The organism is Hymenobacter jejuensis (assembly GCF_006337165.1).
In the GTDB taxonomy this organism is placed as follows: domain Bacteria; phylum Bacteroidota; class Bacteroidia; order Cytophagales; family Hymenobacteraceae; genus Hymenobacter; species Hymenobacter jejuensis.
Genome location: NZ_CP040896.1, coordinates 4,781,291 through 5,011,976 on the forward strand (window position 1 = coordinate 4,781,291; position 230,686 = coordinate 5,011,976).

Annotated in this window: 186 protein-coding genes and 3 tRNA genes (2 of these 189 cut by a window edge); 100 read left to right on the top strand and 89 right to left on the bottom strand. The window is 55.8% G+C overall.

Features of this window, described 5'->3' with window-relative positions; translation table 11 throughout:
- On the top strand, positions 1-500 hold the final stretch of the coding sequence (gene fahA, locus FHG12_RS19700) for a fumarylacetoacetase (RefSeq protein WP_139517417.1). It extends 781 nt beyond the left edge of the window; the window shows 500 of its 1,281 coding nt (coding positions 782-1,281); its start codon lies beyond the left edge, outside the window; the stop codon is at positions 498-500.
- Positions 501-600: 100 nt separating this feature from the next.
- On the opposite strand, the gene acs is transcribed toward fahA, so the two are convergent.
- The 8 genes from acs to FHG12_RS19740 form a co-directional block, all read right to left on the bottom strand.
- Entirely contained in the window at positions 601-2,511 is a 1,911-nt protein-coding gene (gene acs, locus FHG12_RS19705; RefSeq protein ID WP_139517418.1) for an acetate--CoA ligase, read from the bottom strand.
- A gap of 129 nt (positions 2,512-2,640) precedes the next feature.
- Positions 2,641-4,575, bottom strand: a complete 1,935-nt coding sequence (locus FHG12_RS19710) for a propionyl-CoA synthetase (protein WP_139517419.1) — start codon at positions 4,573-4,575, stop codon at positions 2,641-2,643.
- 31 nt (positions 4,576-4,606) lie between these two features.
- Positions 4,607-4,990 carry a response regulator transcription factor gene (locus FHG12_RS19715; protein ID WP_139517420.1) on the bottom strand — a complete coding sequence of 128 codons (384 nt, stop codon included), beginning with the start codon at positions 4,988-4,990 and terminating at the stop codon, positions 4,607-4,609.
- A gap of 29 nt (positions 4,991-5,019) precedes the next feature.
- Positions 5,020-7,779 carry a sensor histidine kinase gene (locus tag FHG12_RS19720; RefSeq protein ID WP_139517421.1) on the bottom strand — a complete coding sequence of 920 codons (2,760 nt, stop codon included), beginning with the start codon at positions 7,777-7,779 and terminating at the stop codon, positions 5,020-5,022.
- A 70-nt stretch (positions 7,780-7,849) separates the two neighbouring features.
- Complete coding sequence (locus FHG12_RS19725) at positions 7,850-8,077, bottom strand: hypothetical protein (RefSeq protein ID WP_230471209.1); 228 nt, start codon at positions 8,075-8,077, stop codon at positions 7,850-7,852.
- A gap of 136 nt (positions 8,078-8,213) precedes the next feature.
- On the bottom strand, positions 8,214-9,692 hold the full coding sequence (locus tag FHG12_RS19730) for an MFS transporter (RefSeq protein WP_139517422.1): 1,479 nt from the start codon (positions 9,690-9,692) through the stop codon (positions 8,214-8,216).
- 66 nt (positions 9,693-9,758) lie between these two features.
- Positions 9,759-11,255: a hypothetical protein gene (locus FHG12_RS19735; protein WP_230471210.1), complete on the bottom strand. Its 1,497-nt coding sequence runs from the start codon at positions 11,253-11,255 to the stop codon at positions 9,759-9,761.
- 139 nt (positions 11,256-11,394) lie between these two features.
- Positions 11,395-11,817: an IS1/IS1595 family N-terminal zinc-binding domain-containing protein gene (locus FHG12_RS19740; protein ID WP_139517423.1), complete on the bottom strand. Its 423-nt coding sequence runs from the start codon at positions 11,815-11,817 to the stop codon at positions 11,395-11,397.
- 231 nt (positions 11,818-12,048) lie between these two features.
- On the opposite strand from FHG12_RS19740, the gene FHG12_RS19745 reads away from it, so the two are divergent.
- Positions 12,049-12,975, top strand: a complete 927-nt coding sequence (locus FHG12_RS19745) for a flavin reductase family protein (RefSeq protein WP_139517424.1) — start codon at positions 12,049-12,051, stop codon at positions 12,973-12,975.
- Here FHG12_RS19745 and FHG12_RS19750 read toward each other — a convergent pair.
- From FHG12_RS19750 to tsaE, 3 genes are all read right to left on the bottom strand, one after another.
- The gene (locus tag FHG12_RS19750) at positions 12,972-13,853 is read right to left on the bottom strand and encodes a GNAT family N-acetyltransferase (RefSeq protein WP_139517425.1); all 882 of its coding nucleotides are present in this window, start codon (positions 13,851-13,853) and stop codon (positions 12,972-12,974) included. The two genes, FHG12_RS19745 and FHG12_RS19750, sit on opposite strands and share 4 nt — an antisense overlap.
- Before the next feature lie 98 nt (positions 13,854-13,951).
- Positions 13,952-15,178 carry an alanine dehydrogenase gene (locus FHG12_RS19755; RefSeq protein WP_139517426.1) on the bottom strand — a complete coding sequence of 409 codons (1,227 nt, stop codon included), beginning with the start codon at positions 15,176-15,178 and terminating at the stop codon, positions 13,952-13,954.
- A 105-nt stretch (positions 15,179-15,283) separates the two neighbouring features.
- Positions 15,284-15,715, bottom strand: a complete 432-nt coding sequence (gene tsaE, locus FHG12_RS19760) for a tRNA (adenosine(37)-N6)-threonylcarbamoyltransferase complex ATPase subunit type 1 TsaE (RefSeq protein ID WP_139517427.1) — start codon at positions 15,713-15,715, stop codon at positions 15,284-15,286.
- A gap of 111 nt (positions 15,716-15,826) precedes the next feature.
- On the opposite strand from tsaE, the gene FHG12_RS19765 reads away from it, so the two are divergent.
- Entirely contained in the window at positions 15,827-17,002 is a 1,176-nt protein-coding gene (locus FHG12_RS19765; RefSeq protein ID WP_139517428.1) for a serine hydrolase domain-containing protein, read from the top strand.
- Between the two features lie 125 nt (positions 17,003-17,127).
- On the opposite strand, the gene FHG12_RS19770 is transcribed toward FHG12_RS19765, so the two are convergent.
- Entirely contained in the window at positions 17,128-18,051 is a 924-nt protein-coding gene (locus tag FHG12_RS19770) for an alpha/beta fold hydrolase (RefSeq protein ID WP_139517429.1), read from the bottom strand.
- Between the two features lie 308 nt (positions 18,052-18,359).
- On the opposite strand from FHG12_RS19770, the gene FHG12_RS19775 reads away from it, so the two are divergent.
- Together FHG12_RS19775 and FHG12_RS19780 are read left to right on the top strand one after the other, a co-directional pair.
- Positions 18,360-18,827, top strand: coding sequence for a MarR family winged helix-turn-helix transcriptional regulator (locus tag FHG12_RS19775; protein ID WP_139517430.1), 468 nt, complete (start codon positions 18,360-18,362; stop codon positions 18,825-18,827).
- A 270-nt stretch (positions 18,828-19,097) separates the two neighbouring features.
- Positions 19,098-21,572: an outer membrane beta-barrel protein gene (locus tag FHG12_RS19780; RefSeq protein ID WP_139517431.1), complete on the top strand. Its 2,475-nt coding sequence runs from the start codon at positions 19,098-19,100 to the stop codon at positions 21,570-21,572.
- A gap of 146 nt (positions 21,573-21,718) precedes the next feature.
- On the opposite strand, the gene FHG12_RS19785 is transcribed toward FHG12_RS19780, so the two are convergent.
- Positions 21,719-23,395: a glycosyltransferase family 39 protein gene (locus FHG12_RS19785; protein ID WP_139517432.1), complete on the bottom strand. Its 1,677-nt coding sequence runs from the start codon at positions 23,393-23,395 to the stop codon at positions 21,719-21,721.
- A gap of 366 nt (positions 23,396-23,761) precedes the next feature.
- Here FHG12_RS19785 and FHG12_RS19790 point away from each other — a divergent pair, with 366 nt between their 5' ends.
- From FHG12_RS19790 to FHG12_RS19800, 3 genes are all read left to right on the top strand, one after another.
- A complete protein-coding gene (locus tag FHG12_RS19790) occupies positions 23,762-24,493 on the top strand; it encodes an HAD family hydrolase (RefSeq protein ID WP_139517433.1) in 732 nt (243 codons plus the stop codon).
- Entirely contained in the window at positions 24,468-25,493 is a 1,026-nt protein-coding gene (locus FHG12_RS19795; RefSeq protein WP_230471211.1) for a UbiA family prenyltransferase, read from the top strand. The genes FHG12_RS19790 and FHG12_RS19795 overlap by 26 nt, the downstream gene beginning before the upstream one ends.
- Before the next feature lie 63 nt (positions 25,494-25,556).
- Positions 25,557-27,227 (top strand): ArnT family glycosyltransferase, encoded by a 1,671-nt coding sequence (locus tag FHG12_RS19800; RefSeq protein WP_139517434.1) that lies wholly within the window; start codon positions 25,557-25,559, stop codon positions 27,225-27,227.
- 159 nt (positions 27,228-27,386) lie between these two features.
- On the opposite strand, the gene FHG12_RS19805 is transcribed toward FHG12_RS19800, so the two are convergent.
- The gene (locus FHG12_RS19805) at positions 27,387-27,887 is read right to left on the bottom strand and encodes a hypothetical protein (protein WP_139517435.1); all 501 of its coding nucleotides are present in this window, start codon (positions 27,885-27,887) and stop codon (positions 27,387-27,389) included.
- An 89-nt stretch (positions 27,888-27,976) separates the two neighbouring features.
- Positions 27,977-29,545, bottom strand: a complete 1,569-nt coding sequence (gene porX / locus FHG12_RS19810; RefSeq protein ID WP_139517436.1) for a T9SS response regulator signal transducer PorX — start codon at positions 29,543-29,545, stop codon at positions 27,977-27,979.
- Positions 29,546-29,856: 311 nt separating this feature from the next.
- Between porX and FHG12_RS19815 the strand changes: the two genes are divergently transcribed.
- The 6 genes from FHG12_RS19815 (at position 29,857) to FHG12_RS19840 (ending at position 36,052) form a co-directional block, all read left to right on the top strand.
- A complete protein-coding gene (locus tag FHG12_RS19815) occupies positions 29,857-31,089 on the top strand; it encodes an HD domain-containing protein (RefSeq protein ID WP_139517437.1) in 1,233 nt (410 codons plus the stop codon).
- 204 nt (positions 31,090-31,293) lie between these two features.
- Positions 31,294-32,334: a UDP-3-O-(3-hydroxymyristoyl)glucosamine N-acyltransferase gene (gene lpxD / locus FHG12_RS19820; RefSeq protein ID WP_139517438.1), complete on the top strand. Its 1,041-nt coding sequence runs from the start codon at positions 31,294-31,296 to the stop codon at positions 32,332-32,334.
- Between the two features lie 112 nt (positions 32,335-32,446).
- Positions 32,447-33,841, top strand: a complete 1,395-nt coding sequence (locus FHG12_RS19825; RefSeq protein WP_139517439.1) for a bifunctional UDP-3-O-[3-hydroxymyristoyl] N-acetylglucosamine deacetylase/3-hydroxyacyl-ACP dehydratase — start codon at positions 32,447-32,449, stop codon at positions 33,839-33,841.
- Between the two features lie 118 nt (positions 33,842-33,959).
- The gene (gene lpxA / locus FHG12_RS19830; protein WP_139517440.1) at positions 33,960-34,757 is read left to right on the top strand and encodes an acyl-ACP--UDP-N-acetylglucosamine O-acyltransferase; all 798 of its coding nucleotides are present in this window, start codon (positions 33,960-33,962) and stop codon (positions 34,755-34,757) included.
- The gene (locus FHG12_RS19835; protein ID WP_139517441.1) at positions 34,747-35,379 is read left to right on the top strand and encodes an ABC transporter ATP-binding protein; all 633 of its coding nucleotides are present in this window, start codon (positions 34,747-34,749) and stop codon (positions 35,377-35,379) included. Before lpxA ends, FHG12_RS19835 begins: the two co-directional genes overlap by 11 nt.
- 310 nt (positions 35,380-35,689) lie before the next feature.
- Positions 35,690-36,052, top strand: a complete 363-nt coding sequence (locus FHG12_RS19840) for a hypothetical protein (RefSeq protein WP_139517442.1) — start codon at positions 35,690-35,692, stop codon at positions 36,050-36,052.
- Between the two features lie 72 nt (positions 36,053-36,124).
- On the opposite strand, the gene FHG12_RS19845 is transcribed toward FHG12_RS19840, so the two are convergent.
- Positions 36,125-36,877 carry a DUF4197 domain-containing protein gene (locus FHG12_RS19845; protein ID WP_139517443.1) on the bottom strand — a complete coding sequence of 251 codons (753 nt, stop codon included), beginning with the start codon at positions 36,875-36,877 and terminating at the stop codon, positions 36,125-36,127.
- Positions 36,878-36,978: 101 nt separating this feature from the next.
- Between FHG12_RS19845 and FHG12_RS19850 the strand changes: the two genes are divergently transcribed.
- The 3 genes from FHG12_RS19850 to FHG12_RS19860 all read left to right on the top strand — a co-directional run bounded on the left by FHG12_RS19850 (position 36,979) and on the right by FHG12_RS19860 (position 40,107).
- On the top strand, positions 36,979-38,235 hold the full coding sequence (locus FHG12_RS19850) for a competence/damage-inducible protein A (RefSeq protein WP_139517444.1): 1,257 nt from the start codon (positions 36,979-36,981) through the stop codon (positions 38,233-38,235).
- A 177-nt stretch (positions 38,236-38,412) separates the two neighbouring features.
- Positions 38,413-39,825, top strand: coding sequence for a dihydrolipoamide acetyltransferase family protein (locus tag FHG12_RS19855; protein WP_139517445.1), 1,413 nt, complete (start codon positions 38,413-38,415; stop codon positions 39,823-39,825).
- Positions 39,826-39,903: 78 nt separating this feature from the next.
- Positions 39,904-40,107, top strand: coding sequence for a hypothetical protein (locus tag FHG12_RS19860; protein ID WP_139517446.1), 204 nt, complete (start codon positions 39,904-39,906; stop codon positions 40,105-40,107).
- Between the two features lie 77 nt (positions 40,108-40,184).
- On the opposite strand, the gene FHG12_RS19865 is transcribed toward FHG12_RS19860, so the two are convergent.
- A complete protein-coding gene (locus FHG12_RS19865; protein ID WP_139517934.1) occupies positions 40,185-42,815 on the bottom strand; it encodes a valine--tRNA ligase in 2,631 nt (876 codons plus the stop codon).
- A 155-nt stretch (positions 42,816-42,970) separates the two neighbouring features.
- Entirely contained in the window at positions 42,971-43,324 is a 354-nt protein-coding gene (locus tag FHG12_RS19870; RefSeq protein WP_139517447.1) for a 4Fe-4S dicluster domain-containing protein, read from the bottom strand.
- A gap of 144 nt (positions 43,325-43,468) precedes the next feature.
- Here FHG12_RS19870 and FHG12_RS19875 point away from each other — a divergent pair, with 144 nt between their 5' ends.
- Positions 43,469-44,482: an acyl-CoA reductase gene (locus tag FHG12_RS19875; protein ID WP_139517448.1), complete on the top strand. Its 1,014-nt coding sequence runs from the start codon at positions 43,469-43,471 to the stop codon at positions 44,480-44,482.
- A 100-nt stretch (positions 44,483-44,582) separates the two neighbouring features.
- Positions 44,583-44,882: a hypothetical protein gene (locus FHG12_RS19880; protein WP_230471212.1), complete on the top strand. Its 300-nt coding sequence runs from the start codon at positions 44,583-44,585 to the stop codon at positions 44,880-44,882.
- Between the two features lie 96 nt (positions 44,883-44,978).
- On the opposite strand, the gene FHG12_RS19885 is transcribed toward FHG12_RS19880, so the two are convergent.
- The 9 genes from FHG12_RS19885 to xerD form a co-directional block, all read right to left on the bottom strand.
- A complete protein-coding gene (locus FHG12_RS19885; RefSeq protein WP_139517449.1) occupies positions 44,979-45,854 on the bottom strand; it encodes a nucleoside phosphorylase in 876 nt (291 codons plus the stop codon).
- 160 nt (positions 45,855-46,014) lie between these two features.
- Entirely contained in the window at positions 46,015-46,971 is a 957-nt protein-coding gene (gene trhO / locus FHG12_RS19890; protein ID WP_139517450.1) for an oxygen-dependent tRNA uridine(34) hydroxylase TrhO, read from the bottom strand.
- Between the two features lie 110 nt (positions 46,972-47,081).
- The gene (locus FHG12_RS19895; protein ID WP_139517451.1) at positions 47,082-47,714 is read right to left on the bottom strand and encodes a NeuD/PglB/VioB family sugar acetyltransferase; all 633 of its coding nucleotides are present in this window, start codon (positions 47,712-47,714) and stop codon (positions 47,082-47,084) included.
- Positions 47,715-47,765: 51 nt separating this feature from the next.
- Positions 47,766-49,088: a hypothetical protein gene (locus tag FHG12_RS19900; protein ID WP_139517452.1), complete on the bottom strand. Its 1,323-nt coding sequence runs from the start codon at positions 49,086-49,088 to the stop codon at positions 47,766-47,768.
- The gene (locus FHG12_RS19905) at positions 49,085-50,380 is read right to left on the bottom strand and encodes a DUF2851 family protein (RefSeq protein WP_139517453.1); all 1,296 of its coding nucleotides are present in this window, start codon (positions 50,378-50,380) and stop codon (positions 49,085-49,087) included. The genes FHG12_RS19900 and FHG12_RS19905 overlap by 4 nt, the downstream gene beginning before the upstream one ends.
- Positions 50,381-50,564: 184 nt before the next feature.
- Positions 50,565-51,209, bottom strand: coding sequence for a LolA family protein (locus tag FHG12_RS19910; RefSeq protein WP_139517454.1), 645 nt, complete (start codon positions 51,207-51,209; stop codon positions 50,565-50,567).
- A 119-nt stretch (positions 51,210-51,328) separates the two neighbouring features.
- Positions 51,329-54,250, bottom strand: a complete 2,922-nt coding sequence (locus FHG12_RS19915; RefSeq protein WP_139517455.1) for an FtsK/SpoIIIE family DNA translocase — start codon at positions 54,248-54,250, stop codon at positions 51,329-51,331.
- Positions 54,243-56,036: a DUF6044 family protein gene (locus tag FHG12_RS19920; protein WP_139517456.1), complete on the bottom strand. Its 1,794-nt coding sequence runs from the start codon at positions 56,034-56,036 to the stop codon at positions 54,243-54,245. The genes FHG12_RS19915 and FHG12_RS19920 overlap by 8 nt, the downstream gene beginning before the upstream one ends.
- A gap of 110 nt (positions 56,037-56,146) precedes the next feature.
- Positions 56,147-57,046, bottom strand: a complete 900-nt coding sequence (gene xerD, locus FHG12_RS19925; protein ID WP_139517457.1) for a site-specific tyrosine recombinase XerD — start codon at positions 57,044-57,046, stop codon at positions 56,147-56,149.
- A 145-nt stretch (positions 57,047-57,191) separates the two neighbouring features.
- Between xerD and aroQ the strand changes: the two genes are divergently transcribed.
- The 6 genes from aroQ to FHG12_RS19955 all read left to right on the top strand — a co-directional run bounded on the left by aroQ (position 57,192) and on the right by FHG12_RS19955 (position 61,615).
- Positions 57,192-57,638, top strand: a complete 447-nt coding sequence (aroQ, locus tag FHG12_RS19930) for a type II 3-dehydroquinate dehydratase (RefSeq protein ID WP_139517458.1) — start codon at positions 57,192-57,194, stop codon at positions 57,636-57,638.
- Positions 57,639-57,886: 248 nt separating this feature from the next.
- Positions 57,887-58,951, top strand: a complete 1,065-nt coding sequence (locus FHG12_RS19935) for an aminotransferase class V-fold PLP-dependent enzyme (protein WP_139517459.1) — start codon at positions 57,887-57,889, stop codon at positions 58,949-58,951.
- 79 nt (positions 58,952-59,030) lie between these two features.
- On the top strand, positions 59,031-59,600 hold the full coding sequence (locus FHG12_RS19940; RefSeq protein ID WP_139517460.1) for a MarC family protein: 570 nt from the start codon (positions 59,031-59,033) through the stop codon (positions 59,598-59,600).
- A 100-nt stretch (positions 59,601-59,700) separates the two neighbouring features.
- Positions 59,701-60,165: a ribonuclease HI gene (gene rnhA, locus FHG12_RS19945; RefSeq protein WP_139517461.1), complete on the top strand. Its 465-nt coding sequence runs from the start codon at positions 59,701-59,703 to the stop codon at positions 60,163-60,165.
- 3 nt (positions 60,166-60,168) lie between these two features.
- On the top strand, positions 60,169-60,885 hold the full coding sequence (locus FHG12_RS19950) for a hypothetical protein (RefSeq protein ID WP_139517462.1): 717 nt from the start codon (positions 60,169-60,171) through the stop codon (positions 60,883-60,885).
- A 7-nt stretch (positions 60,886-60,892) separates the two neighbouring features.
- Positions 60,893-61,615, top strand: a complete 723-nt coding sequence (locus FHG12_RS19955; protein WP_230471213.1) for a tRNA1(Val) (adenine(37)-N6)-methyltransferase — start codon at positions 60,893-60,895, stop codon at positions 61,613-61,615.
- A 53-nt stretch (positions 61,616-61,668) separates the two neighbouring features.
- Here the strand turns inward: FHG12_RS19955 and FHG12_RS19960 are convergent, their stop codons facing one another.
- Positions 61,669-63,018: a saccharopine dehydrogenase C-terminal domain-containing protein gene (locus tag FHG12_RS19960; protein WP_139517463.1), complete on the bottom strand. Its 1,350-nt coding sequence runs from the start codon at positions 63,016-63,018 to the stop codon at positions 61,669-61,671.
- 231 nt (positions 63,019-63,249) lie between these two features.
- Between FHG12_RS19960 and cdd the strand changes: the two genes are divergently transcribed.
- Both cdd and FHG12_RS19970 read left to right on the top strand, forming a co-directional pair.
- Positions 63,250-63,744, top strand: a complete 495-nt coding sequence (gene cdd, locus FHG12_RS19965; protein ID WP_139517464.1) for a cytidine deaminase — start codon at positions 63,250-63,252, stop codon at positions 63,742-63,744.
- A 101-nt stretch (positions 63,745-63,845) separates the two neighbouring features.
- Complete coding sequence (locus FHG12_RS19970; protein ID WP_139517465.1) at positions 63,846-64,517, top strand: alpha/beta hydrolase; 672 nt, start codon at positions 63,846-63,848, stop codon at positions 64,515-64,517.
- A 99-nt stretch (positions 64,518-64,616) separates the two neighbouring features.
- Here the strand turns inward: FHG12_RS19970 and FHG12_RS19975 are convergent, their stop codons facing one another.
- The 4 genes from FHG12_RS19975 to FHG12_RS19990 form a co-directional block, all read right to left on the bottom strand.
- On the bottom strand, positions 64,617-65,369 hold the full coding sequence (locus FHG12_RS19975; protein WP_139517466.1) for an SDR family NAD(P)-dependent oxidoreductase: 753 nt from the start codon (positions 65,367-65,369) through the stop codon (positions 64,617-64,619).
- Between the two features lie 85 nt (positions 65,370-65,454).
- The gene (gene porT / locus FHG12_RS19980) at positions 65,455-66,255 is read right to left on the bottom strand and encodes a type IX secretion/gliding motility protein PorT/SprT (RefSeq protein WP_139517467.1); all 801 of its coding nucleotides are present in this window, start codon (positions 66,253-66,255) and stop codon (positions 65,455-65,457) included.
- Positions 66,204-66,932: a bifunctional demethylmenaquinone methyltransferase/2-methoxy-6-polyprenyl-1,4-benzoquinol methylase UbiE gene (ubiE, locus tag FHG12_RS19985; protein ID WP_139517468.1), complete on the bottom strand. Its 729-nt coding sequence runs from the start codon at positions 66,930-66,932 to the stop codon at positions 66,204-66,206. Before ubiE ends, porT begins: the two co-directional genes overlap by 52 nt.
- Positions 66,933-67,057: 125 nt before the next feature.
- Entirely contained in the window at positions 67,058-69,325 is a 2,268-nt protein-coding gene (locus FHG12_RS19990; RefSeq protein WP_165699470.1) for an OmpA family protein, read from the bottom strand.
- A gap of 433 nt (positions 69,326-69,758) precedes the next feature.
- On the opposite strand from FHG12_RS19990, the gene yihA reads away from it, so the two are divergent.
- The 3 genes from yihA to FHG12_RS20005 all read left to right on the top strand — a co-directional run bounded on the left by yihA (position 69,759) and on the right by FHG12_RS20005 (position 71,539).
- Positions 69,759-70,376, top strand: coding sequence for a ribosome biogenesis GTP-binding protein YihA/YsxC (gene yihA, locus FHG12_RS19995; protein WP_139517469.1), 618 nt, complete (start codon positions 69,759-69,761; stop codon positions 70,374-70,376).
- 72 nt (positions 70,377-70,448) lie between these two features.
- On the top strand, positions 70,449-70,892 hold the full coding sequence (locus FHG12_RS20000) for an energy transducer TonB (RefSeq protein WP_139517470.1): 444 nt from the start codon (positions 70,449-70,451) through the stop codon (positions 70,890-70,892).
- 59 nt (positions 70,893-70,951) lie between these two features.
- Positions 70,952-71,539, top strand: a complete 588-nt coding sequence (locus tag FHG12_RS20005; protein ID WP_139517471.1) for a DUF5606 family protein — start codon at positions 70,952-70,954, stop codon at positions 71,537-71,539.
- A gap of 76 nt (positions 71,540-71,615) precedes the next feature.
- On the opposite strand, the gene fbp is transcribed toward FHG12_RS20005, so the two are convergent.
- Positions 71,616-72,641: a class 1 fructose-bisphosphatase gene (fbp, locus tag FHG12_RS20010; RefSeq protein ID WP_139517472.1), complete on the bottom strand. Its 1,026-nt coding sequence runs from the start codon at positions 72,639-72,641 to the stop codon at positions 71,616-71,618.
- Positions 72,642-72,862: 221 nt separating this feature from the next.
- Here fbp and FHG12_RS20015 point away from each other — a divergent pair, with 221 nt between their 5' ends.
- The 7 genes from FHG12_RS20015 (at position 72,863) to FHG12_RS20045 (ending at position 79,727) form a co-directional block, all read left to right on the top strand.
- Positions 72,863-74,149, top strand: a complete 1,287-nt coding sequence (locus FHG12_RS20015; RefSeq protein ID WP_139517473.1) for an aspartate kinase — start codon at positions 72,863-72,865, stop codon at positions 74,147-74,149.
- Positions 74,150-74,228: 79 nt separating this feature from the next.
- Positions 74,229-75,002, top strand: coding sequence for an enoyl-CoA hydratase-related protein (locus FHG12_RS20020; protein WP_139517474.1), 774 nt, complete (start codon positions 74,229-74,231; stop codon positions 75,000-75,002).
- 106 nt (positions 75,003-75,108) lie between these two features.
- On the top strand, positions 75,109-75,585 hold the full coding sequence (locus FHG12_RS20025) for a Fur family transcriptional regulator (RefSeq protein ID WP_139517475.1): 477 nt from the start codon (positions 75,109-75,111) through the stop codon (positions 75,583-75,585).
- A gap of 56 nt (positions 75,586-75,641) precedes the next feature.
- Positions 75,642-76,280 carry a peroxiredoxin gene (locus FHG12_RS20030; RefSeq protein WP_139517476.1) on the top strand — a complete coding sequence of 213 codons (639 nt, stop codon included), beginning with the start codon at positions 75,642-75,644 and terminating at the stop codon, positions 76,278-76,280.
- Positions 76,281-76,508: 228 nt separating this feature from the next.
- On the top strand, positions 76,509-77,735 hold the full coding sequence (locus tag FHG12_RS20035; protein ID WP_317129684.1) for a 3-deoxy-D-manno-octulosonic acid transferase: 1,227 nt from the start codon (positions 76,509-76,511) through the stop codon (positions 77,733-77,735).
- Positions 77,732-78,658, top strand: a complete 927-nt coding sequence (gene rsgA, locus FHG12_RS20040) for a ribosome small subunit-dependent GTPase A (RefSeq protein ID WP_139517478.1) — start codon at positions 77,732-77,734, stop codon at positions 78,656-78,658. Before FHG12_RS20035 ends, rsgA begins: the two co-directional genes overlap by 4 nt.
- 175 nt (positions 78,659-78,833) lie before the next feature.
- Positions 78,834-79,727: an NAD(P)-dependent oxidoreductase gene (locus FHG12_RS20045; RefSeq protein WP_139517479.1), complete on the top strand. Its 894-nt coding sequence runs from the start codon at positions 78,834-78,836 to the stop codon at positions 79,725-79,727.
- 85 nt (positions 79,728-79,812) lie between these two features.
- Here the strand turns inward: FHG12_RS20045 and FHG12_RS20050 are convergent, their stop codons facing one another.
- Positions 79,813-80,466 carry a fasciclin domain-containing protein gene (locus tag FHG12_RS20050; RefSeq protein ID WP_139517480.1) on the bottom strand — a complete coding sequence of 218 codons (654 nt, stop codon included), beginning with the start codon at positions 80,464-80,466 and terminating at the stop codon, positions 79,813-79,815.
- Positions 80,467-80,667: 201 nt separating this feature from the next.
- Here FHG12_RS20050 and FHG12_RS20055 point away from each other — a divergent pair, with 201 nt between their 5' ends.
- Both FHG12_RS20055 and FHG12_RS21045 read left to right on the top strand, forming a co-directional pair.
- Positions 80,668-81,126, top strand: coding sequence for a peptidylprolyl isomerase (locus tag FHG12_RS20055; RefSeq protein WP_139517481.1), 459 nt, complete (start codon positions 80,668-80,670; stop codon positions 81,124-81,126).
- A 198-nt stretch (positions 81,127-81,324) separates the two neighbouring features.
- The gene (locus FHG12_RS21045; RefSeq protein ID WP_165699471.1) at positions 81,325-82,005 is read left to right on the top strand and encodes a tetratricopeptide repeat protein; all 681 of its coding nucleotides are present in this window, start codon (positions 81,325-81,327) and stop codon (positions 82,003-82,005) included.
- A 137-nt stretch (positions 82,006-82,142) separates the two neighbouring features.
- Here FHG12_RS21045 and FHG12_RS20065 read toward each other — a convergent pair whose 3' ends face one another.
- Positions 82,143-83,663 carry a sigma 54-interacting transcriptional regulator gene (locus FHG12_RS20065; protein ID WP_139517482.1) on the bottom strand — a complete coding sequence of 507 codons (1,521 nt, stop codon included), beginning with the start codon at positions 83,661-83,663 and terminating at the stop codon, positions 82,143-82,145.
- Between the two features lie 207 nt (positions 83,664-83,870).
- Here FHG12_RS20065 and FHG12_RS20070 point away from each other — a divergent pair, with 207 nt between their 5' ends.
- Positions 83,871-84,839: a c-type cytochrome gene (locus tag FHG12_RS20070; RefSeq protein ID WP_139517483.1), complete on the top strand. Its 969-nt coding sequence runs from the start codon at positions 83,871-83,873 to the stop codon at positions 84,837-84,839.
- A gap of 76 nt (positions 84,840-84,915) precedes the next feature.
- Here FHG12_RS20070 and FHG12_RS20075 read toward each other — a convergent pair whose 3' ends face one another.
- Positions 84,916-86,019 (bottom strand): vWA domain-containing protein, encoded by a 1,104-nt coding sequence (locus tag FHG12_RS20075; RefSeq protein ID WP_139517484.1) that lies wholly within the window; start codon positions 86,017-86,019, stop codon positions 84,916-84,918.
- A gap of 146 nt (positions 86,020-86,165) precedes the next feature.
- Between FHG12_RS20075 and FHG12_RS20080 the strand changes: the two genes are divergently transcribed.
- A complete protein-coding gene (locus tag FHG12_RS20080; RefSeq protein WP_139517485.1) occupies positions 86,166-86,447 on the top strand; it encodes a DUF427 domain-containing protein in 282 nt (93 codons plus the stop codon).
- Positions 86,448-86,568: 121 nt separating this feature from the next.
- Here FHG12_RS20080 and FHG12_RS20085 read toward each other — a convergent pair whose 3' ends face one another.
- Entirely contained in the window at positions 86,569-87,720 is a 1,152-nt protein-coding gene (locus FHG12_RS20085; RefSeq protein WP_139517486.1) for a ScyD/ScyE family protein, read from the bottom strand.
- 581 nt (positions 87,721-88,301) lie between these two features.
- On the opposite strand from FHG12_RS20085, the gene FHG12_RS20090 reads away from it, so the two are divergent.
- Positions 88,302-89,150: a bifunctional transcriptional activator/DNA repair enzyme AdaA gene (locus FHG12_RS20090; RefSeq protein WP_139517487.1), complete on the top strand. Its 849-nt coding sequence runs from the start codon at positions 88,302-88,304 to the stop codon at positions 89,148-89,150.
- 87 nt (positions 89,151-89,237) lie between these two features.
- Here the strand turns inward: FHG12_RS20090 and FHG12_RS20095 are convergent, their stop codons facing one another.
- Complete coding sequence (locus FHG12_RS20095) at positions 89,238-90,215, bottom strand: acyl-ACP desaturase (protein WP_139517488.1); 978 nt, start codon at positions 90,213-90,215, stop codon at positions 89,238-89,240.
- A 113-nt stretch (positions 90,216-90,328) separates the two neighbouring features.
- Entirely contained in the window at positions 90,329-91,990 is a 1,662-nt protein-coding gene (locus FHG12_RS20100; RefSeq protein WP_139517489.1) for a hypothetical protein, read from the bottom strand.
- A 263-nt stretch (positions 91,991-92,253) separates the two neighbouring features.
- Between FHG12_RS20100 and FHG12_RS20105 the strand changes: the two genes are divergently transcribed.
- Positions 92,254-93,906 carry an ArnT family glycosyltransferase gene (locus tag FHG12_RS20105; protein ID WP_165699472.1) on the top strand — a complete coding sequence of 551 codons (1,653 nt, stop codon included), beginning with the start codon at positions 92,254-92,256 and terminating at the stop codon, positions 93,904-93,906.
- A gap of 15 nt (positions 93,907-93,921) precedes the next feature.
- On the opposite strand, the gene FHG12_RS20110 is transcribed toward FHG12_RS20105, so the two are convergent.
- The 3 genes from FHG12_RS20110 to FHG12_RS20120 form a co-directional block, all read right to left on the bottom strand.
- Positions 93,922-94,821 (bottom strand): glycosyltransferase, encoded by a 900-nt coding sequence (locus FHG12_RS20110; RefSeq protein WP_230471214.1) that lies wholly within the window; start codon positions 94,819-94,821, stop codon positions 93,922-93,924.
- 79 nt (positions 94,822-94,900) lie between these two features.
- Complete coding sequence (locus FHG12_RS20115; protein WP_139517492.1) at positions 94,901-96,181, bottom strand: MATE family efflux transporter; 1,281 nt, start codon at positions 96,179-96,181, stop codon at positions 94,901-94,903.
- A 74-nt stretch (positions 96,182-96,255) separates the two neighbouring features.
- A complete protein-coding gene (locus FHG12_RS20120) occupies positions 96,256-97,257 on the bottom strand; it encodes a hypothetical protein (protein WP_139517493.1) in 1,002 nt (333 codons plus the stop codon).
- 277 nt (positions 97,258-97,534) lie between these two features.
- Between FHG12_RS20120 and corA the strand changes: the two genes are divergently transcribed.
- Complete coding sequence (gene corA, locus FHG12_RS20125; RefSeq protein WP_139517494.1) at positions 97,535-98,740, top strand: magnesium/cobalt transporter CorA; 1,206 nt, start codon at positions 97,535-97,537, stop codon at positions 98,738-98,740.
- A gap of 88 nt (positions 98,741-98,828) precedes the next feature.
- Here corA and FHG12_RS20130 read toward each other — a convergent pair whose 3' ends face one another.
- On the bottom strand, positions 98,829-101,573 hold the full coding sequence (locus FHG12_RS20130; RefSeq protein ID WP_139517495.1) for a hypothetical protein: 2,745 nt from the start codon (positions 101,571-101,573) through the stop codon (positions 98,829-98,831).
- Between the two features lie 134 nt (positions 101,574-101,707).
- On the opposite strand from FHG12_RS20130, the gene FHG12_RS20135 reads away from it, so the two are divergent.
- Positions 101,708-103,165: an APC family permease gene (locus FHG12_RS20135; protein ID WP_139517496.1), complete on the top strand. Its 1,458-nt coding sequence runs from the start codon at positions 101,708-101,710 to the stop codon at positions 103,163-103,165.
- A gap of 91 nt (positions 103,166-103,256) precedes the next feature.
- Here the strand turns inward: FHG12_RS20135 and FHG12_RS20140 are convergent, their stop codons facing one another.
- Positions 103,257-103,991, bottom strand: coding sequence for a carboxypeptidase-like regulatory domain-containing protein (locus FHG12_RS20140; protein WP_139517497.1), 735 nt, complete (start codon positions 103,989-103,991; stop codon positions 103,257-103,259).
- Between the two features lie 285 nt (positions 103,992-104,276).
- Complete coding sequence (locus FHG12_RS20145) at positions 104,277-104,696, bottom strand: hypothetical protein (RefSeq protein ID WP_139517498.1); 420 nt, start codon at positions 104,694-104,696, stop codon at positions 104,277-104,279.
- Positions 104,697-104,897: 201 nt separating this feature from the next.
- Between FHG12_RS20145 and FHG12_RS20150 the strand changes: the two genes are divergently transcribed.
- The 11 genes from FHG12_RS20150 (at position 104,898) to FHG12_RS20200 (ending at position 118,731) form a co-directional block, all read left to right on the top strand.
- Entirely contained in the window at positions 104,898-106,235 is a 1,338-nt protein-coding gene (locus tag FHG12_RS20150; RefSeq protein ID WP_139517499.1) for an NAD(P)/FAD-dependent oxidoreductase, read from the top strand.
- 95 nt (positions 106,236-106,330) lie between these two features.
- Positions 106,331-106,558 (top strand): hypothetical protein, encoded by a 228-nt coding sequence (locus FHG12_RS20155; protein ID WP_139517500.1) that lies wholly within the window; start codon positions 106,331-106,333, stop codon positions 106,556-106,558.
- Positions 106,559-106,669: 111 nt separating this feature from the next.
- On the top strand, positions 106,670-108,028 hold the full coding sequence (locus FHG12_RS20160) for a 4Fe-4S binding protein (RefSeq protein ID WP_139517501.1): 1,359 nt from the start codon (positions 106,670-106,672) through the stop codon (positions 108,026-108,028).
- Between the two features lie 132 nt (positions 108,029-108,160).
- The gene (locus FHG12_RS20165; RefSeq protein ID WP_139517502.1) at positions 108,161-109,522 is read left to right on the top strand and encodes a sigma-54-dependent transcriptional regulator; all 1,362 of its coding nucleotides are present in this window, start codon (positions 108,161-108,163) and stop codon (positions 109,520-109,522) included.
- Between the two features lie 387 nt (positions 109,523-109,909).
- Positions 109,910-109,987 (top strand): K(+)-transporting ATPase subunit F, encoded by a 78-nt coding sequence (gene kdpF / locus FHG12_RS21430; protein WP_139517938.1) that lies wholly within the window; start codon positions 109,910-109,912, stop codon positions 109,985-109,987.
- A 14-nt stretch (positions 109,988-110,001) separates the two neighbouring features.
- Positions 110,002-111,702, top strand: a complete 1,701-nt coding sequence (gene kdpA, locus FHG12_RS20175; RefSeq protein ID WP_139517503.1) for a potassium-transporting ATPase subunit KdpA — start codon at positions 110,002-110,004, stop codon at positions 111,700-111,702.
- Between the two features lie 68 nt (positions 111,703-111,770).
- Positions 111,771-113,819, top strand: a complete 2,049-nt coding sequence (kdpB, locus tag FHG12_RS20180; RefSeq protein WP_139517504.1) for a potassium-transporting ATPase subunit KdpB — start codon at positions 111,771-111,773, stop codon at positions 113,817-113,819.
- A 78-nt stretch (positions 113,820-113,897) separates the two neighbouring features.
- On the top strand, positions 113,898-114,470 hold the full coding sequence (gene kdpC / locus FHG12_RS20185) for a potassium-transporting ATPase subunit KdpC (protein WP_139517505.1): 573 nt from the start codon (positions 113,898-113,900) through the stop codon (positions 114,468-114,470).
- 114 nt (positions 114,471-114,584) lie between these two features.
- Positions 114,585-115,715 carry a porin gene (locus FHG12_RS20190; protein ID WP_165699473.1) on the top strand — a complete coding sequence of 377 codons (1,131 nt, stop codon included), beginning with the start codon at positions 114,585-114,587 and terminating at the stop codon, positions 115,713-115,715.
- A 9-nt stretch (positions 115,716-115,724) separates the two neighbouring features.
- The gene (locus FHG12_RS20195; RefSeq protein WP_317129685.1) at positions 115,725-116,897 is read left to right on the top strand and encodes a sensor protein KdpD; all 1,173 of its coding nucleotides are present in this window, start codon (positions 115,725-115,727) and stop codon (positions 116,895-116,897) included.
- Between the two features lie 106 nt (positions 116,898-117,003).
- On the top strand, positions 117,004-118,731 hold the full coding sequence (locus tag FHG12_RS20200) for a HAMP domain-containing sensor histidine kinase (RefSeq protein WP_139517507.1): 1,728 nt from the start codon (positions 117,004-117,006) through the stop codon (positions 118,729-118,731).
- Between the two features lie 91 nt (positions 118,732-118,822).
- Here the strand turns inward: FHG12_RS20200 and FHG12_RS20205 are convergent, their stop codons facing one another.
- The 4 genes from FHG12_RS20205 to FHG12_RS20220 all read right to left on the bottom strand — a co-directional run bounded on the left by FHG12_RS20205 (position 118,823) and on the right by FHG12_RS20220 (position 121,435).
- Positions 118,823-119,158, bottom strand: a complete 336-nt coding sequence (locus tag FHG12_RS20205) for a hypothetical protein (protein WP_139517508.1) — start codon at positions 119,156-119,158, stop codon at positions 118,823-118,825.
- Between the two features lie 83 nt (positions 119,159-119,241).
- The gene (locus FHG12_RS20210; protein ID WP_139517509.1) at positions 119,242-120,243 is read right to left on the bottom strand and encodes an alpha/beta fold hydrolase; all 1,002 of its coding nucleotides are present in this window, start codon (positions 120,241-120,243) and stop codon (positions 119,242-119,244) included.
- A gap of 105 nt (positions 120,244-120,348) precedes the next feature.
- Positions 120,349-120,906 (bottom strand): hypothetical protein, encoded by a 558-nt coding sequence (locus FHG12_RS20215; protein WP_139517510.1) that lies wholly within the window; start codon positions 120,904-120,906, stop codon positions 120,349-120,351.
- 58 nt (positions 120,907-120,964) lie between these two features.
- Positions 120,965-121,435: a peroxiredoxin gene (locus FHG12_RS20220; protein WP_139517511.1), complete on the bottom strand. Its 471-nt coding sequence runs from the start codon at positions 121,433-121,435 to the stop codon at positions 120,965-120,967.
- A gap of 201 nt (positions 121,436-121,636) precedes the next feature.
- Between FHG12_RS20220 and FHG12_RS20225 the strand changes: the two genes are divergently transcribed.
- From FHG12_RS20225 to FHG12_RS20235, 3 genes are all read left to right on the top strand, one after another.
- The gene (locus FHG12_RS20225) at positions 121,637-122,347 is read left to right on the top strand and encodes a glycosyltransferase family 2 protein (protein ID WP_139517512.1); all 711 of its coding nucleotides are present in this window, start codon (positions 121,637-121,639) and stop codon (positions 122,345-122,347) included.
- 64 nt (positions 122,348-122,411) lie between these two features.
- Positions 122,412-123,884, top strand: coding sequence for a cellulose synthase family protein (locus FHG12_RS20230; protein ID WP_139517513.1), 1,473 nt, complete (start codon positions 122,412-122,414; stop codon positions 123,882-123,884).
- The gene (locus FHG12_RS20235) at positions 123,881-125,212 is read left to right on the top strand and encodes a glycosyltransferase 87 family protein (RefSeq protein WP_139517514.1); all 1,332 of its coding nucleotides are present in this window, start codon (positions 123,881-123,883) and stop codon (positions 125,210-125,212) included. Before FHG12_RS20230 ends, FHG12_RS20235 begins: the two co-directional genes overlap by 4 nt.
- Here FHG12_RS20235 and FHG12_RS20240 read toward each other — a convergent pair.
- The 8 genes from FHG12_RS20240 to FHG12_RS20275 all read right to left on the bottom strand — a co-directional run bounded on the left by FHG12_RS20240 (position 125,209) and on the right by FHG12_RS20275 (position 131,038).
- A complete protein-coding gene (locus FHG12_RS20240; RefSeq protein ID WP_139517515.1) occupies positions 125,209-126,114 on the bottom strand; it encodes a hypothetical protein in 906 nt (301 codons plus the stop codon). The genes FHG12_RS20235 and FHG12_RS20240 overlap by 4 nt on opposite strands.
- A gap of 60 nt (positions 126,115-126,174) precedes the next feature.
- On the bottom strand, positions 126,175-126,804 hold the full coding sequence (locus FHG12_RS20245) for a TIGR04282 family arsenosugar biosynthesis glycosyltransferase (RefSeq protein WP_139517516.1): 630 nt from the start codon (positions 126,802-126,804) through the stop codon (positions 126,175-126,177).
- Positions 126,797-127,345 carry a rhodanese-like domain-containing protein gene (locus FHG12_RS20250; protein WP_139517517.1) on the bottom strand — a complete coding sequence of 183 codons (549 nt, stop codon included), beginning with the start codon at positions 127,343-127,345 and terminating at the stop codon, positions 126,797-126,799. The genes FHG12_RS20245 and FHG12_RS20250 overlap by 8 nt, the downstream gene beginning before the upstream one ends.
- 21 nt (positions 127,346-127,366) lie before the next feature.
- Complete coding sequence (arsS, locus tag FHG12_RS20255) at positions 127,367-128,416, bottom strand: arsenosugar biosynthesis radical SAM (seleno)protein ArsS (RefSeq protein ID WP_139517518.1); 1,050 nt, start codon at positions 128,414-128,416, stop codon at positions 127,367-127,369.
- A 90-nt stretch (positions 128,417-128,506) separates the two neighbouring features.
- The gene (locus tag FHG12_RS20260) at positions 128,507-128,845 is read right to left on the bottom strand and encodes an arsenosugar biosynthesis-associated peroxidase-like protein (RefSeq protein ID WP_139517519.1); all 339 of its coding nucleotides are present in this window, start codon (positions 128,843-128,845) and stop codon (positions 128,507-128,509) included.
- 83 nt (positions 128,846-128,928) lie between these two features.
- A complete protein-coding gene (locus FHG12_RS20265) occupies positions 128,929-129,468 on the bottom strand; it encodes a heme NO-binding domain-containing protein (RefSeq protein ID WP_165699474.1) in 540 nt (179 codons plus the stop codon).
- Between the two features lie 125 nt (positions 129,469-129,593).
- Positions 129,594-130,478: an anti-sigma factor gene (locus tag FHG12_RS20270; RefSeq protein ID WP_139517521.1), complete on the bottom strand. Its 885-nt coding sequence runs from the start codon at positions 130,476-130,478 to the stop codon at positions 129,594-129,596.
- Between the two features lie 2 nt (positions 130,479-130,480).
- On the bottom strand, positions 130,481-131,038 hold the full coding sequence (locus tag FHG12_RS20275; RefSeq protein WP_317129686.1) for an RNA polymerase sigma factor: 558 nt from the start codon (positions 131,036-131,038) through the stop codon (positions 130,481-130,483).
- A 260-nt stretch (positions 131,039-131,298) separates the two neighbouring features.
- Between FHG12_RS20275 and FHG12_RS20280 the strand changes: the two genes are divergently transcribed.
- Complete coding sequence (locus tag FHG12_RS20280) at positions 131,299-132,705, top strand: NAD-dependent succinate-semialdehyde dehydrogenase (protein WP_139517522.1); 1,407 nt, start codon at positions 131,299-131,301, stop codon at positions 132,703-132,705.
- A 295-nt stretch (positions 132,706-133,000) separates the two neighbouring features.
- Positions 133,001-135,106 (top strand): beta-galactosidase, encoded by a 2,106-nt coding sequence (locus tag FHG12_RS20285; RefSeq protein WP_139517523.1) that lies wholly within the window; start codon positions 133,001-133,003, stop codon positions 135,104-135,106.
- Positions 135,107-135,146: 40 nt separating this feature from the next.
- Here FHG12_RS20285 and FHG12_RS20290 read toward each other — a convergent pair whose 3' ends face one another.
- The 4 genes from FHG12_RS20290 to FHG12_RS20305 all read right to left on the bottom strand — a co-directional run bounded on the left by FHG12_RS20290 (position 135,147) and on the right by FHG12_RS20305 (position 139,214).
- A complete protein-coding gene (locus FHG12_RS20290; RefSeq protein WP_139517524.1) occupies positions 135,147-135,911 on the bottom strand; it encodes a YdcF family protein in 765 nt (254 codons plus the stop codon).
- Positions 135,912-136,032: 121 nt separating this feature from the next.
- Complete coding sequence (locus tag FHG12_RS20295; protein ID WP_139517525.1) at positions 136,033-137,808, bottom strand: DUF885 domain-containing protein; 1,776 nt, start codon at positions 137,806-137,808, stop codon at positions 136,033-136,035.
- Positions 137,809-138,011: 203 nt separating this feature from the next.
- Complete coding sequence (locus tag FHG12_RS20300; RefSeq protein WP_139517526.1) at positions 138,012-138,335, bottom strand: hypothetical protein; 324 nt, start codon at positions 138,333-138,335, stop codon at positions 138,012-138,014.
- 30 nt (positions 138,336-138,365) lie between these two features.
- Complete coding sequence (locus tag FHG12_RS20305; RefSeq protein ID WP_139517527.1) at positions 138,366-139,214, bottom strand: hypothetical protein; 849 nt, start codon at positions 139,212-139,214, stop codon at positions 138,366-138,368.
- 209 nt (positions 139,215-139,423) lie between these two features.
- Here FHG12_RS20305 and FHG12_RS20310 point away from each other — a divergent pair, with 209 nt between their 5' ends.
- Positions 139,424-140,848, top strand: coding sequence for a DNA/RNA non-specific endonuclease (locus FHG12_RS20310; RefSeq protein WP_139517528.1), 1,425 nt, complete (start codon positions 139,424-139,426; stop codon positions 140,846-140,848).
- A 284-nt stretch (positions 140,849-141,132) separates the two neighbouring features.
- Complete coding sequence (locus FHG12_RS20315) at positions 141,133-142,287, top strand: MFS transporter (protein ID WP_139517529.1); 1,155 nt, start codon at positions 141,133-141,135, stop codon at positions 142,285-142,287.
- A 96-nt stretch (positions 142,288-142,383) separates the two neighbouring features.
- Here FHG12_RS20315 and FHG12_RS20320 read toward each other — a convergent pair whose 3' ends face one another.
- The 6 genes from FHG12_RS20320 to rsmA form a co-directional block, all read right to left on the bottom strand.
- Positions 142,384-144,030 (bottom strand): M28 family peptidase, encoded by a 1,647-nt coding sequence (locus tag FHG12_RS20320; RefSeq protein WP_139517530.1) that lies wholly within the window; start codon positions 144,028-144,030, stop codon positions 142,384-142,386.
- A gap of 63 nt (positions 144,031-144,093) precedes the next feature.
- Positions 144,094-144,978 carry an FkbM family methyltransferase gene (locus FHG12_RS20325; protein WP_139517531.1) on the bottom strand — a complete coding sequence of 295 codons (885 nt, stop codon included), beginning with the start codon at positions 144,976-144,978 and terminating at the stop codon, positions 144,094-144,096.
- An 11-nt stretch (positions 144,979-144,989) separates the two neighbouring features.
- On the bottom strand, positions 144,990-145,847 hold the full coding sequence (locus tag FHG12_RS21370; protein WP_139517532.1) for a nuclease A inhibitor family protein: 858 nt from the start codon (positions 145,845-145,847) through the stop codon (positions 144,990-144,992).
- 144 nt (positions 145,848-145,991) lie between these two features.
- On the bottom strand, positions 145,992-146,465 hold the full coding sequence (gene greA, locus FHG12_RS20335; protein ID WP_139517533.1) for a transcription elongation factor GreA: 474 nt from the start codon (positions 146,463-146,465) through the stop codon (positions 145,992-145,994).
- 100 nt (positions 146,466-146,565) lie between these two features.
- Positions 146,566-147,591, bottom strand: a complete 1,026-nt coding sequence (locus FHG12_RS20340; RefSeq protein WP_139517534.1) for an NAD(P)-dependent oxidoreductase — start codon at positions 147,589-147,591, stop codon at positions 146,566-146,568.
- A gap of 7 nt (positions 147,592-147,598) precedes the next feature.
- On the bottom strand, positions 147,599-148,432 hold the full coding sequence (gene rsmA / locus FHG12_RS20345) for a 16S rRNA (adenine(1518)-N(6)/adenine(1519)-N(6))-dimethyltransferase RsmA (RefSeq protein ID WP_139517535.1): 834 nt from the start codon (positions 148,430-148,432) through the stop codon (positions 147,599-147,601).
- A 216-nt stretch (positions 148,433-148,648) separates the two neighbouring features.
- Here rsmA and FHG12_RS20350 point away from each other — a divergent pair, with 216 nt between their 5' ends.
- The 10 genes from FHG12_RS20350 (at position 148,649) to accC (ending at position 157,482) form a co-directional block, all read left to right on the top strand.
- Complete coding sequence (locus tag FHG12_RS20350) at positions 148,649-150,100, top strand: leucyl aminopeptidase family protein (RefSeq protein WP_139517536.1); 1,452 nt, start codon at positions 148,649-148,651, stop codon at positions 150,098-150,100.
- Positions 150,101-150,219: 119 nt separating this feature from the next.
- Positions 150,220-151,251 (top strand): 4-hydroxythreonine-4-phosphate dehydrogenase PdxA, encoded by a 1,032-nt coding sequence (gene pdxA / locus FHG12_RS20355; protein ID WP_139517537.1) that lies wholly within the window; start codon positions 150,220-150,222, stop codon positions 151,249-151,251.
- A gap of 158 nt (positions 151,252-151,409) precedes the next feature.
- Positions 151,410-151,784 (top strand): helix-turn-helix domain-containing protein, encoded by a 375-nt coding sequence (locus FHG12_RS20360; RefSeq protein ID WP_139517538.1) that lies wholly within the window; start codon positions 151,410-151,412, stop codon positions 151,782-151,784.
- A gap of 77 nt (positions 151,785-151,861) precedes the next feature.
- A complete protein-coding gene (locus FHG12_RS20365; protein ID WP_139517539.1) occupies positions 151,862-152,392 on the top strand; it encodes a YceD family protein in 531 nt (176 codons plus the stop codon).
- Positions 152,393-152,439: 47 nt separating this feature from the next.
- The gene (rpmF, locus tag FHG12_RS20370; protein ID WP_139517540.1) at positions 152,440-152,661 is read left to right on the top strand and encodes a 50S ribosomal protein L32; all 222 of its coding nucleotides are present in this window, start codon (positions 152,440-152,442) and stop codon (positions 152,659-152,661) included.
- 73 nt (positions 152,662-152,734) lie between these two features.
- Positions 152,735-153,676 carry a phosphate acyltransferase PlsX gene (plsX, locus tag FHG12_RS20375; RefSeq protein ID WP_139517541.1) on the top strand — a complete coding sequence of 314 codons (942 nt, stop codon included), beginning with the start codon at positions 152,735-152,737 and terminating at the stop codon, positions 153,674-153,676.
- 55 nt (positions 153,677-153,731) lie between these two features.
- Entirely contained in the window at positions 153,732-154,745 is a 1,014-nt protein-coding gene (locus FHG12_RS20380; protein WP_139517542.1) for a beta-ketoacyl-ACP synthase III, read from the top strand.
- 171 nt (positions 154,746-154,916) lie between these two features.
- Positions 154,917-155,480: an elongation factor P gene (gene efp / locus FHG12_RS20385; protein WP_139517543.1), complete on the top strand. Its 564-nt coding sequence runs from the start codon at positions 154,917-154,919 to the stop codon at positions 155,478-155,480.
- Between the two features lie 31 nt (positions 155,481-155,511).
- Positions 155,512-156,003, top strand: coding sequence for an acetyl-CoA carboxylase biotin carboxyl carrier protein (accB, locus tag FHG12_RS20390; protein WP_139517544.1), 492 nt, complete (start codon positions 155,512-155,514; stop codon positions 156,001-156,003).
- 135 nt (positions 156,004-156,138) lie between these two features.
- On the top strand, positions 156,139-157,482 hold the full coding sequence (gene accC / locus FHG12_RS20395; protein WP_139517545.1) for an acetyl-CoA carboxylase biotin carboxylase subunit: 1,344 nt from the start codon (positions 156,139-156,141) through the stop codon (positions 157,480-157,482).
- Between the two features lie 56 nt (positions 157,483-157,538).
- Here the strand turns inward: accC and FHG12_RS20400 are convergent, their stop codons facing one another.
- The gene (locus tag FHG12_RS20400; RefSeq protein ID WP_139517546.1) at positions 157,539-158,117 is read right to left on the bottom strand and encodes a DUF3109 family protein; all 579 of its coding nucleotides are present in this window, start codon (positions 158,115-158,117) and stop codon (positions 157,539-157,541) included.
- Between the two features lie 74 nt (positions 158,118-158,191).
- On the bottom strand, positions 158,192-159,262 hold the full coding sequence (locus FHG12_RS20405) for a glycosyltransferase family 4 protein (RefSeq protein WP_165699475.1): 1,071 nt from the start codon (positions 159,260-159,262) through the stop codon (positions 158,192-158,194).
- A gap of 274 nt (positions 159,263-159,536) precedes the next feature.
- Between FHG12_RS20405 and FHG12_RS20410 the strand changes: the two genes are divergently transcribed.
- From FHG12_RS20410 to murA, 3 genes are all read left to right on the top strand, one after another.
- Positions 159,537-161,780 carry an ATP-dependent helicase gene (locus FHG12_RS20410; protein WP_139517941.1) on the top strand — a complete coding sequence of 748 codons (2,244 nt, stop codon included), beginning with the start codon at positions 159,537-159,539 and terminating at the stop codon, positions 161,778-161,780.
- A 159-nt stretch (positions 161,781-161,939) separates the two neighbouring features.
- On the top strand, positions 161,940-162,638 hold the full coding sequence (locus FHG12_RS20415; RefSeq protein ID WP_139517548.1) for a DUF4290 domain-containing protein: 699 nt from the start codon (positions 161,940-161,942) through the stop codon (positions 162,636-162,638).
- Positions 162,639-162,644: 6 nt separating this feature from the next.
- Positions 162,645-163,949 (top strand): UDP-N-acetylglucosamine 1-carboxyvinyltransferase, encoded by a 1,305-nt coding sequence (murA, locus tag FHG12_RS20420; protein ID WP_139517549.1) that lies wholly within the window; start codon positions 162,645-162,647, stop codon positions 163,947-163,949.
- Positions 163,950-164,030: 81 nt separating this feature from the next.
- Here the strand turns inward: murA and FHG12_RS20425 are convergent, their stop codons facing one another.
- The 8 genes from FHG12_RS20425 to FHG12_RS20460 all read right to left on the bottom strand — a co-directional run bounded on the left by FHG12_RS20425 (position 164,031) and on the right by FHG12_RS20460 (position 174,653).
- Positions 164,031-164,366, bottom strand: coding sequence for a phage holin family protein (locus FHG12_RS20425; protein ID WP_139517550.1), 336 nt, complete (start codon positions 164,364-164,366; stop codon positions 164,031-164,033).
- 93 nt (positions 164,367-164,459) lie between these two features.
- Positions 164,460-165,569, bottom strand: a complete 1,110-nt coding sequence (locus FHG12_RS20430; protein WP_139517551.1) for an agmatinase family protein — start codon at positions 165,567-165,569, stop codon at positions 164,460-164,462.
- Between the two features lie 135 nt (positions 165,570-165,704).
- Positions 165,705-166,340: a chemotaxis protein CheC gene (locus FHG12_RS20435; RefSeq protein ID WP_230471215.1), complete on the bottom strand. Its 636-nt coding sequence runs from the start codon at positions 166,338-166,340 to the stop codon at positions 165,705-165,707.
- Positions 166,341-166,405: 65 nt separating this feature from the next.
- Positions 166,406-168,001, bottom strand: a complete 1,596-nt coding sequence (locus FHG12_RS20440) for a chemotaxis protein CheA (RefSeq protein WP_230471216.1) — start codon at positions 167,999-168,001, stop codon at positions 166,406-166,408.
- A gap of 35 nt (positions 168,002-168,036) precedes the next feature.
- Positions 168,037-169,116 (bottom strand): chemotaxis protein CheB, encoded by a 1,080-nt coding sequence (locus FHG12_RS20445; RefSeq protein ID WP_139517553.1) that lies wholly within the window; start codon positions 169,114-169,116, stop codon positions 168,037-168,039.
- 68 nt (positions 169,117-169,184) lie between these two features.
- Complete coding sequence (locus FHG12_RS20450; protein WP_139517554.1) at positions 169,185-169,568, bottom strand: response regulator; 384 nt, start codon at positions 169,566-169,568, stop codon at positions 169,185-169,187.
- 60 nt (positions 169,569-169,628) lie between these two features.
- Positions 169,629-170,207 carry a chemotaxis protein CheW gene (locus FHG12_RS20455; RefSeq protein WP_165699476.1) on the bottom strand — a complete coding sequence of 193 codons (579 nt, stop codon included), beginning with the start codon at positions 170,205-170,207 and terminating at the stop codon, positions 169,629-169,631.
- Between the two features lie 42 nt (positions 170,208-170,249).
- The gene (locus tag FHG12_RS20460) at positions 170,250-174,653 is read right to left on the bottom strand and encodes a methyl-accepting chemotaxis protein (RefSeq protein ID WP_230471217.1); all 4,404 of its coding nucleotides are present in this window, start codon (positions 174,651-174,653) and stop codon (positions 170,250-170,252) included.
- A 340-nt stretch (positions 174,654-174,993) separates the two neighbouring features.
- Here FHG12_RS20460 and topA point away from each other — a divergent pair, with 340 nt between their 5' ends.
- From topA to FHG12_RS20480, 4 genes are all read left to right on the top strand, one after another.
- Positions 174,994-177,456, top strand: coding sequence for a type I DNA topoisomerase (topA, locus tag FHG12_RS20465; protein WP_139517555.1), 2,463 nt, complete (start codon positions 174,994-174,996; stop codon positions 177,454-177,456).
- A 173-nt stretch (positions 177,457-177,629) separates the two neighbouring features.
- A complete protein-coding gene (locus tag FHG12_RS20470; RefSeq protein WP_139517556.1) occupies positions 177,630-178,337 on the top strand; it encodes an SIR2 family NAD-dependent protein deacylase in 708 nt (235 codons plus the stop codon).
- Between the two features lie 220 nt (positions 178,338-178,557).
- On the top strand, positions 178,558-182,304 hold the full coding sequence (locus FHG12_RS20475; protein ID WP_139517557.1) for a hypothetical protein: 3,747 nt from the start codon (positions 178,558-178,560) through the stop codon (positions 182,302-182,304).
- Between the two features lie 173 nt (positions 182,305-182,477).
- Positions 182,478-183,461: a Ppx/GppA phosphatase family protein gene (locus FHG12_RS20480; RefSeq protein ID WP_174805805.1), complete on the top strand. Its 984-nt coding sequence runs from the start codon at positions 182,478-182,480 to the stop codon at positions 183,459-183,461.
- Between the two features lie 16 nt (positions 183,462-183,477).
- Here the strand turns inward: FHG12_RS20480 and ppk1 are convergent, their stop codons facing one another.
- The 6 genes from ppk1 to FHG12_RS20510 form a co-directional block, all read right to left on the bottom strand.
- Positions 183,478-185,802, bottom strand: coding sequence for a polyphosphate kinase 1 (ppk1, locus tag FHG12_RS20485; RefSeq protein ID WP_139517558.1), 2,325 nt, complete (start codon positions 185,800-185,802; stop codon positions 183,478-183,480).
- Between the two features lie 56 nt (positions 185,803-185,858).
- A complete protein-coding gene (locus FHG12_RS20490) occupies positions 185,859-186,239 on the bottom strand; it encodes a RidA family protein (protein WP_139517559.1) in 381 nt (126 codons plus the stop codon).
- A gap of 87 nt (positions 186,240-186,326) precedes the next feature.
- The gene (gyrB, locus tag FHG12_RS20495) at positions 186,327-188,303 is read right to left on the bottom strand and encodes a DNA topoisomerase (ATP-hydrolyzing) subunit B (RefSeq protein WP_139517560.1); all 1,977 of its coding nucleotides are present in this window, start codon (positions 188,301-188,303) and stop codon (positions 186,327-186,329) included.
- Positions 188,304-188,665: 362 nt separating this feature from the next.
- A tRNA-Arg gene (locus tag FHG12_RS20500) sits at positions 188,666-188,742 on the bottom strand.
- Positions 188,743-188,849: 107 nt separating this feature from the next.
- Positions 188,850-188,923 (bottom strand) — tRNA-Pro (locus tag FHG12_RS20505).
- Between the two features lie 810 nt (positions 188,924-189,733).
- Positions 189,734-189,821, bottom strand: a tRNA-Ser gene (locus FHG12_RS20510).
- A 229-nt stretch (positions 189,822-190,050) separates the two neighbouring features.
- Between FHG12_RS20510 and FHG12_RS20515 the strand changes: the two genes are divergently transcribed.
- The 9 genes from FHG12_RS20515 to FHG12_RS20555 all read left to right on the top strand — a co-directional run bounded on the left by FHG12_RS20515 (position 190,051) and on the right by FHG12_RS20555 (position 206,934).
- Positions 190,051-190,992, top strand: coding sequence for a vWA domain-containing protein (locus tag FHG12_RS20515; protein ID WP_230471218.1), 942 nt, complete (start codon positions 190,051-190,053; stop codon positions 190,990-190,992).
- Between the two features lie 11 nt (positions 190,993-191,003).
- Positions 191,004-191,984 carry a tetratricopeptide repeat protein gene (locus FHG12_RS20520; RefSeq protein WP_165699477.1) on the top strand — a complete coding sequence of 327 codons (981 nt, stop codon included), beginning with the start codon at positions 191,004-191,006 and terminating at the stop codon, positions 191,982-191,984.
- Positions 191,985-192,244: 260 nt separating this feature from the next.
- Positions 192,245-193,429: an acetyl-CoA C-acyltransferase gene (locus FHG12_RS20525; RefSeq protein ID WP_317129687.1), complete on the top strand. Its 1,185-nt coding sequence runs from the start codon at positions 192,245-192,247 to the stop codon at positions 193,427-193,429.
- Positions 193,430-193,716: 287 nt separating this feature from the next.
- Positions 193,717-198,243: a glutamate synthase large subunit gene (gene gltB, locus FHG12_RS20530; RefSeq protein ID WP_139517563.1), complete on the top strand. Its 4,527-nt coding sequence runs from the start codon at positions 193,717-193,719 to the stop codon at positions 198,241-198,243.
- A 3-nt stretch (positions 198,244-198,246) separates the two neighbouring features.
- Entirely contained in the window at positions 198,247-199,719 is a 1,473-nt protein-coding gene (locus tag FHG12_RS20535) for a glutamate synthase subunit beta (protein ID WP_139517564.1), read from the top strand.
- Between the two features lie 279 nt (positions 199,720-199,998).
- Positions 199,999-201,402, top strand: a complete 1,404-nt coding sequence (locus tag FHG12_RS20540) for a toxin-antitoxin system YwqK family antitoxin (protein WP_139517565.1) — start codon at positions 199,999-200,001, stop codon at positions 201,400-201,402.
- Positions 201,403-202,034: 632 nt separating this feature from the next.
- A complete protein-coding gene (locus FHG12_RS20545) occupies positions 202,035-204,500 on the top strand; it encodes a TonB-dependent receptor domain-containing protein (RefSeq protein WP_139517566.1) in 2,466 nt (821 codons plus the stop codon).
- A gap of 1,059 nt (positions 204,501-205,559) precedes the next feature.
- Positions 205,560-206,027, top strand: a complete 468-nt coding sequence (locus FHG12_RS20550) for a carboxypeptidase regulatory-like domain-containing protein (protein ID WP_139517567.1) — start codon at positions 205,560-205,562, stop codon at positions 206,025-206,027.
- 244 nt (positions 206,028-206,271) lie between these two features.
- The gene (locus FHG12_RS20555; RefSeq protein WP_165699478.1) at positions 206,272-206,934 is read left to right on the top strand and encodes a TIGR02117 family protein; all 663 of its coding nucleotides are present in this window, start codon (positions 206,272-206,274) and stop codon (positions 206,932-206,934) included.
- A 74-nt stretch (positions 206,935-207,008) separates the two neighbouring features.
- Here FHG12_RS20555 and FHG12_RS20560 read toward each other — a convergent pair whose 3' ends face one another.
- On the bottom strand, positions 207,009-207,818 hold the full coding sequence (locus FHG12_RS20560) for an alpha/beta hydrolase (RefSeq protein ID WP_139517569.1): 810 nt from the start codon (positions 207,816-207,818) through the stop codon (positions 207,009-207,011).
- Positions 207,819-207,975: 157 nt separating this feature from the next.
- Here FHG12_RS20560 and hisS point away from each other — a divergent pair, with 157 nt between their 5' ends.
- The 10 genes from hisS (at position 207,976) to arsB (ending at position 219,192) form a co-directional block, all read left to right on the top strand.
- Positions 207,976-209,376 (top strand): histidine--tRNA ligase, encoded by a 1,401-nt coding sequence (gene hisS, locus FHG12_RS20565; protein WP_139517570.1) that lies wholly within the window; start codon positions 207,976-207,978, stop codon positions 209,374-209,376.
- A 69-nt stretch (positions 209,377-209,445) separates the two neighbouring features.
- A complete protein-coding gene (hutH, locus tag FHG12_RS20570; protein WP_139517571.1) occupies positions 209,446-210,942 on the top strand; it encodes a histidine ammonia-lyase in 1,497 nt (498 codons plus the stop codon).
- Positions 210,943-211,017: 75 nt separating this feature from the next.
- A complete protein-coding gene (locus FHG12_RS20575) occupies positions 211,018-212,943 on the top strand; it encodes a T9SS type B sorting domain-containing protein (RefSeq protein WP_139517572.1) in 1,926 nt (641 codons plus the stop codon).
- A 134-nt stretch (positions 212,944-213,077) separates the two neighbouring features.
- On the top strand, positions 213,078-214,271 hold the full coding sequence (locus FHG12_RS20580) for a M50 family metallopeptidase (protein WP_139517573.1): 1,194 nt from the start codon (positions 213,078-213,080) through the stop codon (positions 214,269-214,271).
- 118 nt (positions 214,272-214,389) lie between these two features.
- Positions 214,390-215,559: a hypothetical protein gene (locus tag FHG12_RS20585; RefSeq protein WP_230471219.1), complete on the top strand. Its 1,170-nt coding sequence runs from the start codon at positions 214,390-214,392 to the stop codon at positions 215,557-215,559.
- A gap of 207 nt (positions 215,560-215,766) precedes the next feature.
- Positions 215,767-216,117: an ArsR/SmtB family transcription factor gene (locus FHG12_RS20590; protein ID WP_139517574.1), complete on the top strand. Its 351-nt coding sequence runs from the start codon at positions 215,767-215,769 to the stop codon at positions 216,115-216,117.
- Positions 216,118-216,148: 31 nt separating this feature from the next.
- The gene (locus tag FHG12_RS20595; protein ID WP_139517575.1) at positions 216,149-216,709 is read left to right on the top strand and encodes an ArsI/CadI family heavy metal resistance metalloenzyme; all 561 of its coding nucleotides are present in this window, start codon (positions 216,149-216,151) and stop codon (positions 216,707-216,709) included.
- 63 nt (positions 216,710-216,772) lie between these two features.
- Positions 216,773-217,546, top strand: coding sequence for a metallophosphoesterase family protein (locus tag FHG12_RS20600; RefSeq protein ID WP_139517576.1), 774 nt, complete (start codon positions 216,773-216,775; stop codon positions 217,544-217,546).
- A gap of 21 nt (positions 217,547-217,567) precedes the next feature.
- Positions 217,568-218,062 (top strand): GNAT family N-acetyltransferase, encoded by a 495-nt coding sequence (locus FHG12_RS20605; protein WP_139517577.1) that lies wholly within the window; start codon positions 217,568-217,570, stop codon positions 218,060-218,062.
- A gap of 17 nt (positions 218,063-218,079) precedes the next feature.
- Positions 218,080-219,192 carry an ACR3 family arsenite efflux transporter gene (arsB, locus tag FHG12_RS20610; protein WP_139517578.1) on the top strand — a complete coding sequence of 371 codons (1,113 nt, stop codon included), beginning with the start codon at positions 218,080-218,082 and terminating at the stop codon, positions 219,190-219,192.
- Positions 219,193-219,269: 77 nt separating this feature from the next.
- Here the strand turns inward: arsB and FHG12_RS20615 are convergent, their stop codons facing one another.
- On the bottom strand, positions 219,270-222,065 hold the full coding sequence (locus FHG12_RS20615) for an alpha-L-rhamnosidase-related protein (protein ID WP_230471220.1): 2,796 nt from the start codon (positions 222,063-222,065) through the stop codon (positions 219,270-219,272).
- A gap of 482 nt (positions 222,066-222,547) precedes the next feature.
- Between FHG12_RS20615 and FHG12_RS20620 the strand changes: the two genes are divergently transcribed.
- On the top strand, positions 222,548-223,030 hold the full coding sequence (locus FHG12_RS20620) for a cupin domain-containing protein (RefSeq protein WP_230471221.1): 483 nt from the start codon (positions 222,548-222,550) through the stop codon (positions 223,028-223,030).
- 88 nt (positions 223,031-223,118) lie between these two features.
- On the opposite strand, the gene FHG12_RS20625 is transcribed toward FHG12_RS20620, so the two are convergent.
- The 4 genes from FHG12_RS20625 to FHG12_RS20640 all read right to left on the bottom strand — a co-directional run.
- Positions 223,119-225,281: an alpha-galactosidase gene (locus FHG12_RS20625; protein ID WP_139517580.1), complete on the bottom strand. Its 2,163-nt coding sequence runs from the start codon at positions 225,279-225,281 to the stop codon at positions 223,119-223,121.
- Between the two features lie 302 nt (positions 225,282-225,583).
- Positions 225,584-226,075: a hypothetical protein gene (locus tag FHG12_RS20630; protein WP_139517581.1), complete on the bottom strand. Its 492-nt coding sequence runs from the start codon at positions 226,073-226,075 to the stop codon at positions 225,584-225,586.
- 367 nt (positions 226,076-226,442) lie between these two features.
- Positions 226,443-229,919, bottom strand: coding sequence for a PAS domain-containing protein (locus FHG12_RS20635; protein WP_139517582.1), 3,477 nt, complete (start codon positions 229,917-229,919; stop codon positions 226,443-226,445).
- A 354-nt stretch (positions 229,920-230,273) separates the two neighbouring features.
- On the bottom strand, positions 230,274-230,686 hold the 3' portion of the coding sequence (locus tag FHG12_RS20640) for a tachylectin-related carbohydrate-binding protein (RefSeq protein ID WP_139517583.1). The gene runs 2,047 nt beyond the window's last position; 413 of the gene's 2,460 nt are visible here — the last part of the coding sequence; its start codon lies off the right edge, out of view; it ends in the stop codon at positions 230,274-230,276.

Below are 230,686 nucleotides of genomic sequence, written 5' to 3' on the forward strand. Positions count from 1 at the left end.
TGGGCAAAAGCTTCGGCAGCAGCGTGTCGCCTTGGATCGTGACGCTGGATGCGCTGGAGCCATTCCGCGTGCCGGGGCCCGAGCAAGAGCCCGAACCGCTGCTGTATTTGCGGCAAACGGGCGCTGCCAACTTCGACATCAACCTAGAAGTAGCCATTGAGCCTGCTGGCGGCTCTGAGACCGTAATTTCTCGCTCCAATTTCAAGTACATGTATTGGAGCATGGCCCAACAGTTAGCGCACCAAACCAGCAACGGCTGTAACCTGCAAGTCGGCGACCTCTACGCCAGCGGCACCATCAGCGGCTCCACGCCCGATTCGCTGGGCTCGATGCTGGAGCTAACGTGGCGCGGCACTCGCCCCCTGCCCCTCGCTGATGGCTCGGAGCGCAAATTCCTCCTCGACGGCGATACCGTCACGATGCGCGGTTTTGCCGAAAAAGATGGCATCCGAATTGGTTTTGGAGAAGTAAGCGGGACTATTTTACCAGCAAATCAATAAGTTGATCGCCTAGGGTAAAGCCCGAAAGCTTGATTGCAAGGTGAATACAAAGGCCCTGGTTATAAGCCAGGGCCTTTGTATTCACCTTGCAATCAATTACTTACTTCTTCCCCTCGATAATCTCATCCACCACATTCGGGTCAAGGAGCGTGGTGGTGTCGCCGAGGTTGCTGGTGTCGCCTTCGGCTACTTTGCGCAGGATGCGGCGCATGATTTTGCCGGAACGCGTTTTGGGCAGCCCCGTGACCAGCTGAATCTTATCGGGACGGGCGATTTTGCCGATTTCGGCCACTACCGTTTCGATGATGCTGGCTTCCACGTAGATGGCTTCTTCCTTGGAAATTTTCTCCCGACAAATCACGTAAGCGTAGATGCCCTGCCCTTTTACGTCGTGCGGATAGCCCACTACGGCGCTTTCTACCACGTGCGAGTTCTGGTTGATGGCATTCTCGATTTCGGCCGTGCCGAAGCGGTGCCCCGATACGTTGATCACGTCGTCGACGCGACCAATGATGCGGTAAAGACCTTCTTCGTCGCGGCGGGCGCCGTCGCCGGTGAAGTAGTACCCCGGATACGGCGCAAAATAGGTTTGGCGGCACCGCTCGTGGTCGCCGTAGGTGGTGCGAATGATGCCCGGCCACGGATACTTGATGGCCAAGTAGCCTTCCTCATCGTTGCCCTCAATTTCCTTGCCTTCCTGCGAAAGCAGCACCGGCTGCACGCCCGGTAGCGGTAGTCCCGCGCGTGCCGGTTTGCTGGGCGTAATGCCCGCCAAAGCCGAAATCATGATGCCGCCGGTTTCGGTTTGCCACCACGTATCCACCACGGGGCAGCGCTCTTTGCCTACGTGCGTGTAGTACCAATGCCAGGCTTCTTCGTTGATGGGCTCCCCCACCGATCCCAGAACCCGCAGTGAATCAAGCGAATAGCTTAACACGTTATCCAGCGGCGTAGCCATCAGCGACCGGATAGCCGTGGGCGCCGTGTAAAACACCGAAACGCTGTGTTTATCAATGACTTCCCAGAAGCGCCCGGCGCTCGGATACGTCGGGATGCCCTCAAACATGAGCGTGGTGGCGCCGCTCAGCAACGGGCCGTACAACAAGTACGTGTGGCCCGTAACCCAGCCGATGTCGGCGGTGCACCAGTATACATCGTTCTCGTTGACCTGAAACACGTTGCGGAAGGTATAATCGGCCCATACCATGTAGCCGGCCTGCGTGTGCACCACGCCCTTGGGCTTGCCCGTCGAGCCGCTCGTGTAGAGGATAAAGAGCAGGTCTTCGGCGTCCATCTCCTCGGCCGGCGAGGTTTTCTCCACTTCTTCCAGCTCCTCGTGCAGCCACACGTCGCGGCCTTCCACCATGTTGACGGGCCAGCCCAAGTGCTCGGTTACGATGACGCGGCGCACGCTGGGGCAATGATGCAGGGCATCGTCGACGACGCGTTTTACAGGAATCTGCTTGTCGCCGCGGTTTAGGCCGTCGGAAGTCAGCACCACACTGGCTTGGGCGTCGTTCACCCGATCCGAGATGGCATTGGCCGAGAAACCCGCGAAAATTACCGAATGCACTGCGCCCACGCGGGCGCACGCCAGCACCGCAATCGCCAACTGCGGAATCATGGGCATGTAGATGCACACGCGGTCGCCCTTCTCTACTCCGTTGTTTTGCAGCACGTTAGCAAACTTGCATACCTCTTGGTGCAGCTCGCGGTAAGTGTAGCGAATCTGGCGGGTTTTGGGATCGTTAGGCTCCCAGATAAGCGCCAGTTTGTTGCCGCGCGTGGCCAAATGGCGATCGAGGCAATTTTCGGTGATGTTGAGTTTTGCCCCCTTAAACCACTTGTTGTGGCCTTCCACCATATCCGACTCCAAGATTGTATCCCACTTGCGGCGCCAGGAAAAAGGCTCAGCAATGTCGGCCCAAAACTGTTCGGGGTTTTCGGTGCTGCGGCGGTAGGCCTCTTCGTATTCTTCAATTGACTGAATGCGAGCGTGTTGTGCGGGCATAACGGTAGGAATTTTAGTAAGGAGGAAGTTCAAGAAGTGTCTTTACGGTCAGAATTTCAATAGTCGGGCTAAAACTCTCTGCTTTTTAAAGACCTAAAGGCAGGTTTTAGCCCTCGTGAGGAGGCCAAATCAAGTACTGTCTTTTTCAAAAGCCAGTCCAACCTGGCGCCGCACCAGTACTGCGCGTATTTCATCCAGAATTGCGGGGTCATCGATAGTGGACGGCATAGTAAATGCTTCTCCATCAGCAAGTTGGCGCATACTTTTGCGTAAAATCTTGCCGGAGCGTGTTTTGGGTAACCTCTTGACTACTAAGGCATTGCGAAAGCTTGCTAATGCCCCGATTTGGTCGCGAATCAACTGCACCAATTCCTGCTCCAACTGCTCCTCGCCAATTGTATATCCATCTTTCAGTACCACCAGCCCGACAGGCCGTTGGCCTCGTAACGGGCAAGCGATGCCCAAAACGGCACATTCGGCAACGGCCGGGTGTGCGGCCAGCAACTCCTCCATCTCGCCCGTACTCAGACGGTGGCCCGCAACGTTGATGACATCATCGACGCGGCCCATGATGAAAAAATAGCCCTCCGCGTCGCGGAAACCGCCATCTCCGCTGAGGTAGTAGCCCGGAAAAGTCGTCAGGTAGCTTTGGCGGAAGCGTTCGTCGTCGTGCCACAAGGTGGGCAGGCAGCCCGGCGGCAACGGCAGACGCACCGCCACCAGGCCCGTGTGCGTCGGGGGCAGCGGCTCCCCGGCTTCGTCGAGAATCTGCACGTCGTAGCCGGGTACCGGATGGCCTGCCGAGCCGGCACGAGGCGGCGGCATCTCGCTCAGGCCCACCATGGTAGCCAGCATCGGCCAGCCCGATTCGGTTTGCCACCAATGATCGATTACCGGCACGCTCAACGTGCGAGCGGCCCACTCGTAGGTAGCCGGATCGCAGCGCTCGCCGGCCAGAAACAGGTAGCGCAAGCTTGTAAGGTCGTAGTGCTGGGCAAGCTGTCCTTCGGCGTCTTCCTTTTTAATGGCTCGAATGGCGGTTGGAGCCGTGAACAACACCTGCACTCTGTGCTCGGCCACCACCCGCCAGAACGTGCCCGCATCCGGCGTGCGAACCGGCTTCCCTTCAAACAGCACCGAGGTACACCCCTGAAACAGAGGGCCATATACGATGTAGCTGTGCCCTACTGCCCACCCAATATCGGAGGCGGCCCAAAACACCTCGCCTGGCTGCATGCCATAAATCGCGGACATGCTGTATTTAAGTGCCACGGCGTGCCCGCCGTTGTCGCGCACCACGCCCTTGGGCTTGCCCGTGGTGCCGCTCGTGTAAAGGATATACAGCGGGTCGGTGGCTTCGACGGAAACGCAGCCCACCTGCGGAGCTTGCATCACTTTCTGGTAGTCCACGTCGCGGCCGCTTTGCATATCTGCCTGAGCAAAAGGGCGTTGCAAAATGACAGTATGCGCAGGCTTGAAGCTGGCTTTCTCAATGGCGGCATCCAGCAGCGGCTTGTAAGGTATCACTTTGTCGAACTCCATGCCGCCCGATGCCGACACAATCACCCGCGGCTGGGCATCGTCGATGCGGACTGCCAGCTCGTGGGGCGCAAAGCCGCCAAACACCACCGAATGCACCGCCCCGAGGCGCGCGCAAGCCAACATGGCCACCACCGCTTCGGGCACGTTGGGCATGTAAATAATTACCCGGTCTCCTTTTTCCACGCCCAACTGGCGCAAGCCACCTGCGAAGTGTGCTGTGCGGTCGAGTAGCTCGCGGTAGGTAATGCGGCTGACGGTATTGGTAACGGGCGAATCATAAATCAGGGCTACTTGCTCGCCGCGGCCGAAGTGCACGTGGTGATCGAGGGCCAAATAGCTGGTATTGAGCCGGCTACCTGGGAACCAGCGGTACAAGCCCTGCGCATCGGTAGTCAGCATCTCGGTGGGCGGCTCAAACCACTGAATCTGTTGGGCTTGCTCCTCCCAGAAAGCGGCCGGATCGGCCAGACTAGCGGCATAAGCCTCTGCGTAGGGTAATGCGGGTGGGGAAACGGGTTTCATGGCCTCTGAAAATAAAAAGGCATCTATCTGATTACGAAGCAGTTGGCGCAGCGACTAGCTCCCTGACTTTTTCCATGAGCTGACGCGTACTGAAGGGTTTCGGAATGTAGAGATCGGCGCCGACGTCGTAGCCCTTCTGAATGTCGGCTTCTTTGCTCTTGGCACTCAAGAAGATAACCTTCGTGGTTTGCCGTTCGGGGCGGGTTTTGACGTGGCGACACACTTGGTACCCGTCGACGTCGGGCATCATCACATCCAGCAGAATCACGTCGAAAGCGGTCTGCTCAACGGCTTCCAGCGCCTCCGTGCCGTTGCGGGCAATGCTAACCTGATAGCCGTTTTTGCGCATCAAAAATTCGAGCGACATCACAATGTTGGGCTCGTCATCGACGATTAAAACCCGGGTTGTATTCATAGCCATGGTAAAGGGTGCGGTCGGCGTGATTACTTGCTAAGTTCCTCAGCAGGAAGCTCAAAGGAGAAGCAGGCGCCTTGCTCGGGTTCGCTCTCAACCCAGATGCGGCCGGCGTGCAGCTCCACAATTTTTTTGGTGATGGCCAGCCCCAGCCCCGAGCCTTCGGGCTTGCGCGTGGTTTGGTTCTGGGCCTGAAAAAACTTATCGAAAATGAGGGTGTGAAACGCCGGATCGATGCCCTTGCCGTTGTCGGTGACGCTGATGCGCACGGCGGTGCCGGCGGCTTCGGCGCTTACCCCAATGCGGCCTTCGCCATCGGGCCGGCACGATTTCACTGCGTTAGAAAGCAGATTGACAAGCACTTGCATCAGGCGATCGCGGTCGCCGGTAAGGTTGGGTAAGCCGGGCGGCACCGCTACGTCGAGGCGGATTTGCTTGTCGCGCAGGAGCTGCCCCACCGAGTCGATGGCGTCGTTGACCACTTCGGCCACATCCAGCAGCGCCCGCTCCAGGGTGGCCTTTCCCGACTCAAATTTCTCCAGATCCAGCACCAGCGTAATGAGGCGGCTTAGGCGTTCGGCTTCTTTAGTGATGGTGTGCTGAAACCGCAGGCGCTCTTCTTCCTCCAGATCGGGGTTGTCGGACAGGATTTCGGACAGCGCCCGAATGCTGGTCAGGGGCGTGCGTAGCTCGTGCGTGACGGTGTACAAAAACTCGTCTTTGCGCATGTCGAGCTCCTGCAATTGCGTGTAGGCGTCGCGCAAATCGGCCGTGAGGTTCTGAAGCTGACGCGACTGCTTTTGCAGCTGCCGGTTGGCTTCCAAGAGTTGCTGCGACTCGCGCAGGATGCCTACTACGTTGTCGAAACTAATCTCTTCCGCCCCTACCGACGACGAGAGCAACAGCCGCGCCGACGCTGGCCCGATGCTGCCAGCCAACAGTTTTTCGGCGTAGGCCAAGAGACGCGGATCGGCAGTGGTGGCCGAAGTGTCGGCGGGATGCGCATCGGGAAAACGCTCGGCAAAAGCCCGTAACGCCTGGGTTGTGCGCTTTTTACCCAGAAACCCGTTGAGCAAAGCCCGTACGTCGGGCAGCGGTGCCGCGCCTTGCCACAACGAGGGGCCTTCGAACACGTTGCGGTAGCGAAATACATCGACAAATACGTCGGCTTGCCGCTGCTCCAGCGCCGAGGGCCGGCCGGCCAGCGACACGCCCACGTACAGACCCACGTTGAAAAACCAGCTCCAGAATAAGCCGTGCGACAAATAATCGAGCCCGGTTAGTCCAAACAACGCAAACGGCCGCAGCCCGGCCAAGCCGAATACGCCCTGTTCGAGCCAAGCCGTCGGGAGCAGGTGCGGGCCGATCATGGTGGGCAGCACCAACGTGAAAAACCACAGCACGAACCCGCCCACAATGCCCGCCATCGCGCCTTGTTTTGTGCCGCCTTTCCAGTACAAACCGCCTAATACCACCGGCACAAATTGCGCTACCGCCGCAAACGACACCAGCCCAATGTTGACGAGCGGCAGCAAATGCCCCACCACCGTGTAATAGCCGTAAGCCAGCATTAACACGAACACCACGGCCAGCCGACGGCTTTGCAGCGCGGTTTGGCTGAGGTAGGCAAACCAGCGCGTCTGGGTCTGGGGCTGCACTACCGGAATGCGCACCAGCAACGGCATGAGCAGGTTGTTGCTCATCATTACGCTCAGTGCAATGGTTTCGACGATGATCATGCTGCTGGCCGCCGACAGCCCGCCGAGATAAGTAAACAAAGCCAGCCACTGCTGCTCCGCCCCGAGCGGCAACGCCAGCACAAAGGTATCGGCATCGAGGCCAGCGTGGCCGTAGAGCAGCTGTCCGCCAAAGGCAATGGGCAGCACAAAGAGGTTGATGACAATGAGATACAGCGGAAACAGCCACATGGCTTTCCGCAGGTGCACCTCGTTTACATTTTCTACCACCGACACCTGAAACTGCCGCGGCAGCATCAGAATAGCGGCCATGCTCAGCAGCAGGAGCGTAAACCACTGCGCGCCGCTCACGCCGGCACCGTGCAACGTAAACAGCCGACTCAGGGCAGGCACGGCCGCGGCTTTCTCAAACACGTCGCCGAAGCCGTTGAACAGGCCAAACGTGACGAACACGCCCACCGCCAGAAACGCCACCAGCTTTACCAACGACTCCAGGGCTACGGCCAGCACCATGCCTTCGTGCCGCTCGGTGGCTTCCACGGAACGCACGCCGAAGATGATGGTGAAAAACGCCAGCGCCACGGTGGTAAACAGAGCCGAGCTTACGGCGGCCACGCCGCCGTTGGCGCCGGCTGTCATCGCTTCCGGCCCGCGCGTGATAATATCGAACGACCCGGCTATCGCTTTGATTTGCAGAGCGATATACGGGATAATTCCCAGCACGCACACGACCGTCACGACGGCACCCAAGGAAGCGCTTTTGCCATAGCGCGCCGAGATAAAATCGGCAATGGAGGTCAGGCGCTGCAACCGACAGATGCGGATGATTTTGCGCAGCACCAGCCACCAGGCCGGCGCCAACAACGTGGGACCCAGGAAAATACCCACAAACTCCAGCCCGTAATACGCTGCCCGCCCTACGCTGCCGTAGTACGTCCAGGCGGTGCAATACACAGCCATCGAGAGGGCATACACATAGGGGTTGCTTACGAGGCTTCGCCGCGTGGCCGAGCGGCGCTCAGCTGCGTAGGCGACCCCGAACAGCAACGCCAGGTAGCCGAATGAAAACCCTATGACAAGCAGCTTGGGCATCGGAGAAGTGGATAATCAGGCAAAAGGGTTATTTCACAAACACTTGTCACACAATTACTTATGTATTGTATTATTCCTCATGTTTCATGCGGGTAACCAGCCAGCCCGTGAGCACCACCACGGCAATCCAGGCGAGCAATACGTAGAGATACAGCACCGGCACCCCGCCAACTTTGCCGTCGTGGTCGAATACGGCTAGGAGCGGGAAATTGAGCAGAATGCCAAACAACAGAGTTATGAAAAGCAGCTGCTGGCCCCGGCGTTGCTCGGTTTGCTCCTGCGGCGACATCGAAGACATGAGGCGATAAGTATCTGATGAACAAAAGGATATAAACCCAGCAGCAGTGAGGTATAAAAGGTGGCCCCGACAGTAGAAAGTCCGTCGAACCAATGGTCCGACGGACTTTTCACCAAAACAGGCTGGGAAAAATCAATCAGTCCATGATTTTAACGTTCCGCACATCTTTCATGTACGTAGAGCCCACAATCAAGCAAATCAGGGCCACAACTACTGGGTACACGAGGCCGAAATAAATACTGTGCTCTTGTAAAAAGCCGCTGGGTTGAGTGGCTGCCCACGCTACCATAGCCGTGGCGATCAGCGGTACCAAGCCGCCGAAGATGCCATTGCCAATGTGGTAGGGCACCGACAGCGACGTGTAGCGCACTTTTGTAGGGAACAACTCCACGAGATACGCCGCGATAGGGCCGTACACCATTGTTACGAAAAGCACCAGACAGAACACTAACACTGTGAGGGCCAATACGTTGGGAGTAGCAGCCTGCATAACGGCGGGCACTGCCACGCCGGCGGCATCCACGGTAGCGGCGGTTTTTTCTGTTAGAGGGCCGGCGAATGCCTTCAGGCCGTAGAAAATCGGGATGGTGAAGAGTACCCCGCAGGCCAAACCCGTCATGATGATGCGTTTGCGGCCAATACGGTCGGAAAGGCCGCCGAAATACACAAAGAACGGCGTGGCAAATAGCAGCGCCAGGCACAGGATGGTACTGGCCGTCACGAGGTCAATTTTGAGAACGGTTTGGAGGAAAAAGTAGGCGTAAAACTGTCCCGTGTACCATACTACGCCTTGGCCCATGGTAGCCCCAAACAGGGCCAGCAACACCAAACGACGGTTGACGGGTTCTACAAACGAATCGCGCAGCGGCGACTTGCTGGTGGTGCCTTCGGCTTTGGCCTTAGCAAACAGCGGCGACTCGTGCAGCTTGCGGCGGATGTAGTAGGAAGCAACAACCAAGATCAGGGAAATGAGGAACGGAATGCGCCAGCCCCACTCTTTAAATGCATCTTCGCCCACCGATAGGCGCGTGCCGACGATCACGGCAATGCTTACAAACAAGCCCAGCGTGGCGGTAGTCTGGATAAAGCTAGTGTAGTAGCCCCGGCGATTGTCGGGGGCGTGCTCGGCCACGTAGGTAGCTGCCCCGCCATACTCACCGCCCAGCGCCAAGCCCTGAATGGTGCGTAGCAGCACCAAGATCACGGGCGCCATCACCCCAATTCGCTCGTACGTCGGAATCAGGCCGATGCAGAATGTGGAACCGCCCATCAGCAGCAGCGTCAGCAGGAAGGTGTATTTGCGACCAACCAAATCGCCGATGCGCCCGAAAAACACGGCGCCAAATGGCCGTACAACAAAGCCCACAGCAAAGGCTGCCAGTGTGCCCAGCATGGCTGCTACGGGGTCGGTTTTGGGGAAAAACAGCGTGGAGATAATCGGGGCGAGCGAGCCGAAAATGTAGAAGTCGTACCACTCGATGACGGTACCCACCGACGAGGCCGTGATGACCTGCCAGATCTTGCTGACCGACACGTTGTTGTTATCGTGTGCCGCGGCGGCGTCCACCGCCTGGTCCGCCCCGGCAAAGGGACGGCGAGGAATGCTTTGTTCCATAACTGAATACGGGTTGGAATGAAGGGAATTTAGGAAGGGAGATTCAAAGACAAGCAAGGCTGTCACTTACAGGAAGACCTGCGTTTGCAGCGAGATTTCGGGCCGGTAATTCACGCTGTTCACGTTGGTAAAGTCGGGCCGGGCGCGGTAGTTGAGGGTAACTTTGGCGTTGTGCCCGTCGAGCAGCAAATTGACGCCGGCATCGTAGATATTCACGCCTTTCCGCTCGCCACTGGCATCGCGCAGGCCTTCGTAGCTGCTGTGCAAATACGCCACATAAGGCTGCAAACGCGCTTTCGGGCCAAACGTCTGCTTCGGTAGCAGGAAGCCCAGCTGCAAGTACTCCGAGCTGCCCGTACCCGACTGCGGCACGGCATTGCCACGGGTCGCGACGGTACCAAACCCGGGATTTTCGGCCCCTACGAACCGCACGTAGTTTGGGCCCATGCTGTAGTTGTAATACACGCCATACACCGTCAGGGCCGTGCGCGAGGCCGTGTCAATCGGCGCGTCATAGAACACATCCACGCCGTACATCTTCATATCGTGCTTGCGCGTCGGGACGGCAGCAAACAGGTCGGTAGCAGCCGGGAAAGTGCTAGGCACTACGCTCGTCGTGGACCGCGAATACATCGCGTCTTTGTTGTACAGGAAGCCCGCCCCAATGCTCAGTACGCGCTTGGTACCCAGGTACGTACCTTGGAAGTACGGCAGCACGCTGGCTTCGGGCTCCAGGAAATTGTAGTTGAAGTACCCCTGATATACATGCTTGGTATTCTGAGGGTTATACTGGGCAATGTTGGTTCCCGTGTTCACGCCTGCCGCGGTCGTGCCCAGGTTCAGCGGGGTGCTGGCCTGGTTGGTCAGAAACGGGTCGTCGATGGCCATGCGGTAATCAAACTTGCCGATGCGTCCCTTGGCATAAATGCCAAACCAGCGCGCAAACTGATCTGTCTGGTCGATGGTCGGGAAGTTGGTCAGCGGCAAATCCATGGTCAGGATGCTGGTCGTGCTGGCGCTGGTCAGCCGCGAAATGCCGTTGTAGTAGTGCAGGCCGGCACCCAGGTTGAGGTATTTGTTGACTTTGTATTCGGTAACCGCCTCATGGATAAAGAATTGCGGTTTTTTGCCGGGGCCGGTTGTTTCGCCCGGTGCGCCGCCACTCACGGCGTTTTGGTTGTTGATCCCGAAGTGAGTATAAATCAAGAACCGCGGGTTGAGTTGGGCCAGAATCACGAGGCGCGAGCGCCGCAGACCGAAATCGATCTGGCTGTGTTGGGGCTTGTTAGGTGCCCGTAACGTGTTGGTATTGTTCTCATTATACCGCACGTATACTTGGTGCCAAGTCATGAAGCGCAGGTACTTCGAGCCATCGGGTGATAGATTCACCTTCATCCCAGCCCCGTAGGGCACTGGCGCGGCCGGTTTGGGAGCCGGTGGCGGAGGCGCCTGCTCGGCGGGCGGCGGATTCTGACCGGCGGGTGGCGGGGGCACCACTTGCGCCGACGCAGTGGCAGCGGCGAGCACTGCACTGAGCGTCAATGCATAACGGGGGGTTAGCATACAGGTAGGTCGGTTGGGTGAGGAGATGGAGGAGAACAGTCCCGAGGCCATAGCAGCAGCTGTGGCTCGGCCCAACCAAGTAGAGAAATCCTGAAGGCGAAATCACGCCCTTGCTATAGTTACGCTAAACGCTATAGTTTCAGCTACCCTTGAAGCGCTCCCACCGGATCATCATGTACTTGTCGCCCAGCTCTGTTACGATCAGCCCGGCGCCTTTTAAATTCTGGGGTTGCTGAAAAAAATCGGCTAACTCCTTCTGGTTTACTATCTTATAGGTAGGATGATATTCGGTTTGGCGCGGGGCGTGCATACCGTATTTTTTCACCCAGTTCATCACGCTCACATGGCTCACACCTAGCAGCCGCTCTATTTCGCGGTAGCTGACGCCTTCCACGTAGAGTTGCAGGGCTTTGATCACGTAATAGGAGTTGATCTCTTTCCCGACCTTCGCCACCGAGAAATGATAGCCGCAGTTTTTGCACTTATACCGCTGCCTACCGCCCACCACGCCGCTTTTGGTGGCTTCCGTCGAATCGCACTTGGGGCAGGCAGGCTTAGACATTTCGAATCAATTGGAGAGTAATCGCTAAGCTATACGTATTTAGTAAAGATATAGCTATTTAGCTAAGATCAACCTTTTCAACTTCTGTACTCTGCTTTGCTATTAATCTGAAGATCAGCAGTAAGGAAGTACAGAAGGAATGACAATTGTATAGTGATCGGACATGGCAGCAAACCATATTGAGCATAATATCAGAACTTCGCCGTCACTAATTCACGTCCAAACTTCCTTATGCCCCACCCTGCTTTCCGCACCATTACGCCCGGTACGCTCAAAGGCGCCGAGTGGCACCAACTGCTGCTGGGTGCCGTTGCGCCGCGGCCCATCGCGTTTGTCAGCACCATTTCGGCCGAGGGCGAAGTGAACCTGAGTCCGTTTAGCTTTTTTAACGTGTTCAGCTCCAACCCGCCCACCCTCATTTTCTCGCCCGCCAACCGCGTGCGCGACAACACCCAAAAGCACACGCTCTACAACGTGCGCGAGGTGGCCGAATGCGTCATCAACATCTGTGATTACGCTTTGGTGGAGCAGATGTCGCTGGCCTCAACGGAGTATGAGCGCGGCGTAAATGAATTTGGAAAAGCGGGCCTCACGGAATTAGCGTCCGAACTGATCCGGCCGCCGCGCGTAGCCGAGTGCCCGGTGTCGTTTGAGTGCGTGGTGGAGCAGATCATCGCCATTGGCGACAGCAACGGCGGCGGCAACCTTGTGATCTGCCGCGTGGTACAGGCCCATTACCGCGAAGATATCCTCGCCCCCGACGGCCTGAGCGTCGATCCGCACAAGCTGGATGCCGTAGCGCGCCTCGCCGGCGACTGGTATTCGCGGGTGACACCCGAAAGCCTGTTCATCGTGCCCAAGCCCAACCGCAACAAAGGGATCGGTATCGATCAGCTGCCCGAATTCATCCGCCATAGCAACCTATTGACTGGCAACAACTTAGGACGGCTAGGCAACATTGAGCAGCAAGCCATTCCCTCAGCGGAAGCGGTAGAAGCGTTCCGGCAGGAACCACTGGTGGCATACACCTTAAATAAGTACCGGGACGATGCCGCGGAGCAACAAAAACAGCTGGTGCTGCTTGCCAAGCAGATTCTGGAAGAAGGGCGACTGGAAGACGCCTGGAAAACGCTGCTGCTGGCGGCGCCCACAGCCTAGCCCAGAGCTACTTGATAGGGCAGCAGGCGATCCATTTCGAAAAGCTGTAAGGAAGTAGCTTCCCAACCGCAGCCCTGGAGAAATGCCTGCCCAGTGCCCGGCGGTAACAACGGCGGCACTACCAGGGGCTGCTCGTCGTAGTGAATTTCCAAGGCCCGGAGTAAGCGCGTAGCCCAGCCTTGCCGGCGTACCGCTTTAGGTACCACTAGGCTCAGCAACAGCACGCGTGATGCTTCGGGCCGCACCAGGGCGTAGGCATTTTGCGCCAAGTGCCAAGCCGCAACCGGAGCCGTGGCAGCGGCCAGGGTTTCGCCGGTTATCATCCAGGGCAGGTCGGAGTCGCCCTCCTGCGTGACGAGGCGTGCCACAACGAGCGGGTCAATTTCGGTGAGCTGATCAACTGAATCAGCCGATGCTAGGGTCGTTTGTTTTCTTTGAAAACCGGTAAGGGTGCGCTGTTTTTGAAAGCCCAAGCGTTCGTAAAGTCGGATGGCGGGCTCGTTTACCGTGAATACTTCTAGCATCAGGCTGCGGTCGCTGCGCACAATGGCTTCATCTATAGCCGTTTGCAACATCACTTTGCCTAACCCCAAGCCGCGGGCTTCCAGGACCAAGCCCATTGCCGCTACCCGGCTCGTCCAGCCCCGCCGCGCGATATAAACCACCCCGACCAACGCCTCGCCGCAAAACCACAACCGGCTGGCGCTTGCGTCGAGGTTTTCGCCCCGAAACCGCCGCTCGAACGAAGCCGCATCGAAGTGCAGCGGCACAAAATAATTCTCAAACGAACGGTTCATGGCCTCGCTCAGCTCGGCCGATGTGCATTCCAGCACCGTTTTGGAAGTAAGCTGAGCAGCACTGAAAATGGGGTCGGACATAAACGAAATGGCTTAACCGGGTTTGGCGCTAAGAAAAACGTCTGTCATGCTAAGCATGACAGACGTAAAATATTAAACGTTAACTACTTAACAATCAATCAGTTGCGTACAGCGATCATCAGGCCCAGCTCCTTATAGCGCATGTTGAACTTCTTGGCTATCACAGAGTTGGTGAGCGAGCCTTTGTACACGTACACGCCCGAACGGAAATGCTCGTTGGTAAACAGCACCTCGTTGATGCCGCCGTGCTGGCTGATTTCCTGCAGAATGGGCGTAAAAATGTTGCTCAGCGCATTGGTCGCGGTGCGGGGCACGCGCGAGGCGATGTTGGGCACGCAATAATGAATCACGTCGTACTTGCGGTAGACGGGCTTGCTGTGGCTGGTCATTTCACTGGTTTCGAAGCAGCCACCCTGGTCGATGCTCACGTCGATAATGACCGAACCGGGCGTCATCTGCGCCACTACATTTTCGGGCACCATAAACGGGATGCGGCCTTCTTCGGCATTGAGCGCCCCAATGACCACGTCGGCCCGCCGAATCTGCTGGTTGAGGGCATAAGTATCCAGCGTACTCGTATACAATTGAGTACCAAGGTTTTGCTTCAGACGACGCAGCTTGTACAAGTGGTTGTCAAAGACCTTCACTTCGGCCCCGAGGCCCGTAGCGGCGCGTGCGGCATACTCAGCCACTGTGCCCGCCCCCAAGATGACCACCTGCGACGGCGGCACGCCCGTAATTCCGCCCAAAATGACGCCTTTGCCTTCATTAGAACGCGCCAGGTATTCAGCCGCGATCAGCATCACCGTCGAGCCCGCGATTTCGCTCATGGCCCGCACTACCGGCCGCGCCCCGGATGGGTCTTTGATCAGCTCAAATGAGATGGCATTGACCTTTTTGCGCAAAATGGCCGTGATGTAGTCCGACGTGAGCGAGCCGAATTGCAGGGCCGAAATCAGGGTTTGGCCGGCACGCAGGTGCTCAATTTCGTCGTGCGTGGGCGGGGCTACTTTCAGGATGAGATCGGCCTCGTATACCTCCTTTTGCGAGTAGGCGATGTTGGCGCCGGCCTCGGAGTAGTCGTGGTCGGAATATTTGCTGGGCTCGCCGGCACCGCTTTCCATCACCACTTCGTGGCCTTCTTCCACGAGGTGCTTCACGGCTTCGGGGGTCAGGCACAGGCGGTTTTCCTGAAGCGAGGTCTCGCGCGGCAGCCCGATAAACAGCTTTCGCCGTCGCGTTTCCACGGCCAACATAGACTCTTGCGTGTAAAACGCGCGGCTCGTGGCCAGCGACTCAAATCCTGGGGGTACTGCTTCAGGCATTTCGGCGAGTAGAAATTATGAACTAAAACCTATGAACAAGCTATGCACCAACTGTTTGACTACCAATCTCTTACAAGAAGGCATTTCAAAGCTGATTTCGCGCTTTCAATCCATAACTTTTAATTGAAGTATCCGCGACTCTGGTCCAGTAACGGTCAGCGTGACAAGCAGTCGGGAAGGTGGCAAGAGTGCCTCAACCCGACTAGGCCATTCTATTAGGCAAAGATAGCCAGAATCGAAGTACTCTTGTGCGCCTATTCCTACGGCTTCTTCGACACGGTCGATGCGGTAGAAATCGAAGTGGTAAACGGGATGATCGCGGGCATCGCGGTATTCGTTGACGAGCGAAAAAGTGGGGCTGCTCACGTCGTCCTTCACACCCAAACTGTGGCACAACGCCTTGATGAAGGTGGTTTTGCCGGCCCCCATTTCGCCTTCAAACAGCACCACGGTGTGGCCGGCTAAAGCCGTTTTGAGTTGATCGGCTGCCGCGGGCACGTCGGCAAGCGCGGGAATCTTAATTTCGGTAACTGGCATTTGAATGTCGTTTCTCCGATGCAAGTTTACTATTCTGCGCCGCAAGCCGCGCCATTTTCGGTGGTGGGTGGTTTTGTCGCCGCATCTCGTTTTCCCTCATAGCCTCGCCCCATGACCCCAAAGCACCTCTGCTTTCTGCTGCTTTTTCCTTTTCTGGCGTGCTCCAAACTACCTTCGGCCAGCCGCGAGGCCAGCACGAAAGCGGCCGCCTCCGTCTATTACCCGCCGAAGGGCGACGCCTGGCAACACAAAAAGCCCGAGCAAGCAGGCCTCGACCCCGCCGTGCTGCAACAAGCCGTGGAGTGGGCTAAAACGCAGGAAACCAGCCAAATGACTCCGAATTTCTCGACCCAGGAAGAGATCTTCGGCACGCTGCTTGGGCCCATGCCCGCCAGCCACGCCCCGACCAACGGCTTGGTGCTGCGCCACGGCTACATCGTGGCCGAATGGGGCGATACGAAAGCCGTCGACCCCACGTATAGCGTGGCCAAAAGCGTGCTTTCAACGATTTTGGGGATCACCATTGAGCGCGGCACAATCAAAGACATTCACGATCCCGTGGCCCAGTACATCCACGACGGCGGCTACGATTCGGAGCGCAACCGCAAGGTGACGTGGGAATACCACGCCCGCCAAACCAGCGAGTGGGAAGGCGAAATGTGGGGCAAAAAGTCTGATTTTATCGGGCACGAAGCTTTTGGCAAGGGCGAACGCAAGCCCCGCGAGCTTCAGGAGCCCGGCACGTATTTCGAGTACAACGACGTGCGTATCAACCGCTTATCGCTTTCACTCCTGGAGCTTTGGAAAAAGCCGCTGCCGCAGGTATTCAAGCAGGAGATCATGGACCCCATTGGCGCTTCCGACACGTGGCAGTACCTGCCCTACCGCAACTCTACCGTTATGATCGACGGCAAGCCCATGCCTTCGGTGAGCGGCGGCACGCGCTGGGGCGGCGGCCTCTGGATCAGCGCCCAGGACGAGGCCCGCTTTGGCTACCTGTTTCTGCGCCAGGGCCAGTGGAAAGGCAAACAAATCGTTTCTGCCAATTGGGTAAAGCAAGCCACCACGCCCGGCCCGGTCGGCCCGGACTATGGCTATCTGTGGTGGCTCAATACCACCCAAAAAGCTTGGCCCGACGCTCCGGCCACCAGTTTTGCCGCGTTAGGCGCTGGTTCCAACACCATCTGGGTCGACCCCGATCACGACATCGTCATTGTGTGGCGCTGGCACAACGGCAGCCCCAACGAGCTAATTAAGCGCGTGTTAGCAGCCGTAAAACCGGAATAACGTACTGCCTTATAACACTCTCTCTACCTGATAGTTACACAACAACAAATGCAGCGATCACGCACTGCGGTCGTGGCAAGTGAAGGCAAGACTGCGACCCAGCTAACCTCTTAGCACTGAATCACTTATCTTTTTCGAGATGCCAGCAGCCAGCTACCGCCTATTAGCAAAGCCAGAGCCGCACCGATTACCGCTGCTTTGGGGAAAGCCGCTGTATCGGTACTTGCTGCTTTCTGGGCAATGGATGCGTCGCTAAATTCTTGCTTTCCGGTGACGGCCAGAATCAGGCGGGCGGCTTCCGCGGGCTGATCCCATTGTGGGAAATGGCCGCAGTTATCGAACCAATAGAGGCGCGCATCGGGAAATTTCGCCAGCGCTAACTCCGCTTGACGGGGCAGGCACACCCGATCCTGACGGCCCCAACCGATCACCAACGGCTCGGAAATACTGCCTTTGGGAGCCGGCTTTTGCACTTCGCCGTGCGCCAGCTGATCGAGTAGTTCGTCGAAAACAGGTGTATGAGCGAAGGTATGCATCTCGTCGATGGCCTGCTTCGAATCAACAGCCCAGGGCTTCGCCGAAAATTGCGGCAATAATATCGTCCGCCCCATTGCCGAGCCTGCCAACGCGGGCATAACGGGTTGTAAGGTCCGCACCAACTTCACCGAAACCGCTACCGAGTGGTAGAAGAACGGGACTTCCCAACCCTGCCAAAATCCCCCCGGGTCCAGCGACACGACGGCGCCCAGCACGCCGCCCCGGCGGGCCAGTTCCAGCACCAGCCGCGCGCCCATCGAGCTGCCCACGGCATCAATTCCCAGCAGATTGTGCTGACCGAGAAAGCTTGTGAGGGCATCGGCGAAGGTGCCAATGGAGTTTTCACCTACTAGTTTGGGAGTCTTCCCATGACCTGGCAAATCGACAACAACGACCTCGCGCTCAGCTGCTAAGGCATCGATAAGAGTGTTCCAAGAACGCCAGCTGCCCCCAATGCCGTGTACCAACAACAGGGGTTTGCCGGTGCCGCGCCGGATGAAATGCATGTCCATAGAGGGAGGAAGTTGTGGGCTCAGCCGAGCCCGGGTTAGTCCTGTAGCCATACGCACCCGGCACCATTCAGATTACGTTCGGCCCACATATACTCACAGATCGTGTATGAGCTCATCAGCTGCTCACCTTTTCAAAGGGCATCGAGTAGCACGCTCCATCGTAAGGGCGGAATAAAAACTAGAATTAACTCGTTCGGCAACTTACTATTAATCAGCATATTATAAAATTACTGAATCATTTTCTCTGCTATTAGGCAACTTACATGATATATCATGCATCTATTGGATAGTTCGTTTTTTTACCTGCTATGCTTAACAACGTCCTTTTCTATTCGCTCGACAAAGCCATCCGGCGCTACCGCAAGTTTGCGCAGGCCAACATCGACCGGGCTGGCCTCAACATCACCATTGATCAATGGCTGGTGCTGCGGGTGTTGCTGGAGGACGATACCCTGACCCAGACGGAAATCGCCGACCGCGTTTTCAAAGATCAGGCGTCGGTGGCCCGCATTATTGCGCTGCTCATCAAGCGCGGTTTGCTGGTCACGGAAGCCCTGCCCCACGACGGCCGTCGGACCCAGCTGCGGGTGACCCTTGCGGGCCAGCAAATGCTCGACGCAGTGCAGCCCATCGTATTGAACAACCGCCAAACGGCTCTTCAGGGCATTTCTGAAGATGAATTGACGCTGCTTCGCCAAGTGCTCGAACGCATTGCCGCCAACTGCTCCCCTGCTCGCCAGCCCCCGAAGTCAGAAATTTTGTCGAAAACTATCTAGCTTTTCTTGTATATACGAAATCTTTCGTATTTTTGTCTACGAATATATTCGTAGATAATTAGTGTAGCTGCCCGCTCCTGCTTCCGGGCCCGAAGCCGGAACGAGCCGCTACCCCGAAGGCCTGCGTCGTCTTAGCCCCGCAGGTCCTCAAAACCAAGTTATTTCTACTCGATCCGCCCCTTGCTTTTGGGCCGGGCTGGCACCGCTTTGCCCTTTCCCCCCTTCTGACTTCCTGACTCTTTCCGAAACCCGCACCCCTCCTCAACGGCTATGAAATCTGCTACTTACGTATACTTGTTCCGGCTTCCTCAACTCTCCTTGTTGCTTCTGCTGAGTGCAGCAGGCTTGGGCGCGGCCCAAGCGCAAGCCCCAACTAGCGTGACGGGCGCCGTCCGGACGGCGGCGGGCGCGCCCATTGAATATGCCACCGTCACTTTGCACCGGGCCGCCGACTCGACGGTGGTAAAAACCGAGTTTAGCGACGATAAAGGCGCTTTTCGGCTGGACCAGCCTGCGGGTGGGCGCTACTTAATCTCGGCTTCGCAAGTAGGCTTTGTGCGCCGTTGGAGCGCGCCATTTGAGTTGGCCCCCGGCGGCATCACGCTGGAAGCCCTCACGCTGACCGCCAGCGGGGCCACGCAGTTGAAGGAAGTGACGGTGGTGGGCCAAAAGCCGCTGTTCGAGCACCAGGCCGACCGCACCGTCGTCAACGTGGCCGGCTCGCCGCTGGCCGCCGGCAACACCACGCTCGACGTGCTGGCCCGGGCCCCGGGCGTGACCGTGGACGGCAACGACAACCTGGCCCTGCGCGGCAAACAAGGCCTGTTGGTGCTCATCGACGGCAAGCGCCAACCCATGAGCGGCAGCGAGCTGGCCGAGTACCTGCGGGCCCTGCCGGCCGAGCAGCTGCAGAGCATCGAGCTGATCACCAACCCGCCGGCCAAGTACGACGCGCAGGGCGGGGCCGGCATCATCGCCATCAACCTGAAGAAAGACCAGCGCCAAGGCACCAACGGCAGCGCCAACGCCGCCTACGGCCGCGGCCAGTACGGCAAGTTCACCGGCGGCCTTTCCCTCAACCACCGCCACCAAAAACTCAACCTCTTCGCGTCTTATAACTACACCAATCGCAATGGATACGGCAAGCTGAACATTCACCGCGATTTCTACGAAAACACGGATAGCCGGCGCACTTTGGTTGGCAGCAGCGACCAAGCCAACAAGATGCTCAGCGGCAACCGATCGCACAGCTGGAAAGTTGGGGCAGACTATTCGCTCTCCAAAAACACCGATTTGGGCGTGGTAGTCAACGGGCTCGAAAACCGCGGGCCCCGCATGCCTACGACCAATGCCACGAGTCTTTTTGACCAAAACGGCCAACTAATCGATACATATGTGGCGCTGGGCAACCGTAGCTTTCACGCCCCCAGCCTGGCCGGCAACGTCAACTTCAAGCACACCTTCCCGGCCGATTCGAGCGGAGCCCGTGAGCTGACCGCCGATGCCGACTACGCCCACTACAACACCGACCGCCTTCAGGACCTGACGACCAGCTTTGGCTTGTCGGGCCGATCGCAGGTCCGCAACGACGGCGATCAGTCGGGCCAGCTGACCATTCAATCGGCCAAGGCAGACTACGTGCATCCCCTCAGCAAAGACGCCCGCTTCGAGGCCGGCCTGAAAGCCAGCCGCGTCCACTCCGACAACGACGTGCTGTTTGAAATAACGGAGAACGGCGTGCGTAGCGTGGATGCCAACCGAACCAACCGCTTCAAATACAACGAGGACATTCGGGCGGCTTACGTCAACTTCAACCAGACCATTTCCAAACTGAACGTGCAGCTTGGTCTGCGGGGCGAACAAACCAAAGCCACCGGCCAGCAAGTAGTTGGCAACCAAAGCTTTAATCGTAACTATTTTCAGCTTTTCCCGAGTGCCGCCCTCAAGCAAACCCTTAGCGATAAGCACGAAGTATCGCTATCCTTGAGCCGGCGCATCGACCGGCCTTCTTATGGGCAGCTCAACCCCTTCCGCATCATCATCGACCCGACTACCTCCGGCGCCGGCAACCCGTACTTACGCCCGCAGACGAGCTATAACTTCGAGCTGACGCACACTTACAAGCAAAAATTCAGCACCGGCCTGAGCTACAGCATCACCAGCAACCCCATTATTCAGGTAGTTCAACCCGAATCGGGGCGTAACGTGGTGTCTACCAGCGTTAACCTGGGCAAGCAGTATTATTATGCCCTGACGCTGACGGCGCCCGTCGAGCTTGCCAAGTGGTGGAGCGTTTACAACAACGGCGTGTTCTACTACAGCCGCTTCGTGGGCCACCTGGCCGGCACGGCCCTGGACAAAGGCCGCCCGGCCTTCAACCTGAGCAGCACCAGCACCTTGACCTTCGGCCAGGGCTGGTCGGCCGAGCTCAACGGCCGCTACCAGTCGCGCGAGCAGTACGGCTTCCTCGATGTGCGGCCCAACGGGCAGGTAGGCCTTGGGTTGCAGAAATCGGTGTTGGAACGCAAAGGCACGCTCAAGCTCAACGCCACCGATATTTTCTTCACTGGCAAAGTCCGCGCTACCTCGGCCTACGACAACTACGTGGAGCACTTCTACCAGCGCGGCGATTTCCGGGTGGTCACGCTTTCGTTCAGCTACCGCTTCGGCAACGACAAAGTAGCCCCGACCCGCAAGCGCACTGGCGGCGCCGAAGATGAGAAGCGTCGCGCCAGTGGTTCATAACCACTTCTTAATCAAGTATTTATAAAACATAAAAAAGGCGCGCCACTTAGAAATGGCGCGCCTTTTTGATACGGATTCAGGAGGTGACTAATATTTAAATAAGATACATAAAATATTGACAATTAATTATTTATATCATAAAAATTTCATTTCGTGGAATTGTCCGCGTTTTCCCGCAAGTCAAAGAGGCGGGCTGCGACTCCCACCCGCACGAATTCATCCTTTTGAGGAGTAGTGAGCGCGAGTTTATCCCGGATTTTATCTCCGACACGGACGTGCCCTTCATAGAACCAGGCCGGATCGCCTTCGATATCGCCCTGCCCGCCTACCATGTCGTTGTACAGAAGCCACACCCGGTGCTTGCCTGCTACGGCCTTCACCTCGTCGGTCGTTTTGCCGACATACTCCTCCATATTCTTCGACTGTGGGCGCAAGTCATGGCCCACGATGGCGTGATAGCGCAGCGAATTCAGCGGGTAAGCCTCCTTGTAGTATCGGTAGGGCGCATCGTGGTTCCAGTACAAATACACAACATCGCCAGGCTGAAAATGCTGCTCCACGTACTGAAACGCCTCCCGGAAATAAGTTTTTCGAAGCCCGATAAACTGCGTTGTATCAGCGACTTGGCTAACTGACGTAACCAGGGGCGGCGCCAGCAGCAAAGCAGGCAGCACAACGCGGGGCAGCGTCGTAAAATAGTAGGCGGCTTCTTCGGCTCCCCGCGCCACCAGCAGCAGCACGAAAGGCGCCAGAAAGACCAGCAGCCGCTCGTGAAAGGGGTAGCGCTCGAGGCCGGAAGCTGCCAGCGCCAGCAAGAACGGAAACACCAGTACCAGCAAAAACTTCTTGTCTTTGCGGTAAAACGAGACCAGCCCCAGCAGGGCCGCTCCTATGGGTACGACGCGCAGCAACAGGCGAGGCAAGTTGCTCCCCAGCACACTGTGCGTTACTAGCAGGCCCAAGGGATAGTCGAGCAGCAGATAAAGCTGGATCAAAATCCACTTGAAATCGGCCAGCGAGGTGGGCGGCAGCGGCATGAAGGCATCGCGGTAGCGGTACCAGATGATTAGCCACCCCGACTCGGTTCGTTTGCCTGTAAACAGGAGGTAGCTCAGGCCAAAGCTCACCAGCCACATTCCGAACGGAATCAGTGACCGCCAGAAGCGCGTTCCTTGCTTGATCAGGAGGTAATACAGGGAAACCCCGGCGGCCATTCCTGCCACAATAAAAACGGCGGGAAAAGAAAACCACACCAGCACTGCCCCCCACAACCCCCATTGAATCAATGACTTATTATCGTTTTTGTCATGATAGCGGGTGTAGAGGAACAGGTAAATAATGGTTACGAGCAGATCCAGGCCATACGGCTTTGCTTCCACGCCATGATAGATCAGGTACGGTGCCAAGGCCAGCATTCCGAGGGCAACGGCTGCGCCAACGGGCCGCAAAAAATGCCGCGCCACGGGCACAAACAGCAGCAGCGAGGCGATGCCGGCCAGCAGCGGAAAAAACCGCAGCGCCATCTCGCCCTTCCCAAAGACCAGTACCGCCAACCGGAGCAGCCACAAAAACCCCAGCGGTGCTTTCTGATCAAATTCGAGGGGCTGGGTTGCGAGTGCCCCAAACCCCATGCGAATCAGGCTGTTGGCCTGGTAAGCCTCATCCATAAACAACGATCGGTTGTCGAAGTAATGAAAGAGCCGAACGGCCACACCCAGCGCGACAAACGCCCAGGTAAGGTAGGTCCAGCTAACTCGCACTTTGTGCGCACGCGCGGGAGCAGAGGCCTGATCCGGCTCTGCAAATACTGCTTCAATCGACATGCGTTCTATCTGTTAAAATAACGAAAACACGGGGGCTGTTGAGTGACTCACCCCCGACCGTCCTCAGGGTAGACAAGCCACACAAAAGGGCTTTTGTGCTGCTGCCGATTACCGAACTTATACTACCAATCGAATGCGATGCTGTGACGGGACAGTATCTGATAATTTAGCTCACAGCGCTGCCTTCCTCTGGAGTTTGCGTCCTAATCACAACGAACCAACTTAGCTTAGTTGAAGCAAGGTGTAAAACAATGCGGAATTTAAAAAGTATTAATGCACAACAAATAGTTGGAATAATGTAATTCGTGAGTACATTTGAAAAACTTGCCTTGACTTTAAATTATATTTTTTAGTAATATAACAAGGATGAGCTACAGCGGGAAGATAGTGTGGAACAAGGTGAAGATGGTCGTTTTTGATGTTGACGGTACCCTATACGAGCAGTCGAAGCTGCGCAAAAAAATGCTCTTTGCGCTGCTGGGCTACTACGCGCTACGGCCGTGGCGGCTCGGTGAAATGCGGCTGTTGCAACGCTTCCGAAGGGAGCGGGAAAAGCACCCTGCCTACGCAGGCCCTGATGTAGAAAATGCCCAATACGCCTGGTGCGCCGAGGGCACTAGCTACCCGGTTGCCAAAATTAAGCGGGTCGTTCAGCAGTGGATTTTCGATTACCCAAATCAATATCTGTCGGACTGCACCTACCCCGGCGTCAAAGAGTTCTTTAACGCCCTCAGAGTCAACCACATCAAAATCGGGGTCTATTCCGATTACAAAGCCCACGACAAGCTGCGGGCCATGGGCCTGCAAGCCGATGCGGTAGTGGCCTCGACCGACCCGGAAATAGATCGCCTTAAGCCCGACCCGAAAGGGCTGCTGTATCTGGCTGACCTGATGCGGGTTGCGCCGGAAGAATGCCTGTTTATCGGCGACCGGCCCGAGCTTGACGGCGCATGCGCCGAGCGCGCCAACATGCCCTACCTAATTGTCGAGAAACAGCCCTTCAATTCCTTCAACTTTTACGATAACCTGACGAAGCTACTTACCACCGATCTTAAACCAACTACAACTACCTATGAATCAGACATCTATGCTTCCTAATGCAGAAACTAACGAGCAGGAGGTTGCCTTGATTCCGGCGGGACTGAAAGACTATATCGCCATCGCCCGCCCCGACAACTGGGCCAAAAACGTATTTATGGTGCCGGGCATGCTGTTTGCCCTGATCGTGTACCGCACTTCCTTCGACGCCGCGCTGCTGTCGAAGATGATCATGGGTGTAGTGAGCACCTGCCTGGTAGCCTCGGCCAACTACGTAATCAACGAATACCTCGACGCCGAGTTCGACAAGTTTCATCCGCTCAAGAAGAAGCGCACGTCGGTGGTGCGGGTGGTCAATCCGGTGCTGGTGTACACGGAGTGGTTTCTGCTGGCCGCCGTGGGGTTTTTGCTGGCCTATCAGATCAGCATTCAGTTTCTGCTCGTGTCGGCTTTTCTGCTGTTCATGGGCGTGATGTACAACGTGCGCCCGTTCCGGACCAAGGAGCGCGTGTACATTGACGTGCTTTCGGAGTCGGTGAATAACCCCATCCGGTTCGCGCTGGGCTGGTTTACGGTCGCGCCGGCCCTGTCGGTGGCCAATCTCGACGGCATCGGCCTCTTCAACAGCCTGCCGCCCACCAGCATCATTGTGGCCTATTGGATGGGCGGTGCCTACCTGATGGCCACCAAGCGCTTCGCCGAATACCGTCTCATCGACAACCCCGAGCTAGCTGGGCTGTACCGTCGCTCGTTTAAGTACTACACCGAGCATAGCCTCCTGATTTCCATGTTTTTCTATGCGCTCACGTCGGCGTTTTTCCTGGGTATTTTCCTGGTCAAAAACCGCATTGAGTTGCTGATCAGCTTTCCCTTCTTCGCGTTGCTGTTCTCGTGGTACCTGCGGATCGGGTTGCTCAAAAATTCGCCTGTGCAGGGCTCCGAAAAACTCTACACGCGCAAGTGGTTTATGCTCTACGTCGTGTTGTTCTGCCTGCTGCTCGTCACCCTGATGTTCGTGGATATACCGGGTTTGCACTGGCTATTAAGGCATTCTTACTGAGCAACTTACAAATTATAGTTGGGTAGCACAGCGGCCGTGGCTTCGGCATGAAGGACAATACCTATGCCCCTAAATTTCAAATCCATTAACCTGCCAGCGCCACCCAGGCGGACACGTACCGCTACGGGCGGCGGGCTTGTGGAAGCTGATTATCAGAACATTACGCTTTATATTCTGATCCTCATCGGTATTGGACTGCGGCTGTTTCAGTTTATCTACAATCGCTCCTTCTTTATCGACGAGCTTTTCCTGAACGTCAACATCGTCAAGCTGGATTTCTGGGGCTTGGCCACCCGCACGTTCGAATACCAGCAAAAAGCCCCGTTGGGCTACCTGTGGGCGGTAAAGCTGCTGACTACAGTGCTGGGCAATTCGGAACAGGTGCTGCGGCTGTTTTCGCTGCTCTGCGGCATCAGTTCCCTGTTTCTCTTTGTGCCCGTAGCGCGGCATTTTCTCCGGTCCTGGGGCGTGGTTATTGCGGTCGGCGTGCTCTCGATTTCCTACACGTTCATCTACCACTCGGTGGAGGCCAAGCAATACTGCACCGAGCTGACGGCCGCCATCCTTGCGCTGTTTCTCTACACGAAATACCACGACCGTACCGACCTAAAATCGCTGTTGATCTGGGGCGTTGCCGGGGCAATTTTGCTGTGGTTTTCCTTCTCGCTGATATTCATTGCGGCGGGCATTGCCGGGGCCGTTTGCCTCGACGCGTTACTGCGGAAAGAGTGGCGCAGGTTCTTTATGTTGCTGATTCCGTTCACGTTGTGGCTGGTGAGCTTTGGCGTGTTGTATTTTTTGTTCGTCCGGAAATTCCACGAATCGGCTTGGCTGATTGACTTTTTCAAGCGAGTAGACGATGCCTTCATGCCCTTGCCGCCGGCTTCGGTTTCCGACCTTACCTGGCTTGTCCGCAAGCCCTACTCCCTCCTCGACCGCCCCCTGGGGCTGATGCTCTATTTTGAGCCCAACGCCGACCATTCCTTTTTGTACTACTTCCTGCGGATGGGCTGGTTGTATGCGCCCACCATCGTGCTCGGCGCGGTACTGATGTTGCGGAAGAACCGGCTGAATTTCAGCGTTTTAGTACTTCCCGTGCTACTCACGATGGCGGCGTCCGGCCTGAAGGTTTACCCGTTCCATCAGCGCTTTCTGCTATTTCTGGGGCCGGTTTTCCTGCTGATGCTGGCGTATGGCTTTGAGCGCTTCTGCGCGCTGTTTCCGCGGCGCTACTCCCTTGTGGCGCTGGGGCTGTTGTTGGTATTGACCCCTGCACTCGTAAACTCAGCCGAGCAAGTCAATGATCCTCACCAGGTTATCAAGGACTACAACCGGGAAGTAGTGCTGTTTGTCAACCAGAACTACAAGCCCGGCGACGCGGTGTATGTTTACTGGAACATGCGCCAGGCGTACGAGTTTTACAAAGCGGCTAACTATTTGAAATTCAATGCTATAGAGGCCAGCTACGTAAAAAACAAGTCCCGCAATCCGGCCGATTACATCAACCACTTAAAACCCGACTTCAAAGGCTTTAAAGGCAAAAAGCGGCTCTGGTTTATTTACGACACCAACAACCGCGATCCCATCGGCGACTTCATCGATCAGCCCGCATGGTACCACGATCAGAAGTTTGTACCGGGCAAATCACTTGAACAGGAATTCTCCAAGATGGGCAAGCAAAAAGCTCATTACCAACTAAATACCTTCAACGCTACCTTGTTTGAACTGAAGTAGGAGCTTAGCTGAGTCGCCATGCAACGGGTCGGACACCTTATCCTCATAAGGTATCCGGCCCGTTGCATGGCGACCCTGTTCCAAAAAAGTCAACGTTTAGCTTATCACAAAATGATAATCAAGTACATACTTGCTGTATCATTTGGCAACAGTATCAAGTCATGCTACACCATTTGCATCCATGCTATACCAACTCCTTTTGGTCAGGTTAAGCTTCACATTAAAGTAACAATTGCCACCATCCGTTACTTCAACTATCCTTTCTTTCCAGTAAGGCTTATCGTCACAAAAGCAATTAACCCAAACATGCTTTTCCCCCCTTTCATTTGTCCAAATCACTAGTTGCTTTTTGTAAGTTGAAAGGTCAATAACGTAGTTTTCTTTACGAACAGGAATAGCAGGATAAGCTTTGGCCATCTTTTCCATTTCTTCTTCCTGCAGATGATTAAATTCTATAATGCACGCCTTAAGCAGCGAGTCTACTTCATCTAACTCTTTAATAGAAAGGCTCTTATAGCCCCCTGACGGAATAATAACAAAAGATGTCAGTTTCGTTTTGGACTCTACGTACGCTTTTTCAATTGGCAGTTTATTGGCTTTCTCATCATGAGCCTGGCAACTCGCAAAAAAGAGAAAGCATAAAGCAAGGTACTTTGCCATCACCCAAGGTGTAAGATTGGTTTTAGCGCAATAGTGGCGAGAATCCTAAGAAACTCGCCACTATCTCAGCGTTCAAATATTAGGTTACCTTACCCCTTCGGGGTGAGCGTGATGTAGGGAATGATAACTTCCTCCAGCGAAATGCCGCCGTGCTGGAACGTGTCCTTGTAGTAGTTCACGTAGTAGTTGTAGTTGTTTGGGTAGGCGAAGAAGTAGTCACCGAGCGTAAACACGTACGCGGTCGATACATTTTCGCGGGGCAGGAAAATGCGCTCTGGCTTGCGCACCACGTACACATCGCGCGAGTCGTCGAAGCCGAGGTTTTTGCCGTGCTTATAGCGCAGGTTGGTGTTGGTGTTCCGGTCGCCGACGATTTTGTACGGGCGCTTTACGCGAATCGTGCCGTGGTCGGTGGTGATGATGAGCTTGCCTTTTTTCTCGGCAATCTGCTGGAGCATTTCATACAGCGGCGAGTGCAGAAACCACGAGCGCGTTAGCGAGCGGTACGCCGACTCGTCGCCGGCCAGCTCCCGAATCATGGCCATGTCGGTGCGGGCGTGCGAGAGCATATCCACGAAGTTGTAGACGATGACGTTGCACTTGTAGTTGTTGTGCAGGTTCGACATCTTACCCAGTAAGTCTTTGCCAGCCTGGAGGTTAGTTACCTTGTTGTAGCTGTATTTGGCTTTCTGGCTGGCCTTCTGGAACATGATTTCCATGAATTCCTGCTCGTGCAGGTTCTTGCCTTCGTCGTCGTCGTCGTTGACCCACAGGTTGGGGTACTTCTTCTGGATTTCGCCGGGCATCATGCCCGAGAAGATCGCGTTGCGGGCATAAGCAGTAGTAGTCGGCAGGATGCTGTAATACATTTCCTCCGAATCCACGGTGAACAGCTCGGCAATGATGGGCTCCAGAATCTTCCACTGGTCGTAGCGCAGGTTGTCGATCAGCACAAAGTAAACGGGCGTGTCGCCGGTGTCTTTCAGCAGCGGAAACACGCGCTCCTTGAACAACTGATGCGACATGAGCGGGGCGTCTTTGTCGTCGCCGTTTACCCAGTCTTCGTAATTGTCGGTGATGAAGCGACCGAAGTAGGTGTTAGCCTCGTCCTTCTGCATGTTGAAGACGTCGGCCATGCTTTTGCCTTCCGTCTCGTCAATCTCTAACTCCCAGTATACCAACTTCTTATACACATCCGCCCACTCCGAGGGCGAAAGGCGATCGCCGAGCTGCATGCCCAGCTGACGGAAGTCGCGCTGGTAGCTGCTGTTGGTCTTTTCGGAAATCAGGCGCTTGTTGTCGAGCACCCGTTTCACCGACAGCAATATCTGATTCGGGTTGACGGGCTTGATGAGGTAATCGGCTATTTTAGAGCCAATTGCGTCTTCCATGATGTGTTCTTCCTCGCTCTTGGTGATCATGATCACCGGTACTGTAGGGCGAGAAGCTTTAATTTCGGTCAGGGTTTCGAGGCCGGTAAGGCCGGGCATGTTTTCGTCCAGAAATACGATGTCGTAGTTCTGCTCCTGTACCTGCTCGATGGCATCGGCACCCGAATTTACGCCGGTTACGTCGTAGCCTTTTTCTTTTAGGAAGAGAATATGGGGCTTCAGCAGATCGATTTCGTCGTCGGCCCAGAGGATGTTGTAGCGTTGCATGTATGGATAGGGTTGGAATTACAAGGATAAAGCCCGGCCAGAGCCAAGCAGGTGAGGCCCTGCGTCGGCGCATCAGCTTACTCAATAGACTCCAAAGAGCCGGGTGGGTTTAGCACCGTTGCAAATGAAGTTTCGTAAGTAGCTTTACCCCCAATCCCTGAATTTAAGTTTTACAATTTTTGGCCGTCGAGCTGTATTCGGCATAAGACGCGTACGCTTTCGCTTCCGCACTTGTTCGATCTGCGTATAGACCACCTATTGATTGCCTAACGGCGGCCCCGGCACCAAACTACCAAAGCGTACGCTCTATTTTGAATAAGAAGAAAATCTTTAACGACCCGGTGTACGGCTTTGTCACCGTGCCCACCGAACTTCTTTTCGACCTGATTGAACACCCGTATTTCCAGCGGCTGCGGCGCATTCAGCAGCTTGGGCTTACGGGGTTTGTGTACCCCGGCGCGCTGCACACGCGCTTTCATCATGCCTTGGGAGCCATGCACCTGATGAGCATGGCCTTGCGCACGCTGAAAGACAAACATATCAAAATTTCGGCCGCCGAGGGCGAAGCGGCCCTGGCGGCCATTCTGCTGCACGACATTGGTCACGGCCCGCTCTCGCACGCGCTCGAGACGTCCATCTTTCACAAAGTGCCCCACGAGCAACTCTCGTTGTATTTAATGCAACGGCTCAACAATGAGTTCAACGGCGCACTTACGCTGGCCATCGAAATCTTTCAGGGGAGCTACCACCGGCCGTTTTTTCACCAACTGGTGAGCAGTCAGCTCGACATGGACCGGCTTGATTATCTCAACCGCGATTCCTTTTATACCGGCGTGCAGGAAGGCCGGCCCGGCGCCGACCGCCTCATCAAAATGCTCACGGTAGCCGACGAGAAGCTGGTGTTGGAAGAAAAAGCCATTTACAGCATCGAAAACTTTTTGGTGAGCCGCCGTCTCATGTACTGGCAAGTGTATTTGCACAAGACGGTTACGAGCGCCGAGCAGATGATCATTCGCATCATGCAGCGCGCCCGCGACCTGGCGCGCACGGGGCACGCGCTGCCAGCCTCGCCCGACTTGCAGTACTTTTTGGCCAAGCCCGTCAGCCTGCTGGACTTTGAGCAAGATGACACCATTCTGCAACGCTTTGTGCAACTGGACGATACGGATGTGTGGAGCGCCGTAAAAATGTGGGCCAACCACCCCGATAAAGTACTGAGCTATATGTCGCGCAGCATGCTGGATCGTCATTTGTTTAAGATCGTCTTGCAGAGCGAGCCCTTCGACGAGGAGTTTCAACTAGGCGTGGTAGAACTGATCGCAGACCATTTCCAATTGCCGCCTGACGAAGCCAAGCTCCTCATGCTCACGGGCCGCATCAGCAACAATGCCTACGATGCCGATGGCAAAGACACCATCGACGTGCTCACCAAGCGCGGCCGGGTGGTCAACGTGGCTGAGGCATCCGATTTGCCCAACATCCGCGCGTTAAGCCAGCGCGTAGAGAAACACTACATCTGCTACCCAAAGGAAATTGCGCAGTAAATAGTGGCGTATTCTTCTGAGAAAGCCGCGAGTCACGACAATTCATAATTATCTGACAATCATATTATTACAAAAATGCTCTTTCCCTCAACTTATCTCTCCTACTTGCTGCGTTTTCGTGTTGCTTCTCGCCTTGGCCGAGCAGTTGGCAACTCGCATCGGGCAATCGGCAACTGATAAGCCTCAACTCATTACTTTTGCGCGATGGAATTTACCGTAGGCCAGATAGCAGAAGTGCTGCGCGGCGCCGTAGAAGGCGATGCGACGCAGCGCATTGACCGGCTGGCAAAAATCGAAGAAGCCCAGGCCGGCGCCCTCTCCTTTTTGGCCAACTCCAAATACGAACACTACCTCTATACCACGGGCGCGTCGGCCGTGATTGTGGCGCACTCGCTGGTGTTGCGCCAGCCTGTCGCGGCGGCCCTGATCCGAGTAGACGACCCGTATTCCAGCTTCACTACGCTGCTTGAGTTTTACCAGCAGGCCAGCCGCACCGGCCGGCGCGGCGTGGAAGAGCCTTCTTTTGTAGGGGCCAACAGCGAGATCGGCGAAAACCACTACCGCGGCGCCTTTTCGTACATCGGCGAAGGGTGCCGGATTGGCCGCGACGTACTGATTTTTCCGCAGGCTTACATTGGCGATCGCTGCCAAATCGGTGATGGCACTATTATTTATGCCGGCGCCAAAATTTACGCCGATACCGTGATTGGGGCGCGCTGCACTATTCATGCGGGCGCCGTGCTGGGCTCCGACGGCTTTGGCTTTGCGCCGCAAGCCGACGGCTCGTACCGCACCATCCCACAAATTGGCAACGTGGTACTGGAAGACAACGTGAGCGTCGGAGCCAATACCACCATCGACTGTGCCACTATGGGTTCGACCGTCATCCGGGAAGGCTCCAAAATTGACAACTTAGTACAACTGGCTCATAATGTGGAGATTGGCCGCCACACAGTCGTTGCCGCCCAGACCGGTGTTTCGGGCTCAACCAAAATCGGTGACTTCTGCGTGCTGGCCGGGCAGGCTGGCATTGCCGGGCACCTGACGCTGGCCAACCGCACCACCGTCACGGCCCAATCGGGCGTGGGCAAATCCATCAAAACGGAAGGCGTCTTTCTGCAAGGCTCGCCGGCATTCAGCCTGCGCGACAGCCTACGGGCGAACGCCATTTTCCGCCATTTGCCCGATTTGGAACGCCGCCTTGATGCTTTGGAACATCAAAATACCCAACCGGAAAACTCCTAGCTTTGCACTTCCCTTTAGAGATGCGAACTAAGGCGTGAGCAGTAAGACGATTTCTGCCTTTTGAAATTGTTCTTTTCTCTCTTCCTAGTTCTCGTTTCGCGCTTCCCTACTGATGAACGACAAGCAACATACGATTAAGGCGCCGGTGACCGTGAGCGGCATTGGCCTGCACACGGGCGTTGAGGCCACCATGACCTTCTGCCCCGCGCCCATCAACCACGGATACAAATTCCAGCGCATCGACCTGCCCGGCAAGCCCATCGTGGATGCCGACGTTGACAACGTAGTGGATCTGTCGCGCGGTACGACCATCGAGCAAAACGGCGCCCGCGTCAATACGGTGGAGCACACCTTGGCGGCGCTGGTAGGCTTGCAAATCGACAACGTCCTGATTCAACTCGATGGGCCTGAGCCGCCCATCATGGATGGTTCGTCGTATGAGTTCATCCGGCCCCTGCAAGAAGTGGGTTTGGAAGAGCAGAATGCGCTGCGCAACTACTTCGAAATTCCCGACGAAATCCGCTTTGTGGATAATGGCCGGGCGGTGGAAATTGCGGCCCTCCCGCTCAACGATTACCGCGTAACGGTAATGGTCGATTATAATTCGCCGGTGCTGGGCTCGCAGCATGCCTCGCTCAACGACATCACGCATTTTGCCACGGAAATAGCTTCGTCACGCACGTTCTGTTTTCTGCATGAGCTAGAGGCGCTTTACAAGCAAAACCTCATCAAGGGCGGCGATTTGAGCAATGCCATCGTGGTCGTGGATCGCGTGGTGAGCGAAGAAGAACTGAGCGACTTGGCCACCATGCTGGGCAAGCCCAAAGTAGCGGTCAAGAAAGAAGGCATCCTGAACAACGTCGATCTGCGGCACAAAAACGAGCCCGCCCGCCACAAACTGCTCGATTTGGTAGGCGACTTGGCGTTGGTAGGCCGTCCGCTGAAAGGCCAGATTCTGGCGGCTCGGCCGGGTCACGCCGCTAACGTAGCGTTTGCCAAGCGGATCAAGAAGAAGATGATGGAGGCTGATACCAGTCCCGTTCCGACTTACGATCCGTCGCGGACGCCGGTTATGGACATCAACCAGATTTCTGCCACGCTACCGCACCGCTACCCGTTCCTGCTGATCGACAAGATCATTCATCTGGATACCGTGACGGTTACCAGCGTCAAGAACGTGACCATGAACGAGCAGTTCTTCCAGGGTCACTTTCCTGGCAACCCCGTTATGCCCGGCGTGATTCAGATTGAAGCAATGGCCCAAACCGGCGGCATCCTGGTGCTGAATACTGTGCCGGATCCGGAAAACTACTGGACCTATTTCTTAGGCATCGAAAACTGCCGTTTCCGCAAGAAGGTGATCCCCGGCGACACCATCATTTTCCGCTGCTCGCTGCTGGCTCCCGTCAAGCGCGGCATCGCCAAAATGAAGGGCCAAGCCTTCGTGAACGGCAAAGTGGTGATGGAAGCCGAAATGAGCGCCGCCATTGTCCGCAAAGACGCCTAAGCTTCTCACTTAACAAGTAATGAGCGGTACCTGAACAATGGACAGCCTTTTCAAGCGTTGATACCCGGCCGTCAGATGCTCTTGTTACTCGTTGACTGATAATTGATAATTGAACAAAATGAACCAGCCGCTCGCCTATATACACCCCGAGGCTAAGATCGCGCAAAACGTTGTGGTAGAGCCCTTTACCACTATCGATAAAGACGTCGAGATCGGGGAAGGCACCTGGATTGGCCCCAACGTGACGATCATGTCGGGGGCGCGTATTGGCAAAAATTGCAAGATATTTCCTGGGGCCGTCATCGCAGCCGTACCGCAGGATTTGAAATTCGCCGGCGAAAAAACGACCGCCCACATCGGTGACAACACCGTGATTCGGGAGTGCGTGACGGTAAATCGCGGCACCATCGATAAGCTCCGGACTGTAGTAGGTGCTAACTGCCTGCTGATGGCTTACGTGCACGTGGCCCACGACTGCCTCATTGGCGATTACTGCGTGTTGGCCAACTGCGTGCAGCTAGCTGGCCACGTGGAGATTGGCGATTATGCCATTATCGGCGGGACTTCGGCCATTCACCAATTCGTGCGGGTTGGCCAGCACGCCATGATTTCGGGCGGCTCGCTGGTGCGCAAGGATGTACCTCCTTTCGTAAAAGCCGGCCGTGAACCGCTGACTTACAGCGGTATCAATTCCATTGGGCTGCGCCGCCGGGGCTTCTCTGATCAGAAGATCAGCGAGATTCAGCAACTGTATCGCCTGCTGTTTTTGAGCGGGCTAAACAACAACGACGCCCTCGACAAAATTGAACTGGAGTTATTGCCCAGCCCCGAACGCGACGAAGTAGTAAACTTTGTGCGCAACTCGGGTCGCGGCGTGATCAAAGGCTATTCGCGCAACGGAAACGGTGCAGATTGAGGCCGTTGGGTTGGGCAAACGTTTCCACCGCGAGTGGATCTTCCGGGGCCTGACGCACATTTTCCGGCCGGGCTCGGCAACTGCAATTCTTGGCCCCAACGGTTCGGGCAAGAGCACGTTGCTCAACACACTTTCAGGCCAATTACTTAGCACGGAGGGCTCGCTTTCGTACGCTTACCAAGGCAGAGCTATAGCCGTAGAAGAAATACCGCAATTGCTGGCGTATTGCGCACCGTATTTGGAAGTCATTGAGGAACTGACACTTACAGAACTTCTGCATTTTCATACCCGCTTTAAGCCGCTTCGAACAGGATTCACAGCTAAGCGTCTGATCGAGTTGATGTACCTGGAAAAGTCGCGCCATAAGCTGATCCGCGATTTCTCTTCGGGTATGAAGCAGCGCCTCAAGCTGGCCCTGGCCCTGTACAGCGACGCCCCGCTCCTGCTGCTGGATGAACCCACGACCAACCTCGACCGCACCGGCGTAGACTGGTACCACGAACACGTGCAGGCCACCACAGCGGACCGTCTGGTGCTGGTAAGCTCGAACGTTCCGGAGGAATACGATTTCTGCAGCGAGCGACTCGACGTGACAGATTTCGGCGCAAAAATGGCCCGGTAAACCAGGGCAGGTGTATTTCTTTTGCGCGTTAGTTCTTATTTTTGGTAACGTCTCGCTCCTTCACCATCTCAAACAGCTTCTTTCGAGGTTGAACTAACCGAATTGTGGTTGTTTCGCCTGCACGAATTATTACCTCTGTCCGATCATCGGCAGCCGTAATTTTAGTCCTTCCCCAAACTGAACTGCAACCTGCCAGCCGCTTTGAAACGTACACTGCGGCCAAGGCAGATACTAACCGAGCCGTATCTTCGCGACGGTACCCTTCTACGACATTCTTCAACCATTCACTTTTATCTGCCCTCACCCGGCCATGAAACAATACGACGACCTCGACGACGATTTCCTCGACGATGAAGACGAGCTGGATACCTTCGCTCAGAAAGGAGGCCGCAAAAGCAGCGGTAGCCCCGAAGAACGCCTCAGTGCCAAGTACGCCGACTACCTGATGTGGCGCGACACGGGTTCTTCGCACGACGAAGCGCTTGACCTTGCCAGCATGACGGAGGAAGAATACACCACGGCCGAAGCCGCCGAAGATCCGGATGGCAGCAGCGGCTTCTCCAGCTTCGGCGACGATGATCTGGATGACCTCGCTGACGACGATGACGACGATGCCTACAGCAGCCGCTCACGCGGCCGGAGCCGTGGCCGTGACGATGACGATGACTACTAACCGGCGTTAGCGCCCAACAAAAAACCCCGGCTACATGTAGCCGGGGTTTTTTGTTGGGTATGGCTCTTTGTGTTAGCTCTTGGAGCCACCAAATACGCGGCGAAGCAACTCCGTGGTACGGGCGACGGGGTTCTCCCGGATATTCGCTTCTTCTTGGGCCACCAAGGTAAATAACCCATCGATGGCTTTGCCGGTGGCATAGCTATTCAGGTCGGTGTTGACGGGCTTGACCAACGGAATCTGGTTGTAGCGCATGGTCAGGTCGGTGTAGTAGCGCGTGGCGTTTACTTTGTCGAGTGATTGCTGAATGATGGGCTTGAAAGCCGTGGTAAGCTGCTGGCTGGTGGTCCGTTTGAGGTAATTCGTGGCCGCGTCTTTCTCACCCGTCAGAATTCCCCATACATCCTTGAAAGTCAAGGCTTTGATGGCCGAGATAAAAATAGGCTTTGCGCTCTTGGCAGCATCCTCGGCGCCGCGGTTCAGCGATAACTCAAACCGGTCGACCTGCGAGCCTAACCCTATGGTCCGCAAGGTGTTAGCTACGCGCTGAGCATCAGGCGGAAACGGAATGCGGATGAGCTTGTTCAGGTAAAAGCCATCCTGCTGCGATGCCTGATCGGTGCCTTTGCTGATGCCTTGAGTAAGGGCTTCTTTCAGGCCGCGAGCGGCTTCGTCTTGGCTAACCGAACTGCCGGGAGTGGTAGTTGTGCTGGGAATTGGGAGCTTGATGTTCCCGATTTTGGGCAGCTTGAAAACCTGAGCCGATGCAGAAAGCTGAAGGCCCAAGACCAGGGCGAAAGGCAAGAAATAGTGAATCTTTTTCATAACTCGGGGCGGCAAATACGTAACGGCCATGCGGGCCGATGCCGCTACTTAGGCATAAACCGGACCAAAACAAACACGTTTTAGTTTCTATTCCACCCAACATGCAGCAGGTACCTAACGCAGAAATAATTACCATCGGCGACGAATTGCTTTACGGACAGGTCGTGGATACCAACTCCGCTTTTATGGGCCAGGAGCTTGGCAAGATCGGTCTGCGCGTGCGCCAAATAACGAGCGTATCGGATCGGGCTGCTGAAATCGTGCTGGCCCTCGACGCAGCCCGCGAACGCGCTGACGTGGTACTGATTACGGGTGGCCTCGGCCCTACCAAAGACGACCTTACCAAGAATATTCTGACGGAGTACTTTCGGACTGAACTGGTGCTCAATGAACCATCTTTGCGCGATGTGGAGGCTATTTTTGCCCGCTTCAACCGGCCAATGCTGGAAGTAAACCGCCAGCAAGCCTATTTGCCGGCCAGCTGCACGCCCATCCGCAATGCCATGGGTACGGCGCCGGGCATGTGGTTTGAAGACCGAGGTACGGTGTTTGTGTCGATGCCCGGCGTGCCGTTTGAGATGAAGCGCATGATGACCGACATCGTGCTGCCCAAGCTGAAGGAGCATTTCCAAACGCCCGCCATCGAACACCTTGTTATCCAGACGGCCGGCTTAGGAGAATCGTTTTTGGCCGAGCAGATTGCCGACTGGGAAGATGCACTCCCACCCAATATGAAGCTGGCCTACCTGCCTTCGCTAGGCAACGTGCGCCTGCGCCTCACCGGCACCGATGACGGCCAGCCCAACCTCCGCGCTCGCATGGAAGCCCTGCTGCCTGCGTTGCGCGAGCGCATCGGAGCGTACATTTTTGCTGAGGAAGACATCCCGCTGGAAGAAGCCATTGGCCGCTTGCTAACCGAGCGCGGCCTCACCATCGGGACGGCCGAAAGCTGCACGGGCGGTTTTGTAGCACATAAGCTGACGAGTGTAGCAGGTAGCTCACGCTATTTTCTGGGCAGTGTTATCGCTTATGATAACCAAATCAAAATCAAACAATTATCGGTAAGCACCGAAACTCTTGCTTTACATGGCGCGGTGAGCGAAGAGACTGTTCGGGAAATGGCAGAAGGTGCCCGCAAGAACTTGGGCGTCGACGTAGCCATTGCTACCAGTGGTATTGCCGGGCCCGACGGCGGCACCCCAGACAAGCCGGTTGGCACTATCTGCATTGCTTATGCCGACGCACACCAAACCGTAAGCCGGCGGTTCTCTTTCAACCGCGGCCGCCAGATCAATATCGAGTATACCACAACGGCCGTGCTTAACCTGCTGCGCTTGAGCCTGCCCCCGGTTCAGTAACCAAACTCCAGTTTGGGAAGTCCTGATTCCTGTGGTGAGCGTGAGCGAAACCTTACGCTACACGGGCAAAAGCGCTACCTTTGATTCGGTTTTGGACAACCCCACCCCTTGTTATGAGTTGTCCAGAGCTAGCTGTCTGACCTTCAACACCCAACAAATCAACCCCCGAAAATCTGCATGGCACGAGTGGAAATGGTGATGCCCAAAATGGGCGAAAGCATTATGGAAGGCACCGTCCTGAAATGGCTCAAACAAGTAGGCGACCCCATTGAGCAGGACGAGTCCGTACTGGAAGTGGCTACCGATAAAGTAGATACCGAAGTACCCGCCTTGCACGCCGGCGTCTTGCAGGAAATTCTGGTACAGGAAGGCCAAGTAGTCGCCGTAGGGGCTCCTATAGCCGTCATCGAAACCGATGCTGCTGCGGCCGCTTCAACGGCACCTGCTGCCACGCCCGCTACGCCACAGGCAACTCCCGCCCCCGCCCTCAACGGAGCGGAAGTACCCTACCTGCCCGAGCCCCACGACCCACAGAGCAATGTGCGGCTTGGCGTGGCTCAGCCGGGCCGCTTCTATTCGCCCCTGGTGCTGAGCATCGCTCGGGAAGAAGGCATTTCAATGGCGGACCTCGAACGCTTGCCCGGCACCGGCAAAGAAGGCCGCGTCACGAAGAAAGATATCCTCGATTTTGTGGCGGGCGGCAAGCAGAGTGAAGCAACGCCCCAGACTAATTCACAAACATCTGATAATCAATTCATTACAGAAAAAACCCCATCCGCACCTGCTCAGCCTTCTCAGGTGCCGCAAGTACAAGTTGCTTCAGTGGCAGCGCCGGCCCAGGCAGTAGCGGCGGCTTCCAAACCGGCGCCGTCGGTAAGCGGCAATGACGAGCTGATCGAAATGGACCGCATGCGCAAAATGATCGCGCAGCGCATGGTCGACAGCAAGCGCATTTCGCCGCACGTGACCTCGTTTGTAGAAGCCGACGTGACCGAAATCGTGAACTGGCGCAACAAACACAAGGACGCCTACAAAAAGCGCGAGGGCGAGAACCTGACCTTTACGCCCATTCTGATTCAGGCAATTGCGCGGGCCATTCAGGATTTCCCCAACATCAACGTGTCGGTCGAAGGCGATTACATCATCAAGAAGCGCGACATCAACATTGGTTTGGCCGTGGCGCTGCCTTCCGGCAACCTGATTGTGCCCGTCATTCACAAAGCCGACCAGCTTAACCTCAACGGGCTGAGCAAGAAGGTAAATGACCTCGCCAACCGCGCTCGTATCAACAAACTCACTCCCGGCGATCTGGAAGGCGGCACATACACCGTGTCGAACGTGGGCTCGTTTGGCAACGTGATGGGCACTCCTATCATCATGCAGCCACAGGTAGCCATCATGGCCCTCGGCGCGATCAAGAAGAAGCCCGCTGTGATCGAAACTCCACAAGGCGATCTGATCGGGATTCGACACTTCATGTTCCTGTCGCACTCCTACGATCACCGCGTAGTAGACGGCTCGTTGGGCGGAATGTTCGTACGCCGGGTAGCCGATTACCTAGAGCAGTTTGACCCAAATACGGTCATTTAATCTTCTATTTTCAGCAAGCATTTTATATAAATAAGCCCGTCAATCAGATGGGCTTATTTATTTCATAATCAAGTCGTTATGAAGAACATCATTTCATTAATCGCGCTGGTCATTTCCTTGGGCCTGATCCTATATCTCTACCAGCGACTGTCGGCTACCGAAGAGGCGTTGAAGCTGGCCGAGAAGCGATTCGCCGATTGTGAGCAAGTGAGCTTTCAGTTGCAAAACCAGCTTACCGGCCGCACCCGCGGCGTCACTCCCGATAGCCTGCGCGACGAGTAAAGCGGGGCTTTTCTCAGCTACGCAAAAAGCCCGGCGCCTTTCGGCACCGGGCTTTTTGATGACCTTCTCGGCTGTTTTTACAACGCCGCTAAGCTTTGCTCTAACGCAGCAATTTTAGCTTCGGCGTCGGCTTGCTTTTGGCGCTCGCGCTCGATAACGTCGGGCTTGGCGTTTTGCACAAACTTCTCATTGCTGAGCTTTTTCAGCACCGAATCGCGGAATCCTTGCGCATACTCGATTTCCTTTTGCAGGCGTGCCCGTTCGGCATCGAGGTCAATGTGGCCTTCCAGTGGGATGAAGAACTCACTGCCCCCTTGCACAAAGCTCACCGCGGCCGCTGGGCCAGCTTCCACAAAGCTTAGCTCGCTCACGTTCGCCAGCTTACGAATCACAGACTCGTAGGCAGTCAATAATTCGGGCTCATCGGTTTTGGCAGCTAACGTCAGGGCTTTGCTGGGGCCGATGTTCTTCTGGTTGCGCACGTTGCGCACGCCGGCCACAATGTCCAGCACTTTTCCCATGCGGTCCAGAATGTCGGTGGCACCGGCTACCGGCTGCGCTTTTGGCCACGGCGCTACGCACACGTAGTCTTTGGGGCCACGCTCCGCCAATTCATGCCAGATCTCTTCGGTGATGAAAGGCATGAAGGGATGCAGCAGCTTCAACAGCGTTTCGAGGTAACCTGTAGTATACTTAAGCGTCTCGGCATCAATGGGTTGCTGATAAGCCGGTTTTACCATTTCCAGGTATACCGAGCAAAAGTCGTCCCACACCAGCTTGTACACCGTCATGAGCGCATCCGACATGCGGAACTTCGCGAAGTGTTCGTCGAGCTCCGTGAGTGTCGTTTGCAGCTTCGCACCAAACCATTCCACGGCCTTTTCACTCGCAAATGGCAGTTCTGAGTTCACTTCCCAGCCTTGCGTGAGGCGGAAGGCGTTCCAGAGCTTGTTGCTGAAGTTGCGGCCCTGCTCCACGAGTTTGATATCGAACAGCAAGTCGTTGCCGGCCGGTGAGGAGAACAGCATGCCCGTGCGTACGCCGTCGGCGCCGTACTCGGCAATGAGGTCGAGCGGGTCGGGAGAGTTGCCGAGCTGTTTGCTCATTTTTCGCCCTTGCGTATCGCGCACAATACCAGTCAGATACACATTACGAAACGGCACCTCACGCCGGTATTCCAAGCCGGCCATGATCATGCGAGCCACCCAGAAAAACAAGATTTCGGGGGCTGTTACGAGGTCATCGGTCGGGTAGAAATAATTGATATCGGGGTTGTCGGGGTCTTTAAAGCCGTCGAACACCGAAATCGGCCACAGCCACGACGAAAACCACGTATCCAGCACGTCCTCGTCCTGGCGCAGATCGGCGCGGGTAAGCTGCTCGTTACCAGCCTTTTCCTTGGCTAGCTTAAGCGCTTCGCCTTCATTTAGCGCCACCACAAACGAGCCGTCGGGCAGGTACCACGCCGGAATGCGCTGGCCCCACCACAGCTGCCGCGAAATGCACCAGTCACGGATGTTTTCCATCCACACCCGGTACATGTTCTTGAACTTAGGCGGGTGCAGCTTAATTTCATCTGTTTCAACGACTTCCAGCGCCTTCTTGGCCATCTCGTCCATCTTGCAGAACCACTGCAACGACAGGCGGGGCTCAATCACGGCGCCGGTGCGCTCGGAGGTTTGCAGCACGCTGGCGTAGTCCTCAATCTTGTCGAGCAAGCCCGCTTGCTGCAAGTCCTTCGCAATCTGTTTGCGCGCGGCAAAGCGATCCTGCCCGACGTAGAGTACAGCCTTTTCGCTCAGCGTACCGTCGTCGTTCAGAATGTCGATTACAGGCAGATTGTGCTTCACGCCCAGCTCGTAGTCGTTCAGGTCGTGCGCAGGTGTTACCTTCAGGCCGCCCGTACCAAAGTCCATGGCCACGTACTCGTCGGTGATCACGGGGATCTCACGACCGAGCAGCGGGATGCGCACTTTTTGGCCGTGCAAGTGCTTGTAGCGCTCGTCGTTGGGGTTTACGGCTACGGCCACGTCGGCCATAATCGTTTCCGGGCGCGAAGTAGCTACCGTAATAAACTGCCCGTCCTGCCCCACTACTTCGTAGCGCAGGTAATACATCTTGGCCGTGGTTTCCTTGGCGACTACCTCTTCATCGGAAATAGCAGTGCGCCCTTGCGGGTCCCAGTTCACCATGCGTACGCCCCTGTAGATCTGGCCTTTACGGTACAGGTCCACGAAAACGCGCAGTACCGCTTCGGTCATTTCGGGCTCCATTGTGAAGCGCGTGCGGTCCCAGTCGCAGGAGGCACCGAGCTTCTTGAGTTGCTCCAGAATAATGCCGCCGTACTTTTCCTTCCATTCCCAGGCATGTTCCAAGAACTGCTCACGGGTGAGGTCGCGCTTTTCGATGCCTTTTTCCTTCAGCAAGGCTACTACTTTGGCTTCGGTGGCAATGGAGGCGTGGTCGGTGCCGGGCACCCAGCAGGCTTCTTTGCCCTGCATGCGGGCACGGCGCACCAGTACGTCCTGGATGGTATTGTTGAGCATGTGGCCCATGTGCAGCACGCCCGTCACGTTGGGCGGCGGAATGACCACAGAATAAGCAGGTTTGCGCGGGTTGGGCTTGGCTTTGAAGAAGCCCTGCTCCTGCCAGCGTTGGTACCATTTGGCCTCTACGTCGGCGGGAGTGTAGGTTTTGGCGATGGACATCGACAGAGAAAATCGGTTCGGAATAAGAACAAAAGTAGGCATTTCAGGCGGTTAGCCCGAAATGCCGGCTGGCAGCAAGCGCACCTGACAAGGCCCGCCTACAAAAAAACCCGCTCCTAGAAGCGGGTTTTCATAACTAATTGATCATCAAATAGTTATACAGCTTCTGCATGGAGCCATTCTTTTTTCTTCATGAGCTCGTCCTGCGACTCACGGTAATCCGGGTCATCGACGCAGCAATCCACGGGGCAGACGGCGGCGCATTGGGGCTCTTCGTGGAAACCCACGCATTCGGTGCATTTGTCGGATACGATGTAGTAATACTCGTCCGAAACCGGGGTTTGGGGAGCAGTGCCCGATACCACTTCACCGCCATCGACTTCCACCTCCTTTAGCGCTGTGCCATCGGCCCAGCGCCACTGCGCGCCACCCTCGTAAATTGCGTTGTTAGGACATTCCGGTTCGCAGGCACCACAGTTGATGCACTCGTCGGTTATCATGATGGCCATTGCCGTTCCTCCTTATTTGTATTGTAAACTTCTTTTTCTCTGAACTTTAGGTCACTTGCGCCCGAAGACAACCGGCAACACTAGGCAAAAGTAGAAACTAACCTGTACTCTTGCGAGTTTTTTGCTGTCTACGACAACTTCCTTATGACATATTCCGAACGTGTTGCCGCTTTTGTGGCGTTGGGCCAGCGCCTCCGTCAGCTTTCCAGCGACGAAATTGCCGTGCTTAGCGCCCAAGCCCGCAACGCCAACGCTTGGTTCGACCAACCAAACGTTACTGCAGCTTTAAACGGCATTGCTCACCTTTTGGATGAGGAGCCCCTGCGCCATTGGTCGGGGCGCTACCCTACCGAGCCCACCACGCCCCGTACAGTGGGCGTCGTGATGGCCGGCAACATTCCGCTGGTAGGCTTCCACGATCTGCTCTGCGTGCTGATCAGCGGGCATACGCTGCTGGCCAAGCCCAGCAAAGACGACCGCCTGCTCATGCGCTGGGTGGCCGACGAATTAATCAAAATAGAACCGCGCTTTGCCGAGCGCCTGCAATTTGAGGAGCGCCTCAACGCTGCCGACGCCTACATCGCCACGGGCTCCGACAATACGGCTCGCTACTTCGAGTATTATTTCGCCAAAAAGCCCCATATCATCCGGCGCAACCGTACCAGCATCGCCGTGCTCACGGGCCACGAAACGCCCCACGACCTGGGCCTGTTGGGGGCCGATATCTTCCGGTATTATGGGCTGGGTTGCCGCAACGTTTCCAAAATGTATGTGCCTGTCGGATACCAGTTTACCGACTTGTTGGATTCTCTGGAGCCGTGGCATTCGGTGCTCGACCATCACAAATACAACAACAACTACGACTACAACAAAAGCATCCTGTTGGTTAACCGGGTGCCGCATTTCGACTCTGGGTTTCTGTTGCTGACCGAAAGCCCGCAGCTCGTTTCTCCGATTTCGGTGGTGCATTACGCCGCGTACAAAAACGAAGTCCACTTGGTCGATCAGCTCACCGACATTGCCGAACAGACGCAGTGCATCGTGTCGTCGGGCGGGCTCTATCCGGGCAGTTTTCCGTTTGGACGGGCCCAAACTCCGGCCGTCAGCGATTACGCCGATGGCATTGACACCATGGCCTTCCTGGCAGAATTGGCGTAAAACAGACCGATAGCCCAGCTTCTCACGCGTTCTTCATGGGGCGAAGATATTTTCCAGAAATAATTGTTGTACTGCTGAACGACTTCAGCCAATCTCTATCATGGAACCTGATCTGCAAACTGTAGAAACCATTGAGAAAGAAGCGATTCCGAATCTGCACTTTCCCGCATACGATGTCTTAGCCAAACCCGAAGCCCGTATCCAGCGCCGCCACGACGCCGAGCGCGCTGCTACGCTTGGCAATGCCTACCACGGCAAACTGGATATCTACTTCCAAACTGCCGATGGCGCCACCAAGCGCGTGTACACCAGCGTATGGGCCGCGCACGAAGAATACCTTACCCTCAAGTCAGGCATTACGCTCCCGCTACGAGCCGTAACCCGCTTCGACTTCTACTAGGCTAAGCATTTAATAATCAATTACTGTCAACCAAAAAGACTCGTTGGCCTTGCAGCATGTGCAAGGCCAACGAGTCTTTTTGGTTGAAAGCGGTGATTAGGCTCTGTCCAAAGCCTTCATGATTAAGCTATTGACTGCTTCCTCGGCATTCGTGGCGAACTCCCCAGTGGCGCGGTTGGCTACGATGGCATTGAGCGACACTACATCGTGCCCCAGCATGCGGCCAAGAGCATAATAACCAGCAGTTTCCATCTCGAAGTTGGTCAGCCGAAACTCACCTTCAGCGCTCTGGTAGCGAAAATTCTGGAACTGACTGATCAGATCGGACTGACGCAGGTCGAGGCGCAGCACGCGGCCTTGCGGACCGTAAAAACCGGGACAAGTAAGTGTGTTGCCAACCAGCATGCCGGCGCCCAACTGCTCGCGCAGCAAATCGGAGCCGCGGACGCAGTACGGCCGGTAATCGAGCTTCAGGGCTTGCTGCACGCCGGCCCCAACTTCTACTTCTAGCCCCGTTTCCACGAGCGGATAAAACTGCATCAGCGAATCCAGGCCCACGGCGTGCTCGGTCACTAGGTGCGAACCCAACGGAATATCAGCCTGCAACGCGCCGCTAGTACCCACCCGAATAATGCGCAGCGTGATGCGTTCTTCCAGCGGCCGGGCCTCGCGGGTCACGAAGTCGATGTTGACTAGGGCATCCAGCTCATTGAGCAGAATATCAATGTTATCGGTGCCCATGCCGGTCGAAATCACTGTGAGGCGCTTGCCTTTGTAGTAGCCGACGTGGGTGACAAATTCGCGCTTATGAATCTGCGTTTCGATGGAGTCGAAGTGCTGGCTGACGAGCGGCACACGCTCCGGGTCGCCCACCGTGATGATGGTATCGGAAATATGGTCGGGCAGGAGGTTGAGGTGGTAAATACTGCCGTCGCGGTTGAGTATCAGCTCCGATTCGGGGATGGCGGCCATGGGCGTAAAAAGTAAGGGTGAAGGGGTAAAAATCAGGAATTAGACCGGGCTTCCCAAGGGCAGTGCTAATTCTGTACGCAAACAAAAACGCGGGCTTCGATCAAGCCGTCGGGTTTTGCTCCCTAAACGGCTAATCGAAGCCCGCGTTACTTCCTGATTCTTAGCCCGCTACCGGCGGCCGATACGAAAGCAGCCCCTGCACGGGATTGTAGTTGTTGCTGGACTTAGGATAAGCGCCGGTGCCGTCGTAAGGTCGCTTTTCGGGGTGTTCCCGACACGTAACCGAGCAGGCGCCGTCGAGTTGCTGTCCGCACGTTTCGCACATCGCGACGTGCGCGTTGCAATGCGGATTGGCACAGTTTACCATGCGGTCAGAAGGCGTGCCGCAGTGGTAGCACTGCGAAATCACTGTCGGATTGATACGGTTCACGTCCACGGTTACGCGGTTGTCGAACACGTAGCATTTGCCATCAAAATCTTCCCCACCGGTTTCGAGGCCGTATTTGATGATGCCGCCGTGCAGTTGGTAAACGTTCTCGAAACCCTGCTCCAACAGGTAAGCGCTGGCTTTTTCGCACTTCACCCCGCCCGTGCAGTACGTCACGATCTTCTTGTCCTTGAACTCACGCAGGCGCTCGACGCGCTCCGGGAAATCGCGGAAGTTCTCAATGTCGAGCGTAACGGCATTTTTGAAGCGGCCCACGTTGTATTCGTAGTCCGAGCGCACATCGACGAGTACTACATCGTCGCGGTCTTTGAGCTCTTTAAACTCCTGCGGCGATACATGTTGCCCAGTTTTTTCGTGGGGCTTCACGTGGTGCAGGCTGCTGTGCACGATCTCGGGCTTTACGCGCACGTGCAGCTTCTGGAACGTGTGCTCTGGGGCCTCATCGACTTTAAACTCCAACGCTGCAAACCGCGGGTCGGCTTTCACCACGCGCATATATTCCTCGCAGTCAGCCACTAAGCCCGACACTGTGCCGTTCAGGCCTTCGTGCGCCACAATGATGCGCCCCCGCAGGTTCAGGGCCAGACACAAGCGGTGATGCTCTTCCCGAAACGCCTCCACATCATCGATGGGCGAATAGCAGTAGTACAGTAAAACGAGGTAGTCCATTTTAATAGAAATAAGAGTTGAGAGGCACGAGGTAATTTAGCTTCACTACATCTACTTGGTTATCAAATAGATATAAACTGCAATCACTCCATATCTCTCCAAACCAAGGTCTAAATTTTTGCGGCCGGATTACCAAAAACGGTCTGGTTGGCAGGCACATCGGCTACCACAACCGAACCGGCACCTACACGGGCTTTGGCTCCAATCTTGACGCCGGCTACCACCACAGCCCCCGGCCCGATGAAGGCGCCTTCGCCTACCAGCACGTCGGCATTGATAATAGCGCCGGCGCCAACTTGCACATAATCAGAAAGTTCTGCTTTTACATCCACTACGGCATTGGGCCCGATCAGGCAGCCGTCGCCGAGTTTGGCATTGCTGGCGACTATGGCTCCGGCACTAATCAGGTTGCCGTGACCCAGCCATGCGTGCTCAGACACGCTGCCGCGAGCATGAATGGAATTGACGGGGGCAACTTGGTATTCCTCGCGCAGCATGTTGGTGAGGCTGCGGCGGCTAGCCGAATCTTCGGTCGCAACGAATACTTCGCATTTTTTGCCGAGCAGCTTCAGCAGCTGTTTATCCTCGGTATTGCCCATCACGGGCACGTTGTTGAGTTCGGTATTCTGGAGCTTGGCGTCGTCATCGAGCAGGCAGTATACGACTACATCGTTGCTGGTGAACGCGTCTAAAGCAGTGATACCCAGCGATTGGGCACCCAGAATGATTACGGGATTTTCCATAGAAAACTAAAGAGCAGCCAGAAAGTGGCCGTGCGGATCGAAACAACAAAGTTACACCCCCAGACGACGGGCGCCAAGCGAGGGTTCCTTTATGTCGTGTGAGGTGCTTGGCAGCAAGCGGCGGAGCCAGCGGGCTACGTACTCATTTTGCAGTAATAACAGCACCAAGTACGGCAGCATCGCCACCCGGTAGCGGTTGAGCGTGCCCAGGTTGGGCGTGCTTAAGCCCAACAACACTGCCAGCACGAAGCTATAAAAGACCAATGCCAGCACCAGGGCAAATGGCAATACGCCGGCTCGTTGGCGCGGCAATGCTCCCAAAGCTATCGCTACCAAGGCCAGCAAAAACAGGTTTTCCAGTCCTGCCCATACATATACACCCCGCATTTCTTCCCAGGGCAACGGCCGCGCTAAGGTGCTAAAAACCGCTTTCGGCGCGTTCCAGGCAATGCTCTGCCAGGTCGGGGCCAGATCATCGTACTCGATGTGCGGGCGATAGTGCGAAACGGCCAACAGGTCGGAGTAATTACGAATCAGTTGGCTGGTAAACTTATTGAATCGGAAAACGGGGCTGATTTCGCTGGCCGTCCAGGTGCCCAGCAACATCAGCCCGGCAAAAAGCACAAGTTGCAAGCCGCGAGCCGGCCCGAGGCCCATGCGCTGTACTATTCGGTTGAGCGTCACTCCTACCAAAGCGCCGAGCAGTACCACCGCGAAGAAAAACCGCATCTTGAAATGCAGCGCGGTCAGCACCAGCAGGCCCACAACGGTAAGTACCCGCGGCCGCTTGCCGGCGTACAGCCACCCCAACACGATCGCGGTGAGCCACGCGCCACTCCCCACCAGCAAACTTTCTTTGGTGATTCCTGAAGTCCAGTAAACCGTAGTCGGCCAGACCAAAAAGCTGATCGCGCCCGCTAATGCCGCCACGCTGGAAAATGCTTGTTGCAGCACCCGCACCAATTTCCAAAAGCCTATAAAGCTGAACAGCGACAAGTACACACCATTGAGCAGGGCGTTCCCCAACGAGGCCAGATTCAGCAACGACAGGATTTTGATGAAGAAAAACGTATTGGAAAAGCCGTGAAACAATAAGCTAGAGCCGCGGTAGCGGAATGTTTCGCTCACGGCCGTGTGCAGCCAAGCTTTCGGTGCAGCCCTGAGCTGTTGCGTGAGCAAACCAGCCCACTCCAAAAAGTATTGCGCATCCCCACTCAAAAACCACCGCACCGACAACCAACAGGCCACTAGTTTGAGAGCCAACAGCGGCAGAACCAGCTTACCAAGGCCAACCATGTGCATCTGGCGCCGGAGCCAAATGCTCAACGCCAGTAAAATACTCAGGTTCAGCGCAATGGCTACAAGTATGTTCACCGCACTACTACGTTACGTTGCAGGATTCGGCTCCCGATGGCGCACTGCAAGCAACGCCTGGGCGCGCAATACCCTCGTTGCAAAGCTAGCAACCCCTGCGAGTCGGCGGCGGTACGATGCTCGAACCCCAATGCATCATAGACGTCAGTTAGGTGGTTGTGCTCGGCCGGCAATTGTTCCAGCAACGCCAACGCCTGCTCGACCAGCTCGCTTTGTCCTGTGTAGCGGGCGTACGCAACGCGCAGAGGCACAACTACATTAGTAATCAGCAAGTGCGCGCTGCTACGGCCAAGGGCCGGTACTTTGCCGGCTTTCCCAGGGCGGTAGTGATGGCGCCAATACTCCGAAACCGGTGCCATAAAAAACTGCTCTAACGCCAGCGTATCCGTAGCGGTCAGCAAGGCATCGAAAAGCGCTGGGCGCGCATGCAATACGGCGGCCAATTGAGCAAGCCGGACGGGCGGAAAATTAGCAGGCCGCAGCCTCAGGAAATTCCAGTCGTGGGGCTTGAGGGCCGTAGCCGACAGGTTGTACTTATGACTCAAGAAACTGTATTCGCTGCGCAATGCAGCTAAATATATATCTTCTTCATTATCAAGAACTTCCATCAAAAAACCGGCTTGCCCGAAGAGTAATGCCTCCAATTGGGGCAAGCTGTGCCGATGGCGTCGTAGTATATTGATGGGCAAGGCTTTAGCTAATCTAGCCAAGGGCTCGCTATTCTTTTTAAACCCAAAGGCCGCGGCTAACGCATGATAAGTCGTTGCTTCCCAATCGCCGTCCAGGTTTTCCTGCATCCTGCTAAGGGCCTCTCCCTTCTCCTCCACTCGCTCGAGTAGTGTACGGGCGGCCATCATGGTGCGGGTGAGTGTGGACACTTGTTCCAGCAAAGGCGCACAGGGCAACGGAGTAGCGCTTTCCAGCAACTCGCTGTAGGTCTGCAACATATGCGGGGCAATACGCGCACCAACGGCTAGCGTGGGCACCAAAGTGCCATTGGTTCGCCGCACGGGTTGATCGGCGGTATGCACCACGTGCAGCACCACTTGGTCGTATTTGAGGTCATGCTGATGCAGGTGGCGTTGCCAGTCCGAAGCCCGCAAGTGAATTTCGACGGCCCCGTTCCACTCGACTTCGCCAATCTGCAACCGGGCATTCAAAAAGTCAGGTCCGGCGTCGGAATTGCGGTAGCCGGGTCGCAGCACCGTGATGGCTTCTCCTTCCTCCGTATTCAGATTAAGCTTATCAAAATATTGATGCTGCCAGATATAATGCAGAAAATCCTCTTTCATAACGGATAAAACACTTAAAAATATCCTATTCGACGTGCTTTAGTCCGAAAATTAGGGAATCGCTTTTGCAACCCAATAGCACCGCCCACGAATAGCGCCTTGACGAGTTCAGCAACCCTCAATAACAAGCCGGCCCGCCTCCAGAGGAAGCGGGCCGGTCAGAAAGGCAAATATTTCTTACCTATTAACGTAAGTCAATGACTTTCACGCCTTTATACTTTGACTTGTCGAAAGTAAAAGTTGCCGCCGTTACGGGCGGGTTCGGCACGAATTTCTTGATGGTGAACGTGTAGCGGTTGCCGTTCTTTTTGAACATTTTCCAGCTCTTCACCGATTTGTCAGCTTTGCTAACCGACAGACGGACTTTGAACACAGCATTGTTGCGGTCTTCCGGCGACAGTTCGATCACATCGCACAATTCGCCGCCTTCTTTGGCTTCCTGCACATACGTGTACTTGTAGCCCTTCTTGTAAAGCGTATAGATCTGTGAGGGCGAAACTTCCTCTTCGTCAGGCTCATAATCCGAGATATTAACCTCGTTTTCAGCCTTCATATACGTCCAGAGCGTCGTGCCATTGTTGATGATTTCCTGGCCTTTCATCTTCAGCCGAAACTTCTGGCCGCTCACGGTGATGTCGCCGGTAAGGTTCTCCTTCACCTTCGCAGCGTCGTTTTCCAAAGTCTGGGTAAAAGATGCATTAAAAGCCTTGAGTGCCTGATACTTAGCGCTCATCTGGTCGAGAATTTTACCGGCTTTGGGGTCCTGCTGCGCCGGAGCGGAGTGCGCCAGTGTTACCGAAAACGCAAGCAGGGCGAGAATTTTTTTCATTTTGAAAAAGGTGGTGGAATGGAGCGTAGAGTACTGAGACGTGAGAAGAGTAACAAGGTTTCAACGAGCTTCATTCCAGTCGGAAACTAGACTTTTCTCCGATGTTTTGGTACTCAAGCTTAACTTTTGGGCAGGCTATTCAATAATTGCTCCAAACTGTACTCGTCCGGAATCAAAACCTCGCGAGCCTTGCTGCCTTCAAATGGCCCTACGATGCCGGCGTGTTCGAGCTGGTCGATTAGGCGGCCAGCGCGGTTGTAGCCAAGTTTCAGGCGGCGCTGCAACAGCGAGGTGCTGCCTTGCTGGTGCGTAACGATCACGCGGGCCGCTTCCTCAAACATCGAGTCGCGGTCGGCGGCGTCGAAGTCTTCACTGCTGCTGTTGCCGCCGTCTTCGCCGGCTACTTCAGGTAGTGCGTAGGCTTCGGGGTAGCCTTGCTGCTCGCCCACAAAATCGCAGAGGCGATCGACTTCGGGCGTGTCGATGAAGGCACATTGTACGCGAATCAGGTCAGAACCGGCTGAGAACAGCATGTCACCCTGTCCGACCAGTTGGTCGGCACCGCCGGTGTCCAGGATCGTCCGCGAGTCGATCTTCGACGTCACTTTAAAGGAAATCCGACACGGGAAGTTGGCCTTAATGATACCCGTAATTACGTTTACCGAAGGCCGCTGCGTAGCCACAATCAAGTGAATGCCGATGGCACGAGCCAGCTGCGCCAATCGTGCGATGGGCGTTTCCACTTCTTTGCCCGCAGTCATCATCAAGTCGGCTAACTCGTCGATTACCAACACGATAAACGGCATGAAGCGGTGGCCTTTCTTTGGGTTGAGGCGGCGCTCCACAAACTTGCGGTTGTACTCTTTCAGGTTGCGGCAGCCAGCATCCTTGAGCAGGTCGTAGCGCCGGTCCATTTCCATGCAGAGCGAGTTGAGCGTATTTACCACCTTTTTGGTATCGGTGATGATAGCTTCTTCGGTATCAGGCAGTTTGGCCAGAAAATGGCGCTCAATCTTATTGAAGATGCTGAGTTCCACCTTCTTCGGGTCAACGAGCACAAACTTCAGCTGCGAAGGGTGGCGCTTGTACAGCAACGAGGCCAAGATCACGTTGAGGCCCACCGACTTACCCTGGCCCGTAGCCCCGGCCATCAGCAAGTGCGGCATTTTAGCCAAGTCGGCTACGAACACCTCGTTGGTGATGGTGCGCCCAAACGCGATGGGCAGGTCCATTTCGGTGTTCACGAACTTATCCGTGTTGAACACCGAACGAATGCTCACCATCTCTTTTTTAGTGTTCGGTACCTCAATGCCAATGGTTCCCTTACCCGGAATCGGCGCGATGATGCGAATACCTAACGCGGCCAAGCTCAGCGCTATATCGTCTTCCAGGCTCTTGATTTTGGAAATGCGAACGCCTGCATCCGGCACAATCTCATACAGCGTAACCGTAGGGCCGATAGTAGCCTTGATGCTGGCGATGTTGATGCCGTAGTGGCCCAACGTTTCCACGATGCGGTCTTTGTTTGCTTCCAGCTCTTCCTTGCTGACTTGCGCCTTGGCGGCACCGTAGTCATTAAGCAATTCCAACGTAGGATACTGATAGCGAGGCAGATCCAGCGTAGGGTCGTAGTTGACCGTGGGCATCGCTTCGCTATCGTCGTCTTCGGCAATAGCAGCCATGTCGGCGCCCGCCGAAGGGTCGAGTTCGTCGGTGGTCGTTTCGATTTCCAGGGCGGGCGTAGGCACTTCACGCAGGACGGAGGCAACCGGCGCTGGTGCATTGGAATCGGCTAGATCCGCCAAGGAAAGCGGTGTTGGGATCCGCGAAGCAACCGGTGCAACAGGCTCAGGCTCAGCTGCGGGGGCTTCGATTGAAAAGCTCGGACCAGTGCTGGCCACTGCTCCTGTCGCTGCCATAGTTGCAGCAGCGCTCAGAGGTGCGCTCGCAGCCGACGCGACCGTAAGCGGCACGCTGGCCGATGCAGCTATGTTATTGGCTACCTGATTGTTAGCAACGCTGCCGTTATTTGTAATGGGTAGCTGATCAGATGGCTCATCTTCGCTCAAGCTGGGTTTGCTGACAACAGGTTGAGAACGAGAGGGTTGGGCAACTGGGCCTACCCGGCGCACGGTCATGCCCATTGCGTCATCCTCTTCTTCCTGATCGAGTGAGGCGGTGGGGTTGGCATTGTGGTTTACGCCCAAGCCAGCGTGTTCATACAGATCTTTCTCGTTTGAAGTAGGCGCAGGAGCCAGATCGTCGTCCTCGTCGGCGCTGCGGCGCAGGTTTAGGGTTGTAACGTTGAAGAAGAAAACAACGAATGAAATCAACAGAAAGGCAAGCAAAAGCACTGTACCCCAGCCAATTAGGCTATCGAGCCACAGCGCTGCTTCGTAGCCCACGCCCCCACTGAGGAAGTCGAGGTTGTGCGCCAGAATTGGGTCAGCATCGGGCGCTTCCAACGTGAGCACCAGATAGCCCATCAGCACACTCAACCACACCATTACAAAGAGGCACAGCGCCAGCACGTAGCTAATGGACACGTCGGCGCGGCGGAATACAATCTTGTACCCCAGGAAGAACACCACGGGAATGACTGCGAAAGCAGCCACTCCGAAACCCTTGTAAATCAGGGCTTGCGCGAGCATAGCGCCAATCAGCCCCAGCCAGTTGCCCGATTCCTGGCCGGCTTCTTTCACCGGCGTGCTGCTTACGCTTTCCACCACGCTTTGGTCGGCGTGTCCGGTGAACAGGAACGACACAAACGCGATGGTGAGGTAAATAGAAGCCAGCAGGAAGAAGAACCCGAGGAAAAGCTGAAAACGCCGATCGCGCAAGAAAGAAAACGCCCCGCGCAGGGAAGGCAGTTTCAGAGGGCGGCGCGGAGCTTTCGGAGCCTTTGTCGTTTTGGGTTCGGTCCGGCGAGGCTCGCGGGGAGCTTCGGCAGCCGGCTTCGGCTGATTTCGTACCGGCCGCGGCTCGTTGTTGCGGCTCGGAATCGGAGAATCAGGTTGTTTGTAGGTATTATTCTTAGCCATTCTTGCACACCAAAAGGCCAAATTTAGAGATTTCTGGCAGTTTCTGCCCTACCGCAGCCCCCGGCTTGGGACTCGACGAAGGCACTACTTCGTAAAGATACACGCGCCAGTACGCCGTCCTAGCCGAAAACACGCCCCGCAGCTGCAATCCGCTGCGAGCCGGGGCTTGCAGCTGCACCGCCGACAGCACATACCGCCCGCCTAAGCGCTGAAAAGCTGCGGCGTCGAAGGCCCAGTCCTGCACTTGCTGATGCTGGCGGGCGCTTACCCGAAAATTTCTTCCCAATTCAGCTGAAAAAAGATAACAACGGTTGCCCCAGTCGTCGAAGTATGTGCGTAGCGCGGCATTTTTAGCCAATTCGCCCGCGATCAGGGGCCGAAATTCGTGCTTGTAGGCCAGTGGGTAGTTATTTTGGTAGCTGTCGAGAGTATAGAAACTGTTGAGCTGGGCCACACTGGGCGGAAACCCTAAACACGCTACCCGATACAACGCCGGCGGGCCAGCATTCTCCATTGTATAGCGTTGAATATCAGCAAATAACGAAGGCGCAACATACGCCTGATAATTTGGCTCGTCGGGCAGCGGCCGGCCGGCCAGTTCGCGCAGGTTGTTCAGCCATTCGGCATTCATTCCCAGCCCGATCAGCAATTGCAGCGCGATAAAAGCTGCCTGTAACTTCCGGCTCGTCAGCCAGCGCAGGCTGAGCACCAACACCACAAACCACAACAAAGGCGTCAGGAAGTGGAAGCGGCTGAGGTTGAAGGTGCGCAACGGCGGAATGACCCGTTGCAAAGAATCGGTGATTTGCTGCGCAAAACCGCAGAACAGCGCCACGACAGCCAGCGCTACCAGCAGCGGCAGCACCTGGCGCAGCACAGCCCGGCGCTTGGCAGCGGGCGTCAGCAGGAAAGCGGCGCCTACGGCAAGTACTGCCGCGCCGCGGAAAAAACGGCTGGCGTGATAATGACCCGTTACGAAATACAGAAAAGCACTTTTGAGCTGTGCCGCGAGCGTTTGCGGACCGAGTTTACCCAAATCAAATTCTACGCGGTGCGGCACGAACTGCTTGGCAATCAGCAAGGAATACAGCAGCGGATATTCAACTACTAAGTATAAGATGGTCAGGAGGGCCATGCCCAGCAGCACGCGCTTGCTGATGCCTCTCCCCTGCTGCCAATCCCAGAGCAGCAGCCCGGCCAGCGCTACGAGCACAAACGGCCCCACAAACACAAAAAACGACCACAACGGAAACCCTGCGATCAAGGCCCAATCGGTCCAGCGGCTGCGGCCTTGGCGCAGGTTGAGAAAGGCCAGCAACAACCAAGGCTGCCCCAACACTGACATGCCGTACATCGAGTACACCGGCAGCACAGCCCACGCCAACGCCAAACCCGCCGCTAACGCCTTATCATTGTCCCGCTTAAGAAAGTGAGCGCGCAGCAGCGCATACATCCCCAGCAACGCCAGCACTCGCACCAGTGCCTGGTGCACTAAGTAAGCCGGGAGCGGCTCCAGCAACGCAAATACTGCCACCGTCACGCTCAGGCCCGAGCGCATGGCGTTGCGCGGCAGGCCGTTCATAACGGGCGGCACCACAGCCGTCGGGCGGTAGTCGAGGGCGACGTGGTAGCGCGTGAGCAGGTACGGAATGCTGATCTCGGTATCGAGATTGTCGTCGATGGTAACGTAGCTGCGCTCCCGCAGAATAGCGAAAGGCAGCAAAAACAGCAGCAGCCCCAGCAAGGCCAGATGCAGCGGTTTGGAAGGCAAAGAAAAAGGAGACATACGGCAGAAGTTGGCGCAAAAGTAACGCCCTGCACCGCCGCGCCGGACCAAAGCTTTGTGCATAAACATAAGTATTTGACAATCAAACACTTATGTTTAAGCCTTAAAATTTAGCTCCGGGGATGAAATTCTGTGATGACCTGCCGCAGGTAATCGCGGTCGAGGTGTGTATAAATTTCGGTGGTGGTAATGCTTTCGTGGCCCAGCATCTCCTGCACGGCCCGCAGGTCGGCGCCGCCTTCGATGAGGTGCGTGGCGAAGCTATGGCGAAACGTGTGCGGGCTGATAGTTTTGCGAACGCCGGCTTTGCTGGCTAAGTCCTTGATAATGTTGAAGATCATCACCCGCGATAGCTTAGAGCCGCGCTTGTTGAGAAACACCACATCTTCGTGCCCGGGCTGAATGTCGAGGTGGGCGCGAATGCCGCTGAGGTAAAAGCCCAGATGCTTGAGCGCGTCGCGGCCGATGGGCACGAGGCGCTCCTTATTGCCTTTGCCCGTCACGCGCACAAAGCCTTGGTCGGCGTAGAGGTTGGAGAGGCGCAGCTCCGTCAGTTCCGACACGCGCAGGCCCGACGAGTACAACACTTCCAAGATGGCCCGGTTGCGGGTGCCTTCCGGCGTACTCAGGTCTACCGAATCCAGGAGTTGCACAATCTCTTCGTACGCTAACGTGTCGGGCAGCTTGCGGCCGATTTTGGGCGCTTCCAGCGTGTCGGTGGGGTCGATTGTGAGTAAGTCTTCCATGATCAGGAAGTCGTAGAAAGCCTTGATGCCCGACAGCGTGCGGGCCTGCGACGTGGCGCTCATGCCGAGTTCGCCCAGCCACGACAGAAAATCGCGCAGAATGCGCGTAGTTACTTGCTCCGGATTGGCGGCCAGCTTCGAGAGTTCTAAGTATTGGCGCAGCTTGCCGATGTCGCGCACGTAGGCTTCGACGCTGTTGGGAGAAAGGGATTTTTCGAGTTGGAGGTACCCTTCAAATTGTCGGATGCTGACGGACCAGTTCACATATCGGGGCTAAGGGCGGGCGGAAGAAGCCGCAAGTTTAACGACTGAAATTTTGAGCGGCCGTACGAAGCAGTAGTTTTCCGTGTTATTTCAGTGCGGCGAATCTTGCCGGCCTCCACGCTCCTACGTTTTTTAAGCCCTGCATATGCACATCCTTATCATCAACGGCCCCAACCTCAACTTGCTCGGCCGCCGCGAGCCCGGCATTTACGGCACGCGCTCCTTCGAAGACTACCTGCCCGAGCTGCGGGAGGCCTTCCCGAATCTGGAGTTGGAATATTTTCAGTCGAACCACGAGGGCGAACTCATCGACAAGCTGCACGAAGCCGGTTTTAAGCACCACGGCATCGTGCTCAACGCGGGCGCCTACACGCACACCAGCATCGCCCTGGCCGACGCCATTGCCGCCATCAATTCGCCGGTGGTAGAAGTGCACCTGAGCAACCTGGCCGCCCGCGAGCAATTTCGGCAGACGAGCCTCATCGGCAAGCACTGCATTGGCAGCATAAGTGGCTTCAAACTAGAAAGTTACAAACTGGCGCTGCATTATTTCGAAGGCACCCGACCCAAGCGGGTGGGCTTCAAAGTGTAGAGCCAGCAAGCTATATCTAGAGCTAAAACTAGCTCCCCTCCTTTTTTAAATTCCGCGCATCAAGCGGCGTGGGTTGGGGGTGGTAAAACCCGTAGAACAGGAACTAGTATTATGTTCTACCTCGGAGCTCCAACCACCCCCAGCCCCTCCTCAACTGAGGAGGGGAACTAGCTTCTAACTCCTGCACTAGCCTATAAGCCGCTTCGGCTATACTACCTTTGCCTCCTCAACCCGACTCGTCTTTCCTCATGTATACTTTCAATCCTGGCCCGTCCGCGGTTTATCCGGAAGTGCGCAATTACCTCACCGCTGCTTACGACGAAGGCTGGCTATCGGCACCGCACCGTGGCGAGCGGTTTACGGGGCTGATGCGCCAAACCATTGAAGAGCTAAAGAAAAAGCTCAATATCCCGCAAGATTACACGGTATTTTTCCTCAGTTCGGCCACCGAATGCTGGGAAGTGCTGGCCCAAAGCCTGACGCCTACCAAAAGCTTTCACCTCTACAGCGGCGCTTTCGGCGAGAAGTGGTACGAGTATGCCAAAGCGCTTCGGCCGGCGTGCACGGGCTACCCATTTGGCATCGACGAAGTGCCCGACGTGGCAGCCTTGCCCCTGCCCGACGACGAAGTAGACATGGTGTGCATCACCCAAAACGAAACGTCCAACGCCACCCAGCTCCGCGACGGCTTCATCCTGAACCTCTACAACCGCTTGGGCGGCGCGCTACTAGCCGTGGACGCCACTTCCTCGCTGGGCGGCGTTCAACTCAAATACATTAAGGCTGATGTATGGTTTGCGTCGGTGCAGAAATGCTTCGGGCTGCCGGCGGGCTTGGGCTTGATGGTGCTCTCGCCAAGAGCTGTGGCGCGGTTTCGCCAGATCAACGAGCGCTCGCATTACAACAGCCTCACGGCCCAGTACGAGAAGATGCTCAACTACCAAACCACGCACACCCCCAACGTGCTGGGAATCTATCTGTTGTACCGCGTGCTACAAGACCGGCAGCCGATCAAAACCGTGCACCAGCACCTGCTCGACCGCGCCACCAAGCTGTATGATTACTTCGACCAAGCCACGCAGCTTAAGCCACTGGTGCAAAACCCCGAAACGCGCTCGACTACCGTTATCGGCCTGCAAGGCCCGCCCCAGCTCATCGACGACGTAAAACGCCGGGCCTTGCAACTGGGTTTACAGCTCGGCAATGGTTACGGGAACTGGAAGCCAACTTCGCTGCGCATCGCCAACTTCCCTGCCATCCCCGACGCAGCTTTCGAGCAACTGGTGCAATTTTTCGCCAAAGAATACGCTTAAAAAGAATCAATCCAGATCATTATATAAGTAATTGATTGTCAATTACTTATATAATGATCATACACCACAAGTTTCTCCCGTGTTTTCACTCAAGGAAATATTTTCCGTTACGCTCACGCTGTTTGCCGTGATTGATATTCTGGGCTCCATCCCGATTATCATCCAGATTCGGCAGCGCGAGGGCCGGATTCACTCCGAGAAAGCCACGCTGGTGGCCGGGGTGTTGATGGTGGTATTTCTGTTCTTGGGGCAAAGCATCCTGTCGTTGTTTGGCGTTGACTATCAGTCGTTTGCCTTGGCCGGCGCTATCATCATTTTCCTGATCGGCATGGAGATGATTTTGGGCATCGAGCTGTTTAAAACCGATTCGATGGCGGCCAGCGGCTCCATTGTACCCTTGGCATTTCCCCTCATCGTGGGAGCTGGCACCATGACGACGCTGCTGTCGCTGCGGGCCGCTTACTCGCTGCCTAACGTGCTGGTAGGCATAGGCTTAAACCTAGTGTTTGTATACGTCGTCCTGAAAAGCAGCGCCTGGATTGAGCGTAAGCTGGGCAAAGCTGGCGAGGACATTTTGCGGCGCGTGTTCGGCGTGATCTTGCTCGCCATTGCTATCAAACTCTTCAAAACTAACTTCTTCGTCTCGTGAAAAGCCGCGGTTAGCCAGAATCTTAGCGAAGGACGAAAACAAGCGTGGCAGATAGTAGTATCTGCCCGCGGCATGACAGCTCATTAAATTACAATTCATTTTGATTCAGCTCTTTACCGACGGCTCTTCGCGTGGAAACCCCGGCCCTGGAGGTTACGGAACCATCCTGCGTTTTGGCCGCCATGAGAAAGAAATTACGCAAGGCTTCCGCCTGACTACCAACAACCGCATGGAACTGCTGGCCGTGATTGTGGGCCTGGAAGCAGTCACCAAACCCGAAATCCCGATTACCGTGGTCACTGACTCGCGCTACGTGGTGGACGCGGTGGAGAAAAAATGGGTGTTTGGGTGGGCCAACAAACCCGATTTTGGCAAGAAAGCCAACGAAGATCTGTGGCGTCGTTTCCTGAAAATTTACCGGCAGCGCACGGTGCGCTTTCACTGGGTGCGCGGCCACAATGGCCACCCCGAAAATGAGCGCTGCGACCAACTGGCCGTGTGGAGCGCCGAAAATGGCCCGTTGCTAATTGACGCTGGCTACGAACAGGAACTTCAAAAGAAGTAACTCATGAAAAGCCGCTACACTTTGTTGATCAGCAGTATAGGCTTGATAAGCGCCTGTCAGCAGCAACCCGAGCGCAGCTCTCCCGGCACCGCTAAAAGTGTACCGCTTGAGCAGGCCAGCTCGTGCGCCTGCCCCGCCGACGTGCCCGTCTCGGAACTGAAGCCCGATACGCTTTTTGCATTCAGCAACGGCCAGGTGGCTTCGGTGTGCGGCTCAAAGGAGACAATAGAAAACCGCGTTCTGTATTCGGAGTTTGCCGTATCGTCGTGCCAGTCCAGCAAAGTGCTGCATTACTGGGACTTGCGCGAACAATGCCAGCTTGTATTCCAGAACGATACGCTGAGCGTCAATACCCTGAAGTACTTGCCAGTGGGTAAAAACTTCAAATACGAGTTCGTACCGTTTAAAATTTACCTCTTCTTTCCGAAGCAGGATCAGGTGGGCCAAACGGCATTTTTGAACCACAACCTGCGCTCTTATTCGACTGAAGAGCAGGCACAGGTATTGCGGGCGTTTGAAAAGATGACCGGCAAAAAAGAGGGGCAAAAAATTGACATAGCTAATCAGCTGTTCGTCGCGGCCTTGTCCGGCAATTTGCAGGCGCTGAGCTATTTCCGCAAGCTGAAAGCAGACTTCCCGATCGGCGAAGAAACCTCCAAGGAATACTTCGCGCTCGAGCGGCTGCTACGGGATTGGCAGCAGGATGCAGTAGCAAAATAAATTTTCCGTGCCCAATCCCTATTTCAAGTTCAAACACTTCACCGTGCACCAAGACAGTTGCGCGATGAAAGTGTGCACCGATGCGTGTGTGCTGGGCGCTACCGCGGACGTTGAAACGGCTGCGCATATCCTCGACATTGGTACCGGCACCGGCCTGTTGGCTCTGATGGCCGCGCAACGAGCGCCCGCAGCGTACATTGAAGCCGTAGAAGTGGACCCGGACGCTGCTACGCAGGCCGCCGAAAACTTTCAAGCCAGCCCTTGGGCATCGCGGCTGCAACTACAACCGGTAAGCTTACAGGAATACGCTACCCTACACCCGGCCCTGTTTGATCATATTCTCTGCAACCCGCCCTTCTTTCGCAACTCCCTGCGCTCGCCCGATGCGGCCCGCACTGCGGCGCGCCATACCGCGCCCGATACCTTGCCCTTTTCGGAGATCGCGGCGTTCGCAGCACAACACTTAGCAGCGCACGGACAACTGACGGTGTTATTACCGCCGCCCGAAATGCAGCATTTTGAACGCGAAGCGGCAGCAGCAGGCCTGTACGCGGCACACCGGCTTACCTTGCACCACCGCGCCGGCAGCCGCGCCCTGCGTCATATTACCTCCTTCGAGCGGCAGCCGCAGCCATTAGAGCAGCAAGCCCTGGCTATTCACACCGAAGCAAGCGAAGCCTATTCGCCAGCCTTTCGGACGTTGCTACAAGACTTTTATTTGGCTTTTTAGCCTCCTAACGATATCGAAAGCAGGGTATTTATAACTACTTGATTATAAATACCTTACGGAACGTGTTCCTCTTCCTCGAAAGCGATGTCGTAATCCGCTGCTAATTCGGCCAGAATGGGTTGGTACAGATCAGCGTGCGTTGGGATCACCACGCCTCGCTGCCCGATATTGCCCCGCGTGAGTTGCCGCACCGCCATCCCGACCGGCAAACCTACCGTCTTGGCCATGGCTGTGTGCGTAGCATCATCGCCCAACACGACCAAAGAAGACGTACGGCGCATCGATCTGCCATCTGCCTGGTAATCAAACAAATGCTGCATGACCACCATGTCGCGGTCGCCGCTCTGCAATTGCCATTTCTCCGTGAGTAGGCGTTCGAGCAACTGCGCGGGGTTGGCATCGGATAAATGAACGGGTTGCTCGCTGAAAAGGCCCAACCACATAAGGCGCTGCATTTCCGCACCTTCGGGCTCGAGGCCGAGGTAAGCAGCTAGCCGAGTGGCTACGTCGGCGTTAGGGGTGGCGCTGGCCGGCAAATACGATTCTATCAGTTCCTGCCACGTCAGGGCGGCGCTGTTGCCCAGGCGCACGGTGTCGTCGGTCAGGCCGAGGCGCACCAATGCGTGCCAGGCCGCGCAGTAGCCCGGGCGGCGCAGCGTGCCGCGCAGAATCGTGGGAATTTCTTCGAGCCCATACGGCGCACGATAGCTCAGCGAATCGCGGTTGGCGTAGCCTTCAAATTGTCCGTATCCAGGCACATCTAACAACTCGGTACGGCGAAATAGCTGCTGATACGGGATGAATCGCGCATGTCCTTGCTCCAGATATTTGGCAGTGCTTTGGCCGGCTAGCACCACGTTACGCGGGTTCCAGGTGAACTTATAGCGCCACGGGTTATCGCCTTCGGAGTCCGGGGCCATCAGGCCGCCGCAATACGATTTGAACCCTGTCAGGCTCCCGCCCTGCGCTCGGATGTCGGCCAAGGCCGCCATGGCCGACATATGGTCGAGGCCGGGATCGAGACCACATTCCATCAGAAGGATGATGCCGGCGGCTTGTGCTTCTTCGTGCAGACTCCGGATTTCCTCCGAGACATAGCTTGCCGTGACCAAGTGCCGCCGAAACTGAACGCAAGCCCGTGCCACCGGCGCGTGAAACAGAGCCGGCAACATCGAAATGACCACGTCGGCCTGCTGCACAAGTTCCGACAGCTGCGCTTCGTGCTCTATCGCAAAGGTCACGGCGCGGGCGTACTCGGTATGCGCCGCCAGCACCGGGGCCAGATGCGCCGGGTTGACATCACCAACGGTGATCTGCCACTTTTCCAGCGGCGCGTACCGCAGCAAATAGTGCAACAAAGACGACGACGAGCGGCCAGCGCCCAGCAACAGAATGTTTGTCATGGTAGAAGCAGCGGTAAGCAACAATTGGGTGGTAAATAGGCTATGCGGACAAGCGCTACGGGTTGGTAAGGGGTGGCAAAAACGGCAATTGTCCTCAGAATTCAGCCTTCTCCGAGATTATCGATCGCGAAATGTCATTTGTTAAATCATAATTGATAATTGTAGTACATTCACCGCCCCTTACCCTACCGGGGCCGCCATTCGGTACCGGAACGCTCATTTCTCTCTCCGATGGCTCAGCCACTCCATCTCACCATCACCGTCGACGTACTGGCTTCCGAAGCCGAACTTACCCCCGAAGAAGCGCTTACGTGGCAACAGGCCCGCGCCGCCACCGATCGGGCGTATGCTCCTTACTCTCATTTTCACGTAGGCGCGGCGTTGCTGCTCGACAACGGGTCGGTATTTCAGGGAACCAACCAGGAAAACGCAGCCTATCCGTCGGGGCTTTGCGCCGAGCGCACGGCTCTGTTTGGCGTTGCCGCCGCGCATCCTGAGCGTCGCATTGCGTATATGGCCGTTGCGGCGCGCCCCGCCAACGGCGACTTTACCTTGGCAATGCCTTGCGGGGCCTGCCGCCAAGTCATGACCGAATACGAGAACCGGCAGGGCCAATCTATTCCGTTGCTGCTGCCGGGCCCCAACGGGTCCATCTACCGCTTCCGGTCGTTAGGCGATTTGCTGCCATTTCAGTTTTCCAGCAACGACCTTCCGCCCAAATCATAATATATTGATTGTAAATGCTTTATGATTTTATCGAAGTAGCGTAATGAAGTGCGTTAGGTAGCAGGGTTGTCCTGACTGACGCGCTGGAGTTCTTTTAACTGATGGCGTCTGCGCAAGAGCACCATTTTTCGGTAACCCGTTCGGCACGTTACTACCAGCTTGGCGAGCTATCGTCGTATACGCGGCAGGTGTGGTTTGTAGCGCATGGCTACGGGCAGCTGGCAGCGTATTTTATTCGCCATTTTGCGCCGCTGGTGCAAGCCGATCCGACTTTGATGGTCGTTGCTCCCGAAGGTCTCTCCCGCTTTTATCTTTCGGGCACGGGAGGCCGCATCGGGGCTACCTGGATGACGCGTGAAGACCGGCTAGCCGAAATTGAGGATTACGTAGAGTATCTCAACCAACTATCTACCAGCATTTTATCCCAGTGCGCTGAGCAGACCAAAGTGTTGGTACTTGGTTTTTCGCAAGGGGCCGCTACTGTGAGCCGGTGGCTGGCGCACGCTCCCTTTCGGCCGGCTCAACTTGTTCTGTGGGCCGGCGCCTTTCCGGAAGATGTAGATTTTGCGGTAGCCTCGCGGCTGCTTCAGCACCTTCCCATCACCTTGGTCTGCGGCGATCAGGACGAGTTTATCAGTGAGGATGCTTTTGCCAAACAACACTTTTTTCTGCAAAAACGTGGCGTCGAGCCAGCGGTCGTGCGTTTCAACGGCAAGCACACGTTGCAGGCCGACGTGCTGAAACAGCTAAAAAGCACGTTTGATCGCTTGTAGAACGCCTTGCAAGAATACAACTTACAGAAAAGCCGAAGGCCGGACAGTTGCAACGCATGCAACTATCCGCCCTTCGGCTTTTTACTTACCCTCAGCGCGTTACAGATCCTTCTTGATCGTGGTAGCGGCAGCTTGAGCCGCCGGGAAAAGCAGCACTTCGGCTATGTTGACGTGCGGAGGGCGCGTCACCATAAACTGAATAACATCGGCTACGTCTTCAGCCGTGAGGGGTTCAAAGCCCTTGTACACAGAAGCTGCCCGTGAGGTATCTCCTTTGAAACGCACTTCAGAAAACTCTGTTTCGACAGCCCCAGGGTTGATTTCTGCTACCCGAATATTGTGTGCCAACAGATCAAGGCGCATGCCCTTCGTGAGTGCCGAAACGGCGGCTTTGGAAGCGCAATACACATTACCGTTGGCGTATACTTCAGAGCCGGCCACAGAGCTTATATTGATGATATGGCCCCGGTTGCGCTGCGTCATGCCCGGCAACAAGGCCTTGGTCACGTTCAGAAGCCCCTTTACGTTGCCATCGAGCATAGCGTCCCAATCATTGGGGTCGCCATCCTGAATCGGTGCCAAGCCGTGTGCCCCGCCTGCGTTGTTGATCAAAACCGCAACATCTTGAAAATCAGCAGGTAAGCCAGCAACGGCGGCTTCAGTTGCGGCGCGGTCGCGCACATCAAACGTAAGGATATGGACGGGTGTAGGAGCTACTTGCTGCACCAGTTCTTCCAGACGTTCGCGGCGGCGGCCGGTAACTACCAATTGAAAGCCCGATTGCGCCAATGCTATGGCCGTAGCGCGACCGATGCCAGAGGAAGCACCTGTGATAAAAGCAGTTTTGGTCATGAAATAATTTATAAACGATTAAGTGCTTGATTATTAGAACATTATGGTTTTAGTATAATACTCTACTAATCAAGCACTTAGCTCTTTATTCAAAATTCAGGTACAGCGTAACCGTATTGCTGCGCATGCTTTGTAGGCTGCGGCTGTATAAGTCGTTGCCGGGCTTGTGCAGATTGATCAGTCCGTTGGAAAAGCGCAGTTCCGGCGCAAATTTAAAGAGTGGGTAAAACAGATCCAGGCCTACTCCATATTCCACTGCAAAGTCAGCAGACTCGGCCTGCAACAGGTTGCGATCGGGATCTTTGCGACGATTGCCGAGGTTAAAGCTTGGTTTCACACCCCCGATAAGATACACCCGCGTATTACGCCGCCGATCCGATTTGAACTTGAGCAGCAGCGGCAAATCAATCTGGGTGGTGCCTATTTCCTGCGTAAAAATTTCCACTTGCGGCGGCTCCGGCGGCACTGGCGTATAACCGGCATCTTTGAATTCAATGCGGCGCGTAATGAAACTTACGCCTGGCGTAAAACGCAGATTAAAGTAGTCGCCCATCGCAGCATCGGCAATGAAACCAACTGAAAAGCCGGGACTGATAATCGAGTTGGAGGCGACGCTACCAAGGTTTTTGGTGGCTTGCTGAATCTTGTAGCTCGAAAAGTTGGGAGCTACATAAAAGCCAGGGTGAAACCACTTGCTGTCGTAGCCAGGCAGGTTATTGACCGTGATGGATTTCACCCGCCCGTGTTTGCCGCGGCTAGAACGGCTCTTTTTTTGCGCGTGGGCAGCCGTGAAAGGCAGCACTGCCAGCAGCAATAGTACCGAAATGATACGGCCTATTTTAGGGCCGTGTAGATGGAGCTGATACCGAACGTGAGAGGTTGCCATGCAGGAGTTTTGAAACCGACTTGCGCAAGGATAGCCAAAAAAGCGGGACCATCCGGAAATGCCTGCACCGACTCTGGCAGGTAGGTGTAGGCAGCGCGATCTTTTGAAATGAGTTTACCGAATACGGGCAGTATACGCCGAAAGTAAAAATTGTATGCCTGCTTGAGCGGAAAAGCCGTAGGTTTTGAAAATTCCAAGATCACAAGCTTGCCGCCGGGCCGCAGCACCCGCCGCATTTCGGCGAGTCCCTGTTGCAGGTTTTCGAAATTACGCACTCCAAACGAGGCTGTTACCGCGTCAAAGTGATTGTCGGGGAAAGGCAGATTTTCCGAATCGCCGAGCTCAAGTTGAATGCGATGCGTCAGCCCTTTTTCGGCAAGCTTGCGCCGGCCTACGTCCAGCATGCCTTCCGAAATATCCACGCCTGTGATGTGAGCATCGGCGGAGGCGGCTTTCAGGGTTTCGATGGCAAAATCAGCTGTGCCAGTAGCAATATCCAGAATGCGGGCCGGCCTCATGGCCTTCAGCTCGCCTACCGCCTTGCGGCGCCAGTAGATATCGGTTCCGACACTGAGAAAGTGATTAAGGAAGTCATACTTGCCAGCGATGCTGTTAAACATCTGGGCTACCTGCGACTTCTTGCCGGCAGCATCGTCTTTGTAGGGAACAATGGACATGATTCGGAAAACAAAACGAAAAAGCGAGAGCGGAATTGCCCAAACATAACGTCTCGCATCGCATTATGTTAAAAAAAACGGGCCGGGCAAAATGCCCAGCCCGTTTTTGCGGCGTGCAGATGGCGTTATTGGTTGCCTGTCTTCACTTTAGTTTTTTCGCCTGTAGCGTCTTTGGCTTTCGAGTCGATCTCACCTTCTTTGGTTTTGGTCTTAGACTCTTCGCCTGCGGCACCTTTGGTTTTCACTTTTACTTTATCCGAATCTTCGTCAACCTTGGTTTTCACCTTGGTACCGTCGGCAGCCTTTACTTTGGTTTTGCCCGGTGCGAGCGGTACCGTGGTGCGTGGCGTGCTCGCTGGCGAAGAAGTACCTAGAGCAGTGCTCGTGGTAGAAGTCCCCGAACCAGTACCCGTTCCGCTGTTGATTTGCGGCATCGTTTCCCCTTCTTTCAGAATCACGCGGAACTCAACGCGGCGGTTGAGCTGCATGTTCTCCGGCGAATCGTTCGGGGCGGCCGGACGACGCTCACCATAGCTTACCGTCACCATGCGCGTTTCAGCTACTCCGTTTTTCTTCAGGTAGTTGTAGGCGGCATTTGCGCGGTTCTCGCCCAGTACCATGTTGTACTCGTCAGTATTACGCGAGTCGCAATGGCCTTCGATAGAGATGTTGATGCCCGGATTGGCTTTAAGAATGCTGCTGATGTTATTCAGCTCTGCGATCGACTCCGGTCGTAGTTTATACTTGTCGGTATCGAAGTAGATCTTCTGGAAAGCGTATTGCGAAGTCGTGTCTACATACGGTACGTAGAAGTTCTTCGTGATCACCGTCGAATCGTCGGTAATTACCGGCACGGTAAACTCTTGGGTTTCAATATTCTTCCCGTCTTTCGAAACGGCCACCTGATAGGTACGACCCGAAAGTACGCTTACCTGGTAGTTTCCCGAATCAGGCTTTGTAATGTCGCGATAGCTCAGGGCCGTTTTGTCGGCTTGGGTACCGCTGAACACCAACTCTACTCCCGGAATTACCGAAGAGCTATCGCGGGCCGAGAACACCTTACCACGAATGATGGCGTTCTTGATATAGTTGATGGTGTAAATATCTTTTTCACCATAACCACCAATGCGATAGCTAGATAGGTAAGCATAGCTACCATCTGGGCTCAAGCGATAATAAGTATCATCGTCGGGTGTGTTGATGGGGTAGCCCATGTTTTCGGCTTGCCCCCATTTGCGGCCTACCGAATCATACTCCGATTTGAATATGTCGTAGCCACCCATCGTGTTGTGACCACGCGAGCTGAAATAGAGGGTTTTGCCGTCTTTGCTCAAGTACGGGCTGTCGTCGTCGTACTTCGTGTTGATGGCTCCGCCCAACGATTTGGCTTCGCCCCAATCGCCACCGGGTTGGCGCGTGGCGTAGTACAGGTCGAGCGTACCATCTTCCGAGTACTTACCGGTTGAAAAGTAAATCGTTAGGCCATCCGGCGTTATATAAGCATCTGATTCAAAGCTCTTTGAGTTGATATTATTATTCAACTTTTTAGGCTCAGTCCAGTCGCCACCGGCTTTCTCCGAGTAGAAGATATCGCCGTTCTCATCCTGGCGATACATCAGCATTTTTGTGTCGTTGTCGAAAACTTGGATCGAGGCATCGTGCCCTTTGCCGTTCAGCACGCCACTCAGCGAGCGAGGCTTCTCCCAGTTCTCGTCGTCGATGCGCTTAGCTTCGAAAATGTCTTCGTAATACTCGCCGTCGGTGGCTAGGTTACCGCCTTTTTTGCCGTTGGCGTTGCCGGCACCCGTTACGTTTTCACCACGCGATGTAAACAACAGGAGCTTGTCGTCGGCCGAGATAACGGGACTGTGCTCCGAATACTGCGTGTTAATCGTTGGGCCCAGGTTTTTTACAAAGATGTCCTTGGGGCTATTGAATTGAACCTTCGCATTTTTACTGTGTTGAATCAGTTGAGCGAGTTCTGCCTTTCGGGTATCTTTCTTCTTCTTCAGCGTAGCATTATAAGCTTGATAATGCGCAATGGCCTCGTCGAAGTTGTAGTTGAGATGATCAACGCGGCCCAACCAATACTCTACGTCTTTCGAAACTTTCGGCTTGAGGCGCTGGGCTTTGTAGATGTAATCACTGGCCTTCTCCTTGTCGAATGACATGTAAGAAATGCCCGCCCGAAACAGCGCTTGTGCGTTGTTTGGCTCCTTTGCCAATACCTGCTCGTAGTAAGGGATGGAGGCCCGGTAGTTCTCTTGATCGAAGAACTTATTTGCGGTCTTCAGTTGCTTGCGCGTGCTCTGGGCCAAAGTAGGCTGAGCCACGGCCGCGGCAAGCGCGAAGGTACAAGAGGCTTTCAATAACCTTCTGACTAAGTTGTCCATTTTAGGAGGATTTGGGAATAGGGAGTTGCAAGGAGTTGAAAAGGAGGCCAGTTATTAAAGGCTTCCTTTTTTTAAAGAGATGCCTCTTATACTTAAAACCCAACGCAGGGTTAAGACTAAACAAATAAATTTCTCGGCTCAAACGCTAAAAACTGATGTTCAGACCTACTCGCTGAAATCATGGGTTGTACACAAATAAGCAAGTTTGCGGGCAAAGATAGAATTTTTATAATACGCCCTTCCGCCTATCGGCTTGCATAAGAGTACCCTTGTGTAAAAACGCGTTTGTTATTGCCTATATAGCACTTGGACTGATAACAAATCGCGCAAATATAGCCGGCCTTTGTAGACTACAATAAAATCACCGAAAAATTTGCTAATTCCTTGGGCAGCCTGTCTGCGCTATCTTTACGCTGCCTTTTCCTTATCTGCCATGACCATCCGCGAAGCAAAATTTCTTACCAGCAACACGCGCGTTGACCAATGCCCTGCGCCAACCCTGCCCGAATACGCCTTTATCGGTCGCTCCAATGTGGGCAAGTCTTCACTTATCAATATGCTCACCGGTCAAAAAGGGTTGGCCAAAACTTCTTCCTTGCCAGGTAAGACGCAGCTTATCAACCATTTTCTTATTAATAACGAATGGTATTTGGTCGATTTGCCGGGGTATGGATATGCCAAAGTCAGCAAAGAATCGCGGGCGCAATGGGCTAAAATGATTAACTATTATATGAGCAAGCGGGAAAACCTGTCTTGCGTATTTGTATTAATTGATTCGCGTCACGAACCCTTGGCTCCCGATTTAGAATTTATGGAAAAGCTAGGATCCGAGGGGGTACCTTTTGTGATTGTTTTCACCAAAACCGATAAATTATCAGGTTCGCGCACTCAGCAAAATATAGTCAGCTACGCTGCGAAGCTGCAAGAAACTTGGGATGAAATTCCCCGCTATTTTATTACGTCGGCGGAGACCAAACTTGGGCGCGAAGAGCTTCTGGGCTTCATCGACGAGATCAATCAACAATTGGTGCAGGCCCCTGCGAATGCGTAGATTGGCCTTGTAATTGCCTTGGTCCTGGGCATTACAAATTATCTTTTACCCTTCCTTTTTCGGTTGTACACCATGAAAAAAATTGCCTTGTTGCTTTCCCTCGGTTTGTTGGCTGCTTCGGCACCCGCTTTCGCCCAGAAAGCAAAAGCGAAGCCTCAGACGGAAACACCCACTACAGACCCTGCTGCCCCGGCGCCCGCAGCTCCCCAGACAGCGCAGGCCGGTGTGGGCAAAGCAATACCAGTTGCCGAATACTACGAGGGCGGCCAAGAAGCTATGTACGCCTTTATCGAAAACGAGCTCAAGTATCCGATCCTGGCGAAACGCAACCGCATTCAGGGCACTTGCATTGTGAGCTTTACGCTCAACACCGACGGCACAATGTCGGGCATTAAACTGGTGAAGAACATTGGCGGCGGTTGTGGCGAAGAAGCGCTGCGTGTAGTGCGCCTTCTCAAATTCAAGAAGCCCGATTACGCCATCCTGACCAGCCTACCAGTGCCGTTTAAGCTCTAACCTACCACTAGGTCGGTACTACTTCCTACCTTTGAATCTTCTACCAACTCCTTTTTACTATGCCTTACGACCTGAAGGAAATAGCCGCCATTAGCGGTATGCCCGGTCTTTACCGCTTGGTGCGCCCCACACGCGCCGGTGTGATTGTAGAATCGCTCGACGAGCGGGCGGCCCGCTCGGTAGCTTCGGCCCGCAACAAGGTTTCCCTTCTGCAGGAAATCTCGATTTATACTCAGGATTACGACCAAACGGTGCCGCTGACAGAGGCTTTCGACCGCGTCTATCAGAAGTACGGCACTGAGCTGCCCGTCAACAGCAAATCGGATGACCGTGATCTGGTGGCGTTTATGGAAGAAACCATTCCGGACTACGACCGCCAGCGCGTGTACATGTCCGACATCAAAAAGCTGGTGACGTGGTACAAGGCCGTCAGCAGTAACTTAGAGTATCAAGCTGCTGACAATGATTCACAAGTATCTGATAATGAACCGGATATAGAATCAACCCAACAAGATATACCTGCTGCCGACGAAGCCTTGAGCACGGCCGGTATCATTTCGGCCGAGGAAGAAAGCTCCGCTCCTGTCAATCCGGAGGCCGCGACCAAGGAGGCAGTTTCATCAACTAGTAAGGGCGCCAAGAAATAGCTTTTACCGGTCTGAAAGACGCAAAAAAGGCCGCCTGCTTGCGCAGGCGGCCTTTTTTGCGTCTGCAAGCAATGATCTAAACCGCCGGAGCGGAAGAATTAGAAAACTCGCTGGCCATAAACTCTTCAGCCTTCTCTACCAACTCCGTCGAGCCAATGAAGAACGGGCAGCGGTCGTGCAGGCCTTTGGGCTCAATTTCCATCGTGCGGATCTGCCCGTTACTGGACTTGCCACCGGCTTGTTCCACGATAAAAGCCAACGTGTTGCACTCGTACATGAGGCGCAGCTTGCCTTCCGGCGACTTTTTGGTAGCAGGATACATATAAATACCGCCTTTGAGCAGATTGCGGTGAAAATCAGCTACTAACGAGCCGATATAGCGAGCCGAGTAATTCTGGTCTTTGCAGTGTTTTACAAAGGCTGCCGTAGCGGGTGTGAAAGACTCCGAAATGCCTTCGTTGATGGAATAAATCGAGCCCGTTTTAGGAATGGTGATGTTGGGGTGCGACAGGAAAAATTCGCCCAGCGACGGCTCGTACGTGAAGCCGTTTACGCCGTTTCCGGTAGTATACACCAGCATGGTGCTCGAGCCGTAAATCACATAGCCGGCCGCTACTTGATGGGTACCCGGCTGCAGGCAATCCTGCTCCGTACCCTCACTGCCCGTTGGCGATACCCGGCGATAAATGCTGAAAATGGTACCGATGCTGACGTTCACATCAATGTTAGACGAGCCATCCAAGGGGTCGATGGCCACCACGTACTTGCCTTGGTGGTTGCCCGTCTGAATCATTTCCTGCTCTTCTTCGGAAATGATGGTGCAGACTTCCCCTCCGTTGCGTAACGCTCTGATAAAGCGAATGTTAGCAATTACATCCAACTTTTGCACGTCCTCTCCTTGCACATTGCGGTTGCCGTACGCTCCAGCAATATCGATAAGCCCGGAACGGTTGATTTCGCGGTTTACAATTTTGGCAGCCAGCGCGATATCACGCAGCAATTGCGAAAGCTCCCCGGTAGCGTACGGGAAGTCTTCTTGCTTGCGCATGATGAAGCGATCCAGGGTAGTGCCAACGGGAAGAGCCAGTTTGTTGTGGTCCATGAGTAAGGAAAGAATGTGCTATCGGAATGGTGTACAAAACTAACCTTTTTCGGGTTGCGATTAGCTGTTGCGAGTCGGGAGTTGCGGGTTTCAAAACGACAGTCGTCGGCATTCCAGGCCTTCGGATGCTTAAAGCCAACGCCTATTTCAAGTACGAGAAATCAACTGGGCAGTTCTGAAGTAGCCGCTCGTCAACTGCCAACTGTTGTTACTTTTGGACCATGCAGAGACCGCATGCGATACACGTTTACAAATTTGGGGGCGCTTCGGTAAAGGACGCCGGAGCCATCACAAACCTCATCCGCATAGTGCGCGAGTACGGCCGCGACACGCAATTGCTGATCGTGGTTTCGGCGATGGGCAAAACGACTAATGCGCTCGAAGAACTCTTTCACTTGGCACATTCTGGGCAGGAGTATGCACCTCAGCTCGCGGCCCTGCGCGATTTTCATCTGGGCGTAGCCGCCGAGCTTCTTCCCCACGATTGGCAAAACGCCGAACCAAATCCGCTGGGAAGTCTGCTCGAGCAACTCGGCGACCGCCTAGCAACCCTTACGCCCGGCGACTACGATCGGCAATACGATCAGGTCGTGAGCTTTGGAGAATTGCTGGCTACTGTAATTGTCGCTAAGGCCTTAGGTGCGCATTGGTTGGATTGCCGACCCCTGCTGCGCACCGACCATACGTGGCGGGAAGGCCGTATGGACTGGCCGACTACCGAGCGCAACGTGCGCGCTGCGGTCCCGCCGCTTTTGCAGCACGGGCCAGTCGTGACGCAAGGTTTTTTGGGCGGCACGGCCAGCGGCCAGACTACGACTTTGGGCCGTGAAGGCTCGGATTTCACGGCCGCCATCTTTGCCTACTGCCTGCACGCCGAAGCCGTAACGATCTGGAAAGACGTAGCCGGTCTGCTCAATGCCGATCCCAAGTTCTTTGCTGACACGGTGCGCTACCCCGAAATCAGCTACCAAGAAACCATCGAGATGGCCTATTATGGCGCCTCTGTGATTCACCCCAAGACGATCAAACCGCTGGCCGTCAAGCAGATTCCGCTGTATGTAAAGTCGTTTCTGGATCCGGCGGCGGAAGGCACCCGCATCGGCGACTGCCGCCATGCGCTGCTCGCCCCGGCATTTATCCGCAAGACCGGTCAATGCCTGATCTCCTTCGAATCGAAGGATTTGACGTTCATCTCGGAGGAAAACCTAGAGGTGATCTTTGGGGCGCTGGCGCAGGTGCGGCTCAAAATCCATTTGATGCAAAATTCGGCCATCTCCTTTTCCGTGTGCACCGATTTTTCGGCGTATCGGCTGGAAAAGCTGCTGACGCTCCTCCGCGACCAGTTTACCATTCACTACAACACGGGTCTTGAGCTGTATACCATCAAGAATTACGATGCGCCCAGCATCCGCCGCCTCACCGACGGGCGCGAGCTGTTGCTGGAGCAGCGCACGCGCCAGACATTTCAGTTCATCTGCCGAGGCAGCGCCAATGAATACATTAAATAGATTTATAATTATCTCATAATCAATTATTTATAATATTTTAAGGTTTCACTCATTTGCCTTTCACCCCCACCCAACTCCCATGGAATTCATCACTGTTACGCCCAACGCCCGCCCGCAGGTAGCCCTTATTCAGCTAAACCGCCCGAAAGAGCTCAACGCGCTGAACCTGCAATTGATGCTGGAAATCCGCGATGCCCTGCGCGAACTCGACGACAACGACAAGGTGCGCGTAATCGTGCTTACCGGCAACGAGCGGGCCTTTGCTGCCGGCGCCGACATCAAGCAAATGGCCGGGCGCACGGCCATCGACATGCTCATTGTCGATCAGTTTAGCACTTGGGATCAGATTCGCAAGACGCGCAAGCCCCTGATTGCGGCCGTATCGGGTTTCGCGCTGGGCGGGGGCTGCGAATTGGCCATGACCTGCGACATGATTGTAGCCTCGGAAACCGCCCAATTTGGCCAACCCGAGATTCGCATTGGCACCATGCCGGGGGCCGGCGGCACGCAGCGCCTGACGCGGGCGGTGGGCAAGGCACGCGCCATGGAAATGGTACTCACGGGCCGACCTATTTCGGCGCACGAAGCTGAGCGTCATGGCCTTGTAAATCGGGTGGTACCAGTAGGCCAGTATTTGGAAGAAGCTTTCCGATTGGCGGCCAGCATCGCCGAAATGTCGCCGGTGGCAGCGCGGCTCGCAAAAGAATCGGTGAATCGGGCGTTCGAAACCCATCTCGACGAAGGCCTGCACTTTGAGCGCAAAAACTTCTATCTCACGTTTGCTTCCGAAGACCAGAAGGAAGGCATGGCGGCTTTCGTGGAGAAGCGCAAGCCAGAATTTAAAGGCCGATAACCGCTTAACAAGCAGCCCATTCAGATAGAAAGAGCCGCGCTCTCCGGAAACAATTTTGGCCGACAAAAGCTTATAGAACTACTTTTGCGGAGAATTATTCTTGTCTGTGTCCCCTTCTTCTGATCAGTTTCTTTCGCAGCCGGACCGCGCTCAGCTGCGCTCCCGGCTGGCCCAGGCGGGGTTACGAGCTACGCAGCAGCGCATTGTGATTCTGGAAAGCCTGCTGGTATTGCCCGGCCACCCCACGGCCGAGCAGGTGCATCGGCGTGTGGTATTGGAAACGCCTACAATTTCGCTGGGTACTATCTACAAAGCGCTCGATTCGTTTGTGGCTTCCGGCCTAATCAAGCGCGTGGCGGCTGCCGAAGGTGCCAGTCGCCGCTACGACGCCGACTGCTCGGCGCACCACCATTTGTATTGCACTGACACACAAGAGATTATTGACTACTGCAATCCGCAGCTTGATCTTCTCATTCAGGAGTTTTTTGCGGCTCGCGGCTTCCAGAATTTCCAGCCCCGCGCTTTTTCCCTGCACATCACGGGCGAGAAAGTAGATGCCGCGCAGGAGATAAAACCGCTGTAACTTTTTGATTTCCTTGTTTTTAGTACCTCTTTTTTAACACCCCAAATTCATTTACAATGGCAGTTCTCGTTGGCAAACGTGCTCCTTCTTTCAAGGCTACGGCGGTAATCGATGGCGAATTCGAAGAAGATTTCTCCCTCGACCGTTACTTGGGCAAGAAGCACGTGATTTTTTACTTCTACCCCGCCGACTTCACCTTCGTGTGCCCTACCGAAATCATTGCTTTTCAGGATCAGCTCGCGCAGTTTGAAGCCAAAGGCGTTGCCGTAGTGGGCTGCTCGACCGACACGCATTTCTCGCACTTTGCTTGGTTGCAAACGCCCCGCGACAACGGTGGCATTCAGGGAGTTACTTATCCGTTGGTAGCCGATGCTACCAAAACCATCGCGGCCAATTACGACGTGCTGGGTGGTCATTACGACTACAACGAGCAAGGCGAAATGGTATTCGTAGGTTCGCCCCTCGCCTACCGCGGCTTGTTCCTGATCGACCGTGACGGCATCGTGCGTCACCAGTTGGTAAACGACGGGCCGCTGGGCCGCTCTATCGACGAGGCCCTGCGCATGGTGGACGCTCTGCAACACTTCGAGGTGAAAGGCGAAGTATGCCCCGCCGACTGGGAAGAAGGCAAAGAGGCCATGTCGGCTACCCGTGAGGGCGTAGCCAACTACCTCGGCAAGCGCGATTCGCACTAAGTAAAGTATTGCGCCTCTGGTGCTTAGCGAAAAGCCCCGGCCTTGCGGTCGGGGCTTTTTTCTTGGGCTAAGTCAGAAGGAAGTAATTTTGAGCGGCTGCCGCTTTTCTGTTGCCTAGAAGCACAAAAATGGCAGGCACACAAACAATTGATTTACAACAACTTGTCATTTTTATACACTTTAGCGCTGCAAGCGTACGCGTTGCTGCTACGGCTCCTGTCTCCGTTTGTGCCAAAAGCCGCACAATGGACGGCTGGCCGACGCGGATTATTAACGCACATTCGGCAAACGCTGCAACCAGATGCCGCGCCGCGGGTGTGGTTTCACTGCGCCTCCTTGGGCGAATTTGAGCAGGGCCGCCCGCTGATGGAAGCGTTTGCGCAACAATACCCGACGCACAAAATAGTGCTGACGTTCTTCTCGCCTTCTGGCTACGAAGTGCGCAAAAACTGGCCGGGTGCGGCCTATGTCTTTTACCTGCCCCTCGACACGGCTGCCAATGCCCGCGCTTTCGTCGAAGCGGTGCAGCCACAGCTAGCGGTGTTTGTGAAATACGAGTTCTGGTATCATTTCCTGACTGTCCTTAACCAACGCCGCATTCCTACTATCTGCGTTTCAGCCATTTTTCGGCCGCAGCAAGCGTTTTTCAAACCCTGGGGTGGCTTTTTCCGGCAGATTTTGGGGCGGTTCACGCATATTTTCACCCAAAATGAAGCTTCCGTGCAACTCCTTCATTCAGTGGAAGTTACACAAGCCAGCATCGCCGGCGACACGCGCTTTGATACAGTAGTAGCCACCGCCGCTGGGCCGCCTAAGTTGCTGCCGTTGTTGGAAGCTTTTGTGGCCAGCGATACGGCCCACAAGCGGCCTGTGCTGGTGGTGGGCAGCAGTTGGCCAGAGGACATTTCCGTATTAGCACCTGCGCTTCAACGGCTTATGTCAGACGCGACAACTTCCGGCCTGCGCGTAATCGTGGCCCCCCACGAACTGCACGAATCCGGCTTGCAGCAGATTGAAGCCGTGCTGCCGGGCCAAACGGTGCGCTACTCGCGAGCGACGCCCGCGACGGCGGCCAGCGCCCGGCTATTGCTCATCGATTCCATTGGGCTGCTGCGCGACCTATATCGCTATGGCTCTTTTGCTTACATCGGCGGCGCGTTTGGCAAGGGCCTGCACAACACGCTCGAAGCAGCAGCGTTTGGGTTGCCGCTGGTGTTTGGGCCGCGCTATGCAAAATTTCAGGAAGCCATTGACCTAATTACCCTGGGCGGAGCACACTCAGTAACCGACAGCGCGCAATTGGAAACCGTTTTGCGAAGCTGGCTTCGGGCTGACCAACCGCGTGAAGCGGAAAGCGTTACTAATCGCCAATACGTTATCGATCATGCTGGCGCCACTCCGAAAATAATGACAGCGCTATCGCAATGGTTTCATCCCGAAGCAGTTAACTCATGATCGGCACAGTCATCAAATCCACGGGCTCTTGGTATCTGGTGCGGGAGCACGAAACGGGTAAGCTGCACCGCTGTCGGCTGCGGGGTAAGTTTAAAAACCAAGGCTTGAAGGTGAGCAACCCGCTGGCCGTCGGCGACCAAGTGGAGTTTACGGTGGAAGAGCAAACCGAGGGCGCCGGCGTGATTCACCACATCGAGCCGCGCCGCAACTACATCATCCGGCGCTCGGTGCACAAAGCCGAGCACGCCCACATCGTAGCCGCCAACCTCGACTTGGCCATGCTGGTCGTGACGCTGGTTTCGCCGGCCACTTCCTTTGGCTTTATCGACCGATTTTTGGTCACGGCCGAAGCGTACAGCATTCCGGTGAAGCTGATTTTCAACAAGATCGACCTCTACGATGCCGACCTCACCGAGTACCAGGAGCAGATCCGGAAGATGTACAAGCGCACCGGCTACGACAGCCTGCGGTGCTCGGCCGAAACCGGCGAAGGCATCGCGGAAGTCGACGCCGAACTCGATGGGAAAGTCACTTTGCTGTCGGGGCATTCGGGCGTGGGCAAAAGCACACTGATCAATGCGTTGGTGCCCGATCTGGATTTGAAAACCTCGGAAATCAGCGGTTTTTCCGACAAGGGCGTGCACACGACCACCTTCGCCGAAATGCTGGAAGTACGGCCCGGCACATATCTAATTGATACTCCAGGCATTAAAGAACTAGGCTTGGTAGACATTCCGCCGACGCAGCTGGCGCATTTTTTCCCCGAAATGCGCGCCCTCCTCAATCAGTGCCGCTACCACAATTGCCGCCACTTGCAGGAACCCGGCTGCGCCGTGCGCGAAGCCGTCGATGCCGGCAAAATTGCGCTACCCCGCTACGACAGCTATCTGAGCATGATGAGCGGCGAAGATAACCGACACTAAGTCAACCATTTACTAAAAAGAGTTTATTTCCAAAATCGCCTGTTATCCAGCTCTACGCTGTGGATGACAGGCGATTTTAGCTTATCTACTATGCAGGCGATGGCAAACTGAAAGGCCTGCACCGACTTTCCGCGTGCTTTTCACGTATTCTACCTTCTACTATTTCTTCTTTCAAATGTCAAAAATCGCATTCCTCGGCTTAGGCCGCATGGGCGAAGCCATGGCCACCAACCTGCTCAAAGCGGGCCATGCGCTCACCGTATACAACCGCACACCCGAAAAGGCCGACGCGCTAAAGCAGCAAGGCGCACGCGTGGCAACTTCGCCGGCCGAAGCGGTACGCGAGGCAGAATTTGTCTTTTCAATGGTTACCGACGACCATGCCCTAACCGAACTCACCACCGGTCCGGATGGGATTCTGAGCGACTTGCCGGCCAATGCTATACACGCTTCCTGTAGCACGGTAGCGCCCGAAACCAACCGCCAACTGGCCGCCCAACACGCAACTCACGGCTCGTACCTCGTCGCGGTGCCGGTGTTTGGCAAGCCCGACGCAGCGGCGGCAGCTAAGCTTTGGTTGGCAGTGGCAGGCCCTGCCGAAGCACGGGAACGCATAAAGCCCATTCTGGCTGCATTGGGACAAGGCACGCAGGATTTTGGCGACGATCCGGGCGCGGCCAACGTCGTGAAGCTTTGCGGCAATTTTATGCTAGGTGCTGCCATCGAGGCGATGGCGGAGGCCTTCACGCTGGGGCAGAAAAGCGGCATTCCGCGGCAGCAGATGTACGAATTCTTCACGAGCACGCTGTTTAACTCGCCCGTGTACAAAGGCTACGGCAAGCTCATTGCCGAAGAGCACTACCAACCCGTAGGCGCGCCGCCTTCCATCATTCGCAAAGACCTGAAACTCATGCTCAACGAAGGCCGCGAACGTGTGGTGCCGCTGCCTTTCGCCAACATCATCTTCGACCGGCTATCGGCTACCATGGCCCGCAACGACGAAAACATCGATTGGGCCAGCTTTGCCCAACGCGTATCGGATGACGCCGGCGTTGATAATTATAAGTAGTTGATAGTCAATCGATTATAATTATCAACTGAACACAAAAAAGCCCGGCCGAAACAGCCGGGCTTTTTTCACCATTTGGGAAATCTTACTCGGAAGCGGGCGGAGGCAACAGCACGCCATCGACGATGTGCGTGACTCCGTTGCTTGATATTACATCCGGCGTCGTGACGGTCACCGGCGCATCTTTACCGTTGCTAATCATGACTTTACCGTCTTTCACCGAAACTTTGATTTTCTCTCCGTTGACGGTAGTAAGTTGCTGCCCGTCGCGCAAGTCAGCGGCGAGCAGGCGGCCGGCAATTACGTGGTAAGTCAGCACGCCTTTGAGCTTGTCCTTGCTTTCGGGCTTCAGCAGGCCGGCCATTGCGCCTTTGGGCAGCTTATCGAAGGCGGCGTTGGTGGGTGCAAACACCGTAAAAGGACCCGCGCCGCTGAGTGTGCCATCGAGGCCAGCAGCCTGCACGGCCTTCACCAGCGTGCTCACGCTAGAGGCCTGCACCGCATTCTGGATGATGGTTTTGTCGGGCGTCATGGCCACTCCATCCACCATCACGCCGTCGGATTTGCCCATGCGGGCCGAGTCGGTGGGCATGGCTGCTGAGTCGGCTACGGCTTGGTCGGCGGCCGTTGTAGCCGCCGATTTTTCGGTGCTGGTGTTGTCGCCGCAGCTGGCCAGGCCAAGTGCAAAGAGGCCAGCAGTCAGCAAGGAGAAGGAAGTACTTTTGAACACGTTGGTCATAGAAAAAGAAAAAAGTTGGGTTAGGAACGCAAATATTAAAAGCGAACCCGAAAACAGCACGCAGATGCCGGCTGTTTAATGACCTACGAAACCCAGTAACGCTTCGGATGTTTGCTCCGCGCCGAAATGGCTACCTTTGCCGCATCCGAAGCCGCTTTCCAGCTTCGGGATAACTTTCCCGATTTATCAATTCCTACCCGCATGAAAACTGCCGAAATCCACACCAGCAAGGGTGTAATGAAAGTGGAGTTTTTTGAAAAAGACGCTCCCAACACGGTCAAAAACTTCACCGACCTCGCCAAAAAAGGCTTCTACGACGGCCTTAAGTTTCACCGCGTGATCCCGAATTTCGTGATTCAAGGCGGTTGCCCCAACTCCCGCGACGGCGCGAAGGGCGTGCCCGGCACCGGCGGCCCTGGCTACAAAATTGACTGCGAACTCACCGGCGACAACCAGTACCACGAGCGCGGCGTCCTGTCGATGGCGCACGCCGGCCGCAACACGGGTGGTTCGCAGTTCTTCATTGTGCACGATCGTCAGAACACGGCCCATCTCGACCGCAACCATACCGTATTCGGGAAAGTAGTGGAAGGCTTGGACGTAATCGACCAGATCAAAGCCAACGACGAGATCCAGAAAATTACGGTCACCGAATCGTAAGATTGACGATTGACTTGCAGGCATCGATTGCTTGCGCATAAAAAGAGGGCTGGCGATTTCGCTGGCCCTCTTTTTTTACATTTGGCGGTACTCTTCTCCCCCACACCCCAACTGCGTATGCTCAAACTCTACACTTTTTTACTGCTTGTGGCGCTGGTCCTCTGTTCGACAGCTAGCCAGGCACAAGCTCCGGGTTCAATGGAATCTGAGTTGCGCTATGGCAACGAGTACCTGGCCAATAAAAACTACACGTATGCTTCGTGGCGCTACGAAACTGTAGTGCTGCAATGGCCGGCAGTCGCGGAGGGGCATCTTCGCTTGGGCCAATGCTACGTGCAACTAGGCAAAGCAGAGAAAGCGCGTACGGAATTGGCAAAAGCCGTGGAGCTAAACCCCGCTTACCGCGACGAAGCCAACGGCTACCTCGCGCAATTGGATGCGGCCGTTGCAGCTTCGGCACCCGCTGCGCCGGCAAGCCCCGGTGCAGTAAACCCAGCTCCTGCGGCGGCCCCTGCACCAGCCGTACGCGCATCGCCCGCAACACCGGCCCCCACGGGCCGCACGGTTGGTGGGCCGCTTTTATTGGGCGTCTATGCCTGCGACGCGGGCCATTGGGACGTAAGCGAGCGCCGCATGAAATCCGATCCTAAAGGTGCGCTCACGCTCGGCGCCAACGGCCAATACCAATACATGGGGCAAGCCGGAAAATACAGCTACAACGCAGCTACCGGCGGACTGACTTTCCTGAGTGGCTATTTCACGAAAGGAAGCCCAACCACCGCTAAGTTCAGCCCCGGTGAGCGAGTGGCCCAGGTCGATATCACATTCCAGACAAGCAATGGCAAGCTGGAATGGTCGTGCGGCTGTAATCATAAGTAATTTATTATCAGATATTTACGTATATATCTCAGACTAAGCTGTAAACACTCCAGCGAGTAGCTCGCAAAACCGCTCATAAAAAAAGCCGCCATCTCAGAACTGAGATGGCGGCTTTTTTTATGAGCTAAATCAAAGAACTACCGGCGACGGCGGGGTTTCTCGTCCTCGTCGTCGTCATCGTCGCCGCCGAAGCTGGGCATGGTGAACATCGACGAGAGCAGGTCCTTGAACTGCGCCCCGGCCGTTACGCGGTTGCGCGAAATCAGGCTGTGCTCGGCCAAGCCGTGCAGGCAGAATTCCATCAGGAAATACGTCGTTTCCTTGTCCTCATTCGGGTGCAGGAACGTCACGATGTTGCGCAGGCCCGGTACTTGGTCGAGCGCTTTTTGGTAGTCTTTATCCGACGAATCGTTGAGCACGTCGACGGTGTTGCCAGCCCCAAACCAATCCTGCACTTCCTTGTAAGGGTTGGGTTTGGTCTTCACCTTTTTCTGCTTGTCGGGGTCGGGGAAGTAGTTGAGAAACAGCGTACGGATGGCTTTGCCCATCAGCTTCTCGGCCACGATGCCAGCTCCCTCCTGCTCGCCTTCGTACACCAATTCTACCTTGCCGGTGAGCGCAGGCACGGCGGCAATGAAGTCGGCGATGCGCACGTAGGTTTTCTTCTCGCCGTTGATGAGCGCCCGGCGCTCAGCGGCACTGATCAGGCTTTCGTAGGCCGAAATGGTCAGACGCGCCGACACGCCGCTTTTGGCATCGACAAACTCGCTGCCGCGAGCCTCCACGGCTACCTGCTCCACGAGGTCATGGATGATTTCGTTGCTGGTCACCATGCCCTTCTGCTCTTCTTTGATGCGAGCTTCCTGCTTGGTGATGCGCTTACCGATCTCGATGGATTTGGGGTAGTGCGTAATGATCTGAGAATCAATACGATCCTTGAGCGGCGTTACAATCGAGCCACGGTTGGTGTAGTCTTCGGGGTTGGCCGTGAACACAAACTGAATGTCCAGCGGCAAGCGCACTTTAAAACCGCGAATCTGGATGTCGCCTTCCTGCAAAATATTGAACAGCGACACCTGGATGCGAGCCTGCAAGTCGGGCAATTCATTGATCACAAAAATGCCTCGGTGCGAGCGCGGAATCAGGCCGAAGTGAATCACGCGCTCATCGGAATACGGCAGTTTGAGCGTCGCCGCTTTGATAGGGTCAGCATCCCCAATCAAGTCAGCTACCGATACGTCGGGCGTTGCCAGTTTTTCGGTGTAGCGATCCGAGCGGTGCATCCACGACACGGGCGTGTCGTCGCCTTTTTCGGCAATGAGGTTTTTGGCGTAGATCGAGAGCGGCTGCAACGGATCGTCGTTCAGCTCCGAGCCTTCTACCACCGGAATGTACTCGTCGAGTAAGTCCACCATGAGGCGGGCAATGCGCGTTTTGGCCTGCCCGCGCAGCCCCAGCAGGTTGATGTGGTGCATGCTCAGGATGGCACGCTGCAAATCCGGTATTACGGTTTCTTCATAGCCATAAATGCCCGGAAATACTTCCTCCTTGTTGCGGAGTTTGGCGATAAGATTGTCGCGCAGTTCCTGCTTGACGGAACGCGGCTGATACCCACTGGCGCGGAGTTGGCCAAGGGTGCGGATATGGTCGTGGGTCATGTGCAAATGAGAGTGGAGAATTGGTCCCCATGGTTTAACCGCCGAGCCCCACCTGAGGTTCAGGCCAAAAGGATTATTACGGTTATTTAATCAAAACGCAAGCAAAAGCGCTCACATCATTATGTGACAGATATAGAGAATTTTTGATATTATAATTGTAAAAATATCCTTGATAGTCAGCGCTTTACCTAAACAAAACAATACATTATGAAAAAAGCCCTACGAATACTTCTCGCCATAATCGTTGTTGTACTTGTAGTAGCGGCCGGAGCGGCCGCGTTTGTGAGCGTGCGCGGTATCCCGACGTATGAGGTGCCTAAAGTGGCCATCCGCAACGTAGTACCCACGCCGGCCTTGCTCGCCAACGGCGAAAAAATCGCTATGTCGATGTGCGCTGACTGCCATCTTGATCGGAAAGCCAATTCCTTTTCCGGCCGCTATATCAGCGACTTGCCGCCCGAATTTGGCAAGCTGTATTCGGCTAATATCACCCAAGACCCCGAGCACGGCATCGGCAAGTGGACGGACGCCGAGCTGATCACGCTGTTTCGGACCGGCATCGGGCGCGACGGCCGTTTCCGCATCGTAATGCCCCAGTTCGTGCACATGTCCGACGACGACATCAACAGTTTGGTGGTCTTTCTGCGCTCCAACCACGAATGGGTACAGCCCAAAGCCGTGGCTTCGCATGCCCAAGAGCCGTCGTTTCTGGGCAAAGTCCTCGTGAATACGGTAATGAAACCGACGCCCATGCCAGCGCACGCCATCGTCCAGCCCAACCCCGACGACAAAGTTGCTTTTGGTCATTACTTAGTAACGGGGCGCTATCTGTGCTACGATTGCCACTCCAAGGACTTTCAGACCAACAATATTCTAGAGCCCGAAAAGTCGGAAGGCTTTATGGCCGGCGGCAACAAGTTTATCACGCCCAATGGCGAGACCATCTTCTCGCGCAACCTCACTGCCGACCCCGAAACCGGCATTGGTGATTGGTCGGAAGAACAGTTTGTGAAGGCCGTGAAGTTTGGGCAGTCGCCGCACGGCCCGTTGCGCCTGCCCATGCCCAAGTTTTCGGTGCTGAGCGACGAAGAAGTAAAGGCGATGTTCGCCTACCTCCAAACCATCCCCAAACTACGCAACGCCACCGCTGAAGATGGCGCTATAGCTGCAAAGTAACAGCGGCTTGCTGCTGGGGCTAAAACAAAAAGGGGAGCCAAATTCGGCTTCCCTTTTTGTTTTATAAAATTCTGATTTATAATGTTTTACGCCGGTTCTTTTTATAGTCTTCAAACACCAAGTGTCCCAAGCCTTTCAAGCCGCTGTAATAGGCTTTGCCTTGGTTGATTTCGGTAAATTCCTCCACGAACTGCTGCAAATACGGATCGGAAGCGATCATGAAGGTGGTGATCGGGATTTTGAGGCGGCGAGCGGCGGCGGCTAGGTTCAGCGTTTTGTTGACCACTTTGCGATCCAGGCCAAAGCTGTTTTTGTAGTAGCTATTGCCTTCTTTCAAGCAAGTTGGCTTGCCATCAGTGATCATGAAGATCTGCTTGTTGGCGGTTTTGCGCTTGCGTAGCAAGTCCATTGCCAGCTCCAGCCCGGCCACCGTGTTGGTGTGGTACGGCCCAACTTCGAGGTAGGGCAAATCCTTCACCTTGATCTCCCAAGCGTCGTTGCCGAACACGATTACGTCGAGGAAATCTTTGGGGTACTTCTGCTTCACCAGCTCGGCTAGGGCCATGGCCACCTTCTTGGCCGGGGTGATGCGGTCTTCGCCGTACAGGATCATCGAGTGCGAAATGTCTATCATCAACACCGTGCTAGTCTGCGACTTATGCTCGTTTTCTCGCACTTCCAGGTCGCCTTCAGCCAGCATAAACTCTTCCTGCAAGCCGTGGTTGAGCTGGGCATTGCGAATGGATTCGGTCATCGAAATCTGATCCAGCGAGTCGCCGAAGCGGAATTCGCGCATGTCGGTGCTTTGCTCGTCGCCCTGGCCGGTGTGCGGCGTGTGGTGGTTGCCGGTGTTGCTCTTTTTCAGGCGGCCAAAGATCTCTTCCAGCGCGCTTTTGCGAATGTTTTGCTCGCTTTTGGGCGTAATCTTAAACGCACCGGCTTTCTGCGGATCGTCGTCGATGTAGCCCTTCTTTTTAAGGTCTTCGATGAAGTCGCCGATGCCGTATTGGTCGTCGGTGAGGCCGTATTGCTTGTCCAGCTCCGACAGCCACGACAGCGCCTCCCCCACGTCGCCGGACGTGATGGTGACCAATTGCATAAATATCTTGAAAAGCGAGTCGAAGCCCTTTTCGGGCGACTCGTCAGGAACGTAGTCTCGGAAACGGAAGCCAGCAGCCATAAGTCAGGTAATTGAGCTAAAAGAACAACGCGCCCGGTCGCAATGTTCAGTGCGGCGGCAGTTGGTTTGTAAGGTAACTGAGCGTCAGTGAAAACAAAGCACCGCCGTTGCGGCTTTTGCTGCTAAACCCTCCTTCCTCTATTGCCATGAAAGCTATCTGGAACAACACCATTTTGGCCGAAAGCGACGATACCGTCGTGGTCGAAAACAACCACTACTTCCCCGCTGATTCTATCAAAAAAGAGTATTTTGAGGACAGCATTGCCCACACCACCTGTCCCTGGAAAGGCCGGGCCAGCTACTATTCCGTGCGCGTCAACGGGGAGCTGAACAAAGATGCTGCGTGGTATTACCCCGAGCCTAAAGACGCCGCCAAGCAAATCAAAGACCGCGTAGCCTTCTGGAAAGGCGTACAAGTAACTAACTAATTATCAATTAGTTATCTAATCAAGTTTTTATAGCAAATAAGCCCCCAGAAAAGGGCCATCCCGCAAAGTGGGGTGGCCCTTTTCTGGGGGCTTGCGCGTAAAGCGTGCGCCCGCGGCTTGGTTAAGGGTGCATGCTGGTATAAGGGGAGCCGTTGTTGGTGCAGGCCCTTACATCAATCTGCAAAATCTGGCCACCGCCAACGGCTAAGGGGCCAAACCCGACGTTCGACACATACAGCTGACCATCAGGACCTAAGGTAATACCGGTAGGCATGGAAAGGCCGGTGGCAATGGTTTCGCGGTTGCCGGAAGCGTTTAGGCGCACAATCTGGCCTTTGCCGGGCGCCGGGAACGGCGTGCCTACTGCGGTTTCTAGCACATACAGGTCGCCTTCGCTGTCGAACACCACGCCCAGAATAGTGGAAAACCCAGTGGCCCACTTCTGAATGTCGCCGCTGGGCGAGATTTTGTAGATGCTGGAACCACCATCGACAATCGGGAATGGGTTGAGGTTGCCGACGTAAAAGTTGCCATCCCAGTACGTTACGGAGGTAGGTACGATGTGGCCCTGGCTGGCTGATATGTCAATGACGCGCGACACTTTCCCGTCGGGCGTGATCCTTACCAATTCGCCGTGGTTGGCCTCAATGGCGTAGAAATCGCCCCGCAGGTTGATCATGCTGTACCAGTCGCCGTCGGGCTCAAAGTCATCCTCTTCCGGGTTCTTGACCGGGTTGGCCATAGTGTACGCACTCAGGTCGGCCACCTGCGTCGAAGAGCCGTCGGCATTGATTTTCCGCAGACCGTTGGGCATGGAGGTAACGCCATGTGAGCATCCGGCCCCGGTAATCAGGGCATACAGGGTATTGCCAATAAAGGCAACGTCGCCTACTCCACTGATATCGCCGCCGACCAACTCAGTGTTTTGGGTAGAAGGCAGCTTATCGGTGATGGTCGTGCGCACGCCCGACTTACTGATTTTGGAGATGCGCCCGCTCGTTTCGCTACCCTTGTACGGGCCAACCGGCGGTACAACTTGCGTACACTGGCCGACCGTGGAGTTGGTGCCGCCGGTGCCGCCTTCGGCCACGTAGAGATAGCCATCAGGGCCAAATTTCAGCCCGCGGGGGTTGTTGAGGCCCGTAGCAAATACCGTGACTTTGTTGTTGCCCGGACGGCAGGTGGGCTGTTCGAATTTATTGCAGGATGTAGACGTAAACAGCAGTATACCCGTGAGGAGGCCTCCCAACGGCAACGTAGGATTCAGTTTCATAACGTGGGTTTCAGTGATCTGGTGTTGAAACAGGGATACGAGCGGCGTCAATAGTAAAAGCCTGGCACGCGGAAGCTGTCCTCCGGCAACCCAGGAACCAAAAACAGTGAGCAGACTCAACTTGCCCCGCACGGCGTCGCACACTTACTGGCTATCGTCGGGGAAGCGCGGGGGGCCCGAGGTCGTGCGGCATGCATACCGGACCAGCCAATAAGCGCAAATACTAAAGGCGCATGCGCCTTACGCCATCTCCACCACGAAAAGACAGCAACGTATAATATTGTTAGTCAAGTAGTTGCATGCTTGACTATTGCATAACGTTAACCACGGAAATTCTTCACCATCCCTTAGTAGCAATGCATTGCTACCCGCTCGCACAGTCCAGCTGTGCGGGAAGCACGTTTCGACCCGCTTTTGATATAGAATAATTTACATATTAAAATTCATTATACCAATACATAATCATGTGATAAAGTTTGTTGCACTCCCTGCCGATTGCAGATATGAGTAGGTGCGCAAGTTTCGGGTGTCGTAAGGCGTTGCCGAGGGGTACATTTGGGAGTTCTTAAAGCCCAAGCACGATGACAGACTATCAAAGAATAGCAGCGGCCATTGCCTACATCCGCGAGCGTTTTCAGGAGCAGCCCGATCTGGAGGCCATGGCCCAACAAGCGAACTGGAGCCCTTTTCACTTTCAGCGCAAGTTTCAACAGTGGGCCGGGGTCAGCCCCAAGAAATTTTTGCAGTACGTAAGCATCCAACACGCCAAAACGCTTTTGCAAGACCAGCAATCGGTAGCCGGGGCGACCTACGAAACCGGCCTGTCGAGCCCAAGCCGCCTACACGATCTGTTTATCACGCTGGAAGGCATGACGCCCGGCGAATACCGCCAGGGCGGCGCCGAGTTGCACATTCAATACAGCTTTGGCGAAAGCCCGTTTGGCCACTACTTGGTCGCTTCTACCGCGAAAGGAATCTGCAAGCTTACCTTTTGCGAAGAGCCCGAAGCAGCCCTCACCGAGTTGCGGACCGAATGGCCCTTTGCCACGCTAGAACAGGCTGTGGCCGAAGCCCATACTGCCGTAGCCCGGTTTTTTCGGCATGAGTTTGGCCCCACCGACCGGCTGCATCTGCACCTGAAGGGCACGCCGTTTCAGCTCAAGGTCTGGGAATCGTTGCTGCGCATTCCGGAGGGCCGATTGGCTACGTACGCGCGGGTGGCCGAGCAGGCTCAATACAGCCGAGCCGTGCGGGCCGTGGGCACCGCCATCGGCAGCAATCCAATAGGCTACCTAATCCCCTGTCACCGCGTAATCCGGCAGACGGGCGAGTTGGGGCAATACCGCTGGGGCAGCACCCGCAAAGCGGCGCTCATTGGTTGGGAAGCGGCCCACGCCGAGAGCCTGCATGAGTTGCCACTACTCACTTAATAATGATGGACAACCAGCGTAAAGCAAAAGGCCTCTGCTGTTTCCAGCAGAGGCCTTTTGCAACTATTTGTTTATCAATTGGTTACACTAATCGATCCACTTGAACTTGTATTCCAGCTTGGGTACGGGCATACGCTCCGAAACACGGCGCAAGCGGCCGGGCAGCGCCATGATGTAATCGCGGGCTTTGTCGGCGGCACCGTTTAGGCCGGTCATGTGCTCCAGGTTCCAGGTGTTAATCAGGCCTTCCAGAATGTCGGTATAGTCCTGGCTGGTGTACACGCCGAGACGTTGGGCAGCATCGGTGAAGTGGCCGAAGGTTTTGCCCATCTCAATGCCGAGTTCACGCATGTAGTGCGCCGGCATCACGATTTTTTTGCGCATCATGTCTTCGAACGCCAGCATCATTTCCGAAGGATCTACTTCGAAGATTTTGGTGACAAACGTCTGATACACACGAGCATGGCGCGACTCGTCGCCGGCGATCATGCCGCAGAGCTTCGAGAGGCGGTCGTCGCCGGCTTTGCGGGCCAGCGTACCCACGCGGCGGTGCGAAATGTTGGTGGCCGCTTCCTGGTAGCTCGTATACACAAACGCCCGGTACGGATCGTGGGCCGTGCCCAGGTCGAAACCGTCGTTGATGAGGTACTGCGTGCTGGTTTCGAACTCGCGCATATTTACGCGGCCCGACAAGTACAGGTAACGGTTGAGCAAGTCGCCGTGGCGGTTTTCTTCGGCCGTCCAGCCCCGAATCCACTGCGCCCAGCCGTTGTTGGGGTCGCGGTTGAGGTCGTCGAGCTGATGAAACCACGCCTCGTAATTGGGCAGGGCTTCTTCGGTAATGGTATCGCCTACCAGCACGGCCAGCAGGTCGTAGCTGAGTTCTTTCGCATGTTCGCGAAGGGCGCGTACTTCATCAAAAAACGAATCCAGACGCGAGTCGGGGAGAAAGTCGGAGGGCTGCCAGCTATCTTCTACCTTCTTGAGGAAGGTCCCCATGTTTTCTTTCAGGAAAGATTCGAGATGCTGCAGTACCTCGCCGCGGGAGGTTACGGTTGCAATCATGGCAGGGCGGGAAAAATACAAGAGTATAGGGAATGCCAAAGGTATACATTCACTACACTCACATACGAAAAACAACTCCCCTCGGTCACCTATAAAATTTTGGCTATTTGAGATTATTTCACGGTTTCTACATGCGGCGCATAAAAAACGGGTGCCGGACCAAGGCCCGATTGCAGCGGCAGCCACCTCACTTGCGGTGGGTTGCCGGAGCATTTTAAAACACAAAACCTGCTGAGCAAAGCGGCTGCATCCGGCGCAAGAAACCATTTTACATCGGAGCGCTGCGCCAAAGCGCGCATGGCCGTGGGGAAATCGCGCGTGCCGGTGAGTTGCTGGCGTAAGGCAGGCTGCGATGGATCGAGCGTGGGCCAGCCGGTGAGCAGTACCAGTTTGGGCGCGCTTACGCTGAACTCACGAAACGGCGACTGGCTTTTAAATGCCTCTTCCAGTCCGGCTACCACCACGGCGGCTTCGTGGCCTGTAAGTCCCGCCGCAAAACGCGCCAGTATGTGCTGCCCGCGCAACGCTTCTTGGCTCAGAACTGCTTTTCGGTGCCAAGTCTTGTATCCGTAAGCCAGCACAACAAGTGCCAGCAGCCCGGCGCTTAGCGGCGCCAAGCGCGGCCGCGGATGACGCGCATCGAGCAGGTAAGCCAAGTTACCCAGCACCCACAAATCGAGGAGTGGCAAGGCCAGCCGCGGCGGTAATTTCAGTACGATGCCCAAGGCCAGCAGTAAGCCAATCATCATGACCTGCACCACCCAAAAACGCCTCTCATATGTATATCTTTGACTACCAAATACTTGCCAGCAGATCAAAACTTGCAGCAGGAGCAACGGGAAATAATCACGTAGCAATTGCTGCACTGTTTCCGTGGCTTTCAACCAGAATTGGTGTCGCAAAAAATACCCTGCTTCAAAGCGGCTGGCTCGCTTAAATAAGTCAGGATTTACCACCGCCGAATCGCCCAGCATCCACTGTTCTACGGCTTGCATCGCGAGGCTGTCCGGAGCGGTAACAGGCGTTGGGCGGTAGAGATGGTAGTCGTTGAGGTTGGACTTTAGCACGTCCAGCGTGCGGTAGTTGCTCGCCGCGGTGGAGCGGGTAAGCGTGAGAGTTCCTCCCCCAACTACAGCTAACGTGTTGGCTACCAGCACCAAAACGCTTGCCCGGCGGCCACCTAACCAGAAGATTCCCGGCGCAGTGGCTATGAGGGCCAACATGGCCGCACTGGGCCGAATCAGCCACGCGAGGCCGAAAGCCAGCAAGCCCATCATCAGCGCGCCCGCTTGGCCACGGCGTTGGGCAGCATATAGCAAGCCTGCGCCGCCCAGCAGCATCGGCACCCGCACGTAATTGAACCACATGCCATGCTCGACCCAAGCCACGCAGAAAAACAGCACCATTAAAACCATAATCGTTGGACCCGAAAAACGAGGGTGCAGCAACCGATCGAGCACAGCAAAGGCGAGTACCGTAGACAGGTAAAGAAGCCCATAAAGCGCAAAGCCATACCACGGCCACGCCGGAAAAGCTTCGTACAGCGTTGCCAAAATCCAGGCTACACCGTGAAAATACAGGTGTAAATTGGTAACGGGTGCAACGGACATGTTGCCCCGCAGCAACAGCGTAATGACAGCGTCGTCGTTGGTTTCGTAAAAACAGCCCAGTGCCCACCCGCTCAGCAGCATCAGCAAAGCCGGCAAGGCAACGACCCGCCCTAGCTTCCACAAAAGCGCCCGCGAGCCAGTCGCTGCGTTGGCACTTGCTAGCATCAGTTGAAGGCCAGCCAAAATAGCCTTTCTAGTGCTGCGCAACTAGCAGCGGCCTTGTGGTCCACTTTTGTGCCCGGCAGCAGATGCAGCGAAAATTCCAGCGGGGGCACCGCCGCATGCACTTCTCTTCGCTGGTTGATACGGACACTCATGAACTCATTTTTGCCTGCAAGGTAGCAAAACGACTTGCAGCGCAGAAGGGCGAAAAAACCATCGCCGCTTGCTTCCAGCTGCCTATTCTGGATTCTTTGCCAACTTGCGGCGTGCATTCTTCCGTTTTCCGGCGCCTCCCCGATTTGGCCTTGCTATTGGTCGTGGCCCTGACCGTAGCCTTCTTTTTTCTGGCGCACGAAGGCCTTTACGACCTCGACGATTATCTCTACGCCGGCTACGCGCACCAGCTGGCTTCAGGTACTTTTCACGTCCGGTCCGACCCGCTGGGTCTGCTGCACGATCCGCTGAAGGAACGGCCGCTCATCTTTGCGCCGGTGGCATTGCTTTACCAACTCTTTGGTACTGACATCATTACCACCACACTTTGGCCGTTGGCCTGCACCTTGGGCTGCGCGGTAGTCATCTGGGCGCTTTACCGACGGCGCGAGCCTGTAGTGGCCGCGGGTGCCATGCTTCTGCTCAACTTGCACTATTTCACCCTCGATCTCACGCGCTATCTCTACCCCGACAACATTCTGATGTTCTGGTGTTTGTGTAGCGCCGCCGCCCTACTCACCGGTCGCCGCCCAACGCAGGCGCCGCGGCTTTGGGGAGTTGGATTTGCGTTGCTCAACTTCGCCGCTTTTCTCAGCAAAGAGACCATCGTCTACTACCTGCCTTTTTACCTGGGCCTGTTGGTTTTTGACCTCTGGAAGCGGCAACATCGGCAATTTTGGGTCGCCGCGCTGGGCACGGGCATTTTATTGATTACCCTGTATCTGTCTTATTATCAAATATTTACAAACGACGCTTTCTACCGTGTTCATCTCATTGAGCATACCAACGCGTATCTGAAAGAGGGCAATTTTTTGCAGGGCCATCAGGACAAGTTGCTGGCGCGGGTGACGTATTTGCCTGTGCTTTTCTTCGTGGGCATTGGTTTGGGAGCGGCGTTGGTGCTGGCGGTATCAGTAGTTTTCAATCGGGAACCCGTCCCCGACTCCGATGCCAGTTTCTGGATGGCACTGGGGTTCAGCACGTTGGCGTTTTTTTGGTTGGGCAGCACGTCACTGAGCCAATATAACCCGATTACGCTGCTCCCGCGCATGACTACGCCCGTGCTGCCGCCTTTGTGCCTGGCTGCCGGCTTTGGGCTCCGCAATTTTGTTCGGACGGGGCGCGGAGGCTGGCTGCTGGGCGCCTCGCTGCTGGCCTGCGCCGCGTGGCTGCACAACAGCGTTTCGGTGGTGTATGCGGGTTTGGGCTTCTACTTCGTGGCCACGGCTCTTGGCAACCAACTCAGCAGCGTGCCGAGGCGGCTGCGGCCGGGCACCACAGCCTTCGCAACGCTGACCTTGCTGGCCCTGGCTGGATGCCTTGCCATTCGACCCCTCTATTTCATGGGCAAACCCAGCATATCATCACACTTCGACCAGAACCAGATTTTCCGGAAGCACTTGCAAGCGCCGGCCCAAGGTGTGGTGTTTGTAGATGACTACCTGATAAGTAATTACGATTTCTACTACGGCTTTCAGGTACCGCAGGGCCTCTCCTTCCGGCGCTACTGGGCCCGCGATTCGGTGCGACTGGCGCCGGGGCAGCGGGCCTGGCTGCTACTCAACCGCAGCACCCTCACCAACGACGAGCTCACGCGTAAGCTCATCCGCTACTCCGCCGATTCGGTGTTGCGCTGGTTTCCGCAGCGCCGGCCGGTGGCCGAAACAGGTAAAGTGACGCTGTACGAAGTATTTATTAATAAGTAGTTGACTATCAATTTCTTACCGATAGTTTATTTTACTCCAGAGATGCAATACCCAATCGAGGGGTTGTATGGCCTGCTCGGTTTTCAGCATTTCGTATAACTTGTTGGCGCCCTGATAATTCCGCCACCGTACGGCCTGGCGATGCTCCCAGCGCAGGCGCACGACTAGGGCAGCTCGCTCGGCGGGCGTCCGGCACAGGGCCCGCGCTTTTTGGCAAACCCGAATGGTAGAAGCCAGGTACGGATCGTGCGGGCGGTAGCCTTTGCGCGACATGGCCTGTGGGTGCAGCCGTTTTTTGGTCGTAACGACGTCGAGGAACTGAAACTCGTAATCGCGGGAGGCGCGTACCCAAAAGTCGAAGTCTTCGTAGGCCAGCGACTCATCGTAGCCCCCTAGGCGCTCCAAAACCTGCCGCCGGATAAGCATAGTAGGGGAACTGATGAAATAACGACGCAACACTGCCGCAAACACATCGCCGGAGGCCGGCTCGGGGTGCAAATGGCCGCGGCCGTCGCGCCCAAAATGGTAGCGCACGTGCCGCGACTCTTCGTCGATCAGTTCGGCATCGGAATAGATGACGCCGCAGGTATCGCCATGGGTTTGAAACGCGGCCACCTGCTGCGCCACGCGGTCGGGCAACAGCACATCGTCGGTGGCAAAGTCGATAAGAAACGCTCCGCTCGACTGCCGAAATCCCTGATTAAAGCCAGCGCAATTGCCCACATTATGCGGCAAAAAAATAGTCTTCCACGTAGGATTCTGCGCGGCATACTGTCGCAAAATCGAGACGCTTCCATCGGTGCTAGCCGCATCGACAAGCAGCACTTCGAGGTTTGGATAAGACTGGGCCAGAATAGAATCGAGGGCTTCCGGCAGGAAACGAGCATGGTTGTAGCACAAAGCAACAATACTCACTAATGGAAATATATTGTTTTGACTATAAGACATTTATACTATCGAAGACAATCTATAAATTTAACCTCATCATACTCTGTTACGCATGCTTCCAGTACCGTTGAAAGTAGATACCGTAGCCTATGAGCAAGATGCCAAAGCGGGCAGCATGCGCCAACGGTGCCCCCAACAGTTGGTAGTGTGGTAGCAACACAGCCAACAGTCCGGCATATAAAATTGCTGAGATCACCTGGGCAGCAACGTAACGCCCAACCTGGGCATGGGCCGTAAGCAAAAAAAGCAAAACCCAGGTCAGAAATTTAGCCCAATCGCCGATTAGTTGGGGAGCAAGGAGCCCGCGCGCGGCGGCAAAATGCTGCTCAAACAGCAGAGGCAACAGCCAGTCGCGCAACAGATAAATCGCGCCCAGCCCGCCGGCCAGCACCGGCGCCAGCAGAAGCAGCACCGTCCGCACGTAGGAGCGCAGAGCGGCGGGATGGTTTGTCAGGGCGGCCAGCCGCGGGTAGTACACGCTGCTCATGATCGCTGAGAACACCATCGTGTAGTTGTCGGAAAGCTTGGCCACGGCCTGCCATAAGTCGGTCTGGCCCAGGGTGAAACGCCGGATCAGCACTTCCCGCAACGCAAAATCTACGGCTTTGCCGAACAGCAGCACGCTCAGGGCCATCAGCAGGAATTTGCCCAGCAACAGCAAGGCGGGCCGGCTCACCCGCCCCCGCCCAACCCCGCGCAAAAGCCCCAGGCGCCGACACGCACGCAGGGCGGGCACCAACGTCAGGCCTTGCGCCAGCAGATATGCCAACAGCACCCATTCGAGGTGCGGCACGTGCAAGGCTAGCAGCAATGCCACTGCTCCGGCCCCTAACCCGCTGAGTGCCACCGTCAACCCCACGTACACGCGCAGCTCCCCGGCGGCTAGCAGCACCGATACCAGCAGCCCGTATGCTGTGAGCAAGGCAATGCCGACAGCAAACAAAACTACCCAGGCTGCCGACGGGTGAAACACACCCACCAGCGGCGTCGGCACCAGCACCAACAGCAGGCAACCCAAAAACAAGATACTGATGTTCAGCACTATACCAGCTTGCAACCACCGCCGATAGCCCCGCGAGCCCGTGGGCAATGGCGCCAGGTACTTAACCAAGCCAACGTGCACGCCGTCGTTGGGCAGCGTGGTAAACAGGGCCATCAGGTTTTGAAAATGCGCCAGCAGCGTTAGACCACCGGGGCCACCGTACACAGCCAGCAACTTATTGACTGTCAGGGCACCGGCTGCCCGGGCGAGTACGGCTACCCCGGAGCCGAGCGAGCCCCGCAGAAAGCGGCCCAGCACGGTAGCGCGCGGTTCGGGCTTAGTCACAACAGGCGGAGGTACGGGCAACATCGGGGTTAAAAGTACGCGCTGCGCAAGCAACTGCCCGTGGCAATGCCGGGCTAAATTTCGAAAGTAAGCTTCAGACCGGGCACTCCGCCGATGTGGCGCTTAAAAGCCAGCAGCGACGCGTTCAGGCCTGTAGGCAGCGTTGAAGTGCCGATGTCGAGGAGGCGATGGCCGTTGGCCCGGCCGAAGCCGTGGATGCCTTCCAGCAACATTACCACCGGACTGAACAGGTTGTAAGACAAGGGACTAGCTAGGTAAAAGCTGTACAGTACCTTGCTACTAATCTGCACCACTATGGCCAAAGCGGCCCATTCGCCCGCAGCGTCGCGGATGGAAAACAGGAAATGGTCGCGCGGGAATTTGGCAAAAAGCTCTTGCAAGCGTTCCAGCGATAGGGGCTCGCTGTGGCCCTTTTCGCGGCGGCAGGCGCTGATAAAAGCGTGTGCCGGCGTTAGGAGCAGCGGCGATTCTTGCTCAAACACGAACCCCGCGCGGTGGCATCGCTTCAGGCGCAGCTCCTGCGCCGTAACCAGATGCGCCCGAAAATCCCGCGCCAGCGGCAACTGGTTGTTGAGTTCGGCCAGCGTCACACGAAAGCCTTGATGCACAAGCACATCGGTGAGCAGGGCGCTAGCGGCCGGGTCGTAGGCAAATGGGTAACTCTTGAGGCGAATTTGTCGGATGCCACGCTGCGCCAGTTCGGTGCGCGCTGCTTCTACAAAAGCCCGCAACGCTGCTATCTCCAAACCTGCGGCCAGTTGCAACGACCCGAAAGGTGCCTGCCACGGACTGTAAGCCACCTCCGCCCCGGTAGCCACGAACGTATGCCACTGGGCTACGGTTTGCTGGGTTTTGCTATCTTCCAGATAAAACGCAAATATCTCACCCTCAAATGGTTGTAAATTCAGATGTTCGGGCCTTAAAAACAGAAAGGGCTCGAAAGCGAAGGGCCGCAACGGCGCGGGCACTGTCGGCCCGACGTGCAGCCGCACGCCATAACGACTGTCAGCCGCAGCCAGGGAAAACCAGTGGGAGAAAACAGGAGCTGAACTCACGGGCAACAAGTGATTTCGAAGCCACGAAAGTACGGGAAATGCGCCGCTGAGTCCGCCCTATTCGTTGCCCAAAGCTTCGGCTGGTCACTGGCAAAGGGCTGGTGTATTTGCACGCCGAAACCTACGGCCCGCTGGCCCGTTTGGGATGGGCTCCACCCGACTTCATGCTTTCTTCAAAATAAAAAGCCAGTTTTGGAAAGGCCCGTGCGCAGCTTCTGCACGCGTTTGCCGCTTCCTGTTCAGCTCCCCTTCCTTTTTGGCTGCTTAGCTTGCTCCTATGACTTCTTCGACCTCCGATCCTGCGGTTTCCATACCCCTCCCCGATGCCGATGCCACCAACGGTTCTGCGGAAGGCCGCATCCGGGTTTCCGATCGGGATGCCACCCGGCAGGCGCACATGCAGAGCGTGGGCCAGCGGCCGGGCACCCTGCAAATCCATCCCGGCTCGCTCAATCCGCGCCTTTTTCTGATTTCTTACGACGAAGATTTCTTCCAGGAGCGTGAGTATTTCGACTACGACGCGCTGCTTGCGTTTGTGCGCGAGAACCCCGAACGGCGCCATTGGATTGACGTGCGCGGCTACAACGACCTGCCCCTGATGGAGCAGATCATGAACGATTTTGGCCTGCATCCGCTGCAAATGGAAGACGTGCTGGGCGACTACCAACGGGCCAAGGTGGAGATATTCGACAAGAACCGCCTGTTTATGGTGTCGCGCATGACGGATTTTACCTCGCAGTGGGAAATCGACGACGACCAGCTCTCCATCTTCACCGGGCCCAACTACGTGCTCACGTTTCAGGACGACTACGACGACTGCCTTGAGCCAGTTCGTAACCGCATCCGGTCGGGCATGAGCCACATTTTGCGGTATTCGTCGCTGTACTTGGCTTACGCGCTCACCGACGTGGTTCTCGATCATTATTACCCCACCATGGCCGCCATTGGCGACTATGTGGAGGCCTTGGAAGACCGCATTTTCCACGGCCGCACCGACCGCCGCATGCTCAGTCGCATCCTGCACATCAAGAAAGACATCGTGCGCTTCCGGCGCCTCGTGTACCCCGAGCGCGACAAAATTGCCGAGATTCTGCGCCTGCCCGACGACATCGTGCCCGACGATATAAAGGTCTTTTACAAAGACTGTTACGACCACGCCATCCAAGCCATGGACTTGGCCGAAAGCTACCGCGAATCGGTCACCAGCCTCGTGGACCTGTTCATGTCGAACCAAAGCAACCGCATGAACGAGGTGATGAAAGTACTGACCATCATCAGCAGCATCTTCATTCCGCTGAGCTTTGTAGTCGGGCTGTACGGCATGAATTTTCAGCGGGAAAACCCTAATGGCGGCATCAATTACCTCAACATGCCCGAGCTCTATCACCCGCTGGGCTACCCGATTTTGATTGGTGTGCTGCTGCTCATTGTCATTGTGCAGCTGGTGTATTTTTATCGAAAAGGCTGGCTGACCAATAACTGATCGTGAAGAATTAACCGTCTAGCCAACTCAAAAGCCAATACATATACCTCTTTGATAATCAAATAGTTATATGTATTGGCTTTAATGATCAATTCAATTTCAAAGCAGTCCTCCGAAGCTCGTTGCCGACTACACGATACAGCTGGTACGTGTTGGCAGCGGCATCAAATTCGAGCCCAACTTCGGGTGCGCTATTGTCGAAGCTTTGGTTGGCTACGAAGCGGCCTTTGGCGTCGAACAGATACACTTTATGCGGGCCGGTTTCGGTGAGGGCAAATACGCGGTGGCCGTTACCGAAGTTGAAATACTGCGCCGATTTCAGAGCGGAAGTCACGAAGGTTTTGGAGAGAATGGCCTGTCCCGAAGGGTCAAACCAATCCGTCAGGCCGCCCTGTTCGCGTAACACCGTATAGCTTTTGCCTTGCTGATCGGGCACTACCCGAAAGACCGAATTACGGCTCCAGGTGGCTACCCGGCTGCGGCTGACCACGTCGCCGCTGAGGTTGAAGCTCACACGCTCGCCGTGTTGGCTGACGACCGTCAGACGCGTGCGCCGCAGTGTCGGGCCAATTTCCACAAAGGCGCCCGAGTGCAGCCGCGCGCCAACGCTGATGGGAAACCCCGGATACACCCCGCCCTGCTGATCAAAAGCGTAGATGTAGCCGTTTTCGAGCAGGGCTACTACCACATCGCGCCCCCCCACGACCAGCAGTTGAGGCGGAGCAGCCAAGCCAAAATCCAGCTGTTTAGGTTGCCAACCGGCGTATGTGTTGCCGTTGGTGTCGTAGAGAAAAAGGTTGCTGCTCCGGCCGCTCACCAGCAGCCGCGGGGCGCTGCGGCCATCGGAAGGCGAAACTGCCAGCGCGGTAACCTGCACCGTGTCAGGCATATTCAAAGGAAACCCGGCTAGTTCCTGGCCCTGGTCGCCGAGCAGGTGCAAACGATTAGGAGTAGCAAACAAAGTACCCGCGTTTCCTCCCGGCAGCGACAGGCGCTTAATTCTGCCGACCACCGCGCCCGCCAACGAGTCGGACCACGCCACTACATTGTCGGGCGTGATGTAGTGCAGCACCTGCCCCTGATCCTGTACCAGCACACCCGGCGTACGCGCGCCCGAAACGGGCACCAGCGTGGGAGCGCTGCTCAGGGGCGTTTTGAAGGCGAGCAAAGTACCGGTTTCGGTCTGGGTCTGGGGCCGCGCAACGGCGGGTCCGGAGGCCGGATGGCGAAACACAAACTGCGTAAAATACTGCGCATCCGCCTCGGATTCGTTGGCGGCCGGCACGAACTGAAATGCGATCTGGGGAAAGCGTTTGAACAGCGTTTCGTTGCGCAACAAGCCGGCCCGGCGGTCTTCTACCAAAGCGCGCAGCAGCACGTTCCAGCAATTGCGCGTGTCCATGAACACGCTGAGGCGAGCGAGGGGCTGAGTGTCTTGCAGGAAGGCTACTTGCGTCGGTGAGCGCGTCCAGACCTCCCCTGCCGTTACGTCGGTGAGCCAGAGGCGCAGGGCCGCTGGGTCTTCGGCAAACGCCAGATAATTACCCACTTGCGCTACCGAGGCCGTACCAAAGTTGGAAAACAGCGGTCCGAGTAGTCGCGCGGGTAGCTCGGGTACGCCGGTTTGGTGAATCTGATACGGGCCCACACGCTCAAACGAAGGGCTGGCGCCTACCGCCCGCCGCAGCTGCCCGAGCAAGGCGCCTACGCGCGCCGGAGTTTCGCAATACACCAAAGCAAGTTTGGCCGGTTTCTGCCGCGCCGACACCGACGACAAATAGCACAAGGCCGCTTCCTGCGACAGCGAAACAGCCAGGCTGTCGATGAGCGGGCCGCTGGTTGCGCCCAGCGTGTCGGCGGCGGGCGCCGCTTGGCGTGGTTCGCGCAGTACCGTCGTTTTGTCAAGCCCCAGATGCACCAGCAGCGCCGTGCGCAACGACAGCACCTCTGCCATGCGCAACCGCTGCGCCGACTGGCCCCGCAACTGCTGGTGCAGCGCATCGCGGGCCGTTTCGGGGTTGGCGAAGCCGTTGAATAACACTCTGTTACCAATCAGCTTCATTTCCATGAGGCTATTGCGGCTCAGGCTGGTAAGCGCAGCCAAGTCGGGCCCCAACTCGGAGCGGAAGAACACGCCCAAAAACTGCGGCAGCCGCCGGTAATTAATCAGCAACGCCGCATCCACATCTTTAAGACGCAGATAATCAGTGGATTGGAATTCTGAGGCTACGGTAGGCGCTTCCGGATGTTCGAGCCGACGCACAACGCCTTCTACCAGTTCGGCATTGGCGCTGATTACCAAGTGATTGCGGTAGTTGAAGAACGTCATGCCGGAGCCCGTACGGCGGTCGCGGACGTCGGTGAGCTGCTCGCCACGGTAGTCGCGGGTAGCCACTTGGTAGCGGGCGTCGCGGGCCAAGCCATCGACGAGGCCGCGCACCTGCCGATACTCGCGCACCGTGCCAATGGGTACCTGAAACAGCACATCAAACTTCGCCGGGCCCGTCACGTGCACCGAGGTAAACACTTTCTTGGTGCCCAGAAACCGCAACACCACGTTGCGCGACCCGGCCACGCTGTCTACCAACGCGAGGTTGTCTTCGACTTGTTGGAAATAGTTGACGGCCGTTAGGTTGTCCCAAAGCTGGGTTTCCTTCAGGTGCCGCACGAGCGTGGGATGGTCGCGGGTGGCCATCACCAGCACGGCATCGTCGGGCACGAGCGACCACGGGTCGACGGGAACGGCGGCCACGGCACGGCGGTAATACACATAGGAGCCCAAAGCTGAAACCAGCAGCAGACCCACTAAAAACACCAGTAGCTTTTGCGACATCAAGCGGCGGTGAAAAGACAAGGGCTGCAAAAGTAGCTATTCGGCAGAAGCCGCGGGAAAGTTGCGCGCCAAGGCACAGCCCGACAGTACGTTTTTTCTATCTTCAGCCCCTCATTCCGAACTTATTCCCCTTTATGTCCGAAAAGCAAGGCCACTTTCAGCGCGCCATTACGCTCTTTGATGCCATTATGATCGTGACCGGCAGCATGATTGGCTCCGGTATTTTTATTGTCTCGGCCGACATCGCACGGCAAGTTGGCTCGGCGGGCTGGCTGATTGTGGTGTGGCTCGTGACGGGCTTTATCACGCTGGCCGGCGCCGTTAGCTACGGCGAGCTGGCGGCTATGTTCCCTAAAGTCGGCGGCCAGTACGTGTACCTGCGCGAGGCCTATAACAAGCTGACGGCCTTTCTCTATGGCTGGACGCTGTTTCTGGTCATCCAAACCGGCGTAATTGCGGCGGTAGCCGTGGCGTTTGCCAAGTTCACGGGCGTTCTCATTCCGTGGTTCAGCGAAGCTCATGTGCTATTCACCGTCGGCAGCTTCCAATTCACTACGGTGCAACTACTTGCTATTGTGTTGATTGTGGGACTTACCGCTGTCAATTCGCGGGGCGTGCGCAGCGGCAAGCTCATTGCCAACATCTTCGGCAGCACCAAGCTGGTGGCGTTGTTTGGACTGATTGTGTTTGGCCTAGCGCTGGGCATCAACAAGCAAACCGTCGACCTCAACTTCCACGACCTCTGGACGGCCACGCGCTACATACCTGGCGCTCCTGCCCTGCCGCTCGGCGGCTGGGCACTGATCACGGCCATCGGGTTGGCCATGACGGGCTCGCTGTTCAGCTCCGATTCGTGGAATAACATCGGGTTTTCGGGCGACGAAATCGTCAATCCGCAGCGCACGATTGTGCTGAGCATGGCCATCGGAACGGCTATTGTTACGGCCCTTTACATCCTAATCAACATTGTGTACCTGCTGGTGCTGCCCCTGCAAGGCGACCCCAACGCGACGACCGTAGCAGGCCGTGGCATCATGTTCGCCACCAACGACCGCGTCGCCACTGCCGTCGTCGAGAGCATTCTGGGCCGCGCGGGGGCTTATTTCATGGCCGTGCTCATCATGATCAGCACGTTCAGCGCCAACAACAGCATTCTGCTCAGCGGTGCCCGCGCCTACTACGCCATGGCTGCCGACGGCCTGTTTTTCCCTGGCATGGCGCGCCTCAACAAAGCCGGCGTGCCGGGTGTAGCCTTATGGGCCCAGTGTCTGTGGGCCAGTGGGTTGTGCCTTTCGGGCTCGTATGGGCAGCTGCTCAACTACGTGATGTTCTCGGTGATTCTGTTTTACGTGATCACCATTGTTGGCATTTTTGTGCTGCGCCGCACTCGCCCCGATGCCCCGCGCCCCTATCGGGCGGCTGGCTACCCTTTTATTCCGCTGCTGTACGTGGTGCTGGCCTCCGCTTTCTGCCTCATCTTACTCCTCGACCCCAGCACTTCCACTTACTCCCAACGCGGTCTGGGTTTGGTTGCCCTGGGCGTACCGGTGTACTTCATCTTCCGAAATCGCTTTGGCAATAAGCCTATATAAGTAATTACTAATCAATTGCTTACCTATAAAACAACAGAAAGCGCCTCTGCTATCGCAGAGGCGCTTTCTGTTAAAATAATAACTCGAATTTCTACTTGCGGCGTCGGCGTTTTACGTCTTCGCGGGGCTGGAGGCTGACGGTAGTAGGCGCGCCGTTGCGCACGTGCGCTTCTTTGTCGTCGTAACCCGCGTAGCCATAGACGAGGGTGTTGTCGCCGGCAGGTGCTTCGAGCGAATAATTGCCTTTGGCATCGGTGCTGGTGCCTTTCTTGCTGCCTTTCAGAAAGACGGTGGCACCGGCCAGGGGCTCGCCCTCTTCGTCGAGGATGCGGCCGGAAAGCGTGACGTTAGCGGGCGTCGCTTCGGCAACCGTTTCCGCAGGAGCCGGCTGAGCAGGGGCTGCACTCACGGTCTCTTCGACACGATTTACTTGATTATCAGCAACTTTCTCTGCAACCTCAGCTTTGCCAGCGGCAACGGTTGGGGCTGCTTTTGCTTTGGATTTGTCTTTGGCATCTGCCAGAGGCGCAGAAGCCGTTTTTGCTGCGTCCGTGTTTTCGTCTTCTGGCTGGGCAGCGGGTTTCGCGGCCACTTCGCGAGTGCCCGTAACTGTTGCATCGCCTAGCACCATAGAAGGCATCATGCTGGAAACGGCATTGGAAGCCGTTTGGGATGGCACCAACGCATAGCTGGCGCCCGCCAGCAGCATGATGGCGCCGGCAATAATGGCCAGCCGGGTGTTGCCGGAAGCAAGCTGCTTCTCTTCGGCCAGCAACTGGTCGGTGTCCTGCGTTTCGGATTCGTACTGGGTAGAAGGTGTGCTCATAGGTGGGAGGATTGAATTAAGGGAGTATGTAAAGGGTTATCAGAGCCAACTCATTCATTTGCACTTAACTATGATGAGATTGACAATCGGCTTTTCAGAGGTTGATAAAGGTATAACGATGCCGATATCATCTCCAAATACCTGTGTGGCAGATATTATGCCAGTAGTTGCACTGCTCAAACCTTGACTTTGCCGTAGGGCAGCCAACCCTACTTTTTAACCCAAATTTTGGGCAACAAAAAACCCCGCGCTTGGGGCGCGGGGTCGATCGTGGAGGGCTGAAGGCTAGGAGCCGGAGATGGTTTCGCTGTGCGATGGTTCGCCCGGCGTTTTCTTGTCATCGCCGAATTTCTGCTCGCCGGAACGCACGCTGTGGTCCAGCTCATACGTGCCTTCGACCTCAAAACCAGGGCCTTGGGCTTGCTCACCGGCGTCGTGGTGCTCGTTGCCGCCCTGGGGGTGGGTTTCGTCGCCGCCGATGTGCAGGTTTTCGAGCTGGTCTTTCTGATTGCTGCGCTGGGTGTAGCCTTGGGCGCCGGTATTGCGCAACGCCGACGGGTCGTTGGCTACTTTGCCGTTGCTTTCTTCTTCCTTGTAGTCCTTCTCGTTTTCGAGCCGCTCGTTCTTGGAAACGGGCGTGTTTTCGGTGATTTTCTCGTTTTCGTTGCCGTTGTCGTCGCTGCCAAACAAGTTATCAAGTATCATAGTAGTAAGCCGTTGGGGTGGAAATCTCAGAGATTGTCTGCCTTTGGTCTTACGCACTACAGCCGGGTTGGTTCGCTGCCACAACCGGAGGCACGCGGCACGGCCAAAAATCCGAATGCAGCGATAAAGAGTACCTTGAGAAACCCAGAGCCCGACCCGGCTACCTTTGATTTTGTCTTTTTGCTTTCGTTCGCGCGTTCTATGCACCTGATTATTATTGGCAACGGCATTACCGGCATCACGGCGGCCCTGACCGTGCGACGCCTCCAGCCTACAGCTCGCATCACCATCGTTTCGGACGAAAGCGCACACCACTACTCGCGCACCGCCCTGATGTATGTGTACATGGGCCACCTGCGCTATCCGGATATTAAGCCGCACGAAGATTGGTTTTGGGCCGAAAATAACTTGGAACTGGTGCACGCCACCGCCACCCGCCTCGACGTGGAGAAGCGCCACGTGCACCTAAGTACCGGCCAGGCTCTGCCCTACGATAAGCTGCTACTGGCCACGGGCTCGGTGAGCAAATACCACGGCTGGCCGGGGCAGCACCTGCGCGGCGTGCAGGGCCTCTACGGTCTCCCCGATCTGGCCCAAATGGAGCGCGACACGCACGGCATTCGGCAGGCGGTAGTGGTAGGCGGCGGCCTCATTGCGGTGGAGTTGGCCGAGATGCTGCACACCCGTGGCATTGCTGTAACTGTGTTGGTGCGCGATGCCCACTACTGGGCCAGCGTGCTGCCGCCCGAAGAAGCGCACCTCATCGATCGGCAATTCGCTCAGCATCACGTAGATATCCGTTACCGCACCGAGCTACGCGAGGTTGTGGGCGATGCCGAAGGACGCGTACAGGGCGTGATCACCAGCAAAGGAGAATCTATTGATTGTCAATGGGTTGGCATTGCCATTGGTGTCACTCCTAACTTGAGCATAACGCAGGATACGCCGGTGGAAACCGAGCGCGGCATTCTGGTGGACGAATTTTTGCAAACCAACATCCCGGGCGTGTACGCCGCCGGCGACTGCGCTCAGCACCGCCAGCCCGGCGCGGGCGAAGTGCCCATTGAGCAGCTGTGGTACACCGGCCGCATGCAGGGAGAAGCCGTCGCGCATACGATCTGTGGCCAGACCACGCCCTACCGCCGAGGCGTGTGGTTCAACTCGGCCAAGTTTTTCAACCTCGAATACCAAACCTACGGCCGAGTGCCCGCGAGGCCGACGGCGGGTGAAGAAAGTTTCTATTGGGAACACCCAACCGGCCGGCAGTGCCTGCGCATCAATTTTTCACCCGCTCACAATCACGCCGTGTTGGGCTTCAATGCTTTAGGATTGCGTCTGCGCCACGAGGTGTGCGAACACTGGATCAGGACCAATACGCCGGTGCAAACGGTGCTCGCCAACTTGGGAGCTGCTAATTTTGACCCCGAGTTTTTTCGGGAATACGAGCCCGACGTCATCCGCCAGTTTAACCAACAATTTCCCCAGCAGCCGGTAACTCTGCAGCGTCGCAAGGGGCTGTTTGCTAAACTTCTGGGGTAGCGTCCGGGAATTATCCGGGTGCGACTGCAAGTTATTTTGCTTCGCAACCGCTCGGTACCCGCATTTACATTTTGATCATCTCAACGTCATTGCCCGTGGACTTCTCCAAACTATACCGCCCCAGCGCCCTCAACAGCTACCAGTTCATCGCCATTACCGGCCTGATCATGAGCGGAGCGGCACACGTGATCCTGCATTTTTTCGTGCACCGTACGCTGCCCGGATTCGACTGGCTATACGTTTGCTGGACGGCACTTTACGTCATTGGCTCTCTGATGAATCTGTTCGGCAAACCCAGTGAAGGTCACCATCACCACCATTAGACCGGCTGGTTTAAACGAGTAAAGCTAAATTTATATATCATTATAATATACTGAATATACTGATTATCAAATTATTATATACAGTAATCTTTTGCTCTTATTGAAGATCCAATGTCTCCCACTGCCGCGCCTGATTTAGCACTTCCTCAGCCTCCTGTCCGCGAGGCCGACGCCACCGAAAAAGCCACCTTGGCCGTGGTGGCGTTGGGACTACTGGCGCTGCTGGTAGCAACTTCGGATGCAAACCACGACCGCGCCCGGCTGCTATTTTATGGCGCGCTGACCTTGGTCAGCGGGGGCACGCTGCTGTGGTCGTGGCACAAATTTGGGCGCGGCGAATCGGGTGTTAAGCAGAACAATTTGTGGTTGCGGGCCAGCACCAGCCGAGGCGCCATTGCCTGGGTGACCGGCCTGGTGCTGACCGGCTTTTACGTGGTGCTGTACTGGTTTCCCCAATACCTGGAAAACCTCATTCGGGCAGCCGACCCGCTGAGCCAGGCCCTACGCCACAAGCCCGCCGATCAGTGGTTTGTGTACGGCACCTTCTACACGCTGGCCGTGCTGCTGATGGGCGGCCGGGCGCTTTGGAAATACCGCCACTCGCGCTACCAAGTAATCCGCACCTTGTCGGTGATGTTTTTTCAACTGGGCTTTGCCTTTATTTTGCCAGGTGTGCTGCTCTTCTTTCAGCAACCGGAGTATTATTTCACCTACTTCTGGCCGCTGAAATACGACTACCTGTTTCCCAATAGCGTCGATTACCTGGTAAAAGACGGGCAGGCGCTGGGCGTGTTTATGGTGTTTTGGGGCGTAGTGATGTCGTTTCTGGCGACGCCCGTGCTCACCTATTTCTATGGAAAGCGCTGGTATTGCTCGTGGGTGTGCGGCTGCGGCGGCCTGGCCGAAACCGCCGGCGACCCCTACCGCCACCTTTCCGATAAGCGCCGCGTAGCTTGGCGTTGGGAAGTGCGCATTATTTATACCGTACTGGCGCTCATCATCTTACTGACCGCTATGCTCTGGGTGGTGCGCTACGTGCCAGGCGGTCCGCTGGCTGGCGTGGCCGATGGCTTGTACCGTTTCTATGGCTTCTTCATCGGCTCGGTGTTTTCGGGAGTGATTGGAGTGGGCTTCTACCCGCTAATGGGGAGCCGCGTGTGGTGCCGCTTTGGCTGCCCGATGGCAGCCTACCTGGGGCTGCTGCAAAAGCACTTTTCGCGCTTCCGCATCACCACCAACGGCGGCCAATGCATCTCGTGTGGCAACTGCTCCAACGTGTGCGAAATGGGCATCGATGTGAAGCAATATGCCCAGCGCGGCGAGCCCATCATCCGGGCTTCGTGCGTGGGCTGCGGCATGTGCTCCACGGCGTGCCCCCGCGGCGTACTCAACCTCGAAAATGGTCCGCGCGCAGGCCGGTACACGGGTTCGCAGTTGATTCATGCGGATAGCCTGCGGCTGTTGTCGTAAGTTTGTCAGTTGCTTTTCTGAACCTCGAACAGCAGATCAAGCCTTCTACTATCTCATTGACAGTCAATCAAATGTCGATAAGACACTCAACCCCACGAGTCGGCGCCTGCTCCCATCATCTTTCTCGCTTCAATGCCTACTGGTACCCTGCTCCTCATCGACGACGAAGCGCCGCTGCGCCAAGCTGTAGCCCGCATGTTGGAGCTGGAAGGTTACACGGTGCTGCAAGCCACCGACGCCCGCCGCGGCCTCGAAACGTTGCACCAACATGCCGATGAGGTACTGGTAATCTTGTCGGATGTGAAGCTACCCGATGGTGTTGGACTCGACTTGCTGCCCCGCTACAAGGCCAAGGCCCCGCTGGCGGAAGTCATTCTGCTGACGGCTTTTGGCACCATTCCCGACGGCGTGCGGGCCATGCGCGAAGGCGCTTTCGACTACCTGACCAAGGGCGACTCCGACGACCAACTGGTCGTGGTCGTGGATCGCGCTGCTGAGAAAGCGCGGTTGCAACGCCGGGTGGCAGAACTGGAAAAGAAAGTAGGCGCTCAGTACAGCTTTGCTTCGATGATTGGTCGAGCGCCGGCCCTAGAGCAAGCTAAGCGCACGGCCCAGCAAGTGGCCCTCACCGATGCTACCGTGTTGCTGGAAGGCCCGACCGGAGCCGGCAAAGAGCTGTTTGCCCAAGCCATCCACCAAGCTAGTCCGCGCCACACCAAGGCATTTGTGGCGCTCAATTGCAGCGCGTTTCCGAAGGAATTGCTCGAATCGGAATTGTTTGGCTACAAAAGAGGCGCTTTTACGGGCGCCCAAACCGACAAGAAAGGTTTGCTAAGCGAAGCCCACGGCGGCACACTGTTTCTCGACGAAATCGGGGAGTTGGATATGACGCTGCAAGCCAAGCTGTTGCGCGTGCTCGAAACCCAGGAATTTATCCCTATCGGCGATACCAAGCCGACCCGCGTGAATGTGCGGCTGGTTGCCGCCACCAACCGCAACCTGCGTCAGGAAGCCGAACAAGGCCACTTTCGAGCCGACCTGTATTATCGCCTCTCGGTGGTGGTGGTACAGGTGCCCTCGCTCAGCGCCCGTCGCACCGACATCGGCCTGCTGGCAGATTATTTTCTGCACTATTTTGCCGCCAAGCTGCGCCGCCGTCCGCTGGTGCTGACTCCTGAAGCTTTGCACGCGCTGGAGCAATATGCCTGGCCCGGCAATGTGCGCGAGCTCAAGAACGTGCTAGAGCGCGCTTCCATCTTAACGCCGCCCGACGAGCCGCTCACCGTCGAAGGACTTCCGCTGGAACTGCAAATGGCTGCTCAGAACAGCCATTCCAGCGCCACCTCCGACGACGAACGCAGTTTGCGCAACGCCGAAAAACAGCACATCCAACGTGTTCTGCTCGAAGTCGGTGGCAACAAAACCGAAGCCGCCCGCGTGCTGGGCATTGCCCTCACCACCCTGTACCGCAAAATCCAGGAGTACGCCTTGTAGCTCCTGCTTTCGCACCACGCCTCCCCCGCCGACCCTGCCCTGACCGGCAGGGTCGGCGGCGTTTTGGCCCTAATGGAGGACTAGCGTTTTGCAAAAAACCCTAGCGTTTTGCTAGGATCCCGTGAGCTACCAGCATCGGTAATAAAATATTTTTTATCACATAACATATTGATATTCAAGTATTTGTAAATAATCGGCAACCGATTTAGAAAGCAGGTCCGCCGCTTGCCTTCGGAGAAGCACATGCGTTTGCTAGTCTCACTTAACCCCTGCTCATGCCTCCTTTACTCCTCACTTCGCTTTTGACGGCCGCGGGCCTTGCCGGCTTCTGGCTCTTCTTCAAATCCGTGGACTATTTCGATCACATCTAGCCTCACTTAAGCCATGATGCTTGCACTATTTCTGCTTTCACTGGCCACGTTTGGCTACCTGGTGTATGTGTTGCTTCGCCCGGAGCGCTTCTAATTTCTTCGCCTGTTATGACTAAAGAACTTCTGGGCATCGGTGCCATTTTCGCGAGCACAGTGCTGCTGGCCATTTCGCTGGGCCGCTATCTGGCAGCTGTGTACCGCGGCACTCGCACCCCAACCGACTTTCTGGCGCCCTTCGAACGCCTGCTTTTCCGCGTGGCGGGTATCAACCCCCTGAAGGAAATGAGCTGGCAGCAGCATCTGGTGGCCTTGTTGACCATTAACGCACTCTGGTTTTTGTGGGCGATGCTGGTGCTGTGTACGCAGGGCAGCCTCCCACTCAATCCCGATGGCAATGCCTCCATGTCGCCCGATTTAGCTTTCAACACGGCCATTTCGTTTGTGGTCAACTGCAATTTGCAGCACTACGCCGGCGAAACGGGGCTTACCTACCTCTCGCAATTGACTGTGGTAATGTTCTTACAGTTTGTAACGGCAGCCACGGGCATGGCAGCTTGCGTGGTGGTCTTCAACGCTTTACAAAGCCGGAGCACCGACAAGTTGGGCAACTTTTACCTGTATTTCGTCAAGAGTCTTACACGCGTTTTGCTGCCGCTCTCGCTGGCTGTGGCGCTGGTACTGGCATTCCAGGGCACGCCCATGACGTTTCGGGCCAAGCAGCCGGTTGTCACGCTGCAAGGCGATTCGGTAACCGTAAGCCGCGGACCCGCAGCGGCCATGGTTGCCATCAAACAGTTGGGCACCAACGGCGGCGGCTTCTTCGGTGCCAATTCGGCGCATCCACTCGAAAACCCAACCTACCTGACCAATGCCGTCGAAAACCTGAGCATTGTACTCATTCCGATGGCCATGGCGCTGGCCTTTGGCTTTTACCTGCGCCGCCCGCAGCTGGGCTGGATGGTATTCGGCGTAATGACGGCCGGCTACCTGCTGCTGCAACTCCCTACTGTGTACCTGGAAATGCACGGCAACCCCGCCATTGCCCCCCTCGGCATCGACCAGAGCCTGGGAGCGATGGAAGGCAAGGAAATACGCTTGGGTGCCCCGGCCGCCGCGCTCTGGGCCATCCAGACCACGGTTACCAGCAACGGTTCGGTCAATGCCATGCACGACTCGCTCATGCCGCTTTCGGGCATGAATGCCCTGCTGGGCATGATGACCAACGCTTTTTATGGCGGCGTGGGCGTGGGCTTTCTCAACTTCTTCGTGTTCATCATTGTGGCCGTGTTCATCTCGGGCCTGATGGTGGGCCGCACCCCCGAACTACTGGGCAAAAAGATTGAGGCCCGCGAGATGAAAATCGCCATTCTTATTGCCCTGCTGCACCCCCTGCTGATCTTGACGGGCACGGCTATGGCGGCCTACCTGCATTCACACGACCCACAAGGGCTGAGCGGTTGGCTGGCCAACCCTGGCTTTCACGGCTTTTCAGAAGTGCTTTACGAGTACACTTCCTCGGCCGCCAACAACGGCTCAGGCTTTGAAGGATTGGGCGATAATACGCCGTGGTGGAACGTCAGCACCGGCGTGGTAATGCTGCTGGCGCGCTATCTGCCCATCATCGGGCCAGTGGCTATCGCTGGGCTGCTGGCCCGTAAAAAATTCATTCCGGAATCGGTTGGGACGCTGCGCACCGACACGGCCACCTTCGGGGCAATGGTCTTTTTCGTGATCTGGATTATCGCCGCCCTGGCCTTCTTCCCAGCCCTTGCCTTGGGGCCGCTGGCCGAGCATTTCACCTTGTACTGATCCCCCTCTTTGTCGCTCGTCGCTCAGTTCAGATCGGCCGAAACCACATGCTTCCTTTAGTTCAGAAGATGTCAACCCCCAAATCCCAATCTCTTTTCCAGCCGGCGCTAGTCCGCGAAGCTGTTAGCCAAGCTTTTGTGAAGCTCGACCCGCGCACCCTGTTTCGCAACCCGGTGATGTTCACGGTGGAAATCGGCACTGTAGTGATGTTGTTCGTTACCCTGGGCCTGCTTTTCAAGCCCGACGCGGCGCAGGGCAGCTTTGGGTATAACCTCACGGTGTTCATTGTACTGTTTCTGACCTTACTGTTCGCCAATTTCGCCGAGGCCATTGCCGAAGCACGCGGCAAGGCCCAGGCCGATTCGCTCCGCAAAACCCGCCAGGATACGCCTGCAACCGTCCGCCAGCCCGACGGCACGATGGTGGCTATGAGTTCGGCCCAACTGCAAAAGGGACAGGTTTTCGTGGTCGAGGCCGGCGAAATTATTCCCACAGATGGCGAAATCATCGAAGGCCTCGCCACTATTGACGAGTCGGCCATCACGGGCGAATCGGCGCCGGTGATCCGTGAAGCAGGCGGCGACAAGTCCAGCGTGACGGGCGGCACCAAGGTACTGAGTGATCGCATCGTGGTGCAGGTGACCACGGCCCCGGGCGAGTCTTTTCTCGATAAGATGATTGCGCTGGTAGAAGGCGCGTCGCGGCAGAAAACGCCGAACGAGATTGCGCTCACCATTCTGCTGGCCGGGTTTACGCTGGTGTTCGTGATCGTGTGCGTGACGCTGCAGCCTTTTGCCGAGTATGCACACGCACCGTTGGCCATTTCGGCCTTCGTTGCGCTGTTTGTGTGCCTGATTCCGACCACTATCGGCGGCTTGCTCTCGGCCATCGGGATTGCCGGTATGGACCGGGCCTTGCGCGCCAACGTGATCACCAAGAGCGGCAAAGCCGTGGAAACGGCCGGCGACATCGACGTATTGTTGCTCGACAAAACCGGTACCATTACCATTGGCAACCGCAAAGCCACCCACTTCTGGCCCGCGCCCAACGTAGATAACCAGCAATTCATTGATTCAGTGACGCTTGCGTCGCTTAGCGATGAAACCCCCGAAGGCAAAAGTATCGTGGAGCTGGCCCGCGACAACAAGGTGAACCCCGCACACCTCCAAAACCTCCTGGCCGGGGCCGAGCTCATCAAGTTTACGGCCGAAACGCGTTCCTCAGGCGTCACGCTAGCGGGCGGTACCCGCCTACGCAAGGGCGCGGCCGATGCCATCCGCACGCTAGCCGAACAAGCTGGCCACGTCTACCACAACGATGTGGCCGACCGCGTGGCCGCCATTGCCTCGAACGGCGGCACGCCGCTGGTGGTGTCGGAAAACGACCGGGTGCTGGGGGTAGTCGAACTTCAGGACATCATCAAGCCCGGTATTCAAGAACGCTTCGACCGCCTGCGCCGCATGGGCATCAAAACGGTGATGGTGACCGGCGATAACCCGCTTACGGCCAAATACATCGCCGAAAAAGCGGGCGTCGATGATTTTATTGCCGAAGCCAAGCCCGAGGACAAGATGACGTACATCCGCCGCGAGCAGCAAGAGGGCAAGCTGGTGGCCATGATGGGCGATGGCACTAACGACGCGCCCGCCCTGGCCCAAGCCGATGTAGGCGTGGCGATGAACTCGGGTACGCAGGCCGCGAAGGAAGCCGGCAACATGGTCGACCTCGACAACGATCCCACCAAGCTCATCGAAGTGGTCGAGATCGGCAAGCAGCTGCTCATGACGCGGGGCACGCTCACTACCTTCAGCATCGCCAACGATGTGGCCAAGTATTTCGCCATTGTGCCAGCACTGTTTATGGCCGCCATTCCGGCCTTAGGCGCCCTCAATATCATGGGCCTAAAATCGCCGCAATCGGCCATTCTTTCGGCCGTGATTTTCAACGCCCTCATCATCCCGGCGCTGGTGCCGCTGGCCCTGAAAGGTGTGGCCTACCAACCCATCGGAGCCTCGGCGCTGCTGCGCCGCAACTTGCTGATCTACGGCTTGGGCGGGGTGCTGGTGCCCTTCCTCGGCATTAAGCTGATTGACTTACTCGTTGGAGCGTTTCTGTAAAACAAATCTTCTTTATCATAAATATCTCACAGTCAACTACTTATAGTTTATTGTGTCTTTTCAGATTTCAACCTTTCCATGAAAACTCATCTGCTTCCGGCTTTTCGGCTTTCGCTCTTGTTGTTGCTGCTCTGCTGCGTTGTATATCCAGCCTTGGTGTGGGGCGCTGCTCAGTTTGCTCCGGGGCACGGCGAGGGCGTACAGCTTGTGCGCAACGGCCGCGTGATCGGCTACGCCAATGTCGGCCAGAAATTCGACCGGCCCGAATACTTCAACACGCGGCCGTCGGTCGTCGATTACAACGCCAGCGGCTCGGGCGGCTCCAACAAAGGGCCCAGCAACCCCGACTATTTGAAAGAAGTGCAAACCCGAGCCGGCGCATTTTTGCAACAGAACCCCACCGTAGAGGCCGGCCAGGTGCCGGGCGAGTTGGTCACGGCCAGCGGCTCGGGCCTCGACCCACACTTGTCGCCCGCTGGGGCTTACGCCCAGGTAGATCGCGTAGCCCGCCTGCGCGGTTTGCCCGCCGAGCGCGTCCGAGCATTGGTTGCCGCGCACATCGAAGATCCGCTATTTGTGTTCTTTGGTCCTGCAAAAGTGAATGTGCTTCGTCTGAACCTCGCGCTTGACGAGCTTAGCGCCCACAGATAGCAGCGGCGCGACTTGTTACAACTTATTTTTCCCGCCCTTTCACTTAACCTCATCCTACTTCCCGTAGCAAGCGAGCCCAGAGTACAACTCACACTGCTAATGGGCGCTTTCATTATGAGAAACTATCTAATGCTGAGCCTGTTACTACTGGCTGCTAGCCACGCATTCGCTCAGGTTACCCCAGCAACCGATTCTACTTTGGCGGTGCCCCCGACCGCTGCGCCCGAAGCTACGCCGCCCAACCCACTCTCCTTCTACGGGTATGTCGATGGCTATTATGGGTACGATTTCAAGCATGCCGACACCCAGAAGCGCCCCGGTTTCCTCTACTCCCACAACCGCCAAAACGAATTCACCATCAACAACGGCATCGTGGGGCTGCGCTACCAAGATGAGAAAGTGCGCGGCGCATTTGGTCTGCATGCGGGCTCTTATGTAGAAGCGAACTACGCCGCCGAACCACAAGTTTTCAAGCACATCTACGAAGCATATGCTGGCTTCCGGCCATTTGAAAAAGCGTGGCTCGACGTTGGCATTTTCGGATCGCACATCGGATTTGAGTCGGCCATCAGCAAAGACAACTGGACGTTGACCCGGTCGCTGGCAGCCGAAAATTCGCCTTATTACGAGACTGGCGCCCGCTTTACCTACGAAGTCGATCCCAAACTAACCCTGACCGGCCTGGTACTCAACGGGTGGCAAAACATACAGGAAACCAACCAAAGCAAGGCCGTAGGCACCCAAATTCAGTGGAAACCAACGGAAAAGCTGCTCTTTAACTCAAGCACCTTCTACGGCAACGAGCAGCCCCAAGGCGTAGCGCGCCGCCGGCGCTACTTCCACGATTTTTACGCCAGCTACGCCGCCACCGATCGCCTAAGTGTGGTTGGGGTATTTGATGTAGGCAAGCAAGCGCGAGCCAACCGCAGCAAAACCGATACTTGGCACACTGGTGCGGCTTTGCTGCGCTACAAGCTAGCCGAGAAATGGGCCGTGGCGGGTCGTGCCGAGTATTACTATGCCGAACACGGCGTAATTATCAGTTCCATTACACCCGCTGACAGCGACGAGGACTTCAAGGTAAAATCCTTTTCGTTGAACCTTGACTATTTGCCCGTTAGCAAGGTAGCGTGCCGGGTTGAAGGCCGCATTTTTCACTCCCCGAAAAACTTTTTGCTCGACCGTAACGGTCAGCCCACGGATAACTACGGCAACGTGACGTCTAGCATTGCTATTTCGTTCTGAGCATTCCGTATGATGGCCCCCGACGACTCATCTGCTGCCCGCGACCAATCGGCCGAACGGTTTCTGCGACTTTTGCAGCAGAAGCAGCCCGGCCGGCTGAAGGTGTATTTGGGATTGGCCGCCGGAGTCGGTAAAACCTACCGCATGTTGCAGGAGGCCAACAGCTTGCACCAACACGGCGTGGATGTGGTGCTGGGCTACGTGGAAACCCACAACCGCGCCGACACCGTGGCCCAACTGCGCAGCCTGCCCATAATACCGCGCAAAACGCTGTTTTACAAAGGCCGAGCGCTCGAAGAAATGGACCTACAGGCTATTGTGCAGCGCCGGCCGGCGGTGGTGATCGTCGACGAACTGGCGCATTCCAATGTGCCGGGCTCCCAAAACGAAAAGCGTTGGCAGGACGTGGAAGCGCTAGTGAAAGCGGGCATTTCGGTCATTACTGCCTTGAATGTGCAACACCTGGAAAGCCTTCACGACCAGGTGTTGAAAATTACGGGTACCGACGTGACCGAGCGCGTACCTGACCAAGTGCTGAAGCGGGCCGACGAGGTTGTAAACATCGACCTGACGGTGGACGAATTGCAGACGCGCTTGAAAGAGGGCAAAATCTACGAGGCCCAAAAGATACCAACGGCACTCCAGCACTTCTTCCGGGCCGATAATTTGTTACAGCTCCGTCAGTTAGCCGTTCAGGAAGTATCTCTTTTACTGGGCCGCCAAATCGAGAATGCCCCCCACGGCGCAGCCGTAGCGCCCGAGCACCGCAACACCGACCGCCTACTGGCGTGCATCAACTCCAATGCCCTGGCCGCCAAGGAAATAATCCGCAAAACTTCCCGCCTCGCCGACCGTCTTTCGGCGGCTGTTTGGTACGTGCTCTACGTGCAAACGAGTCACGAATCAGCAGCCCGTATTGGACTGACTGCGCAACGCAACCTCCTTAATAATTTGCAGTTAGCCACGGAGCTGGGCGCACAGATTCTGCGCGTGAAAGACGACGATATAGTTGGCACCATTCAGCGCGTGGCGCAGGAGAAAAACGCCACGCTGTTGGTGTGCGGCGCAACTGCCGAGAAAACCCTCTGGGAGAAAGTCACCCGTCGCTACATCACCCAGCGCCTAGTTCGCGCGCTGGCCCGCTCTTCTCCCGACCTCGACATCTTCTTGGTCATGTATTGAGTTTGCGTCCCTTTATGATACGCTTCTCATGTTTTCATAATCATCTCACAATCAAAGTTTTACAAATGTGAGCCTTAAAAGCAAGATCACTAATGGCTTTTTGGCGATGCTTCTGCTCTTGGTAGCGCTGGGCGGCTACGCCTTCTACACGGTGCAGCGCCTCGACCGCAGTGCCCGTGCCGTGCTGCAAGCCAACTTTTACACGGTGCAACTGGGGCAGCAGATGCTGCGCGCCCTCGACCAGATGGAGCGCCCGCCGTCAGTGGCAACCGGCCTGCGGGTGTTTCGGCAGAACCTCACCCGCGAGGCCGGCAACATCACCGAGCCCGGCGAAAAGGAGTTGGTTGATAGTCTGGCGCAAAACCTAGCCGATTACCAGCAACTCTACGACGACTCGGCCGCGGCCGCGCAACGCCTCAGCGAGCTCGCGCAGCTCCGCCGCCAAACCCATCGCATGGTGCAACTCAACATGGATGCCCTGGTCGCCAAACGTGACTTTGCCAACCGCACCGCCGAGCAAACCGGCCGCTATTTGCTAGCGTTTATTGCTTTCAGCATCATCGTGGCTTCTTTTCTGGTTTTGAGCGTGCCGGAGGCAGTAGTTACGCCGCTGCGCAAGTTATTCGTGAGCATAGAACACGCTACCAATCAAGATTTTACCGCCACTATCCCCGTAGAAAGTCGTGATGAATTTGGCCGCGTGGCGCGGGCGTTTAATCGAATGCTGGTGCAACTCAACGATTATCGCAGCTCTACCTTAGCCCAGCTCGTGACAGAGCGTAACCGCGCCTCCAGCATTGTCAACACCCTCGACGAAGGCCTGCTGTTGCTCGACCAGAACCGGGACGTGCTGCTGGCAAATCCTGTTGTTTGTCAGCTCCTTAACCTTCCCGCCGAGCAATTGGTCGGGCGGCCCGCCGCGGAAGTAGCGCAGAAAAACGACCTGCTGCGGGAGCTGCTCAAGCCCTTGGATGCCCCCCGCCGCGATGCTGTGGTAGCCGACGCTCCCTTGCTGACCATTGCCCAAAACGGCGAAGAAGCCTACTATCGCCTAGCCGTGCAGGATTTGATTTCCTTCAACGACGCCCTCGACCAGATGGAGTTTGTGGGCCAGATTATTACGCTGCGCAACGTCTCGGATTTCAAGCGCCTCGACCTGATGAAGTCAAACTTCTTGGCTACCGTTTCGCACGAATTGAAGACACCACTTTCCAGCATGAACATCAACTTGAAGCTGTTGCAGGATGACCGCCTGCCCGCTGGGGAGCGTCAGCGCATTACGGCCAGCATCCGGCAAGAAACCCAACGCTTGCAGCGCATGGTGGGCGAGTTGCTCGATGTGTCGCGCCTCGACTCGGGCGCAGGTATTCAGCTTGATCTGCGCCCAACCCAAATGCGCGATGTAGTGCAGTACGCGACCGATACGGTGCAGGCTCAACTCGCTGACAAACACATCCGGCTTGATTTGCAGCTGCCGCCCAACCTGCCCGCTGCCCGCGCCGACGTAGAAAAGACCACCTGGGTGCTGATCAATCTGTTGGCCAATGCCATTCGGTATTCGCCCGTAGACGAAACCCTTACCGTGAGTGCCGAAGTCGTGGGCAAGTGGCTGCAAGTCAGCGTAAAAGACAACGGCCCCGGCATTGCCGCCGAACACCACGAACGCATTTTTCAGCGCTTCGCCCAGATTCCCGACAAAGCCGGCTACCGCGGTGGCTCCGGCTTAGGGCTGAGCATTGCCCGCGAATTTATCACCACGCAAGGCGGCCGGCTGTGGGTGGAAAGCGAACTGGGGTCTGGTAGCACGTTTCGCTTTACGCTACCGGTCAGCTGATTTGATAAGGCACGTTTCCCAGGCGTAGGCTGCCGATCGTGGCTAGTTCGCACCTAGCGACAGCTCACGTAAGCACTTGCAAAATAAGACATTACGGCAATAACGGGCGCCGCTGCCTCCTGCTATCAGGCACCAGTTGAGGCTGGGGCAAACGCTTGATGCGCAGGCTATAATGCCGACTGGAATCGGCTTTGCTCACGGGCATGTTGTCGGGAGAAGCTTCTGCTTTCAGCACGCGCAAGGAATACGGCTGAGCCCTATACGATTGGTAGTCAGAAGGTTGCTGCAGCATATTTTTTAGGTGCGACGGCAGCGGAATCTTCGGGTTCAGGCGGAGCGTGTCGGGAAAATCACGCGATTGGGCCTTGGCCGCGCCGGCTGAACAAACCGCTAGCACCAAGGCGAAAAAAATGCCGAAGGGTTTCATAACTGATCAGGTTGGCTTGGTTAAAACAACCCATCTAAGGATACGCAACAAGTCTAAATCGTTGCATAGTAGCCTTTTATCTTTTACTGCAAAAAGTCCAACAGCGCCTTGTAAAACTGTTCCGGCGCTTCCAGATGCGGAATGTGGCCGATTTTGTCCAGCGGCACCAGTTTTGCCCCTTTGATCTGGGCAGCGGTGCGCTTGCCTAGTTCAGGATACTGACCCATGGCAGCTTGCACTTTGGGGTCTTTGATGAGGGCTTTGCCCACCACGGTGCGGTCGGCCTGCCCGATGATGAGCAACGTGGGCACCTGCAAGCGGCCGAACTCGTAGCACACCGGCTGCTGGTAAATCATGTCAAACGTCAGGGCGTTGGCGCGGGCCACTTTCGGAAAGTCGGGGTGGCGCGTCTGGGCGGCTAGGGGGCGCACCCATTCGTCGTGGGCGGCAGGATAGCCGTTGGGATAATAGCTGGCGTGGTACTTTCGGATACTTTCCTCCGTGCTCTTCCGTTCCGAGGTTTCGGCCTGATCAACGCTCTGAAACGGCACGCCGACGCGGTAATCCTCCAGGCCGATGGGGTTTTCCAGCACGAGCTTTTCGACGGTCTCGGGATACAGGAGGGCAAAGCGGGTGGCCACCATGCCGCCCATGCTGTGCCCGACCACCACAACGCGCTTAATCTCCAGTGTATCAAGCAGATGCCGGGTATTGCGCGCCAGCTGGTGAAAGGAATAGTGAATGTCGGGTTTATCGGATTTACCAAAACCCACCTGGTCGGGCACGACTACGCGGAAACCCTTGCTGGTCAATTGCTTAATAGTTTCGCGCCAGTAAGCGCCATAGAAATTCTTGCCGTGCAGCAGCAGCACCGTGCGGCCGTTGGCATTGCCCGAGGCTGGCACATCCATATACGCCATCCGGATGGCTTGGCCTTCGAGCTTGAGGGGCAGAAAGCTAACCGGAAAAGGGTATTCGTAGCGGTCGAGGGTGGCGTTGAGCGACGCGGGGGTTTGGGCCGTTTGTGAAAATCCGACGGCGGCCGAAAGCCACAACGCCAGTACGAATAGCGAGAAACGAATCATTGCAAACAACTGAGTACCTACCTCAGTACGCACGTTTCGCGGTTTCGGCTGCACTGGCCGGGCGCCGCCGCCCAAGCCTAAAGCATCGGCTGCAAGCTGGCGAGCTTACTTTTCTTCTTCGTTGCGCTGCCGAATCAGCAGCTCGATGGTGCGGGTGTCTTCGTCGCTCCAAACGAGGCTGCTGATGCCGTCCGTATCGAGCACCGTGTGACCGTCGGGCTCGCCGTATTGGGTGTACACCTCCATCATCAGCTCGTCTTCGGTGAGCCGTACTACGTACCCGTAGAGCGAGTGGTCGGAGTGCGTTTCGAGCAGCACCAACTGATGCGACTCGTGGGCACGCTGTAGCAACGCCTGAACAGTAAGGTATTGGTCATCAAGCCCATCCGGAGCCCCGACCCGGGCGTACACAACTTCCGGGTTGTGTTCCTTAAACTCGATCAGCCGCACGTAGCGGTCGTCGAAATGCACCTGCGAAACCGAGTTCAGACTGATTGTGCGTACCCCCGTGAGCAGGCCCTGCCGCGTAATGGTGCGCATCACAACCAGCTCCGGGTTGAAACTTACCACGTAGCCCAAAAACATAATGCCACCCGACTGCATGGCCACCACGCGTCGGCTGCGCTGGGCTCGCTGCAACATGTCAATCAATAAGGCTCCCATAACCAGGCAGAATACCAGTTTTTGATAAAGAGGCAAATATAGCCTCCGCGCTGCCTAGCTAGATTCGCTCGGCCGTGCTTAGCTCGGCCAGGATTTCCTTGGTGTTCTGCACGTGGTCGGTAGCGCGGCTCATCGAGTTGAAGATGTAGCGGATAACGCCGTGTTTATCAATGACAAACGTAACCCGACCCGGCAGAATGCCCAGCAATACGCGCGGTACTTCGTAGAGCTTGCGCACTTTGCCACCTTCGTCGGCAAGCAACGGAAACGGCAGGCGGTGCTTCTGGGTAAATTTCTGATGCGAAGCCTCGCTATCGGAGCTCACGCCCACTACTTCGGCCCCCAGTTCCTGAAAATCTTCGTACTGATCGCGAAACGAACAGGCTTCGGCGGTGCAACCGGGCGTGTCGTCTTTGGGGTAAAAATAAAGCACGATGTTGCGCTTCCCACGCTGCTCAGAAAGGCGAAAAGAATCACCGGAAGTGGTTTTGAGGGTGAAATCGGGGGCTTTGTCGCCTACTTGAAGCATATCGGGGAGTTTAAAAGAACAAACATAATAGTTCAGGTGCCGGCCCTGAGCCGCAAAAGAACTGTAATAAGCGCCCGAAGCCCAAATAGTTTTGTCGAGCTATGGTGGCCCGTCACAAATCCCGTCGCGAACCACTATAGCTTACGGGCAGTTTACTTCCGTTTGAATTGACATCTTTGTGTTTCTCACGCACTTGCCTACATGTCCTTTTCGCCCACCGCGCCGCGCATCGATGTCATCATTCCTGCCTTCAACGAAGAACTGTCTATCGGCCGAGTGCTGGCGGAAATTCCGGCCTTTCTGGTGCGCGAAGTCATTGTAGTAGACAATAATTCCTCTGACCAAACCGGCGCGGTAGCACGGGCCGCCGGCGCTACTGTATTGCGCGAAGCGCGGCCTGGCTACGGCTACGCCTGCCTGCGTGGCATGGCCCATTGCTTTGCCCGCCCCGAAGCGGAGCAGCCTACCATCGTCGTTTTTCTCGACGGCGATTATTCCGATTATCCCGAAGAAATGCCTGCGCTCGTCGACCCTATCCTGCGGGGCGAAGCCGACATGGTTATCGGCTCGCGGGCGCTGGGCCAACGGGAAAGCGGCTCGATGATGCCCCAACAGATTTTCGGTAATTGGCTTGCTACTACTCTCTTACAAGTGCTGTACCGCGCGCGCTTCACCGATCTTGGTCCCTTCCGCGCCATCAGGGCTGAGGCGCTCAAGCAGCTGAACATGCAAGACAAAACCTACGGCTGGACCGTAGAGATGCAGCTCAAAGCCGCCAAACAGAAGCTGCGCAGCCAGGAAGTGCCCGTGCGCTACCGCCGCCGCATTGGCGTGTCGAAGGTATCGGGCACGGTGAAAGGGACTTTGGGCGCAGGTTATAAGATCCTCTGGACAATAGCTAAATACTTGTAAGTCAATATATTACTTATAAGATTCACTTTGTAAATCACACTTTTGCAATGCCCTCATTTCACGCATGCTAGGTCTGGAAATTGCGCTTCTGGTCCTGTACGGGCTGTGTCTGACGTTTATTCTGGGCTTTAGCCTTACCCAGCTCCAGCTTACGCGGCTAGCGCAGCGTGCGTACCGGCAGCCCCTAGCGCCGGAGCCCCTGCCTCCCACCGAGTGGCCCCGCGTGACCGTGCAATTGCCGATATACAACGAAGTTTATGTCGTGGAGCGCGTCATCGACGCGGCCGCCGCCCTGGATTACCCTGCCGATAAGCTTCACATTCAGGTACTTGACGACTCAACCGACGAAACCCTGGCGCTGGCAGCGGCGCGGGTGGCGTACCACCGGGCGCAGGGCCTACGCATCGAGCATGTGCAGCGGCCCGACCGGCAGGGCTTTAAAGCCGGCGCCCTCCGGCACGGCTTGGAACTGACTGATGGTGAGTTCATTACTATTTTCGATGCCGACTTCGTGCCCAACCCCGATTTTCTGCGCCGTAGCATTCCGCATTTCCACAATCCCAAGGTGGGCGTCGTGCAGACGCGCTGGGGCCACCTGAACGAAGAGTATTCGTTACTCACTGAATTACAAGCTTTTGGTTTGAACGCCCACTTCTACGTCGAGCAGGTAGGCCGCACGTACGGTGGGCATTTCATCAATTTCAACGGCACGGGCGGCACTTGGCGGCGCACCTGTATCGTCGACGCCGGCGGCTGGCACACCGACACGCTCACCGAAGACCTCGACCTGAGCTACCGCGCCCAGCTACGGGGCTGGCAGTTCCTGTATCTGCCCCGCGTGGTAGCCCCGGCCGAGTTGCCGGCCGCCATGGACGCGTTGAAATCGCAGCAGTTCCGCTGGACTAAAGGCGCTGCCGAAACCGCCCGCAAGCACTTGGGGAGAGTGTTAACTTCTTCTGTCAGGGCTTCCACCAAGGTGCATGCAATGTTTCACTTGCTCAACAGCACCGTATTTATGGCCATTCTGCTGATGGCGCTGCTGAGCGTGCCGCTGGTGTTTGTGCGGGTACGGATTCCGGAGTTCAGGCCGGTTTTTCAGATGGCCTCGATCTTTCTGCTGGGTTTCCTGCCCCTCACCTATTATTACTTCATGGCTTGGCGACTGTCGAATGCAAAAAAGGCTTGGTGGAAGTTCGTGCCGCTTTTTTTGCTTTTTCTGGCTGTTTCGATGGGATTATCGCTGCACAATTCGCGGGCGGTAATGTTGGGGCTGCTGGGCCGGCAATCGGCCTTTGTTCGCACGCCCAAGCTGGGGCTGGTGCGCCGGCAGGGCACCTGGCAAGGGCGCCGCTACCGCACCGGTGCGCTGGATTGGCTCACGGCCCTGGAAGGTCTGCTGACGCTGTACTTCCTGTTCGGGTTGGGCGCGGGCCTATATTTCCGTGACCTAGGCCTGCTGCCCTTCCACCTGCTTCTGACCATCGGGTTTGGACTGGTGTTCTATTATTCCCTACGCCACAACCGCCAGCCCGCATGAAGCCGCGCCCGCAACGCATCGCCGGGGGCTTGGCCGTGGTGCTGAGTGTGTTGGCCTATGCCGCACTGGCCTATGCTACGCCGCGTGCCCACTTTTTGCAAGTACTTGGCTTATTGATAGTTGCATTTGGATGCTACGCCGCCTTGCTGGCTTGCCAACTGCCGTTGCGCACGGGGTTGCTGGTAGCGTTGGCCTTCCGGCTGCTCTGGCTGCCGGCCCTGCCCACCCTTTCCGACGATTATTACCGCTTTCGCTGGGATGGCCTGTTAGTAGCATCGGGCCAAAACCCTTTCCGATACCGCCCCGACGAGCTGGTGCCCGCTACGAACAGCGCACAAAGCACTGAAAATCAACAACTATCTGCTATTTATCCGCGCCTAAACTCGCCGCATTACTATTCGGTGTATCCGCCGGTATGTCAAATGGTGTTTGGGGGCGCTGCCGTTATTTTTCCAGGCAGCGAGCGCGGGGCAGTGCTGCTCATGCGTTTGGTGTTGCTGGCAGCGGAGGCTTGCACGGCGTGGCTGTTGCTGCGGCTGCTGGCCCACTACGGATTTCCGACCCAAAGAGCGCTGTGGTATCTACTTAATCCTTTGGTAGTTATAGAGCTTGTAGGCAATCTGCATTTTGAAGCCTTGGTCATCTGCTTTTTCCTGCTGTCGGTGTGGCTGCTCGTGCGGGGCCGATGGCAATGGTCGGCGGCGGTGCTGGGTTTGGCGGCCGCTACGAAACTATTGCCGCTGTTGCTGCTGCCGCTGCTGGGACGTCGGCTCGGGTGGCGTCGGTTTTGGAGGTATGTACTCCTGACGGGGGCTACCTTGCTGGGACTGTTTGCACCGTTTTTTTCCTCAGATCTGCTTGAGCACTTGGCGCGTAGCCTGGGCCTGTATTTCCACAATTTCGAATTCAACGCCAGCCTGTATTACCTGCTGCGGCCCATCGGATATTGGCTTACCGGCTACAACCAGATTGCCTACATCGGGCCGGGGCTGGCGGTGCTCACGGCGGTTGGCGGACTGCTGTATGCGTGGCGCGAAAAAAATCCTACGCTGTTTTCGCTGCCGAATGCCTGCCTGCTCATCCTGACGCTCTATTATCTTCTGGCAACCATCGTGCATCCTTGGTACCTCACGCCGCTGGTGGCGCTGAGCGTGTTTACGCGTTACCGTTACGCGTTGGTGTGGTCGGCGATGGCAATGCTTTCGTACGCCACCTACCAGACCTCCGCCTATACCGAAAACCTGGGCTTGGTGGCGCTAGAATACGCGGTGGTGCTGAGCGTGTGGGTATACGATGTTCGCCGCCCTCAGCCCTTAACAACCAGCTAGTGAACCCAATACGCGTAGCGCCGCAACGACTTGAGTTGCAGGTTTCGGCCGTCCCAGGTGGTTTGGCGTAGCAGCGTGTTGGGGTATTTTTTGGCGAACCAGTATACGTTCTGTTTCTGCTTGTCGAGCTGCAACTGCACGCGCCAAGCGGGCTCCGGAGCGTCGGCCGAGGGCGCTTCGGCCACTTGCACTTGCGCCGCATAATACACGGGAGGCTTGGCTTGACTGGTTTGCTGCAAGTCGCAGATTTCTACCCGAAAGCTTGGCTTCGTGTCAAACTTGAGGCTTCGCAGTGTGTAGGGCAAAGCGTCTTCAAACAACACATCGTGCCGCAGGTGGCGCTCGCCGGCGCCCTGGCCGTCCCAGTAAGAATTGTAGGTTTGGATGTATTCCATGCCATCGTCGGAGATGGCTTTGAACGTGTTGCCGCACCATTCCTGCGACGAGGTGGTGAGCTTATAAAGCGGCACGGGCTGATCGCGGCGAAAAAAGAGCGACGTGAGAAAATGGTACGGGTACTGCTCGGTCGGGATGCGGCAAAACTGATTTACCTTCATCACCGGAAACACGTCCTTGCGCTTGTAATCGTCGGTTTTGACGTTGAATTGCTGGTTAAATTCCTCTTTCACTGTGATGAGCACGTACTCGAAGCGGCGCTGCTTGTTGTAGATCACCCGCTCGGCATCGTAGATAGCCACTTCGGCCAAGCCGTCTTCCCAGAGCTTGTTCATGGCCCAAAGCGAGTTGAAATACTCGTCGAGGTGCCGCAGCCGATCGGACGTAGCAACGGCTTTGGCAGGCGGTTTTCTTGACTCACCTTCCGGCGAACAAGCCACCAGTCCGCCCAGCAAAAGGCCTGTACAAACTGCGGACGTAACTAGTGTGGCAACAAAATGGCGCATAGGGTAGCAAAACGCGGTAAGGAAGCCCTAGTACGTGCAAAAGCCACGGTCGCGTTTTCCTTATGTTATTTGTGCCGCTCGCCACGCCACCAAGTCCTCGGCCGTATCAACGTCGCGGAGCTGCGGCAACTGGTGCACAGTGAGCCCCAATCGCGTGGCATCGCGCAAGGTGTGGGCCAATACGGAAGCGGTACTCCAGGTTTTATTCAGAAACAAATCGGCGTGTAAAGTGCTCATTCCTAGCAGGTAATACCCCCCATCGTGAGCCGGACCCAGCACCACGTCGTGCGTGGCAAGGCAGTCGAAAGCGGTTGTTAAGTGCGCTGAGGTCAGGCCGGGGCAGTCGGTGCCGATGATGACCACAGCCGACGCGCCCGCCGCAAAAGCCTCTGCAAAAGCCCGATGCATTTTCGCGCCTAAGTCGCCCGGCCCCTGAGTTTGGTGCAGATAATCTGCCCACAGATCGGGAGGCGCGGCCGCTGGTTTTGCATCGGCAAACCAAACCGTCCGAGTCGCGGCTACCCCGCTGGCCGCGGCTTGGGTGTGCGCCAACAGCTCACAGTACACTTCCAGCGCCGCCTCGTCGCCGATGGTTTGCGCCAGCCGCGTTTTCACCCGGCCCAACTCGGGGTGACGGGCAAAAATGAGCAGGTGCCGCTGCGGGTTTGCAGAAACAACGGCGTTACTCATACACAGGGTTGCCGCGCTTGAGCCAAGGGCACCAGATCGGCGAATACGGATGCACGTTGACCGTTGGCCCTTGCTGGTTATACACGGGCAACCCCTCGTTTACCCATTCAAAAATACCGCCATACAGGTTGCGGATATCCTTGAATCCCAAGGCTTTCAGACGCTCGCCGGCTTTCTCGCTGCGGTAGCCCACGCTGCAATACACCACGACGGTGCGGTTGCGAGGCACGGCACTGAAATCGGCTTTTGCCAGCGAATCGAAGTTTACGAACCGAGCACCACGCAGGTGACTTACCGCATATTCGGCGGGCGTGCGCGTATCCAGCACAACAACCGATTCGGGCTTTTGGCGCAGCAAATCGGCTAGCGCGGCGGGTTGAATGACGCGCACCGTACCGCTGTAAAGCGTCCGCAGCAGCTGCTGGTACGCCGGACTAGCGCCGCTTGTGACCTCCTTATCGGAGTTGCAAGCGGGAACGACTGCCGAAGCCAGTACAATTACAAGTATTGATATAGCACGCCCAAATAACTTAACAATCATAATTTATTGATTATCAAGCATTTATGTAGTAGCACCGCCGCAGCTTGAGCCAGCGCCTGCCGTGCAGCCGTAGCAATGCTGGTTCACCACGATCGCTCGGTTGTTTAGCGCGGCCAGGTTGAAGTCGCGGATGTGCTGGGGGGCTCGCTCCTCGACCGGCAAATCCAGCTGTTGGTTGAAATCACAGTCATACAGTTGGCCGTCCCAGCCGATGGAAAGCGTACTGCGGCACATCACGTTAGCGGCGGCGGCGGGGTTATAAGCCAGCACCAGCTTCTCCATATAGGAGGCGTAATTGCCGCTTTCCAATAGGTAATCGAGAAAGCGACTGATGGGCAAATTGGTGATGGTGAGCAAGTTATTAAACACAATTCCGTGCTCACGCAAAAGCCGCTGCTTAAAATCGCGCTCCAACGCGGCCTGACTGCCCGGCAAAAAAGCACCGGAAGGATTGTAGACCAAGTCCAGCGACAAGCCCGAGCCTTCTGCGCCGTAGCCGGCTTCGTTGAGCAAGCGCAGGGCCTTGATGGATTTGGCGAACACGCCTTCGCCCCGCTGGGCATCGGTGCGCAAGGCCGAAAAGTGCGGCAGCGACGAAACCACCTGCACGCCGTGGCGGGCAAAAAACTGCGGTAAGTCGTAGTACTTCGGGTTGGCGACGATGATGGTCAGGTTGCAGCGCACGATGATTTGGCGCCCCAAAGCCGAAATCTGCTCCACAAACCAGCGAAAATCTGGGTTCATTTCGGGCGCGCCGCCCGTAAGATCAACTACCTGAATATCCGTCTGAACCAAGGCATCTAGGCAGAGCTGCATGGTAGCGCGCGTCATGATTTCGGTGCGGTCGGGGCCGGCATCTACGTGGCAATGGCGGCAGGTTTGGTTGCACATTTTCCCCACGTTTATTTGCATCACACGGATGCCCGTTGGGCGCAACGGCAGCAAACCAGTTTCGCGCAGGCGCGCCGCAAAAGGCAACAGTTGGGCTCCTTCCACATCGGCCTGCGTCAGCACGGTAAGCTGATAGCCGGAGTCGGCTAAGGGATGGTGCTGGGCATGCAAAGATTTCATGGGCAGGGCAAAAACAGGCTTATCGGCGGTACGGAGAGGCGGCCTCAGACTGAGGGCCACGCACCGACGTTCCAGACGACAACGCAGAAACTACATAGAAAGCTCCTTGGCCTTGTTCATCATCTGCACACCGTGTACCAGGGCCGCTCCTCCCTTGATGGCAGCCGCAACGTGCACTGCTTCCATCATTTGCGCTTCGTCGGCCCCTTTTTGCAACGAATCGCTGGTATAGGCATCGATGCAATACGGGCATTGTACGGCATGGGCTACGGCCAGCGCGATTAGCGATTTTTCACGTTCGGTGAGAGCTCCCTCTTTGAAAACCTCGGCGTAATACTCAAAAAATTTGCGCCCCAGCTCGGGTTGCCACTCGGAGATGTTGCCAAATTTCGATAAGTCGGCCGGGTTGTAATAAGTCGATTTTTCCATGAGGGTTGCGTGAGACCTAGCACTTCTTACTGAGCAACAAGCGCTTAGCGTAACATGTTTATTATCAATTGTTTACAAATACGTCAGATGCGGCGCACCCGGATTTGAACGTGTTCGCCGTTTTCGCTTGTGGTGGGTTCTACCACGATCTGGTCGGCCTCGTCGAAGTACGTTGCCAGGCCGCGCACAATGCCCACGGCCAGCGCGCCCATCCGGCGGTCCGAGACGTAGTTGATCTGCACTTCCTGCGACGATACTCGTGTAACATCCAGCACGGGCGGGCGGTTTTCGGCGTGGTCTTGGCGCACGCGTTTGTGCATCACCGACTCAGTATGCTCAATCATGTCCAGCGTGCGCCAAGCGGGGTCAACGAGCTTGCCGTATATGTACATCAGATCGGGCACGAGGTATTCGCCAAATTTCTCCTGGAGCTTTTCCGCCGGAATGCCCGTCATCTCGGCCGCATGGCCAACCAGCGCATAGATGTGCGCGTCGGGGTATACTTCTTTGTGGTTGAAATCGAGGGCGCCAAGGCCCGATGTTTCGACCAGGCGTACCCAGGTGCTATGGTCGTATTGGGTCTGGACGTAGCGCTTCAGCAGAATAAAGATTGATCCGTGCACGGAGGGTGAAAAAAGTGAAGCTGTAAAGTACGGAATTGGTTGGCGCTGCACCGGCATAACCTGATGCGCGCCGTTCTTCCCAATTCAACCTCTACAGCCTCTTACTTGTTTCCGTTGCCGCGAGGCTACATTTTGCCCATCACCGTCAGGGTCGACATGGTCGGGTTTGCGCTGCCGCCGGCTTCTTCTACCGTCATGGCGAAGGCTTGGGCACTGGCCACGTCTTTCATCTGCTGAAGACTATCGCCGGCTGCAGTGGCGGCGGCCAACATGCCCGCATCAATGGGTTTGCCGTTGTCGAGGGCCCAGAGCTGGTACTGCTTGCCGGAAGGCGGCGTCGGGAGGCTGTGCACATCGACGTATACTTTGCGGGTAGCAGGGTTATACAACACCTTGGCCCGCGCTGTAGGCGCCACCGGCATGCCCGCCAGCGTAACCGAATGAAACTGATCGCTGCGCAGAATGGCGAGCTCCTGCGTCCGGTAGCCCAAGGTTCGCTGCACCGCCTGCACCGACGAGGCCACGCGAGCTTGCTCGCTTTGGGCAATGGCCAAGCTGGATTCAGCCTCTTTCCAACGGGTATACAGCAGCAGGTTGCCTACCGCGCTCAGCAATAACAGGACTACGGCAGCGGCCATCATCCAGTTGAAGCGAGCTGCCGGGGCTTCTTGCGTATATTCTTGATTAACAGGCATTTGCCTTACCACGCTTTCTGCCACAGGGGCAGCTTGTGGTTGTGGCGCGGCTGCGCTCTGGGACTCGGGTGCGCCTGTATCGTGCTTGATGGCCGCTTGCCACCCACTCAGCACCCGCTCGCGCATCCCGGCGGGGGGTGCTTGGGCATGAGCCTGCGCATACGCTCCCAGAGCATCCGTGATAACGTTGAGTTCCTCACGGATTTGTGGATGTTCGGCGGCCAGACGTTCGACGTCGGCGCGCTCCGCCTCGCTCAGCTCGCCGAGGGCGTACTGTTCGAGGATGCCTGATTCGATGTATTCCTGGATGTTCACGGTTATCGAATCAATTTTGCCAATACTTTGATAGCGGCCCGGGCACGGGTTTTCACCGTTCCGAGCGGCAGGTTGAGTTCTTCAGCCACTTCGCTTTGCGTAAATCCGCCGAAATAAAGCAGATCAATCACCTGTTTCTGCTCGGGGTTGAGCTTATTGGTCATGTCCTGCAAGCCTATGTGCTCGGGCCGGAACGTGGGAGAGGCGGCCTGACGCAGTGCTGCACTTTCTTCGATGGGCTGCGTACGACTACCTACGCGGTACTGTCGGGACCGGATTTTGTCAATTGCCAAATTCCGCGAAACGTTGAGCACCCACGTAAACAAACGCCCCTTGCCGGCATCGTAGGTGTGAAACGAATGCCAGATTTTGACGAGGCTTTCCTGCAAAACGTCTTCCGCGATTTCCTCTTTTTTTACAATCCGGAGGATCACGCCATAGAGAGCAGCGGAGTACTTGTCGTAGAAAAGCGTCATCGCTGCTTCGTCTCGGGCACGGAGGCGCTGCACAAGCAGATCTTCCGAAACAGGCGTCATTGACTCGGGGGGTGTAGCAGACACGGGCAACTTGGAGTAAACGCCGGCCGGCACCAATTATCCAGCCAACAATGAGACGAAAGTAGAGGATTATGCTTGTATTGCGATGCGGGAAGCTGCTGAAGCTATTTCGCGCTACTATAACCCGATTCTTGCAGTTGGGTTTACGGGCTACGGCTCAACTGGTAAATCAGCGCCGCTTGACCGGCTTTTGCGACCGACAACCGCATCCTGGCGTATGGGTTATCGTACCCTGAACTGGCATTTACTTTTTCCTTCCTTGCATGGCTATCGAGTCTTTCAATCCCTACACCGGCCGGGTTGAGCGCCGCTTTCAGGCTTTTTCCTGGGCCAAAACCGAACGCATTCTGGCGCAGGTCGCCAAGGAGGCCATCACTTGGCGCACTACTTCCTTTGCCCACCGCGCCGAGCGCATGCGCCGCGCCGGTCAACTGCTGCGCGACCGCCAAAACGAGCTTGCTCATATGATGGCCGTGGAAATGGGCAAACCCATCACCGATGGCCGGGCCGAGGTGCTGAAATGCGCCCTTACCTGCGATTATTACGCCGAGCACGCCGAAGAATTTTTGCGCGATGAGCCCATCAAAACCCAAGCGCAACACAGTTTTATTGCCTACGAGCCGTTGGGCGTAGTGCTGGCCGTGATGCCTTGGAATTTTCCGTTCTGGCAAGTCGTGCGGTTCGCCGCGCCGGCGCTCATGGCCGGCAATGTGGGATTGCTCAAACACGCTTCCAACGTCCCGCAATGCGCCCTGGCCCTCGAGCAGGTTTTCCACGATGCGGGCTTCCCGCCTGCTACCTTCCGGACGCTGCTCATTGGATCGGAGTTGGTCGAAAAGCTAATTCAGGACGACCGGGTGAAGGCCGTAACCCTCACGGGCAGCGAACCGGCCGGCGCGCAGGTAGCATCTACCGCGGGCGCGCAGATCAAGAAAACAGTGCTCGAACTCGGCGGCTCCGACGCCTTTGTGGTGCTGGCCGATGCCGACCTGGAGCTGGCGGCCAAAACCGCCGCGCAGGCCCGTATGATTAACTCCGGCCAGAGCTGCATTGCCGCCAAGCGCTTCATCGTCGAAAAGCCGATTGCCAAAGAATTCATCAGCAAGATGAAGACGCACCTGCTGGCCATGCGCACCGGCGACCCGCTCGACGAAGCTACCCAATTTGGCCCCCTAGCCCGCCCCGACCTTGCCGACGACCTCACCCGCCAAGTGGATGAATCGGTAGCGAAAGGCGCCAAAGTAGATTTGCACGGCGGCCAGTCGAAGCCCGGCACCGCCCTTTTCCGCCCCATGATCATCAGTAATATAAAGCCCAGTCAACCAGCCTATTACGAAGAACTGTTTGGTCCAGTGGCCATTATCATGGAAGCCAAGAACGAGGAGGACGCCATTCGGTTGGCCAACGACTCGCGCTTTGGCCTGGGGGCTTCCATCTGGACGCGCGACGAGAAACGCGGCGAAACTTTAGCTCGTCGCATCGAAGCCGGGGCCGTATTTGTCAATTCGATGGTAAAATCGTCGCCGGAAATGCCCTTTGGGGGCGTCAAGAAATCGGGTTACGGCCGCGAGCTTTCCTACCTCGGCATTCGCGAGTTTGTCAATCAGAAAAGCATCTGGGTGGCTGGCACGCAAAAGAAAACAGCCCCGAAGCAGAAGAAAGTCGAGTAGCGTTTTCTGCTAAATGCTACTTGCCTTGTTGCCGGCCGCCATTCTGGGCTTCGTGCCTTACCAGAACGGCGGCCGGCAAGTTTTTATAACGGGGTATTGGATGAATACCGACGTCATTTAGGTCGAAAGGGATGTTGGCCCAGAGAGTACATGATGCTACAGCAATCATGCTGGTGCTACTTGCGTTGCATCGGCCGCCACGGCCGCATACCTTGCCACTGCGGGAATATGGCTTCGGCACCCTTGCTTACCCTCTCCCTACGGCATCGATTCAAATCTCAACGCTTGCTAAGCTATGCGCAAACCTTTACACCATTCCTCGGTCGTTCTGACGCTGTTGTGCCTGCTGGGCAGCAAATCATTGTTTGCTCAAAGCGCAGATCGATTTTTCCCCAAGAAAGATCTGATGACCATCGGCTCCTATTACTACCCGGAGCAGTGGCCGCACGCGTACTGGGAGCGGGATTTGAAGAAAATGGGCGAGTTGGGGTTTGACTTCACCCACTATGGGGAATTTGCCTGGGCCTTTATTGAACCCGAAGAAGGCAAGTTTGACTTTGCCTGGCTCGACGAGGCCGTGGAGCTGGCGCATAAAAACGGCATCAAGGTCATTATGTGCACCTCAAGCCCGACGCCACCGGCTTGGCTGGTGCAAAAGCACCCGGAGATCCTGATGGTAAACGAAAACGGCACGACGATGCAGCATGGCTCGCGGCAGCACATCTCGTGGTCGAGCCCCGTGTACCGGCAGTACGTGGCGAAAATGGTAACCGCCGTAGCGAAACACTACGCCAACGATAAGCGAATCTGGGGCTGGCAACTGGATAACGAACCCTCCCATTACGGCCAGTACGATTATAGCCCGGCCGCCCAAACCAGCTTTCGCAACTGGCTTAAAAATAAGTACAAAGCCATAGACTCGCTGAATGCCACCTGGGGCACCGCTTTCTGGAGCATTCGGTACAACAACTTCGACCAGATACGCATCCCCAACGGCAAAGAACTTATTGCGCAGCCCAACCCCCATGCTGTGCTCGATTTCAAGCGTTTTTCGAGCGATGAAGTCACCGACTTTCTGGGCATGCAGTACCAAATACTGCGTAAAAACATCCCGGCCAACCAGTGGATCACGACCAACCTGATGCCGGAGCATGCGCCAGTTGATCCCACCCGCATGACCAACCTCGACTTTGTCACCTATACCAAATACCTAGTGGCCGGGTATGATGCCGGATTGGGATCGCAGGGGTTCCGGATGGGCTCGCCTACCAGCATCGCCTTTGCCAACGATTTGTTTCGATCCATCAACGGCGTAACCGGGGTTATGGAATTGCAGCCGGGGCAGGTAAACTGGGGCAAGTTCAACCCGCAGCCGCTGCCGGGCACCGTGCGCATGTGGATCTGGCACGCCTTTGCCGGCGGCAATAAGTTTGTGTGCAACTACCGCTTCAAACAGCCTTTGTATGGCGGCGAACAATACCATTATGGCATCATCAGCACCGATGGGGTGACGGTGAGCACCAGTGGGGTGGAATACACACAGGTGATCAAGGAGCTGAATGGCATCAAGTCGCATTACCGCCCCAATGCTAAAATGCCTGCCGAGTACGCGTCGCGTTTGACGGCTGTTTTATACAGTCCGGACAGTCGGTGGGAAATGGACAACCAGCCCCAAACCTACCAGTGGGACTATATGCAGCACCTGATGCGCTACTATGGCGGCCTCAAACAGCTGAATGCCCCCGTGGATGTGATCACCGAGGACAAAGATTTCTCGAAATATCCGGTCGTCATCGCGCCCGCCTACCAGCTGCTAGATGCCAAACTCGTCGAGCGCTGGAAACAGTATGTGGAGAAGGGCGGCCATTTGGTGCTGACCAGCCGGACCGGGCAAAAAAACCGCAACGGCAAACTGTGGGAAATGAAATGGGCCGAACCTATTTACAACCTGATAGGCGCCAAAATTTCGTTTTACGATTTGATGCCGGACACCGAAAAAGGCACCATCCTATTCAATAATCAAACTTTCAACTGGAACAACTGGGCCGATATCCTCGAGCCCAATCCGGGCACTCAGGTATGGGCCACCTACACCAACCAGTTTTATACCGGCCGGGCCGCCGTTGTTTCCCGCAAATTGGGCAAAGGCACGGTGACCTATGTGGGCCCCGACACAGACGACGGAGCCTTGGAAAAAGAGGTGATGCGCCGGGTATACCAGCAGGCCGGCATCCCGGTTAAGGACTTGCCCGCGGGCGTGATCCTGGAATGGCGCGATGGGTTTTGGGTCGGCGTCAATTATTCCGACAAACCCTATTCGGTTAGCCTACCCACCAAAGCGCAGGTCCTCGTTGGGGACAAACAGCTAAAACCAGCCGGCGTAGTAGTGTGGCAAGAATAATGGGCTGCTGCCAAATTTTGGGGTCTACACTGCAAGACAACTAACAGTACCTCAACAGTTTATACGTAGCGTATCCTACCATCTCATGCAGGAGCGTGCTCCACAAGCCCAGCGCGCCAGCATCCGGTATGAGCCAATAGTCGGGAGCTAAGCTGCGGTCGATGGTGCGGAAATCAGCAGGAAAGGCAGTCGGCGACAAGCCCACGCGCCGAAAGCAGCCCAGCGCGCGTCGTTGGTGAAAGGCAGACGTAATGAGCACCAACGATTTGATATCGGGGTGCTGTTGCAATAACTGCTTGGTGTAGAGCGCGTTTTCGCGGGTGTTTCGGCTGCGCTGCTCCAACAGCACATCCTCTTTGGGAACGCCCGCCATGCGCAACAGAATAGCCAGCTCGGCCGCTTCGCTGCGCGCGGTGCTCTGGATCAGCCCCGACCCGCCCGAAATGATAATACGCCGGATTCGGCCCGAACGGTACAGCCACAGCGTATGCGTAAGCCGGTCGGCGCCTTCGTTGAGGTACACGCGGTCGTGGGGCGACTTATTTACTTTCGTGATGCCGGTAAGCAGCACGCCGGCATCGTGCCGCCCCACCGCGCGCAGCGAAACGGCCGGCAGTTCCCAAGCCAGCATGGCCTCGTTAGCCAACCCCGGATTGGTACCCAGCAAGGCTACTACCAAGGCTGCTAACAATAAGCGCCGCTTGTAAACGGGCTGGCGCACCACGACGGCCGCCAGCAGCAACGCCACCAGCCAGACTGCTGGCATGATGACGTAATACAGAATTTTGGAAAGCAGGAAAAACACGGCCGCGAAGCTAACCGAAATTACCCGGGTTGCTTCGCGGCCGTTACATGTGAAAGACTACCTAGAGAAAACAGACAATCGAGGCAAATTATAATTATCTTATTATCAGATATTTACAAAATCAGTGCAACATCATTTCGCGGATGTACTTCACAGGGGCGCTGCCGAAACTCAGAAACTGCTCATTAAAGGTTTTAAGGTCGAAGCTTTTGCCCTGTTTCCGCTTCAGCTCCTCGCGCAGATCGTAGATTTCGGTGTAGCCCGTGAAGTAGCTGCTGAGCTGCACCTGCGAGAGCGTGGCCCGGCGCCACTTGTTGCGAGCCTCGGCTTCTTCCTGAAAGCCGTCGCGCAGGAGCATGGCCACGGCATCCTTTTCCGAAAGGTTGCCCGCTTGCACCTCGTGGTCGACGATGGTATTGAGCGTTACGCGCATGTTCCATTTGTCCCACATCAGCCACATTTCGTCGGAGTTGCCGCCGTAGCCGTTTTCCAGCATCATGCGCTCGGCGTACACGGCCCAGCCCTCTACCATGGCGCCGTTGCCAAAGATGGCCTTAATCAGCGAAGGCGACAGGTTGGCGTACACCAACTGTGTGTAATGCCCAGGGATGGCTTCGTGGATGTTGAGGATTTGAAGCGTGTAGTCGTTGTACTCGCGCAGGTAGCTTTCGGCTTGCGCGGCAGGTTGCCCGTCGAGCGGCTCGACGTTGTAATAGGTATTAGCCGCTTTGTCGTAAGGACCTGGTGCTGAAATAGATGCACCAGCCCCACTGCCGCGCATGTAGAGGGGCGTTTCGCGCACCACGAGCGGCTTGCTGGGGTCTTGAGTGAGCAGTTTGTGATCGTTGACAAACTGAATCAGCGTCGGGATCTGCTGCTTCACGGCCGCCACGAAGCCGGCTTGAGAGGCGTGCTTTTGCGAAAGGCGCGCAATCATCTGCCGGATTGTGGCGGCCGTATCGGCAGGCATCGGCTGGCCGGCAAAGTACTTGGGCCACAGCCGGGTAGCGCGTTTGCCCATGTCGTGCAGCAGCTCGGCCCGGTGGCGCTGGGCCTTCCGGTACACTTCATCGGCGGAGTAGCGAGATTGGATGTCGTAAGCGAACTTCTTGTCGAACAGAGCTTTACCCAACCGGAAGCTGCGAAACTTACCCGCCGGCAATACTTGCTTCTGCAAAAAGCTGATGTAGTTCTCTATCGTTAAGCGCGTGGTTGACAAGCGATTGCGAAACTCCTGCTTTTCCTTCTCTGATAGTTCCGAACGGCTTATCGAATCTTCCAGCGCTTTGCCGAATACGGCCAGCCCGCCTTTGTTCTGCAAAATGGCCAGTTCGGTATGCTCGCGGGTGGGCTGACTGATGTTTTGCTCGGCGGCCTCGTAATAATCCGGGGCGTGCGAAATCTTGGAAGAAATGGCTCGCAGCCGCCGGGCGAGGGGCCAGTAGCGGCCGTTCAGGATTTCGGCTACGGAGCTGCCCAAGTTGTACGTAGCGGGGTTCCATTGCCAGTCGCGCAAGGTATCGGCCGACCAGCGGGAGCTACGCAAGTAGTTGTTGATCAGCAGATAATCCGTTTGATTATTGACTCGCAGGCTTTTTAGCTCAAACGTGCTCAGCTGCTTGAGCATGCGGGTACGCGCGGCGGCTTCTGTCTGTCGGCGGGCCGCAGTGGGCACCACCAGCAGCGAGTCGTACTTGTGGTAGCCTGCCCTGGACGCGCGGCCGGGGTTGTAGTACCAAAGCGAATCGATAAACTGTTTTTTGTAGCGCTCAAACACTGCATCGGGCTGCGTGTCGGTCAGGGCCTGCTTGCGGCCCTCCGATTGGTTGCAGCCCGCCAAGCAGGCCGAAGACACTATGGCGGCGAAGAAAAGTTTGGCAGAGGAGAAGTGGGTCATAGATGGGAAATTGGCGGAATAAATAAGCAACAAAGCACGACCGGAATTGTACTGCCCGCAGCTGGTTATAGTTGTACTAAAAAAAGCGGCCCGCTTTGAGGCAGCTGTCGCTAGGGTGGTTTTGTGCCCGCCCAAATGCAAAAGCCCTGTTCCGGCGCACCGAAGCAGGGCTTTTTTATTAATAGCCGTTACGCGGACAAAGCTCAGCGCGGGGTGCTTACCTGCGCGTCGTGCTTCTGGCGGTAAATGGCCCGGCTGGTGCGGGCTTCGTCGCGCCGCAGTTCCTTGCGCTCCGGCACCGAGATGCGCCCGTCGGCGCGAGCCATTATTTTTTCGTTGCGCAACGCCGTCTGCCGGGCTTTCAGGCGCGCGGCTTCGGTGCGGGTCAGCTCTCCAGATTGTACTCCTGCCTGAATGCGGGCACTTTGAGCATGCTGTTGCGCCGTAACGCGTGGCGTCGTCGTTTGGGCCGAGGCGGTGCCCAATACTAGGAACAGAAGAGCCGAAAGAACAGGAAGCTTTTTCATACTATTTACAATATATTGATTATCAAGTATTTATCTCAAAGTTACAGTTCGGGTAACGCCGTTAATCGTCACGGAAGCAATATTGTCGCAGGCGGCCGTTCCGGTAGGGTCGTAGTTGAGCACCATCGACTTCTCTTTGGAGTTGGTAATAGTAATGATTCCGGCCGTAAAATGACGAGCGCAGCCGGGCGTGAATTGCTTTACCAGCGGCTGCGTAATCACAGCCGAATAGCCCACGCCTTTGCGGTTTGTGCCTGTAGCCGAGCCGGTTACCGTAAATTTATCGTCCAGAATCGTGCGCGTACCAAACCCGGCCGTGCGGGTGTACGTGCGCTGCGCCGACCATTTGTGCGTGCCTTCAGTCGTCACGACGCTGGCGTCTTTTACATCCAGCGAAAAAGAACCGTTGCCTAGGTTGGTTAGTACGCGCGTACCGAGGTGCTGTTTGTCGTTCACGAAGTAGTTCTGGGGCGTAATGGTGATAGTTGCACCTGCTTGGCGGTAGGGTCCGCTGAAAACGGCGATAATTTTGCCGCGCCGCGCTACCCCGTTGGGGCCCACGCAGTTGGTGGTACCAAAATCGATGGTAAGGGTTTTGGTAGCCGCATCGTAGCTGCGCGTCGCACACCCCGACAGCAGCCGCGCCAAATCGTCGGCTGATGCTACTGTGGCACTGTTTGACTGGGCTTCGGTTTCGGGCGAAGCGGCGTCGATGATGTCGCCGGCAGAAGCATTTTCTTCGTCGGCAAGTCCTTGGTCTTCAGCCGAAACGGTGGTACTTAGGGCACCGGGCGCATTGTCCTTGTTACAGCTTGTGAGCCAAAGCATGCTGCTGGCTATGAACACAAAACTGAGGGTGGGTACTGAAAATCGTTGCATAAAATGGAGGGAGAAAAGGGATTGGAAATTGATTTACCCCTTGGAGAGAGAATGTCACAAAAGGTTTAATACAATAGTAGGATTTTTTCTATAATATTTCTTTTCCTATACGTACAGGCTTTCGAGGCATAAACGATGCCCTTATTGCCACGAAAAGGCGTTACAATCGTTACAACTTTGTATTGTTGTCGGATCATTTTCTGAGCCCTATGCGCCCTGCCTCTTCCCTCCTACTGTACGGCCTGTTGCTGAGCCTCACGCCCCTGGCCTGCTCGCAACAGCAACCCGAAACGACTAGCACCGTTGCCACCGCCCCGCCCATGCCCACGCAGGCGCAAACAAGCACCGGTAGCGTTGTCGAAACCTTCGAAACGGGTAGCAAAGGGGCGTATACCGAAGCCGACGAAACCTTGGCTACCGGCACCTGGCACTTCACCGATGCCCTGATCGGCTCGTCGCCCACTGACCACAAAAACGGCTCTCATGCGGCTCGCCTGCGTGGCAAAGGTAGGCTGCGCATGAATTTTAACGCACCCGCCAGCACCCGGCAAATCCGGGTGAGCACAGCGACCTACGGCGACGACCAAGCCAGCACGTGGGAGCTGTGGATCAGCCAGGACGGCGGGCGGCGCTACGTGCGCACCGGCGCGCCAGTCCGGACTACCGGCCCGCGACTTTCCGTCAGCAGCTTTCCGGTAAGCGGTGGCAACTCGGTGCGCCTCGAAATTCGCAAAACCGATGGCAGCAGTGCCCGCCTCAACGTCGATGATATTGAGTTTGTCGGGGGCACGGGTGTGGCCACCACCGGCAGCACTACCTCCCCGACGCTTCGGACCACGGCAGGCAATCCGCCTATTGCGGCCATCGTAACAAGCCGGGAAGACAACCTGGCGCTCGGCAACCCCAGCGGCGCCACCAGCAGCCTCGATAACTTCAGCAACTACCTGATGGTCAAGCCCCAATACACGCTTAGCTACAACCGCGACCGGGGCACGCCCAACTGGGTAAGCTGGCACCTCAACCGCGCCTGGATGGGCTCGGCTCCGCGCCAAGATGATTTCCGGCCCGATCCGGCGCTGCCGCGCGGCTGGTATTCGGTTACGCCGCACAGCTACGCCGGCTCCGGCTTCGACAAAGGCCATAACTGTCCCTCCGCCGATCGCACAACCGACCTCGACGACAATTCGGCGACCTTCCTGATGACCAACATGATTCCGCAGGCGCCCAACAACAACCAGCGCACGTGGTCGAGCCTGGAGGAATACGGCCGCTCGCTGGTGAACCAGGGCTATGAGATTTACGTGATTATGGGCAACTACGGCAAAGGAGGCACAGGCCTCAACGGCCGCGCCGTGACCTTGGACGAAGGCCGCGTTACGGTGCCTGCCCGCGTGTGGAAAGTACTGGTAATCATCCCCGAAGGCGCCGACGACCTCCAGCGCATTGCCGCTGGCCAAGCCCGCATTTTGGCCGTCGATACGCCCAACGACAACAGCATCGACCCGGATTGGAGCCGCTACCGTGTGTCGGTGGATGCGATTGAAGATGCGACCGGCCTGGATTTACTCAGCGCCCTGCCCGTGGAGGTGCAAGATCGCCTGGAAGCTACGGTTGATAGCCGAATGGTGCGTTAAGCCAGCAAACCCCAAGCGTTTTTACTCCGCTCCGAACGTGCCCCCGCGGGGCAACACCACTGCCGGGCAGGCGGCGTGTTGCCCCGCGGGGGCTTCGCTTAGGACCGAAAAGTGTACTGCTACACTATAGTTTACAGGGGCTTACCGATGATATATCATAATGAATTGATCTATAATGTGTTATGAATTTCAATTCTATATACGACCTTTGTGTTTCCGATCGTGCACTATCCAAATTCCCGCTATCCTGACTTTGCTATCTATTATAACGCTTTCATAACCTGATGCTTACATACGTTTCCTCGCCTGCGCTTCCCAAGCATGTGCATCGCTTGGCCGTGGGCGCCCTGTTCTTTTTGCAAGGCTTGTGCTTTGCGAGTTGGGCCTCGCGCATCCCGACCATTCAGCAAAAAATGGGGTTCTCGGATGCTACGCTGGGCGCCGTGCTGTTCGCGTTGCCCGTCGGCCTCATGATTTCGCTACCGCTTTCGGGCTGGCTGGTGACCAAGAAAGGCAGCCGGACGGTGGCCATCGGCGGGGCACTGCTTTATTCCACGATGCTGGCGAGTCTGGGGTTGGCCCAGAACGTGTTTCAGCTGGTGGCGTGCCTGCTGGTGTTTGGCTTTGCCGGCAACATGATGAACATCGCCGTGAACACGCAGGCCGTGGGCGTCGAGTCGCTCTACCGCAAGTCGATCATGGCTTCGTTTCATGGCCTGTGGAGCTTGGCGGGCTTCACCGGAGCCGCGGTTGGCACGCTCATGATTGGCAACGGCATCGAACCGTTTCACCACTTCCTGCTGATCATGATCTTGATTGTGGCCGGCGCTACGGCTGCCTCACGCTTCGCGCTGCCCCAAGATTCTAACCGCAACCCCGACCAGCCCATTTTCGCCAAACCCGATAAATCGCTGATCAACCTGGGCATCATTGCCTTTTGTTCGATGATCTGCGAGGGCGCGATGTTCGACTGGAGCGGCGTGTATTTCAAAAAGGTGGTGCTCGCCGATCAGGCTTGGATTGGCGCAGGTTACACCGCTTTCATGAGCACCATGGCCGGCGGGCGCTTCGTCGCCGACTGGCTCACAACGCGTATCGGCGTGAAGCGAGTGCTGTTACTGAGCGGCACCCTCACGGCTTCCGGTCTCGCACTGGCGGTGCTTTTTCCTACGATGCTCACGGCTATCGTAGGCTTTCTGTTGGTGGGTGCGGGCGTATCGTCGGTGGTGCCGCTGGTGTATAGCGCCGCCGGCCGGTCCGAGGTGCTGTCGCCGGGCGTGGCGCTGGCGGCTGTTTCTACCATCGGCTTCTTGGGCTTTCTGATCGGCCCGCCCATGATTGGGTTGGTAGCGGGCGCTACGAGCCTGCGCATTTCATTTTCCATCATCGCCGTGATGGGCCTTTGTATCGCAGTAGTAGCCAGCCGATCGAAGCTGTAAGACGAAAGCTTTAAAGACTATAAGCTAGTTCCCCTCCTCAGCTGAGGAGGGGAACTAATTTTCTAGTTAAATTATAAATTATTAATAGTCAGCATTCTACATCTTTGGCTTAGCGAAGAAATCTCCCGTATTCCAAGTAGGCCGTTGCGGATTTTGAGCTATCTGGTAGCCAATTAGGAAATTGAGTTGTACGTACTTTTTGCCGGCTTCAAAATCAAACGTGCCGTTGATGTCATCCTGGGGCTTGTGGTAATATTCAGCTCTCCATTTCTGCACGGTTTGGTTGAGATTGTTCTGGCCGTCGGCGGTTTTGTTGCCGTATTTGATGTGTAGCGCCGGAATGCCCTGTGCTACAAAGCTGTATTGATCGCTGCGGATGAAGCGGTTTTGCTCCGGCTCGGGGTCCTGCTCGACCGTCAGGCCCAGGTAGCTGCTAGCTTTCGCTACCTCCTTTTCCAGCGACGAATGCTCAGCGCCCAGCGCCACCACCGACAGCAACGGCGCGATAATCGTGGGCATGTCGGTATTGATATCGGCCACAATGCTCTTGACCGGCACCGTTGGGTTCTTGGCAAAATAAGCCGACCCAAGCAGGCCCATTTCTTCGCCTGTTACCATCACCAGCAACACCGAGCGCTTGGGTTTTTCCTTCAACCGCGAATAGACCTTGGCAATTTCCAGAAGGCTCGCCACGCCGGAAGCGTTGTCGTGCGCCCCGTTGTACAGCGAATCGCCTTTGACCGGTGCCCCGTAGCCTACGTGGTCGAGGTGGGCACTGTGCACCACATATTCGTCTTTCAGGCGGGCATCTGAGCCTGGAATTTTGCCTACCACATTGTAGCTATCAAAGTCCTGATACCGAGAATGATACTTTACCGCAACCGTTGTTTTGAGCGCCGCGGAAGCTGGATGACCTCCCGCAATCGCGGCAAATGCTTTGGCGGTGTCAACGGCGGCAGTGCGCAAAAACTGGTGTAGCGTAGCCGCGTTTACATTGCCCAGCACCTTGATTTGCTTGGAAATGTAATTCCTTGATACTGAAACCTTTCCATCAGCACCTAGCACATAATAAACGCCTTTGTGCAGATTCGGCAATGCGGCCGTAGGCCGAGGATTGGTACTGCCCACCAATACGCCCACCGCGCCGTGCTGCAAGGCATTGCTCAATACGGTGTGCATGTCCATACTCGAAGCCGATATGCTGGACGAAAAGCTCTTCGGAGCGCCCCGCACGATCACCACAATCTTGCCTTTGGCGTCGAGGCCAGCGTAGTCATCGTAGCCCAGCGCAGGCGCGCTGATGCCGTAGCCTGCAAACACCAGCGGCGCCTCCACGGTCACGTCTGCTGCCTCGGGGTTGGGGTATAGTACGTAATCTTTGCCGGAAACCAAGTTCGCAGCAGCACCATTGTTGCCCCGAACCGTGAAGGCAGAAGCAGCATCGGGAATGCCACGGCGCAAGCGCACCCGTTGCAGGTAGGTATTTTTTTCGCCGGCGGGCAGCACGCCCAGCTTTTTGTATTGGCCGGTCACGTAATCTACGGCCATCTGGTAGCCTTCGGTGCCCGGCATGCGGCCTTTCAGCTTGTCATCGGCTAGGTACTGGATGTGGGCCTTGATATCATCCGGACGCACTTGTTCCAGCGCCTGGCTTACGTTTTTATCGACGCTCAACGCTTGAGCCACAGCGTTCTCCGCCAGCAAAGCCCCGCACGACCCCACCAAAAAAGAAAGAATTTTCATGCCACTAAGAATGGGTAAAACTTAAGTCCACAAGAAAAGCCGCAAACCAGCGTACGCAGCCCTTTAAGCCACGAGATCTTGCTCGTGCACAAATACGAAGTTAGTCGAGCTATCGGCAAGGGCAGCCTTGCTCAAGTGACCGCTGGGGGTGATAAACTGCATATGATAGCCCAACGCAGCCATAAACCCAACTATTTCATTATCTGACAGTTGTGCGTTCTGCAAAATACTGCGGTCTATCTCCATCACTACTTTGGGCTTGTGCGTAGCCAGCAGATTTCTCATGCCCCGCAATGCCAGCAGCTCACCACCTTCAATGTCAATTTTGACGAGGTTGAGAGCCGGCAGATCCGCCGCATAGCGGTCGAGGGCCACTGCTTGCACCACTTGCGGCCGGCTACCAACAGCTTGGCTGTAGCGCGAGCCCATGCCGCTATTGTTGGGTGGCGGCGCAAAAAAATCCAGCGGCCCATCTGTGTCGCTGACGGCCAGTTCGGCCGCCACCACATTCGTCAGGCCATTGAGCTGAATGTGCGCTTGCAAGTGCTCGAAGTTCTGCCGGAAGGGTTCGAAAGCATAGACTTTGCCCTTCGGGCCCACCATTTTGGCTGCCACCAGTGTGTGCAGCCCTATGTTGGCTCCTACATCAAATACCACGTCGCCGGGCTTGAGATAACGCTCCAGAAAAGCAATTTCCCGAGCTTCATAGGCACCCAGAAAATACAGGTTTTGCTGAATCCAGTCGCCCAGATGCAAGTGCAACGTCAGCCCGTGCCGATACCTTACGCGCTTGGAAACACCATCGAATAGGCCGATTGGCAAAAACACCTTCTGGTACAGCCCAAAATACTTCGCTTGGAAGTACTTGACACTAAACAACTTACGAAATCCAGTGGCAATCAGCGCTTTCAGTGCGAAACCCGCCTGCATCCACGCCCGGCATGGCATAGCGTGTAGGTTTAGGTTTCTGTAAGAACCGTTTTGAATCCGGCCAGCTGACCATCGTCGGTGCGGCCCAGCGCGTAGGCTTGTATTGTGGGACCTTTGCCGATGCGGTACACTTTGGCATCCTGTAGCTCCTGCTTCATGTACATCTGCAAGGCTTTGAAGCGGTTGGCCAGCGCCACGTCGTTCAGAATGCCTTTGTCGGCGGTATGATTGCGAAGGAAAAGCGTGAGTTCCTGCATTTCTACAGGTGTGCCTGCCGGTTCGCCCACGAGCTTCAGCAAGGCATCGTTGGAGAGGTTGCCGGCCGGGGCCTCAAAGTGCACGGCAGCCAAGGGCGCATCCGATTCGCTCATGAAAAGCAGCCCTTCGGTGAGTTTTTCCAGGCGCTCCGTCACGGCAGATGCGCCTGCACCAGCTGGCGCGGCTTTCGCATCATTTGACTGAGACGCGCTGGCGGCTGGGGCTCCGTCGCCGCCTGGAACTTTGGCCGCAATGGCAGCCGCCAGTTCTTTCATGCGCGCTTCGGCTACTTTGATCTTCGGATTGGCAAAATTCATGTCCGACACCTTGTTCATCGGAATCAAATGAATGTGAGCGTGCGGCACCTCCAGCCCAATCACGGCCACCCCGATGCGCTGGCACGGCACGGCCGCCTGCACGCCCTTGGCCACGCGCTGGGCAAAAAGATGCAGAGCCGCCAGCTCGTCCGGCGCCATATCGAAAATGTAATCGACCTCCCGCTTCGGAATGACCAGAGTATGGCCTTCCACCAGCGGGGTGATGTCGAGAAATGCCAAATGCTGTTCGTCTTCGGCCACCTTATAGGAAGGCAGCTCGCCGGACACAATTCGAGAAAAGATAGAAGCCATGTTGTGAAGAAATGAGGGTTGGAAAGGAGTCGGTCGGCGATAAGCTTTTCGGTGTGCGGGAAGTGTACGAAAACCGTGGAAAAGCAAAGAGGCGAAACTGATTAAAGTCTCACCTCCCGCTTCTCATTTCTCATTTTTTGCCGTTTACCGGCTGATTTCCAGAATCTCAAATTGCAGCTTGCCAGCGGGCACCGTGATTTCGGCCACGTCGCCTACCGATAAGCCCAGCAGCCCTTTGCCAATAGGCGATTTCACCGAAATCTTGCCTGCCGCCAAATTGGCTTCTTCCTCGGCCACGAGCGTATAGTCGAGAATCATGTTGTTCTTGAGGTTTTTGAGCTTCACTTTGCTCAGAATCAAGGCTTTGCTGGCGTCCATGTTCGAATCGTCGATGACGCGGGCGTTGCCGATGATTTCTTCGAGTTTCGCGATTTTCAGCTCTAGGTGGCCCTGCGCATCTTTGGCAGCGTCGTACTCGGCGTTCTCGCTCAAGTCGCCTTTATCGCGCGCTTCGGCAAGCTGACGGGCTACCTCGGCCCGACCGCGGACTTTGAGCGAATTGAGTTCCTCCTTTAGCTTTTGCAGGCCTTCGGGAGTATAGTAATTGACAGTTGACATGGCGGTGGGATGGTAAGCTAAAAAACAAGGAGAACGGTCGGCCAAGCCAACCGTTCTCCGAACAGGTTGAGACAAATATACAAACCTCCCCAAACTTCCGCTACTTCTGCATGGAGCCGGTGCGCAGAAATTCTGCGATTTTCCGGACCAACACTTCGTTAATGCGGCGGTACGATTGGTGGGTCCAGCCGCCGATGTGCGGGGAGAGAATTACGTTGGGCGCGGAGGTCAGAAAATCGAAGCGCGCTTGCTGCTCGGCGGTTAAGGTAGTGAGCTTTTCGTTCTCGAGCACGTCTAGGCCCGCACCCCGAATCTGGCCGCTTTGCAGACCACTTACCAACGCGGCGTGGTCGAGCACTTCGCCGCGGGCTGTATTCAGCAACCAGATGGGGTTGCGAAACCCTCGGAGCAACTCATCATTCACAAACCGATGATTATCAACCGAATATGGAATATGAATACTAAACACCTCGGCGCGTTGCTGCAATTCGGCCAGTGATACCAGCGTCGCGTGGTGATCGGCAGTGCACGCTGGGTCGTGGTCGTAGGCCAACACAGTGCAGTCGAACGCGGCCAGGCGACGTGCAACGGCGCGCCCCATGTGCCCATAGCCCAACAAACCGATGGTCTTGCCTCCGATTTCTTCGCCCCGGTTGGCTTCGCGCCGCCACACGCTTTGGCGCACTTCGCTGTCGGCTTGCACTATATTCCGAAACAGGCTCAGCAGCAATCCGATAGCGAATTCCCCTACGGCATCTTGGTTGCCTTCGGGCGCATTCAGCAGCGTAACGCCCGCCGCCGCCAACGCCGCTTCATCGATGTTATCGACGCCGGCACCGGCGCGGGCCACGTAGCGCAGCTTGGGGCCGTGGGCGAGCAGCTCGGCGGTCACGCGTATTTTGCTGCGCACCATCAGGCCGTCGTAGGGCTGCGCAGCGAGGGCAGCGGGAATTTCAGCCGCTTTCAGATCGGGGCGGTAGTGCATCTGCACGTCGATCTGTTGCAACATTTCTTGCAGCGACGGGTGCATCTCATCGACCACGAGGCAAAGGGAGCGCGTTATGCCGCCGGAATTTTGGGTAGAAGGGAAAACAGAATCCGCGGAATTAGAATCAAGATTCGTCATTGGCTATCTAAAACATGGGCTCGTGGCCGCCACGCAAGCCTTGCGAAGCCGGATTGGGGGCTCGGTGCTGCTCTACAAACTGCGTCAAGCCCACAAACTCAGGCACGCCAAGCTGCTCGGCCCGTTTGTCGAAAATCGGGTCGGTGGTGGCTTCGGCGGGCATCCCAAATGGCTTCAGGGCGTTGCGCAACGTTTTGCGGCGGGTCTGGAAAGCCTGCTTTACCACCTGAAAAAACAGCTTCTCGTCGCAGTCTAGCTTCACGGTATCATTCCGCGTCAGACGAATTACGGCCGACTGCACCTTGGGCGGCGGAATAAAAACGTGAGGCGGTACCGTAAACAAATACTCGATACGATAAAATGCTTGTAGTAAGACACTTAGAATACCATAGGTTTTGGAGCCCGGCGGCTCGGCCAGGCGGTCGGCTACTTCCTTCTGTATCATGCCCACCACTTCGCGCACCTGGTGGCGGTGGTTGAGCACTTGAAAGAAAATCTGGCTCGAGATATTATAAGGAAAGTTGCCGATGATGCTCAACGGCTGGGCCGGAAACAGCTTGCTTAGGTCCTGCTTCAGAAAGTCGGCCGAAAAAATGCGGTTGTTGAGCGCCGGAAAGTGCTGTTGCAGGTACGCCACCGATTCGCGGTCAATCTCGATGACGGTGGTGCGGTATTCCGGGTGCTTCAGCAGATCGCCGGTCAGCACGCCCATGCCCGGCCCGATTTCCAGCACTTCCGACACGCCCTCAGGCAATTGCAGCGATTCGACAATGCGGCGGGCAATGTTTGGATCGGCCAGGAAATGCTGACCTAAGTGTTTTTTCGGGCTAACGTGGTCCATAAGGGCAATGTAAGGGCGGGCGAAGATGTAAAAGCAACCGAAGCAAGCAAATATCGTTTCCAGCGGAGATCAGCGCGGTTGCCTGCTTTTGTCCTCACTTCCACTACACGGCTAAAACGCATACCTTGCGCGGCCGTAAAGATACGGTCTGTCCGCCCCGATTTGCATTGGGTTGCGCAGTTGGCCGCTTCTTCCGCCCCTTCAAGCCCTGCTACCATGCCGCTTCACCTTGCTCATGCCGCTGACCTGCCTACGGGCGTCACGACCGTTTTTATTCTGCCCGCCGGCACGCACAACCTGCCGGATGCGGCGGCTACTGACCTTCCCAAGGAGGCTCGGCAGTACGTTTCCGATCAATTAGCTGCCGATGCTAAGCTGGTTACTGTCAACCACTTCTCGCACCACCACTACTTTGTCGCCGCGGCCGCCAAGCCTTCCGCCGATCTGGTGGCGGAAGCCCTACGCCGGCACGGGCATCAATTGCATAATGCCCTTAAAGCAGCTAAAACGCAAGAGGTTTATATTCAAGACCTTACCGAAGAAGGCTCCGGAGCTTTGGCCTTGGCGGAAGGACTTTACCTTTCAGCTTACAAATTTGCCGGCTATAAGACCGATGCGAAATCGAAAGCCGATTCGGCCCTGAACCGCATCGTCGTGACCGGATCGCAGGTTACGGCCGAAGCAGTGCAGGAGTTGGAAGGAGTGCTGCAAGGTGTATTCTTGGCCCGTGACCTCGTTAACGCCCCCTTCAACAAGCTGAATGCCACACAGTTTGCCGATCAGATGGCCGCAGCAGGTGAAGAAGCAGGCTTTCATACCGAAATTCTGGATTTGGTGCGGATTGAGGCGTTGCGGATGGGCGGCCTGCTGGCCGTAAACATGGGCAGCCCCGAGCCGCCCACGTTCACCATCATGGAATACAAACCCGAAAATGCGCGCAACGAGAAGCCCTACGTACTCGTCGGCAAAGGCGTAGTATTCGATACGGGTGGCCTGAGCCTGAAGCCCACGCCCAACTCCATGGACATGATGAAGTGCGACATGGCCGGCGGGGCTGCCGTAACGGGCGTATTATATGCCTTGGCCAAAAACAAAATTCCATTGCACGTTATCGGCTTAGTACCAGCCACCGACAACCGTCCCGGCGGCATGGCTTTCGTGCCCGGCGATGTGCTCACCATGTACAGCGGCCTCACGGTGGAAGTGCTGAACACCGACGCCGAAGGCCGCCTGATCCTAGCCGATGCGTTGGCCTTTGCCAAGAAATACCACCCCGAGCTGGTGGTCGATATTGCTACTCTCACCGGTGCGGCGGCTCGCGCAGTGGGCAAAGAAGGCTTGGTGGCAATGGGCACGGCCGGCGACGAGCGGCTACTTCAGCTCAAACAAGCCGGCAACCGCACCCACGAACGCATCGTGGAATTTCCGCTCTGGGAAGAATATGCCGACCACATCAAATCCGACATTGCCGACATCAACAATTTGGGCAAAGCTGAAGCCGGCCACGTTTCCGCGGGCAAGTTTCTGGAGCGCTTCACCGAAGGTTACCCTTGGATCCATCTCGACATCGCCGCCCCGGCTTACCTGACGGCCCCCGACAGCTACCGCGGCAAAGGTGGCACCGGCACCAGCGTACGCTTGCTCTACGATTTTCTAAAGAGCCTATAACTCCCGCCTCACTCCTCAGCTTAAGTGCTACGCCCCTATTAAGGCCTACTTAGCTGAGAAAATTTGTTAGGATAATTCCTTATCCGACAAGTAACTCCCTCACCTCTGACCACTTACCTATGACGCACCCGCCCCGCATCGGCATATCCGTCGGCGACCTGGCTGGCATCGGGCCGGAAATCATCTATAAAACGCTCTTAGACAGCCGTTTATTAAAATACTGTACGCCGGTTGTTTACGGTACCGCTACGGTTCTCTTCGACGATTTCCCCGTTGACAAGCAAGCTGGCCCGCTCACGTTCCGTCAGGTACGCGCGGCCGCCGATATCGCCATCGGCAAGCACAATGCCGTTACGTGCTGGGACGAAGACTTTGCCCTGACTCCCGGCAAGCCCACGGAAGCTTCGGGTCGGGCTGCCCGGCAATCGCTGTTGGCCGCCTGCCGCGATTTGAAAGCAGGCCTGATCGACGGCATCGTGACGGCTCCTATTAGCAAAGAGAACACACAGGCCGACGATTTTCGCTACCCTGGCCACACCGAATTTCTTACCGATTTCTTTGGGGCACCGGAAAGCCTTATGTTGCTAGCCAGCGAGGATTTGCGCGTAGCAACCGTAACCGGGCACATGGCCTTGAAAGACGTACCCGGCAAGCTTACTGCCAACTTGCTGACGACCAAGCTGCGCATTTTGCTTGATTCGCTGCATCACGATTTTGGTATTGACAAGCCGCGCGTGGCAGTCTTAGGCCTGAACCCGCACGCCGGCGAGAACGGGCTGCTTGGGTCGGAGGAGGTGGAAATTGTTACGCCCGTCATCCAGCAGTTCCTCAACAACGGCGAACTAGCATATGGCCCCTTCCCTGCCGATGGCTACTTCGGCACCGGCCAGTTCCGGAAGTTTGATGCCACCTTGGCGCTCTACCACGATCAGGGGCTGATTCCTTTTAAAACCATTGCATTTGAGCGCGGCGTCAATTTTACGGCCGGCCTGCCGGTCATTCGCACCTCGCCCGACCATGGTACGGCTTATGGCATTGCCGGCAGCTTTGCCGCCGATGCCACTTCCTTCCGGGAGGCGCTGTACATGGCCTGCGATTTGGTACGCAAAAGAGCAACAGAAGCAATCACCAAGTCACAAGCAATGCATTGATAGTGAATGTGTTGCAAAAATCCCATAAGAATAAGCTGCTATCATTTTGGGCAATGTTCAGGAGTAAAGTTTCCAAAAACGAAACTTTATTTTCCCATTAGAAATCTTTGCCCCAACTTTGTGCACCCAAACCACTTAAGCAGCGTATCCGTTTTCTGATGCTGATTACCTCTCCCTTACTTTACAAAGAAGCACTGCGGCGCCTCGATGAGCTCACCAGCGACAGAACAAGCCAGCAGGGAGACCCAGATCAATCTATTGATATTCAGCATCTTACATCAGAAATCGAGGCTTATGAAGCCCGCCTACAGCTGCTACCCCTTCCGATGTTGCCCACTACCTTAGCCGATATGATCGAGCTGAAGCGCCAGCAGTTGCAACTGAAGCAGAAAGAATTGGCACAACTGCTGGAAGTACCGGCAGGTCGCCTGTCGCAAATCCTAAGTGGCAAGCGTCGAGTTACCCTCGATTTAGCCAAAAAGCTTTACGAACGGTTGGGCATTAGCCCCGAATTCATTCTCAAAACTGCTTAGGATTTGGGCTTATAAAGGCTTTGTTTTTACAAAACGCAGAAATCTTCCTACTTTTGCCCCCTGCTATTAACCCAACCGTGAAAAAGGACGCACAATTCGATTTGGCAATTGCCAAACTAGCCTTCAAAACGCATCATTTTGCGTTTGAGCTGGGGCGTGCTTTTTTTGAGCAGTTCGACCAAAGCTTAATCCAGGAGGGTGATCTTCATGCGGATCTTGATCTGACAAAAACCGACCGCCTGTTGACGCTTGATTTTCACATCAAGGGTACCGTGCGCCTTACCTGCGATCGTAGCTTGGAAGAATTCGACCAACCGATTGACGTGCAGCACCAACTGCTTGTGCGCTACGGCGATCAGGACCTGGAGCTGGACGAAGATGTGTTCCAAATCACGCCTGATACCCAGACGCTTCCTGTTGCTCAGCATTTGTTCGACTACATCGGGCTTGCAATTCCGATGAAGAAGTTACACCCACGTTTCCAGAACGAACCGGACGAAAATCCAGAGGCGGATAGCAAGCTTATTTTTTCTACCCGCAGCGATGCGGATGAAAACGACGATGAGCCTTCCGACCCACGTTGGGATGCGTTACGCAACCTCAACTAGGTTCTCAATTCAATAAATTCAACACTCATAATACGTAATTTCCAATCATGGCACATCCTAAGCGCCGCACCTCCAAAACCCGTCGCGACAAGCGTCGCACCCACGACAAGCTCACTCCGAAAGCAATCACTATTTGCCAAAATACTGGTGAGCTTCACCTGCGTCACAAGGCTTATGTAGTAGATGGTGATCTATATCTGCACGGCAAAGTAGCGATTAAAGATTACGCTCCAGTAGCCGCTGCCGCGACTTCTACCGACGAGGAATAACCTATTTCTGCCTCGTCTAGCCGGCGAATAGCCGGCCTGCCTTCCCGACCTTATACCTCTTGAACTTTCGTACATGAAGATAGCCCTGGACGCAATGGGGGGCGATTTTGCTCCTCAGGCTGCTGTCGATGGCGCTGTGCTGGCAGCTGAAAAGCTGGACGGCAAAGCTCAGATTGTGCTTATCGGCCAGGAAGAAGCCGTGCGGCCCTTGCTTGAACAACACGGACCGGCGGCTGCTAGCCTTATTCTCATCCCCGCATCGCAGGTGATCGAGATGGGCGAGCACCCAGCCAAAGCCTATCAGCAGAAGCAGGATTCCAGTATTGCTGTAGGCTATCGCATGCTGCACGCTGGAGAATTGGATGCCTTCTGCTCAGCAGGCAGCACGGGAGCCATGTTGGTCGGTGCAATGTTTAGCGTAAAAGCTGTGCCGGGTGTACTGCGTCCGGCCATTGCTAATTTTGTTCCGAAGATGCATGGCGGATACGGCATTCTGTTGGACGTAGGTGCCAATGCCGAATGCAAACCCGAAATGCTGGAGCAATTTGGCGAGCTCGGCTCTTTGTATGCTCAATACGTTTTGGGCATTAACGAGCCGAAAGTAGGCCTCATGAACTTGGGGGAAGAGGAAGGCAAGGGTACAGTCCTTACTCAGGCTGCCCATCAATTATTAAAGGTGAACCCGCACATCAATTTTGTGGGTAACATCGAGGGCCGCGACCTGTTCAATTCCAAAGCTGACGTTATTGTCTGCGACGGATATACTGGCAACGTCGTGCTGAAATTAGCTGAGTCGATCTATGATATTCTGGTCGAGAAGCAGATGCACGATCCGTTCTTCGATAAATTTAACTACGAAGCCATTGGAGGCAGCCCAATCTTGGGCATCAACGACAATGCCATTATTGGTCATGGTGTAAGTACTCCATTTGCTATCTGCAACATGCTGCTGCAAGGCTATCAAATGGCCGAATCAGGCATCTCCGACCAAATAAAAAGCACATTCAAGTCCTAGCGACTAAGTCCGGCTCAGGCCGGACTTTTTTTGCCGCGTTTTTCCGTCCTTTTCAATGAAAGTTACCGCCGCAATCACCGGAGTGGGCTCTTATGTGCCTGACTACGTGCTTACTAACAAAGAACTCGAAACGATGGTGGACACCACCGACGAGTGGATTTTGAGTAGAACCGGCATTCAGGAAAGGCGAATTTTAAAAGGAGAAAACCAAGGCACCTCCGTTATGGGCGTGCGGGCGGTGCAGCAATTGCTGGAGAAAACCGGTACCCGTGCCGACGAAATTGACCTGATTATTTGCGCAACCACTACGCCAGATCTAGTATTTCCAGCCACCGCCAATATTATTTCTGCTGCTGTAGGTGCTACCAAAGCATTTAGCTTTGATATGCAAGCCGCCTGTTCGGGCTTTATGTTTGCCCTCGCGACGGGCGCTCAGTTTATCCAAACCGGCGCATACAAAAAAGTCGTAATCGTAGGTGCCGATAAAATGTCGAGCATCATAGATTACACCGATCGCTCCACTTGCATCATTTTCGGCGATGGGGCCGGCGCTGTGCTGCTTGAACCCAACACAGAAGGATTTGGCTTGCTCGACCAGCAGCTTTGCTCGGATGGCAACGGGGAGGCTTTTCTGCATCAGAAAGCGGGAGGTAGCCGCCGCCCTCCGTCAGTTGAGACTGTGGCGAATCGGGAACACTACGTTTACCAGGAAGGCGCTACAGTCTTCAAGTTTGCGGTAAAGAACATGGCCGATGTTGCAGCACAGGTCATGGAACGTAACCACTTGACTAACAATGATGTAGCTTGGCTCGTGCCGCACCAGGCAAACCGCCGCATTATCGACGCTACTGCTAACCGAATGGGCGTAGGTCCGGAGAAAGTGATGCTCAATATTCACCGTTACGGCAACACGACCAACGGCACTATTCCGCTCTGCCTTGCTGACTACGAATCGCAACTGCGCAAGGGTGACAACGTAATAATCGCAGCTTTTGGTGGCGGTTTTACGTGGGGTTCGCTCTACCTGAAGTGGGCTTACGATCCCAAACCCGTTTCCGAACTGGTTTAAGTAGCCTGCTAAACGCGGAAATCTCCTATACTTGCACTCCCGACGTGCCGCTTGGTAATTCTGAGTTATGAATTCTGAAGTTTGAATTGCCAGCTTTGTTGAAGCGGCTCTTCGTACTGTTCAGGTCACAACTCAGAATTCATAATTTATAATCCAGAATTCCCACAAAAAATGGCCACCACCGCAGATTTTCGCAACGGTCTGGTACTTGAGTACAACAACGACCTGTACGTTATCACTGAATTTCAGCACGTAAAGCCGGGCAAAGGTCCCGCTTTCGTTCGCACGAAGCTTCGTAATATCAAAACCGGCAAGGTGCTCGACAACACCTTCAATGCAGGCGTGAAAGTTACCACTGCTCGTGTGGAGCAACGTCCGCATCAATACCTGTTCCGCGACGACTATGGCTTTACGTTCATGGACAACGCGACGTTTGAGCAAGTGGTGCTTCCCGAAGCGATGGTTCCGTTCGCTGACCTGATGAAGGAAGGCCAGGAAGCGACAATATTATTTCACGCCGAAACGGAACAGCCCCTGACGGCCGAATTACCCACGACGGTAGAATTGATTGTGACGTACACTGAGCCCGGTTTGCGCGGCGATACGGCCACGAACACCTTAAAGCCGGCAACGGTAGAAACCGGCGCCCGTATTCAGGTTCCGCTATTCATTGAGCAAGACCAGAAAATTCGCGTCGATACGCGCGATTACTCCTATGTCGAAAGAGTCAAATAAGCAGTTGCCGCCAAAGCCTTCCGCCGCCGCCATGAAAGCCAAAGAACTTCAGGAACTACTCGATTTCATTGCCAAATCGGGCTTGAACAAAGTCAACATTGAAACCGAAGAGTTCAAGATCTCGGTGCAACGTGAGCCCAGTTACAAACCCATAATTGGTTCCGTGTCGGCTGCTCCGGCTCCGGCCCCTGTAGCAGCGGCCCCAGCACCTGCTCCGGCGGCTGCCCCAACCCAGGCGACACCCGCTTCGGCTCCGGCCCCAGAAGCTGCAGCCAGCAGCAACTACCAGCCCTTGAAAGCACCGATGATCGGCACTTTCTATCGCAGCAACAGCCCCGACAACCCTCCTTTCGTGAGCGTTGGCGACATGGTGGAGAAAGGTCAGGTTATCTGCATCATCGAAGCCATGAAGCTGTTCAATGAAATTGAAGCTGAATCGTCGGGGCGCGTAGTGAAGGTATTGGTAGAGAACTCTACGCCCGTGGAGTACGACCAGCCGTTGTTTCTCATCGAACCGATGTAATATCCAGGGTCTTAGGGTCTTGGAATCTTGGGGATTCAGAATGCTTGAATAAAGCAAGTCTGGCGCCGGGGTTCCAAGACCTTTCTTCTTTCCTCTAATCACCTGAGACCCTTCTTTCCAAGATCCCACCACATCATGTTTAAGAAAATACTGATTGCCAATCGGGGTGAGATTGCTTTGCGCATCATCCGTACCTGCAAGGAAATGGGCATCAAGACGGTAGCCGTTTATTCGACTGCCGACAAGGAGAGCTTGCACGTGCGCTTCGCCGACGAAGCCGTGTGCATTGGCCCGCCACCCAGCGCACAGTCCTACCTGAACATCCCGACCCTGATCGCGGCCGCTGAAATTACCAATGCCGATGCCATTCACCCCGGCTATGGCTTCCTGTCAGAAAACGCTGAATTCTCGCGTATCTGCCAAGAAAACGGCATTAAGTTTATTGGTGCCTCGCCAGAAATGATCAACTCCATGGGCGATAAGGCTTCGGCTAAAGCAACCATGAAAAAGGCCGGCGTCCCGACCATTCCAGGCTCTGAAGGCTTGATCGACTCCTTTCAGGATGCGTTAAAAATTGCGCACAAGATCAAGTATCCTATCATTTTGAAAGCAACAGCCGGCGGCGGCGGACGTGGCATGCGCGTTGCCCGCACCGACGAAGAGCTGGAAAAAGGATGGAACGACGCACGTGCTGAAGCCAAAGCCGCTTTCGGCAACGATGGCATCTACCTGGAGAAGTTTGTCGAAGAGCCGCGCCACATCGAGATCCAGATTGTGGGCGACCAATACGGCCGTGCCGCGCACCTTTCCGAGCGCGATTGCAGCATTCAACGTCGGCACCAGAAGCTGGTAGAAGAAGCGCCTTCGCCTTTCGTCACGGAAGAACTGCGGGAGAAGATGGGCAAAGCTGCTGTAGCAGGTGCCAAGTCCATCGGTTACGAAGGCGTAGGCACTATTGAATTTCTAGTGGATAAAAACCGGGATTTCTACTTCATGGAGATGAACACACGCATCCAGGTAGAACACCCTGTTACTGAGGAGATTATCAATTACGATCTCATCAAAGAGCAAATCAAAGTCGCGGCTGGTGTGCCGATTTCGGGTAATAATTACGGCCCGAAGATGCACGCCATGGAATGCCGTATTAACGCCGAAGACCCCAGCAACGGCTTCCGCCCCTCCCCCGGCAAGATCACGGTGTTGCACATCCCAGGGGGCCACGGCGTGCGCGTCGATACGCATGTGTACGCGGGCTACACCATCCCGCCAAATTACGACTCGATGATTGCCAAGCTCATTACCGTGGCGCAAACCCGGGAAGAGTGCATCGTGAAAATGAAGCGTGCCCTGAGCGAATTTGTGGTAGAAGGCGTAAAAACAACCATTCCCTTCCACTTGGCATTGATGGACAACCAGAACTTCCGGGAAGGCAATTTCACCACTGCTTTCCTAGATACCTTCGACTTTTCAGAACTGTAAAATCTGGTTTCTCATAGAAGGCAACTAAAAAAGGCTGGCGATATCGCCAGCCTTTTTTAGTTGCCTTCCGGAATCGTAGTTTCTATTTCCTGAACTAGCTCGCCGTACCATTCTTCACCGTATTTGCGAATAAGGGGCTCTTTTAGAAACTGATAAATCCGCACGCCTAGGGTGGCGCCAAAAGAGCAGGCAGGATTACAGATGTTCCAGCGGTCGTAATTCAGGGCATCGAAGCCGTCGTACTTACTAATCCGAATTGGATACAAATGGCAGCTGATCGGCTTCTTGAAGGAGGTAGCCCCTGCTAAGTACGCTTGTTCGATGCCGCACTTCAGGATGCCGCGCTCGTCGTAGAGCGCATACGCACACTCACGATCATTGATGGTAGTAGTGCTGTAGTCGTCCTCCCAATCCTTGATGTAAAGACCTTGTTGCTCAATGGCTTGACGGCCGGCATCGGTAAGAAAAGGCTTGATATTTTCGTATTCTCTTTCCAGAATCTGAAGCTCCGCTTCTTCCAGCGGGGCGCCCAAATCGCCTTCTACGCAGCAGGCGCCTTTGCAGGCTTCCAAGTTGCAGACGAAGAAGTTATCGCGAATGTCGTCGGAGATGACGGTATTTTGAATGATAATCATGGGGTTGCAACAAAGCGGACCGCAAAGATATTCATTAGTTTTAGCACTTTCACAATTACCTGACTATCACGTATTTACAGAATGCTATAAATTATCGCTTCTGTAAGCTCGCATTGGCGGTGGTGCGAATACTTCCGTTGAGCCTCGCGCTGAGCCAATTGCGCAATTTGGTGAGCTTGTTCGGGGTCATGTATGTAGCGGGCAACGCACTGCGCGCACGCCTGCAAATCGCGCGGCGGATACAGCAACCCGGTTATTTCATCTTGTATAATTTCGGTAGTACCACCAGAACGCGTCGCTACTACTGGCCGTGCCGAAGCCATGGCTTCGATGGTAACCATGCCGTAGGTTTCGTTGGCCGAGGCTAGCACAAATACATCGATAGCCTGAAAAAACACTTCGGCATGTTCGCTAAATGGCCGAAAATGAACTACTTGCGCAAGATCCAACTCCTGTACCTGCTGCTGTAAGGCGTTCCAGTAAGCATCGCCTTCGTTTTTAGTTGGCTCGCCCATAATCACCAGCTCCACCGGAAGTTTATTTTCCGTGCGCAAGTGGTGCAGCACACTCACTACAAAATCCTGGCCCTTACCAGCATCGATACGGCCCAGAATGCCCAACAGTGGCGTTTGAGCGGGTAATTGCAGTTGCTGCCGCGCCGCTACGGTTGTCACGCCGGGGCTAACAAAACGGTCTAGATTAATGCCAATCGGCACTACATAAACGCGGTCGGGATTGAAGCGCGTTTTGGATTCTACTTCGGCAGCCAACAAATTCAGGGGTGAAAGCCACGCATCCAGCGCCATGAAGCGTAGCGAATGCACTACATCCCGCTTAGGCGGCCCCAGCTGCATATGTTGTTGATAGATAAGCTTTAAGCTTTTACCTAGGCGCAGCTTGGTTAAGCTTACCAAATCCATTTCCCGGTTTTGGGTGAGGATAAGCACCGGAATTTGAAGCCGTTTTAGGTTGTGGGCGAGCCAGCGGGCACCTGTAACATCGAAGTATTTGCGGTGGCGCGCGGTGCTCACACACGCAATGCCTTGGTGTTGCGCACCTTGGTGCAAGGGCGAATTGGTGAGGACAAAAAGTGTAAGGTTCCAGCCCCGCTCCCGTAGCCAGCCCGCAAACTTTAACGTGTTCATTTCCAGTCCGCCGAAGCTGCGCGAAAGACATAAAATACCGAGATTAGGCTTCGTTGCACCAGAAAAGGCGGAAACGTGTTCTGTACTTGAAATCATGAGGTGCTCTCCGGCTGAAGTCCGCAGAGCCGGCCATTAGGTGTCGCAACGGTCGATATATAGACTATTGCACCTGCCTTGACTGGCTTCTGTGGGAAATGATGCGGCGAAGATACAATCGCTCGTTTCGCCGGTCGAAAGCCCTACCTTTGTTGTTCGATTATTTGCGCTAATGGCACTGGATTATCTTAAACTACTGAATGAGTCGCAGGCGGCGGCGGTAATGCAAACCGAAGGCCCCTGCATGATTATAGCGGGCGCCGGTTCGGGCAAAACGCGGGTATTGACCTACCGCATAGCCAACTTGCTCGAACAGGGCGTGGACCCGTTCAACATTCTGGCTCTGACTTTCACCAACAAAGCCGCGCGGGAGATGCGGGCGCGGATTGAAAAGGTGGTTGGGCCGGAAGCCAAGAACCTGTGGATGGGCACATTCCACTCAATTTTTGCGCGCATCCTGCGCTCTGAAGCCGACAAAATTGGTTTCCCGCGCCACTTTACCATTTACGACACGCAGGACTCCAAAACCTTAGTGTCGCAGATTGTGAAGGAGTTGGACTTGGATGACAAGCTTTACAAGCCGGGCATGGTGCTGGGTCGCATTTCAGCGGCCAAGAACAAGCTAATTTCGGTGCAACAGTATGTAAATGACCCCGTTATCCGGCAGGACGACGAAGCAGCTTTACGCCCTAAAATCGGGGTGATTTACCAGCAATATGCCTCGCGCTGCTTCAAGGCTGGCGCCATGGACTTTGATGATTTGTTGTTCAACACCAACGTGCTGTTCAAGGATCATCCGGATGTGCTGAATAAATACCAGAACATCTTCAAGTTTGTGATGGTCGATGAGTATCAGGACACGAACTATTCGCAGTACCTGATTACCAGAAAGTTAGCCGCCAAGGACCGCAACATCTGCGTGGTGGGCGACGATGCCCAAAGCATCTACGCCTTCCGCGGCGCCGACATTCAGAACATCCTCAACTTCGAGAAGGATTATCCTGAGCTACAGGTCTTTAAGCTGGAGCAAAACTACCGTTCGACCAAGAACATCGTGCGGGCGGCCAACTCCGTCATCAAGAACAACAAAGCCCAGCTCCGCAAAGACGTTTTTTCCGACAACGAAGACGGCACCCTAATCGAAGTAATCAAGGCTTCCTCCGACAACGAGGAAGGTAAATTGGTGGCTAACTCGATCTACGAGGACAAGATGAACCTGCATCTTTCCTACGACGACTTTGCCATCTTGTACCGAACCAACGCCCAAAGCCGGGCAATGGAAGAGGCCCTGCGCAAGCTCAACATCAAGTACAAGATCGTTGGCGGCCTCTCTTTCTATCAGCGCAAGGAAATTAAGGATCTTGTTGCTTACCTGCGACTTACGGTAAACCCAAATGACGAGCAGGCGTTACGACGCGTGATCAATTACCCTAAGCGTGGCATTGGCGACACGACCATCAGCAAGCTGATTAATGCCGCTGAGGAATCGAACCACACGCTGTGGGAAGTGGTCAGCAACGCCAATTCTTTCCTCGCGACGCGCATTGCAAATCCTATTGAAGGGTTTGCCGAGCAAATCAAGAGCTATGCCGTGTTGGCGGCCAAAGAAGATGCGTTTGAGGCAGCCAAGTTCATTGCCAAGAATTCGGGGATGATCGAGGAGCTTTACTCGGATAAGAGCATTGAAGGCTTGTCGCGCTACGAAAACATTCAGGAACTACTGAACGGTATCAAGGAGTACGTAGATGATCCGGAGCGTGAAGACAAGTCGCTGGCAGCCTTTCTGCAAGACATTGCCCTCGTAACCGACGCCGACACCAAAGACGCCAAGGACGAAGGCGAAACAGTCACGCTGATGACCATTCACTCGGCTAAAGGTCTGGAATTCAGAAATGTATACATCGTCGGCATGGAGGAAAATCTCTTCCCCTCGCAGATGATGATTACGTCGCGCGCTGATTTGGAGGAAGAGCGCCGCCTCTTTTACGTGGCCATTACGCGGGCCGAGAAGAAGCTGGTGCTTAGCTACGCTACCTCGCGTTATCAGTGGGGTAACCTACGCAGCTGCGAAAAGAGCCGCTTTTTAGATGAGATTGATCCTCAATACGTTGACTTTAAGTTTGCAGCAAGCCCAAACCCCGGCGAGTCAACTTTCGGGCACGTATTGGAGCGGCGCAGCAACCTTATTCCGCCTGCTCCGCGTAAGACGGTAGCAAAAGGCTATACCCCGCCCGCGGATTTTCAGCCGAGCGATACCTCCAATCTCGCTACTGGGCAACGGGTGGAGCACCCTAAGTTTGGCTACGGCACCGTTACCAAGCTGGAAACGCAACAAGGCTCGACCAAAGCCATCATTCAGTTTGAAGAAGTCGGCGAGAAAACCTTATTGCTGAGTTTTGCCAAATTGCGCGTGCTCACTTAATCTCGTTGTATCTTACTGAGACACAACGGGACAGCCACGCTGCTCCTGAGTCAGCCGCAGCCGTTGTTGCGGCTGAACTGGTTTTAATTCTTAAGATAAAGCTCGGCTGGCCCGCGCAATACAAATAGCCGTTGTATTTTCGGCCTCCATTTTCCTCCCATGACACTCCCCTCCCCTTATAAGCACGAATTGCTGTTGCGCGAGTACGGCAAAAGCACCTATGAATTGGTGCAAACGCTGCGCACAATCGAGGACAAGGCCGAACGCACCCGCCGCGCCCAGCAGATTGTCCAGCTCATTTTTCGCCTGAATCCAAGCCTACGCGATCAGCCCGATGCCCAGCAGAAGGTCTGGAATCACTTATTTGTGATGTCGGACGAAGATCTGGACGTGGACAGCCCTTTTCCCCTGCACAGCCTCGACTTGCTGGCAAAGCAGCCCAAAGCGGTAGCCTATCCAAAGCAGAGCCCCAAAATCAGGGCGTACGGCCGGGCCGTAGAACTACTGATCGAGCAGGCTATTGCTATGGAAGATCCTGCGGAACGCGAACAGGCTACCATCACCATTGGCCGGACAATGAAGTTCTTGTATCGCTCTCATAATAAGGAGAATGCAAAGGACGTCACGATTCTGAAGCACTTGAAAGAGCTGTCAGGCGGCAAGCTAGAACTGGACCCAGCGCAGGTAGAAGCGCAAGGGCTCTTCGAATTTGCCACCACTGGGCGTCCGGCACCATTTATCGTACCCCAACCTCGCAATGACCGTGACCCGCGCCGGGGGGGCGGAAACAATCGTCGCGACAAACAACGCCGTGGCGGCAAGAAAGGCCGCCAGGAACCACAACAACCCCCGCAATAAGTACGCATGGCCGCATTTGAAGTAATCGGTGGGCAACCGCTGAAGGGCGAGATCGTGCCCCAAGGAGCTAAAAACGAAGCGCTCCAAATCCTGTGTGCCGTGTTGCTCACCTCTGAGCCCGTCACCATTAGCAACATCCCCGACATTCGCGACGTCAACAAACTCATTGAGTTGTTGCGCGACATGGGCGTGAAAGTTGGCAAGTTATCCACCGACACCTACCGGTTCCAGGCTGATGACGTTCATCTGGATTACCTTGATTCTGAGCAGTTTGCCGCGCAGGGCCGAGCGTTGCGTGGGTCGGTCATGATTCTGGGGCCCATGCTGTCGCGCTTTGGCCGGTGCCAGCTTCCTAAGCCCGGCGGTGATAAAATTGGTCGTCGGCCGCTAGACACTCACTTTCTGGGCCTTGAAAAACTTGGTGGCAAGCTCACACTTGAGGGTACTGATTTTTACAAGATTTCCGCTGAGAATGGCTTAAAAGGAGCATATATGCTCCTCGACGAAGCCTCAGTGACGGGCACCGCAAACATTGTAATGGCCGCCGTGCTGGCACAAGGCACCACCACCATTTACAACGCTGCCTGCGAACCGTATTTGCAGCAGCTTTGCAAAATGCTGGTACGAATGGGTGCCAAAATCAATGGCATCGGCTCGAACTTGCTGACCATCGAAGGCGTGGAAGTATTGGGGGGCACAGAACACCGCATGCTGCCCGATATGATCGAAATTGGCTCCTTCATTGGCCTTGCCGCCATGACCGGCTCCGAGATCACGATCAAAGATTGCCAAATCCCGGAGCTGGGCCTGATTCCGGATACGTTCCGCAAGCTGGGCATTGAGCTTGAATTCCGCGGCGACGACATTTTCGTGCCCGCTCAGGATCATTATGAACTGGCCACCTACCTCGACGGCAGCATTCTAACGATCTCCGACCATACGTGGCCGGGCCTTACCCCTGATTTGCTGAGTGTGCTGCTGGTGGTAGCTACGCAGGCCAAAGGCACGGTACTCATTCACCAGAAGATGTTTGAGTCGCGTTTGTTCTTCGTTGACAAGCTCATCGATATGGGCGCACAAATTATCCTTTGCGACCCGCACCGGGCTACCGTCATCGGCTTGGACCAGCGCAACAAGCTACGCGGCATCACTATGACTTCGCCGGATATTCGGGCGGGCGTTGCCTTGCTAATCGCGGCTCTGTCGGCCGATGGCCGCAGCGTCATCGAGAACGTGGAGCAAATTGACCGTGGTTATCAGTTCATTGACAAGCGGTTGGCGGCGCTTGGGGCACATATTAAACGCCTCTAGTTCATCCAGTTAAGCTATTATAATGCAACAAAAAGGCCTTCTGCTAATGCAGAAGGCCTTTTTGTTGCAATTGATTGATAATCAATCAATTAGCATATCCACTACCGATGTCACAAGGGAGAGCGCAATGCTGAAAATCAAGGCGGATAAGAAGCCGTCTACAGCAAAGCCAGACAACAGATAATCGGCCAGCAACACGATTACGGCGTTGATTACCAGCAAGAAAAGCCCCAGCGTGAGAACCGTAATCGGGAAACCCAGGATCTTCAGGATAGGCTTCACGATGGCGTTTAGGATGGCCAGTACCAGCACCAGCCACAAAGCGCTCGTAAAGCCATCTAGGTGTGCTCCAGGTAAAAACTTGGCCAGCAAGTACGTCAGGATGGCCGTTAGCAACAGTTTGAGTATAAAGCCCATAGTGCAAGAAGGGTTGGTGGAAAAAAAGAAGCCGGCCCGCCGCGTGGCGAGCCGGACAACGTTACGCAAAATTCGTTGCTGTGTTGGGCTTCCCTACTCCTCTTTCTCGGCGATGTCGATGTCGCGGGCGGCGATGCGGCCTTGCGACACGGCCATCCAATTGCAGAGGTGATAAAGCAGGCGGGCACCTACGACGCCGTTCCAGTCGGTATCGCCGGGGGCAACTTCGTTGAGGTCGCAACCAATGATCTCGCGGCCCGACCGCACCACTTTGCGAATCAGATACAGGGCTTCTTCAAACTCTAGTCCGCCGGGGACGGGCGTGCCAGTGCCGGGGCACAGCTTAGGGTCTAAGCCGTCGATATCGAAGCTTAAATAAACTTTGGGCGGCAGCTGCGCAATGATTTTGTTGCACTGTTTCTTCCACGATTTGCCAGCGTACATGCTGTCGCGCAGAAATCGGCTTTGGAACATCACCACGCGGCCTTTCGACTCATCGACAAACTCGGCTTCCTGCTGACACAGATCGCGAATGCCTACCTGCACCAGTTTCTTGACCTGCGGCAGTTGCAACGCATTGTACATGATGGAGGCGTGCGAATACTCGAAGCCTTCGTAGGCCGGACGCAAATCGCAGTGCGCGTCGATTTGCAAAATGCCGAATTCCTCGTGCCGTTCGGCCAACGCGTGCAGGTATCCAAGCGGCGTACTGTGGTCGCCCCCGAGCACCACTACCCCTTTGCCGGCGTCGAGGTAAGCCCCGGTTTTCTGCTTAAGCCATTCGAGCAATTCCTTTCCCTTCGCCGTGACCTGAGCAGGCACTGCCCCCAGCGTTGCGCCTTTCGTGGCCGGCATGCCGTCTTCCAGCCACCCAATGTAGTTGGCAGCTTGCGGCCGCAGCTCGTTGCTGGCGTGTGCCCACGTTTCGTCGTCGTCTTCCATGGCCAGGCCTAAGCGCCACGCATCCGGAATGTCCGGATCGTAGAGATCGACTTGGAAGGAAGCATCCCGGATGGCCGCCGGCCCCTTTGCCGTGCCTGCGCCATACGAAACCGTGACTTCCCACGGCACTGGCACTACTACTACCTGGGCTTCGTCCACGGTAAAAGGCAACCCGTACACGCCGCCCGAGGCATCGCCCAGCGCATTGGGATCGAAATTGGCAAGCTTTTGCTCAAGACTGGATTCGGAGGAAGAAGTCATGCGAAGAAGGTTGGTGAGGGGAGAAAATGGCATCGCGCCGAACACCGACAATCAAAACACAAAGCTTTGATTAAGAAGGCATTAGGCGCGATTACAAAAAACAACGTATCCGCAATTCAATCGATACAAATTGACTTAGACAGCCGGTTGGCCGCCCAAGAAATCGTACGTACGAATGATATCGAGGATTTTGATAAATGTATTACGGTCGAAAAAGAGCATCAGGGGCAATTCCACGGAATTTTCTTTGTCAGAAAATTGGGTGATTACCGAGAAAATGAGCGGCTGCACCATGGGCTGATTGAAAATCAGGCTTTTTAGCGAGTCGGCGATGTTGCCGCGCGGTGCCCGCGGCGGCGCGCCGTAAATGTGGGCCTTGAGGATGTTGGCCAGCTGCGTTACCAAAGCGCCGGTGATGATGTTGCTGATTTCCAGCAACAACGATTCCTGCATCGCATCAATTTCGATGGAATCGGGAACATTCATGCGCAAGCAAACCCGCGAGAGGCGCTGCACATGCTGCCCCGAAAAAAACATGAGCGTAGTACCGTTGAATTCGCCTTTGATATCGGACTGAATGATGGCGTGTGATCCCTCGTATTCGTGCACTCTGTCCAGAATGCTTCGTCCGGGTACAATATCCAGGTTCGGAACTTCAAGCAGCACTTTCTCCTGCGCAATGACGGCGAAGGAATCAGCAGCCCTCGCCAAGCCAATGTTCAGAATTTCGCGGATGATGTCCCGCTCCAGCTCCGTCATGTGCAAATCCATATGAATCAATCAGTTGGGCGAACAAGTACAAATGCTGTGCTTGCTCGAATTCTGCAATACGAGTTTTATGGTCGCTTGGCTAAGAAAAGTCGAGTTAGGGCCGGGACATCCAGCACCAAACATACTTGTCCGCTGCCCAGCACCGTAACACCACCGAACAAATCGATGGTATCCAATGGCTTGCTCATGGGCTTGATTACGATGTTCTGCTGGCGCAGAAACCGGTCAACAATCAATCCCAACTTGCGGTTATTATAATTAACAATGATGATCTCTTGCCGACCGCGTAGCTCCTCGCGGGTAGCCAGTGGCAACGGACCGTCGCTGTTGTGAAGCAGGCGGCGCAAATCTACTACGGGTACGTTCTCCCCCATTACTTCAGCCAGCAACAAACCTCCCACAACGTGCAGTTGGTCAGGCCATAGCGAAACAACAGAATCGGTATGCATGAGCGGAATCGCGTAGCTGCGTTCTTCCAACTCAAACAACAGAGCCCCCTTTACGGCAATGGAAGTAGGCAATACTAGCGTGAAAGTTGTACCCTGGCCCAATACCGAATCTACCCGCAACTGACCACCAAGTGAATCGATGGCCAGCTTTACGACATCGAGCCCGACGCCGCGCCCCGAAATCTCGGTGACTTCCTTCGCCATTGAAAATCCAGGCTCGAAAAGAAAAGCCCGCACTGCATTGTCATCTAAGCCAGCAGCGGCCTCAGCAGTGGTCAGACCTCGTTCAACGGCTTTGCGCCGTACGCTTTCTATGTTGATGCCGCGGCCGTCATCAGAGACGTGAATCAAAACGTCGTCACGTTCGGTTTGGGCGTTGATGGTGAGCTTACCACGCGCTGGCTTCCCTGCTTTCTGCCGCTCTGCCGGCGTCTCAATACCGTGTCCGATGGCGTTGCGCACTAAGTGAAGCAGTGCGTCCGTGATGATTTGGAGAATGTTACGGTCAATTTGAATATCCTGACCGTTCAGTACCAACTCGATTTCCTTGTTCTCTGCCGTGGCAACGTCCCGGACGACACGGGGAAATTTATTGAACAACGATCCAACGTTCACCAAGCGCGCGTCCATAACGCTGTACTGTAGCTCGTCGGCAATGCGGAACAGGTGAGTCGCAGCGGTTTGAAGGGCGGGGCTTCCTATTTCCTGGCTAAGGGTAAGAATGCGGTCCCGGTCGATAATCAGCTCGCCCACCAGATTCATCAGATGATCGAGCTTTTTGATCTGGATATACACCAGATCTGACAGCTCTAACTTGCGGTTAGCATTCTCATCGGAATTATCAACATCCTCAATATCAGGCTCTTCCCCACGCACCAGCCGATCGAGGTTGGCTTGCAAGGCCTCCACATTCGGCGTCGGGTTATTTTCGTCAACCGCCCGGATCATGTCGCCCAGCGCATCGACCCCAGCAAATAATACCGGCACGATGGAGCCCGCAAATTCGCGCTCTTTGCTTCGGATGAGGCCAAAAATGGTTTCCATGCCGTGGGCTACCTCACCGATGTCGGCGTAGCCCATGGCGCGTGCATTGGCCTTTAGGTTGTGCATGAGCCGGAATAGCTCATTAAGTGCACGTTCGTCCGCAGGGTTTTTCTCTAACTCGCTGATGTGGCGGCCCATCGAGTCATAATACTCGAGTGCTTCCGCCATAAAGATTTCTCGGTATTCCTGCTCCCGTGTCTTCATTAGGCGGCGTGTAGAGGAGCAGAAATTGGCAAAGGTCGCTTCAGACGCAGAGCAGCCGAAAATCGCTGAATAAACTCGGCTATTTCGGAGAGCGGTAACACGGCATTGGCATAACCGGCTTCGATCACCGACTTAGGCATGCCGAAGACAGCGGAGGTAGCTTCGTTTTGCGCGAGCACCGTGCCACCGTGCTGCCGGATGCTAAGCGCCCCAAGTGTGCCATCCTGCCCGAGCCCAGTCAGCACAACTCCCAGCACCTTGCGACCCGCAGTTGCGGCTGCAGATTGCATCAGCAAATTGATGGAAGGCTCATCATAGCCGGATACGTATTCAGATGTCAGAGCCGTTTCCCACGCTTGCCAAGGGCTGTCGGACACAGGGCGCACCGTAATGTTATAACCTCCCGGAGCCACAAGTATTTTTCCAGCTTCCAGTCGGGTACCCGTATGCGCAACGGCAATCGGCAGCGTGGTAACCTTGCTCAGCCGCTCAACTAATGAAAGCGTGAAGTGAGCCGGCAGGTGCACCGCAATGATCACGGCACACGAAATCGAAGCGGGAAAAGAACGTATCAAGGCTTCGACTGCCGCCGAGCCCCCCGTAGAAGCCCCGATTAGCACGATGCTATTGGGTAGCGCAGTTACCTGAGCCCGACGCGCTACCACGGCCTGAGTTGCGGCGATAAGTTGAGGCTTGGCAGCCCTAATTTTGCGCAACAGTTCCCGTCGCCAATCGGAATACCCGGGGTCGTTCGCAGGCAGCAAAGGCTTGATAACGTCGTACACATGCCACCGGGCAGCTTCGCGCAAAGCGCCCCCAAGCAACGTGGTGGCGCTGTATATCAAAACCGGCACGGCATACTGGCGTGCCAACTGCTCCAGATCCAGAAGTTGCTCTTCTCCTATCACAACCAGTCCCGGCCGCAGGCGCCGGGCCATGGTTACTAACTCGGTCGCATTACCTGCTACGCCCGTCACCTGTAAATCGGTCTGTGCGCGTAGCAATTTGGTAAGCTCCAGCCGCACAAACACGGGCAGGTTACCGAGCAAAATTGTGAAAGGAGAAGTAAGGTGGGGCACTGGACTGCGGAGACTAACTATATGTCACCTGCCGGAAATACGGCAGATGCTACAAGCACTGCGGAGAACTATACTGGGTCCGACTCAGGACCCTGAAGCGCGCCCCCAACGATTTCCAGTACTTTTTCTTCCGAGAAGGGCTTTACGATGTAAGCAGTAGCACCGCTTTCAAGTGCCTCATTCACAATCACTTCCTGGCCTACGGCACTGCACATTACAACTTTCACATCGGGCTGCTCCTGACGGATGCTCTTGAGGACATCCAAGCCTGTGTTGTCGGGCAGAATTACATCTAGAGTAATCAGGTCGGGCTTGGTGTCAATTGCCATTTCTACTGCTTGCTGACCGTTGGCAGCTTCGCCAACTACGTCGTAGCCAGCATCAGAAAGCATATTTTTAAGCATCGTGCGCATGTAAAAGGAGTCGTCCACGATGAGAATGCGATTTTTCATACTATGTAAGCAGAAGAGCTAAATGAGGAGGAAGATGCTTTAGGATCGAGTACGCAAAAGTCAGGCTTTTGTACGGGCAGTGCTAGACGAAGATTCTCCTTTGGGCTGCAACTGCATGATTTCTGAGGGCGTCAGCAACTTCAGCATATCCAATACAATGATAATCCGGCTTTCGACCCGAGCAATTCCTTCAATGTATTTGTCGTGGATGTTGATGTCCTGAATCAACTCCGGAGCTTTCTCGATCGCAGAAACCGGAATGGTCAGCGGTTGCGGCACTTCCCGCACCACAATTCCAATGGTATAATCCTTGGCTTCGATTGCAAGCGTGTAGCTTACCGTAGGTATCTCCTGTCCCTTCGAACGCAGCGCAAAACGCTCTTCGAGGTCAATGATGGCGATGATGTCGCCCCGCAAATTGGCAATGCCTTTTACAAAAGCAGGCGTTTTGGGCATCCGAGCTACTTCCGGAGTAATCGTTACTTCTTTTACCTGTTCAATGCGAATGCCGTATTCTTCTTCGCCCAATCGGAACACGATCAGTTGCAGAAGAGCGTCGGGTTTGGAAGTTTTTTTCTCGTCAGTCACCACTTTATCAGCCGTGCAAAAGATGGTAAAAGCAAGTAACTGCCGATGCATACACACGCATCAGCAGCACTTTGCCAACTAGTTGATTGTCAATTATTTAGCCTTTGACTTTGAGCGGCTCGATTTGGCAGTTGCTTGGTCAATATCGGGCTTATTGGCCGCGGTATCAGCTGCCTTGCGCCGCCCATTGGGCTTCTTCGGTTCAGAGGCTGCGCTTTTGCCATTTTGTTGAATTGCCGCTTCTGCAGCACCCAATCTCATTGTCCGGTTCCGCTCCCGACGTGAAGCAGCAGGTTTGGCAGCGGGTTCCGGTTCGCCTTTGCGCTTCATGGAGGCAGCAGGCGTCATCAGCGCAGCAACTTTCCGCGTCAGGCGGTCCATCGCTTGGTGATGCGTTCCGTTGGTGCTCGGTGCCGGGGCGGGGGCAACTAACCGACGCAGGCCCCGACGAACAGGTTCAGGCTCCGGCTCTGGCTCAATTTCTTCGAGCAGTTGGAAGGCCGACAACCCAACCTGCAGGTCATCAGCGATATCTGTGAGGTTCTGGCTGGAAGTGGTCAGTTCCTGCATCGACGACGAAAGTTGCTTGGCTGTGCTCGCCACCTGCTGCGTGCCCGACGCCGTCTGCTCGGCAATGGCTACCACTTCTTCCACGTATTTCACCACGTCACCGATACTGGCTTTCTGTACTTCTGTAGCGGTAAGAATGTCGCGGGAGGTACGGAGCGTTTCGCCACTGCTGGTCGCAATGTTTTTGAAGGCGCTTGAGGCTTCAAACGTGGCGTTTTTGCCTTTCAATACACGGCCTTCCATCGTCGAGATAGCGGTTGCGGCGGAAGTAGTGTCTTTGCGAACGTCTTCTACCAGCGTGGCAATCTCACTAGCCGACTTGCGCGAGCCTTCCGCCAATTTGCGAATCTCTTCGGCTACTACCGCAAAGCCTCGACCTGCTTCTCCGGCTCGGGCTGCTTCAATGGCGGCGTTTAGAGCCAGCAAGTTGGTTTGCGAAGCGATGTCGGTGATAACGCTCAACGACTTGCTGATTTCCTGCGAACGGGTGCTGAGTACTTCGATAGTTTTAGAAGTCTGCGAAGCCGCATTGGAAATTTCTTCCATGTTCTTCACCACTTCGGCTACCGTTTTCAGACCCAGCTGCGAAGTTTGCTCACCCAGGATAGCTGATTTGTTTACGATGTCGGCTTTGCCAGCGGTCTCCTTCGTGGCCTGCATGATTTCTTCGATCAGCTTGAATGCCTGGTCAGTTTTAAGTGCTTGATTCTGAGCACCTTCTGCCATTTGCTGCATTGCCAGAGCTACGTCAACCGTTACGCGGCTCATCTCTTGGCCTTTCGATGCCATTTCCTCCGACGACTCGCCCACAATCTGCGACGATTCGTTGATTTCGCCGAGCAGTTCGTTGAGGTTTTCAACGGCCAGGTTCAAAGCATTTGACATGGCCTCGATATCACCAGCCGTCTGAATACCAACGCGTTGCGTCAGATCGCCTTCCGAGATGGCTCGTACCACGCGGCTTACTTCCAATACTGGCGAAGCAATGGATTCAATAAGCGCGTTAAGCGTATCAACGATTTCTTTCCAAGATCCGCTCACGCCGCCTACGGTGGCGCGTTCGGTCAGCTTGCCTTCGACCCCAGCTACTTTGGCTACGCGGCTTACTTCGAGTGCCAAGCGATTCAGGTCGTCCACCATGCGGTTGATCGTGTCCGCCAGCTCTGCTACTTCGCCTTTGGCATCCAGCGTCAGCTTCTGAGTCAAGTCACCTTGCGATACGCTGGTTACTACGCGGATAATGCCACGTACTTGGGTTGTCAGATTTGCCGCCATCGTGTTTACGTTGTCGGTCAAATCCTTCCACACGCCGTTTACATTCGGCACGTTGGCCTGACCGCCCAAGCGGCCTTCCGTGCCTACTTCCTGCGCCACGCGGGTTACCTCGCCGGCAAAGATGTTGAGCGAGTCCACCATGCGGTTGATGTTGTCTTTCAGGTCGAGTAATTCGCCTTTCACATCAACTGAAACCTTCTGACTCAAGTCGCCGCGAGCTACGGCGGTAGTTACGTTGGCAATGTCCCGCACCTGAGAAGTCAGTGAGGCGGCCATCGTGTTCACGTTGTCCGTTAGGTCCTTCCAAGTGCCGCGCACGTTGGGCACATTGGCCTGGCCACCCAGTTTTCCTTCCGTACCCACTTCGCGGGCCACGCGGGTTACTTCGTCGCCGAAAGTATTGAGCGAGTCCACCATCTGGTTGAGGTTTTCCTTCAGCTGCAATAGCTCGCCGCGCACATTAACTGTGATTTTCTGGCTCAAGTCACCCCGAGCTACGGCGGTGGCCACGTTGGCAATGTCCCGTACCTGACTCGTCAGGTTCGAGGCCATCGTGTTCACGTTGTCCGTCAAGTCTTTCCAGGTACCGCTAACGCTTGGCACGTTGGCCTGGCCACCCAGAATACCCTCGGTACCCACTTCGCGGGCCACGCGGGTTACTTCGCCGGCAAAGATGTTGAGCGAGTCCACCATCTGGTTCAGAATATTCTTCAGATCCAGCAGCTCGCCTTTTACATCGACCGTGATTTTTTGGGTTAGGTCGCCTTTGGCTACGGCGGTGGCCACGTTGGCAATGTCTCGTACCTGAGAAGTCAGGTTCGAGGCCATCGTGTTCACGTTGTCCGTCAATTCTTTCCAGGTACCACCAACACGAGGCACGTTGGCTTGGCCACCCAACTTTCCTTCCGTGCCCACTTCGCGGGCCACGCGGGTTACTTCGTCGCCGAAGATGTTGAGCGAGTCCACCATCTGGTTCAAGATATTCTTGAGTTCCAGGATTTCGCCCTTCACGTTTACCGTCATCTTCTGGCTCAAGTCGCCGCGAGCTACGGCGGTGGCCACGTTGGCAATGTCTCGCACCTGACTGGTCAGGTTCGAGGCCATGTTGTTTACGTTGTCGGTCAACTCCTTCCACACACCCGCGACATTCGGTACGGAGGCCTGACCACCGAGTTTGCCTTCCGTGCCTACTTCGAGGGCCACGCGGGTTACCTCGCCGGCGAACAGGTTGAGCGAGTCCACCATCTGGTTCAGGTTCTGCTTGAGTTGCAGCAGCTCGCCCTTCACGTCCACCGTAATCTTTTGGCTCAAATCACCCCGGGCTACGGCAGTGGCCACGTTGGCAATGTCCCGCACCTGACTGGTCAGGTTTGAGGCCATATAGTTCACATTATCAGTAAGTTCTTTCCATACGCCGGCCACATTCGGTACGGAGGCCTGGCCGCCCAAGCGGCCTTCGGTGCCTACCTCCTGCGCTACGCGGGTTACCTCCCCGGCAAACAGGTTGAGCGAGTCCACCATCTGGTTGAGGTTCTGCTTCAACTGCAGCAGCTCGCCTTTTACATCGACGGTGATTTTCTGCGACAAGTCGCCTTTGGCCACCGCCGTGGCCACGTTAGCAATGTCTCGAACTTGACTCGTCAAGTTCGAGGCCATGTTGTTTACGTTGTCCGTCAGGTCTTTCCAGACCCCGCTCACGTTGGGTACGGAGGCCTGGCCGCCGAGTTTGCCTTCTGTGCCTACTTCGAGGGCCACGCGGGTTACCTCGCCGGCGAACAGGTTGAGCGAATCCACCATCTGGTTCAGGTTCTGCTTGAGTTGCAGCAGCTCCCCCTTCACGTCCACCGTAATCTTTTGGGTCAAGTCGCCTTTGGCAACCGCCGTCGCCACGTTAGCAATGTCTCGAACTTGACTCGTCAAGTTCGAGGCCATCGTGTTCACGTTGTCCGTCAGGTCCTTCCACACGCCACCTACGTTCGGAACCGACGCCTGACCACCGAGTTTGCCTTCGGTGCCTACCTCCTGCGCCACGCGGGTTACTTCGCCGGCAAACAGGTTGAGGTTGTCGATGGTCTTGTTGATGGTTTCGGCCATCACTTTGAAGTCGCCCGATACCGGAATCTGGAAGGTTTCGTCCAGGTTGCCTTTCGAGATGTTCTTCAATACTTTGCCTACTTCCAATACCGGTACGGCAATGCTATCCACCAAGCCGTTGATATTGTTAATCATGTCGCGCCAGAAGCCCGACGCGTTTTCGGCTGAAGCACGGGCTTTCAGATTGCCCTCTACCCCAGCAACCTTCGAAATGCGCGACACTTCCCCCCCTACACCACCGATCATCTCCACCATCGAGTTGTAGGCTTCGGCGATTTCGGCGAAAATGTCGTCGTTCTGCTTAGTCAAACGCACCGATACGTCGCCTTTCTTAAAGGCATCGAGCGCGTAAAGCACGCGGTTGAGCTGCTCATTAATATAATCGGCATCCTGCGTAGCTCCTGACCCCCGCGCAATACCTCGTTTCCGGGTAATGTCGGCGCTGGTACGCGAGCCTGCAGGCAGCGCGGTACTCGCAGAAGAAATCGGAGTTACTGGAGCAGCCGGCGCAGTGGAATCCGTGCTAGCGGTGGTTTTGGTAATTTTACCTGAAGCCATACAAAGGTAGAGTTGCGAAGCCTCCTGAAAGAGACGTTGCTTTTAACCGGAAGGGTGGATAGGGTGGTTTCCGGACTTACAAAGGTAGTAAATATGACTTTGAAGTTTCGTGCAATTTGTAGCACTTCCCAAACGAATAATGTGCGCTCTAGTGAACCTCTTGGCGCAAAATAGCCGTTCTCGAAACCTATTGCCTCGGTTTCTCCTTACATATAAATAGGAACCGGATACTGCCACAACGGATTATTCCATCATCTTTGCGGCAAAATTCAACTTTTGTCAGCGCCAGGTCGTTTCCCTACTTAATCGAGTCACCGTATACTGCCGCTAGCCCCTGCTTATGGTCAAAAATTTAGTCATCGTGGAGTCCCCCGCCAAAGCCAAAACCATTGAGGGGTATTTGGGGCAGGACTTCATTGTCAAATCCAGCTTCGGGCACGTTCGAGACCTTCCCAAAGACAATAACGCCATCGACATCGCTAATGGGTTTAAGCCTACTTATGTAGTATCACCGGATAAGCGTGAAATTATTGCGCAGTTAAAAAAGCTAGCCAAAGAAGCCGAAACCGTCTGGTTGGCAAGTGACGACGACCGCGAGGGTGAAGCCATTTCCTGGCATTTGGCCGAAACGCTAAACCTGAACGACTCCAAAACACGGCGTATTGTCTTTCGCGAAATCACCAAAACCGCAATTCTTAATGCCATTGCTTCGCCGCGCGAGATTGACCTGAACTTGGTCAATGCGCAGCAGGCACGGCGCGTGCTCGACCGCTTGGTAGGCTTCGAACTTTCGCCTGTACTCTGGAAAAAGGTAAAAGCCGGCTTGTCGGCAGGCCGCGTGCAATCGGTGGCGGTGCGCCTAGTAGTAGAGCGTGAGCGCGAAATCAGCCAATTCAAAACTTCGTCCGCTTACCGCGTGACGGCGCGTTTCGATGCAGGCCGGGGCGCTGTGCTGGAGGCCGAATTGCCCACCCGCTTTAAAGTACAGCAGGAGGCATACGATTTTATAAGTAATTGCATATCAGCTACTTATAGCATTGATGCTTTAGATAAAAAACCTGGCAAACGCTCGCCTGCGCCGCCTTTTACTACGTCGACACTCCAGCAAGAAGCCTCGCGTAAACTAGGCTTCTCCGTGGCCCAGACGATGAGTGTAGCACAGAAGCTTTACGAAGCCGGTAAGATCAGCTACATGCGTACCGACTCAGTGAATCTGTCGCAGGATGCACTGGCCGCTGCCAAGGAAGAAATCAGCCGCTCCTACGGCCCGGAATATGCCCTCACCCGGCAGTTCAAAACCAAATCGGCCTCGGCGCAGGAAGCCCACGAAGCCATTCGCCCCACGGATTTTGCCTTGGCCAAAGCCGGCTCGGATTCGGCCGAACAGCGCCTCTACGACCTGATCCGGAAGCGGGCCATGGCCTCGCAAATGGCCGATGCCACAGTTGAGCGCACGGTGGCCACCATCGGCATCAGTACGATGCCCGGTACGCCGCTTACGGCTACTGGTGAGGTAATTACGTTCGAAGGCTTCCTGAAAGCCTACAGCGAATCGAAGGACGATGATGAGCAGGACGGCGAATCGACGTTTTCGCGGGGGTTGCCTCCGCTTACCGTCGGCCAGCAGTTACCGCTTCAGTTGCTGCGGGCGACCGAGCGTTTTGCGCAACCGCCAGCTCGCTACACAGAAGCTTCGCTGGTGAAAAAGCTCGAGGAAATGGGCATTGGCCGTCCTTCGACCTATGCACCTACCATCTCAACTATTCAGAAGCGCGGCTACGTCGAAAAGGACACGCGCGAAGGCAAGGAACGCAAGTTCCATGTTTTGACGCTCGAAGGCGACCAGGTAAAAACCGAAGCCAAAACGGAAACTTTTGGGGCTGACAAAGCCAAGCTCTTTCCGACAGATACCGCTATGGTCGTCAATGATTTCTTGGTGGAGCACTTCCCCATTATCATTGATTATCAGTTTACTGCGAAAGTAGAAGGCGAGTTTGACCTGATCGCTAATGGCAAGGAAGAATGGGGCAAAATGCTTTCAGACTTCTACGGCACCTTCCACGAAACTGTGGAGCGCGGACAGGATATTGAGCGCAGCACCTTGGGCTCGACCCGGGAAATCGGTATGCACCCCGAAACGGGCCAAAAGATCACGGCGCGCCTGGGTCGTTTTGGCCCTTACGTGCAGATCGAACCCAAAGAAGGCAGCGAAGAAAAGCCAGTGTATGCCAGCTTACGCAAAGGTCAATTCATTGAGAATCTGACGGTTGATGAGGCCCTTGAGCTGTTCAAACTCCCGCGTATCATCGGTCAGTTTGAGGAAAAGGACATGACGGCGGCTATCGGTCGCTTCGGCCCTTACATCCGCCACGACAGCAAGTTCTATTCGCTAACCAAGGAGCAGGACCCGCATGCCATTACGGCCCCCGAAGCCATCGAGCTCATCGAAGCCAAGCGGAAAGCCGATGCCGAACGCCTAATCAAGGAATTCCCAGAAAGGCCTGATATTCAAATACTTAACGGTCGCTTTGGTCCTTACATAGTAGCAGGCAAGAAAAACGTTAAGATTCCGAAAGGCGAAGAGCCAAAAGACCTGACCCTGGAGCGCTGCATTGAGCTGGCTGATGCCACGCCCGACAAACCCGGTAAAGGTCGTTTCGCCAAAAAGGAGAAACCCGAAGCCGATGCGCCGGCCAAAACCGCAGCCAAAAAACCAGCGGCCAAAAAGTCTGCTGCGAAAAAGCCCGCCGCTAAAAAACCGGCTACGGGAACTGCAAAAAAAGCCACCGCAAAAGCGAAATAATCGGTTTTCATTCATTAAAAAGGCCGCTCCTGCTCAGGATCGGCCTTTTTTGTTGTCCTTCTGCAAGCGATGATGCGTAAGCGATAGAGCGTGGCGCACATCCGAAACCGAAGAAGCGTGCGCCAAAACCAACCCCGAGACACCTAGGTTATCCACCTGAAAAGTATACCGTTATGTCGTTTGCTTCTTCCAAACCGAAAATTGTTGTTCTCACCGGCGCGGGCATCAGCGCCGAAAGCGGGCTGGCCACCTTTCGCGGCTCCGATGGCCTGTGGGAAGGGCACCGGGTAGAAGATGTGGCCTCGCCCGAAGGCTGGGCACGCAACCCCGAATTGGTGCTCGAATTTTACAACCAACGGCGTAAGGCCGCCCGGGCCGCCCAACCCAACGAAGGACACCGGGCGTTGGTGGCGCTGGAGCAGTCTTTTGAAGTGGTTATTGTAACGCAAAATGTGGATGATTTGCACGAGCGCGCGGGCAGCAGTCATGTCATTCACCTGCACGGCAAGCTGTTCGAATCACGCAGTACGCGCTACGAAGAGCTGGTGTACCCGATGACCACCGACCGCATTGAGTTGGGCGACTGTTGCGAAAAAGGCCACCAGCTACGGCCCAACATCGTTTGGTTTGGCGAAGCGGTACTGCTGATGGAGCGTGCTATTGAGGAGGCTGCTACCGCTGCTATTTTCATGGTGGTGGGCACCTCGCTGCAAGTGTATCCGGCCGCTGGCTTGGTAAATTATGCCCCTTCTGGTTGCCCGATTTACGTAATCGACCCTACCCAGCCCCCGCTCACCACCCGGCGCAATGTGCACTTCATCGCCGAGCCCGCCAGCCTGGGAGTGCCGCGGGTAGTGACGCAGCTGTTGGCTGAAGCCTGATCTTGCTCCTTATAAATACCAAAAGATATATATTCAATACTTTCTTGTAGTATATTGATTATCAATTCATTGTAGAAAGCAGCCAAATACTCCTTCCGTTCAGCTGCCCCCTTTCCGCACCGCACAGCTTTTATCAGCGTAGCCCTCGGAATTAAATAACTAAATCTCCAAGGGATTTTTGCCCGTAAGCAAGCTTTCGATTCCTGACTATTCTAGCTCTATGCGCATTTTTCCACGCTATTTGCTGCTGGCTGGTTTGTTGTTGGCAGCTGCCCTTCCGGGCCAATCACAATCTACTCAGCCGGCCCACACAGTTTATCTCCTTGGCAATACGGCCACCACTACCCCACCGCCGGCCCATCTGCAAAGCCTTCGACGTGCCTTAGAGCAGGAAACGGGATCCTTTACCGTCGTCCATCTGGGCGATATTGTGAGCAATGAAGGCCTGGGCAGCAAGAAAGACTCGAGCAACTCCGACGAAACTGCGCGCATCGATGCGCTTATTGGGTTGGTGAAGGGCCTGCCGAATGGCCGCCTGTATTTCGTGCCCGGCGATAAAGACTGGGCCAATTCCGGCCCCGAGGGCTTGAAGCGCGTCAAACGGCTCGAAAAATACATTGAGAAGCAACTCCCCGACCAGAATGCTTTTATGCCCACTGGCGGCTGCCCTGGCCCCGAAATCGCGGATGTGGCTCCTACTGTGCGACTTGTGGCCATCAACACTCCATGGTGGACGCACCCCTACGACCGCCCCGAAGCGCCGGATACGGATTGCAAGACCCTGACCAAAGAAGAGTTTCGGGAGCAGCTCCAGGACGTGCTCGACGACACGAAAGGCAAAAACGTGCTGCTCGTAGGCCATCAGCCAGTGGTTAGCAACGGCATCTACGGCGGGCGTATGCCGTTGAGCCGGCATCTGTTTCCGTTCGGGGACGGTGTGCCGCTGCCCGTTTTCGGTACGCTGTACGCAGCTTATCGCCAAAACGTAGGCACGCCGCGCGACATGGCCAATCCGGCGTATCAGGCCTTCAGCAAGGAAATGCTGAATACGCTTCAAGAGAATCCTGGAGTGGTATACGCCGCTGCCCACGACTACAGCTTGCAGCTCACCCAGCTCAAAAACAACTACCATCTGGTAGCGGGCAGCTTCGCCGAAAGCGAGCATGTAGGGGCCAACGCCCAATCACAATTCAACGAATCGGCTGAGGGATATTCGAAGCTGGAATACTTCGCTGACGGCACCGTTAAGGCCTATTTCTATACGTTCGACAAACAAGCGGGCGTCCCCAGGCAGGCCTACGAAGCCACGCTGTTCCAGTCGGCCTGCACCGAGCCGCGCCTGCCCAATGTGCCTGTCAATGAGTTCATTCCCGAATGCCCGAGCGCTCCGCAAGGCGTAGCGGAATCGAAACCCGACGCACCCTTCCAGCCGTCGGTTACGGTGGTTCCGGGCCCGCAATACAAAGCGGGAGCAGGCAAACGGTTTTGGCTTGGGCCGCTTTATCGGTCTTCGTGGACGCAACCCGTCACGGTTTCTACGCTGGATTTGAACGCGGAAAAAGGCGGTTTACGACCCTTTGGCAGAGGGGGCGGGCGCCAGACAACGTCGCTTAAGCTGATCGCGGCCGACAGTTCCGAGTACGTTTTTCGCTCCGTTGACAAAGACGTGACGCGCATTCTGCCCCCGGAACTGCGCAATTCTGTGGCGGCCGATGTACTTCGCGATATCACGCCGACGGCCCACCCCTATTCGGCACTCGTCGCGGGCTCTTTGCTCGACCAGACGGATATCCTGCACGCCCGGCCTCGGCTTTTTGTTCTGCCTGATAATCAAAAGCTTGGACCTTATCGCAAGGAATACGCCGGATTACTCGGCACGCTGGAAGACCGTCCCGTCGATCCAAAACCCAACCTGCCCGGGTTTGGTAACGCCGACGAGGTACGCCGCTCCTTCAGCTTCTTCCGGCAGCTCTACAAAGACCATGATAATCAGATAGATGCCTTTGCGCTCGGCAAAGCCCGGGCTTTTGATATGCTCGTGGCCGACTTCGGCAAGCACGAAGACAACTGGAAATGGGCCGGGTATAAGCAAGGCAACAAAACCGTTTACCGCCCCATTCCGCGCGACCGCGACCAGAGCTTTACGCTGTGGAACGGCGTATTGACTTACCTCGCCAACCGCGAATGGGCCGTGCCGAGCATCGAGGATTTTCAGGCCAAATTCCACGATATGGAAAGCCTGAACTGGCCCGCTCGCCACCTCGACCGCTTCTTGCTGCAATCGCTTTCACGCGAGCAATGGCAGGAGATCGGGCGCTATATGCAGGAAAAAATGACGCCGGCCGCCATCGATCAGGCGACTGCAACCCTGCCAGCGGAGGTGCAGAAAATCTCGGGTAACGACCTCAACCGCAAGCTAAAAGCCCGCATCCAAGAGCTTCCCAAAGCCCTCGACAAATACTATTTGCTGCTGGCCAAACGCGTGGACGTTGTGGGTTCCAACAAGAGCGAGGTCTTCCAGGTAGATCGGCAGGCCGATGGCAATGTGCGCGTGCGCATGTACGACAAAACCAAAGGTAGCGATCAACCCGACGGCGACCCGCTTTTCGACCGCACTTTCAAGCCCAAGGAAACCGACGAAATCAGCCTGTATGGCCTCGGCGACGACGATATTTTTACCGTTACGGGCGCGGCACGACACAGTATTCTGGTGCGCATCATTGGTGGGGATGATAAAGACAAAATCAACGACGAATCGCAAGTAGCTGGTCTTCGGACACTTACCAAAGTTTACGATGTACCGACGACTGAAATGAAGCTGAGCAAGGAAAGCGACAACCACACTTCCGCTCGGCCTGATATCAACCGTTACGATCGCGAGGAGTTTGAATACGATGGCTACAATCCGCGCGGTGCTATTACGTATAACCGCAACGACGGCTTTGGCATCAGTGCCGGCTTCGACATCGTGAGCCAAGGTTTCCGCAAGCCGAACTACAAAAACCTGTATGGCTTCGACGTGCGCGGCTCTTCCAACGGCAATTTTGAAGTGGCCCTGAACACGCGCCATCGCTACGCCATTGGTAAGTGGGACATCGGCGCCCGCACTGAGTACGGCAACTTCTTCCAGTATTACAACTTCTTTGGCATTGGCAACAATACCCAAAAGGACCAGGACTTGTACGACGACAAGTTCTACAAGGCTCGCTATAAGGGCTTTACGCTGGCCGCTTTCACCGAGCGCACGTTCTTCAATCGCAGCCTTTTCCGCTTCGGGCCGACTTACGAACAGTATACCACCAACTACAGTAACCAGAGCTACCTAGGCCAACTCCAGCAGCAACCGCCGCAGTCGGATGTTGTACAGCCCAATACTGGCTTCCAACGCCTGATTGGCCTTAATGCTCTGTTTGACTTAGACTTACGCGACCGGCAGCTATTTGCACGCCGCGGTGCGCGCCTGCGGTTGCAGCATGACACTTATCACCAGCTCAACCGGGGCAAAACCAATTTCGGGCTCACGCAAGGTTTCGCTGAATACTACGGTACGGCCCGCCTAGTGGTACCCGTAACGGCCGTAGTAAAAGTAGGCGGCGCCAAAAACTACGGCAATCGCGACGAGATTCCGTTTTACAAATACACCAGCCTAGGCTTGCGCGAGGGCCTGCGCGGCTATTACCGCAATCGCTTCACCGGCGACGCCAGCGCGTATATCAACACCGAGGTTCGACTGGCCTTGGGACGTGCTCAAACGGCTTTTCTGCCTTTTTCCTACGGCATTTTTGGTTTCTACGACCGTGGTCGGGTGTACTTCCGCGGCAACTCTCCGGGCGGATGGCACGAAGGCTACGGCGCAGGCTTCTTCCTCGCTCCTGTTTCCGACCAGTACGCGCTATCGGTTTCCTACCAGAAATCAAAAGAAAATGGCCTAATTCAGTTCGGACTTGGCTTTCGTATCGATCAGTAAATCAAATAGTTATCACTTGCATAAAGGCTGTGCTTCCTCAAGTGCAGCCTTTTGTATACCAAGCCACTCCTAGCGCAAAAAGCGGGTTTTGCAGTTACTTCCTGCATGGCTTAGTTACCCTGCTTTCTCTAAACCTCTATATTTGAACTTCCTTTCACCATATCGCGCAACACATGGAATATCCCCTGCTGAAACTGGCTGCTATCGATATTGGGTCCAATGCAGTACGATGCCAGATTTCGGCGGTGTTGATGTTTGAAGGAAGGTATCGCCTGAAGCGCGTCGAGTACGTGCGCTACCCCATGCGGCTGGGTGAGGACGTATTTGCTACCGGCCGGCTTTCAGAAGCCAAACAAGAGAAATTCTTCAAGTTTCTGAATTCCCTGAAGCTGCTTATGGAGGTGCACGATGTGGCGCATTACCTCATCTGCGCTACTTCGGCCATGCGCACCGCAAGCAACGCGCCTGAGCTAGTCGAACGCATTCGGCGGGAGCTTGGCATGGAAATCCAAGTGATCAACGGTCAGGCAGAAGCGGCGTACATCAACCGCGTGATTGAGCAGTTACTCGAAGACAACAAGCACTACCTGCATATCGACGTAGGCGGCGGCAGCACCGAGTTCAACATCTACCACGACCGCCGCAAGGTGGCATCGCAATCCTTCGAAGTGGGCTCTATCCGGCGGATGCAGCAGGAAGAAACCGGCCTCGGAACAGAGGCGCTCAACGGCACGTGGGAGCGCATGGAAGAGTGGGTAAAAGAGAACGCCCGGCTCTACCATGTGACGCGCGCCATCGGGACGGGCGGCAACATCAACAAGATTTACAGCCTTTCGCAACCCTCACTGGATAAGCCCATTACGCGTCGCCGCATTGCCTCCATTCTCAACCAGTTGAAAGGCATGACCATGGACGAGCGCGTAAACGTGGCCTTGCTCAACCCCGATCGTGCCGACGTCATCATTCCGGCCGGCCAGATTTATCTGTCGGCCATGGAGTGGGCTCACATCAACACGATGCTCGTGCCCGATATCGGTCTGAAAGACGGCATGTTACAGACGCTCTTCGAAGATCACTTCGAAGAAATCAGGCCTGTAGCCGACCACTCGATCGGCACGCCGTTCTTAGCCATGCAAGCCCGCTCCGATATGGAGTAAGGCTTCCTGCAACGATCTACCCATTAGCAGCGGGCAAGCTCTCAAGGCCATCTGCCATGTCGGTGGAGGTTGCGAGTTCGGGCTCCGGGTTTTCCATTTCTGCTTCCGTCACGTCATCAGCTTCCTCGTCGTTGTGGTCGTGATCGCTGGCGGCGCTGGGCACACTAACGGCTGCGGCGCTATCCATTTGATTACGAACCGCTTGACTGTAAAGCAAGTCTAGCAATCCTTCCGGTGTTGCAGCGGCTAAGCGTTCTTCGTCGCGGCGGTAGAAGTCGCGGTGTACGTTTACCACGGGCTCGTCGGTAGCAGGCCAGCGACGCACGTATGCGCCGTCTTCGCGCATGGTGTACGTATTCTGATTGTCCAACAGATTGAGCATCAGAATGCTGATTGCTTCCCGCTTCAGCTGTGGGTTAACAATCAAAAACAACGCTTCGATACGACGGTCGAAGGAGCGCACCATGATGTCGGCGGAACCAGCGTACACTTTCGGATGACCGCTTTGGTGGAAGTAGAACAAGCGCGAGTGCTCCAGAAACTCACCCACAATGCTGTGCACCACAATATTTTCGCTTAGCCCCACGCGGCCCGGCCGCAGGCAGCAAATGCCCCTTACAATGAAGCGAATAGGCACACCGGCCTTGGAAGCGCGGTAAAACTCATCAATTAACTCCTTGTCTTCCAAGGAGTTCATCTTCATCACAATGCCGCTGGGCAAGCCTTTCTTGGCGTTGCGCACCTCCTCTCGGATCAGGTGGATGAGCTGCTGGCGCATGTCTTTTGGCGCCGTGATAAGGTATTCATAATCATCAGGTTGTGAATGCCCAGTGATAACATTGAAGAATTCCGACACGTCGTGTCCGTACACGTCGTTGGTCGTGAGCAGGCTGATATCGGTGTAGATGCGTGAGGTTTGCTCGTTGTAGTTGCCCGAGCCAATGTGCACGTAACGCGTCACCTTTTCGCCTTCCTTCCGGATGATCATCAGCATTTTGGTGTGCGTCTTGTACTTCGACACGCCGTAAATGACAAAGCAGCCGGCTTTTTCCAACCGAGCTCCTTCCCGGATGTTACGCTCTTCATCGAAGCGCGCTTTAATCTCAAACAGCACTGATACGTGCTTACCATTCTCAGCCGCTTTGAGCAGCGCCGCCGTCACGCGCGAGTCGTCGGCGAGGCGATAGATGGTCTGTTTGATGCCCAAGACATGCGGGTCCTCAGCCGCCTGCTCAAGTAAGCGCACCACCGGCTCGATGTTGTTATATGGGTGATGGAGCAGCACATCGTGGTGCTTGAGGTATTCGAAAAGGTTCTCTTCAGCACCTTCGGGTAGACTCAGGGGCGGTACGGCGGATGGCTGTTTGGCCGCTTTGCCTCGAAAATTGGGGTGCTTCAAAATCTGGAGCACACCGCGCATATCCATTAATGAGTTGATAACGAACACGTTACCGTTATCCACTTTCCAGCGCTCCTTCAGCACTGTCATGAGCAGCGTGGAAGCACCTGGGCCTACTTCCAGCCGCACGACGCGGCCTTTCTTGCGGGTTTTCAGACCCAGCTGAATTTCCTTGATAAAGTCAACGTCGATGTCATCCGACTCCTCCAGCGTAAAATCGCCGTTGCGCGTGATGCGGAACAAATCGGCCGACGCGATTTCGACGTTGCGGAACAGCTTCGGCAGGTTGGCCCGCACGATGTCTTCGATGGGCACAAAAATGACTTTGTCTTTGCGCGTGAGTTCAAAGAAGCGCGACAGGTTTTGCGGAATCTGCACAAACGTGAGGCGCTCCTGCCCTTTCTCCATCTCGCTGTCGGGGCCGGTGCGCGTCACCACGCCGAAGATGAGCATCTGGTTCATCATCAGCGGAAAGCCGTGGTACGAGTCGTACACCATCGGCGTGAGCAGCGGAAAAATCGTGTTTTTGAAGTAGCCGTCGGCCTTTTTGAGCTCTAGTTCGGTGAGCTCACTCATTTGCAGAATATTGAAGCCGTTCTTCTCAAACTGGGGCTTCAATTCATTTAAATACGTGATAGACTGATCGTTAACAAAACGATGGGCGAAGTCCAGCAACTTGCGCCGAAAGGGCAACTCACGTAGCCCGGAGTAATCCACCCGCTCCTTACCGTAATCCAAGTAGTTGTACAGCGACCCCACCCGGATCATGAAAAACTCATCTAGGTTCGACGACGTAATGGCCATGAACCGCAGCCGGTCGAACAGCGAGCGCGACGTATCCTTGGCCTGATCGAGCACGCGATAGTTAAAGCGCAGCCAGCTAAGGTCGCGGCTGATATACTTGCTTTTGCGGATAAGATCGGCAGACTTGAAGAGTTTCATAACGGAGCGGAAAATCGGGGTAAGATACGCAGCCCGAACGCTGCGAAGAATATAATTTAGGAAGGAATAATGGCAGTTGCTTCGATTTCGACCAATAGGCGCGAGTCAATCAACGCTCGTACTTCTACCATCGTACTCACGGGCCGGATCGAGCCGAATACTTCGCCATGTGCCCGCCCGATGGCTTCCCATTGGGCAATATCGGTGGTGAAGATGCGAGTGCGCACGACGTCCGACAGGGTTGCGCCGGCTTCCGTGAGGGCAGCTTCTATCTTCTGCAGAATGCGCTTGGTTTGGCGGTACGCATCGCCGCCCGCTACCGAATCGCCATCCTGCGCGGTTGTGCCGGCCACTTCCACCACATTGCCCACACGCACGGCCCGCGAATAGCCTACTATGGGTTCCCAAGGAGCTCCCGAAGAAATGTTTTGTCTCATGGCTGAAAGAAGTGGTAGGCATACCGACAAAAAAAGCTCGCCGGAGCGAGCTTCTTTTGTTAAGGATAAACAGTAGCGCGCACAGACTTATACGTCAAGCTTGGCGTACTTGGCATTTTTCTCAATAAACTCGCGGCGAGGCGGTACTTCGTCCCCCATCAGCATAGCAAACAGGTGGTCGGCTTCAGCAGCCGATTCTACGTCTACGCGCTTCAAAGTGCGGGTATTGGGCTGCATGGTCGTCGTCCAGAGCTGCTCGGCGTTCATTTCGCCTAAACCCTTGTAACGCTGCACGTTAACAGTCTCAGGCTTACCACGACCCATTTCGTCTTGGGCTTCCTGGCGTTCCTGCTCAGTCCAGCAATAGCGCTCCTCTTTGCCACGCTTCACTAAGTAAAGCGGCGGCAAGGCGATGTAGATGTAGCCTTTGTCGACCAACTCGCGCATGTACCGGAAGAAGAACGTCAGGATCAGCGTCCGGATGTGCGAGCCGTCGATATCGGCGTCGGTCATGATAATGACCTTGTGATACCGCAGCTTATCCAAGTTCAGCGAACGGGTGCTGCTGCCATCGTCCTCATCGGTCTTCTTCTCGAAGCTCACGCCAAGGGCCGTGATCATGTTGCGAATTTCTTCGTTCTCGTAGATGCGGTGCTCCTGGGCCTTCTCCACATTCAGGATTTTACCGCGCAGCGGCAGAATGGCCTGAAAAGCGCGATTGCGGCCTTGTTTGGCAGTGCCCCCGGCCGAATCACCTTCCACGAGGTACAATTCGCAAATCTCCGGATCTGACTCGGAGCAGTCGGCTAGCTTGCCGGGCAAGCTATTTGAACCAAGTACCGTCTTGCGCTGCACCATTTCACGAGCCTTACGAGCCGCGATGCGCGCTTTGGCCGCCAAAATCACCTTCTCGATGATAATGCGGGCTTCTTTGGGATTCTCTTCGAGGAACTGGTTCAGGATTTCGCCTACTACCGTGTTCACCGCGCCGCTTACGTCGGAGTTGCCAAGCTTGGTTTTGGTCTGACCCTCGAACTGAGGCTCCTGTACTTTCACGGAGATAACAGCCGTGAGGCCTTCCCGGAAGTCGTCACCCTGAATTTCCACCTTGGCCTTTTCCAGCATACCCGACTTATCGGCGTAGGCTTTCAGCGTCCGTGTGAGCGCCGAACGGAAGCCCGCTACGTGCGTGCCGCCTTCGATGGTGTTGATGTTGTTGACGTAGCTGAAAATATGCTCTTGGTACGAATCGTTGTACTGCAAAGCCACTTCAACCGGCGTCCCACCCTTCTCGTTGATAACATGAATGGGGTTGGGCATCAACACCTGACGACCGCTGTCGAGGTATTGCACAAATTCGCTTAGGCCACCAACCGAATAGAATTCTTCGCCCAAGAAGTTGCCATCGGCATCTTTCTCGCGGCGGTCGGTAAGGATGATGCGAATGCCTTTGTTCAAATACGACAATTCGCGCAGACGCGAAGCAATCGTTTCGAACTTATAAACCGATTCGGTGAAGATGGTATCATCGGGCAAGAATTCTACTTCCGTACCGTGCTCGTCGGTATCACCAATTTCCTTCACCGGATACTGTGGAAAGCCAATCTTATATTCTTGCTCGTAGATGTGACCGTTGCGGCGTACCGTCACTTTCAGATCCTTGCTCAGTGCGTTCACGCAGCTTACGCCTACGCCGTGCAAGCCACCCGACACCTTGTACGAATCCTTGTCAAACTTACCGCCGGCGTGCAGCACGGTCATGACCACTTCCAGCGCCGAGCGACCTTCTTTCTGGTGAAAGTCGACGGGAATGCCCCGGCCGTTGTCACGGACGGTAACGGAGTTGTTTTCGTTGATGGTTACTTCGATGCGATCGCAATGCCCGGCTAAGGCTTCGTCAATGGAGTTGTCCACAACTTCCCACACGAGATGGTGCAGTCCTTTGATGCCGGTGTCACCGATATACATCGACGGACGCTTACGTACGGCTTCGAGTCCTTCGAGTACCTGTATGCTGTCGGCCGAGTATTCGGCAGGTGCTTTTTTCTCTGTGATTTCGCTCATATGTTGCCTGTATATTCAGCGCAAATGTTAGTATACAAAGATACCGAAATTATTTGGTTTTTGCCACGTTTTGCGGCATTTTGGCTATGTTAACGCCTGAAAACCAGTCGGATTTACGCTTCCTTCAGAACATCATTTTCTCTGCTCTGATTCAATTATAATCAGGGTGCATTGTTCAGGTGCTGTAGGCAAGCGCGGCGCCCTTTTGCTAGCCTCGATCACCGGAGGCTAAAAACTAACAACTGGGCCAAGCAAGCTCCCGTCGACCTCGAAATGCTTTTAAAAAAGGGGTTCCAAAGAGCCGAAAGAGCGGCACAGGCCACAACAAGAAAAGCCACTTCGCGAAGTGGCTTTTCTTGTTGTGGTACCCCGTAAGAGATTCGAACTCCTGACCTACTGCTTAGAAGGCAGCCGCTCTATCCAACTGAGCTAACGAGGCCTAATTCTAGGATGGCTAATGTAGTAAGAAACCTAACAGCTTACAAAAAAAGGCCTCTCACTTAGCGTAAGAGGCCTTTTTTGAACTAAGGGCAAAACCCTGAAACGTCGGGGTGGCAGGATTCGAACCTACGACCTCCTGCTCCCAAAGCAGGCGCGATACCGGGCTACGCTACACCCCGAAAACCTCCTTGCAAAGAAACGATAAGCGATCCTGACCGTGCTCTTTGCCTTTTGGTGGCACAAATGTAGAAAATACTTTTGGAACGAAGCGCAAGTTTTTTGAGGATTGGTGTCCAATACTGGGCTGTTGAAGATATGTCCAGGCCCTAAATAACACAGTATCAATAACTAGGGGCGCTGTAAAAAATCTTCACCCTTGCTTAAAGGCCTCCCTAGCCAATCTGTGCACTCCTAGCACTTCTCCCTGCCCCGACACATGAAATAAATACGCTCAAGCAATAGTATAATCTATTGACTGTTAAGTATTTATATAAATATTGAGATTTATTGCATGCACAATTCAGGAGGGTGTGCGCTAGAATTTAAGGGACCACTATCGGCTCGACTATATGAGGCTTCGTATAAGTAAAGTCCATCTACTTTAAACCCTTATAAAGCTGCTATGGAGCCTACACCTCAGCCAAAGCCCTTTGCCCCAACGCCGGATACCCCTAGAGTTGGACCCGAAACCCCTGAAAATACAGTTGGCCCCAGCAACGAGCAACCAGCGGATAGTCAGCCGGATCGAAGCCCAAGTGCGCTCGAGCAACCAGCGGACACACCCGTTAGCACAGAGCCAGATGCAGATGCTGACCCTTCTGTTGACACAGATGCCAGTTCAGAAACCGAAACTGACCCCGGCGCAAGCGCTACCAACGACGCTCACCCGCTTTGATGTTGCCAGCTTTGCTCAACACTTTTGGAATTAGCTGCAAATGCAAAAAGCCCCGGATGCTACTTATGCAGCATCCGGGGCTTTTAAACTTATGCGGAGAGAGGGGGATTCGAACCCCCGGTAGCCTTTAGAGCTACGGCAGTTTAGCAAACTACTGGTTTCAGCCACTCACCCATCTCTCCCGATGAGGCCTCTTCCGGCCGAAGAGTGCGCAAATATACAACTAGAACGCAAAAACAAACTCTGTCGAAAAAATTATCTTTCATCTTTCAGTTGCTGCAACGCCTCTTTTTGCGTCCTCAGGACGTTATCTTTGCTTTCATGCGGCCCTCTCCTGCACGCTTTTACAATGACTATTAGCCAGTTGCTGTTTTGCTGAATTGGGCATATCCACTTTCTTGGCCGGAAATATTGGCGGCAGCATTATTTGTGTTGCTGTATCTGGGCTACGTGTTCCGGACCCGGCGATTGGCGACGCCACTGGAGCAACGGGGATGGCCCGTTGGCTGGAAGCTTGGCTTGCGGCTGCTTTATTTCCCGTTGCTTTTGGTGGCCTTACTCGGGCCGGCGTATGGCGTTACGCAACAGCCGGTACGCACCTCGGGCAAGGATGTGTGGCTGCTCGTAGATCTCTCCCGTTCGATGGACGCGACCGATGTCGCTCCTTCGCGCTTACAAAAGGCTAAGGCTGAGCTAACATCCCTCGTCAATCGTTTTCAAGCTGACCGCATCGGGCTGATTGTATTTTCTTCCGATGCTTTCATTCAGTGCCCGCTTACGTACGATCAGGTTGCTTTGCAGTTGTTTATCAACACTTTACAGACTACCTTAATCCCAGCGGGAAGCACCGATCTGGCGGCACCGCTTGAACTGGTTCTGACCCGTGTAGGCGCCACTCCTCAGACGGTGGGCGGACCGCCGCGGGCCACGGCGCTGGTGCTGGTAAGCGATGGCGAAGACTTCAGCGACAATCTGGAGCCGACGCTGCGGGTGCTGGCCCGTTCGGGGGCCCGGTTGTTTGCTATGGGCGTCGGTACGCTGGAAGGAGCGCGGTTAGCGAAGCCCCACGGCCGGGGTTTTGTGCGCGACAATCGGGGCCGGGATGCCGTTACGCGGTTGGCTCCTACGACTTTACGGCGGTTGGCCGAACAGACAGGAGGACAGTATTTCGAGCTGACGGACGCTCACAATGAGTTTCCGTTGCTGGTAAATGCCTTGAACCGAGTGGAGGGCCAAGCCGAACAAGTCAGGACGGTGGCTGTGGCCGACAACCGCTACCGGTTTCCGCTGGTGATAGGCTTGTTGCTATTTGCGCTGGATATTTTGCTGACTGTCAAAGTAATACGATTGTGAAAAGCGCGATCTTGATCAGTATTCTTCTCCTGAGCACCTGGAGTGCCCTCACGCACATCCGCGACCGCAACGCGGCAGTGCGTAAAGCGGAACTGGCCTATTCCCGCGGCGATTTTGACGGAGCGGCTCGCTCTTACCGCCAAGCAGTAGAAGCATTTGGTGCGCAAGACGAGTCCATCCTGCTGAACTTAGCCCACGCAAGCGCGCGCGCTGGGCAGCCTGTGACTGCACGCAGTTATTACAATCGATTGCTTACCAGCAAGTTAGTTACTACACGCAGTGTAGCGCAGCAGCAGCTGGCCGTGTTAGCGGCCCAGAAAGGCGATTATGCTCAAGCAACGGCCCTTTCTCGGCGGGCACTCCAACTCAATCCCAACAACGCCGAAGCACGCTACAATTACGAAGTATTGCGCGAGTACCTGACGCGTAACCCCAACCAACCTCACCTGCCCAAGTCGGCACCGCAACCTTCGGCTGCCGGAGGCAAAGAGCGGCGCCCCCGCGATCCGCAAAGTCAGGCCGATCAGCCGCGTTCCAAAGCAGGCAACGACCGCACCGGCGAACTCAACGACCCAACTCAGCCCACCGATCCGCTCAATGCCCCACAGCGGCAACCCGATGCCAACGGCCAGCGCGATCCCGATCGCCCTAGCGAAACCCCTGGCTCAGCTGCGACGGGCGGTTTTCAGCCGGGCTCGGGCGCTAATCGGAGCGTAGCACAAGGCTCTGAGCCGGGCGATGTGCGTGGCTTAAGCTACAACGCCCGCGGCCCCGAAGCCAGCGAAGGCCGCGGCCGACGGGCGGGCACCGAGCAAGCCGCTTTCGACGAGGCCCAGCTTCAGACTCAGCGAGCCCGCCTTCAGCAAATGAACGTGAGCGCGGGCCAAGCGCGGCAAATCCTAGATGCTTTGCATGCTTCGGAGCAGCAGTATTTGCAGCAACTGCCACACAAAGGCACATCTAAAACAGCGTCTGGCAAGCCTAATTGGTAAGAAGAGGAAAAAATATTTATTATGTAAATACTTGAACGTCAAGCATTTACATAATTACCATCTTGCCTTACTGTTAGCGATAGTTTGGCAAAGTTTATCCGGCAGCGTTACATGCCGAGGCAAGTTGCAGTGTTTTACAGCCAAATGGTTGAGCGAGCGGTTTACCGTTCATTTTGTTCTACCGAAGTGGCCGCATACAGCTGCCAACGCAATTAGTACCTTTACAGCCTAATCTAACCACCCACCCCCTCTCTTATAGTATGCAGATCAAAGAAGTGGTAATCGTCGCCGCGGTGCGCACCCCCATTGGCTCCTTCGGCGGCAGCCTATCCTCCCTTTCAGCCACCGATCTCGGCGCCATTGCGCTGAAAGGCGCGCTGGAAAAAGCCGGCGTCGATCCGAAAGAAGTACAGCAGGTGATTATGGGCAACGTGATCTCCGCCAATTTGGGCCAGGCTCCGGCTCGTCAGGCGGCTCGCAAAGCCGGCTTGCCCGACACCGTCGAATGCACAACCGTCAACAAAGTATGCGCTTCGGGCTCCAAAGCTATTATGTTTGCCGCCCAAGCCATCATGCTGGGGCAGGCTGATGTCGTGCTAGCGGGCGGCATGGAAAGCATGTCGAATGTGCCCTATTACCTCGATAAAGCCCGTTTCGGGGCCAAATACGGCCACGGCCAAATGATTGATGGGCTGGTGCGCGATGGTCTGTGGGACCCGTATCACGATTATGCTATGGGCAATGCCGCCGAAAATACGGCCAAAGAAATGGGCATCACGCGCGAAGAGCAGGATGCCTTCGCCATTGAGTCGTACACGCGCAGTGCCAAGGCGGCGAAAGAAGGCAAGAAGAAGGACGAAATTGTGCCGGTGACCATCGAAAGCCGGGGCAAAACCACTGTCATTGAAGACGATGAGGAGTATCTCAAAGTGGATTTCGCCAAAGTTCCGGGTCTGAAGCCGGCCTTTATTAAGGAAGGGGGCACCGTTACGGCGGCCAACGCCTCTACCCTCAACGACGGCGCGGCCGCTGTTCTGCTGATGAGCCGCGAAAAAGCCGAAGCGCTTGGTATTCAGCCACTTGCTAAAATCCTGGGTTTTGCCGACGCTGAGCAGTCTCCCGAATGGTTTACGACTTCGCCCTCACTAGCCATCCCGAAGGCGTTGAAGCATGCTGGTGTGGAAGCGCAGAATGTTGATTTCTATGAGATTAACGAGGCTTTCTCAGTCGTGTCGCTGGCTAACAATAAGCTACTGAACCTAGAAGGCAGCAAGGTCAATGTGTACGGTGGGGCTGTGTCGCTGGGCCACCCGCTGGGTGCTTCGGGCGCGCGCATCGTGACTACGCTGCTGAATGTGATGCGCAATGAAGGCGGCAAAATCGGCGTGACCGGCATCTGCAACGGCGGTGGCGGCGCTTCCAGCATCGTGCTAGAAAAACTGTAAACCCTTCATTATCAAATAAAAAAAGCCGCGCACCCAATGGGTGCGCGGCTTTTTTTATTTTTCCTGGTTAACTAGGACGAATCAGTAATACTCATTATATATTTCGTAATTCTATACCTTTTTTATTAAAAATATTGTAATAAATCAACGATTGCATTAGCACGCTTCGGGCTTTTATGTACATTAATTGTTAATTTATGCAAATTCACCTGTTTGACTTTGCTTAAACGGAGCTTGGCTCATGGAATTGCCAAGTTGAACTCTCATCTACGATACCGAAATAGCTGATGAAGCCGTTCTCTAATAACGAGCCGGGGTTGTATCGCCAAGAGTTTGAACACGACTCCTGCGGCACAGGATTTATCACCCACATCAACGGCCACAAATCCCACCAGACCATCAGCGATGCGCTGACGATGCTCGAAAATATGGAGCACCGCGGCGCCTGCGGCTGCGATTCCGATTCGGGCGATGGTGCGGGCATTCTTTTTCAGCTGCCCCACGTTTTTTTGCTGGAAGAGTGCTTAGACCTTGACATCTGTCTGCCTGAAGCGGGGCAATATGGCGTCGGCATGGTCTTTTTGCCGAAACAAATCGCGGCCAAGGCGGCTTGCAAGGCAGTTATTAGCAAATCGGCGGAGAAGCTGGGCATGAAGGTGTTAGGCTATCGCCGTGTGCCGGTTAACCCCGCCGGAATCGGGGCAACGGCCTTGGCGGCTGAGCCAGATATCGAGCAGGTATTCGTGGCGCGCCCAGTGGCTATTGCTACACCCGAAGATTTTGAGCGCAAGCTGTATGTGTTGCGGCGCTTCATTACCAAAACCGTTTCCGAAACGGTGAAAGTAGGCGGCGACCAATTCTACTTCACATCGTTTTCGTGTCGGGTCATCGTCTACAAAGGCCAGCTAACTACCTATCAGGTAAGAAGTTACTTCCCCGATCTTTCCGACGAGCGCGTTACGTCCGCCTTCGGGATGATTCACTCCCGTTTTTCTACCAATACGTTTCCGTCGTGGAAGCTGGCGCAGCCGTTCCGCTTGCTGGCGCACAACGGCGAGATTAACACGCTGACGGGCAACCTGAACTGGTTCTATTCGGGCCTGCGCTCCTACGTTTCGCCGTATTTCTCGGCCGAAGAAATGGACATGCTGCTGCCCGTGATCGACAACAACCAGTCGGATTCGGCATGCCTTGACAACATCGTGGAGATTCTGCTGCACTCGGGGCGCTCGCTGCCGCACGTCATGATGATGTTGGTGCCGGAAGCTTGGGACGGCAACACGCAGATGGATCCGCTCAAAAAGGCCTTCTACGAGTTCCACGCCACGTTTATGGCGCCCTGGGATGGTCCGGCGGCCCTCACTTTTACCGATGGCACGACCATCGGCGCTATGCTCGACCGCAACGGGCTGCGTCCGTTGCGCTACCTCGTCACCAGCGACGACCGCGTAATTGTGGCTTCCGAAGCCGGCGTGTTGCCGATTGCGGAAGAAACCGTAGTGGCAAAAGGCCGTTTGCAGCCCGGCAAGATGTTCTTGATCGACATTGCAGCCGGCAAAATCATCACCGACGAGGAGATAAAAGGCGAACTCGGGGCGCGTCAGCCGTACGGTCAATGGCTGGAAAACTATAAGATCAGGCTGGAAGAGCTGCCCGAACCACGGCAGGTTTTCACCGATCTGGCCGCGGATGCGGTGTTCAAATACCATCAGGTATTTGGCTACACCCGGGAAGATATCGACATGATTATCAAGCCCATGGCGCTGGATGGGAAAGAGCCCATCGGGTCGATGGGTACCGACGTGCCACTGGCCGTCCTCTCCGACCGGCCGCAGCACCTTTCCAGCTATTTCAAGCAGTTTTTTGCCCAGGTTACCAACCCACCCATCGACCCGCTACGCGAGCGGCTGGTGATGAGCTTGGCGACTTTCATGGGCAACAACGGCAACATCCTCGACGAGGACAAAATGCACTGCCACTGCGTAGCCCTGCAACAGCCAATCCTGACCAATCAAGAGCTGGAAAAGCTGCGCAGCATCGATACTGGCTTGTTTCAGGCCAAAACGCTGCAAACTTATTTCAAAGCCGATGGGCAGCCAGGCTCTTTGAAAAAAGGACTCGACCGGCTTTGTCGCTACGCGGAAGACGCTGTCAACGACGGCTTTACGGTTCTCATCCTAACGGACCGTGCGCTCGACTCCGGCCACGCCCCTATTCCGTCGCTGCTGGCTGTGTCGGCGGTGCATCACCACCTGATCAAGAAAGGCTACCGCGGCGCGGTGGGCCTGACAGTGGAGGCCGGCGACGTGTGGGAAGTTCACCATTTTGCTTGCCTGCTGGCTTTTGGCGCTACGGCCATCAACCCGTATCTGGCGCTGGCCAACATCCAAACGATGAAAAACGAGGGCAAGCTCGACACGCACCTCGACGCCAAGCAGCTGTCCAAAAACTACATCAAAGCCGTGTGCGACGGGTTGCTGAAGATCTTTTCGAAGATGGGCATCTCGACGCTGCAATCGTACCACGGCGCGCAAGTGTTTGAGATTCTGGGCATTAACCAAGAGGTTGTCGATCAGTATTTTACGGGAGCAGTTAGCCGGATCGGCGGGTTGGGCCTGGATGAGATCGCGCGCGAAACCTTGTATAAGCACAACCACGGCTTCGAAGGCTCGGTAGCGGAAGTGCCGTTGCTGCCGGAAGGCGGTATCTATCAGTGGAAGCGCCGTGGCGAGGCGCACCTCTTCAATCCGCAGACGGTGCACTTGCTGCAGCATGCCACGCGCTCAAACGATTACGAAACCTATAAGCGCTACGCCAAGCTGGTAAATGAGCAGGGCGAGCAGATGTACACGATTCGTGGCCTGCTGGATTTTGCCCATCATCGCGAGGCTGTGCCGCTGACGGAGGTAGAGCCGGCGGAAAGCATCATGAAGCGTTTTGCGACCGGTGCCATGTCGTTTGGGTCGATCTCGCACGAGGCGCACAGCACGCTGGCCATTGCCATGAACCGCATTGGTGCCAAAAGCAACACGGGCGAAGGCGGCGAAGACGAAAGCCGGTACGAGCGCCTGCCCAACGGCGACTCGATGCGTTCGGCCATCAAGCAGATTGCGTCGGCGCGGTTTGGCGTCACGTCGAATTACCTGACCAACGCCGACGAGCTGCAAATCAAGATGGCGCAGGGCGCCAAGCCCGGCGAAGGCGGGCAACTCCCTGGGCATAAGGTAGATGACTGGATTGCAAAAGTGCGGCACGCGACGCCGGGCGTCGGGCTGATTTCGCCGCCGCCTCACCACGATATCTACTCCATCGAGGATCTGGCGCAGCTTATTTTTGACCTGAAGAATGCCAACCGCGCCGCTCGCATCAACGTGAAGCTGGTGTCGAAGGCGGGAGTAGGCACCATTGCGGCCGGGGTGGCCAAGGCACACGCCGACGTCATCCTGATTGCGGGCTACGACGGCGGCACCGGGGCCTCCCCCATCAGCTCGATCAAGCATGCGGGTTTGCCCTGGGAGCTTGGCCTGGCCGAAGCGCATCAAACGCTGGTGCGCAATAAGTTGCGTAGTCGCGTGGTACTGCAAACCGATGGTCAGCTGAAAACCGGCCGCGACCTAGCCATCGCAACGTTGTTGGGCGCCGAAGAATGGGGCGTGGCCACGGCGGCGCTGGTGGCCGGCGGCTGCATCATGATGCGCAAATGCCACTTAAACACCTGCCCGGTCGGGGTGGCCACACAAGACCCGGAGTTACGGAAGCTGTTTACGGGCGAGCCGGAACACATCGTGGCGTTGTTCCGCTTTTTGGCGGAGGAAATGCGCGAGATCATGGCCGAACTGGGCTTCCGGACGGTAAACGAGATGGTAGGCCGTGCGCAGTTTTTGAAAGTTCGCTCCAACATCGAGCACTGGAAAGCCAAGAAAATCGACTTGTCCCGCATCATTCACCCGGCTGCTAACACGGGCGGAGCGACGCTTTACAACAGTGAGGCGCAGGATCACGGGCTGGCCGAAGTGCTGGACTGGCAGCTGCTGGAGCACGCGCAGCCGGCCTTGGAGCAGCGCATGCCGGTATTCGCGTCGTTTGAGGTAAAGAACACCGACCGCACCATTGGCACGCTGCTTTCCAACGAGGTTTCCAAGCGTTATCAATCGGCGGGCTTGCCGGCCAATACCATCAACTTCAAGTTTAAAGGCTCGGCGGGCCAAAGCTTTGGCGCGTTTAGCACCAAGGGCTTGTCGTTTGAGTTGGAAGGCGAAGCCAACGACTACGTCGGCAAAGGCTTGTCGGGCGCGCAGCTGGCCATATATCCATCGGCGGAAAGCGAACTGGTGCCGGAGCAGAACATCATTATCGGCAACGTGGCCTTGTACGGTGCCACTTCCGGCGAGCTGTTTGTGCGCGGACAGGCTGGCGAACGCTTTGCAGTGCGCAACTCCGGCGCCACGGCTGTGGTGGAAGGCGTGGGCGACCACGGCTGCGAATACATGACCGGCGGCCGGGCCCTGATCTTGGGCAAAACCGGCCGCAACTTCGCCGCGGGCATGAGCGGAGGCATTGCGTGGGTGTACGACGCCGACGGCACCTTCGCCGAGAATTGCAACACCGAGATGGTGGAACTCGACCCGCTCTCGACGGAAGATGAAGAAGAAATCAAGACGCTGCTTCAAAAGCATAACTCCTTGACTAACAGTAACTTAGCTAATTATTTATTAAGTAGCTGGCCCGATGAAGTGGGGCGGTTTGTCAAGGTATTCCCCAGCGAATACAAGAAGGTTTTGCAACGGACGGCGTCTTATCAAACGGTACAGTAAGGCATGGGAAAAGTAACAGGCTTCAAAGAATTTGACCGGGAGCAGCCGCCCAAAATTGCGCCGCAGGAGCGGGTAAAAACCTACCAGGAATACGTGGGCATGTACTCCGAGGAGCAGCTCACCAAGCAAGCCGGCCGTTGCATGGACTGCGGGGTTCCGTTCTGCCATTCGGGCTGCCCGCTGGGCAACGTAATTCCGGAATTTAACGATGCAGTATACCGGCATGACTGGGAGGAGGCGTACAAGATTCTCGCCTCGACCAATAATTTCCCCGAATTCACCGGCCGGATTTGCCCCGCGCCCTGCGAATCGGCGTGCGTACTAGGCATCAACAAGCCGCCGGTTTCCATCGAAGAAATCGAGAAGCACATCATTGAAATCGCGTTTTCGAAAGGCTATGTGCAGGCCAAAGCACCGATTCTGCGGTCGGGCAAAACGGTAGCGGTGGTGGGTTCTGGCCCGGCGGGCTTGGCCGTGGCAGCCCAGCTCAACAAAGCCGGTCACCAAGTGACTGTGTTTGAGCGCGATGACCAGCCCGGTGGCCTGCTGCGCTACGGCATTCCGGATTTTAAGCTCGAAAAATGGGTAGTGGAACGTCGTATCCAGCTCATGCGCGAGGAAGGCATTGTGTTTCAATGCAATACCGAAGTCGGCAAAGACATTCCGGCCGACACGCTCACGCGCGATTTCGACGCCGTGGTGCTGGCCGGCGGCTCCACCATTCCGCGTAACCTCCCAATTCCGGGCCGTGAGCTGAAAGGAATTCACTTTGCCATGGATTTCCTGAAGCAGCAAAATAAGCGCGTAAGCAACCTCGAAGTTGCCCAAGAGCCCATCGTCGCCACCGACAAAGACGTGGTCGTGATTGGCGGCGGCGACACCGGCTCCGACTGCGTGGGCACTTCCAACCGACAGAAAGCCAGATCGGTACGCCAATTCGAGGTAATGTCGCAGCCGCCCAGAGAGCGGACTTCAACCATGCCGTGGCCAACCTACCCGATGATTCTCAAAACTACTAGCTCGCACGAGGAAGGCTGCGAGCGGCATTGGGGCATCAACACCAAGGAGTTCATCGGCGACGCCGACGGCAACCTGCAAGCCCTGCGCGTAACGGATGTAAGCTGGGAAACCGATTTTCTGGGTCGCCCGTTGAAATTTACAGAAGTAACTGGTTCTGAGCGCGAAATTCCTTGCCAACGCGTTTTCCTGGCGATGGGCTTTTTGCACCCGCAATACCAAGGCTTGCTGGAGCAGTTGGGCGTGGAACTCGACGAGCGCGGCAACGTGAAAGCCCGCGAAGGCGCTTTCCAAACCAGCGTGCAAAAGGTATTTGCAGCCGGCGATATGCGCCGCGGGCAGTCGTTGGTGGTCTGGGCGATTTCGGAAGGCCGCGAAGCCGCCCGCAAAGTAGATCAGTTCCTGACGGGTGGCAAAACGGCACTTCCTAGCAAAGACGCAGTGGGTATGTTCGCTTAGAAGTAATGTACTTACAAAAAAGCCTCACATTCAGCTGAATGTGAGGCTTTTGTATGCAGAGGCGACCCTACTGGACGCTGTTGCAGTATCTCTAGCTCGGTGGTAATATGTACCGTTACAATGTCAGCGGGAGAGATGCTGTGATTGCGCTCAGCAGAATCGCCTTGTTTTCATGAATTGATTTCGTGTGCTGCAAAAGCGAAAACGCTAAAGCACTCGCTAGAAGTTGGTTGCAGAACTGCTACGCACTTTGCGGCGATTTCCTGCGTTCTTGCTCCTATGAAACGACTGCTTTTTCTGCTTCCCCTCCTATTGCTCGCTTCCCTGACGCACGCGCAAAAGCTGCGTCGGTTGGTTACTTATCAGGATTCGACCAACACCCGGGTGAAGGAAGTTTTTACGGCGCTCGTCGGGGTCGATACCGTGATGGAGGGCTCGTACAAACGGTTTTATCGTTCGGGTAAGCTCGAAGCCCAGACCCGCTACACCGCCGGCAAGCGCGACAGCGCCTACGTCGAGTTCTTCCCCAATGGCAAGCACCGGCTGGAAGTGACTTTTAAGCAAGGCGTGCGCCAAGGTCCTTTCCGCACGTTCTACGATACCGGTAAGCTTGCCCAAGAAGGCACGTACGAAAACGATCAGCCTTCCGGCACACTCAAGTCTTACCACCCCAGCGGCGAGCTGAAGATGGAAACGACCCTGGCCAACGGTCAGCCGGCCGGCCCAGTGCGCGAGCTGTACCCGTCGGGTAAGCCCAAATCGGAAATCACTTACGTAAACGGCCAAGCCAACGGTCCCGTCAAGACGTTTTTCCCCAACGGCCAGGTGCAGAGCGAAGCCACTTACCTCAACGGCTTGCTGGCCGGTCCGCTCAAAACCTACTACGACAACGGCCAAGTAGAAACCGAGGTAATCGCCGACAAATCGGGCCGGGGCACCTACCACAGCTACTATCCGTCGGGTAAGCTTCGCACCGAAGGCACCTACGCCGCGGGCGCCGTGCAGGAACGCGCAGTCAAGAATCCGCTGGGCGACGACCTGACCAAACGGGCGTCTGCGCTGGCTTCCAGCACCGCTAACCTCGACGGCCCAGCGAAATCGTACTACGAAAGCGGTGCGGTGAAAAGCAAAATGACGTACCGCAACGGCGTGTTAAACGGCTTATCCCAAGACTTTTACGAGTCGGGGAAGATGCAGCAGCAAATCGAATACGCCAACCAAGCCCGCGACCGCAAAATCACGGCGTACTACGAAGACGGCTCGGTGAAAGAAGAGCAGCAGTTCAAGAACAACCAACCCGTTGGCACGTGGCGTACCTTTTACGCCGGCGGCAAGCAAGCCCAGACCCAGGAAACCTATCAAAACGGCAAACTGGCCGGGGAAAAGATTACCTACTACCCCACCGGCACTGTGCAGAGCAAGGTAGCTTATGAGAATGGCCGCGCCACCGGAACGGGCCAGGAGTTTTACGCCTCAGGCAAGCTCAAAGCCGAAACCGCGTACGTCAAAGGCCTGAAAATGGGCGCGTTCCGCCAGCTCCGCGAAGATGGCACTACGGAAATCACTGGCGCTTTCCGCAACAACAAAGAAACCGGCGTCTGGACGTATTTCGGCCTGGATGGCAAGTCGGTGCAAAAGAAGAAAACCTTTCGCAATGGTCAGGAAGTAACCGCAGCTAAGTAGATTTTCTTCAAATAGTTGCCTCACTTCTCCCCGCGCCTGTCATCCTGAGGCACGAAGGATCTTCTCACGCCTCCCAACCTCTATGGTTCTAGCGTGAAAAGGTCCTTCGTGCCTCAGGATGACAGGCGATTTTGTTCAAGCAGGTAGTAGTTAGCCTTGTGTCAGTAGCCACAAGATTGGTTTTACTGTGCAAGCCCTTGCTTCAATCTAATTATCTCATTATCAATATTTTACATACATGTTTATCACATTTGTGAGCCTTTCTTAGCTTCTCACCCATTAACTAGATTAAATTTATTTATCAAGGTACCTTGCGTCGCATAGTACCTTCGAGTATATTTGTCACAGTAATTAGAACAACACCCTGTCGCTTGCCACTGCCCAAACGGGGCAGCCCCAACGACACGCCGGGGCGCTTTCCCGCCGAATAGGCAGGCCAGAATTGCTTTGTCAAAACTTAGAAAAAGACAAAAAATCCGGTTTCGTCATTCACCTGAGAGCGCGTAGACTGCTTTTCTCATAAGCATCTGAACATTTACTACTCGAATCCCTGCAGAAGGGCTTCCAGCGGAATCGCGGCCGCCTGGGACAGCCCCCTATTGCCCGATTCTTCCACTTCCTTTTCTACCTGTATGAAATCCTCTACGCTGTTTAGCCGGGCACAAAAGTGCTTGGGGTTGTTGGTTATGCTCTTTCCGCTGGCTATCACGGACTTACAAGCTCAAAATCCCGGTGCGGTTTCGGGTACCTTACTAGATCACGGTAACGGACAAGCTTTGCCCTTTGCCAATGTGGTGTTGCTCCGGCCCCAAGACTCCAGCTTCGTGGCCGGTGCACAAACAACTGATAATGGCGCATTTATCATCGACAAGGTGGCCCTGGGCAAGTACTTGGTGCGGGCAACCGTAATCGGCTACAAGCCCTTACGCCGCACTGTAGACCTGACCAGCGCCGCTCCGGAAGCCAAACTAGGCCCTTTGCGCCTGATTTCAACGGCCACCCAACTTGCCGGCGTGACGGTGCAAGGCGAGCGGGCCGCCGTGGAAGATAACCTTGATAAAAAGGTGATAAACGTAGAAAAAGACCTGAGCAGCGTGGGCGGCTCGGCCGTGAACGTGCTGCAAAACGTGCCTTCTGTCACCGTCGATCAGAACGGCAACGTGAGCATGCGCGGCAGCAGCAACATCACCGTGCTCGTCGATGGCAAGCCCAGCGGCTCAGCGACGGGCGGCATGGGCATGCGCCTCGAACAGATTCCGGCCAGCTCGATTGAGCGAGTAGAGGTAATCACCAATCCATCAGCGCGTTATGACGCGGCTGGTTCGGGTGGGGTGCTGAACATCATCCTGAAAAAGCAGAAAAAAGATGGCTACAACGGCCAAGCCATTGCCAACCTGGGCACCCGCGACAAATACAGCACCTCGCTGAGCCTAAACCGGCGTACGGGCAAGCTCAACGTGTTCGGCAGCTACGACGGCCGCAACAACCGGTGGCACAACCAGAACTCTACCCAGCAACGTGCTGATGTAGAAGGCGTTCTGCTAAGCACCAACCAGGATTCGCGCAGCCAGCAGCACGGCCGCGATCACAACGGCCGCCTTGGCCTCGACTACACGATTTCGCCGGAACAAAGCCTGACGGTGACTGTGCAGCCCAACCTGCACCGCTCCAACAACGTCGGCAACCAGATTTCGCGCCTCCAGACCGGCAGCGAGCAGCCCACTTTCCAAACCAACCGCACTGATGTGAGCGAAAACGTGAACGTGCTCGACGCTTCCACCGACTACCGTCGCACGTGGGCCCAGCACAAAGGCCGCGAGCTGACCGGCAGCCTCAACTATACGGGCCTGTTGGCTGATGTGGTTGTCGGACAACGACTTACAGAAGGCGCTCCGGACCTCACTGCGTGGAAGCAGGACTTCCATGTTCACCTCGATGCCCTTGAGTTCCAGTCGGACTACGTGCATCCACTGGATTCGACGGGCCGCATAGATGCGGGATTAAAGGGCCAGTGGCAAACCAACAACGGCACCGATGATTACCTACGCCAGAATGCTGATAACCAACAATATGCGCAAGTACTGCAAAACTCGTTCGCCTATAATTTTCAGGAATACCTGCAGGCGGGCTACGTGACGTTCCAAAACCAACTGGGCAAGTGGAACTACCAAGCCGGCGTCCGGGGCGAATACACGCACACCCAGGGCGAGGTGCGCGGTGGCAAAGGTCAGTTTAACCTACAGTATTTCAACCTGTTTCCTTCGGCGCTGGTAGCGCGTAAGCTGTCCGGCGATCAGCGGGTGCAACTCAGCTACTCGCGCCGCCTCAACCGGCCGGGGTTCATGCAGCTGTTGCCCTTTCCGATCTACCAGGATCAGCGCAATTACCGCCAGGGCGACCCCAGCCTGCGCCCCGAATACATCAATAGCCTGGAATTTGGCCACCAGATTTCGAAGGGCCAAGCTACGCTGAGCACTACCCTCTTCTACCGCCAGACCAACAACTCCATCCAGCAGTTCCGCACCGTCGATACGGCGGCCACGCGCCTGAACGATGCCGGCGGCATTGTAGCCGCCATGTCGTTTCGCAACTACGGGCAGGCCACTAGCTTCGGCGCAGAAATGTCTTTAAATCAGCCTCTTACCAAGTGGTGGCGCCTAACGGCTTCGGGTTCGCTGTTTCGCAACAGCATCACGGCGGCAACCGGTACCGAAGCCACACGCAACAACCTCACGGGCACATTGCGTTTGCTCAACACCTTCAATCCCACGCCTAAGCTCGATGTGCAGCTAACCGGCAACTACCGGGCGGCTGTCATCACGCCGCAGGGCCGCATTGAGCCGATCTACAACGTGGATGTAGCCTTGCGCCAGCGCCTCTTCACTGACCGCGCCGCCCTGACGCTGCGGGTGAGCGATATTTTCAACACCCAGCGCCAGCGCCTCTCGGCTTATTCGCCGGGCTACGAGGCCACCGGCAACTTCAAAAACGAAACCCGTGTGGGCTACCTGGGCTTCTCGTGGTACTTCGGCTCGAACAAACCTCCTAAGAAAATCGAGCAGCAGCCCCAGGGCAGCGGTGGTGGCTTCGGCGGCTAAGGCCAGCTACGCGGCGCTACTCTCCCCTTATCGCAACAGCGCCGGCAGTATTCGTCGGCGCTGTTGCGATTTTTTATTACCTGTTAGTAACCTTTCGCTTTTCCCGAAGTATTCTCGCCGAACTTCCTCCCTAACAACCAGCCAGTTGCACCTATCAAGTACTCAACACGCCCTAGATTGCTCAACAAAAAAATTTCTATATCCGAGAAAATACTTTCCTAAATGTTAACGTTCTAAAGCAACCTACGAAACACTTCGTAGTCTATGTTTCGAAAGCACTTCCTAGGCAGCCGCCCGAAAAGCAAGCTCCGAGTTTCCTCCCCCAGATGCGCCTGCTGCCATTTTCTTTTTACGCATGATGAAAGCTGTTTTTGATCTCTACCGAGCCCGCCAGCCAGGATGCAACGCGCGGAGCGGTTCCCTCCCCAAGCTGCTACCTATCACATCATCGTGCGATTGTTCGCCGCGGTGGGAGACTCTAGCTTTGCAACGTAAAATCAAGAACACCTGATAGTTGCTTTAACAAGCCTTTTCCCCTTCTCTGATGCCTGCGCCTGCTGCCTTCGCTGTCCTTCAAAAATCAGATGCAACAATTTTTGAACCCCTTGGGCAACCCTTCAAAACGGCCGCGCATCTTTAGTAGTGAAAGCCCGATCAAAAATCGTTGATCCGGCATCCCCTCCTTCTTCTTAGCTATCTACTTACCATTTAAGCACTTCTGGAAGTGCACTGGAAAAATGGAAACTGAAAATAAATTTAACAAGTACCTTGCTTTACATAGTACTGTATACTATATTTGTTATGTTCTTTAACTCCAACCCGCGGCGCCCCTTGCAGCTTACTTATCGCAAGGCCCGCCGCCCTCGGAGACCTCCTGATCGACAGGATCAGGCCTTGTCCCACCAGTTGCTTAGCTTCTAACTGACTGGGCTTGAATCAGAAAACTTACTGACCGGACCGCGCCCCACGACCGAACCGCGGCGGCCCCAAGCGCAGAGACCGGCCAGCCTTGCCCACAGCTCATTCGTCCTTCTCCTTTCTTTTTTCTCTTCTACTGCTATGAAAACCTCCTTCATCAACCGCACTCTTTTTGGTATCATCTTCGTTCTGGCCTGCCTCCAGCTCTCGGCCCGCACCTTCTACAACGGCACGCTCACGGGCAAACTGCTTGATGGAGAAACGAATGAACCCATTCCCTACGCTACCGTGGCCCTGCTCAATGCCGATGACAATGCCTACATCCGCGATGTAAAAACCGATGCCAACGGCAGCTTCAAGGTTGAAAAAGTGCCTTTCGGCAAATACAAAATGAGCACGACGGTGCTGGGATATCAGCAAATGCAGCCCAAAGTGGTCTTCAACGCCGTGCAAACGCGTGTTGCCGTCGGCCAAGTGGCGCTACAGCCTGTGTTTCGCACGATGGTGGCTCGCACTGCTGCCAAGCAAAACGTGGCCGGCAAGAGTTGCACCAAACCCGGCATGGCCTGCAACACGGCGGTACGCCCTGCCGCCAAACAGCGCTCGTAACGGCGAGCTTCTGTACTGATAGTCAACCAATTATTAAGCGGCGAGGAATAGCAAGACAGGCACCCTCGCCGCTCACAAACAAACCGTTTCGCCCCCTTCTGAGCTATGAAAACCGAAAGCCCCGACCTAACTAGTCGGGGCTTTCGGTTTTGGGTGGGTTACCTGTCCGCCGGGGCGGCATCAAGGGGAGTACTGGTTGCTTCCGATGGACATTGGTTGGGCGAAACGCCGTATTCAGGGGCTTATGCAAGCTGTAGTCGCCTTACTGGTGTTGCTGCTGACGGGCAGTATTGTGCCCGTCAACCGTGGTTTTCGGCAAACGCCGGGCGGCATTCCGGTGTACGTAGTGTCGAACGGACTGCACACCGATCTGGTGGTGCCGCTACGGGAGTCGCGCACCCACACCGACTGGCTGGCACACGTAGCCGACTCTGCGATTAAACAGCAATTTGCTAGCTATCAGTATGTGGCTTTTGGCTGGGGTAACGAGGGCTTTTACCTCGATTCGTACGGCGGGCACTTCCCCCGCGTGGGTACTGCGTTGCGAGCCCTGCTGCCTTCCGCCACCCTCATGCACGTAGATTTTTACAGGACGCCCCCGCGTACCGGCGAGCGGGCAGTGGCGTTGCACGTTTCGCCTGCGCAATACCAACAGCTGGTGCATATCATCGAGCATTCGTTTCAGCCCGACAGCGCCGGCCGGTTTGTGCTCCGTAACGGGGCCGGCTACACAAGCGAAGACTTTTTCTTTCGCGCCCGTGGCCGCTACCATGCCCTGCGCACCTGCAACGACTGGACCAACAGCGCCCTGCGCCGGGCCGGCATCCGGGCGGCCCTGAAGGCTCCTTTCGCCCCGACCGTGATGTACCAAGTCCGACAAATTCAACAGGACACGGTTGATCGTTAACTGCTAAGGGATGTTTATCTATAAGATATTATAAATCATAATTTATTGACAATCAAATATTTATGATAGATAACTTATTTCGCTAATTCAACAGCTATGTGTTGCCTCGTGAGCCACTGCGAAATGTAGGCTGCGTCTTCCTGCCAGGTTGGCTGACCCAGCACAAAGTGGTTGCGCCCGGCAAATTCCTTGTAGTCTGTGACCGAGTCACCGTGCTTTTTGTAACGCCGGTAATTAGCATAGTTGAGTGACGCGGGGATGATGTTGTCGGTGCTGCCGGCCACAAACAATAAGGGCACATGCGGCTTGGCAAAATCAACTTTGGCTACTTTCGTCAGCCCGTCCCGCGAGGCCAACTTCGATTCCGGCACGACCAGCTGCTCGTACGTTTCCTGTTGCACTGCCAGTGGCATGCCGTTGGTGAACGTGTATTGCCAATGCCGAAATGGCATCAGATACGTCTTTGTGGTGGAGGTAAACAAGCCCAGCGCAGGCGTAACGCTCCGAATAAACGACCACTTAAGCGTAATAACACCCTGCGGCGGTACCGAATGAATAGCAACTCCGGCGGCCGCAAGGCCGCGTTGCACCAGCAACTGCGTCATCAGCCCCCCAAACGAGTGCCCGATCAGGATGGGCTTTTCGGGCAGGCGCCGAATGAGTTCGGTGTGGTAGTCGAGCAGATCGGCCAACCGCACCTGGGCGATGGGCGAGTACGGGTGCTGGCTGCGAAGCTCAGCGGGCGATGCGTCTTTGTGCGGCCAAGGTGGCGCGAGGCAAGCGTAGCCTTGGTCTTCAAAAAATGTTTTCCACTCGTCCCAGCAGCTATTGTGCACGAAGGAACCCGTAATAAACACGATGGTTTTGGCGCTAACATTTTCCATATCTATTTCATTATGAATGAATTACAAAATATATAAAAACCACGATAAATCAAACGTGAAGCAGCCTTGTGTTCAGAAGCACCAACACAGCCAACGGCGTGCTATTCCGGTCGGAGGAGAGTTGTACCTTCGCGCCTGATACCTGCACCTGCATTCGATGAGCATTCAAAAGCCTAGCATCCCCAAAGGCACCCGTGATTTTGGCCCCGCTGTGGTGGCGCGCCGCAACTATATTTTTGGCATCATTCGCCGCACGTTCGAGAAGTTTGGCTTCGCGCCGCTCGAAACGCCCACGCTCGAAAACCTGTCGGTGCTGACCGGCAAATATGGCGAAGAAGGCGACCAGCTGTTGTTTAAAGTGCTGAATTCCGGCGACTTCCTAAAGGACGTCGTAGCTGAGGACTTGGTAGCCGGCACGAAAAAAGTGCTGCCCAAAATTGCCGAAAAAGGCCTGCGCTACGACCTCACAGTGCCGTTTGCGCGCTACGTGGTCATGAACCGGCACCAGCTTACGTTCCCGTTTAAGCGCTACCAGATTCAGCCCGTATGGCGCGCCGACCGCCCGCAGCGCGGCCGTTACCGCGAGTTCTACCAGTGCGACGCCGACGTGGTAGGCACCGATTCGCTCTTGTGCGAGGCCGAGATCGTGCTGATGATGACGGAAGTGCTGAACGATTTGGGCCTGACAGACTTTACCATCAAAATCAATCACCGCCGCGTGTTAAGCGCTATCTATCAGGCACTTGGCGGCGAAGGCACCGAAATCGACCTGTTCACTGCCATCGACAAGCTTGACAAAATCGGGCGCGAAGGCGTCGAAAAAGAACTGACGGGACGCGGTTTTTCTCAGGATGCCATTGAGAAGCTATTTGCGTTGCTCAGCGTGGAAGGGCCGTTCACTGAAAAGCTGGAGCGCCTGCTGGCCGGTTTCGTGACGGCTGGCGTGCCCCCCGAAAATGAGCAAGGCTACAAAGGCCTTCAGGATCTGCAACGGGTAGTAGATTTGTTGCAGCAGTCTGGTTATCAAGATTTTGCCCACCTTGATTTTGATGTAACGCTGGCGCGCGGTCTCTCCTACTACACCGGTTGCATTTTCGAGATCAAGATCAACAACGTGAACATGGGCAGCGTGTCGGGCGGCGGGCGCTACGACAACCTGACGGGCGCCTTTGGCTTGCCGGGTGTGTCGGGCGTGGGCTTTTCGTTCGGCGTCGACCGGCTTTATGACTGCCTCGACGAGCTCAACTTGTTTCCGGCGGCAACCCAAACGACTACCATCTGCCTGATCGCCAACTTCGACGCCGAGGCCGAAAGCGCGGCGTTGCCTGTGTTGCGGCAACTCCGCGAGGCGGGCATCCCGAGCGAGCTGTACCCCGACCACAAAGACAAGCTCAAAAAGCAGTTTCAGTACGCCGACCAGAAAGGCATTCCGTTTCTGCTGCTACAAGGCTCGGAAGAACGCATTCAGAACAAGTTCAAGCTCAAGAACATGCGTACCAGCGCCGAGCAATTGCTCCCGCTAGACGAAGTGCTCACTGCCCTCACCCAAGCGCAGTAAGTCCTGCCCAAAGCGTACCGCTTCCACGCGCACCTCTCCCGCACCCACCCCCGACGTCCCACCCTTTCCATGCCCGAAACCTTTTTTCTTAACCCCAACGAGCGGCTGGACCTCGCCACCCTGAGCCAACTGCTCACCGACCAAAGCACCGTCAAGCTCGGCGAGGAAGCCCGTCAGCGCATCGAAACCTGCCACCGCTACCTGCGCGAGCGCCTTCAGGAATCGGATGCTCCGATTTACGGCATCAACACCGGCTTCGGGGCCTTGTGCAACACCAGCATTCCGCCGCAGGAGCGCCAGCAGTTGCAAGTCAACCTGATGATGTCGCACGCCTGTGGCACGGGCGAAGAAGTACCGGGTGAGCTGGTACGGCTCATGCTCTTGCTGAAGGTGCAAAGCCTAAGCTACGGGCACAGTGGCGTGCAGCTGGCTACGGTGCAACGCCTGCTGGACTTCTACAACCGCGAGATTTTGCCCGTCGTGTACCAGCAGGGATCGCTGGGGGCCAGCGGCGATCTGGCACCGTTGGCACATTTGTGTTTGCCGCTGTTGGGGCTAGGCGAAGTGAATTTTCAGGGCTACCGGTTGCAGGCCTCCGATGTCATGCACCTCTTCAGTTGGGCGCCGGTGCAGCTCGAAGCCAAGGAAGGATTAGCCCTGCTCAACGGCACGCAGTTCATGCTGGCGTACGCGGTGCATTGCCATCTGCGGGCCCAGCGGCTGGCTCAGGCCGCGGACGTAATTGGGGCGTTGTCACTGGAAGCTTTCGGCGGGCGCCGCGAACCGTTCGACGCCCGACTCCACCAAATCCGTCCGCACGCCGGGCAGATTACAGTAGCTAAACGAGTTTATAACTTACTACAAACCAGCGAATTACAGGATTCACCTAAAGCCACTGTTCAAGACCCTTATTCCTTCCGCTGCTTGCCGCAAGTACACGGTGCAACCCACGATGCCTTGGCGTATGTAGCGCAAGTAGTCGAGACGGAATGTAACGCTGTCACCGACAACCCGACCTTGTTCCCAGAGGATGACACGATCCTTTCGGGCGGCAATTTTCATGGGCAGCCCTTGGCTTTGGCCCTCGATTTTCTGGCCATAGCGGTGGCCGAACTGGGCAGCATCTCGGAGCGGCGCACGTATCAGCTCATCAGCGGGCAGCGGGGGTTGCCGCCTTTTCTAGTGGCCAAGCCGGGGCTGAATTCGGGTTTCATGATTCCGCAGTATACGGCCGCCAGCATCGTGAGCCAGAACAAACAGCTGTGCACGCCGGCTTCCGTCGATAGCATTGTGAGCAGCAACGGCCAAGAGGACCACGTAAGCATGGGCGCCAACGCGGCCACGAAAGCCCGACGCGTAGTGGAGAACGCCGAGCAATTACTTGGTATTGAGCTACTTACCGCTGCCCAAGCGCTGGAGTTCCGGCGCCCTGCCCGCACCTCTCCACAGTTGGAAGAAGTGCTGGCTGCGTTTCGCACAAAAGTGAGCTTTGTCGATCAGGATCGGATTTTGTACCCCGATTTGCAGGCGGCGGCGGCCTTTGTGCGGAGTTATCCGTGGCCGTAACACAAATCGCGGCGGGCATTGGCATAAGTTTCTATTTTTAACCCGACAAAAACGGAAGTGCAGCTACGGCACGTTATGAGATTTGTGAAGATGTACCGTCAGTTCGGCCTGCTTTTAGTGGTTTTTTTGTGGTGGGGAACTGCCACGCAAGCGTGGGCGCAATGCGCTCCGACGCCCAATTCGGGAGCCTGTTTTCGGGCCATTGATGTAGCTACCAAACAAGATGTAGGCACTAACCTATGCGTTGGGCGCCAGGTGCGCTTTGTCGATTGCAGCGGCCGCGCCCTGGACCCGAAGCAGGTATATTATGCGAAAGGGCCTTCCATAGTTTGCGCCTTTACGGATACGGCTACGTTTTACACCCCCACCACTGCTGGCGTCGTAGTCGTGACCCAAAACACCCAAAACCCCTTGTTGCCGGGCACGGGCATCGTGTTTTCGCGCACGTTTCAGGTTCTGACTTCGCCTGAGCCGGCCTTTAGCGTCAACACTTGCACCGTGGGCTTCGTGCAGGTCACCGTTACGGATCAGACTTATGATCAGTACTTTGTGCAAATAGGCGGCGGTCCGGCTATTGCGGCCGTGCGCAACCAAACCGTTTCCTACCCCATTCCGTCGGGCGATCGGGAGGTGACCGTGACGGGGCAATACAACGCGGCCACACTGTGCTCCAATTCCAGCACCAAAGCCTTTACGCCCCTGCCTTCCCCGCGACGGCCTACTATTCAGCAGCTTACGATACAGGGCACGAGCATCAATTTTCAGTTTGGGGCCCTCCAGCCCGAATACAAATACGAGTTGCAGGTGGCTCAGGCGTCGGGCTACCGAACGGTAGCACAGGTGCCGAGCACGAGCAACACTTTCACGCTGGCCAACGCCCCGATTCCGGGCTGTTACCGGCTGCTGCTCACGGATGTGTGCCCGTCCGGCAACACCAGCATCACCACGCAGCAACTGTGCACCATCAGCCTGACCGCGACTTCGGTGAATGGCCGTAACCAGCTGCGCTGGACCTCTGACGGCTTCAACAACAGCTACGAAATCACGCGCAACGGCCAAAGCCTTGCCTTGGTGAGCGGCTCCGATACGCAGTATGAAGATGCGGCCGTCACTTGCGGCACTACTTACACCTACCGCGTGACGGCGGCAGGTTTTGCCACTTCTACTTCCAACGAAGCCTCGGTACAGGCCAGCGCCGGCCCCGCGCCGCCCGCACCGCGTCTTTTGGCTTCTTTCAACCTCAACAACCAAGTAGAGCTCACCGCAACGCCTGCTGGTAATGCGGCCGGCGGCCAAGTGACTTACTCACGGAATGCCGCCAGCACGACCGAGCTCAAAACCACTTCCGACCGGACGTTGCTCGACACGGAACCCACTCTGGCCGCGCCGCTTTGCTATACAGCGCGGTATCAGGATGCGTGCGGCAGTACGTCTGCGGAAAGCCCAGCGGTGTGCCCGGTCATTCTGCAAGCCCAAGCGGCTAACCCAGATGTGTCGGCCGTGAATTTGACGTGGTCCGGATTCCGCGGGCCCGATGCAGCGCAGCCCGTTTCCTACCGCCTGCTCACCCTGGCCGCCGACAACTCGGTGCTAAGCACGCGCTCGGTACAGGGGACCACTACCCTCGATCAGCAACTACCTGCTAATCAACCTATTGTACGTTATCGCTTGGAAGCCAGCAGCAATGGGATAATCAGCTACTCCAACATTGCTACCGTACCCCGCCGCATTGCGCTGGCGATGCCTACGGCTTTTACGCCCAACGGCGATGGCCTCAATGATGTGCTGGAAGTGAAAGGCCGCTTTCTGACCAGCTTCCAGTTTATCGTTATCGACCGCAACGGACAAGAGGTCTTTCGCGGCACCAACCCTACCCAAACCTGGGACGGCCGCGTAAACGGGCAGCCCCCGGTGCCCGGCACCTACGTGTGGCATTTCGAAGCGCTCGACCCGACCGGCAAACCATTTGTGCAGAACGGCACCGTCAATGTTCTGCGCTAAAGTCCTGCCCGCTTCGGGAAGCAAATAGTTTACGATCAGGCACTAAAGCCCCTCCGAACGAGGGGCTTTTCCTTTATCTTTCTTGGCTCAAAATTGTCTTATTCTCTGCTACTGCTTTGGCCTGATTCTACCAGATGGCATCAACTTCTACTCCTTCCAAACGCAACAGGTCGTCGGAAACTAAGCGGGCACTGCTGGGTGCATTGCTGGGTGCGAGCGTTACCTTGCTTACAATCGATTGGATTGAAAGCTACATCCGGTACGTGCGGGCATCGCCCTTGGCCGGGTGGCAATACTTTCTGTATCTGGCAGTTGGGTTTTTAACCATGCGCCTGCTGATTACGGCCCTACACGAAGGCGGGCATTTTCTGGCCGCGTACCTGTTGAAGTTTCGGTGCCTGACTTACGTGGTGGCATGGCTGTACGTCGAGCGCAAAGCGGCGCGGTGGCAGGTGCGCTTGAAGCGCAAGCCCGGCAAAATCATGGGATATGTGCGCGCCGTTCCGGCTGCGGGCCCGCATCTGCGGCGCGGCCTGGCCGTTTACTTTTTGGGAGGCATCTTGGCCAATATTGTTACGGGCAGCGCGGCGCTGCTGGCAGGAAAGGCCCTTGCCGATAGACATATCTTTGCAGCCTCTCCCGAACTGGCTTTTGTACTTGTGCAGGCGCTGTACCTGTTTGGCGGCTTGTCCATCTTTATCGGACTTGCCAACCTGATTCCGTTCACTACGTCTACCAAACACACCTCCGACGGCGGCCATGTGTTGCGGCTTTTGCGGGGTGGCGCCTCGTTGCAGCGGCAGTTGGCACTGTATACGCTCTCGAGCGTTTCGCACGCCGGTACACGCCCCCGAAACTGGGATGCCGAGGTAGTAAAGCAATTGTCGACCGCCCCGGACGGCTCCAGCTTTGACTGCACATCGCATTTTTACACTTACTTATATCATCTTGACAATCAAGATTTTACCCAGGCGGAATTTCATCTGGAAAAAGCCCTCAGCCTGCTGCCTCTTACTACGGCAGAGGTGCAACAGCAGCTTTGCTGCGAGGCCACATACTTCGCAGCCACCCACACTCACGACGTAGCGCAAGCCGAACTCTGGCTGGCCAAAGCACAGCAGATCAAACCCTTTGAAGCGGAAGAAGGTCTTTTGGCACAAGCAACGGTGGCCGGAGCTATGGGCAACGAGGCAGCAGCCCGCAAATCGCTGGCGGCGCTTTCGGCCCAGCTGGCCGACATCAACGACTTGGCCAGCCAGCTGCTACTAAGAGAAAGAATTGCTACTCAACAACTTGAGCTCAACCGGCGGGCGGTGTTACAAGCCTGACAACTGCCCGCTCGATTGAAGAGCAGTGGTTTCGGCTGCGTTGGGAGCTTTACTTTTCGGTTGGGTGTTCATAGGCCACAAACCTGGTTTCGGACAGGATGGCTGAATACCTAACCGAATGATTAGCAATATTTTATCTACTACCCACTATTTATCGTGGCTACGGGCTACGGCGGGCTTCCTCATGAAACTGCGCCTGTGGTGGCTGGCTTCGCTGGTGCCGGGTGCACTTTTGTTGACCGGTAGTCAAACGGCTGTCAAGGTTAGCACCATTGTCTTAAAGCCTGATCCGCAGCCTTTTACGCCGCAAGAGTTTTTCATCAGCGACGTGGTGGACGAGCGCGCCAACCGGGCCGCAGTAGCCTTCCTGCTGACAGCACCAACTGGGGCGGCCCTGCCTACCACACCCCAACCCGTTGACTTACAGGGTGGTGGACAGGCTGCCATTCGTCAATTTGTGCAGCAAAGCCTGAAGCGAAATGCGGCGCTGCGACCCGTGACCATGCGCATCAAAGAATGCCAGGTAACGGAAACGCCCGCCACGAAAGGCTATGTGGAAGGCCGCGTAGCCCTGACGTTGGCCTTCGACTGGAAACGCGATGGCAAAACCATTCACCTCACCGATTATCGGGGGGCGGCGCGCTACATTCGGCCGGTTGGTCAGCTTGCAGTGGTGGAACCTACGCTTCGGCAGACGTTAGTAGAATCGCTTAAGTACCTGAATACCTGGATGAACAACCAGGCGCAATTCAACGAAAAGCTGGCGCGCGGCATCCGGATTTCGTTTACAGACTACACTCAAAACACCGAGGACGACACGCTCTTTTACACGCCCCAACGCCCGCTCACTTGGGACGATTTTCGGGCGACCCCGCGCGTTGGGCCGTACGCGGCGTCGGTGTTTCCGAGTTTTGCCTACACCGGACGCACCAAAATCAACAACGGCGTTATTCAGGTCAATCTGACGCTGAAGGCCTTTGTGGTGCGCAGTTCTTCGTGGGTAAAAGCCAGCGCCAAAGACGCGTACAGCCTCAACCACGAGCAGCGCCATTTCGACTTGGTAAAGCTGGTGGCCGAACACTTCAAGCAGCACGTCCAGACCGACAGCCTGACCATTGAAGACTACAACAGCATCATTCCCTACCAATACCTTCGGGCGTTTCAGGAGATGAACCGCGTGCAGGAACAGTACGACAACGAAACCAGCCATGGCCTAAACCAAGCCGTGCAAGAGAGCTGGAACCAACGAATCGAAGCGGAGTTGCAGGGATTTTCGGTGAAAAAGTAGGCCGCTCTTACTCTTCTTAACTGCTAGAATCTATTAACCTATCACTTTATAAACACATATACGATATACTGGTTATCAGATTTTTATAGCAATATTTTCGATATTATTAAATTGTAAATTACCCTAAGCAAAAAAAATATTTCTCTCATTGTCGTATACATACGTCATATTATGTCGTATATTTACGACATACTTCACAGTTGCTTTATGACGTACGCCAAAACCACTGCCTTCACCGAGGAGCAACAACAGCTGGCCCGCGTGGCCAAGGCCCTGGCACACCCGGCGCGAGTGGCCATTATTCAACTCTTGGCCTCCAAAAGAAGCTGCATCTCCGGCGACATTGCGGCGGAGCTGCCCTTGAGCCGCACCACGGTTTCACAGCATTTGCAGGAGTTAAAATCCCTGGACCTCATCCGGGGGGATATCGACGGCCTGACGGTTTGCTACTGCCTCAACACGGCGCTGCTACAACAAGTGTATCAGCAGTTTACTGCTTTTTTTGTGGAGGCTACTGCCTCCTCCGCCTGCGGGCCGGACGACGCCTGCGCTTGTTAGTTTCCCTTCCCACCCTCTTTTCTGCTCAATCATGGACAATGCTGTATTTCCCCGGATGCACGTCTCGCTGTACGTCTCCGACCTGACTGCAACAGTTGATTTCTACACGGTTTTCTTTGGGCAACCTGCCGCCAAAATCCGCCGCGGCTACGCCAAGTACGTGCTCGGCAAACCCTCGCTGATTATCTCCTTTGTAGAAAATCCGGGGCGCGTGGCCAGCAACTTCGGGCACTTGGGTTTTCAGGTAGAAACGGTAGAAGAGCTAAACCAGCGCCTAGACGTAGCCCGCGCAGCCGGCCTAGTGCAGCGCGAGGAAGTGGGCACCAGCTGCTGCTACGCCAAGCAGGATAAGTTCTGGGTCAACGACCCGGACGGCGTGGAGTGGGAAGTGTACTACTTCCACGAAGACGCCGAGTTCAACGACCCGCGCTACGAGGCCGAATACGCCCAAGCCAGCAACCAATGCTGCATTGCGCCAGCCGCACAAGCCGTACCTGCTGAGGCCCTGACCACCGCGCCCATGGCGTTTACCCTGGTCGATACCGGCGCGGAGTGCGGCCCGAGCTGCTCACCCGGTGGCGTATGCTGCTAAGGGCAGGCGTGTTAGGTACATTCTGAGCGCGACGCTTACCTTGCGCCCAACATCTTGGTTATCATGACGATAGCTTTCTTTTCTGATGTACACGGCAACTTGCCGGCTTTGGAAGCCGTGTTGGCCGATATCGACCAGCGGCGGCCCGATATGGTATTTTGCCTGGGCGACTTGGTGGGATACGCACCGTGGCCCAACGAGGTAATCAACGAAATCCGGCGGCGCGGCATCCCGACCTTGGCCGGCAACTACGACCAAGGCATCGGCCTCAACAGCTCGGAGTGCGGCTGTGCCTACAAAACGGATGCAGAGAAAACCCTTGGCGCCCAGAGTATTGCCTTCACCAACCACGCAGTAGGCACCGACGAGCGCCGCTACCTCCGCTTCCTGCCGAAACACTTGCGCGTGGAGTTTCAGGAAGAACCCACGACGATCAGCTTGCTCATGGTACACGGTTCGCCGCGCAGAATCAATGAGTATCTGTTTGAAGACCGCCCGGAGCAGAGCTTTCGGCGGATTCTGGAAGAAGCCAACGCGGACATTCTGCTGTTTGGCCACACCCACAAGCCGTATCACCGCACCTTCGCCTACGAATACGAAGGCCAGCTCCGCCACCGCCACGCGCTCAACATCGGCTCGGTGGGAAAGCCCAAAGACGGCGACCCGCGCGCGGCCTATCAGCTGCTTCACTTCGACTCGACCACCTCGCTCACCGAGCCGCAGGGTCTCCGTTCGGAACTGATCCGCGTTGCTTACGACGTGGAGAAAGCCGCGCGGGCCGTCGAGGCCTCGCCCCTGCCCAATGCCTACGCCGACATGTTGCGGCATGCTTACTAAGTATTTATATACCTGATACTTATGACTATCGAATCTCTGCTCGAAGCTCACTGGCCCGCGGTGCGCGCCATTTACGAAGCCGGCATGGCTACCGGCAATGCCACGTTTGAAACGCAGGCCCCCGCTTGGGAAGCCTGGGACAAAGCTCACCTGGCCCACAGTAGGCTCGTGGCGCTTTCCGACGACGGTACGGTGCTGGGCTGGGCCGCGCTGAGCCCCGTTTCGGGCCGTTGCGTGTACGGCGGCGTGGCCGAAATCAGCATATACATTGCGCCCGAAGCGCGGGGCCAGGGCGTCGGGCGGCAGCTGTTGCAGGCGCTGATTACCGAATCGGAAGCCAACGGCATCTGGACGTTGCAGGCCGGCACTTTCGAGGAAAATACGGCCAGCATCGGCCTGCACACCCAGGCCGGCTTCCGGATTATTGGCTACCGCGAGCGGATTGGCCAGCACCACGGCGTGTGGCGCAACACCGTGCAAATGGAGCGGCGCAGCCCCACTGTCGGGACGGCCTAATTTCTTTCTACGCTTTCATGACGACATATTCTCAAGCCGCTGCCGCGAGCGCGCCGCCCGTGGCGGCAGTAGCGCAAAAAAAGCTCTCCGGCCTCGATCGGGGCCTCACGCTCTGGATTTTCTTGGCCATGGTGGCGGGCGTGGCGCTGGGGTATTTCGTGCCGGGCATCGAAAAAGCCGTTGATTTCTTCTCCGTGGGCACGGTAAACGTTCCCATTGCCGCGGGCCTCATTTTGATGATGTACCCGCCCCTGGCGAAAGTAAAATATGAGCAGCTGGGCCGCATTTTCCGCAACGCGCGCATCATTGGCCTTTCGTTGGTGCTCAACTGGGTAGTGGGTCCGGTGCTGATGTTTGTGCTGGCCATCTGGCTGCTCCCCGACCGGCCCGACTACATGACGGGCCTGATTCTGATTGGCATTGCGCGCTGCATTGCTATGGTCTTGGTTTGGAATGACTTAGCCGATGGCGACCGCGAGTACGCGGCGGGGCTGGTGGCGCTGAATTCGGTGTTTCAGGTGCTGTTTTACAGCGTGTTGGCGTGGCTATTTATCACGGTGCTGCCGCCCTATTTTGGGCTACGCGGGTACACGATTACGGTCGGCATTGGCGCTATTGCGCAGAGTGTGCTGACATATCTGGGCATTCCGTTCGCGGCGGGCTTTCTGTCGCGCTACTTCCTGCGGCGGCTGAAGGGCAACGACTGGTACGAGCGCGTTTTCCTGCCCGCGATCAGCTCCATCACCCTGCTGGCGCTGCTCTTTACCATCGTGGTCATGTTCAGCCTCAAGGGCCGACTTATCGTGCAAATTCCGCTTGATGTGCTGCGCATTGCCCTACCGCTGTGTTTGTATTTCGGCATCATGTTCCTGCTCAGCTTTGCGGCGGGCAAGTGGCTGGGAGCCGGCTACGCCGAAAATACTTCAATTGCGTTTACGGCTACCGGCAACAATTTCGAGCTGGCCATTGCCGTGGCCATCGGGGTATTTGGTCTCAACTCCGGTCAAGCGTTTGCCGGGGTAGTTGGGCCGCTCATCGAAGTGCCCGCGCTCATTGCCTTGGTGAACGTTGCTTTCTGGCTGCGCCGCCGCTGGTATGAGCGGCCGATGAAACCAGCCAACCAAGTCTGAACGATTTCGGATTTTGCTTAACGCTTCATTCATAAGTATTTGATAATTAAACACTTATGAATGAGGCGTTTTTGTTTTTACTGCACCTTGGTCAGGCGTAGGTAGTCGAGCATGGCTTGGTTGACGGTGCCGTTCATGTTCTCGTTGGCGGGCTCGAAGGCCAGCGTTAGCGGGTGCGTGCCTTTGGTCAGGCGCACCAGCACCGGATTGCTATATCCCCAGTTCGACCACTCGGCCACGCCGCGCTGCGGCAACACAATGGTACCCAACACGTTATCGCCCATTTTCAGGGTTCGGATGGCGCATTGGTTGTTTGTGTTGGTGGGCCCGTTGCCGTTGGCATAGCGAAAATCCACTGCGTACAGGCCGGTTTCGGGCACTGTGACGGGCACCGTCACGGCCGTGTTTTTGGCCTTGCTGATTTCTACGAAGCCCTTGCCCGTGAAGCCTTTGTAAGGCATAGCTGCCTTGGGCGCGACCGTTTCGAGCTGATACTGGCGGCTGAGCGCTTCGCTGCCCACGGCCAACGGCTCGCTGGCAAAGGACTCCAGCCCGTTGCTAGCCACCGCAATCACTTGGTATTCAGCGTATTCTTTGGCAGGCTGCACCGGCAGGCTGGTGGCGGCAACGGAAGTCAGCGGCTGGCCGTTTTTTAGCACTTTATACGTCTTCACGTCAGCCTGTTGCGCCCAGCTCAACTGGCCGTTGGCGTAGGTGACAGCGGGCGTTTCGGGCGAAAACAGGTTCGCCACGCGGTTCACGGCGGCAGCACCGGAAGCAGCTTCACTGCGCAACACAATGCGCACGGCGTGGCGGCCGGTCAGGGTGGCTGGTATGGCGGCATCGGGCAAGGGCTGCCCGTCGAGCGTAATCGAGCTGATACCGTGGCCAAAGCCCTGCATATCAATGTCTAACACCGCTCCGCGGTAACGGAAACCCATCAGCTTGCGGTTGCCCTGCAAAGCTTGGGGTACGAAAGGCCTGAATACCAAGCGATTGGCTTCCCATTCCATGCCAAACAGCACTTTATACACCAGTCCCAGGCTGCCCGACAGGCTCCAGAGCATGTTGCTGGAGTTGATCTGGGTGCCGGCAAAGTCGCCATTTTCGGCCACGAAGTTTTCCTTGTTGGTCAGAAACAGCGCCGCCGGCCGATAGACGGCCGCAATGCTTTCCAACACAGCCTCTTCGTTGCCGGCTTTGGCGGCGGCCATGGCCCAATAGCTCTGCACAAAGGGCCACACGGCGTTGTTGTGGTAGGGCGGAATGCCCGGAATCTGGGGGTAAATGCAGGAAATGCCGTATGCCGTGGTGGGTGTACGCTGCACCACCGTTTGGGCCTGCTCGCCCCCGGCCACGCCGAACAGCACGCTCAGCGCTTCGCCCAAAGCTTCGGCCCGCGGCGAGAGCACCAGGAATTTGCGGCCGTACAGAAACTGGCCGTAGTATCCTTTATCGGCCTGCCACAGGTGGTCGTTAATACCTTTTTTGATCTGCGCGGCGGCTTGCTGGTGCTTACTAGCAACTGCTTGCTGACCAAGCTGTTGCGCCATTTGGGCCAATACTACGTTGGCTTGGTAATGCACAGCGTTGGTGCCCAGGTTTTCCGATTGATAGATGTCGACGGGTTGCATCCAGCGCGGGTAGGTTTGCTCGCGCCAGTCCAGAAACGACGACTCGCCCCGCACCAACCCTGTGGCGGGGTCGTAGGCGTTCAGCATGTCATCCTCAATCGACTTTTTGATAATTGGGTACACTGTTGTAAGCCACCCTTCGTCGCCCGTGACTTTGTAGATTTCCCAGGCCGCCGTGGCCCAGATCATGCGGTCGGTGGAGCACGGATAGGCGCCGCCCGTGCCCGTATCCTGAATGATGCGCCTGTCTGCCGACACCTTGCGCAGCAGGCTGTTCATGGCCACGCGGGGCTGCAACGTGGCCTGGGCCAGGATGATGGAGTAGCTGATGTCGCGCGTCCAGACGCCGGCCCACTCCTTGCCCGTGCGGAACGTGCTGTCGGGCTCCACGGCCCGGCGGGCTTCTTCCAGGGCCAGGTTGTAAAGCGCGTCGGAAAGCGGATAGTCGGAAGTATACTGCGGAAAATCAGCGGTATTGATCGACTGCTGCCACTCACCGGCCGTGGTTTTGGCTTCGGCCGGCACGTTGAGCGTGAGCAGCACTTCGTAAATGCCATCGCCGTCGGGGTCTTTCAGCTCCAGCTCGGGCTTATTCACGAGGTTGTCGAAATCCCAGCTCATCGGCGCCGCCGAGCCGGCCACCAACACCTTTTTGAAATCCTGCTGATAGATTTTGTCGCCTTTGTAGGTCGTGAAGTAGCCTTGCTTTTTGAACGCAGCCAGCGCCGGGCGCATGTCAACCCGGATCTTCAGCTTTGTATTCGGGGCCAGATATGTGTTGGCCGGCACGGGCGTGGCATCGACGTAGCGCTTGCTAAAGGTGAGCAGCGGCGTTTCCAGCACGTCGCCGCCCCCGGCTTTCGGCAAGGCCACGAACATATGATCCTGGCCGGGCGCCAGCTCGTTGTCTTTGCCGTTGAGGCTAAACTTAAAGCTGATCTGCGGGCTCTGAAACGCGTTGGCCGGGCTGTGGTAGTTGGAGGTCAGTTGCGTGCGCGAAATCGCCCGCGCCACATACGGTCCCTGCACTACGCTGTCGCGGTAGAGCGCGTAGTGCTCCGATTTCCAGATAAGTGGTGATGTAGTAGGCATGGCACCCGAAGTGGTTGGCGCTGCGGCGTCAGGCGCGGCGGTTTTTGGCGTTTGGCAGGCGTTCAGCACGAATTGCGCCAGCAGTAGGCCGATGGAAAGGGTCGCGTATTTCATGGTGCGGGTGGGTTGCTGGGAAAGCCAGGTCAAATCGTTTGGGGCTTATACGCAAAGCGGTTCAGCGGTGCTCTCTAGCGTCGGCCTCTAACTCATGGCCGGCAACCTCGGGAACCTCTGCTATCATGTCGCGCAGCAAATAAAAGTATTTGACTTACTACGCCTTGAATATCTGTATATTACTATGTAATTCTGCACTCACACCTCCCAGCTAGTGCGTTGCTAGTCAACATTTTGGCACTGCTTCCTTTCCGAGGCTTTTTGCTACAAGCCTTGGAGCAACTTAGCCATACGTAGCGCATGCCTGCTACACTATATTTTTCCCAACGCGCATGAGTACTTCCTTGCCTTCGAAGACGCGCCGTGACGCGTTACATCACTTAACTACAGCAGCCCTCGGCACCGGCTTTTTAGGCTGGTTGCCAAACGAATCGGCAGCAGCGAGCCAGGCTGCTCCGCGTAAAACTTTCTCTTTCAGCCCGTTACCTCCTTTCTTACTACCACCCGCGGCTCCATTGCAGCTGAACACCCGGGGGATTGTGATGCGCACGTGGGTTCGCAGTTCCCAGACGAATCGGCAGTATTCGAGTGTCGAATTTCTCATTGGCCCCAAGCAAATGGGTCCGCCACCGCACGTACACCGCGACCTGGATGAAATCATGTTCGTCTTGTCCGGAACCGTCTCGGTTTTGGTGGAGGAAACGGTATACACGGTGCCGGCCGGAGGCTGGCACCTGCGTCCGCACGGTTTGGTCCATACTTTCTGGAATGCCACCGATGCCCCAGCCCACTACGTGGACATGTACTTCAACCAGAATTTCGAAGACTTTCTGGAAGAGTTAAACGGCAAGATTCTGGCGGATATGGAGAAATACAAGCTGACGCCCGCCGATCCCGGAATCGCCAAGCGTTGGGCCGACTTGGATCGCCGGTTCGGCATTACCACGTTCTTCGACCAGCGCCAGCCTCTGATCGACAAATACGGCCTTAAGGCTTAAGTAATTAATTATCAATATTTTATAAAAAACGCGTGTCCCCAGGAGCTGGCTCCTGGGAACACGCGTTTAGGAACAGACTTTTGTCCGGCTATTCCGCCGTTAACTCCACCACGTGGCTGGTCAAAGGGGTTACTTCGCTGCCGGACAGCAGGATACCAACCTTCATCAGGTAGTCGCCGGAGTAGGTTTGGCCATGGACCGCAAGGTCCGATTTCTGGCCGGGCATCAGGTTGATTTCGGTAAGCTTGTAGCGCTTGGCGGGGTCGAGGCCTTGCAGGCGGACGGGCAGCGCGTTTTCGTGAAAGCGGGTGTGCAGGTTGTAGCCGTAGAGCACGGCGTGGCGCTGGGCTTCGTCGGCGTAGAGCAGAGCCACTTGGTTGCCTTCGTAGGGCGAGCGCAAGCGGTACAGGTCGCCCTGCCAGATCACGGGGCTCAGGCGCTTGTAGTTCTGCACGGCCTGCTGGCTGAATTGCAGCTCTTCGGGCGTCATTTTGCTCACTTCAATGTCGTAGCCCAGCTTGCCCATCATGGCTACGTCGGTACGAAACTTCAGGGTTTGCTGCCTGTTCCAGTTGGTAATGTGGCTGGCCAGCGTATTAGAAGGGAAAAATTGCAGAAATCCCCACTGAATAAATACCCGTTCCAGAGCATCGGTGTCGTCGCTGGGCCAGAATTCGGTGAAGTATTTCAGGCCGCCGTAGTCGGCGCGGGCCCCGCCGCCTGAGCACAGCATCATCGGGACGTGCGGGTACTTCTGGCGCACCCGATCGAGTACGCGGTAAAGGCCGCGCACATAATCGATGTAGAGCTGCGACTGCTCCTTGCCCAAGTGCTGCGAGTAGGCGCTGGTAATCATGCGGTTACAGTCCCACTTGAAGTAGGCTACGCCCTTGGCCATGAGCCCATCCACGATGTTGTACACGAAGTCCTGCACCTTGGGGTTGGTCAGGTCGAGCACGAGTTGGTTGCGCGAGAGGTCTTCGGGGCGGTTGGGTAGCTTGAGTATCCAATCGGGATGCTTTTCGGCCAGCTCACTCTTGGGGTTCACCATTTCGGGCTCGATCCAGATGCCGAATTTGATGCCTTCTTTCGTTGCCGTTTGCACCAAATGCCCTACGCCGTTAGGCAGCTTGGATTGGGTAGGCTGCCAGTCGCCGAGGCCCTGGGTGTCGTCTTTGCGCGGGTATTTGTTGCCAAACCAGCCGTCGTCGAGCAAGAACAGATCGACGCCCAACTTAGCGGCATCACCCATCAACGCGTCGAGCTTGGCTTCGTTGAAGTCGAAAAAGGTGGCTTCCCAATTGTTGAGCAGCGTCAGACGCGGCTGGGTGCCGTCGAGCACGCCGCCCTGCTGCCGCGCCCAGCGGTGCAGGTTGCGCGAAGCCTGGCCCTTGCCCTGGGTGCTGTAGGTAAAGATAAATTCGGGCGTAACAAAGGGTTGATTTGCCGGCAAGCGGTACTCCGAAGCATACGGATTGATGCCGGCCAACACACGCAGCGAATTGCGGTTGTCCACTTCAAAAGCCAGCCGGAAGTTGCCCGTCCAGGCCAACGTGCCGGCCAGCACTTCGCCGGTCGTTTCGGTGGCGGGCTGGTTGGGCGCCAGGAAAAAGGACGGCGTCTGGTACCAGCCCGCGCGCGTACCGAGCTTTGTTTCAATGACTTTGGTGCCGCTCGTGAGCTGGCTCTCCTCCTGCTTGGCTTCCTCGGCCCAGTCGCCGTGGTACTGGGTGAGCCAGTACTGCTTAGCATCGAAGTGCAGCATGGCCGAGGCGTAGTTGGTCAGCACCACCGGTTTCTTTTCGCGGTGCACGATTTCCGTCCAGGTTTTGATGACGTCCTCGCGGGTGTAGGCCACAAAGTGCAGCCGCACGTCCACCGGGTACTGCGGGTCGCGCAGATGAACGATAGTGGTCACGTTGTCGCCGGTCTTGCTGGTTTTCACATCCACGAAGGCCAGCGACAGCGAAGGGTTGCCATCGGTATGCAACACGCGAATGGCCGGCTCAAACAGGTTGTTGGTACCGGCCGGCGGGTACGCTTCGTGGCGGGCGGGCAGCAACTGGTAGTCGGCGGCGGTCGTCAGCCGGGGGCCGAGGTAAGTCTGGTAGAGCTTCTGCTGATCGCCTACCGCCAGCACCAGACCGACATGCGCGGTTTCGATAACAATGGGCGGGGTCGGCGTCTGACCCTGGGCTGAAAATTGGGACACGAACACCAACAACGAGATGAAAGCGTAAAGTTTGAGCATCAGCGACGAGGCAAAAGCGAAGCGCACTGGGTGTGACGCTGTGGCAAGTTAAAGCATCGGAGATTTACTTGTACTTATCCCCGGATATACGCCTCCCGCACTCAGTATAATATACTATAATATATTGATTATCAATAATTTACAGTATTTAATACTAACAGAAAGCCTCCTTTCCTGCACCATAGCTGTATAGGCAGCCAAAAAAAAGGCTCTTCCATTACGGAAGAGCCTTTTCGATGCTTCGTTAGCCCACGCCTCTTGGCAAAGGACCAAGAGGCCGCGAGCTGTTGCACGCGTTGCGCTTAAAAGCCGGTGTAGGTGATGGTTTGGGTTTTGGTGCCGCCCGCGATGGCGTCCACCAGCGTTAGCTTAAAGGCGGCGGCGTTCAGATCGATAGGGCCTGAGTAAGTGCCACGGCCCGAAAAGGTAGGATCGGTCATGGTCATGATGGTCTGGTCGGAATTCCACGACCACACGCCGGTTTGCCGTTGGGGGTCGCTGGCGGCGCACTTGGTCGGGCCTTCGTCGACGATCATGGTCTTGTCGTCCTTGAACTGGATGAAGTCGTCTTTGGCGCAGGCCGGGTACACCGCGTAATTATCGACGGTCGTGGTCGTGCCGTTTTGGGTCGTTACCGTGACGTCGGCGCTCACACGCCACGAGCGGGCGACGAGCGTTTCGGTCTTGACATCGAGGGGCTTGGGCTCTTCTTTGGTTTTCTTGTCGCCGCAGGCCACAAGGATGAGCGCGCAAAACAACGCCAGACTATTTGAGGGAAGTGAAAAGTTCTTCATTAGCAAAAGGTGTGGAAAGCACTGGTGATGGAAGAAAAAAGCCAACGCTCAGAACAGCAGATTAGATTTAGAAGATATAATATAAAGGATTTTTTTTGATACTTTATATTATATTCTTGACTTTTATCGTGACTCGTCAGTCAGCTAACCCGTATATCTCGGTATATTCCTACTGGCTGTGGGCCGATGGCGGTCCTTCTACGGAGCATTAGAGAAGAAGATTGGGAGGCCGGCCTAAGAGGCACCCGCGACCGGCGGCAAGGCGGTCCGCACACTTGCTCGGATGCGCATAGGCATGGGCATCCCTTATTCACAAACGCTTGATAAACAGATATTTATCCAGCATTAAAAGATTGCTGCGCGAAGGCTAGCGTTTGAAGTACACGGAAAACGTGGTGCCCTCTCCTACCTGGCTCTGGACTTCGATACGGCCACCGGCGTTTTCTACCATTCGCTTCACCATGTACAGCCCCACGCCGGAGCCCTCGACGTGGGAATGCAGGCGCTGAAACATGGCAAAAAGCTGCTGTTTGCGCGTCATATCCACGCCCAAGCCGTTGTCCTGCACTTCCAGCACGAGATATTCCTCCTCCACGCGGCCGCGTACATGCACTTCGGGCGCGCGATCGGGGTGGTGGTATTTGAGGGCATTGCTAAGCAGGTTGTAGACTACTGAGCGCAGGTTTTTCTCCGGAAACATGACCGTCGGAACCAGCCGCACGTCCACGTCCAGGCGCCCGCCTACTTGGTGCAGCAACGGGGCCAGGTCGAGACGCACGTCCTCGATGACGGCCGCCAGCATGACTTCGCTGACGGGCTGATCGTGCTCTTTTTGCAGCTTGCTTACGTCGGTCAGGTGTTCGATGGTGCGCTTGAAGCGTTCGACCGAATCCTGCATCAGATCCAGCACATACGACACCTCCCCAGCCTGGCTTTGCGGCGGCAACTCGCTCTGCAACGTGTGAAGCAGGCCCTCGATGTTGGTGATGGGCGCGCGCAAATCGTGGGAGGCGGTGTAGATGAAGTTGTCGAGGTCGACGTTGGTGCGCGTGAGCTGCTCGTTGGTAGCGCCCAACTCCTGTGCCAGCGCCCGGGCTTGCTGAGCGCTGACTTCGGCCGCACGCCGGGCTTCTACCTGCACGCTTACCTCGAATACAAACGCCAAAATGCCGTTTATGGCGCCTTCCTCGTTGTGGCGGGCTTGGTAAACAAAGGTAAAATAACGCTCCTCCAACTCGCCGTCGGTGGTGCGGGCAATTGGCACCAGCAACGCCTGTTCTTCGTGGGTCTGGCCGGTGTTGTACACATCCCACAGTATGGTCTCTACGGGAGTGCCGGCAACTTCGGGCAGTGCTTCCAGAACAGGCAGGCCGAGTAACTGCCGGCCGGGAAAGAGCTCCTGATAGCCGGGGTTTGCCAACTCAAACACCAGGTCGGGACCATCCAGAATGCAAATCGCGGCCGGTGCCTGCATAAACAGGCTGTGCAGGCGCTGCCGCTCGGTTTCGCGTGCTTGGCGGGCCAGCACTTGCTCCGTTACGTCGTAGGCAAAGATGGAAATGCCGGCAATGGTGCCGCTTTCACGGTAGGCTTGATACGTGAAGGTAAAGTACACGTCTTTCGGAGGGGAGCCATCCGGTTGTTCTACCGTCAGCCGCAGCTCCGTTCCGAAAAATGTGTTGCCGGTTTGGTACACGGTGTCGATCAGGGCCAAAAACCCTTGCTCAACGGTTTCGGGCAGGGCTTCGGATACCGGTAGGCCCAGCAGCTGCCGGGTAGGGAACAACTGCTGGTACGCCGCGTTTACGTACTCAAACCGGTGTTCGGGGCCGTGCAAAAGCGCAATACTGGCGGGAGTTTGCTCAAATACCTGATAGAAGGTTTCGCGCTCGTAGGCGCGGCGCTGGGCGGCTTCGAGCAAGGCCTGCTGCGTGCGAACCAGCTCGGAGTGGTTGGCGCGTAGCTCCTCGTTGGAAGCCAGCAGCTCTTCGTTGATGGCAGCCAGCTCCTCGTTGAGCGTCTGTACCTGTTGGCGGGCCAGCACCTGCTCCGTCACATCGGCAACAAGGCTGTAGAAGCCCAGCACGGTGCCTTCCCGGATGTCGGGGACGTAGCTGGTGCGAATGTGCCGGGTAAAGTCCTCGCGGTAGGGCATGGTGGCGTCGAAGTCCAGGCGCTCGCCGGCCAGCGCGCGGTCGATGTAGGCTTCTACTCTTTCGTAAGCCGGTTCCCGGAGCACCTCCCGGATGGGCCGCCCGATCAGTTCGGCCGGCGGCGTATTGAACCAGGCTTCGTAGGCCTGATTGGCAAACTGATAGGTACGCTCCTGGTCTATGTAGCTGATGAGCACGGGCAAGGCATCAGTCAGGATCTCCAGCTGCCGGGCAGTAGCCTCGCTGACCCGCCGGGCTTTCTCAGCCTCCTGCCGGGCTACGACTTGCTCCGTTACTTCGAAGGCAAATACGAGCACCCCGTCGATGTCGCCCTGCTCGGAGTAGCGGGCCTGCTGGATATAGTTGAAATAGCGGTCTTCGAGCACGCCATCTTCCGGGCGGGCCAACGGAATCAGGTTGCCCAGCTTCTCGTGGGTAACGCCGGTTTCGTATACCTGCCGGAAAGTGCGATACACTTCATGGTCCTTAATTTCGGGAAGTGCTTCCAAAACAGGCAGGCCGAGTAGCTGCCGGCCGGGAAAGATCTCCTGGTACCCGGGGTTCACCAATTCGTACACTAGGTCGGGGCCGCTTAGGATGCAAATCGCGGCCGGGGCCTGCATAAACAGGCTGTGCAGGCGCGCCCGTTGCCGCTCGGCTTCGGCCTGGGCCAGCTGCAAGGCGCGCGTGCGCTCGGCAACGCGGGCTTCCAGGTCTTCGTTGAGGCGGTGCAACTGCTGCTGGGCCTGAAGCAGCTCCGTGTTATGGGCCAAGCCTTCTTCGTTGGAGGCCAACAGCTCTTCGTTGATCGAAGCCAATTCCTCGTTGAGCGTTTGCACCTGCTGGCGGGCCAGCACCTGCTCCGTTACGTCGTAGGCAAAAATCAGGATGCCGGTGACGGCCCCGGCCGCGTCGCGGGTAGCCTGATAGATAAAATTGAAATAGAGCAACTCGAGCTGCCCGGAGTTGGTACGGTCGATGTAGGCCTGCTCCTCAATGCCGTAGTACGTGTCGCCGGTGCGGTACACTTCGTCGAGCAGCGGAAAAAAAGGCTGGCCAGCGAGTTCCGGCGCTGCTTCGCGATAGGTTTTGCCAATAATCTCGCGGTGCCCAAACATCGCCTGAAAGCCGTCGTTGGCCAGCTCGACCACGTGCGAAGGCCCGGAGAGGCTGGCAATCAGGGCGGGCGCCTGCGCAATTAAGGTGAGCAGGCGGTTGCGCTGAGCCTCGGCTTCGGCCAAGGAAGTACGCTCAGCGGCCTGACTGGCCCGCAGCGTGGTCTCATTACGCACCTGCTCCGTTACGTCGACTACGCCGTGCAGAATATGGCTAACGCGGCCCTGCGCGTCCAGAACCGGGGTGTTGCGCGGTAGCCAGTGACGTTCTACAAACCGGCCCGGCTGCGCCGGATCGGGCACATCGTAGTGCTGACGGGCCATTTCGTGCGGCTCGCCCGTGGCCAGCACCTGCGCCAACGACGCCCGCAGGTTATGCGTAGCATGGGCATCGGGCGCGTCGGGGTTGTCGGGAAAAGCCTCGAATAGATTTTTTCCCAACAAGCCATCTCGGGTGGAAAGCGTAGCGGCTAGGTAGGCGTCGCTTGCGGCCTCAATCACCAAGTCCCGCGAGAGCAGCAAATACGCACCGGGCAGAACGTGAAAAACAGGCAGCAAGTCAGGAAGGGCGGGCATAGACACGGAACAAGGCAAAACAGCCGGTGAAGGTCGGCATCAGCGAGCATTCTCCCTACGGATACCGCAGGTGGAAGTCGGAATGTAAAGCTGTTTTTTGAAGAATCGTGGCTACAAGGTACGCGGTTGGCGCTGCGTTATTTGGCCTGCCCGAATTCTGCTGAGATTTATAGAACAGGAAATGAACAATTGAGGATGAAGCTCATGCAGAATGAGGCCCCCAGCATCTAGGGCATTACATGTATATTCAATCATAAAATATTGATTATCAATATTTTACAGTATAGGCATTAAACAAAAATAAATCCCTCGCGGGATTTATTTTTGTCTTGCGTGGGGCACTGCCAAGGCCTTCTAATCGGAGAGCACCTGCTTCATATTCCAGCCGGTGCCTATTTTGCGGGCTTTGGTATCGGCCCACCGGAAGCTACCGTCGCTACGGCCTTCGTGCCGAAACCATAACAAGTCGTTGGCGGCGTTGATGGCGTAAATCACGCCCCCGCCACCCGCAAATACCTGCTTCATGTTCCAGCCCGTACCCACTTTGCGCGCTTTGGTATCAGCCCACTGAAAACTGCCGTCATGGCGTCCGTCGTGCCGAAACCACAGCAATTCGTCGGTTTGGTTGACGGCGTAGATGATGCCATCGCCACCGGAGAAGACGTGCTTCATGTCCCACCCGGTGCCCACTTTGCGGGCCTTGGTATCGGCCCACTGAAAACTTCCGTCGTCGCGCCCGTCGTGGCGGAACCAGAGCAGGTCGTTGT

What these genes read in the sequence shown, in the direction of transcription:
- FHG12_RS20585 (WP_230471219.1), top strand. Translation starts at nt 214,390, where the DNA reads ATGATTAGCAATATTTTATCTACTACCCACTATTTATCGTGGCTACGG.
- FHG12_RS19775 (WP_139517430.1), top strand. Translation starts at nt 18,360, where the DNA reads ATGCTTAACAACGTCCTTTTCTATTCGCTCGACAAAGCCATCCGGCGC.
- FHG12_RS20555 (WP_165699478.1), top strand. Translation starts at nt 206,272, where the DNA reads ATGCAAGCTGTAGTCGCCTTACTGGTGTTGCTGCTGACGGGCAGTATT.
- kdpB (WP_139517504.1), top strand. Translation starts at nt 111,771, where the DNA reads ATGTCAACCCCCAAATCCCAATCTCTTTTCCAGCCGGCGCTAGTCCGC.
- FHG12_RS20235 (WP_139517514.1), top strand. Translation starts at nt 123,881, where the DNA reads ATGAAGCCGCGCCCGCAACGCATCGCCGGGGGCTTGGCCGTGGTGCTG.
- FHG12_RS20435 (WP_230471215.1), bottom strand. Translation starts at nt 166,340, where the DNA reads ATGGATTTGCACATGACGGAGCTGGAGCGGGACATCATCCGCGAAATT.
- FHG12_RS20055 (WP_139517481.1), top strand. Translation starts at nt 80,668, where the DNA reads ATGAAAACTGCCGAAATCCACACCAGCAAGGGTGTAATGAAAGTGGAG.
- FHG12_RS20145 (WP_139517498.1), bottom strand. Translation starts at nt 104,696, where the DNA reads ATGATACTTGATAACTTGTTTGGCAGCGACGACAACGGCAACGAAAAC.
- kdpF (WP_139517938.1), top strand. Translation starts at nt 109,910, where the DNA reads ATGCTTGCACTATTTCTGCTTTCACTGGCCACGTTTGGCTACCTGGTG.
- FHG12_RS20160 (WP_139517501.1), top strand. Translation starts at nt 106,670, where the DNA reads ATGTCTCCCACTGCCGCGCCTGATTTAGCACTTCCTCAGCCTCCTGTC.
- FHG12_RS20595 (WP_139517575.1), top strand. Translation starts at nt 216,149, where the DNA reads ATGGACAATGCTGTATTTCCCCGGATGCACGTCTCGCTGTACGTCTCC.
- FHG12_RS20285 (WP_139517523.1), top strand. Translation starts at nt 133,001, where the DNA reads ATGCGCAAACCTTTACACCATTCCTCGGTCGTTCTGACGCTGTTGTGC.
- accB (WP_139517544.1), top strand. Translation starts at nt 155,512, where the DNA reads ATGAAAGCCAAAGAACTTCAGGAACTACTCGATTTCATTGCCAAATCG.
- FHG12_RS20550 (WP_139517567.1), top strand. Translation starts at nt 205,560, where the DNA reads ATGAAAACCTCCTTCATCAACCGCACTCTTTTTGGTATCATCTTCGTT.
- FHG12_RS20575 (WP_139517572.1), top strand. Translation starts at nt 211,018, where the DNA reads ATGAGATTTGTGAAGATGTACCGTCAGTTCGGCCTGCTTTTAGTGGTT.
- FHG12_RS19745 (WP_139517424.1), top strand. Translation starts at nt 12,049, where the DNA reads ATGCCCCACCCTGCTTTCCGCACCATTACGCCCGGTACGCTCAAAGGC.
- FHG12_RS20625 (WP_139517580.1), bottom strand. Translation starts at nt 225,281, where the DNA reads ATGCTCAAACTTTACGCTTTCATCTCGTTGTTGGTGTTCGTGTCCCAA.
- FHG12_RS20460 (WP_230471217.1), bottom strand. Translation starts at nt 174,653, where the DNA reads ATGGCTTCAGGTAAAATTACCAAAACCACCGCTAGCACGGATTCCACT.
- FHG12_RS20080 (WP_139517485.1), top strand. Translation starts at nt 86,166, where the DNA reads ATGAAAGCTATCTGGAACAACACCATTTTGGCCGAAAGCGACGATACC.
- rpmF (WP_139517540.1), top strand. Translation starts at nt 152,440, where the DNA reads ATGGCACATCCTAAGCGCCGCACCTCCAAAACCCGTCGCGACAAGCGT.
- FHG12_RS20005 (WP_139517471.1), top strand. Translation starts at nt 70,952, where the DNA reads ATGCCTTACGACCTGAAGGAAATAGCCGCCATTAGCGGTATGCCCGGT.
- rsgA (WP_139517478.1), top strand. Translation starts at nt 77,732, where the DNA reads ATGATCGGCACAGTCATCAAATCCACGGGCTCTTGGTATCTGGTGCGG.
- FHG12_RS19970 (WP_139517465.1), top strand. Translation starts at nt 63,846, where the DNA reads ATGGCGTCTGCGCAAGAGCACCATTTTTCGGTAACCCGTTCGGCACGT.
- FHG12_RS20560 (WP_139517569.1), bottom strand. Translation starts at nt 207,818, where the DNA reads ATGGAAAATGTTAGCGCCAAAACCATCGTGTTTATTACGGGTTCCTTC.
- arsB (WP_139517578.1), top strand. Translation starts at nt 218,080, where the DNA reads ATGACGACATATTCTCAAGCCGCTGCCGCGAGCGCGCCGCCCGTGGCG.
- FHG12_RS19840 (WP_139517442.1), top strand. Translation starts at nt 35,690, where the DNA reads ATGAAACAATACGACGACCTCGACGACGATTTCCTCGACGATGAAGAC.
- FHG12_RS20165 (WP_139517502.1), top strand. Translation starts at nt 108,161, where the DNA reads ATGCCTACTGGTACCCTGCTCCTCATCGACGACGAAGCGCCGCTGCGC.
- FHG12_RS19850 (WP_139517444.1), top strand. Translation starts at nt 36,979, where the DNA reads ATGCAGCAGGTACCTAACGCAGAAATAATTACCATCGGCGACGAATTG.
- plsX (WP_139517541.1), top strand. Translation starts at nt 152,735, where the DNA reads ATGAAGATAGCCCTGGACGCAATGGGGGGCGATTTTGCTCCTCAGGCT.
- rsmA (WP_139517535.1), bottom strand. Translation starts at nt 148,432, where the DNA reads ATGGACCACGTTAGCCCGAAAAAACACTTAGGTCAGCATTTCCTGGCC.
- kdpA (WP_139517503.1), top strand. Translation starts at nt 110,002, where the DNA reads ATGACTAAAGAACTTCTGGGCATCGGTGCCATTTTCGCGAGCACAGTG.
- FHG12_RS20210 (WP_139517509.1), bottom strand. Translation starts at nt 120,243, where the DNA reads ATGATTCGTTTCTCGCTATTCGTACTGGCGTTGTGGCTTTCGGCCGCC.
- accC (WP_139517545.1), top strand. Translation starts at nt 156,139, where the DNA reads ATGTTTAAGAAAATACTGATTGCCAATCGGGGTGAGATTGCTTTGCGC.
- FHG12_RS20000 (WP_139517470.1), top strand. Translation starts at nt 70,449, where the DNA reads ATGAAAAAAATTGCCTTGTTGCTTTCCCTCGGTTTGTTGGCTGCTTCG.
- FHG12_RS19950 (WP_139517462.1), top strand. Translation starts at nt 60,169, where the DNA reads ATGAAAAGCCGCTACACTTTGTTGATCAGCAGTATAGGCTTGATAAGC.
- arsS (WP_139517518.1), bottom strand. Translation starts at nt 128,416, where the DNA reads ATGAAATCTTTGCATGCCCAGCACCATCCCTTAGCCGACTCCGGCTAT.
- FHG12_RS20300 (WP_139517526.1), bottom strand. Translation starts at nt 138,335, where the DNA reads ATGAAAAAGCTTCCTGTTCTTTCGGCTCTTCTGTTCCTAGTATTGGGC.
- lpxA (WP_139517440.1), top strand. Translation starts at nt 33,960, where the DNA reads ATGAACCAGCCGCTCGCCTATATACACCCCGAGGCTAAGATCGCGCAA.
- FHG12_RS20360 (WP_139517538.1), top strand. Translation starts at nt 151,410, where the DNA reads ATGCTGATTACCTCTCCCTTACTTTACAAAGAAGCACTGCGGCGCCTC.
- gltB (WP_139517563.1), top strand. Translation starts at nt 193,717, where the DNA reads ATGAAGCCGTTCTCTAATAACGAGCCGGGGTTGTATCGCCAAGAGTTT.
- kdpC (WP_139517505.1), top strand. Translation starts at nt 113,898, where the DNA reads ATGAAAACTCATCTGCTTCCGGCTTTTCGGCTTTCGCTCTTGTTGTTG.
- FHG12_RS19865 (WP_139517934.1), bottom strand. Translation starts at nt 42,815, where the DNA reads ATGTCCATCGCCAAAACCTACACTCCCGCCGACGTAGAGGCCAAATGG.
- FHG12_RS19755 (WP_139517426.1), bottom strand. Translation starts at nt 15,178, where the DNA reads ATGCCTGAAGCAGTACCCCCAGGATTTGAGTCGCTGGCCACGAGCCGC.
- FHG12_RS19725 (WP_230471209.1), bottom strand. Translation starts at nt 8,077, where the DNA reads ATGTCTTCGATGTCGCCGCAGGAGCAAACCGAGCAACGCCGGGGCCAG.
- FHG12_RS19740 (WP_139517423.1), bottom strand. Translation starts at nt 11,817, where the DNA reads ATGTCTAAGCCTGCCTGCCCCAAGTGCGATTCGACGGAAGCCACCAAA.
- FHG12_RS20245 (WP_139517516.1), bottom strand. Translation starts at nt 126,804, where the DNA reads ATGAGTAACGCCGTTGTTTCTGCAAACCCGCAGCGGCACCTGCTCATT.
- FHG12_RS19960 (WP_139517463.1), bottom strand. Translation starts at nt 63,018, where the DNA reads ATGACAAACATTCTGTTGCTGGGCGCTGGCCGCTCGTCGTCGTCTTTG.
- FHG12_RS20295 (WP_139517525.1), bottom strand. Translation starts at nt 137,808, where the DNA reads ATGACCCACTTCTCCTCTGCCAAACTTTTCTTCGCCGCCATAGTGTCT.
- FHG12_RS19750 (WP_139517425.1), bottom strand. Translation starts at nt 13,853, where the DNA reads ATGTCCGACCCCATTTTCAGTGCTGCTCAGCTTACTTCCAAAACGGTG.
- FHG12_RS20100 (WP_139517489.1), bottom strand. Translation starts at nt 91,990, where the DNA reads ATGCTAGCAAGTGCCAACGCAGCGACTGGCTCGCGGGCGCTTTTGTGG.
- FHG12_RS19720 (WP_139517421.1), bottom strand. Translation starts at nt 7,779, where the DNA reads ATGCCCAAGCTGCTTGTCATAGGGTTTTCATTCGGCTACCTGGCGTTG.
- aroQ (WP_139517458.1), top strand. Translation starts at nt 57,192, where the DNA reads ATGCACATCCTTATCATCAACGGCCCCAACCTCAACTTGCTCGGCCGC.
- FHG12_RS19885 (WP_139517449.1), bottom strand. Translation starts at nt 45,854, where the DNA reads ATGGCCGCCATCCCCGAATCGGAGCTGATACTCAACCGCGACGGCAGT.
- efp (WP_139517543.1), top strand. Translation starts at nt 154,917, where the DNA reads ATGGCCACCACCGCAGATTTTCGCAACGGTCTGGTACTTGAGTACAAC.
- FHG12_RS20190 (WP_165699473.1), top strand. Translation starts at nt 114,585, where the DNA reads ATGAGAAACTATCTAATGCTGAGCCTGTTACTACTGGCTGCTAGCCAC.
- FHG12_RS20340 (WP_139517534.1), bottom strand. Translation starts at nt 147,591, where the DNA reads ATGACGAATCTTGATTCTAATTCCGCGGATTCTGTTTTCCCTTCTACC.
- acs (WP_139517418.1), bottom strand. Translation starts at nt 2,511, where the DNA reads ATGCCCGCACAACACGCTCGCATTCAGTCAATTGAAGAATACGAAGAG.
- hutH (WP_139517571.1), top strand. Translation starts at nt 209,446, where the DNA reads ATGCCCGAAACCTTTTTTCTTAACCCCAACGAGCGGCTGGACCTCGCC.
- FHG12_RS20400 (WP_139517546.1), bottom strand. Translation starts at nt 158,117, where the DNA reads ATGATTATCATTCAAAATACCGTCATCTCCGACGACATTCGCGATAAC.
- FHG12_RS20225 (WP_139517512.1), top strand. Translation starts at nt 121,637, where the DNA reads ATGTCCTTTTCGCCCACCGCGCCGCGCATCGATGTCATCATTCCTGCC.
- FHG12_RS19860 (WP_139517446.1), top strand. Translation starts at nt 39,904, where the DNA reads ATGAAGAACATCATTTCATTAATCGCGCTGGTCATTTCCTTGGGCCTG.
- FHG12_RS20095 (WP_139517488.1), bottom strand. Translation starts at nt 90,215, where the DNA reads ATGATTGCAACCGTAACCTCCCGCGGCGAGGTACTGCAGCATCTCGAA.
- FHG12_RS19895 (WP_139517451.1), bottom strand. Translation starts at nt 47,714, where the DNA reads ATGGAAAATCCCGTAATCATTCTGGGTGCCCAATCGCTGGGTATCACT.
- FHG12_RS19915 (WP_139517455.1), bottom strand. Translation starts at nt 54,250, where the DNA reads ATGGCTAAGAATAATACCTACAAACAACCTGATTCTCCGATTCCGAGC.
- FHG12_RS20230 (WP_139517513.1), top strand. Translation starts at nt 122,412, where the DNA reads ATGCTAGGTCTGGAAATTGCGCTTCTGGTCCTGTACGGGCTGTGTCTG.
- FHG12_RS19910 (WP_139517454.1), bottom strand. Translation starts at nt 51,209, where the DNA reads ATGAAAAAAATTCTCGCCCTGCTTGCGTTTTCGGTAACACTGGCGCAC.
- FHG12_RS19875 (WP_139517448.1), top strand. Translation starts at nt 43,469, where the DNA reads ATGACATATTCCGAACGTGTTGCCGCTTTTGTGGCGTTGGGCCAGCGC.
- FHG12_RS19785 (WP_139517432.1), bottom strand. Translation starts at nt 23,395, where the DNA reads ATGTCGATTGAAGCAGTATTTGCAGAGCCGGATCAGGCCTCTGCTCCC.
- FHG12_RS19855 (WP_139517445.1), top strand. Translation starts at nt 38,413, where the DNA reads ATGGCACGAGTGGAAATGGTGATGCCCAAAATGGGCGAAAGCATTATG.
- FHG12_RS19920 (WP_139517456.1), bottom strand. Translation starts at nt 56,036, where the DNA reads ATGTCTCCTTTTTCTTTGCCTTCCAAACCGCTGCATCTGGCCTTGCTG.
- lpxD (WP_139517438.1), top strand. Translation starts at nt 31,294, where the DNA reads ATGGAATTTACCGTAGGCCAGATAGCAGAAGTGCTGCGCGGCGCCGTA.
- FHG12_RS20200 (WP_139517507.1), top strand. Translation starts at nt 117,004, where the DNA reads ATGCTTCTGCTCTTGGTAGCGCTGGGCGGCTACGCCTTCTACACGGTG.
- FHG12_RS19735 (WP_230471210.1), bottom strand. Translation starts at nt 11,255, where the DNA reads ATGCTAACCCCCCGTTATGCATTGACGCTCAGTGCAGTGCTCGCCGCT.
- FHG12_RS20215 (WP_139517510.1), bottom strand. Translation starts at nt 120,906, where the DNA reads ATGGGAGCCTTATTGATTGACATGTTGCAGCGAGCCCAGCGCAGCCGA.
- FHG12_RS19905 (WP_139517453.1), bottom strand. Translation starts at nt 50,380, where the DNA reads ATGAAAGAGGATTTTCTGCATTATATCTGGCAGCATCAATATTTTGAT.
- FHG12_RS19870 (WP_139517447.1), bottom strand. Translation starts at nt 43,324, where the DNA reads ATGGCCATCATGATAACCGACGAGTGCATCAACTGTGGTGCCTGCGAA.
- FHG12_RS20310 (WP_139517528.1), top strand. Translation starts at nt 139,424, where the DNA reads ATGCGCCCTGCCTCTTCCCTCCTACTGTACGGCCTGTTGCTGAGCCTC.
- FHG12_RS20525 (WP_317129687.1), top strand. Translation starts at nt 192,245, where the DNA reads ATGCAGATCAAAGAAGTGGTAATCGTCGCCGCGGTGCGCACCCCCATT.
- FHG12_RS19800 (WP_139517434.1), top strand. Translation starts at nt 25,557, where the DNA reads ATGCCCCTAAATTTCAAATCCATTAACCTGCCAGCGCCACCCAGGCGG.
- FHG12_RS20070 (WP_139517483.1), top strand. Translation starts at nt 83,871, where the DNA reads ATGAAAAAAGCCCTACGAATACTTCTCGCCATAATCGTTGTTGTACTT.
- FHG12_RS20425 (WP_139517550.1), bottom strand. Translation starts at nt 164,366, where the DNA reads ATGGGCTTTATACTCAAACTGTTGCTAACGGCCATCCTGACGTACTTG.
- hisS (WP_139517570.1), top strand. Translation starts at nt 207,976, where the DNA reads ATGAGCATTCAAAAGCCTAGCATCCCCAAAGGCACCCGTGATTTTGGC.
- FHG12_RS19845 (WP_139517443.1), bottom strand. Translation starts at nt 36,877, where the DNA reads ATGAAAAAGATTCACTATTTCTTGCCTTTCGCCCTGGTCTTGGGCCTT.
- FHG12_RS19935 (WP_139517459.1), top strand. Translation starts at nt 57,887, where the DNA reads ATGTATACTTTCAATCCTGGCCCGTCCGCGGTTTATCCGGAAGTGCGC.
- FHG12_RS20600 (WP_139517576.1), top strand. Translation starts at nt 216,773, where the DNA reads ATGACGATAGCTTTCTTTTCTGATGTACACGGCAACTTGCCGGCTTTG.
- FHG12_RS20315 (WP_139517529.1), top strand. Translation starts at nt 141,133, where the DNA reads ATGCTTACATACGTTTCCTCGCCTGCGCTTCCCAAGCATGTGCATCGC.
- fbp (WP_139517472.1), bottom strand. Translation starts at nt 72,641, where the DNA reads ATGGACCACAACAAACTGGCTCTTCCCGTTGGCACTACCCTGGATCGC.
- FHG12_RS20450 (WP_139517554.1), bottom strand. Translation starts at nt 169,568, where the DNA reads ATGAAAAATCGCATTCTCATCGTGGACGACTCCTTTTACATGCGCACG.
- yihA (WP_139517469.1), top strand. Translation starts at nt 69,759, where the DNA reads ATGACCATCCGCGAAGCAAAATTTCTTACCAGCAACACGCGCGTTGAC.
- FHG12_RS20480 (WP_174805805.1), top strand. Translation starts at nt 182,478, where the DNA reads ATGGAATATCCCCTGCTGAAACTGGCTGCTATCGATATTGGGTCCAAT.
- FHG12_RS20320 (WP_139517530.1), bottom strand. Translation starts at nt 144,030, where the DNA reads ATGAAAATTCTTTCTTTTTTGGTGGGGTCGTGCGGGGCTTTGCTGGCG.
- FHG12_RS20085 (WP_139517486.1), bottom strand. Translation starts at nt 87,720, where the DNA reads ATGAAACTGAATCCTACGTTGCCGTTGGGAGGCCTCCTCACGGGTATA.
- FHG12_RS20430 (WP_139517551.1), bottom strand. Translation starts at nt 165,569, where the DNA reads ATGACTTCTTCCTCCGAATCCAGTCTTGAGCAAAAGCTTGCCAATTTC.
- FHG12_RS19990 (WP_165699470.1), bottom strand. Translation starts at nt 69,325, where the DNA reads ATGGACAACTTAGTCAGAAGGTTATTGAAAGCCTCTTGTACCTTCGCG.
- FHG12_RS20535 (WP_139517564.1), top strand. Translation starts at nt 198,247, where the DNA reads ATGGGAAAAGTAACAGGCTTCAAAGAATTTGACCGGGAGCAGCCGCCC.
- FHG12_RS20455 (WP_165699476.1), bottom strand. Translation starts at nt 170,207, where the DNA reads ATGCATCGGCAGTTACTTGCTTTTACCATCTTTTGCACGGCTGATAAA.
- corA (WP_139517494.1), top strand. Translation starts at nt 97,535, where the DNA reads ATGACTTCTTCGACCTCCGATCCTGCGGTTTCCATACCCCTCCCCGAT.
- FHG12_RS20605 (WP_139517577.1), top strand. Translation starts at nt 217,568, where the DNA reads ATGACTATCGAATCTCTGCTCGAAGCTCACTGGCCCGCGGTGCGCGCC.
- ppk1 (WP_139517558.1), bottom strand. Translation starts at nt 185,802, where the DNA reads ATGAAACTCTTCAAGTCTGCCGATCTTATCCGCAAAAGCAAGTATATC.
- trhO (WP_139517450.1), bottom strand. Translation starts at nt 46,971, where the DNA reads ATGGACTACCTCGTTTTACTGTACTACTGCTATTCGCCCATCGATGAT.
- porX (WP_139517436.1), bottom strand. Translation starts at nt 29,545, where the DNA reads ATGCAACGCTACAACATCCTCTGGGCCGACGACGAAATCGATCTGCTG.
- tsaE (WP_139517427.1), bottom strand. Translation starts at nt 15,715, where the DNA reads ATGCCAGTTACCGAAATTAAGATTCCCGCGCTTGCCGACGTGCCCGCG.
- gyrB (WP_139517560.1), bottom strand. Translation starts at nt 188,303, where the DNA reads ATGAGCGAAATCACAGAGAAAAAAGCACCTGCCGAATACTCGGCCGAC.
- FHG12_RS19770 (WP_139517429.1), bottom strand. Translation starts at nt 18,051, where the DNA reads ATGGACATGCATTTCATCCGGCGCGGCACCGGCAAACCCCTGTTGTTG.
- FHG12_RS19780 (WP_139517431.1), top strand. Translation starts at nt 19,098, where the DNA reads ATGAAATCTGCTACTTACGTATACTTGTTCCGGCTTCCTCAACTCTCC.
- FHG12_RS20075 (WP_139517484.1), bottom strand. Translation starts at nt 86,019, where the DNA reads ATGGCTGCTGGCTTCCGTTTCCGAGACTACGTTCCTGACGAGTCGCCC.
- FHG12_RS20350 (WP_139517536.1), top strand. Translation starts at nt 148,649, where the DNA reads ATGCCGCTTCACCTTGCTCATGCCGCTGACCTGCCTACGGGCGTCACG.
- pdxA (WP_139517537.1), top strand. Translation starts at nt 150,220, where the DNA reads ATGACGCACCCGCCCCGCATCGGCATATCCGTCGGCGACCTGGCTGGC.
- FHG12_RS20050 (WP_139517480.1), bottom strand. Translation starts at nt 80,466, where the DNA reads ATGACCAACGTGTTCAAAAGTACTTCCTTCTCCTTGCTGACTGCTGGC.
- greA (WP_139517533.1), bottom strand. Translation starts at nt 146,465, where the DNA reads ATGTCAACTGTCAATTACTATACTCCCGAAGGCCTGCAAAAGCTAAAG.
- FHG12_RS19790 (WP_139517433.1), top strand. Translation starts at nt 23,762, where the DNA reads ATGAGCTACAGCGGGAAGATAGTGTGGAACAAGGTGAAGATGGTCGTT.
- FHG12_RS20250 (WP_139517517.1), bottom strand. Translation starts at nt 127,345, where the DNA reads ATGATTGTTAAGTTATTTGGGCGTGCTATATCAATACTTGTAATTGTA.
- FHG12_RS20580 (WP_139517573.1), top strand. Translation starts at nt 213,078, where the DNA reads ATGGCATCAACTTCTACTCCTTCCAAACGCAACAGGTCGTCGGAAACT.
- FHG12_RS19975 (WP_139517466.1), bottom strand. Translation starts at nt 65,369, where the DNA reads ATGACCAAAACTGCTTTTATCACAGGTGCTTCCTCTGGCATCGGTCGC.
- FHG12_RS20130 (WP_139517495.1), bottom strand. Translation starts at nt 101,573, where the DNA reads ATGTCGCAAAAGCTACTGGTGTTTTTAGTGGGTCTGCTGCTGGTTTCA.
- ubiE (WP_139517468.1), bottom strand. Translation starts at nt 66,932, where the DNA reads ATGTCCATTGTTCCCTACAAAGACGATGCTGCCGGCAAGAAGTCGCAG.
- FHG12_RS19825 (WP_139517439.1), top strand. Translation starts at nt 32,447, where the DNA reads ATGAACGACAAGCAACATACGATTAAGGCGCCGGTGACCGTGAGCGGC.
- FHG12_RS20630 (WP_139517581.1), bottom strand. Translation starts at nt 226,075, where the DNA reads ATGAAGAACTTTTCACTTCCCTCAAATAGTCTGGCGTTGTTTTGCGCG.
- FHG12_RS20090 (WP_139517487.1), top strand. Translation starts at nt 88,302, where the DNA reads ATGACAGACTATCAAAGAATAGCAGCGGCCATTGCCTACATCCGCGAG.
- FHG12_RS20020 (WP_139517474.1), top strand. Translation starts at nt 74,229, where the DNA reads ATGGAATTCATCACTGTTACGCCCAACGCCCGCCCGCAGGTAGCCCTT.
- FHG12_RS20545 (WP_139517566.1), top strand. Translation starts at nt 202,035, where the DNA reads ATGAAATCCTCTACGCTGTTTAGCCGGGCACAAAAGTGCTTGGGGTTG.
- FHG12_RS19710 (WP_139517419.1), bottom strand. Translation starts at nt 4,575, where the DNA reads ATGAAACCCGTTTCCCCACCCGCATTACCCTACGCAGAGGCTTATGCC.
- FHG12_RS20475 (WP_139517557.1), top strand. Translation starts at nt 178,558, where the DNA reads ATGCGCATTTTTCCACGCTATTTGCTGCTGGCTGGTTTGTTGTTGGCA.
- FHG12_RS21370 (WP_139517532.1), bottom strand. Translation starts at nt 145,847, where the DNA reads ATGGCTTCTATCTTTTCTCGAATTGTGTCCGGCGAGCTGCCTTCCTAT.
- FHG12_RS20140 (WP_139517497.1), bottom strand. Translation starts at nt 103,991, where the DNA reads ATGAGCACACCTTCTACCCAGTACGAATCCGAAACGCAGGACACCGAC.
- FHG12_RS20490 (WP_139517559.1), bottom strand. Translation starts at nt 186,239, where the DNA reads ATGAGACAAAACATTTCTTCGGGAGCTCCTTGGGAACCCATAGTAGGC.
- FHG12_RS20540 (WP_139517565.1), top strand. Translation starts at nt 199,999, where the DNA reads ATGAAACGACTGCTTTTTCTGCTTCCCCTCCTATTGCTCGCTTCCCTG.
- FHG12_RS20280 (WP_139517522.1), top strand. Translation starts at nt 131,299, where the DNA reads ATGGCTATCGAGTCTTTCAATCCCTACACCGGCCGGGTTGAGCGCCGC.
- FHG12_RS20440 (WP_230471216.1), bottom strand. Translation starts at nt 168,001, where the DNA reads ATGGCGGAAGCACTCGAGTATTATGACTCGATGGGCCGCCACATCAGC.
- FHG12_RS19795 (WP_230471211.1), top strand. Translation starts at nt 24,468, where the DNA reads ATGAATCAGACATCTATGCTTCCTAATGCAGAAACTAACGAGCAGGAG.
- FHG12_RS19715 (WP_139517420.1), bottom strand. Translation starts at nt 4,990, where the DNA reads ATGAATACAACCCGGGTTTTAATCGTCGATGACGAGCCCAACATTGTG.
- FHG12_RS20240 (WP_139517515.1), bottom strand. Translation starts at nt 126,114, where the DNA reads ATGCGCCATTTTGTTGCCACACTAGTTACGTCCGCAGTTTGTACAGGC.
- FHG12_RS20150 (WP_139517499.1), top strand. Translation starts at nt 104,898, where the DNA reads ATGCACCTGATTATTATTGGCAACGGCATTACCGGCATCACGGCGGCC.
- cdd (WP_139517464.1), top strand. Translation starts at nt 63,250, where the DNA reads ATGGCTCAGCCACTCCATCTCACCATCACCGTCGACGTACTGGCTTCC.
- FHG12_RS20415 (WP_139517548.1), top strand. Translation starts at nt 161,940, where the DNA reads ATGACACTCCCCTCCCCTTATAAGCACGAATTGCTGTTGCGCGAGTAC.
- FHG12_RS20305 (WP_139517527.1), bottom strand. Translation starts at nt 139,214, where the DNA reads ATGCAACGATTTTCAGTACCCACCCTCAGTTTTGTGTTCATAGCCAGC.
- FHG12_RS19730 (WP_139517422.1), bottom strand. Translation starts at nt 9,692, where the DNA reads ATGGAACAAAGCATTCCTCGCCGTCCCTTTGCCGGGGCGGACCAGGCG.
- FHG12_RS20260 (WP_139517519.1), bottom strand. Translation starts at nt 128,845, where the DNA reads ATGGAAAAATCGACTTATTACAACCCGGCCGACTTATCGAAATTTGGC.
- FHG12_RS19880 (WP_230471212.1), top strand. Translation starts at nt 44,583, where the DNA reads ATGGAACCTGATCTGCAAACTGTAGAAACCATTGAGAAAGAAGCGATT.
- FHG12_RS20015 (WP_139517473.1), top strand. Translation starts at nt 72,863, where the DNA reads ATGCAGAGACCGCATGCGATACACGTTTACAAATTTGGGGGCGCTTCG.
- topA (WP_139517555.1), top strand. Translation starts at nt 174,994, where the DNA reads ATGGTCAAAAATTTAGTCATCGTGGAGTCCCCCGCCAAAGCCAAAACC.
- FHG12_RS20405 (WP_165699475.1), bottom strand. Translation starts at nt 159,262, where the DNA reads ATGAACACGTTAAAGTTTGCGGGCTGGCTACGGGAGCGGGGCTGGAAC.
- FHG12_RS20380 (WP_139517542.1), top strand. Translation starts at nt 153,732, where the DNA reads ATGAAAGTTACCGCCGCAATCACCGGAGTGGGCTCTTATGTGCCTGAC.
- FHG12_RS20065 (WP_139517482.1), bottom strand. Translation starts at nt 83,663, where the DNA reads ATGACCCACGACCATATCCGCACCCTTGGCCAACTCCGCGCCAGTGGG.
- murA (WP_139517549.1), top strand. Translation starts at nt 162,645, where the DNA reads ATGGCCGCATTTGAAGTAATCGGTGGGCAACCGCTGAAGGGCGAGATC.
- FHG12_RS20470 (WP_139517556.1), top strand. Translation starts at nt 177,630, where the DNA reads ATGTCGTTTGCTTCTTCCAAACCGAAAATTGTTGTTCTCACCGGCGCG.
- FHG12_RS21045 (WP_165699471.1), top strand. Translation starts at nt 81,325, where the DNA reads ATGGAATCTGAGTTGCGCTATGGCAACGAGTACCTGGCCAATAAAAAC.
- FHG12_RS20220 (WP_139517511.1), bottom strand. Translation starts at nt 121,435, where the DNA reads ATGCTTCAAGTAGGCGACAAAGCCCCCGATTTCACCCTCAAAACCACT.
- FHG12_RS20325 (WP_139517531.1), bottom strand. Translation starts at nt 144,978, where the DNA reads ATGCCATGCCGGGCGTGGATGCAGGCGGGTTTCGCACTGAAAGCGCTG.
- FHG12_RS20590 (WP_139517574.1), top strand. Translation starts at nt 215,767, where the DNA reads ATGACGTACGCCAAAACCACTGCCTTCACCGAGGAGCAACAACAGCTG.
- FHG12_RS20135 (WP_139517496.1), top strand. Translation starts at nt 101,708, where the DNA reads ATGTCCGAAAAGCAAGGCCACTTTCAGCGCGCCATTACGCTCTTTGAT.
- porT (WP_139517467.1), bottom strand. Translation starts at nt 66,255, where the DNA reads ATGGCAACCTCTCACGTTCGGTATCAGCTCCATCTACACGGCCCTAAA.
- FHG12_RS20195 (WP_317129685.1), top strand. Translation starts at nt 115,725, where the DNA reads ATGATGGCCCCCGACGACTCATCTGCTGCCCGCGACCAATCGGCCGAA.
- FHG12_RS19765 (WP_139517428.1), top strand. Translation starts at nt 15,827, where the DNA reads ATGACCCCAAAGCACCTCTGCTTTCTGCTGCTTTTTCCTTTTCTGGCG.
- FHG12_RS20205 (WP_139517508.1), bottom strand. Translation starts at nt 119,158, where the DNA reads ATGAAACCCTTCGGCATTTTTTTCGCCTTGGTGCTAGCGGTTTGTTCA.
- FHG12_RS20635 (WP_139517582.1), bottom strand. Translation starts at nt 229,919, where the DNA reads ATGCCCGCCCTTCCTGACTTGCTGCCTGTTTTTCACGTTCTGCCCGGT.
- FHG12_RS19805 (WP_139517435.1), bottom strand. Translation starts at nt 27,887, where the DNA reads ATGGCAAAGTACCTTGCTTTATGCTTTCTCTTTTTTGCGAGTTGCCAG.
- FHG12_RS20030 (WP_139517476.1), top strand. Translation starts at nt 75,642, where the DNA reads ATGGCAGTTCTCGTTGGCAAACGTGCTCCTTCTTTCAAGGCTACGGCG.
- FHG12_RS20045 (WP_139517479.1), top strand. Translation starts at nt 78,834, where the DNA reads ATGTCAAAAATCGCATTCCTCGGCTTAGGCCGCATGGGCGAAGCCATG.